The sequence below is a fragment of the Lacrimispora sp. 38-1 genome (genome assembly GCF_049890855.1).
In the GTDB taxonomy this organism is placed as follows: domain Bacteria; phylum Bacillota; class Clostridia; order Lachnospirales; family Lachnospiraceae; genus Lacrimispora.
Window position 1 is genome coordinate 1 of the sequence record NZ_JBANEW010000055.1, and the last position, 174,990, is coordinate 174,990.

The window sequence follows — 174,990 nt, forward strand, 5'->3', positions numbered from 1 at the left end:
GCGAAAAAGGAATTTTATAAAAAAACAGCACCCCTAAGAAAAAGAACACTTAAGGAATGCTGATCCATACTCTATGATATTGTAAAACGTCCTTCATCCCTTTACTGCCCCTGCCATCATTCCTTCTATAAAGTACTTTTGAAATGCCACAAAAAGCAGGAAAATCGGAATAACGGAAAAGACGGAACCTACAATCAGAAGACTGTAATTATCCCCATAAGGATTAATCAGTGTATTCAGTCCCAAAGTCAGCGGGTATTTCTCCGAAGACCGGATTACCAGCAGAGGCCATAAATAGTTGTTCCACGCATTCATTCCGTTTAATATTGCCATGGCAGAAAATGCCGGCTTCATAAGAGGAACAATTAATCTGCAAAATATGCCGTATTCCGTAGCTCCGTCGATTCTCCCGGCTTCCATTAACGACCGTGGAATGCTGAGCAGATACTGGCGGAAGAAAAAAATGGTTGATGCATGTGCGAGAAACGGCAGAACAATGGCTCCGTAACTGTCCATCATTTTCCATGAAGAAATCTGCTTATACAAAGGCAGCATAACCACTTCCAGAGGAATGGATAAAATGAGCAGCACCAGGATAAACAGGAATTTCTTTCCTTTAAAATCATAGGCAGCAAACCCATATCCAACAAAAGAGCTGATAAGCAGAGTGCCGGATACCGTAATCACAGTCAGAATGATACTGTTGAAAAACCATCTCCAGTATTCATGCTGTCCTGAAAACAAAAGAATATAATTATCCAGATTCATTCTGGAAATGTTTAAATCCAGATTCAGGCCATATTGCAGAAGGTCGCCTCCCGGCTTAAAGCTGGCAATGAAAAGGACCCATATGGGGAGAAAAATCCCTGCAGCAAGAAGGGTGAATATCAGATAAAAAACAGCGGTTACTGTACGTTTTTTTATACTTCTGTTCATATCAGTCCCTCCCCTCTTCAAATGTTCCTGTGACCTTCAGCTGAATTAAGTTCACCGCCATAACTACGAGAAGGAGAATTAATCCCACTGCACACGCATAGCCCAGTGCCCGTTTTTCCACTCCCTGTCTGTATAAATACCCTACGATAGTAAGTCCGATGTTATTGGGAGAATTATTCCCTTTAAACAGCATGTTGCTCTCTAAGAACATGGAAAGACCGGCATAAATGCTGATCGTCAGCACATAGACTGTGGTGGGCTTTACGAGAGGAACGGAAATTTTAATAAACTGCTGCCAGCCGGAAGCACCGTCGATGGAAGCCGCCTCATATAAATCATCGGGTATACTCTGCAGACCCGCCAGGAAATATAAAATATTCACACCGGTCCATCTCCAGCATGCCAGAAGAAGAAGGGCGAAGAAACTGGTGCCTGCACCTTTTAACCATTTAACCGGACTCACTCCGAAAAATCCAAGTACCTGATTAAAAAGAGAGGTTGCGGATTCTCCAAACATCAGCCGGAAGATGGTTCCGGCAACTACGACTGACGTGAGCGCAGGTATAAAATACACAGACTTAAAGAACTCCGTCTTCTTAATCCATCTGCTGTTTAACATGGTTGCAAAAAGCATAGGAAAGGGAATGAGCAAAACCAGTGTTCCGGCCATGTATTTAAAGCTGTTCCATAATGCTTTTCTGAATATTTTATCTGTTAAAAGTCTGGAATAATTATCAAACCCCACCCATTTATTTTTTAGCACATCCTGAAAGCTTAAAAGCACCCCGTTACAGACAGGAACGATCCAGAACAACAGCACGGTAATTACAAAAGGGCAGATGAACACATAAGGAGCTATTTTTTTCGAGTAGAAGAATTTCTTCATTTTGTCCTCCTTCCAGTAATGATTTTTATACAGCAGCCGCAGGGGTATCACTCCCTGCGGCATCCCTGCTATTTTTTAAATTCATTTTTTAAGGTTTCCTGGGAAGAATCAAGGGCTTCTTTTACATCCATGCCGTCCTCAAAAATACTGTTCAGTGTTACATTGCATAATTCATTGTTAATGGAAGGATATTTCTCATCGGTATATGCCCTCAAAAGCCCGATGCTGTCCTTGGTTTTTAAGAGTGTATCAAAGGGATAATTGGTGAAATACTGGATAAACTGGTTATCCGGATTCTGAGTCAGGGTTTTATCTGTCCACACAGCGGTATTAACCGGATCAAACCCAAGCACATTCCATACTTCACGGTTGGAATCCTCGGAAAGCTTGATATAAGCCATGACTTCTGCAGCCAGCTTTGCATTCTTACCTGATTTTACAATTGCGGTTCCTGTACCGCCTCCGCCGATGGTTGCTGTCTCTTTATCATTCTCATCCCATACAGGAACTGTTGAAATGGCGACCTGCTTTTTTAAATCCTTCATGTAGTTCACAAATCTGGAAGTCTGCCAGAAAGGCATAATCTGCACGGCATATTCTCCTGTATTGTAAGAAGGATATGCTTCTTCGTTATCCGGCTGTCCGCCCGGAACGGTTGCAAAAGCCCCTGTTTCCTGCATTCCTTTTATGTATTCCAGCACTTCCGTCAGTTCCTTGCTGTTTAAGTTTAAATTTCCGTTCTCGTCGACGTAATCTCCGCCCTTTTGAGCCAGCATCAGGTTAATCATCCAGGAAGCAGATGTTTCCACACAGGAGAAATACTTACCGGTGGCTTCGTGATATTTCACTCCCGCCTCTTTAAACTGATCCCAGGTTTTAATATCCTGGTAATTGATTCCTGCATCTTTTAAAAGCTTTTCATTGTAAAATGCCACCGTAGTTCCAACGTGGGTGGGAAGGCCGTATTCCTTTCCATCCTTGGAATAGATATCCAGACGGGACTGTACGATGTTATTCCGGTAAGGCTCGATCACATCATTCAGTTCCATCAATCCGATATTGCCAACCATAAAGGCCGGAAACTTTCCAAGCTCAATATCTACAATATCCGGTGCACCTTCTCCAGATTCCAATGCAAGAGAAAGCTTATTGTGCATATCATCATAGGGCATATTGCTTAATACCAGTTTAACCTTTTTATCCGGGTGCGCTTCATTCCACTTTTCAGCCATGTTCACGTAGAAGTCCTGGTGGAGTTCAATAAATGTCCATACATTTAATGTAGTTACATCATTACCTGCCACCTCCATCGACTTCTTTCCGGCAGAGGCTCCCTTGCTGCCAGCTTCTCCTGAACTGCTCCCGGTGCTGCTGCAGCCTGCCGCCAGAATCACCGCCATGGCCGCACATGCAAGAGCCCCCAATACTCTCCTTTTCATGAATGAATCCTCCTTTTAAATTCTTTCTTATCAAGACAGATCTTGCCATCTGTATGATTCTAAAAAAGTGTCCCCCCCAGGAGGGTGCTGCCGGGCTTATTAAACGTTTTATATGATTTTTTCTAAATCCGGCATTTTTTGTAATTCTTTCTGTTACTGTACTGGTTTTTTATTAATTTTCTTATATATAATTGCATACTAACACATGAAAACGGCAATGTAAAGTATTTTTGCATAATTTAATCCTGTTTTTAAATCGTTTAACCATGTAATTTTACATAATTTTCTGTATGTTCCTGTCGAACTTTCCCTTTTCTGCAAAAAAAGAACGTCTGTCCGTTATACTCCACAGATAAACGTTCTTATAACCATTCCGGTTCTATGTCAGATCTCTCACTGATTTTCGTATCAGAAGCATGCAGTCCACCGCACAGACATTCTCCCCCTCATTCTCCAGTTCTCCTCCATTTAGCAGCTCTATGATCCATTCACTCGCCTTATACCCGATATCATGAAGCGGCAGACTGACTGTTGTCAGAGGAGGGTGATAGTATCCTGACAGCTCTCTGTCATCATATCCGGCTACCGATATGTCATGGCCTATGGTCTGTTTTAACTCCTCCACTCTGTCGTAAACCCCTCCTGCCATGAGATCATTCATGGCAAATATGGCAGAAACCCCTTTTTCAAGGAGTTCAGCGGCGCAGCGGTATCCGGACTGTCTTGTCCAGTCTCCCTCTGTCACAAGACCGGGATCATACAGTATTTTGTTTTCAAAAAGAACCTGCTGGTAGCCCACCAGCCTGGCCTGAGCATGAAGGCTGTCCGGTTTTCCGGTTATGACTCCCACCCTTCTGTGGCCATGGTCCAGAAGATACTTTACAATCTGGGCTGCCCCGTTTACATCATCCACCACAACAGATGGAATCTTCCTGCTTTTGGAATATCCATAGGCCATCACTGCCGGTATGGGCAGCGTATCCGGTATACAGCGGATGACCCGCTCATGGGCTGCCACGTAGATAATTCCCTCCACCTGTTTTTCCATTAGCTTTTTAATTTCCTGTCTGACCAGTTCATAATAATCATCCTTATTGTAGTAAGTATCATTATATTTTTTAAACAGCCTTAAATTGGTTAACAGAATCTGGTATTCCTGTTTCTGACAATAGTCCGTGATTCCGTCAATAATATCCGGTATGCTGAATATGGTCATATCTTCCGCAATTACTCCGATACTTCTGGTCTTCTGCATCTTTAAATTTTTCGCCACGATATTGGGCGTATAATTTAACTGCTCTGCCATTTCCAAAACCAGCTTCCTGGTCTTCTCACTGGCACCAGGTTTATTATTTAAAATATTGGAAACTGTAGCCACCGATACGCCGCAGCATTTTGCCAGCTCTTTGATTGTCGCCATTATTTCCTCCAGAGATCTTTTGTACTTATTAACTCAGATTTTTAATTAATTGTCAATATGTAAATATTAAACGTTTCACAAATCCATCTTTGCAATATTTTGGTTTCATCTATTTATATATCTTGACATTTATTTACGTTTTTGTTACCATGTTTTTGTATTAAAACTTAAGAGAAAGGGTTTATTGACCTATGAAAAAAATAATGCAATCAATAAACAGCGGTATTTTAATACTTTTTGCAGCAGGTATGATTCTTATACTGTTCTCTTTCTCCGGTTTTATTACATCATTTCTTCCTCCTGTTACCTTCGAGGATCTTCTTGAAGGAAAAGAAATCAAAATCGGGAGTCATATTGAGGGTAATGTGGTCTATGCACTGGACTATTTTGCAACGGATACTACTTATGAGAAAAACAGCGACGGAATCATCGTTCCAAAGAAGAATTCAGGCAACTATTATATCATTCCTTTCAGCGGCGGCTATCTGGGACTTAAGACTGACCAGACCCAGAATAGTTCCTTTGACAGGCTGACAGAAGAAACTTATGCCTTTTTAAAAGGCGGTCAAAAGCCTCAGCTGAAGATTTTTATTGACGGGGAAATCATCCCCATGAAAAAGAAGCTTTTACCGTATTTTCATAAATATTTATCAGAAGCAGGATACAGCGAGGAAGAGATAAAAGGGATGGGGACTCCCTTTTTAATCCGCCCCAGAGCTTTTATTGTTAACCGGATTGTTTTTTCAGCCGGCATTCTGTTTCTTTTTCTTTCAGCAGTAATTTTCCGCCGGATCTACAGACGCTTTTGTATACTGGAGGAGTTTTCTAAGGATATACCGGTAGAATGAGATAAAAGGAGAGGCAGACAGCGAAATCGGCTTAATTTTCGCTGCCTGCCCAAAGAATTTAAAAGTTGAAATGATCTTAGAAAAAATCGCCGATATCGGAATGAGAAACAAAATTTGCTGCGTTTCTGTTACATTAACAATAGCATCTGCCCCAATCCCTGACAATGGGGTATGCATTTTTCGTCATTTTCGTTGCTCTTTTCGTTTTATCTACACCAGTATATTATTTAATCTCAAAAAATCTCTGTAACCTTTCCCAAATTCCTTCCTCCTGTTATAACTGATATAAAGAACATCTCCATTCACCATTTCGACCTCATCGCCTTTCACAGACCTGACATTATGCATATTCACAATGTTATGGCGGCTGATCCGGATAAACCACTCTTTCGGAAGCCTTTGTTCCTCTTCATTCAATCTTGCTTTGATACGCATTCTGCCATCTTTTATCATTACACTTGTTTTCCGATAATAGGACTCCAGATATAAAATCTCTCCCATATTGAAAACGAAAGGTTTTCCATTAAAAAAGGCGGCATATTTCAAATTTTCCGGATCAGACAGTTTTTTGTGAAATGGTAAATATAATACGATCAGATCATATCCCATTTGTCTGAATATCAGATTCAGACTTTTCCATTCTTTTGTTTTTTCGGCTTCCATTTGCAGCTTTTCATCAATTAAAAAGGCAATTTTCATAATCTTCCCCCTGTAAATCTATTTATGGATAAATCAGCCTTACCTGCATCATGCTCATCCATATTTTGATAACGCAGAAAGAGACTTTAACAAACTATGAATATTTACAGCAGATATTCTCACACTAAAAAAGGGACTGTCAACCACACAGAAAGGAGACTTGATATGAAATCAGATAAAAATAATGATTCCGGCAGTCGGTCAGACCGGGTTACTGCAAAAAACAATTATGATATTGACATTCAGGCCTGTTCCACTACTGACTTAACCGGACTGATTCCGGCAGAACCGGCTTCGGAAGAGGAACTGGATGCATACCAGGATCTCTACCCTTATCTTCCCAAAGCAAAGGTGAAAGATAAAAAGCGGTAAATACCAAATGGAAAACCCAGCCGGATATCCACAAGATACCTGGCTGGGTCATTCCTATCTGCCTGTTTCAATAATTGCATCTACAATATCCATATAATCACTGCAGTATTTTTCATACATAGGCTTAACTGCATCCTGAAACTTCTGTTTCTCACCCGGAGACAATTCTATAATCTGGCATCCTGCCTGGCGGACTTTCTTTTCTGATTCCTTTTCCCGCTCAGACCATAACTTTCGTTCGTACTCCGCTGATTCCAACGCACATTCTTTAATGATGTTCTGATCTTCTTCCGACAGTTTGTCCCAGGTCGGCTGGGAACAAAGCTGAAGCTCCGGTACCCGGTTATGCTCGTCAAGCGTGTAATACTTAGCCACTTCATAATGACTGGTTGATTCATAGGAGGGCCAGTTATTTTCCGCACCGTCAATAGCACCGGTCTGCAGCGCTGAATAAACCTCTGCATAAGACATGGGGGCAGGGCTTGCACCCAGTGCTTCCACCATCCCAATCATCATCTCTGATTCCTGAACGCGGATCTTAAGCCCCTTTATATCTTCCAGTGATCTGATGGGACGGACAGAGTTGTAAAAATTTCTGGCACCGGCATCATACCAGGATAAAGGCACCAGTTCAGAGCCTTCAAACGAATTCATAAAGTCTTTACCGATGGGACCGTCAAGAACCTGCCACATGTGGTCCGCATCCCGGTAAAGATAAGGCAGCTGAAGAACATTCAGCTTGGGCACAAACTCTGCCAGAGGAGATAATGAAATCCGCATAAAATCTATTCCTCCAAACTGCAGCTGCTCACATACAGACTTTTCATCCCCCAATACCCCGCCTGCCTGAATATTAATTAAGATCCTTCCGTTGGTTTTCTGGCTGATTAATTCCGCAAATTTATATGCTCCCTGAGTTGTTGGATAATCTTCTGCCTGGTTTTCTGCATAGGTAAAAACATATTCAGGGTTTTCCCAGACTCCTTTTCCCGGTGCTTCCACTGATGCTTTCCCTTCCTGTCCGGCCGGACTTCCTTTCACACCGGTCTGGTCTGGTCCTTTGCAGCCGGAAAGAACTACTGCCATGACTACACACAAAAAAACACCAGGTAGTTCCCTTCTCATAAAACCCCGTCCTCCTTAACGCTGTCATTATAGCTTTCTGTCTCTTTTTAACGTCATCTTAACATATTTTATTATATCCAGCGGTTTTTCGCAAGGAAACGGCAAAATTTTTATATATTCAACAGGATACGATCTTATTTTTTGTTGAATATACTCATCCGGTATTCCGTTGGACTGATGCCTGTGACCCGCTTAAATACCTTTGCAAAATAATTGGAATCATTATAACCTACAGCCTCACCGATCTCCTTAACGTTGACCATAGGTTCTTTCAGCAGGTTTTTTGCAGCTTCCACCCTGCATTCCGTTAAATACGTTGTAAAATTTTTATCAAAGCACTGTTTAAACAGCTTGCAGAAATATGCCTCTGAATAATTCATCACCCTTGCAACATCCTGCATGGACAAGTCCCTCACATAGTTTTCCTCCATGTACTGCCTGATCGCCTCCGCTACCTTATGAAGCCTTACCTGTCCATCTCCTGTATTCAGTTCAGTGGATGATTTAAAAAGAGCCGGTTCCGGCATATTCAGCTCTTCCTCCTCTTTCCCTTCCTGCATCGCCTTATCAGCAAGACGCATGGCTTCGTCCAATACACTGATCAGTTCCTCTTCCTTACAGGGTTTTAATAAATAGTCAAGGACGCGGATTCCAATGGCTTTCTTCGCATAAGAGAAGTCATCAAAAGCAGTCAGGAAAATGATACTGCACTCACTTTTACGCCGCCGCATCTCCTGTGCCGCCTCTATGCCGTTAATTCCGGGCATTTCAATATCCAGCACCGCAATCTGAATATCATGCTCGTCAAACAGTTCCAGCGCCTCTCTTCCATTTTCTGCCTGCCAGATTTTACACTGATCCCCCAGTTCCTTTGTCAGCGTTTTATAAAGCACCTTTCTTTCTATTAATTCATCATCTGCAATCAGTACCCGATACATATAAGCTCCCTCTGTCACAGCCTGACTGGAATGGTCAGCAAAACTGCTGTTCCATGCCCCTGTCTGCTGTATATCTGAAAATCACCTCCATCGTACATGCGATGGATTCTCTGGTAAATATTGCCTGCTCCGATTCCTACTCTGGCAGTGGAATGAACCGCCAGCGCCTCTCTCAGTTCTACCAAACTCTCCTCACTCATTCCCACACCTGTATCTGCAACGGATATAATAATCTTCTGGTTCTTCTCCCATATACGGATCCGGATGCTTCCTCCCTCTTCTTTCTTTGAAATGCCGTGTACCACCGCATTCTCTACAAGAGGCTGAAGGGTAAAGGTGGGAATCATAATCCGGCCGCTGTCCACCAGACACTGGATGTCGTAATGAAGCCTGCTGCCAAACCGCATCTGCTGCAAATACATATAGTCACTCACTACCTGAAGCTCTTTCTTTAACAGCACCTCCGATTCCGGTGTCTTTAGGTTGTACCGGAATAAATTGCCCAGGCACTCTGTCATGCGCTCGGTTGTACCTGCGTCTTCCAGCTTTGCCATACAGGAAATCATATTCAGGGTGTTAAAGAGAAAATGAGGATTAATCTGGTTTTTCAGCAGCTCCAGCTTGGTTGCATCAAGCCTTTTTTCTATCTCCATCTTCTCTATCTCCTCCTTGTGAAGGAGATCTGCCATTTCATTTTTCTCTTTTAATGTGGTGATATACTGACTGGTGGAATGTTTCATCTTATTGAAGGCACGTACCAGCTCTCCAATCTCATCCTGATTGTCAATTTCCACATCCTCATTGCTGAAATCATTCCCTGCTATCTTTCTGGATATACACGCCAGCCGCACCACAGGATCCACCATGTCCCGGTTCATCATCCGGCTTACATAAAAGGTTCCGCTGATGCTAAACACTGCAAGAAACAATATCACAATTGGAAAACGGTACAAAATGGGAACTCTGGCGTGATAGGCATCGGTTCCTTCTCTTAAGGTACTTTGAACCAGACGTTTTCCGTAATCCGAAAGATAATCCTGCATCCGGTAGATCCGGTATAATTCATTGATATACTGGGTTATGGAAAAACCGTTTTCATCCTTGCCCATAAGAAATAAATCCCGCCACTTGCTGTAGTTCTCATAACCATTCCGGATCGACCATGTTATGGAATACCGTTCTGTTCCCACCTTGTCATAGTCAAAGGGCAGCTGGGAAACACTGTGTTTTGTCCTGGCGCAGGCTGTATCAAACAATTCCCTGCTCTCCTGGGAGCGGTCTTTGACATAATTTTTAAATGCTCTGGTTTCCTCCTCCATAGCTGCCTGATAATCATGGCATCTGGAATTGTCCTCCAGAATCTGGTTGAATCCATTTAACGCAAAATCCAGTATTACAATATTAAATATAATGGAAAGTGCCACGATCAGAATAACCATGGCTGCGATTGTCTTAATCTTCTGCTTTAACGTAAAAGAAAGCCACTTCTCATGCAGCTTCTTCGACCCCCATCGTCCCACTTTCACCGAATTCCCCTCTTTCTTCTCCTTCTTTCAAGACACTTATGAAAGTGACCCGCCATTCTCATTATACCAGATTTAAAAAATTTATGCACCTTCAGTTTTCATCCAGTCCAAAACGAAACCGCAAAGATACGCAGGAAAATCTATGCGTAACTTTGCGGTATTTTATCCATTTAAAAACTTTTTATCCTTAGTGTAGACGGAACTTACTCATTAATTCCCGTAAATTCTCTGCCTGTCCGGAAAGTTCCTCGCTGGCAGCAGCACTCTGCTCTGCTGTTGCGGAGTTACTCTGTACAACAGAAGAGATCTGCTCGATTCCAACGGTTACCTGAGTTACCTTATCGCTCTGTTCCTGCAGTTCACTGGCAGACTTTTCGATGGCTGTAACCATATTCCTGGTCTCCATAAGAATTCCGTTTAAGGTCTCTCCGGTTGAGGAAGCCACTCCGGTTCCCTTCTCAACTGCTGTAATGGTATCTGCAACCAGGCTTGAAGTATCCTTTGCAGCATTGGCGCTTTTTCCTGCCAGATTACGCACTTCATCTGCTACCACTGCAAAACCTTTTCCTGCTTCTCCTGCTCTTGCTGCTTCCACCGCTGCATTCAGGGCAAGAATATTGGTCTGGAAAGCGATATCTTCGATCAGCTTGTTGACCTTTTCAATCTCTTTGGATTTCTGGCTGATCTGGCCCATGGACTGCATCATAACCTGCATCTGGGCATTGCCTTCTTCCATGGCCTTGCCAACACGTCCAGCCTGATTATTAATGCCTTCTACTGTCTTAGCCGTGCTTAAAAGGCTGTTTGATATCTCATTAACGGAAGAGGATAATTCCTCTACGGAAGCTGCCTGTTCCACTGCACCCTGGCTTAAATTCTGCGCTCCCTGGGATACCTGGGCGCTGCCCTTGGCAACCTCGTCTGCAGACACATTAATTGTTTCCATGGTTTTAGCCAGCATATCTTCTGCCTTTAATATCGCTTCCTGAATCACAACGTAATCGCCGTTGAAATTCATGGACCCGGAAGGACTGAAATCTCCGGAAGCAATCTTATCCATAGATGCTGCAATGGTGCTGTTATAATCTCTGACACTGGTTACATAATTGCCGATTTCCTCTGCCAGCTGTCCGATCTCATCTTTTCTTTTTACAACAGGAACATCACTGGTTAAATCACCGTTTGATAAAAGCTTCATCCTGCCTGCAATGGCTGATATGGGGCCTGCTATGGAACCAGCAAACCAGAATGCAAGGAAACAGCTCACAACGATTGATAACACCAGAAGGATTACCATTCCCACTACGACTGCATAGATTGAAGTAGTCGTTTCATTAATCGGTGCAACCACTCCAAGTGCCCAGCCGTCACTGCCGCTCACCGGACTGTAGTAGCAGTATCTGCTCACGCCCTTATACTCATATTTTCCGATATCAGTTTTCCCGGATATAATCTTCTGGAACATCTTACCAATGGATGCATAAGAAGAATCGCTTTTTGCATTCTCAATCATGTTGCTGCGCTGCTGAACAAGATCCGCATTATTGCCGCCGATTAAAGTTCCGGTACTGTCTAAAAGAAATGCATTGCCGGTCTTACCAATTTTGAAGTCTTTAATCAGATTGCTTAAAACACTTCCGTCATAAGTTCCCACCAGAATACCAAAATCATATGGGGTAGCCACCCGGATTACCAGCGCATTGTTGCTGTCTAATTCTGTGGTTGAAATAGTGGTCTGTCCGTTTAATGCTTTTGTTATGTAATCCGCACCTGTATAATTTTCACCGATGTGCTCCCCGCTGGCAGTGCGGGTAACAACGCCTTCCTTGCTGATTACCGCCAGATCCTTATAACCGTAAAGAGTACACTGGTTGCTTAAGTACTCTGTTACCACTCTGGAGTTGATTGATTTTAAGCTTCCTCCCTGGGCGCTGGCTTCAATGCTGACCTTCATCTGGTCTATGTTCTGCACAATTAAGTTATTAACCAGCTTTCCAGTTGCTTCCAGATCACTTTTCACAACATCTGTGATACCACTATAACTTACCGTAATGCTGACAATCATATTGGTCACGGATAATCCAAGAATAATGGCAATAATAAACATTAACATCTTCATCTTAAGCGATTTCACAGAAATCTTTGCCTTAATTGATGCTCCCACATTCTTTTTCTTACCCTGCCCAACTCCTTTTGCCTTCTGGGTTTTCCGATTCCACTTCTTATCCCCCGGTGTCTTCATAGTCTTATGCTCCTTGTCTCTTGTTTGGTAAATATGAACCATGACATTTCGTTTATGGTTTTTTTCATTATACGATATTTTGTAACTATTTGTCAACGTATCCATAAATTGACAATGATTTTTTATTTATCTTTTAATAGACAAAAGTCTATTATTTCAACAAAAAAAGATATCTTACTCCATTTTTCACAATGAATAAGATATCTTTTTACGCTCTATGCTCCCTGGCTATGAGAAAATAGTCTGAATCAATGTCATGTAAATTAGCGTTCCTCCCCCTATACTGAGCAGGGAATTCCCCTTCCATGCATGCAGTGCCGCAATGGCTCCTATGGAAAGAAGCTCCGGCAGGCCATAGGGACGGGCTGTAAAAGAAACTCCCCTTAAACAGTAGACCACCAATAGGCCAATGGTGGCATAAGGCAGCGTATTGCTTAGATAAGTTACATATTTTGGCGTTTTCTTTCCTGCCGGGAATAAAAAGAAAGGCAGAAACCGGGTGATCACCGTGGCCAGAATCATAGCCAGAGTGATCAGGGCATAATTCATGAAATTCTGTTTCAAGTCTGTTCCTCCTTATCTTTTCTTTTCACATAGCCGATGGTAATGACAGAAATAATCATCAGCATGGCAGGTACAATAAAAACATCCTTTCCAAAAAGCAAAATACATAAAATAGAAGAAAAAATCCCGATGCACGCTGCCCGGCGGCCTTTGCCGGACTTCCACTGATCGATAAAAATTACTGTAAAAAGGGCGGTCAGGGCAAAATCCATTCCAGCAGTATCAAAACGGATCATGGTTCCTGCAACCGCCCCCGCCAGTGTCCCTGCCACCCAGTACAGCTGGTCCAGAAAAGATATAAAAAAGTAAACCCAGTATCTTGGCAGATGATCCGGAACTTCTTCGCTGCAAAGAACAGAAAATGTCTCATCTGTTAAAGAAAATATCAGATAAGGTTTCAATTTACCCGACTCTTTTAACCGGTCAAGCATGGACAGTCCGTAAAACAAATGCCTTGCATTGAGCATCAGAGACATTAACAGAGCGTACCACGGATTTACAACAGCGGCAAAAAACGTAATTCCAAGGTACTGCAGGCTTCCCGCATATACAAACACACTCCAGATGAGTGCCCAGAAAATGCCAAATCCGTTCACTCTCATTAATATTCCAAAAGCTGCGCCTAAGACCAGATACCCCGCCATAACAGGCACTGTTTTGGGGAAAGCATATTTCAATGCTTCCATTCTTTTGAATTGTTTTTCCATCGTCTTCTTCCTGTCATTTATGATTGCCTTTTCCCGGCAAATTTTTTATTATATAAAGTACCTCAATTAAATTAATTTGTCAATAACAGGAGTATAATCTTATGAACTTTGACTATATGTATGATTCATGCAGTCTCTGTCCCAGAAACTGTAAAGTTAACCGCCATCAGACCGTGGGATACTGCGGCTGTACAGATACAGTGATGGCGGCCCGGGCGGCCCTCCATCACTGGGAGGAGCCCTGTATCAGCGGAAGCCGTGGAAGCGGAACTGTCTTCTTCTCCGGCTGTACACTGCGCTGCTGCTTCTGCCAGAACTATTCCATCAGCCAGGAGAATTTCGGAAGGGAACTGACTCCGGAGAAGCTGTCTGTTATATTTTTAAGACTTCAGGATGAGGGGGCCCACAACATCAATCTGGTAACTGCCACGCAGTACCTTCCGTCTGTAATCAGGGCTCTTGATCTTGCAAAACCAAAGCTTGCCATCCCAGTGGTGTACAACTGCGGCGGATATGAATCAGCAGAAGTAATCAAAGCACTTGACGGATACGTTGATATATGGCTTCCTGATTTAAAATACAAAAGCAGCACCCTTTCTTTAAGATACAGCAATGCAGCAGACTATTTTGAAAAGGCCTCGAAAGCCATTAGTCAAATGATCATTCAAACCGGAGCACCCAGATTTGACCCCTCCGGCGATCTGATGGAAAAAGGCGTTATCATACGCCACATGGTTCTTCCCGGAGCAAAAGAGGATTCCATGGCTCTTCTTGCCTGGATGAAAGAGGAGTTGCCTGATGGAATGTACTATATCAGCCTGTTAAGCCAGTATACTCCCTTTTACAAAAGTGCTCTGTATCCGGAAATCAACCGAAGAATCACTTCATATGAGTATAATAAGGTCCTTAACAAAGCCATCGAGCTGGATCTTATACAAGGATTTATGCAGGAAAAAAGCAGTGCAAAAGAAGAATATACACCTCCTTTTGATTTAGAAGGGATTATAACTGATTAAAAACGGATAGAAAGGGATATCGACTGTATACATCATCGATATCCCTTTCTATATTATCTCGTCCATTGGAATTGATACCTCTTTTCTGTCTCATGTTCCCTTACAAGTTGCGTATGTATCAACATGATCTATATAAATTTTTTACGCTCTCCGTTGCTATAACCAGTTTTTTTGTGGAACCATCTTTTGTTCGGTTATTCATCAGATTACGAATCACTGACTTCTTCTTTCCATAGGATTCGTGTCCACTGGTCTTTCACATCGGTAGATTGTGGGGGCCTTTGTTTCATTCTTTCAAATGAAACGAATCTGCTCTTTCTGGTGGACTGTACCTCCTTTCGTCAGTTTTCCCTCTTCTTTGTAACTTTGTTTCCCTTTGTTATGTCATAATTATAGCGTATAGCCCTGTATTTGTCAATATATTTTTATTTATTTTTTAATTAAATTGTCAACTCTTAAATTGTCGCTATTTATTTAGAATTTATATACTTTATTTTAATTAAAACAGAATATATTTTTCATTATATTAATACAATAATTGAAATTTTCTGTCGAAAAAAGAGATACGCAGAGTGATATAAAAACCGTCACTCTGCGTATCTCCCCTATTGTGTTTTTAAACGGAACCGTTCCACCAGTTCACGCAACAGCTGGGCCTGTCTGGAAAGCTCCTGACTGGAAACCGCACTTTCTTCTGCTGTAGCGGAATTGTTGCGGACAGCCAGGGATATCCGGTCAAGTTCCTTTGTTATCTCTTCCACCGCTCTGGCTTCTTTTCCCGCTGCTGCAGAAATGGAATCTACCGCTTCTACTGCCATGGCCGAGTCCTCTAATACCTTCATCATGGACTGAACCGTTTCATCCAGAAGGCTGTTTCCATTCTCAACGGCTGATATGGAGCTCTGGATCAAATCCGTTGTATTCTTCGCCGCCTCTGAACTTTTAGCAGCCAGGTTTCTCACTTCACCCGCAACCACTGCAAAGCCCTTTCCAAATTCTCCGGCTCTGGCGGCTTCAATGGCTGCATTCAAAGCCAGAATATTAGTCTGGAATGCAATATCTTCTATTACCTTAATAATCTTTTCGATTTCACCGGAGGAAACACGTATCTCATCCATTGCCTTTGATAAATTCTGCATGGACATGTCGCAGTTTACCACTTCTGTTCCGGTCTGCTGAACCTGTGCAGAAACATCTCCTGCTTTTTCTGCCAGCTTCTTAATATTCCCTGAAACATGATTAACGGAGTCAGACAGCAGCTCAATGGTTTTCTCCTGAGTATCCGCCCCATCCGCCAAAGCCTTGGACCCTTCAGCCACCTGGCCTGAACTTGCCGCTACCTGACCAGCCGACTGATTTACTTCATACATAACTGCATTTAAATTAAGAGTAATTTTTTTAACGGCCTCTTCCAGTTTATAGAAATCTCCGGAAAGACCCATATCTGCATCCAAATCCAGATGATTATCTGCGATCTCATGAAGTGCCAGGGAAATCCGGTCTATAATTGTTTTTAAATTAGACGACATCCGTTCAAAGGATTTCGCCGTCTGACCGATCTCGTCTCCGGAATCCACTCCGGAGAACCCGCTTAAATTACCATCTGCGATCTGCTCAGCTGCTGCCGATAATTTATGTAATGGTTTTAACTGCTTTTTAATAACGACAGTGATCATAAACAGGATCATGATCATGGCTGCTACTGATATGACTGTCATCAGAGTAGCCATTCGTTCCGCTTCCCGGTTCATATCGCCGGCATTCACCGCAGTAACCGAATACCAGACAGAACCATTTAACTGAATCGGTTCAAAAAAGTAATACACTTCTCCTTTACTGTTCCCATCAATTACATGAAATGCCTCTCCGGTTGCAGTACCGGCTTTTATCCCATCCTTACAGGACTGGGCACTTACGTAATCGGAAACATTGGTTCCGGCAAGCCCTTTTCCTGTACTTTCCGATATGATTGTTCCGGCATCATTAAGAATGAAGGTAAACATACTGGGATAGGACGCTGCAGTTTTTACCTGGCTGAACCGGTCCAGTCCCACATCAACAGAAACTACGCAGAGTGTTCTGGAATTGACAATTACCGGCACTGCCATGGTAATGATCATCTCACCATTTGATTCATAGGGTTCTGTAATAACCCGCGCTCCGGTCTCAAGAGCCTTCTGATAATAATCTTTTGCGGAGTAATCTTCATAATTACCGCAGCTTGTAACGGTTCCATCCTGGCTTGAGTAAATGCCGTAGCTTCTGGCTGCAGAACTCAAACCATACTGCTCGAACAGAATACTGACTCCCTTAATGTCCTCAGAATACATAACAGAAGCCCGAATGGTTGAAATCATATAATCCTCGATTCTCATACCATTTGTATCCAGTGTTACCTTGTCAGATATCCGGCTTTTATAAAACGGCTCTGCCGTATTACCCGCCTTGATTCTAAGATCCAGCATCAGTTTTCTGTTTTCAGATGAATTTTCCAGATAATAAGTGATCCGGTTTGACACCTGTTGTGCCGTGTCAAAAATCTGCTGAATATCTTTACCATTTTCTGATGCAAGCGTTTTTAGTTCCCCGAAAGCCGACTGCTGCATCGCACGTTTTGTCATTCTGGATGTAATACCAATTAATATACCAAATACTACCACCAGCATGATCCCCGCCATGCATGCAATCCTGGTTGAAAGATGGGTGAATTTTCCCCTGTTCTTCAACCTTGTTTTTTTTAACTTTCCTAATCGCTTCCACATCATCGCGTAGTCCCCCTTCCGCAGCATGTCTGTATGTCAACCAGATTATACCATATTTATACAACAATTGTAATGTTTTTTTGTTATTTTTCATAACAATTGACCAATTATTTTCAACCTGTTATTTCATCTGGTTTACACGGCATTATAGTTTTTTAAATACGGTTTCATAGGGGGCCAGTTCAGCTCTTACCATGGAAAAGTCAGTTTCTATGACGGCAGTCTGGGGATTTCCGCTGTTATTAATGACTACAAGTGTCCGGCAATCCGGATACCACGCACATTCCGTTTCCGGATTATCCGTTAAGTACTTCTGTTTCAGGCTCATTTTTCTGCTGTAAAGCATGAGATTCATCAGCATTCTTGTATTGGCATTGGAAAACTGAAAGCTGCTTAAATAGATTCCGGCTCCTGTTCCAAATTCGTGATAAGTGATTGCCGGCACCTGGTCTTCCTCAGACAGGACAGAGGTTTTCCGGTCTGTTAAGTATAATCCTTTTTTCCCTTTTATACGTGCTCCCTCCGGAATCACCCCGGGGATGGATTCTGTCTTGTATTCCATGCGCCCATGGCATACTTTAGCACCTGTATCCTGGTCAATTCCCAGTACCTGTGCCATACGGAAAAAAGTATGATAGCCGTCTGCTGCAGAGGGTTCATTAACTCCGATGAAAATCCCTCCCCTGTGGACAAAGCGGACCGTTTCTTCTAAAATGCCATCGTCTTTCCATCCATCTCCTCCGCTCCAGGCTGTACCGGACGCACCTGCATTTATAAGAACATCCACATGATTTAAAGACCCGTTTTTAATATCTTCAAAGCTTAAAAACTCTACCTGCACAGGAAGCCCGGATAAAGCTTCGTTTATATGAATCAGATCATGCATATACGTTTCATGGAAATGTCCGGATAAGGTCCATGATCTTAACCTTCCCCATGCATGGACAACCGCTGCCTTTATGGGAAGTGTATATACCTCACCATGTTCATGCAGTTCCTTAATCTGACGGAATTCACCGGCAATAGTTTCTATACAGCTGCAAAAATCGGGATACTCCTCTACCAGGTGGAGATAACCGCCAAGACCGATCCGGTCAATCTTCTGGCGGAGAATTGCACGCCGGACTCTGTTCCAGTATTCCAGCGCATCCTTTGTGGGATTTCCTCCCGGAGCAAATGTGGGGGTTCCGTTTAACCCCACTGGAAACAGATAGGGATGAAGTCTTAATTCATGGGTTTTTACCGGCACACCTGCACAAAGGCGGGCCTCATAGCCGGAAAATACACATTTGATAATCCCATCGAAACCAAACTCTTTAAAGCTGCTGTGATACGGCTCCAGACCGATCCAGCTGTCATCATAAAACACGCTGGCCTTTTTCCCAAAACTGTGAACCAGTTCTACCAGCTGTTTTCCATAATCCACCACAAAACGGTTTATAAATGCCATATAATCAAGCTGGCGTCTGCCGGGCGGCATGTGTGTTACGTGAAACTTCCCCTGGTTAATAAAATCCTCGGATACAAGGCAGTATCCATATTCCGTTTCAAACTCTTCAAGCGCTGCCGGGCTAACAGTAAAATCATACGAGCCCCAGTCACTGAACAGATTCCGTTTTCGTTCACTGCTTCCCCACATCCACACAAAATTATAAAAAAGAGAAGTAAATCGTACCACAGTTGTGGTCGTGTGCTCCTCGCACCAGGTCTTAAGCCAGCTGTATAAATAGTTTCTCGTCTCCTCATGCCTTGGATCCAGAGGCATTAAGTGCTCCTTTTCCCAGTGATTGGTGACATGATTATACATGGAGATCTCTTCCCATATCCGGTAAGCCAGAAAATTCACAGTATACTCATGAAAGGGACAGATTTCCATAATTGTTACTGACTGGACTTTGGAATCATAGGTCCAGGAGGAAGGGGATATCTCCCGATTGGCCGTTCGGTCATAAACCTGCCAGTATTTTATGGATTCGGGACTTTCATTGACACAAAACTGGTCCTTATAAAAGTCTTCCATCAAAGGAATACTTAAGTGTCCCTCTGTTCCTGTTCTGGGTTCTGTAACCAAAAATGTCTGCTGAAGCTGCTCCGGATGGGCTTTCGCCCATTCATTGTGGTCTCTGATCAGGCATATGGTGGAATAAATTCCGTATCCCGCATTTGTCAGCTCATCAGACAGTTCGGTTCCGTCACTGTCTCGTATCATATCTGCTCCCCAGCGTCTGGCAAGCTGCAGGGTCAGTTCCTCATAGCCGGATTCTCCTGGAAGGGTAAAACTTCCTTTTTCTGTCACTCTCATAAATGTTCTCCTTTATCTATTGATAGCCGGACATTCTCTTTTGGAGGTTCCCATTCAGGAGCCTCCTTCCTGTCCGGTAATATCACACCGGCATCGGACAGGCCTTTCCATACAAAGCCAGCCATCTTCCATGCGCCATAATCATTGGTATGAGTATAATCGGAGGGATAAAACCAGAGCCCGGACTCCTTAAGTCCATGCTCTTTTAAAAACTCCATACTCATTTCATGCAGATCCACAACAGGAACCCCCATGCTTTCTGAAAGTTTCATAACCTCCCACGCATATTCTTTTAAAAGATCATGATAGATTTTACCATGTTCCAGCCAGCTGTTTCTGGCCAGTGGCGTGACCAATACGGGAATGGCTCCTTTATCCCGTATTTCTAAAATATACTGAATCAGGTTATTCCGGTAGCCTTCCTCTGCTTTTAAGTGATCAACTTTCTGGTCATTATGGCCAAACTGAAACAAACAGACATCTCCGTCACTGATTTGTTCCATGAGAATTTCATAATGCCCCTCTGACCGGAAGCTTTCTGTGGTCAGGCCGGAATGGGCATGATTGGAAACTGCAAAATTACCGTTTAAAAAGGCAGGAAGCATCTGACCCCATCCCCCATAGCTCTCTGAAGGATTATAAGGATATTGGGCATTCTGATCCGTCACCGTAGAATCACAGGAAAGATACAAAGTTTTCCCTTTCCATTTTTCAATAGTAAGCGTTTTTAAACGGACCGAGCGGCTGATTACTGTTACTTTAACTGACTCATCCCAGAAACGCCTGGTCTCTCCTCTTGGTATAAAATCGCTGACGGAGACTGGAAAAGATCCGCTCCATTCTTCCTGGGCCCTTAAACTCCCCCGCCAGACCAACTGCCTCCTTCCGGCAAATAAAAGGACCTCTTTCTCTTCTTCCTTTGCATAAAGAGTAATGGTCATGAGGTAATTTCCCTGGTCCCCTATATCCGCCTGAAAGGATAAGGGAATTAACATGGACTTAGACTCCACATAACAGCCCCGGTCATCCTGCCTTACTGTTATCTCCTGCTGAAACTCAGGACCGGGAATGAAGCCGGTATTCAGTTCCGGCAGGCTGCACGTATGGGACGACTTATGAGACTTCTCCGTGAAAAAGCCATAGCCTTTGCCGGATTCATAATACCGGGATGGTTTCACATTGATTTCCTTTTCCTTCACAGCCTCTGTCTGATAAAAAACATATTTTGTCATGAAATACTCCCTTTTTTCTACATTAGAATGGATTACCTGCTTTTAAGAAAGGGCTGATGCCAGATCTGCAACAGCCCCGTGTTCTTATTGAGCAATAAAATCTCCGGAATCGATCAGTTTCTGTTTTTCATCCAGAATCTCCTGATATCCGTTGTCTAAATATTCCTTACAATACTTATCATACTTCGCATCCAGCTCCTCTGGTTTACATGTAATCATATCTACATAAAACTCCTGCCACATGGCTGTTAAATCTGCTGCATACTCTCCGGTTGCCTCAACACTCTTGGTGAAAACAGGGCTGACCAGTCCATACTGCTCCACTTCTTTTGTGTAATCATAGGATTGTTTGACCAAATCCTCATATCCGGCTGGAGCCAGCGTCCTGATATTGGCCTTTAAATTTTTAGCATCATCACCGTAATCGGCCATTTCCGTAACCAGACACCAGTAATCTTTGTTATTATTATTGGACAGCCTGGATTCTCCTTTGAAATCCTTGACAGGTACTGCGATTTTGTCGGAATCAAGAGTATAATTAACTCCCTCCGCTCCGTTTTGTAAATAAAACAGATTCTCAGGCTGTGACATCCAGTTTAAAAACATCCAGACTGCCGCTCTTTGCTTTTCATCTGTCTTTGAGTTGATTCCCATGACCATTCCATAGGGCGGGTATTTATAGTAGTATGGGTGACCATCTTTTGGTGACTGCGCAGTGGGACTTAAAACAGAAACCTCGGCCTTTGGGTCATTTGCCTTTAAGCTGTTTATTACATCCGTGTTTGCAGAGATATAAAAGGAATAGGTGCCCACATTTCCGGCAACAAAGTCGGCTTTCCATGCAGCATCATCTGCATTTAAATAAAATTCCGGATCAAGAATTCCATCATTGAATTCCTGGTTCATGGTTTTTAAGTAGGCTTTTGTAGCGCTCCAGGTAAGGGGTGCTGCATTGAGATCCAGATAAAGGTTTAAATCCTTTTTATCCGGTGAGGAGCCGATAAAGGGATACTCATAGGTATAGCTTTTATTTATAATCTGCGCTCCCAGCTTGCCAAGCCCAGCTTCCTTCCACGCTTTTGCTGCATCCTGAAGTTCCTCTCTTGTGGCCGGTTTTTCTTTTCCCACCTTATCCAGCCAGTCCTGTCGAATGAGGGTCACCCAGTTGTAATAGATGGGATTTCGCTGTGCAAAAAAGAAGGTGTTTTTCCCATCCAGTTTTCCGTACTGATTTATGATTTTTTCCGCATTTTTATAATAATCCGGTGCATAATACTTTATTTCATCAGGATCCAGCTCCTGCATGGCGCCCTCAGAATTGTAGTTCACCGCCTGAGGCATGTCGTAATGGAAAATGATATCAGGCGCATTGCCGGCTGCAATCATCTGCATGTAATCTGCGATCTCATTCTGCCTGTTGATTGCCACATACTGGACAGTCACATTGTATTTATCCCCAAATTCCTTTTGAATCCAGCGGGTGTAATAATTATTCACCGGATCCCAGCCTTCAAAGCCCCTGTCATACACAGGGATCTTGATGGTTACATTTTCCGGAAAGCCCTTGGAATAATCCGTGTAACTTTTACCCTCCGCTTTTGTTCCGGTTTCTGCTGCCTGGCTGGTTTCTTCTTTCTTACTTTCTTCAGTCGGCGCAGATACCTCTTTTTTTGCGCTGCATCCGGACATCAGCCCGGCGGCCATTGCAAAAGCTGTCCCCCACGCTGCTGCCCTTTTCCAACTCATCCTTTTCCTCATAAATATCCTCCTTCTCTTTTCATTCCAATATCATCAGCCTTTTACTGCACCTATCATGGTTCCCTGCACAAAATATCTTTGTATAAAGGGATAGATGCAGATAATGGGCAGTGTTGCAAAAATAATGCAGGAAGCCTTTAACACCTCCGGATTTGTGATCTGTCCTGCCGCATTTCCTCCCTCTGCCTTAAAGGATTCGCTGGCAGCTACCACCAGATAATAAAGCTTCAGCTGCAGCGGACGTAAATCCACCCGCTGCTTGATGTAAAACAGTGCGTCTGAATATGCATTCCAGCGGCCGACAGCGTAGAACAAAGAAATCGTTGCTATAATGGGTTTGGAAAGCGGTACCACAATATAACTTAATATCTTAAAATGACTGGCACCGTCTATTAAAGCGGACTCAATCAGGCTGTCAGGAATGGAAGCCTTGAAATTATTTTTCATAATCAGGAAATTATAGGCTGCAAAGGATAAAGGCAGGATCATACACCACCAGGTATCCAGCATATGCAGATTGTTCATCAGTAAATAATCCGGTATGGTACCGGCAGTGAAGTACATGGTGAACATGATTAAAAAAGTCATGATTTTTCTGCCTTTCAGCTGAACCCGGCTTAAGGCATAGGCGGCACTTATGGTAAGAAACGTCCCGATCGCCGTGAAGGAAACAGTTACAATTATGGATACATACAGGGATCTTACAATGGATGCATCCTGTAAAACCTTTCTGTAAGCATCAAAGTTAATTCCTTTTGGTAGCAGAAAGATCTTATTTGCTATGACATAGGCTTCCCTGCTGACCGACTTGGCAAATATGTGAATAAACGGAATCAGGCATGTCATAGATATCACAAGGAGCAGAACATGAAAAAATAAGTCAGTTACAAAATCCTTTCTTCTCACTCTGGTCTGATTTTTGCTCATCGTCTTCCCCTCCTTATATGAGACCGTCTTCACCCAGCTTCTTGGCTATGAGATCAGCCCCAACCACAAGAGCCAGACCAATCACGGACTGGAACAGCCCCAGTGCGGTCGCTTCGCTGAATTTTCCGCTTTCAATTCCCCATCGGTAGACTAAAACCGGAATGGTAGTGGTAAATTCTGTTGCCTTGGCATTGGCCAGGGCGTACACCCGTTCAAAAGAACCTCCCATCAGCTTTCCCAGATTCATGATCAGCAGTGTTACGATGGTACTTCGTATACACGGAAGTGTTACGTGAATACACTGTTTCAGCCTTCCGGCACCATCCACTCTTGCTGCCTCATAAAGTTCAGAATTCACGCCTGTAATCGCAGCCAGATAGATAATGGTTCCCCACCCCATGGACTGCCAGACTCCGATAAGCACATAGCTGATCAGCCACCAGGTATTCTCCTGAAGAAATGGAACCGGACTGTGACCGGCATTATGAATCAGAACATTCACCACACCGCTGCTGACAGAAAAAAGGGAGTAACCGATTCCTCCGATAATGACCCATGACAAAAAATGAGGCAGATATAAAAGTGTCTGCATAACACTTTTAAAATACCGGTTCTTGATTTCATTCAGGATCAGAGCTAAAATGACCGGCATTGGGAAACCAAAAACCAGATCCAGGATGTTTAACAACAGAGTATTAGTTAATGCCTGACCAAAATCCCTCTTGCCAAAAACCTTTTGAAATATGGAAAATCCCACCCAGTCACTACCGGCATACCCCTTAGCCACCTTATAATCCTTAAATGCAATGGACAGTCCGCTGTATGGCAGGAATTTAAAGATCAGAATAAAAAGCATGGGAAGAACCATGAGTACGTAAAGCTGCCAGTCCCGCTGCAAATAACGAATAAACCGGTTCCTGTTTTTCTGTTTTCTCTCACTGTGAGCTGACCTTATTTCAGATTTAACCATAATATCCTCCCATCTCCCCGATAATCCATAACTATATTATAAAAAATGCACAATTCAGTTTCCAATCAAAACAACCTGTAAACTATGCAGTTTCAATCATTTATTATTACGGAACATGGAAATGTCACAGCATTTTTTCCTCATTTTTCGAGCAATACTGCGGATTTTAATGTTTTATGGCTTTCTTTTTAATTACCCAGGCAATTATTGATCTATTAGTGATTGAAATAAGAATTAGACATCATGTATAATTACAGAAGTGAAATGAGGAGGTATCAGGAATATATGTCTAAAAAGAAAAAGACTGTTATTGAATTCAGAGATTATGATTTACCAGCTCACTTTCCAGTTCTTCTTCTGACTGGAGATCATTGGAGAATCTCCGATGTTCCATCCGGGCGCCTCCATATCCATAACTGCCTGGAAATCGGAGTATGCGAGACGGACAGCGGAACGATTAAATTTGAAGATACCACTTACCCCTTTTATGCCGGAGACGTCACTGCCGTATCCTGTGATATTCCCCACACCACATACAGCGCACCTGGAACCAACAGCAAATGGTCTTATTTATTCGTAGATATGGGCGAACTTCTCCACCCATTCTTTTCTGGTACAGATCTTCACAATGTAGAACTCTTCTCCTTTTTGGAACATCATTTAAGCCTAATTATGGGAAAAACAAAATATCCGGTCATTTATTCCATTGTCACCGAAATAATAGAAGAGCTGAAAAAGAAAGAACCTGGTTATGAGCTTGCTGTGCGGGGGCTTTTTCTGGCACTGGCAGCCAATCTTATGAGAGCGGCTTCCTTAAACCACAAGAAAAAAGACCAGACACCTGAAAATGCGCTGGTCATTGCACCGGCTCTGGAATTTATCCGGTATCATTATATGGAAGACTTTCCCATGGAACAGCTTGCTGCTTTATGCAGCTTAAGCCCCGCCCATTTCAGAAGGCTGTTTTCTTCTGTCATGGGTAACCGCCCCTTGGAATACTTAAATACCACCCGCATCAGAAAAGCAGCGGATTTACTCCGCATGACGGAAGAATCCGTTTTAAACATTTCCGAGCGGGTGGGGTTCCACTCCATCTCAAGCTTTAACCGGCATTTCCTCGCCACTATGGGAGAAACTCCCAAAGACTGGCGAAAACAGATGTCTATCCTGAAGGACCAGTCGCTGTTTAAATACAATGGCTGGATGTATGCGGAGGTTTTGAAGAAAAAATAGCTGCCTGTTCATTGTGCTTACTTTATATCTATTACTTCCTTTGCCATAGCCGTCAGAGAATTTAATTCAACATTTTCAAATGTAAACAGAAGATAATCAATTCCATTCTCGGACCAGTTTACTGATTTGAGCAGCTTGCGTTCTTCCTGATCGGATCCATAGCTGATCATCATTTTTCCTTCTTCCTGAAGTTTCTTATCTTCCTCAGAAGGCTCTTGCCCCTCCGGCAGGAAAACATACTGCATTTCAGCGGAATTCAATTCAACACCCTGATAAACCTCTTTCTGACCAGGCTGGTTTTCTGCGGAAATTGTATCCTGGTGCACATGGCTAGACAGTACTACCTGAGAATTCTCACCATAATCAGCGTATGCTTCTGAATAGGTAATGACCTGATTATTATCTTCATCCATTCCCTTTACATGAGAAATATTGCCTTTCACAAATGCCATGCCATTTGTGAATTTGTCGGGAAACTTTGGAGATGCTTTCATCTGATCTTTTGATAATTCCCGTAATTCCGTTAAGGTATTTACATTTTTATCAGTTCCACTTACAAAGCTTGTGATTTTACCTGCTGCAACTGCAGTAACAGTTCCTAATACTGTAATGATAACCATTGCCGTAAATGCTGCCGCCAATTTATTTCTTCTAAATTTCATACAATTACTCCTTTTGCTTAATTTTTTATGGATTTCCAGTAGCCGCCGTTCTTCGTCCATATCCGGGGTTATGGAATCCAGTTCTGTTTTTATGAAGCGTTTAAAATCGTTCTCTGAGGTTCTAGCCATGGCAAATCCCCCTCTCCTTTTCCCCTTCTGTGATGTTTTCAGCTTCCAGAAGGCTCTTTAACAGTTTCCTTGCCTTAAACAGGCGGGATTTCACTGTGCCCTCCATCGTTCCGGTTACCCTGGCGATTTCCTTTGTACTTAACTCATTGTAGTAATACAAAAGAATCACTGTACGGTATTTTACATCAAGTCTTTTGAGCGCATCACGGATCTGTTCTGCAGTTTCAGCCTCCAAAACCGCTCCCAACGGTCCTTTTTCCCTTTCATCTTCCTCAATCCACTCTGCTCTGCACTGATCTTCCTCCTGATCCAGAATACCTTCAAACGAGAGTTCAAACCTGCTCTTCTTCCTTTTCTCAGTCCGCCAGGCAGTTCTCACCAGAATCTGATAGAGCCATGGTTCAAATCGTTCCGGTTCTCTTAATTTATCTCTGTGAAGAAAGCATTTTACAAAAGTCTCCTGCAGGATGTCCTCACTGTCAGACCGGTTGCCAGTGATAAAATACGCCATACGGTATAGCTTACCGGAACAGGAACGGTATAACTCGTCAAATGCAGCTTCGCTTCCGCCAAGCATGCGTTCCACCAAAGCCTTCTTTTCTTCGTTCATAACCTGTTTCCTTTCCTTTTTTAGATGCATCTATATACTAAGAGTCATCAAAATCCTGAATGGTTCATTTTTTTATTTTTAAATTATACTTCGGCTTGTATCTGCCAGTCAAAAGAAATATAATAGGGCGTAATGGTGTTAAAAAACGAAAAATCGGAGGATAGACGAATGCCGCGTATATTATTAGTTGAAGACGATAAGGCAATCGCTAAAAACCTAATGCTTTTGCTGAGCTCGGAAGGCTTTACAGTCACCCACGCCTCTTCCCAGGGGGAGGCTCTTGCCTTACTTGGCGGGAATAAATCTGACCTGGCACTTATTGATATTTCTCTGCCTGATGGAAATGGTTTGATTGTCTGCTCAGAGATGAAAGAAACCCAGGATATTCCGGTTATCTTTCTGACGGCTTCCGGCGATGAAGCCAGTGTGGTTACCGGGTTAAATATGGGCGCAGATGACTATATTACAAAACCTTTCCGCCCCCGGGAATTAATAGCACGTATCAGAACCTCCCTTCGAAAAAGCGGGCGTACCGGATCGGATTTTGAGATTTGCGGGCTTCGTGTGGATACATCGAGCGGTATCGTAAAAAAGAACGGCTGTGAAGTTTTTCTTTCCGCATTGGAATACCGTCTTTTGCTGGTGTTTCTAAACAACCCCAAACATATTATTACAAGGGCAATGCTGCTTGACGAATTGTGGGACGCTGCGGGCGAGTATGTCAATGACAATACACTGACCGTGTATATCAAACGTCTGCGGCTGAAGATAGAGGACGACCCTGCAAGTCCACGGATCATTGTGACCGTCCGGGGGACCGGGTATCGATTGGGGGGCGGCCATGCTTCGGAATAGAGAGTTTCGGCAGTTTGCCATTTTGTTCTCCTTAATGGCTGTCATCACAGTTATTCTTGGATTTGCAATCAGCAGGTTGGCGGGAATCCTTGCCGCCTCTTCTTCTGCTGCCTTTGGAACAGCATTTTTTGCATTTACCAGAGCCCGGTATAAAAACCTTGCCCGGATTTCAGCCCAGATTGACCTTGTACTTCATAATGCCGATCATCTCTATATCGGCGAATCGGACGAGGGAGAACTTTCCATACTGCACAGCGAGATAGCGAAAATGACGCTGCGTATCCGGGAGCAGAATGAAGCGTTAAAAAAAGAAAAGAAACATCTTGCCGATTCACTGGCTGACATAGCCCACCAGCTTAAAACCCCGCTTACATCCGTAAACCTCATTCTGACATTGCTGGCAGACAGTCCGGAAGAAATCCAGAAGAAGGCACTTTTGCGGGAAATGGAAGGATTGCTTGTACGAATGGACTGGCTCATTACCACTCTGTTAAAATTATCCCGCTTAGACGCAGGCATTGTGGAGTTTAAGCAGGAGATGACAGAGGTAAACAGTCTGATCCGCTCTGCACTCCGCCCATTTCTCATCCAAATGGAACTTCACAATATGGATCTTCAAATCGATGTTCCGGAGGGGCTGTTTATTAAGGGCGACCAAAACTGGCTTTCGGAGGCATTGCAGAACATCTTTAAAAATTGTATAGAAAGTGCAGGCGAAATGGGACGGCTTCAAATTAAATGTTCAGACACCCCGCTGTTTACCGGGATTACCATTCATGACAGCGGTACAGGTTTTAAAAAAGAAGATCTGCCCTGCCTGTTTGACCGGTTTTACCGTGGAAAAAAAACAGATACCTCCGGATACGGAATTGGACTTTCTCTCTGCAAGATGATTATAACAGGGCATGGTGGGACAATTACCGCGAAAAACCACCCTGAGGGAGGCGCTGTTTTTACCATACGTTTCCCAAAGTGACGAATCTCTCACCGGAAAGTCACCAGGATGTAAGTGAAAAGTTCTATTATATGGGTAAACCATGAGAAAGGAGACTCACATAATGGAGTTCTTGAAAATTGAAAATCTGTGCAAGGTCTACGGAAAAGGCGAAAACCAGGTTACCGCACTTGACCATGTTTCTCTTACAATCGAAAAAGGTAGTTTTACTGCTGTCATCGGTTCCTCCGGCTCAGGCAAGTCCACATTGCTTCATATCATCGGGGGCGTAGACGTGCCCACAAGCGGAAAGGTGTATTTAGACGGACAGGATATATACGCCCAAAACAATGAAAAACTGGCTATCTTCCGCAGGCGCCAGGTCGGACTGATTTACCAGTTTCATAACCTCATCCCCACTCTCAACGTGGTGGAAAACATCACCCTCCCTGTCCTGATGGACAAACGGGCAGTCAATGAGGAGCGGCTGAATGATCTGCTTAACATGCTGGGACTTGAAGACCGGAAAACCCACTTACCCAATCAGCTTTCCGGCGGTCAGCAGCAGCGGGTTTCCATCGGACGCGCTTTAATGAACGCCCCGGCTGTCATGCTTGCGGATGAACCCACCGGCAGTCTTGACAGCCGAAATGGACATGAAATTATCAGGCTGTTGAAAGAAAGCAATAAAAAATATGGTCAGACCCTTATTCTCGTCACTCATGATGAAAATACAGCCCTGCAGGCAGATCGCATTATCGGCATATCAGACGGCAGAGTCACGCGGGATGAGAGGCTGGTGCAGTCATGAATGTTTTTAACAAAGTTACCTTACAGAGCATGAAGAAGAACCGTACCAGAACGATTGTCACGATAATCGGAGTTGTTTTATCTGCCGCCATGATTACAGGAGTCGCAGCCTTTGGCACCTCCCTTTTAAATTTTCTTGTAAGGGCTTCTATTGCAAAGCACGGGGGATGGCACGTTGAGTTTTTAGATGCAAATTCCTCTTTTATCCAGGAACGGGCCCACGACAAGGGAGTTAAAAATACTGCAGCCTTTGAAAATATCGGCTATGCCGTGCTTGACGGAGCAAAGAGCCCCGAAAAGCCCTATCTCTTTATCGCCGGATTCGGCGAGGATGCCTTTCATACTCTGCCCATAAAACTGATTTCCGGCAGGCTTCCTGAAAACAGCAGTGAAATTCTCATCCCGGCCCACGTTGCAGCAAAAGGCGGTGTCCGGTTCAAGGTCGGCGATACACTTTCCCTTTTGGTTGGAAACCGTGTGGAAGGAAACAAATCTCTTAATCAGCACAATCCTTATCAGTCGGGGGAATACCCTGGATCTGTGAAAGAAACAATTGTGCCAAAGGAAGAGAAAACCTACAAGGTTGTGGGAATCTGTGAAAGACCTGGATTTGAAGAACATACTGCACCTGGATATACTCTGATTACAAAATCCGACAGCAAAGATCAGGCAGACAGCTTCAGTCTGTTTGTCACATTGAAAAACCCGCACCAGGTCATGGCTTACGCCGGGCGCACAGCGGGTTCGTCTGCTTACGTCCTCAATGATTATTTACTGAGTCTCATGGGCATTTCGGACAACAATCTGTTTCACATGTTACTGTACACAGTTGGCGCAATACTGGTTGCGATCATAATGACAGGTTCCATTTTTCTGATTTATAATTCGTTCAACATCTCCCTGAACGAACGCATACGCCAGTTTGGAATTCTCTCCTCCGTGGGCGCTACTGCAACGCAGCTGCGAAATTCAGTATTGTTTGAAGGACTTTGCATTGGTGTCATCGGCATACCCATTGGCGTAATAACCGGTATCGGCAGCGTCTGGCTCCTGCTTCCCATTGTTGCAGGGAAACTTAAAAACATTCTCTACATTACTGTACCTTTGACCTTGTCAGTATCATTCTCTGCCATCGCCGCCGCTGCTGCGGTCAGTCTGGTTACCATTTTGATTTCAGCCTATATACCAGCCAGGAAAGCCGCAAACACCCCCGTTATGGAAAGCATACGGCAAACCAATGAGATTAAAACAGAATCAAAAGCCGTAAAAACAGCAAAATTTCCTCAGCGCTTTTATGGCTTGGAGGGAACTCTTGCCCTTAAGAATTTTAAGCGAAACAAGAAGCGCTACCGCAGCATTGTACTGTCCCTTATCTTAAGTGTGGTTCTGTTTGTATCTGGAAATTCTTTTGGATCTGCATTAAAACGGCTTTCACAACAGTATATCGTAAATATAGACTATGATATCCTGTTTTCCTCTGAAGACATGGGCGACAGCGAACTTTTTTACCTTTATGACAAACTGAAAACCGCTGATGGAGTCTATGAAAGCTCCTGCCAGGAGGTTTTCCCCTATTTCTGTACAGTTAAAACAGAAGATCTTTCAGACCGTTACCGGGAATATGCGGGTGATACAACAGACAGCGAAACGATTGATCTGTCAATGGACCTCCAGTTTATTCCTGACAGTGAGTATCAGGAATTCATAAGAAAATTGAACTTGCCGCCAGAAGAATATACCGGAGCCGGCGGGAAAATGATTGCCATTGCCAAACAACAGGTCGATCAAAAAGATGCACCTCCGGAAGTATTTGATCTGTTTGGTGAACGTTCCATTCGCTGCAGTATCGCACCCGAAGCAAATAACCAGCCATCGATGGGACAGGAACAAAACACGGATATTACATTTGTGGATACCTATCCGGTGGATCCACCCCCAAAGCAGTCTTCCGCAGGCAGGCAGAATCTGTTTATGATGGTGGTGCCTTATTCAATGAAAGAGAAATTTGAAACCCAGAATCTTCAGGCAAATGCAGGCCTGGCATTCCGGTCAAAGAATCCAACCCAGTCAGCAGCAGAAATGGAAGCAATGATTCAGAGCCTGGGCATTACATCTGCATATACCCTGTACAATGTATACGGGATAATGGAACAGTACCGCAGTATATCCTTTGTTATTAATGTATTTACTTATGTTTTCGTCATTATGATTTCACTGATTGCAGCCGCTAATGTGTTTAACACAATTTCCACCAATATCAGGCTTCGCAGACGGGAACTGGCCATGCTCCGCTCCATTGGAATGTCAGAACGTGCCTTTAACCGGATGATGAATTTCGAGTGTATCTTTTATGGCATAAGGACACTGCTGTTCGGGCTTCCCTTAGCGGGAATCATCTCATGGCTGATTTACAAAGGACTGGCATCCGTAGAAAAGATGGAATATTTCGATTTTCTATTCCCCTGGGGCAGTATGGCCGTCAGTACATTTGGTGTGTTCTTTCTTGTATTTATTACAATGACGTATGCCACCCGCAAGATAAAAAAAGAAGATATCATTGACGCACTTCGGGATGATATGACTTGATTGATTATAGGGGACAAAAAAAGAAGAATCAAAGGTGTTCCGTCTCTGATTCTTCTTTTTATTGTGTTAAACCGGATCAATCATGGGAGCCATCAGGCCTTACCCGCTTCTTTCTTAAAAATCTCCATAAACTCTTCTCCGGTAATGGTCTCCCGTTCCAACAGATACTCTGCGATTTCATGAAGCTTGTTTAAATTGTTCTTTAAAATTTCATAAGCCTTCTGGTGCTGCTGCCGCACAATTCCTATCACCGCTTCATCAATCCGCTTTGCGGTATCAGGGGAACAGGCAAGGGAAGTATCTCCGCCCAGATACTGATTGGACACTGTCTCAAGTGCGACCATATCAAATTCATCGGTCATGCCGTAACGGGTAACCATGGCCCTTGCAATTCTTGTGGCCTGTTCAATATCGTTGGAGGCACCGCTGGTGACTGTCTGAAAAATCAGTTCCTCTGCTGCCCTTCCGCCGGTAAATGTAGCAATCTTATTGAGCGCCGCATCCCTGGTCAGAAGATGGCGTTCTTCTTCATCCACCTGCATGGTATATCCAAGTGCTCCTGAGGTTCTGGGTATAATGGTAATTTTATGAACTGGTGCGGATTGTGTCTGGGAAGCTGCAACCAGCGCATGTCCCACCTCGTGGTATGCAATGATCTTCTTTTCTTCCACATTGACTGAGGCGTCCTTTTTCTGATATCCGGCGATGACCACTTCCACGCTTTCCTCCAGATCAGTCTGAGTCACTGTTTTCCTTCCCATGCGGACAGCTCTTAGTGCAGCTTCATTAATCATATTTGCTAACTCCGCTCCGCTTGCACCTGAGGTGGCAAGGGCGATTCCATGAAAATCCACATCATCGGAAAGCTTCACATTTTTTCCATGTACTTTTAAAATGGCTTCGCGCCCGTTTAAGTCCGGCAGTTCCACGGGTATCCGGCGGTCAAAACGGCCGGGGCGCAGAAGGGCTTTATCTAAGGAATCCGGGCGGTTGGTAGCAGCCAGAATCACAACTCCTTTTTTGCCGTCAAATCCATCCATCTCAGCCAGAAGCTGATTAAGGGTCTGTTCCCGCTCGTCATTGCCGGAAAATCCGCCTCCGTCACGCTTCTTTCCAATGGTATCAATCTCATCAATAAATACGATACAGGGCGCTTTATCATTGGCCTGTTTAAATAAATCACGGACTTTCGCAGCCCCCATACCTACAAACATCTCTACAAATTCGGAACCGGATATGGAGAAAAACGGGACATGAGCTTCTCCTGCCACTGCTTTGGCAAGAAGAGTTTTACCTGTTCCTGGAGGTCCCACAAGCAGGGCTCCTTTGGGAAGGGAGGCTCCGATAGAGGCATATTTACCAGGATTATGAAGGAAATCCACGATCTCCTTTAATGCTTCCTTTGCTTCTTCCTGACCGGCTACATCAGTGAAATTTTTTCCAGTTTCAGATTCTGCATATATTTTCGGATTGGATTTACCAAAAGACATGGTATTTCCGCCCATCCTCTTTTGCATCTGACCGGATAAAAAGTTACCCAGAAATACAAAAATCAGTATAGGAACAATCCAGGTTAAAAGAATGGATACCAGGGGAGACATCTGCTGAACAATGGTCTTTTCAAATTCTACGTTGTGGGCAATCAGCCTTTCTGTCAGCGTTTCATCCGGCCAGATCCCCGTCTTGTAAACGGCGTAAACCGGTTTACCCTCCCAGTCCTTTTTTCCTGTATCGGATTTAAACTGGATCTCCGTTTCAGTTTTGGCAACTGCCTGAATCTTACCCTGGTCCACCATCTCCAGGAATGTGCTGTAGGGTACCTCAGTCACTGCTTTCGACTGGAGCCACGGCACAGCCATGGCATTGAATAAAATCATCAATATCAATACAATCATGTAATAATAAATAAATGGTTTCTTATGGTTCTTTCCAGAATTCCCATCATCTTTTAATCCCATCGCGCTCCTCCTTTTTCTTTTGAATCCGGTTTAATACCGATTCCGTAAACACACATGCCTGATCTAAATCTTCTTTATTGGGATGGAGCATGGCATCTTCATAGGCTGCTATCATCTCCCTGATCTGGGGTGTATCATGCTGTGCCCGCATCTGTCTGCACTTCTCCAGCACTTTAGGCCCCATCTTACCTCCGCATAAAAAGCATCCCAGGTACTCATTATCTTCCGGCAGAAAAACAGAAACCTGCTTTTCTACCTGCTTTAAATATTCTTTATTTTCAAATATTCCGCAGGTACCAAACAAAGCAATCTTTTTGCCATGGAGGTCGGAGAGGAATTCAATCACTTCTGTTGTACATATTCCCCTGTTGTTCCAGAATCCTACAAAATACGTATCTGCTTCTTCTCCATGGTACTCCTCCAGATTAACAATATCCTTCGATTTTCCCGGAAGCGCTTCGAAAATCTTCATGGCTACCTTCTGAGTGTTTCCGGTTTTACTTGTATACACAACTAAATAGTCCATATATTTCGCCTCCTCTATCAATAAAATATACTAAAACCTTGCATTTATCAATAGATTCCGGTAAATGTTAATACAATTTATGATTCTTTTAGAATTTATACTTCTTCTTTTATAAGAATAAAAAAAGAGGGTGGTGCAGATAAATTTCTGCAACATCCTCCATGCATTTCCGGTTATAAATTTGCCGCCGCTTCTTTCATAATTCTCTTAGTCTCATCTAAATCTTCCTGAGTATGAGCGGCTGATAAAAACAGAATCTCAAACTGAGAAGGCGCTGTGTATATTCCATGCTCAAGGAGATAATGAAAATACTTTGCATACAACCCTGTATCCGATTTTAAAGCCGATTCATAATCCACCACCGGATGTTCCGTAAAAAATACGCTGAATAAGGAACCCGCCTGGTTAACCTGTGCCTTTGGAAGTACCTCTTTCAAAGTCTGCACCAGTGTATCCGCTTTTTTCTCCAGAGAGGAATAGAGATCCGGCCGTTCCATCAGGGCTTTCACAGTTGCAATTCCTGCCGCAGCTGCAATGGGGTTTCCCGACAGTGTTCCTGCCTGATATACCTTTCCAAGAGGCGATACAACTTCCATAATTTCTTTACGTCCGCCGTAAACCCCCATGGGCATGCCGCCTCCCGCAATTTTACCAAGAGTGGTCAGATCAGGTTTGACCTTATAATATTCCTGAGCTCCCCCAAGCGCCATACGAAAGCCTGTAATCACCTCGTCAAAGATTAAAAGGGCTCCGTGCCTGGTTGTAATGTCTCTTAAAAATTCAAGAAAACCTGGTTTAGGAACCACCAGTCCCATATTTGCTGCAACAGGCTCCACCACAATCGCAGCGATCTCCCCGGGATACTGACGAAACAGCTCTTCCACTGTATCTTCCTGATTGTAACCGGCTAACAGCGTGTGTCTGGTATAGGAAGCAGGCACACCGGCGCTGTCCGGCGCGCTGCCTGTCAGGGCTCCGGAACCTGCCTTTACCAAAAGTCCATCGGAATGTCCGTGATAGCATCCTTTAAATTTAATGATCTTATCTCTTCCCGTAAAGCCCCTTGCTGCACGAATGGCGCTCATCACAGCTTCCGTTCCCGAGCTTACCATTCTCATCATTTCCATGGAGGGGATGCATTGTGTAATCAGCTTTCCAAGCTCCAGCTCTCTTCTTGTAGGTGCACCATAGGACAAACCGGAAAGGCAGGCCTCTCTGACTGCTTCTACCACAGGCTTATATGCATGTCCCAGAATACAGGGCCCCCAGGAATTTACATAATCAATGTATACATTTCCATCTTCATCATAGATATGGGATCCTTCTGCTTTTTTAATAAAAACAGGAACTCCTCCTACGGAGCCAAAGGCCCTCACAGGGCTGTTGACCCCGCCTGGAAAACAGTTACCGGACTCTTCAAATAGTTTTTTTGACTCTTCTGTGTTCATCGTAATTTACTCCTTTTCCCTGCACCAGTCCTGACAGATGACTTCTGTCAGCCCCGAAATACTGTATACCGGTGCAATTAAATCTGCTTCTCTTCCATACCGGTAAAGTGCCTTTGCAGTGATATCACCGATGCAGACCACCTTTAAAGAAGCAAGAGAGGGAAGTACTTTCTCTCTTTCTCCCTGGAAAAATGCATCTACACCCGAAGCACTTGCAAATGTTAAATAATGAAGGGGAGCCAATACCTTTTCCATACTCTCCGGTTCACCTTTTTTATACGCCACATCATAAAGCACAATATCATCATAAAACACCCCGGCTTCATCAAGGATCCGGTTAAGTTCCGGCGATCCGCCTCCAGACCTTGGTATGAGCAGACGGTCCTCTTTTGTAAGCAGGGATTTTAATCCTTCTGCAAGATCCTTTACCTGATAGCAGTCAGGGATATAATCCGCATAAAAACCGGATTTAAGCAGTTCATCTCCCGTTCCTTTCCCAATTGCCGCAAACTTTATGGTTCCCAGTGAACGCAAATCATAACCGCCTTCAAAAAGCCCGGTAAAAAATTCCCTCACCGCATTGGCACTGGTAAATACCAGCCAGGAGTAGGACTTAAGCCTTTTATACGCTTCATTCATCGCCTCACCGGACCGGTGGGACTCCATGGATAAAGTCAATACATCGTCAGTCGTTCCTCCAAATTTTAAAAGCTCCCGGCGAAGCCTTCCTGCAAACGACTCTGTTCCGGTAATGCCGATCCTGCAGCCCTTTAACGGCAGACTTAACGTAGAGGAAAAATCCAGAGCCGCCACATCTCCTGCCACAATAATTGCAGGACTTTTAATCTCTGCCTGTTCTGCCATGCTTTCAATATCTGCAAGAGTTCCCCTCACCGTTCTCTGTTCCGGAAGAGTTCCATTTTCAATCACGGCTGCCGGTGTATCCTCTGGCTTTCCATTTTTAATTAATCCATGGACAATCAGAGAGAGATTGGAAAGACCCATTAAAAACACCAGAGTTCCGGAAAGCTTTGCAAAGGAATCAAAATCAGGTGGAAGTGTCCCATTATCAGAAAGTGTATGTCCTGTCATTACATGAAAACTCCGGCTCACAGCTCTGTGAGTCACGGGAATCCCGGCCATGGAAAGTGCTGCCACCGCTGAAGTCACACCGGGAACCACCTCAAAGGGGATTGCCGCTTCTGAAAGTGCCAGAATCTCCTCTCCTCCCCGTCCAAATACAAAAGGATCTCCTCCTTTTAAACGGACCACGTTTAAGCCTTCCTCTGCCAGTTCCACTAAGAGGCGGTTAATCTCCTCCTGTTTCATGGAATGGGCCCCTGCCCGCTTCCCCACATAAATCTTTCTGCAGTGGTCTGGCACTTCACCCAGAAAATAATCCGAAGCAAGGGAGTCATAAACCAGCGCATCGCAGCTTCCAAGCCGATCCAGTCCTTTCCGGGTAATGAGACCGGGGTCACCTGGTCCCGCACCGACTAAGTATACCACTCCATTTTTCTTCATGACATCCTCCATTTTCAATTAAAGTCTCTTTGCCGCCTGTTCTGCCAGACTGTCCAGTTCCTCTGTTTTTCCCTGAAGATGAATTTTTTTCACCTGGTCCTCTCTGCTGCTGATTCCAAAGACCTCGATCTGCCCTTCTTTTATACGGGAATAAACTCCCACCGGTTCATGACAGCCTGCATTTAAAAGCTTCAGTATCTTCCGCTCCAGGGTCAGGCATAACCTGGCATCCTTATTCTCAATTGCCGAAATCCCGGGCCAGGTCTCCATCCCCACTCTTCCTTCTACAGCAAGAATTCCCTGTCCTCCAGCCGGAATCATGGTCTCACAGTCAAAATAATGGTAATCAAAGGCCGGGTCTGACTGAATGCCCAGACGGTTTAATCCTGCTGCTGCAAGGATAATTCCATCAAAATCCCCTTCCAAAAGACGCTTTAAACGTGTCTGTACATTACCTCTTAAATTCTCACACCGGACCGGAATCCCCTTCCATAAGAAGCTTCCGATCTCTTCGATCTGGATCCTTCTGCGTAAGCTGGAAGTACCAATGATAATCTCATCTTTTTTATTTAAATCACTGCCTTTTAAGGTGATCAGCACATCTCTCGGATCCTCACGCTCAGGAACCGCCACAATTCCCAGGCCTTCCTTTAAATCCATGGGAAGATCCTTTGCGCTGTGGACAGCCAAATCAATCTCTCCCTGCAGGAGCGCATCTTCAAACTCAGTTACAAACACACCTTTTCCGCCAAACTCCAAAAGCGGCTTATTGAGTATCCGGTCTCCTTCTGTCTGCTTTTTCACCAGCTGGGCTGTAATCCCGGGAGAAACTCTTATCAAAGCATCCGCAACCAGCTGGGTCTGGGCTACGGCAAGTGCACTTTTTCTGGTCCCTATGCGTATTATTTCACTGTTCATGTTCCCCAAGTTTCCTTTCTATCAGTTCTATGGCCTGCTCTCTGGTAAATACTCCTCCCTGCCTGATTCCCTCTTTTACCATGGTCTTAAAAATCTCAGTTCTGACCGGAAGGGAGGGTACCTTTTCCTTTACCAGCTCCCGGTACGTGCCAAGCTGGCTGGCGAGCATTCCAAATCCTGAGGGAATTGCTTCTTTAAATCTTTTTTTTAAGTATTGGGCAATGGTAGGAGAACTGCCTCCCGTGGATATTCCCACCACAATATCCTCCTCCTTAATCAAAGCCGGAAAAATAAAACTGCATTCTTCCTGTACATCTACCACATTCACAGGAATCTTCCGACGCCTGCAAAAAACAGATATGTGTCTGTTCAGTTCTTCATCTGACGTTGCGGCAATGACAAAATCCGCCTCCTGTATATCCCTGTCTTCAAACCCACGCTTAATGAGAGTCATGGTTTTCTCACATTGGGAAGCAAGCTGTTCCATCTCTGGAATCATCTCCACGGCAACCACGGTAATTTCCGGTCCGAAGTCCTTTAATACAAGTGCCTTTCTGTAAGCCACCATTCCTCCGCCTGCAATCAGGCACTTTTTCCCTTCAAGCTCTACAAAAAACGGAAAATAAGCCATTGTCACTCCTCCCTTATCCAGTCCTTTAAACCATCTAAAGTCCGAAGCACCACCTTTAACTCTTCGCTGGTAACATGATCCCGAATACGGTATAAAAGGGTATCAAGCCTCTTTCCAGACAATGCCTCTTTTAATTCTTCCATTTGAGAAATGTAAGGGTGAAATAAAACTTCCTTTAACGCTCCATCCAGTTCTTCTTCCATAATTTCTCTGGCACAGTCCAGTTCTTTCAGCTTAATTTCTGTATTGTTCTTAGATAATGTTTCAAAATAGTCAATGTCAAATAAAGTGAGTCCGGGTAAATCCCTGATCTCAGGGTCCATATCAACAGGAACCGCTACATCAATAAAAAGCCGTTCTTTTCCTGGTCTCATACATTTGTCCAGTTCTTCTCTGGTTACAGTATAGTGAGGTCCTGACGTTGCACTGATTATCACATCCATATCATCCATATGTTTGTAGCGTTCTTTGTAATCCACTTCCCGGATCCGGTCGCTGTCCACTTTCAGCAGCAGGTCTGAGGAATGGGTTCTCACGGTTCCCGTCACCCGGATTCCAGGCTTGCACAACAGATTCTTGGTTATGGTACTGCCCATCTTCCCTGTCATGCCAATGACCATTACGTCTTTGTACTCTCCCTCCCTGTTTAAATGAAATACTTCATTCGCAACAAGTGTTGCTATGGAAAGAGGGGTTCTGGAAAGTCTGGTATCCGTTTTAATCCGTTTTGCTGCAGCCATGGCTTTTTGAAATAACACATTCAGCTCATAATCCGCAGCCCCTTTTTCTTTGGAATACTGATACGCTTCTCTTACCTGTCCCAGTATCTCATCTTCCCCTAAAACCATGGAATCAAATCCACAGGCAACCTTAAACAAATGACGGATGGCACTCTCTTCATTATATACATTTAGATACTTAATTAACTCTCCCAGGCGCACTCCCTTTAACCCGGCAACCTCCCGCTGGAGCTCACCAATGGCATATTTTGATCCTGAAACATAGATCTCACTGCGGTTGCAGGTACAAAGCACAACTACGCCTGTTATAGAATCCTTATTCAATAGTCTGTCTGTTAATTCAGCCTTTTCTTTCGTACTGAAGGCAAACTTTTCTCTGATATTCACCGGAGCTTTTTTATGGCTCACACTCATACAATACATGTTCTTTCCAGCTTTCTTCTCTTAACCTTGTAATTAAAACCACGTTCCTATTCTACCACAACCCCATACACAGGGCAATGGAGTGTTAAAACTCCAATTGCATTTTTTCAGATGCCATGTATAATAAGAGAAATACTTTTGAATAGGAGAACATGCATATGAAGATAAGAAGTGTAAAACCAGAAGATGCTGATCTGCTGATAAAAATGTTAAAGCAGCTGGATACGGAAACCAGTTTTATGATGTATGAACCTGGAGAACGGACAGCAACGGCTGATGATATGAAACATAGAATCGAACAGTGGGAAAAATCCGGTTCCCTTTTTCTTCTGCTGGAAAATGAGGGCGATTTCGCTGGTTTTCTTTCAGCCTCCAGAGGAGAACCCCGAAGAATCCGCCACTGTGCCTATCTGGTCATTGGAATTTTAAAAGACTACAGAGGACATGGATATGGAGCAATGCTTTTTCAGAAAATGGAACAATGGGCAAGAGAAAATGGAATAACAAGACTGGAACTGACCGTCATGGCTGAGAATGAGCAGGCACGCCATTTGTATGAAAAAATGGGATTTATCATTGAAGGGAAGAAAGAACGTTCCATGATTGTAGATGGTATAGAGGCTGATGAATATTATATGGCAAAACTTTTGTAAGCGAAATTGACTAAAGTCAGTCTTGACAAGATAAAATAGTCGTGATACAGTGAACATAGAAAAGGAACAGCCGCCCACAAGGGGTTGACCTGTTAAAGAGATAGCGAAGCCACCCAGTAACCGCCAAGTATACCAGGGTGGTTTTTGCTATGTATTATTACTTACAATACGAAAAAATGAATGTAAGTAATGCCAAAATGAAAAGACCAAAAGTCATTAAATCCTTGAAGTCAAATTTCATAGACATCACCCCCACTCTATCAAAGAATGAGGTCAACACACCCTGTAACGCGAATGTTCCATATCTCTATGGTAACATATTCCTTTTTAATCTTCAATTGAATTTTATATACTATAAAAAATCAGAAAAACCGGAACTTCCTATCACGTAACAGGATCCCCGGTTTTTCATATTATTCTTTTAAAGCACCTTGCTTAAAAACAGTTTCAGCCTGTCATTCTTTGGATTTGCAAAAAATTCTCCAGGTTCGTTCTCCTCCAGAAAGTAACCGCCATCCATAAACATAACCCTGGTGGCCACCTCTCTGGCAAATCCCATCTCATGGGTAACAACAACCATGGTCATCTTTTCTTCAGCCAGTTCCCGCATAACGGTTAATACTTCTCCAACCATCTCAGGGTCAAGTGCAGAAGTCGGTTCATCGAACAGCATAACATCCGGATTCATACACAATGCACGGACTATGGCAATTCTTTGCTTCTGTCCGCCGGAAAGCTGATTGGGATAGGCATCCGCCCGGTCTGCCAGACCTACCTTATGAAGAAGCTTTATCGCCTGTTCTTTTGCTTCTTTTTCACTTTTTCCCTGCAGCTTCACCGGTGCAATAGTTAAGTTCTTTAAAATTGTCATATGGGGGAATAAGTTAAACTGCTGGAAAACCATTCCCATTTTCTGGCGGTGCTTATCAATATCGGTTTTCTTATCCACGATATCCGCGCCTTCAAAAAGAATATGACCCCCGCTGGGCTCTTCCAGCCTGTTTAAGCAGCGCAGGAATGTGCTTTTTCCCGAACCGGAGGGTCCGATGACACAAACCACATCTCCCTTGTAAATATCAACGGAAATGTCTTTTAACACTTCCATCTCACCGAATTTTTTTCCCAGATTCTGTACCTGAATCAGAGGTTTATCCATGTTATCAATGCTCACTTCTCTGCAGCCTCCTCTCCAGTACCTTTACCAGCTGTGAAAACACCATAACCATAACCAGATAAATGACAGCCACTGCGATCAGAGGCATAAACGCAGAATAGGTGCGGCTCTTAATGATATCTCCGCCTTTCGTCAAATCCTGCAGCCCTATGTAACCTGCAACAGAGGTTTCCTTTAACAGCACGATAAACTCATTGGCCAGAGTCGGAACTACATTTTTAAATGCCTGGGGCATGATGATAAACCACATGGTCTGGGCATAATTAAAGCCCAGACTCCTTCCTGCTTCAAACTGCCCCTTTTCAATGCTGCTGATACCGCTTCGGAAGATTTCTGCCACGTAGGCACCGGAGTTGATTCCGAATGCTACAACCGCAGTAAATACCTGTCCCGGATCATGAAAGGAAAAGATCACAAAATACATGATCATGAGCTGAACCACCACTGGCGTTCCACGGATTACCGTAAGATAGATGCCGCAGATCCAGTTCAGTACCTTCAGCTTATGGGTGTTTTCATAGGTAGACCGGATCACTGCCACTAAAAATCCCAGCAGTATTCCGATTAAGACTGCAAAAAACGTAATTTTTAACGTATTCTGCAATCCGTCGGTAATGTATTTCCAACGGTCATCTACGATAAAATTCTGATAGAAATCATCTCTAAGCTTTTCCCACATGGCACTCTTCCTTTATTCTTATTCTGCTGTGATGTATTTATCCACAATCTTCTGAAGCTCACCGGAATCTTTTAATTCCTTGATTGCAGCGTTCATCTTATCTAACAGTTCCGTATTGCCTTTTTTAACAGCAATGGCATATTCTTCTTCTGTAAATGCTTCATCAAGAATTTTTAAACCTGCGTTCTCTTTTACAAATACTTTTGCCGGCTCACGGTCGATCACAACAGCATCTACTTTTCCCTGGGTAAGAGCCATAACAGCTTCCATACCTTTGTTGAAACGCTGGATATCTGCATCCTTAATGTCTCCTGCATAAATATCTCCGGTTGTTCCTGTCTGAACTCCGATCTTCTTTCCGTCTAAATCAGCCGGTGCTTTGATCTCACTGCCTTCTTTTACAATAATAACCTGGGCTGCCTGTGCATAGGTATCAGTAAAGTCCACGTTTTTCTTACGGTCTTCATTTACAGTCATACCAGCTGCAGTAAAATCTGCTTTGCCGGACTGAACAGCAGGGATCAGGGAATCAAATGCCATATCCTGAATCTCCAGTTCCATGCCCATCTTATCAGCAATGGCTTTTGCAATATCTGCATCAATTCCTACGATATCATTATTGTCATGATATTCGTAAGGAGGGAATTCTGCGTTGGTTACCATGACCAGCTTACCGCCTGCTGCTGAGCTTTCTGCTCCTGCTTTTGTGCTCTCTGCTTCAGCTTTTGTAGTCTCAGCTCCGGCCTTTGTTGTTTCAGCTCCTGCTGCCGCTGTTGTCTCTGTTTTTGCTGATCCGCCGCAAGCAGTTAATACTGCTGCCATACATAATGCTACTGCAACTGCAATTTTATTTTTCTTCATAATGATTCCTCCTCTTATACACAAATCTGCATAATTATAAAATAAGTATCAGTTATACATTATATAGCATTTTCGGAATTAATCAAGTACTTCAAAGGAAGATTGTTCAATATCCTTGCATGTTTTTTTACCATCGATTATAATATAGCTGTCTGATAAACAGGGAAGAAAGGGAACCGCTATGAAGGATATCCTTGAGAAAACGGCATGGCCCATGACACCGCCTGCCCCCTACTCGCTTTTTCATCTTTTTTTTGTCTCTGCCGGGCTTATATGGGTGGTTCTTCTGTCCTATTACACCACCAGAAGAATCAAGAACGACCGGTTACCCAGACTTTTATTTTTGTGCGGCATTGTACTTGCAGCCTCGGAATGCTATAAGCAGTTATTCTTATATTATGTGGTAAATAACCAGACATACAACTGGTGGTATTTTCCATTTCAGCTGTGCAGCCTGCCTATGTACTTCTGCCTGGTGCTGCCATTCGTGCCCTCTGCCAGGGGAAAAACAGTGCTCTATACTTTTATGCAGGATTTTAATCTTCTTGGCGGAATTATGGCACTGGCGGAGCCGTCCGGGTTGTTTCACCCTTACTGGGTGCTGACCTTTCACGGACTCATCTGGCACCTTTTGTTAATTTATATCGGACTGGTAATTGCCTTTTCCCGCTCCTCCGACACCACCTTACGGGGATTTGTCCGGACGCTGCCCTTGTTTTTTGTCTGCTGTATTGTGGCATCCGTGATCAACCGGACTGCAAAACCTTTAGGGCAGGCGGATATGTTTTACATTTCCCCCTATTATCCATCAGCACAGATTGTATTTCATGATATAGCCATAAAATATGGAATTTCCGCGGGTAATGTCTCCTATCTGGCAGCTACCTGCCTGGGAGGATTTATCTTTCATGTTATCTTTGGAAAATTTCATCTTTTTTCTTCCCGGCAGAATTCGTGACCGGGGAGATTATTTTTTACAATTCATCAGGAGGAATGACACATGTCAGATTTAATGAATAACAGAGCTGAGGAAGCTCTCAAAAAACATGCAAACGGTTATAATTGTGCACAGGCTGTTTCCTGCGTTTTCTGTGATAAAACCGGAGTGGATGAAGAGACCATGTTCCGTTTTACGGAAGGTATGGGACTTGGAATGGGAGGAATGGAAGGCACATGCGGAGCCATCGGTGCTGCTGCGGTTTTATCCGGCTTAAAAAACAGTACGGTAAAACTTGATAAGCCAGACTCCAAGAGAGCATCTTATGAAGCTTCCAGAGCATGTCTTGAAAGCTTTAAAGAACAGAACGGAAGTGTTGTGTGTAAGGATTTAAAAGGTGTTGAGACCGGCAATGTACTGCGGTCCTGCAATGACTGTATCGCAGATGCGGTGAAAATTATTGAGCAGAAGTTATTTTCAGAAGAATCGGAATAAAAATCCGATTCTTCTATTCTTTGATCAGTGCGGTTGTAATGGACGAAGCTTTTGCCATACATTTCACCAGTTTCCCTGATATACGAAGCACATAAGGAAGATCACTGCTGCTTCTGTTTAAAATAATCACTGCAATAGACCGGTCCGGATTTTCCCAGGCGGTCACATCAAGCCGGGCTGTATAACAGGTAGTGGCAATTCTGACAGCTCCCGGCTGGATAAAATGGGTAAAATGCCAGTAGTAACGCAGAACAAACCGCTCTTCCAGTTCTTTTGTGCCTTCCTGATAAAGGAAAGGGGCATCGCAGTAATTTCCGGTATGATTGGGACCTCCGTTTTCGTCAAGGAGCACGTTCCAGTCATAAAATCCGCTCATCCCGTGATTTAAATTGCCGATCATGTCATGGGCCAGCCTTCCGGCATTGACGGACTGGTCTTCCTTTCCGAATTTGGAAAACTCCAGACAGCTTTCTGATAAGATCAGCTTTTTATCCGGGAATTTCTCCTGAATCAGAGACAGGGCATCAAAATGATCTCCGCTGTACCAGTGAAACGCCACACCTGCAACCAATTCTTCCGTCTTATCGCTCATCACTTCACAGGCACGTTCAAATGCCCGTTCCTTATTATGATCCCATATAAAAATCTCTATATGGCTCAACTGATTTTTCTCCATCTCAGGCACCAGAAAATCTCTGATAAAACGCTGTTCTTCCCCTGCCGTGTAAACACAGGAATCCCATGGCTGCACGGCTTTTGGCTCATTTTGTATGGAAAGTCTCTGAATCTCATAGCCTCTGTCTGTATATTCTCTGATATAACGGCATAAATATCTGGCCCAGCGGCTGTAATACTCTTTCTTTAAGAATCCACCTTCTTTCCGGTTAAGGTTGGTTTTCATATAAGCGGGAGGTGACCAGGGGGAAAGCATTATGGGCAGTTTTTGTTTGCAGTATGCCTCTGCCCGGTCCAAAAGGGGCAGAATATATTGCTCAACCTCCTGAAAGCTGAAATGATTAAATTCCTCATCTTCTTTCTCATCATCTGCTGCATACATATGGGTGGAAAAATCGCAGCTGTCCACTGGGATCCGCACCATACGATAATTCATCTGTTCCGGTGAAAAGTACTGCCAAAGCAGTGCATCCTGCTGTTCTTTGCTCATTTTTGCAAATACAAAACCAGCTGCATCAGTAAACGCGCCCCCAAACCCTTCCATCGTCTGATAACGCATGTGCGGATAAAGATTAATGACCTCATTTTCCGTTCCGTCATCAGGAAGGAACTCACCTTCCGTTTCTTCTCTTACAAGCTCTGTAACTTCATAAGTCAGATACTGATGTATGTTCAATGCGATACCTCCTCTTCTTATCCCTTGACTGCTCCAAGTGCTACCCCTTTTGTAATATGCTTATTTAAAATAATGTAAATGATTAAAGCCGGTGCTGCAGACAATGCCATTACTGCAAACTGAACTGCATAGTTGGAAGAATACTGCCCTGTAAATTCCAGGATGCAAAATGGAAGCGTCTTCCATTTCTTGCTGCTTAAATAGGTAATTGCAAGCATAAATTCATTCCAGTTATTTAAATAGGTCATAATTGAGACTGTGACAATGGATGATTTCATGAGCGGAAAGATAATGATGGTCAGAATCCGGTATATCCCACATCCATCAATTAAAGCGGCCTCCTCTAATTCCCTTGGAATCGAGCTCATAAAGCTGGTGGTGAGGAAAAAGCCCTGGGGCAGGGAAAATGCAATATAGGGAATGAGCAGAGCCCATATGGTATCTGTAATTCCCAGCTTATCATAGATCACGTAATTGGGAAGCAGTGTGGCGTGGACTGGAATCATCATACCCATAACCATAAGAATGGAGGCAGCATGTTTTAATTTCCATTCCATTCTGCTGCAGGCAAATGCTGCCATGATAGAGATGATCAGAACAAGTACCACTGCCAGAGTATTGATTAACAGGCTGTTTTTTAAATAGTGGAGAAAATTACCGTTTGTAAAAGCTAAAAAATAATTCACCCACTGGATCTTTTTCGGCCATACCAGAATTCCATTTGTAAACAGCTCATTGCTGTTGCAAAGAGAAAAGTCAATCAGCCAGATTAAAGGAAACATCTGTATTCCGGCTATGATTGTCATAACCGCTATGGTCAGCACTCTTTTCGGATTATTACTGGTTGCTATCGCTGATTTTTCCATATGTCCTATTCCCCTCTTTCTGCAAATATACGGTTTAATGCGACAGTAGAAATCAGGCAGATCAAAATAAACATCACACTGATGGAATTGCCATAACCGTATTTATATGACTGAAAAGCCTGTTTGTATAAATAGCTTGCCATAAACTGGGTCTCATTGCCGGGACCTCCTGCTGTGAGCAGATATACGGTCTCCATCTGTTTTAAAGCTGCAATCACCGCCATGGTGACATTTACCTGAATTACCGGCTTCATTAAGGGGAGTGTGATATGAAAGAATATATCCCTTCCATTTGCCCCGTCAATGGAGGCCGCCTCGTACATAACCGGATCTATATTTTTGACTCCGGTATAATAAATCAGCATTCCCCAGCCAAATCCGTGCCAGATTAAAACCACCAGAACCGACCAGATTGCATTGCCGGAGCCTAACAGATTGAGCTGGCCTGTATATCCAAAGTTTTTTAGCACCTTAGCGACCAGGCCGAAGTTGGGATTATAGATAAATTTCCACAGGTATGCGATAACAGCAACGGAAATCACGTTGGGAATAAAGAAAATACAGCGAAACAGTCCTTCTGCCTTTCCCTGAAGTTTATCTAACTTAATGGCAGTCAGCATGGCAAGCGGATGCTGGATACAGATGAAGCCGATTGCTAAAAACAGGGAATTTCGAAGAGCTGTCCAGAATACGGAATCCTGAAACAGGGTTTTGTAGTTTTCCAGTCCGATGAAACTGCTTTCCCCGATTCCTGAGTAGTTGGTAAAACCATAATACACACTTAAAAGAATGGGCGCCAGAATGGCAGCAGTAAAAACAAAGATCCCCGGAGCCATCAAAGAAAAGATGACTTTCTTATTGCTGTATAATTTATGCATATTTTTTTCCTCACTTTTTGTAAGACAAAGGGAGCTGTAGCTGCAGCTCCCCTATGTGAAAACCCAAGTTCTATTTTTTCATTGCGCCTGCCAGTTTATCAGTAAAATCCTTGGCTGTAAGCTGACCGATTGCAAATTCAACGGAGGCATCCTCACTGACTGTTTTATATTCATTGGTTCCCAGATCGTTAAATGTAACTCCGGAAATGCCTGATGCATGATTTACCTTATCCACAAATTCCAGCTGCAGCGCAGTTTCTTTACCAGTTAAATACTGTGAGAAGTTCTGGGCTGACATACAAACTCCCTTTTCCCAGCAAAGCTTGGACCAGTTTTCAGGCTGATACATATAATTTAACAGCTTGATTGCTTCTGCCTTTACCTTGGAATTGGCTGTCACTGCATGACCGCCGCCATTCCATGCCGTAAGATCGGTTTTTGTGCCTTTTCCGCCTTCTACTGTCGGCATATTGAAAACGCCGATGTTATTTCTGATTTCTTCCGGAATATTTTCATTGGTTGCCATGGACATTTCCCAGCTTCCCATGTAATACATGGCAGCCTGGCCGTTGGTGAATAAATTCATGCTGGTCGCATAATCAGTAGTCTCAAAACCGGTCTGGAAAATGCCTGCATCAATGGATTTTTTCAGCTGATCCAGAGATTTTGTCCACGCTTCGTTGGAATAATCACCGGTTTTAACTGCTTCTCTGATTTCCTTGGAAGAAGAGCTTCCGTTATACTGCTGGTACAATGCGTTGATATAAATGGAAAGAGGCCATTTGTCGGAACCATCCATCGATACCGGAATCACGCCTGCTGATTTGAATGTATTGACAGCAGCCAGTAAATCATCATAGGTTTCCGGAACCTTCACTCCATATTTTTCAAACATGGACTTATTATAATAAAATGCCATTACATCGGTATTTCTTGCAAGTCCATATAATTTTCCATCCTTGCTGAATCCGTCCAAAGCACCTTCGATAAAACCGTAATCCTTATAATCTTCAGGATTTAATTCTGCCAGGAGTCCGGCATCAATCACTTCATCAAGAAATGACGGCTGCCCCCATGCATTTACTAAATCCGGCATATCCGAACCGGAAGCATATGCTTTGAATTTGGTTTTATAGCTTTCGTCATCCAGAGCTTCTACCTGGATTTTTACATTGGGATTCTTTTCCATGTACTGGTCAAAAAGCATCTGCTCAATGAGTCCCTGTCCGCTGGTACGGTCTGGTAAGTTGGAAAACACCTTGATTACCACATCACCGCCTGCTGCAGCCTGACTGCTTTCCTTACTGCTTTCCTGACCTGCCTTGGTATCTTCTGTTTTTGTTTTACTGCTCCCGCAGCCTGCTAAAGCAATGGCAGCTGCTGCCGCGCATAACAACATCCCGATTTGTCTTTTTTTCATAGCCCTCTCCAATCTGCCGCCGTAAAGCGGCATAAGATCTTTATAGTTGCCTGTATTACCTTCATTCCCCATCAGCGCTGATTTCTGTTTATCATTATAGCAATTTAGATTTTAGGTTTATACATGTTAATTTAATGAAAATGTTTAAAATATTAATCATATTTGTTATATTGCAATCATCAGGTCAGTGCGCAAAAAAGTCCGGGAAGCATTTTTATGCCTTCCGGACTAAATGAATTTTTATTTTATATCGCTCTGTTCCTTTAAAACAGCCGGAATGTGTATGGTCATCCTGGTTCCGGCTCCCAGAACACTTTGTATCAGAAGACCATAATCCTTACCGTAAATCATCTGGATTCTTCGATTGACATTGACGACACCAATGGAGGTATGGCCTCTCTTTTTCATGGAATAATCCTCCAGCAGAATCTGGGAGATGGCTTCCTCTGTCATTCCCACACCGTCGTCTTCCACCTGAATATATAAATCATCCTCCTCCAGCCAGGCTGCCACAACAATATGCCCTTTATCCAGTTTCTCTTCAATTCCATGAACGATGGCATTTTCCAGAATGGGCTGTATTAAAAGCCGCGGAATATAAAGATCCATCAGGCTTTCATCGATTTTAATGACTGCCTCCATCTTATCCTGGTAACGGTAATTCTGAATAGCCAGATAGTCCTCTAAATTCTTAACCTCTTCCCGGATGCGGACAAATGATTTCTTTTCCAGGGAATAACGCATCATATTGCCCAGGGCTGCCACCATATCCCCGATATCGTCTGCATGGCGTATTCTTGCCATCCAGTTAATGGTGTCCAGAGTGTTATAGAGAAAATGAGGATTAATCTGCATCTGAAGGGATTTCATCTGGGCTTCCTGTTTCATTACCTTCTGCTCATAGACCGTATTGACCAGACTGTTCATATCGTTGACCATCTGATTGAAGGTATGGCTCAGCCGTCCGATCTCATCCTCAGAATTCACTTCACAGTTGATATTAAAATCTCCCTGCCCGAAATTCTCCATTGCCTTTGTCAGCTCCCGCAGAGGTTTTGTCATATTCCTGGATACCAGGGCAGAGATGAGAGCTGCCATACAGGCCGTGATCACTGTGACCAGTATGACGATGTTCTTTAATCTGGTTACATCCCGCAGATAATAGTCTCTTGGTATGGCAAGCATCATATGCCAGCCATTTGAGATAGCGGCACTGTTGTAAATGCTGTAATACTGATCTCCGATTTTCACATCCCGGTAGAAAGCTTCCTTCTCTCCAAAACAGTTAATATAAGGTTCTTTAAGCAATTCTCCGGAAAGAGCTTTTGAGCTGGTTGCCAGAACACGCCCCTCTTCATTGACAAGAAAAACGTTTCCTGCCTGGGATAAATCGATATCAGATATAATGTCATATAAGCTTTTCTCGTTTACATCAAGAGCAACATACCCCAGAGATTTTTTAGAGGGATAACCATACAGCTTTTTCATCAGGACAATATGTCCATTCCTTACTTCCCAGTACTGATTTTCGTCCCGGATATATTCCCTGATATCAAGGGGTGTTCCGCTTCGTATTTTCGTATATGTGTACTCTCTGCCCGGATCAGAACGGATACCGATGGCGTTAATCTCCTGGCGGAGCAGGGCATAGGAGGAAAGGATTTCCCGGATGTTGCTGTGAAGACGGTAATACGCCGGCCTGTCATCTGCCAGCTCCTGCTCTGATTTTAAGGAGCTTTGTATGGTATCATTTCCGTTGATATAAAATGCAACATTTTCAATATCTGTCACCGTGCTTTCAATTTTTGAAAGTGTGACTGATGCAAGATTTTTTAAGTAATCGTTGGTTTTATCAGCCAGAATTCTTCTTGCATAGGAAAATTCCATAAAGGAAAGGAAAATGACAGGTACCAGAATCAGGGTAAGAAAAAGAAACATCAGCTTACTGTGAAAATTTTGTCTGTGATACCATCGTTTCATAACTGGGCTGTCTCCGTAAATTTTTGAAAGGGATTGACTGCATGGCTGCCTGATTTACGGTATTCATACGGTGTCATCCCATAGTTTTTCTTGAAAATCTGTCCGAAATACCGTTCATCTGAGATACCGATTCTGCTGCAGATCTCACCGTTTTTTAACTTGGTTTCTGTCAGATATTTTGCGGCATAATACATCCTGACGGAAGTGAGAATCTCCAGAAATGTATATCCCGTCTCTTTTTTTATATAATGGCTCATGTAAACGGTTGTAAAGTGAAACTCTTCAGACAGAACCGATAAACTTAACTCCCTGTCATAATTTTCATAGATATATTTAATGATTTTCCCGATCCGTTCCTCTTCTGCCTCCAGAATTTCTTCCGCAGGCTTAACAAGAGCCGAATATCCCTGGATTTTTGACTCCAGCTCCTCCAGCTTTATTTTTGTCTTTTTTTCCTGATCAAATTTTTCACACGCATTCTTCACACATGCCATGATTTCGTCGGGTGTGGAGGGCTTCAGGATATAGTCAGAAACCCCAAGTGAAATCGCTTCTCTTGCATATTCGAATTCACCATATCCGGTTAGAAGAATGACTTTTGCATCCGGATAGTTCTGGAGCGTTCGCTTTGCCAGCTCAATTCCGGATAAACCAGGCATACGGATGTCAGTAAGAAGAATATCGATCTCCTTACTGTCGATCCACTCCTCCGCCTCAATACCATCTTTTAAAATCCCCACAACCTCAATTTCATTTTCCTTCCAGGGAAGCATACCAAGTCCCTGTCTGATAACGGCTTCATCATCAACGATCAATAATCGGTACATTGCAACCCCCATTGCCTGTAGTTTTACTCCTTTTTGATACCTTTTCTCTCTGTCTTTACATCTTCCAGGAACTGCTTCCACGCATCTTCATGCGCCACGAAATATCTGGGACAATCCTTACCGGTGGCATCATAATGCCGGATTACATCCTTTTCAGTCAGCCCCAGCTCGTTACACAGCATAGCAGTCAGCTTCACCAAAGAAGCATAGGTCTTATCATTAAATTTACCGGTTTCATCGGGATGACAGCATTCTATGGAAACTGTATCCTTATTTTTTTCCCTTGAAGTCGCATAGGCAACCTCATAGATGGGAATTTCCTGAAGAATCTCTCCTTCCAGGCCGATGATAAAATGACTGCTTGCAGAAATTTTTTTCTCCCCTGTCTGGTCCTTTAAGCTGGCAAAATAGTCTCTGTTCTGTTTTGCAGTTGTACCGGGGTTGGCAACATAGTGAACTACAATTCCGTCAATACGTTTCATTTTAGTACCAGGTCTTGAATAAAAATTGAACTCAATGAAATCCTGCTGCACATAATCAGGCATGGTAACCGACCTGATATCCACATAGTTTCTGCCAAAAAAAGAAATTAATCCCCATAAAGCGCAGGCTGATAATCCGGTCCATATTACAAACCGCAGGAATATGTATAAGAATGCTCTTTTTTTCTTCTTTTTCTTTTGTTTATACCGGCGTTCTCTTGACCTGCGCCGGCGTTCCAGTTCATCCATTCTATCATTTGTCTGATTATTCATGGCTAAAGCTCCTGATCTGCCTTTTCTACCAGTTTACGTCTTTCCCAAAGAAAAAGTCAATAAAAATGTCAGGAATGTGACTGGACTGCAGATTCCATTTTCACAGTCTGACACACATTTTGCAGAACTTCATGCAGCTTTCCCTGAGCTGATTCATCGCAGAGAATCACAATTTTATCACCTGCCAGAAGCTTTGTTTCTCCTCTGGGTACGAATTCAGCTTCACCCCGGAAAAGAGAAATGAGCAGACAGGTTCGCGGCCACTGGATTTCGGAGACTTTTCTTCCTTCCGCCTCACAACCGTGAAAAATCATTCCCTCCACCAGCACTTTTTCCCCGGTAAGGGAAGTATCCCTGTTCGGATTTAACTTTCTTAAAAGCCGGTGAAGCAGCTGATCGTAAACAGGTGCACAGCGTACCATATCAGGAATTACATAGGCGATCAGGGACACAAGGGACAGGGACAGCAGGTGGGTAAAGCTTCCTGTCATTTCACTGATCAAAATAATACCGGTAATGGGAGCTCTTACAATGGCAGCGAAATATCCGGCCATTCCCAGTATGATAAAATTTCCTAAAAGTCCATTAAGAGAATCCGTCATCAGTTCCACTCCGCTGCAATAAATACTGCCGATTACTGCACCCAGCACCAGAAGCGGCAGAAAGATTCCGCCCGGAGCACCGGAACCAAAGCTTAGGATTGAAAATGTGAATTTTAACACAAGCAGAAAACACAATGCTCCAAATAACATTTCGCCTGAGGTCAGTACTTCTACCAGTGAATGACCTCCGCCCAGTACTGCCGGATAATACAGTCCAAAAATTCCCGCTAATAAAAACGGTATTACTAACCGTACAAACTGGTTTGGAATCTTCTGATACAGATCCTGGGTTTTTGAAAGAGTTGTATTATACACTACACCCATTGCTCCGATAATGATGCCGAAAGCGATTACATATCCATAGCAGTTTAAGGGGATCATTTGTGTAATCTGAAGATCAAACACCGGCTTTAAACCGAATACATTCCGGGAAACAAAATCAGCAGTGATGGAGGAGGCCATGGTGGATAAGAGAATTTCCGGAGAAAAATGTTTATGTATCTCTTCCAATGAGAATAAAACACCCGCAATCGGCGCATTAAAGGCTGCGGACAGACCTGCACTGGCACCGCACGTGATCAAAAGCTTCTCTTCTGTCTTTGACCTTTTTGAAATCCTGGAAATCCCTTTCGCTGTCATGGCACCAAGCTGAATACTTGGGCCTTCCCGTCCCAGTGAAAGACCAAAGCCAAGAGATATCAGCCCGCCCGCCAGCTTGGCAGCCAGGGTTTTCCACCAGCAGGGATCCAGCTCTCCCATCATCTCCCCTTCTACCTGGGGAATTCCGCTTCCTGAGATCAGAGATTCCCATTTAAGCAGTAATGCCACAAAAAAGGCACCGGCTGAAAGAACAAGAAACCAGATGGCAATTAATAGCGGTTTCCCCTTTACAGCATTCAGCACCCATTTAAGCAGCTCATCTCCATCACTGAGCAAATACCGGAATAACACCACTACAGAACCGGCTATGGCTCCTGTTAAAATCCCTTCGAGTATCAATTCATAACGAAAACTTCGGTAACGGTTAATCGTTTTCTGTACCGTATGACCTTCGGTCTGCATCACTCATCCTCCTGTAAATTATTATTTTTCATTGTTAACCTGCACACAATATAAAATTATAGCTCCTGATACTGCTGATTGCAAGGCAAAATCCGGCTTATCACAAAAACAGACCGGTCTGTTCTCCTGCTTCTGCAAGAAAAAAACGGTCTGTTTCTATTTTGCTTTATTCTGTTCACGCTGCATAATCCACTAACTGCTCTGGGGAGAATGCTTCATTATAACAAATGATCTCCACCTGTTTTCCGATTCCGATAATCATGACTCCCATCAGTGATTTTCCGTCTATCACCAGATGGTTGGAAATGACTTTTACTTCAAAACTGCACCGCTCCGCCTTCACTACAAATGCCACCAGCTCCTCAACCGTGGAAAATGTATGCTTGATCTTTTTCACTTCAGACACCATCTTTCTTCTACCGCTTTATTCATGATTTTAACCAAATTAATCTGTTTTTTTGTCTTAATCATGTGCATTTTAGCTATTTAATCCTATTATTTCCACTGTGTGAAGGGTTATACGGGAAAAGTACATTTTTTTAAGGGAAAAGACTACCCAAATTTTAAATTATCGTGTATAATTGTATCGTTGTGTTTTCAACTGGAAGCGTATCGAAGTGGTCATAACGAGCCGCACTCGAAATGCGGTTGTCCGCAAGGGCACGTGGGTTCGAATCCCACCGCTTCCGTCAGAAGATTAGGTCAAAATAGATACAGGGCTGAAAAAGCCAGTGCTTATGTGCCCTTTTGAGGATTTTGAATAAAAAATTCAAGACCCTCGTTTTTCATAGATGCACCCCGCTTTTTAATAAGAAAGCGGGGTGTTTCTCGTTTTTGGGTGGAAAAAGACAGATTAAAACCAACAAAGCAACCATGCTGACGCATCTAAATAACATGATTATAAAGGAATTTAAACGCCTATAACAGCAACAGCACTGGATGAATGCCTTATCTATTACACCACGAACTACTTCATTTACGGAAAGCTGACTTGACATTCCGATTCCATGGTGATAATATATGTTTACGGAAAGCAAACTTTCCATACGAAAGGATGAGGGTTTTGAAAAATCGTTTAGAAGAAATACGAAAACAGCGCGGCATTAAGCAAGAGGATTTAGCTGCTGCTCTTGAAGTTTCAAGGCAGACAATTGGATCTCTTGAAAATGGGCGATATAATCCTTCCATTATGTTGGCGTTTAAGCTGGCGCGCTATTTTAACATGACTATTGAAGAAATATTTATTTATGAGGAGGATTTGCAGTGATGAAAAGAAAAACAGATTACATTATTACTTCAATCGGTTTTATTTTGCTGGCAGCAGGTTTGTACCTGGTGAAAGTATTACCTGATCCCCAGGGACTGTTGCTGACTTTGCCATATATATTTATTGGGTTTGGCTGTGGAATTTTTGGTCATGGTATGGGGAATATACTTTCATGTAAGTTAACGAAAAACGCTCCGGATATACAGAAGAAACTTGAAATAGAAAAAAATGATGAACGCAATATAGCAATTTCCAACCGTGCCAAAGCGAAAGCTTATGACATGATGACCTTTGTTTTTGGCGCACTGATGGTTTCATTTGCTTTAATGAGTATTGATACAACAGCTGTTTTACTTCTGGTTTTTGTTTACCTGTTTGTACATGGGTATGGAATTTACTTTCGCATAAAATATGATAAAGAAATGTAAAATAGAAAACACATGACTTTTTATCTTTTCTATGATAAGCTTTCAATGTAAGTTCACTTGTCAGAGGATTTGTAATCATCATGATTATTTAAGTGGGATAAGATCTAAAAGATCTTGTCCCGTTTTTGTTTATTCTGGCTGAATATTTAATAATGGAGGACCAAAGATATGCATATAGAAACCAGCAGACTTATCATCCGAAACTTTGAAGAAAAGGACGCCGCAGGTTTATACGAATACCTTGCCGCACCACCCGTTTATTGCTTTTACAGTGAAAAAGTAAATTCTTATGACGAGGCCGTTAAAAAAGTAAAAGAAAAGCAAAACGGGGATGATCATGGCAACTGCTACGCTGTATGCCTGCGTGATACAGATTTCATCATTGGAGAAGTGTTCGCAATGAAAGAACATCCGGACACATACAGCGTTGGATGGAATTTTAATTTAAAATATGGCAAAAAAGGATATGCGGCGGATCGTGTCAGGACTGGAACACTGTAAACATGGCAAAACAGCTGATTAATAGGGATATTAAGCTCCCCTTCCAGAACCAGCAGGCAGCTGAACTAAAAACAGTAGCTGCAACTATCACTTTAGTATACCTCGTGCCACTGTCACCTGCTGTGTATCTTCAATCATATTTAGAAAATAGTTATGAACAGCAATATCATCTGTTAATTCCGGATGAAAGGATGTAACAAGCTGATTATTTTGCCGTGCCGCAACTATATTTCCCTCGACTACTGATAATATTTTAACATTACTGGCAACACTTTCAATATACGGTGCACGAATAAACGTCATTGGAACTTCATCAAAATCACCAAACTTAGAAATAGCATTAAAACTTCCGAGTTGCCTTCCGTATGCATTCCTGATTATCGAGATGTCCATAGTTGCCAAATGTTTTACTGAACTGTTTTCTATATTTTTAGCGAGCAAAATCATTCCTGCGCAAGTTCCGAAAACCGGCATTGTATTTTGAATTAAGTCTTTAATTGAATTAAACATATCAAGATCAACGAGCAGTTTACCTATGGCAGTACTTTCTCCGCCGGGCAAAATAAGTCCATCTAATTGTTTTGATAGATCGCTTTTCTGCCGCAGCTCGATACTATTTACATTAAGCGCCTCCAGCTTATGTCTGTGTTCAACAAATGCTCCTTGTAATGCAAGAACACCTATATTCATTATTTTCCACGCTCCGCCATGATTATTTGAATTTCACTCTCATTAATTCCTACCATAGCTTCACCCAAATCTTCAGAAAGTTCAGCAAGAATTTTTGCATCTTTGTAATTAGTAACTGCTTTTACTATAGCAGCTGCTCTTTTTTCCGGATTTCCGGATTTAAAAATACCTGAACCTACAAATATGCCTTCGGCGCCAAGCTGCATCATTAGAGCCGCATCAGCCGGAGTCGCAATTCCGCCCGCCGCAAAGTTTATAACAGGAAGCCGTCCGTTTTCGTGTACATATTTTAATAGATCGTAAGACACTTCCAGTTTTTTAGCTGCATCAAACAATTCATCATCGTGTAAAGATTGTACTCGACGCATCTCAGCGTTAATTTTTCTCATATGACGAACAGCCTGTACAATATCACCTGTTCCTGGTTCACCTTTTGTTCTGATCATGGAAGCACCTTCGCTTATTCTGCGAAGAGCCTCTCCCAAATCCTTTGCACCACATACAAATGGTACCTTGAATTTAGTTTTGTCAATATGGTATACATCATCGGCAGGCGACAATACTTCACTTTCATCAATGTAATCAATTTCAACTGCTTCCAATATTTGTGCCTCTGCAAAATGTCCTATTCTGGCTTTTGCCATGACAGGAATGGAAACCGCTTCCTGAATACTTCTAATCATTTTAGGATCACTCATTCTTGAAACGCCACCTGCTGCTCTTATATCAGCAGGAATCCTTTCCAATGCCATTACAGCACAAGCGCCTGCCGCTTCCGCAATTTTTGCCTGTTCCGGAGTTGTAACATCCATAATTACTCCGCCTTTCAGCATCTGTGCAAGTTCTTTATTTAATTTGTAACGTTCGTTTTCCATATCAATACTATCTCCTTGTATACTTTTGAATTAATATATATTATAATTAATTCTGATATTATTAAAATAACCATTTTAATTAATTTTTATAACACCAGATTTGAGGTATAAATATGTTAACGTATAATTTTGATAAAAGAGGAAGCATACCTTTATATGAATTTCTGTATAAAAATATCAAAGAGGAGATCTTAAGCGGGAAATTTAAGGCTGATGAAAAACTGCCATCAAAAAGAAATCTTGCGCAGCATTTAAAACTTAGTGTTGTTACGGTTGAAAATGCTTATACACAATTGATTTTAGAAGGTTATATATATTCAGTTGAAAAAAGAGGATATTTTATCTGTGATTTAGATGAAATAACTTCTTCAGTTCAAACTGTCCGAAGAACAAAATCAGAAAATAGCATTAATAAAAATAATTATCTTGTGGATCTTACAAGCAACAACATTTCATCCATAAAATTCCCATTTTCTGTGTGGTCAAAATTAATGAGGGAGATAATATCAGACCATAATACCCGGCTTTTGGACGCAGCGCCTTATAGTGGAGTAAAAGAATTAAGGTCGGCTATTTCTGATTATCTTTATAATTTTAGAGGAATGTCAGTTTCTCATGATCAAATTATTATCGGCGCTGGTACAGAATATTTGTATAGCTTAATAATTCAGCTTCTGGGAAGGAAAAAAATTTATGCCATTGAAAATCCCGGATATCAAAAGATTGCTAAAATATATAAGTACAACGATGTAGATTATAAATATGTTGACCTGGATGAATACGGAATATCAGCCTCAAAATTAAATGAAAATTGTGCGCAAATCGTTCATATTTCGCCTTCTCATCATTTTCCGACAGGAGTTGTAATGCCGATTAAAAGACGTAATGAAATTTTAAAATGGGCTAATGACAAAAGTGACCGATATATAATAGAGGATGATTATGACAGTGAATTTCGTTTTACGGGTAGACCCATACAAACACTTCAGTGCATTGATAAAAACGAAAAGGTTATTTATATCAATACTTTTTCTAAAAGCATTGCACCATCAATTCGTATCAGTTATATGGTTCTACCTTATAGTTTACTGAAGCTTTATAAAGAAAATTTAAGCTTCTACGCATGTACTGTTCCAAGCTTTGAACAATTTACATTAGCAAAGTTCATATCTGATGGGTATTATGAGCAGCATATTAACCGCATGAGAAATTATTATAAAAAGCATCGTGATTTTATTATCAAATCAATAAAAGCCAGCTCTTTTGGAGAAAAAGTAACCATACTTGAAGAAAACTCAGGACTCCATTTTCTTTTAAGCGTTAACACAAACCTGGAAGATGCCGAATTAAAACGTTTAGCTGCTAAAAAAGGAATAAAAATATCTTTTTTATCAGAATATTATCATAATAGAAAAAGCAGTCCTCAACACATAATTGTCATTAACTATTCAGGTGTTGACAGCGACAGAATTCCTATAGCTGTTGAACGGCTGTCTGCATTACTATAACAATTATAAATTAACTGCTTCCAATTAGGAAGAAATGCATAAAATCTGAATTGATTTTTCCTAAAACTGGCATACTACCTTTGATAATAAGATTGGAGGTCATTATGTCAGAAGCAGTTTTAGAAAAACCAAAGGATCGTGTCAGTTATCACGATTCCGTAGAAGAAATGCTGGTAAGAATCAGAGATGACGGTTTATCCAGCGTATTCTCAAGATTTGATGAGCAGGAAAAGATACGGTGCAAATTTTGTCTCCAGGGCCTTAGCTGTCAGCTATGCACCAACGGTCCCTGCCGGATTAATGAACAGAAAGGTCCTGAAAAGGGCGCCTGCGGAATCGGTCCGGACGCCATGGCAATGAGAAATCTCCTTATGAGAAATATCATGGGAGCTGCTACTTATGCCCATCATGCCTATGAAGCATTTCGGACGCTGAAAGAAACAGGAAAAGGAAATACAACATTTCAGATCACAGATACGGAAAAGCTGAAATGGATGTGTGAAAAGACCGGAATTGACACCAGCCAGTCCATCAATCAGATGGCAACCTGCCTTGCGGAGCTGTTAGACAGGGAAATGAAAGTGAATCCGGACCAGCACAGCATCATGGTCGAGGCTTTTGCTCCGAAAAAGAGGAAAAAAATATGGCATGATTTAAATATTTATCCTTCCGGAATTGAACATGAAGTGCAAAACTGCATTGCAAGCTGCCTTACCAATGTGGATGGAGACTATGTCTCTCTTGCAAAAAAAGCTCTGCGTCTGGGTTTATCCACCATCTATACAGCCCAGATCGGTCTTGAAATGACCCAGGACATTTTATTCGGTACACCAAAGCCCCATGAAGTAGATGTGGATCTGGGCATCATGGACCCGGATTATGTAAACATTGCATTTAACGGTCATCAGCCATGGATCGGAGCTGCTGCCCTAATGAAAGCAAAAACAAAGGAATTTCAGGATCTGGCAAAACAGTGCGGCGCAAAAGGTATTCACATCGTAGGATCCATTGAAACAGGACAGGAGCTGCTCCAGAGATTTGAAATGGATGATGTTTTTGTTGGACTGATGGGCAACTGGCTGGCCATTGAACCCTTCTTAGCTACAGGAACCGTTGACGCATTCGTTATGGAGGAAAACTGCTCTCCGCCTGCCATTGACCAATATGCAGAAAAGTACCAGGTTGCCCTGGTCAGTGTCAGCACCATCATCGGAGTTCCCGGAACTGAGCATGAAATGCCTTATTATCCTCAAAAAGCAGAAGAAATGGCGGTAAAATGCATTCATATCGCAATCGAGAACTTCAAAAAGAGACATGACAAGATTAAACCTATGGTGCCCAGACATGTCCAGAAAGCAATTGCCGGTTTCTCAACGGAAGCCGTACTGAATGCAATCGGAAATGACCTACAAAATCTTGTGGATGTCATTGCAAAAGGACAGATTAAAGGAATTGTCGCGCTTGCAAACTGCTCCACCTTAAGAAACGGTCCTCAGGACTGGAACACCGTAAATCTGGCAAAACAGCTGATTAAGAGAGATATTATGGTTGTTGCAGGCGGCTGCGGAAATCATGGTCTGGAAGTAGCCGGCATGTGTAACCTGGATGCCATTAACGAAGCCGGAAGCGGCTTAAAAGCAGTATGCAGCGCCCTGAAGATCCCACCGGTATTAAGCTTTGGAACCTGCACGGATACGGGTAGAATCTCCATGCTGGTAACAGCCCTTGCTGACTATCTTGATGCTGATATCTCCGATCTTCCCATTGCTGTCACAGCACCGGAATGGATGGAGCAGAAAGCTACCATAGACGGAATATTTGCCGTCGCTTACGGTGCTTTCACCCATCTTTCTCCTACCCCGTTTATCACTGGTGCACCCAACCTTGTGAAACTGCTCACAGAGGATGTGGAAAACTTAACCGGCGGTAAGGTGGCCCTGGGAGATGATCCTGTGGAAGTGGCGGAAAAAATTGAAAGCCATATCATGAAAAAAAGAAAAGCCATGGGTTTGTAATAATAAAATAACAAGACCGCATTACTCCTCATCTGACCTGGCAGGAATAATGCGGTCTTTCTAATTAATCTACGATAAACAGTTTTGCTCCTGTTTCAGTATGTGAACGGTGAGGATCTGCGTCTTCCGCTACCTGATAACTCATACCCGGCTTTAATATAAATTCCCGGCCGTCACTGAGCTGTGTAACAAGTTCCCCTTCCAGAACCAGCAGTACATGTCCCCGGTGACACCAGTGGTCTGCCATATAACCAGGTGTATACTCAACCATGCGCACTCTTATGTTTCCCATCTCGAAGGTTTTCCAGTAAGCAGTTCCGGTTATACCAGGATGCTCTGTTGTTTCTGCCTGATTCCAATCCATCGTGCAAAAAGGTACCTGCTCAATTTTCATGTTCTTTCCCTCTCTTTTTTGAGCCTTATTATACGCTTTTGAAAAACTGGTGTCAATTGCAGTAAAACAATGATTGATGTTGACGGATTTATGATATATAATAGCACGGAAGTATTTTTACTACCCTTGCTACTACTGGAGAAAGCTTATGAAACAACCCATTTTATTTATTCAGAAAGAACCAGTTCTGACAGCAGCTTCTATTCTCGCTCTGATTTCTGTCTTTTTTATCCCCCCTGATTCCGCCTATCTGCAGTATATTGATTTTAAGACTCTGCTCTGCCTGTTCTGTCTCATGACTGCTCTTAAGGGAATTGAGCGGGAAGGACTTTTAAATGCAATCTCAGTGAAACTGTCATCCGGTATGAAAGATTTAAAACCGTTCATTTTTCTGCTTGTTTTCACCTGTTTTTTTGCATCCATGATTATGACAAATGACGTTGCCCTAATCGCCCTGATCCCTGTCACCCTGTCTGTTCTCTCCCTTTGCGGACAGGAACGTCATACTGCCCTTGTTGTGGTTTTACAGACCATTGCCGCAAACATTGGTTCCAGCCTCACTCCCATCGGAAATCCACAGAACCTTTATCTGTTTACCCGGTATGAGTTTCATCTGCCATCTTTTCTAAAAGTGACCTTTCCCTTTGTCTTATTCGGAGGCATTCTGCTTGCACTGGTGTGTTTTTTTATCCCCCGCTGTCCCATCAGCCAGGTAAATTCCACCACTCCGGTAATACGGAAAAGACCTGTCATCGCCTATGGTGCCATGTTCTTTCTGGCTGTTGCCGCTGTGCTTCGTCTGGTCCCTTATCAGATTGCTGCACTGATTATTCTGGCTGCCACCGCAATTATGGACAGGCGTACGCTCTGTCAGGTGGATTACTGCCTTCTCCTTACATTTGCCTCCATATTCATATTTGTAGGGAACCTGGCCAGAATTGACTGGGTTTATCAGACCGTTTCGGGATTGATCAGAAAAGATACCATGGTAACTGCTGCTTTATTAAGCCAGTTTATCAGCAATGTCCCTGCAGCCGTCATGCTGTCCGGATTCACGGAAAATGCTTCCGAACTGCTTACCGGAGTAAATGTAGGAGGCATGGGAACACTGATCGCCTCTATGGCAAGTGTTATCTCCTATAAATTGTATGCTGCGGCTTATCCCAGAAAAACCTTTTTGTTTCTGGGAATCTTTACAGCTTTTAATCTTTTATTTCTCATCGCTTTGCTTTTATTTGAAGGAATCCTTATGTAAACTTATTTTCAAAACAGCCAGCGGCCTCATACGATGCCGCTGGCTGTTTTAACGGTTCAATTTAACTGGGAAATAATATATGCTGCCTTTTCCTGATCTTTCTTATATACAAAAAGTCTGTAAAAATCTTTCACGTTACCTGTCCTGCCTAAGATTGGATTCCTTCCATTTAAGTTATTCATTGATAAACGTAAACTGTTATTGGTTGTTTCAGTCATATAATAAATATTATTTTCTCTCAACACATTTTTTACACGATATAGCTTTTCAAGATCCTGTGTACTGTATATCTCTGTTAATTTCTTTTTAAACAGCATAATTCCGACCTTTCCATTCCAATCTGCCTGGAACCGCGTTTTTATTTCATGCCTGTTTATTATAACAAAAACGGCTGTCTGTTACAAGCAGACAGCCATTTTTTGTATTTATTATATTTTTTTAACTGGATAGCATACTTCTGTTACCAGTTCCTCCGGATTCTGAGTCTGAGCAGGACTGACGTGATAAATGCATAACATGGGACCGTTAAATTCATATTCATTGTCTTTGACCCAGTTGGCAACTGCAAAGTTCACATCTGTGATCTGATCGTAGCTCCCTTTGTATACCGCTGATGCAATTTCCACCTCTGGTACTGTTTTAAATACTACATGCTCCGTATTGTCATAGGAGCCCTTTACGGAAATCTGTATTTCCACATCAACGTCCCCATCTTTAAATCCATGGTCATGAAATACTGCAAGAGAATAGACGGGTTCTGCCATCTGCAGATTCATATCCCGGGTTTCTTCCCCCATCCGCTTCCATAATATTCCTTCCTGGTTGTAGGCTGGTATAACCGCTCTCACACTGGCCACGTATCTTTGAGGCATGGTTTTTAGTACTACACTGTAATTCATTGCCATATCATCCTTTCTCAGCCTTTGAATGGCTGTATCAAGGAGCATAAGCCGGTGTCCGCTTTCCTTCATTTCTTCCTGGACTTCCACTCTCCGGATCTCTAAAAACTTTGCCAGTTCTGCGGGATCATCATATTTTTTTAGCATTTCCCCAATTGCGGCAAGACTAAATCCCATATCTTTTAAGGAATTAATCCTGACAGCTTTTAAGAGCTGGTCTTCGCTGTAATAGCGATATCCGGTAAAATGGTCGGTACTCCTTGGTGTCAGCAGTCCGATCTCGTCGTAATGGCGAAGCATTCGGATACTGATTCTTGACAGTTTGGAAAAATCTCCTATTTTCAGCATGCTTATTTCCTCACATATATGTTTTTTTGAGCTCGTATTTAGTATAGAGTATACCATAATGTGAGAGTCAAGCAACAATTCTTAAGATACATATTTTTCATTGTTTATGTTAAAACTGATTTTTATAGAGAAAGGAGAGTGAATCCCAATGCTGTTAGTTACCACGGATTATATTCCAGGAAAAGAGCTGACACTTCTGGGTATGGTGAAAGGAAGCACCATACAGTCAAAAAATATAGGAAAAGATATTTCTCAGGGACTTAAAACCTTAGTTGGAGGGGAATTAAAAGCGTATACGGAAATGATGGATGAGGCCAGGAATCTTGCAACCAGCCGTATGATCCAGGAAGGTGAGGCGATGAATGCGGAGGCCATTGTCAATATCCGTTACGCTTCTTCTTCGGTCATGCAGGGTGCCGCGGAAGTTCTGGCTTATGGAACTGCTGCTGTATTTAAGTAACTGATACTGCCGGAGTCTCTATTGGGGGGAATGACATGAAAAAATTTGCAAAAAATCTTCTGTTTATATTGGGGCTTTTGTTTCTGCTTCTTTTCCTTGTTTTAATGGTCTATGAATACTATCTGTTAAAAAACAGGCTTCTGCTTGTTCCGGACCTGATTTTTGCCAGCTTTCTGCTTTCCGGCATCCTGTTTTTAATCCCCGGAATCTCCTGTATGGCTGTTTCCTATGTGCTGAAAAGAAAAGAGCTCAAATAAAAAACATCGTTTCCTGGCTGGGAAGCGATGTTTTTTATTTATAATAGCTGATAAAGCAGTTTTTTCTTTGTACTGTACCAGATCAGCATTCCATGCCCCAGCCTGGAAATCCGGACATTAAAATCCCATTCCGGATACTGCTTGATTACTGAGATGCGGTCTCCTGATGCAAAGGCAAGAAACGAAATATAAAACTCTTTATTCATCGGATGGGCACTGGTAATAAACCAGTCATCTTCAACCACAGTAACGGAAAGCTTCTCCCCTTCCTCTGCCTTTTGCAGTTTCAGTGCAGAAAGCTTCCTTTTACAGCAGGAAACCTCTGCGTCTCCTGTGGAAAATGTGATGCTGTTGCAGGTCGGACAGACATAGTATTTTATCTGTTTCATATTTCCTCCTGTTATATCATTGGGCGTCAAATCACCATTTAATAAATTCTGTATATCTATTCCAAAAAGTCTGGAAAGCTCAGGAATTAAAGAAATATCCGGAAGACCTTTGCCTCTCTCCCATTTGGATACCGTTTTATCGCTGATATGCAGTTCATCTGCAAGCTGTTTCTGTGTCATACCGTGCTCACTGCGAAGCATACGGATTAAGGTTCCTACATTATTGTCAGGCACAGGCAAACCTCCCTTCCCTGTAAAAGAATTCTTTCTAATTGTAACTGGCTGAAGGATTTTTTTCAATCTACGCTGCGTAGAGAGTTTTAAAAACTTATTCTTCGTGCTTACTTCCGTAGGTTTCCACGCAATAGCCATTATATCCGCAGCAGGTACAAGTCAGCTTCCTGAGTGTTGGTGTATGTTTTGCCCAGAACGCTTCTTTGAGTACTGGTTTGAATACTTCGTGGCATTGCGGACAAATATACGCAACCCGCGTGAAATAATATTTTAATATCCATACAGTGTACGGAACAGCCACCACCAGGTACAGGGCGAAAGGCCACCATATCCCAGACATGATATACAGAATAATCGATGTCCACTGTAAAATCCCAAGCGGTATTACCGTAATCAAAAGTGTTACGTGAAGTCTTTTCAGTTTTTTCTTATTTTCCATCAAGTAAGCTATATCACCGATAGATTCAACTGAGAAATTGTCTATACTCTTCAACTCACTCCTGATCTGTTCCAGCATATCCAGTTTCATCTGGCGTTCATTCAATTCCTTTTTTATCGCCTGCTCCTGCTGGTTAAGCAAAATGGAGAGAACACTGCCCGGATCTTCTTCTGAAAGGAATTCACCAATGCTGTTTATTGGTAATCCTGCTTCACGAAGAAAACAAATAATTTTCATCCGCTTTAAATCCTCTTCAGAGTAGAGCCGCCGGCCACCCTCAGACAACTCACTGGGAACAAGAATGTTCCTTGTATCATAATACTGAACCGTTCTGACAGATACGCCACAGAGCTTTGCAATTTCTCCTGTCGTGTATTTTGACATAGCTTTCACCTCCTTACACTTCGCATTTTATAACATTACGCAGCGTCACAAGCAATATGTTACGCAGGGGGATTTTTCATTTTTGGCTAAGCTATGCCACAGAAAATACAGGTATCCCTCTCTTTTGCTATTCAGTGCTTAGTTTATCCTGTTCTTAGTTATTGTAACTGACTGAAAAAACTTTTTCAATCTAACTGTACAAAGAAAAACAGCCCGGTTGCCATACCGGACTGTCTCTTTTCCTATCTGAAATACTGGGGAAACTGTTTTACAATTCCCTGGGTCATCATATCAGCCATTTCCAATGCTCCACGCTCTATATCAGCAAATATACCAATACTGTCCTCAAAATTCTGGGATAATGTGGCAGCAGTCTCCTCTTTAGTCAGATTCATGTAATCATTTAGCATCCTCTGTAAGTCTGCAGCAGACCAGTTGGGATTTATGGAGACCAGGAACTCAACAAACTGTGCGGCATTATTATTCATTCGGTTTTCTGCGTCAGCAGCCGCCTGTGCATTCCCATCTCTTAATGCCATTACGTAATCATTGACCGCTGTAAAATAACCGGTTAAGAGATCAGCAAATTTTTTGGCATTTTCATCCCCATAGAATGTTTTTATTGCCATCTGGAAATCTCCTGGAATTTCCATCAGACGATTCATAACATATTCAGCATCGGATAAATTCCACAGTTCACTCTGGATTGCCATTCTCAGCCAGTAAACCTGCTGGAGCCACAAAAAACGGAGGTAATTACCTAAGTTCTGCTCCGCTTTGCTGACCCACATGTAAGTAGGAGGCATGGGTTGCGGCTGAGGCTGGGGCTGTGGCTGGGGACGCGGCTGGGGACGGTCTCTGGGTATGCAGATAACCTGACCGATAAACAAGTTAGTAGGATTTATTCCAGGATTTGCAGCCATGATCGCTTCTACCGTAGTATTGTAACGCTGGGATAAAAGCCAGAGCGTATCTCCTGCCTCAATCGTATACGAACGGGTTCCCTGGGGACAGACCGGATACATATTCATAGGTCTTTGCTGTGCGGTATTATCCGTGGACTGAGCCCATGGCGGCAGGTTCCGGAATTTATATCCTGCCGGTATCCAGATTACCTGGCCGATCATTAAATTTCCGGGTTTGATACCTGGATTTAAAGCCATTATGGCTTCTACTGTCGTACAGTATTTCTTTGCAAGAAGCCAGAGGGTATCCCCTTTCTGAATGGTATAGGCGCGCAGACCTACCGGACAGCGCGTTGTACTGCCGGATACAGCTTCACTTTTTAACGTGTTTGTCGACATTTGAGAGGTGTCGGCTGGCTGGGTCGGTTGGGTTGGCTGGGTCGGTTGGATTGGCTGGGCTGGTTGGGTTGGCTGCATCCGTGGCTGAACCGGCTGGGCTGGTTGGGCTGGTTGGGTCGGTTGCATCCGCGGCTGAACCGGCTGGGTCGGCTGCGCTGGTTGGGCCGGTTGAGTCGGCTGCATCCGTGGCTGCGCTGGCTGGGTCGGTTGGGTCGGTTGCATCCGCGGCTGAACCGGCTGGGTCGGCTGCGCTGGTTGGGCCGGTTGAGTCGGCTGCATCCGTGGCTGGGCTGGTTGGGTCGGCTGCGCTGGTTGGGCCGGCTGCATCCGTGGCTGCGCTGGCTGGGCTGGCTGGGTCGGCTGGACTGGTTGGGCCGGTTGGGCTGGCTGCGCCGGCTGGGCAGCTCTGTTTCCTGATGGAATACAGATTATCTGTCCAACCTGGAGATTTCCGGGATTGATACCAGGATTTGCTGCCATAATTGCTTCAACCGTGGTATAGTGACGTCTGGATATCAGCCAAAGCGTATCTCCGGATTGAATCGTATAGGAAAACAATCCTTCAGGGCAAGAAGTCATCATAATACTGCCTTTCAATTAAACAATTTGTCTTATTTTATGATGAAAAAATCAGAAAAGTACCTGTCAACCTGCTATATTTTAATTTTTTTATAGTTATCACCATAAATCCCTCTGCAGCCTTTGTCTTTTTCACATACAGATCTGTCTGGCAATATAATATTGTACATGCATATTGATTCTTTCCTTCCCGTTGCATTTGCAACAAACATCTGATATTATTTTATTACAAATATTTACCATTTATGACAATATTTTTAATAAGGCAAAGGGGGTCCCATTATGACAAAAGAACCTTTCTATCAGGCTTTTATGCAGCTGCCGTTGGGCTATGCCCGCCACACCATCCTGTTTGAAGATGATTCCCATATAAAGGATTATATTCTTACAGAGGCAAATGACACATTTTTACGCTATCTGAATTTAAGAAAAGAAGATGCCATGCAGCAGTGTATATCCCTGATTCTTCATTCTGCGTCTGACCAACCTGCCTGGTTTAATTTTTATAAAAATCCGAATCAATGGAATCAGGAACAGAATTCAATCATGAAAGCTGATAATCATTTTTACAAGGTGACTGTGAGCTATCCTGATCCCAACACAATGATTACAATTTTCGACGACGTTACAGAGTTCGTCGCTGAGCTTCATAACGTAAAGGAAACAAATGAAAAACTGATGAGGGATATTGATATCTTTTTTGACAGCACACAGGACGCACTATTTCTGGCTGCCTACAATGACGGAGAATTCCGTTATATAAAAAATAATACGGTGCACCAGCAGATGACCGGTATTACAACCCCGCTGTTTGGTATGACCCCTGTTGAGGTTTTGGGAGAAAAGGTAGGAGCTGCTTTAAAAGAAGGTTATGAGCGGTGCATTGCGTCCGGAGAAGGTCTGACATATGAAGAAACCGTTGATTTTCCTGAGGGCACCAGAGACTGGCTTGTACGCCTTACTCCGGTAAAGGAAGATGGGAAGATCTCCTATATCATTGGCTCCCGCCTGGATATTACCGAACTGAAACGGCTGAAAGAGGAAAAAGAACAGCTGCTTAGGAATTTCAACTCAATGTTTACGGAACATTCAGCCGTCATGCTGATCATTGACGCTGCATCCGGAAAAATACTGGATGCCAACCCTCAGGCCTGTTCATTTTACGGCTATACCAAAGAAGAAATGCTACGTATGGGTATTGATGAGATCAATACTCTGTCCAACGACTCCATCAGGCAGCTGCGCATTGAGGCATTTAACCGGGAACGGCAGTATTTTCTGTTTCCACACCGTTTAAAGAGCGGTGAGATAAAAATGGTAGATGTATACTCCAGCCCTGTCACTTATGGAGATGATACCAGACTTTATTCCATTATTTTTGATGTATCAGACAGGGAGCAGTACAGAGATGATCTTTACCGGGAAAAAGAGATGCTCAGCGTCACTTTAAATTCCATTGGAGATGGGGTTGTAACAACAGACCTGGATGGAAAAATAACCTATTTAAATCAGGCTGCTGAAGAAATAACCGGCTGGAGTACAAAGGAAGCCTCTTCTAAATCATTTATGGAAATCTTTGATCTTCGTAATGAAACCACAGGTAAGCTTGTACCAAATCCCATCAATGCAGTGCTGGAAACTGGAATGATTGTTGGTCTTGCTAATCATACCGTGCTTTTAAATAAAAACGGGGACTTAATCCCCATTGCGGACAGTGCCGCTCCCATACGTGATGAAAATGGGCATGTTTACGGAGTCGTCATGGTATTTCGGGATGTCAGCCAGGAGAAACGGCAGCAGGAACGCATTCTATATTTAAGCTATCATGATCCGCTGACCCAGATATTCAACCGCAGATACATGGAAGAAGAATTAAACCGAATGGATCAGACCAGCCAGCTTCCCATTACCGTTATTATGGGAGATGTGAACGGTTTGAAAGTCATTAATGATGTATTTGGGCATAAAACCGGAGATCTCTTATTAAAAGAAGTTGCCAAAACACTTCAGTACAGTCTCCATAAAACGGGCATTGCTGCCAGGTGGGGAGGGGACGAATTTCTGATTCTGCTGCCTCATACCGATAACCAGAAGGCCCAGGATATTATACGCAGACTGGAAGAAGCCTTCCGCAAAAGTGACCGGCTCCCGCTGGAGGTCAGTGTTGCAATGGGCTTTGATGTAAAAGAAGACATGACCCAGTCACTCAGTCAGGCACTGCAAAAAGCCGAGGAGAAAATGTATCATAAAAAGCTGCTGGAGGGAAAAAGCTACCGCAACAGCATTATTACAACACTCCTGGCCACTCTTTACGAAAAAAGTATGGAAACAGAAGAACATGCAGTACGGCTGGAAACCTACTGCATGGCAATTGCTGACAAGCTGAATCTGTCTTCTGAGGATAAAAACGAGCTTTCTCTTTTAGCCATACTTCATGATATCGGCAAGGTAGGAGTCAATATAGAAACTTTAAATAAACCAGGGCCTTTAAATAATGAAGAATGGAAAGAAATGATGCGCCATCCGGAAATCGGCTACCGGATTGCCCAGAACACGCCTGAACTTTCCACTGTATCCGAATACATTCTCTCCCATCATGAACGCTGGGATGGCACTGGGTACCCCAGAGGAATAAAAGGGACTGACATCCCGCTTCTCTGTCGGATTCTTGCAGTAGCCGATGCTTACGATGCCATGACCAATAACCGCTCCTATCGGAAAGCAATGGATTCCAGGACCGCAATGGATGAAATTGGCCGCTGCTCCGGAACCCAGTTCGACCCGTTTATTGTTAATATTTTTTTAAATCTCAATCAGGTTTTTTAACAGAATAAAAGAAAAGACGCATATGACCTCAGAGAAATATACTTGCCATGGTCATAAATGCGTCTTTTTATTTTATTTTAAAAAGCTATTGACATTTTAATTTTAATTGTGTACAATTTAATTTAGTAAAATAAATAGAACGAATTGAGAGGTGGCAAATATGAATTTATACGATATCACAGTTACAGACAGAATAGGAACTCCTGTTACTCTGTCCCGGTACAAAGGAAAAACACTGCTGATTGTTAACACTGCAACAGGCTGCGGGTTTACTCCCCAATATGAAGGCTTAGAAGCACTTTATCGAAAATATAAGGATCAGGGATTTGAAATTCTTGATTTCCCGTGCAATCAATTCGGTCATCAGGCCCCTGGAACAGAGGAAGAGATCCATCAGTTTTGTACCATGAACTACGAAGTTTCTTTTCCCCAGTTTGCAAAGATTGAAGTAAATGGTCCCGGAGAATCCCCTTTATATTCCTATTTAAAATCACAGCAGTCCGGAATTCTCGGTTCCAAAATTAAATGGAATTTCACAAAATTCCTGGTTGATAAAAACGGAAACGTAACAAACCGTTATGCACCCGCCGATAAACCGGAAAAACTGGAAAAAGATATTCTCGCACTTTTATAAGCCCAAAGGGCAGGAAAGGAAGTATTCACATGGAAATTAAAGCTGTTAAATTATATGAGGGAGGTTTTATGACACAACCCTTCGCAATGGGAGGCGGAGTCAGTGAACCAGTTTTTGATGAAAGTAAAACCTATGAATCCAGCCTTCAGAATTATCTCATCGATACAGGAAGCGAGGTCATCCTGATTGATACCGGAGTTCCGAAGGAGGTTCCTGACACCCCTGCAAAGGAAGGGCAGAAAATCTACCAGGGAAAACGGATTCACGACTATGTAACTGCTCTTTCCATGCTGGGCTACCAGCCGGAGGATGTTACCCGGATTCTTCTGACACACAAGCATCCGGACCATTCCGGAGAGCTGAGAAGCTTCCCCAACGCTAAAATCTATCTTTCCCAGGCAGAGGCAGAGGCCTTAAAGTTAAGCGGCGATCATATTATTCCTGTATCATTTAAGGATGGTGCCTATTATAACTTCAATGCCAGCGAAAAGATCACAGACGGAGTCTATTTCCTGCCTGCACCAGGCCACACAAAGGGCAACAGCATTGTTGTAGCGGAAACTGACGGACTGTTTTATCTCATACACGGCGATATCACCTATACAGATGCTGCCTTAAAGGAAAACCGCTTATCCGTAGTCTTTGAAGATCTTGAGGCTGCCAGAGATACTCTGACAAAGGTTCGTTCCTTTATAAACGAAAATCCTACTGTCTATCTCTCCACCCATACACCCGAAGGCATATCCAATCTGGAAGAGAAAAAGATCATGAAGCTTTAGAATTTTCCCTACCGGCACCAAATGCCTCTTTCCTTAATACCATGGTAGTAGGAAAGGAGGCAGACAGTATGAGCACCTGCAGTTTTGACGGTCTGACCGGCCGTGTAGTAACTCCAGATGATCCTTTCTATCATGAGGCCAGACAAGTCTATAACCGGGCTGTCAACCGGTTTCCTCTGGCCATTGTTTACTGCGGGAACATTACCGACGTCAGCAATGCCGTATTATGGGCCAGAAAACGGGGTATCTGTCTTCGCGTGCGAAGCGGAGGCCACAATTATGAAGGATATTCTACAGGCAACGATGTACTTGATATAGATCTGAGTGAAATGAATCACCTCTCCATTGATGAGGAAAACCGCTCTCTCACTGCAGAGGGCGGTGTAAACAACAGGCAGCTTTACGAATTTGTATCTTTAAGAGGATATCCGTTTCCAGGCGGTACCTGCCCCTCCGTAGGAGTGAGCGGTTATGTCATGGGCGGGGGATGGGGACTTTCCTGCCGCTATCTTGGACTGGGGTGTGACAGTCTCTTAAGCCTTTCCATGGTTAATTCTGAAGGCAGCTTAATCACTGCCAGTTCACAAGAGAACCCTGATTTATTCTGGGCATGCCGGGGCGGAGGCGGGGGCAATTTCGGAATCATTGTCTCCATGACCTTCCGGCTTCCCGAAAAAACAGATAAAATTACTCTGGTTGAAATTATGTATCCAAAGGCTGACCAGGAAAAACAGGCTTACTTTCTTCTTTCCTGGCAGGATTGGCTGGAACATGCCAATCCTTTAATTACCCTGGTTGGCAGAATTTTTAACTCACAGGAAGAAGGACTTTCCATTATATCCAGAGGCTTTTTCTATGGCCCACCGGAAGCCGCTCTTGGAAGCATTGCACCGCTTCTGGAGCTTGGCGGGGTCAAATACCGTCTAAAATACGTGACATTTCTGGAAGCAGTAACGATAATCGGAAGCTTTTATCCTCCCTTTGAATCCTTTTTATCCGCAAGCGGCTTTGTAAACAGAGAGCTGTCTGAATGTGAATGTCTGAATCTGGCAGGACTCATTAACAAACGTCCGACCGGATCCATTTACACCGGGTTTTCTCTTTATGCACTGGGAGGCAGGGTTTCTGAGGTACCGGAAAATTCCACTGCTTTTTATTATAGAGATTCCAGATATATCGTCTGGCTCAATACAGTATTGGAACACAGCAAAGGGGAAAATGCCCTGTGGCTGGCACACCAGTCCAGTTGTATGGCTTCTGTGACAAAAGGCTCTTATGTGAATTTTCCTTATCAGGGTCTCCCGTGCTATCTGGAAAAATATTATGGCAGCCATGTCTGCCAGCTTAAAAAGATCCGTGAAGAATATGATCCCCAGGGTATTTTCACCTATCCTCAGGCAATCGGCGGATCCCGGTGCTGTTCGAATTTATAACACATCATAAAAAAACTCAGGAGCGGCTTTCTCACTGCCTTCCTGAGTTTTTAATTTATTCCAGATGCCGGCTTGTATTGCCAAGAATTTTGTATAGGAGATGATAAAGTTCCCGGCCTTCATCCTGGTTAATGGGAACACACTGTGTAATCTTTTCCGGTATGGATACCGCCTGCTCTTTGAGCAGATCACCTTTCTCAGTCAGCTCCACAATGACGCTGCGCTCATCTTCCCTGTCCCTGTTCCTGGTTAAAAGACCACCGGCTTCCATCTTCTTCAGCAGGGGAGTCAGCGTACCGCTGTCCAGATAAAGGATCTCACCCAATTGCTTTACAGTGACTTTCTTCCTGTCCCACAATACCATCATGGCAATATACTGCGTGTAGGTTAAACCTATCTCATCGAGAAAGGGCTTATACAGCCTGACAATCTCTCTGGCACAGGCATAAAGCGGAAAGCAAAGCTGGTTCTCTATTTTCAATCTGTCATAATTCATCACGTTTCTCCGTTCTCCTGCTGTTCTGCTTATTTTTACAGCAATTCTTTTATGCTCTCTTTAACCAGCTTCATATCAGTGGTCGGTTCAAATCTTCTCACAACATTTCCTTCTCTGTCAACAAGAAACTTTGTAAAATTCCACTTGATATCCGGCTCATTCTTATAGTTGGGATTTGCCTCCTGGAACTTTTCTTCCAGTACACTGGTCAGCTTATGCTCCGGATCAAAGCCATCAAAACCTTTTTCCTTAACCAGATACTGATAAAGCGGGATGGCATTCTCACCATTTACTTCAATCTTTGAAAACTGGGGGAATGTTACGCCAAAACGTCCGGTACAGAACGTATGGATCTCTTCATCATCTCCAGGTGCCTGATTTCCAAACTGATTGCATGGGAAATCAAGTATCTCCAAACCTTTCTCCTTATATTCTGAATAGATTGCCTGAAGATCAGTATAATGAGGGGTGAAACCGCAGGCTGTTGCAGTATTCACGATCAGAAGTACCTTCCCTTTGTAATCAGATAAATTTTTATCCTCACCGGACATAGTTTTTACAGTAAAATCATAAACAGACATTGTAATACCTCCTTTATCTATCATAAAAGCTTATTTTTTAAGTTAATCCTATTATAAAATAGTTGTGCATGCCTGTCAATAGTTTTGCTACATTTAATTGAGATAAATTAATTTGTTCTATTTGTATTTTTAGGTTGACAGCAAAAATCAAGGATGTTATCATTTGTATGTACAAACAAGAGAGGTGATATTTTGAGCAACAATGACGCAATACAGAAACAGGCCTGTTCCCTTAACGGCTGCCTGTTTTTTACTACAGTAAAGCTTTCCAGAGTTTTTGGCAAAATTGCAGAGGAAGCTTTTTCTAAAACCGGACTCTCTCCCAGCCATGCTCTTCTGCTCTATCTGGTTAACCAGAAGGAAGAAATACTGCAAAAGGAGCTGGGAGAAACATTGCATTTAACCCCCTCCACCATAACCCGGCTGATTGAAAAGCTGGAACACAAAACGCTTGTTTCCAAACGATGCGAGGGAAAGTCCGTAATTTTAAGTACCACACCGCAAGGTATCGCACTTCAGAAAAGCATTATGGAATCCTGGATTTTACTTCATGAACAATACCAGGGAATACTGACAGAGGAAGAGACAGCCCAATTTCTAAATCTCAGCAAAAAACTGCTGGGTAAACTCGAAAACAATTAAGGAGGATTTTTTATGCAGGAGATTTTTAACAGACGCAGTATCCGCAAATTTACTGGTAATGCCGTAGAGCCGGAGAAGATTGACAGGATTCTGCGTGCCGCCATGCAGGCGCCGTCAGCTGCCAATCAACAGCCGTGGGAATTTATTGTAATACAGGATAAAGAGAATTTAAAGAAACTCTCAGAAGTATCCCCCTACGCAATACCTGTTGCAGGATCAGCTGTAACCATCGCCCTTATGGGAAATGAAAAGGAATTTAAGATTCCAAAGGGCTGGGAAGAAGATTTGGGTGCAGCTTCACAGAATATTCTGTTAGAGGCTGTACACTTAGGCCTTGGAGCTGTCTGGCTGGGCGTAGCCACTTCCGATGAAGTAACTGATCATGTACGCAGTTTCTTTAAACTTCCGGAACATATCAAACCTTTTGGGCTGATAGCCGTAGGTTATCCGGATGGACAGAAAAATGAATTTACAGACCGGTATAAAGAAGAACGCGTTCATTATGAGAAATGGGCATAAGTGAAGGAGAATAAAGTGATTAAAGTTGTTGCAAAAAATTATATCAAAGATGAAAAAATCATTGCATTTATTGAAGCCGCCACAGAACTTGTGGAACAGACCAGAGAAAAAGATGCCGGCTGTATCCGCTACGAACTTGTTCAGGATGTGAAAGATCCCCATATTTTAACCATGCTTGAAGAATGGGAGGACCAGGCCAGCCTGGCCGCCCACGGGGCTTCCCCGCATTTTAAAAAAGCTATGGCAGCCATGAAAGAAATGGTAGAAAAACCCGGAGACAGTAATTTTTATAAAACTCTTATATAAAGAAAGGAATAATCCCTATGAAACCTGTTTTTCCCGTGGAAAAAACCATCCGGGAGCGCACCAGTATCAGGTCTTACGAACCTCGTGCACTCTCAACAAAGGAAAAAGATCTGTTCCATGATTTTATCAAGACTTTAAGCAATCCATTCGCTGTCGACGTAAGCTTCCGCCTTTTGGAAAGCAGTGACGCATTGAAAGGAGAAAAGCTTGGCACCTACGGAGTCATTAAAGGTGCCAGGGATTTTATCGGTGCCTCCGCTCCTGATACGGATCTTGCACTGGAAGCACTTGGATATTCCCTGGAACATTTGGTTCTTTACGCTGTAGCGCTGGGATATGGTACGTGCTGGCTGGGCGGCACCTTTGACCGGAGCGCCTTCTCTCATGCGATGGATTTAAAAAAGGGAGATTTATTTCCGGTTATTACTCCCCTTGGATATCCGGCTGATAAAAAAAGGCCTATGGAGTCGGTTATGAGATGGGCGGCCAAATCTGACCAGAGAAAGGAATGGAAGGAACTTTTTTTCAGTGAAAACTTTTCTTCTCCTCTGTCAAAATCCGATGCGGGGGATTTTGCATTTGCCCTGGAGATGACAAGACTGGCACCCTCCGCTGTGAATAAACAGCCCTGGAGAGTTGTAAAATATCAGAATGCCTATCATTTTTATGAAGCAAAAACATTGAAGGAAGGAAAGAACTCTGTGGATCTCCAGAGAGTTGATGTGGGAATCGCCGCCTGCCATTTTGGTCTGGCCGCTGCAGAGAAGAATCTGCCAGGTGAGTTTAAAAAGCTGTCTGTTCCCGAAATTAAAACTTCTTCAGAAATGAAATACTTATTTTCATGGGTCTGATTAATAAAAAGCATTTTATGTGACTCTGTCACAGACATTTTTCTTCTGACGTCCTATACTGAGAGTGTCAAAAACATAACAAACTTATTATAGATCAATATTTTATATATCAGGAGGGGTATCATGAAGAAAACTGTTATAATCGGCGGAGTCGCAGGCGGAGCCAGCTGTGCGGCCAGACTCAGAAGACTGGATGAAGAGGCTCAGATTATCATACTGGAACGGGGCGAATATATTTCCTATGCAAACTGTGGTCTTCCCTATCACGTGGGCGATGTGATCAAATCCAGAGATGCCCTGCTTTTACAGACACCGGAAGCCATGAGAAAGAAATACGGGATTGATGTCAGGGTTAAAAATGAAGTATCAGCCATTGACAGGGAAAACAAAAAAATTACCGTCCGCAGACTGGAATCAGGGGAAACCTACGAAGAATCCTACGATACTCTGGTAATTTCCACAGGCTCCTCTCCTGTCCGCCCACCAATTAAAGGAATTGAATCTTCCCGTATTCAGACCCTCTGGACGGTTCCTGATACCGACCGGATCCGCGGTCTTATAAAAGAAAAGGGAATCAAAACCGCTGCTGTAATCGGCGGAGGCTTTATTGGACTTGAAATGGCCGAAAACCTTCGTCATGCCGGCCTTTTTGTATCCCTCATTGAAATGCAGGATCAGGTGCTGGCCCCTATTGATTATGAGATGGCTCAGCTGCTTCACGAAAACATTGTCCAGAACGAGGTATCCCTTTATCTTGGTGATGGAGTTTCATCCTTTACAGATGAAGATGATTCTGTCTCCATTACACTGAAAAGCGGTAAGATCTTAAAAGCAGAACTGGTCATCCTCTCCATCGGTGTACGTCCAAACAGTGAACTGGCCAAATCCTGCGGGCTGGCTGTCAATGAACGGGGCGGTATTATTGTTGATGATACCTTAAAAACCTCAGATCCTGATATCTATGCTGTAGGCGACGTGATTGAAGTTACTGATTTTACCTTTAAAGATGCTGCCATGGTGCCCCTTGCAGGTCCTGCCAACAAGCAGGGACGCATTGCTGCGGATAACATTGCAGGTGCAAAAGAAACCTATAAAAAAACTCAGGGAACCTCTGTTGCCAAAGTATTTGATTTAACTGCTGCTTCAACCGGAGCCAATGAAAAAGCGCTGATAAAGAGAGGGTTAAAAAAGGGAACAGACTATGAAAGTGTTATCATTACCCAGAACTCTCATGCCGGTTATTATCCGGGGGCAGTTCCGCTGACATTGAAGCTTTTATTTTCCATGGACGGAAAAACCATATACGGAGCTCAGATTGTAGGCAGAGACGGGGTTGATAAGCGGATTGATACACTTGCTGTTTCCATACGCCTTGGAGCCACAATTGAAGATTTAAAGCATCTGGAATTTGCTTATGCTCCCCCATTTTCTTCTGCCAAAGATCCGGTTAATATGGCGGGATTTACCGCTGAGAACCTTTTAGGAGGAAGAGTTTCCTTTGCTTCCTGGGATGCAGCGGAAAATAATACGGGTGTACAGCTTCTTGATGTCAGAGAAGATGCAGAGCTGATGGCATTTTCACTTCCACAGGCTGTGCACATTCCTCTTGGACAGCTGCGTGACCGGTTAAAAGAACTGGATCCTGCCAGAGAGGTCATTACCTTCTGTGCCATTGGAGTCCGTGCTTACAATGCAGCACGTATCCTGATGCAGAACGGTTTTGCTAATGTTAAGATTTATCCCGGCGGGGTAAGATTCTACCAGTCCACACACTATCAGAATGATACCACACCAAAGATCACTGCACCGGTTTCTTTTTCAGATAACGGACAGATGGATACAAAGGATATTCCTACAGCAGCCATGCGTCTGGACTGCAGCGGTATGCAGTGCCCGGGTCCCATCATGAAGGTCTTTGAAACAATGAAAGAGATGAAGGAAGGCTCTGTTATGGAAGTGTCCGCCTCTGATCCGGGATTTGCCAGAGACATCGGAGCATGGTGCCGCCGAACTGGCCACACCCTTTTATCCAATGAACGCCGGGGTGATGATTATGTGGCGCTGGTGAAGAAAAGCACCTCTTCCCCTGCTGCTCCCCAGAAAGAAGCGGCTGACGGTAAGACACTGATTGTATTTTCCGGTGACTTAGATAAGGTCCTTGCCAGCTTTATCATTGCAAACGGTGCTGCCGCCATGGGAAGACCGGTCACCATGTTCTTCACATTCTGGGGACTGAATGCATTAAGAAAAGAAGAAAAACAACCTGTTAAAAAAACCATGATGGAGTCCATGTTCGGAGCAATGCTCCCGCGGGGAAGCAAACGCCTGAAGCTGTCTAAAATGAATATGGGCGGAATGGGAACTGCCATGATGAAAAAGATCATGAATGATAAAAACGTGGATTCTCTGGAAGTCCTGATAAAGAAAGCCATGAAAGCAGGCGTTCGCATAGTGGCCTGTACCATGAGCATGGATGTGATGGGAATTCATCCGGAAGAACTGATCGACGGAGTAGAGCTTGGCGGTGTAGGGGCTTATCTGGGCGATGCGGAAGAATCCAATGTAAACTTATTTATCTGATCGGAAAAGCACGGAATCGGAAGATTAATCCTCTGATTCCGTTTTTTTTACTGAAATATGTTCCATCACCTGCAGTGTGATTGACATTTCATTCAACTACAGATATACTAACCTTATTTGAAATGAGGTGACAGATAAGATGGCCAGACCCGTAAAACAACGCCGTGTATGTGAATTGCCTGAAACAATAGAATTCGCCCCCTGCAACAAAGATAAATTAATGACTGTAGAGATGTCAGTGGACGAATATGAAGTGATCCGCTTAATTGATCACCTTCATCTTACCCAGAATGAATGCTCCCAACAGATGAATGTGGCAAGAACAACGGTACAGGCAATCTATGACAATGCCAGAGGCAAAGTCTCTGATGCTATCGTAAATGGGAAAAAACTGATCATCCAGGGCGGGAACTATACTCTGTGCTCCGAATCCCGTTTCTGCTGCGGAAAGAATTGCTCCAGACGCAGAGGTCTGCTGGGACATTGCACAGATCAGAGCAGAGCTGATATCTGCTGCGGAAAAAATAAATTCTGTAAAAAAGAAACCCATCTTCCTGATTGAACATGCATAAAACCGGAGTCAGCTGATTCCGGTTTTATGCATGTTCCTTTCCTTCTCCTTTATAAAAAGCAAATCCTTTTTTACTGTTCTGTTTGATATAGTACATGGCCTTGTCGGCTGCACTATACAGTTCTTCATAGCTGCTCCCATCTTTTGGAGCAACGGCGATGCCGATGCTTGCAGAAACCCGGATCACCGTATAATATCCCTCTTCCGTATGATCCATCAGTTCAAGAATAGACTCAGCCATATCAGTAATCTGCTGTACCTCCAGGTCCTCAGGAATGAAGACCACAAACTCATCTCCGCCTACTCTTGCCACAATCCCATCCCTGCCCACCAGCTTATCAAGAGCTTCCGCTACTCTGGTTAAAACCTGGTCGCCTGCCGCATGTCCGCAGGAATCATTGATTTCCTTAAAATTATCCAGATCGATCATGAAGAAGACACCGATGCTCAGAAGTGCCAGTTTTCCATCGATAATCTGCTCACCCGACCGGTTATACACACCAGTTAACGGGTCCTTTCTTGCGCGGTTAAGGAGCATCTCCTCTCTCCCCAGCTGATCGGTAATATCCTCCAGCTTGCCAACCATACGGGATTTGCGGTCAGCTTGTCCTGGAAGAATTTTATACTGACAGCTGAACCACCGGTATTCTCCCGATTGTCCTTTTAAGCGGATTCTGCAATACCGTACCTCTTCCGGCTTACTGCCAAGCAGCGCCCACCGGAGACGGTCTCCGTTCTGCCAGTCATCGGGGTGGATTAAATATCCGCCTCTGTTCAGCCTTAAAACCCCTCTTGTCTTTAATCTCTCCAGGAATAGTTTTCTTCTGGCATTGGAAGTAAATTCTATGGTATCTGTCTCATAATCATACTCGTAAAGCAGTGTGTCTGTGAACTGAGACAGAACCGAATACCGTTCTGACTCCAGCTGAAGCTTCTGTTTTTGTGTGTAAAATAATAAGAATATCCAGCTGCAGCCAGCAAGTGTCAGCAGAATCAGCAGAAGGGCCGTTCCAAAAAACATGCCGAATACATATTCTGAATGCAGCATGATATCAGGAGAACGGACAAAATTAACAAGACTCCAGTCATTTACCCCTGCTTTCATCACTGAAATATAATAGTTTTTTCCGTTCCTGGAAAAAGAGGTAGTGAAAGAATCTTCTTTTTTAATTCGTGTTTTAATGGCTTCTGCACTCTGACTTTCAATCTCATCACTTTTGATGGAGGAAAATAAATTGCCTTTAATCAAATTCTGATCACCATTGGAATAAAGAATGCTGCCATCCGGTTCTATGATCAGTGTATAGATTTTTTTAAACGGCAAATGCTTTCCGGCTCCCCCACCAAGCTCCTCCGTCTGAAAAGAGGAAAACAAAACCCCCACCACCGTACCATTCACGTTCAGCGGCTCGGCCACCGAAAATATGTATTCCGTTTGGTTTTCCAGGGGGACCTCAATATCCAGTACACCCGTCTTCCTGTTTAAAACCTGTTCATAAAGCTCTCGTCTTCCTTCTCCGGATATGGTTTCTTTCCAATTGCTGCATGAGACATAATTCAGTTTATAATCCGGATTCTCCTGCTCCATCTTCGTCAGGTAAGTATTCAGCCATTGATCTTCCGGAGACAGACCGGCTGCCTCCATCATACTTTCCACGCCGGATCTTATATCTCCTGCATCATCGGCTATCTTTAAGATCTGATTTTTCTGTGCATGTGTAAAGGAAGTAAGACTTGAGTAAATCAACTGATTGAATTCCTGATTCAGCTTTTCCTGCTGACTGGATAAGAAAATAAAAGCAAGGACCAGCAAAATAAGAACACTGAACATGCCCGCGATCACAGATGTAATCCTGGAGTCTCTTCCGTTGTTCATATAAGTGATCTCCGTTCTGAAAATACGTTTTCTGAAAAAAGCCAGTGGAAATTATTCCAGCCGGCTTTTCTCACTTCTAATATTCATTATATCTCTGCATCAACGGTTTTACAATATCTTTCAGGCTTCAATTCCTCTTAATTTTATATAATCCTTAATCAGCCTGGCCGTCTGTTCCAAATCAATCCGGCTGGTATTAATGATGAGATCATAGTTGTTCCAGTCTTCCCAGTTTTCTCCGGTATAGTAGCGGTAATATTCTTTCCGCTCTTTGTTAATCTTCTTTACGCGCTTGGCTGCTTCTTTCTCATCCACTTTATCAACTTCCATGGTTCTCTGAACCAGTGTGGGTGTATCTGCATAAACAAATATTTTCACAAGTCCCGGAACATTCTCTTCATCACGGCTTAAAATATAGTCCGCACATCTTCCGGCAATGATGCAGGATTCCTCTTTCGCCAGTTCTTTTATGACCTGTGACTGAAAACGGAATAAATTCTCCGGTTTTACTATGTCTGCATCGGTGGAAGGTCTTCCAAGCTGAGGCTTTAATCCGCTGACAATCCGGTACAGTAAATTATTGCCGGCTTTTTCATCTGCAAGGCGGAAAAAAACTTCTCCAACCGCACTCTGTTCCGATGTGATCGTCAGAATCTCCTCATCATAAAAATGAATTCCCAGTTCCTCTGCAAGAGCTTTTCCCACAATACGTCCGCCGCTTCCGTACTGTCTTCCTATGGTGATGATCAGATTACTTTTTTCATTCATAATGCCTGCCTCCTTTTCCCTTACATGATATATGAAGGATTTCTTGCTTCTATTGTACTCTATTATGGCAGGATTTACAATTAATATTGTTCTGCAACTGTATTAAAACAGATGGAACCGTAAGGTCTGATGCTCATTCGGTAAGCATTGCCTTCTCCCATGGTTTTTTCCATATAGGAAATGTATTCTTCTGCAATCTCATTAGGCAGAACAGCCATAATCACTCCGGCAAAACCGCCTCCGTGAATTCTGCACGCTCCCTGCTTTTTTCTGGCAATAAACAGTTCCGTAAGTGCCAGAGCAACCGTAATTCCCTGTTCCTGGAAGCTGGTGTTCGTAAAACAGTTCTGCAGCCATTTCCATGAAGAATTTCCGGAAGCAGTAATATTTGATAAAAATTCGTCAAATCTTCCCTCTTTTAATGCGGCCACTTCGGCATCCACACGCTTATTTTCCTCAAAGAAGTGAAGAGCACGGAGTACGGAACGATCTCCTGCGAATTCCCGCACCTCATTTAAGCGGCCAATGACATCTTCTTCAGATATATCCGCACAGACTTCTTTCCCAAAAAATTCCGCCACCTTTTTCATCTCCGCAGGTACGGAAGAATAATCGGCGCTTAAATCCGCATGTCCCTTTCCTGTGTTGACAATGATCAGACTGTGATTCTGGGATGCAAAATCAAAATCAATCTGTTCCACAACCGGCTGGGAAGGATTCTTAAAGTCAATGGTAATCAGACCGCCCACTGCACATGCCATCTGGTCAAGCAGACCGGAAGCCTTATCCCAGTAGACGTTTTCCGCAAATCTTCCGATATGCGCATAAGCCACTGTATCCATGCGGCTGTCATTAAAAAATGTATTCAATATAGAACAGAGAAGCATCTCAAAGGAAGCAGAAGAGCTGACCCCTGCGGCACTGATTACATTACTGGTTATATAGGCGTTAAACCCACCGATCTGATAACCTTTCTCTAAAAATCCCTTTAAAAGCCCCTTTACCAAATCTATGGTTCCGGCCTTTTTATCGCTTGGGGACAAATCAGTCAGATCAATGGTAAAGCTCTGGTTGTAAGTCACACTCACAATATTTACGACGGTGCTGTTGTTTTTTGCAGCCACACCAACACAGTCTAAATTAATGCTTCCTGCCAGCACTTTGCCGTGATTGTGATCCGTATGATTTCCGCTTATTTCTGTACGTCCGGGTGATGTAAATAAAAGCACGTCCTCTTCCGGAAAATGTTTTCTAAAGTCATTGATCAGGTTCTGATATCTTACAATATTCTCTCCTGCCGCTTCTTCCCCATATAAAGCAGTCATCAGTTTTCCTGCCTTTTCGGATTCCAAAAACCGGATTGTTTCATCTGTTTTCATGCTGCAAAATCTCCTTTTCCCCATTCATTGGCAGACAAACGCCATTGTCTCGAGTATAACATAAGTGCCAAAGTTTTCACAATATAATATTTTACGAAAAGCTATAAAATAATTTGACTTCCCTTTTCCCCTCCTGTAAAATGAAACAATCAAAAACTTTGGAGGTCCTCATGCTCTGGAATGACAAGCCTTACCACGCTCTGGATTATGAACTGAAAATGAAATACGGACAGAAAGTCTATAAGCTTGCCTTAGACGGAGGCATGACCTGCCCAAACCGTGATGGCTCTCTGGGAACAAAGGGCTGTATTTTCTGCAGCAGCGGCGGCTCCGGTGAATTCGCGGAATCAAGAAAACTTCATGCTTCCGTAGCAGAACAGATTCAGTCTGCCAAAAAACGGGTTTCTCTGAAGATGAATACAAAAGATGGGCTCTATATCGCTTATTTTCAGTCCTACACCAATACCTACGCGCCTGCAGACTATTTGCGGGAACTTTTTACACAGGCCATTTCCCAGCCTGATATAGCTGTCCTTTCCATTGCTACAAGGCCGGACTGCCTCCCACCTGATATCATTCTTTTATTAAAGGAGTTAAACCGGATCAAACCGGTCTGGGTGGAACTGGGACTCCAGACCATCCATGAATCCACGGCGGAATTCATCCGGAGAGGTTACCCACTGTCCGACTTTTATAATGCTTACCAGAATTTAAAAGAAGCTGGAATAACTGTGATTGCCCATGTTATTTTAGGGCTTCCGGGAGAATCGAACGATATGATTTTTGAAACCATCCGCTATCTGGGACATTTAGGAGAACACGGCATAGACGGGATCAAGCTGCAGCTGCTTCACATACTGGAAGGAACTGACCTGGCGTCTCTTTATAAAAAGGGCACAGTCCCCGTATATTCTCTTTTGGAATATACGGATCTGGTAATTGACTGCATCGCCCTTCTGCCTCCATCTGTCGTGATACACCGGTTAAGCGGAGATGGTCCAAAAGAACTTCTTCTTGCACCTTTATGGAGCGGAAACAAACGGCTGGTCTTAAATACTCTGGCCAAACGATTAAAAGAAAGAGGCATCTGCCAGGGTGACAGATACCTCGTCTGATTTAATTGCCGTTATTATGAATGACACCATTGTCATCAATTGTAATACCAAAGGAAAGGTTCTGAAAATACTGGTAAAATCCTTTTATGTCTTCCGGTTTTGTCAGTGTTTTCGTAAATCCGGCGCCAGAGGTTCCCGGGACCAGAGAAAGGCTGGTAGTATTCCCGTCAAAATTCACCTCTGCTCTCATGAGAGCTGTTTTAGGAATACTGCTTCCGAAAATAAAATTGCCCAGACTGTAGCAGATTGGTTTTCCCTTATAATACTCCACTCCCTGAAGTACATGAGGATGGCTTCCCACAACCAGATCTGCGCCTGCATCGATGATCTGCTGTCCCAGCTGCCGCTGGTAGTCCCTGGGCTTTTCTTCCCGCTCCACTCCCCAGTGAACATAAACTACCAGATAGTCACATAAACTCCTGGCTTTCCGGATTTCCTCGAGAAGTATGGAAGGATCGTATCCGCTTACCATACCGGGCTTTTTGCTGTTCGCCACCCAGTCCGGATCGGGATAAACTCTTGAAGCTGCAAGAAAGCCAAAGGTTTTTCCATTCACTTCCATGGTTTCCAGCTGTTTTGCCCGGTTCATATCCGGCCCTGCTCCGACATAGCGTATTCCTGCTCCGTCTAATGCCGTACAGGTATCCAAAAGCGCATCCGTACCATAATCCAGCGTATGATTGTTGGCAATTGTTACTATATCAACTCCAATTTCATTCATCATTGTCACCCGGTCAGGATTTAACCGGAATGTAAACTGCTTGTCCGGCGCAGCTGACCCGCGGCTGCTGAATGGAAATTCCTGGTTAGCCATAAAGATATCTGCCTTACTGATCTCGCTGCGCATTCCCTCATCAAGTACCCCATTTATGCCACCGCTTTTATCGTATGCCGTCGTAACATGAGTAGAAAGTAATATATCTCCCGCAAAAAGCAGATGAACCACCGGCTTTTGCTCCTGGTTTGTACTGGAATCTTTCGTCTCTTCCGCCACAGTCACAACTTCTTCACTGCTGCTTTCTTCCACGGATGCCTTAGCGGTCTGTTGGTCAGAAGAAGCGGGAGTCTCCCTGTCAGCTTTGCTGGCTGCTTCTCTGCCGCCCTGTCTCACCTTCCATTCCGTTCCTCCGATCCACCCTGCCAGCAATACAAACAGCAATACGGGAAGGATAATCAGAAATTTCATGGTTCCATTTGTCTTCTTCATTTATTCCTCCAGATTGTTAATAATTTCCACATATTTTTGACTGATTCATAACTTTTTCCACAAATACTGATCTTTTTTCCCCATCTACGACTCAGTAACTCACTTTTCCACCGTTTACCTGTGGATAATTCATAACATTTCCCTTATATATTCTATGGTATTAATTCCCATTTTTACATCTTACACTGGTTCCATGGTTTTGTCAAATGAAGAGGACGCAGCGGGATGCAGAAAAAGGCAACAAAAAAAAGCCTGATCTGCAGAAAGGAATCCCTCTTCCTGTTCTCTGCAAAACCGGCTTTTCTTCCATGTATGAACCACAGTCATTCCTGACTTACAGGGTCATGATAATCCCGCCGTCATTGGCATATACCGTAGCCACACCTGCTGTATCAGTAATCATTATGTCCTTAAATACTCCTCTTTTTAACATCTCCTGCTTTACAAATTCTGCCCTCTCCGGATTATTGCAATGAGCGATTGCCAGTACCTTGTTCCTGGTATCTCCAGCTTCCTTTATAGCAATATCAGCCATACGGGTCAGTGCTTTGTTGATTCCTCTGGCCTGGTCAAGCTTGATAATCACACCGGATTCAGCTCCCATAACAGGCTTGATATTCAAGGCTGTTGCAAAAAAGGCCTGCAGTCCGGTAAGACGTCCGTTCTTTCTTAACGTATCAAGGCTTTCCAGCACAAAATAGGTCCTCATATTCTTTATATAAGTTCTCACCTTATCTTCAATCTCTTCAAAGGGAAGAGATGCCTGGCAGAGAGACTGGATGTAAATAGCGATATTAAGCTGTCCGCATGAAGCAGAATCTGATCCAAACACTGCAATCTTCTTACTGTCTTTTCCATGTTCCTCTTCATACAGCTTCTTACCTAAAACTGCACTGTTATAGCTTCCGCTTAAATGTTCAGAAAGAGTGATGACAAAAATCTCATCCTCCTCACATTCAAATGACTCTTTATATAACTCAGGAGACGGACAGGCTGTCTTAGGAGACTCACTGCTGCTCTTCACCAGCTCAAGAAAACGCTTCTGATCAAACGTCTCATCATCTATTATCTGAGTATTGCCGACCTGCAAAATTAACGGAATGATCTGAAAGTGGGGATCTTTCTTCAGATCCGGCGTCAGGTCTGTACAACTGTCCCCAATGATTTTATAGCTCATATCTATATTTTTCCTCCTGGCACGAAACTTATCATGTAGTATTCATTACTATATATTATAGAGAAACAAAGTTCGTCTGTCAATAGAATTAATATGAAAAAAATGGATGTCAAAAACAGCTGCCTTCTATTTGAAGACCTGCTGTTTTTGGCATCCATCTTTTTTATGATCTGTTATGAGACTGAATTTTTTATTCTTCAGCCATTACTAACATAAGCTCATTGCTTCTTGCAATAAAGCCTGTCATACGCTCCGGTGTCAGGGATCCGTGGCTTAAAGCAGCAAGATCATAAAGCTGTTCACAAATCGCATTGGTATGAGCTCCGTCCCTGTGGCCTAACACATACTGAACCAGCTTGTTGTTATAATTAAGAACCAGAGTTTCGCCTCCTGCTCCAAAAAGGGAAGCATCCATACCAGGCATGGTGTACATCTTCATCATCTCCTGCATACGTCTTGATTCTTCAGAAACAGTGATCATGGAAGATACGGAATCGTTCTTTAACTTCTCAACTTTAACCTCTAAATTCTCCTTATTTAAAGCCTTACGGAAAAGTTCTGTCAATGCTTCCACATCAGACTTCATGGATTCTTTGTCCTCTTCAGAAACCTCTTCTTTGAAAATATCGGATAAGTCGGAGTTAATACATAAAAACTTCACGTTTTCATTCTTCTGCTCTAAATAGCCCACAAACGGGTTATCAATGTTCTCTGTTAAATATACCGCATCCAGGCCAGCTTCTTTAAAGAGGTTAATGTACTGGCTCTGTTCCTTTTCATTCGTAATGTAGAATACGCGGTTTTCATGCTTTTCCTTATTCTCTTCCAGACAGTCTGCCAGTGTTAAATACTTGCCTTCCAGGTTCTTAAAGAGAATGGAATCATTGATCTTTTCCGCAAATTTCTCATCTTTTAAGCAGCCGAATTTAATAAATGGATTGATATCTGCCCAGTATTTCTCATAATTTTCGCGGTCTGTCTTAAACATACCGGTCAGCTTATCCGCTACCTTCTTTGTGATGTAGTCTGAAATTTTCTTTACAAATCCGTCATTCTGCAGTGCACTTCTTGATACATTCAGCGGAAGATCCGGGCAGTCAATCACACCCTTTAAGAGCATTAAGAATTCCGGTATTACTTCCTTGATATTATCTGCAATAAATACCTGGTTGTTGTACAGCTTAATAGTACCATCCAGGCTGTCATAATTTAAGTTAAGCTTGGGGAAATAGAGAATTCCCTTTAAGTTAAACGGATAATCCATATTTAAATGAATCCAGAATAACGGTTCCTTGTAATCATGGAATACCTTGCGGTAAAAGCCCTTGTAATCCTCTTCTGAGCAGTCATTGGGATGCTTATTCCACAGAGGGTTGGTATCATTCACTGTAACCGGGCGCTTTTTAATCTTGTATTTTTCTTTGGCAGGAGAAACCTCCACGGTTTCCTTTTCGCCGTTCTCTTTCTCCACTTCCTCTGTTTTAGCTTCCTCAACAATCGTCTCAACCACAGTATCCTTATCAGTCAGCTCTTCCTTTTCAATGGTCTCAAACTGAGGCTCTGCTGATAAATTGGATAAGTAGATTGCAACGGGCATAAAGGAACAGTATTTCTCTAAAACTTCTCTGGCCCTGTATTCATTACAGAACTCCAGACAGTCTTCATTGAGATAAAGCTTAATGGTAGTACCGAATTCCTCTTTATCCCCTTCTTCCATCTCAAATTCCGTACCGCCGTCAGACTCCCAGTGAACCGGAACTGATCCCTCTTTATAGGACTTTGTGTCGATCGTCACCTTATCTGCAACCATAAAAGCTGAGTAAAAACCAAGTCCGAAATGTCCGATAATCTGGTCTTCATTGGTCTTGTCCTTATACTTCTCAAGGAAATCCTTAGCTCCGGAAAAAGCGATCTGATTGATGTATTCATCCACTTCCTCCATGGTCATACCGATACCGTTATCTTTAAAAGTAATGGTCTTTTCATTGGAATCCGTAATCACTTCAATCTTAAACTCCAGATCATCCGGCTTCTGCCATTCACCCATGATATCAAGCTTTTTCAGCTTTGTGATCGCATCGCTACCATTGGACACCAGCTCACGGTAGAAAATGTCATGGTCTGAGTACAACCACTTTTTAATAATCGGAAAAATGTTTTCGCTGTTGATTGTTAAGCTTCCTGTTTTTGCCATATCAGAACACTCCTTACTCTCTTTTTCTATTTTTGTTCCATGACCATCATGGAATTTTTACAAATTATACCTGCAAAGAATATTCTAATACGCAGAAATGGAAATGTCAATAGAAAATCAGCACTCAAACCGTTTGAGTGCTGATAATATTATTCTTCCAGATAAAGGATCTGGTTTTGCTTTAAAAACTCCTTAAATGCCTGGTCCCATTCCTGATCTAATGTCTTGTCCAGAGTAAAAACAGAAACCGAGGTCCCTGTCACACAGGTCAGGCGGTCTTCCTCGTATCTTATATTAATATACAGTCCCTTAACCTCATTGGCGGTTAGGGAAATACTTCTTTCAGAAAGGAAACGCTGCGTATCCTCTTTTGGCATCTGCATAATAATCTTAAAGCTTCCAGGCAGCCGCTTCCCTTTTATCAGAGAAAAACAAAAGGGCTTCATCATGGCCCAGGTAGACAGCTCCCCTAAATTCAGTGCTTCCTTCTCTTCCTCTGTATAATAGCCGGACCGTATGGCTCCGTCAATGGTAAATGTATTAAAGGTAGTAACAGAAGCCTCTTTTACAAGAAACCGGTCAAAGACTTCTCCTACAAACAGTTTGGTTGTAAAAGGCTTCATCTCTTCTATATTCAGCGCAATCATGGTTTCATTCTCCCCGTCCGTATTTTCTCCGTTAACTATACAACGGATACTCTTCCAATGTCAACGCAGGATTTCTCACCCTGGATTTCTCACACTCTCCCGGTATTCCAAACCACTGTCTTCTATGCTATAATAGATTCACCGGTTTCAGACAGGAAACCAATAGGACATCAGAAAAGAGGATAATGATATGAATCATATGAAACAGCTGGAAGAACTGATTGCAAAATCCGTTTCTCCCTATCACTGTATTCTGGCGGCTGCCGGTCAGCTTACTGCCAGTGGATTTAAAGAACTGCCTTTAGCAGAGTCCTGGGAATTAAAACAGGGCGGCTCCTACTATATAAACGCATTTGACTCCACCTTAATCGCATTTACCGTAGGCAGGGAGCTGGGAAATATCCCATGTCTTAAGCTGGCTGCGTCCCATACGGACTGGCCCTGTTTAAAAGTAAAACCTTCTCCTGAAGTAACCTCTCTGGAATATGGAAAGTTAAATGTGGAGGTTTATGGCGGTCCTCTCTTAGGTACATGGTTTGACCGTCCCTTATCCATGGCAGGCAAGGTCAGCGTAACAGGCGATACACTCATGAAACCCAGAACAATCTTCGTTGATTTTTCCCGGCCTGTTCTTACTATTCCTAATCTGGCCATACATATGAACCGCAATGCCAATGAAGGGTTTGCCTTAAATGCCCAGGTGGACATGCTTCCACTCATAGCCCGGATCACCGATGAGTTGAACAAAGAAAGCTTTTTTATCGATGCGCTTGCAAAAGAAGCAGGAGTAAAGAAAGAGGACATTCTGGACTATGAAATCTGCATCTACAATTATGAGTCAGGAACCACACTTGGTCTGCAAAATGAATTTTACTCCTCACCCAGACTGGATAATATCACTTCCGTTTCTGCATGCTTAAGCGGCATTCTTGCAGATACACACGAGGGTGGAATCCATGCCATTGCCCTGTATGACAACGAGGAAATCGGAAGCCACACAAAGCAGGGAGCTGCTTCCGCACTGACCGAACATATTCTGGAGAAGATTTACGCCTCTCTTGGTTATACGAGAACCGATTTTCTGAATGCTTTGCTCAGCGGATTTCTTCTCTCCATGGATGTGGCTCATGCCATTCATCCAAACCATGGTGAAAAATGTGATATAAAGAATCAGATCATGATGGGAGACGGAGTAGCCATCAAACTGGCGTCAAGTCAGGCCTATGCAACCGATGCCTCCAGTACAGGCGTGATCGAGGGCATCTGCCGCGCCTATGACATACCTTATAAGAAGTTTTCAAACCGTTCTGATGTAAAAGGCGGCTCAACTCTGGGAAGCATTTCTTCTGCCCTTCTGACCATACGTACAGTGGATGTAGGTGTTCCTATGCTTGCCATGCATTCGGCCAGAGAGCTTATGGGTGTCAAAGACCAGGAAGCACTTGTCAGACTGGCCGAAGCCTTCTTTCACGCTTAAAAAAAAGGAAATCAGCCACAAACTGGCTGATTTCCTTTTTTATGGAAGCTGCCCCATGGTTTCCGGCAATACCTCCCGGCTGGATTCCAGGGTTTCAGAAGAAGTTTTATTTCCCTGAACATAACGGTATCCAAACAACCCTCCTGCAGTCAGTACAACCAAAAGCAGAAAGAATAATAGAAACATGATGCCTCTCGTAAACAGTTCCTGTCCGCGTTTTCCCTTCCGCCTGCGGCTGCGTTTATTCCCACTGCGAATCTCTTCCTGCTTCATTGGTGTCCTACTCTTCCTTCCTTATGATTCAATCTGGAAAATGCTTTTTGTATATTTCAAAAAAGCTGGCGGTTGTGGTTTTATCTTCTTTGGAAAATTTAAGATCCTTCCACGTGTCATTGCTGAATGTAACAGCATGATCCTGCTTAAACCGGGCATAGATCTGGTCAAATGCCTCTTTCTTCCGGCTGGTATATAAACCTGACTTTCGTTCCTGGGTCGCAGCCTCATCATAATCGCTGACACACCGGATAATATAATATTTCCCCTCATACTCTGTCACCTGGCTGATCTCGCCTGCTGCCAGACTAAAAGCCGCATCTTCCAACGCTCCCGGCTTCTCTCCTCTTCCAATCTTACGTTCGATGGTACCATCTTCTGAGTATTCTCTGGCAATGGCCGGAAAATCAGCCCCCTGCTCCTTTGTCTTTAAAAGAACTTCTTCTGCAGCAGCTTTATCTGACATCACAATCTCATCGACCACAATTACCTTGGCTTCACTGTCACTGATTTCCAGATTCATATTCCTGGTCAGCTCCACCACTACTTTATTAGACAGATAATATTCCTCATACATGGTTCTCACATCTGACTGGGTCACTCCCATATATGCAATATCATCGGGAGTCAGAGAAGCATAATATTCCTCCGCAGCCTTGCGTACCTCTTCCTTTTCCCCGCTTGTCAGGGTCACTCCCTTACTCTCAGCAAGAAGATTCATCATCCTCATCTCCTGGAGAAATTCTTTTACCTGATCCATCAGATAGGTTTCAAAGGTCTGGCCGCCAGGAAGTTCCACTCCCCAGATCTGACTGGTATAAAGCTGTTGATATTTATTTCTCTCCGTCGTCAGAATGATCATGGACTGGGGCAGAGAGTATAGCTTCGTATCCTTAATTTCCGATACAAGGGGAATCTCCGTCTTGCAGCCGGAAAGCATGGCGGATACTGCCGCCGCAATCAAAAGGAGTCTTCCCCAGTATCTGCGCAGATTCTTCATACGCACCCCTCTTTCTTATAAAAGCAGCTTCAGTATCTTTAATACGCCCTGATTTAAATTCGTATCGGTCTGAAACCGTGCTGCATGTTTTACTTCTTTTCTGGCATTGCCTACGGCAAAGCTGTAGTATGCCTGATTTAACATCTCAATATCATTTAACTGATCGCCGAATGCCATGGTCTCTTCCGGCGTGATGGAAAGGCTTTCCTGCAGAAGCTTTACCGCCTCACCTTTATTCGTTCCAGGTCTCATACAGTCCATCCACATATCTCCGGCTATGGTGATCTTTAACCGGTCTCCATATTTTTCTCTCAAATGTCTGGTATGGGTTTCCACATCTGTTTTCCGGTAAACGCTTATTTTGATAAATTCGGACTGAACTTTTGTTAAATCATCCACCATTTCCACACGGAATTTGTATCCGTTTACCATCCAGTCAATAAAATCCGGGTCTTTCGTCTCTAAGTAAACCACATCAGGGCCGCTCAGCATGACCTCAAGTCCTTCCATTCCCCTGACATCAGCCACCATATCCATAACAGTCTTGTGTTCAATTGGATTTAGAAACAGATTTCTGCCATGACAGCCTATGTAAGCACCATTGTCAGAGAGATAGAATATTTTTTCTTTCACCGGATCGAAGATGGATTCAATACTAGCCCACTGTCTTCCGCTTGCTGCAGCAAACTGAATTCCCTTTGCCCGTAATTTCAGTATCACTTCATGAAGCTCGGCCGGAACCTCATAGCCTCCGTCTGGCACCAGTGTTCCGTCAATATCTGATGCAATCAGTTTTATCATTCTTTTTCCTCCTGCTCACATATCTTCTTTAATTCCTGATAGACACGTCCTACAGGCAATCCTACTACATTACTGTAATCTCCGTCAATCCCCTTAATAAATGCAGCAAACCGTCCCTGGATTCCATATGCGCCTGCTTTATCCATAGGCTCCTCTTCCTCTGCATAGGAACGTATCTCTTCCTGTGTCATAGGGTATACATGAACATCCGTCTGCTCTGCAAAAGAACGGACTTTCATTTTATTCTCTCCGCAAAGGATCAGTGTCACACCGGTGAAAACGTTATGAGTTTTCCCCTGAAAGGAATCAATCATCTCAAAGGCTTCTTCATGGGTTTTCGGTTTTCCTAAAATCTTACCTCCTGCAGCCACCACAGTATCCGCTCCTATAACGACAGTGCCGGGCAGCTGTTTTTTTGCCACATCCTCCGCTTTTTGCAGAGACAGTTCTATTACTGCTTCTTTTGGAATTGTGGTAGTTATGATCTCTTCAATCCCACTGGGTTCTATAAGAGGATTCAGACCGACCTGGTTTAAAAGTTCTTTTCTTCTTGGTGATGCCGAAGCAAGCACAATCTTAATATCACTTATCATTGGTACCCTCTCTTATTCTTAAACTGACAGTCTCATGAAATTGCAAACAGGCGGGACCCATTACGAATCCCGCCAATCTTTAATATACTTTCAGACGTCCGACTAAGGACGATTCATCTTCTTCACAATCCGCTCTCAGCTGCATTCTCATCGTATATACAAAATCTGTTGCATAAAAAATCAGGAAAAACATCCCCGTTATACGCTGAAAATTGTCCGGAATCATTCCTGCCGCCTGATTCACAAATCCATTCAGAAAACGGAAATAGAAAATACCAAGAAATCCCCAGGCAATACTGCTCTCCAGACAGATAATTCCCTTGTAGTTAAATGGCTTCCTGCTATAATCCCACCAGAATGATCCAAACAGCTTAATCATCATATAAGCCGTAACAAGCTCCATGAAAGTTGCCATCACCATTGAGGCGAAATACAGGCGCACCGGACTGTCAATAAAAGGACTGAGCAGCATCGTCGCCCCAACAGATCCGAATCCATATATGATGCAGAACGGTCCATGTCCAAATCCCCGATTAAAGACCGGTCTTTTATTTTCATAGCTGAGTACAGCGCATTCAAGAAGATAACCCAGAAAGCTGAATAGGAAAAAACAGTTTATCCTATGATAAATTGACATATCCAATTTGCCTCCAAATTTAACAATTTTTTAACTTGTTAAAGTATAATATGGATATCTAAAGAAATCAAGGGTTATTTTCTTACGATTCCCCAAAATTTTTCTTTGTTATTAGTAATATTGAGCCATAAAGACAGCAAGTAAAATGCCAAGAATGGCACCTGCTGCAACCTGAAGAGGAGTATGCCCAACATATTCCTTTAATTTTTCCTGTAAAATCTCACCGTTCAGCTTCAGGGGATTTTCTAACAATATACTGTTTAACAGCTTTGCCTGTTTTCCTGTTTCTCTTCGTACTCCCATGGCGTCATACATCACAATCATGGAGAGAACAAAACTGATGGCAAACTCAAAAGAACCGACGCCATAACGATAACTGGCGGCGGTCGTCAATGCACAAACCGTAGAGGAATGGGAGCTCGGCATACCGCCGGATCCCACAAGCCTCTCCGGGTTAAAACTCTTACTAAGAGCCATGTCAATCAATGTTTTTAACACCTGTGCCACCAGCCAGCCGGTGACAGCAGTCACTAAAACCTGATTCTTAAGAATCACTTCCCATAATTTCATGGTTTCCTCCATCTTATGCCGCGCTTTTTCTGCCAAAACCGTATAATAACCAACGCTTAATCCTTGCAGTGGTTTCCACGAAACCGCATAATTTATCCGCATAAATAATCACCATTCCGCCTTTTGTTCTTGGCGGAACCGGTGTCAGCGGCCACATATGCCGCAGGATCATGTTCTTCTCATTCTCCGTTAACTCAAAATGCTTCACTGCATTCTTTAAAGCAGCCCTCGGGTGAGTAAAACCATGGAAACGTTCTCCGGTCTCTCTGGCATGCGTATGCCAGTCATACAGAAAGAAATCATGAAGAAGACCTGCTCTTGCTGCTTCTTTATATTCCCAGCCAAATTTTCTGCATATGCAGTAGCTTAGATAGGATACCTTAATACAATGAGCTTTGCATGTAGTATCTCCATGCTGCATATAGTTATCCATGGACTGGAATACCTTGTGGTCTAAGATATCCTTCACACAGGCAAGGTACTCCAAATCCATATTATAATCTTCAAGTTCCACCCAGGAGGTATCTTCTGCCCACTCAAGTGCTCCCTGCTTCTCCTCCGGAGTTAAATACATATTTTTCATGGTTATTCTGTCTCTTCCTTCTTAATAATGTGGACCAGCTTAACAGCCAGTCAGCCAGTCGTAAAGCTCCTGATACTTCATGGCTGAAGTTTTCCAGGAGTAATCCTTCGACATAGCCCGGTCGATGATCTTGTTCCACTCACGTCTCTTGTCGTAATAAATGCGCTGTGCATACCGGACAGCCCCAAGCATCTCATGAGCATTATAGTTAGAGAAGGAAAATCCGGTTCCCTGACTCTCATACTCATTATAGGGCTCTACCGTATCTTTTAAACCTCCGGTCTCCCTGACAATGGGCACAGTGCCGTATCTCAGCGCCATCAGCTGGCTCAAACCACAGGGTTCAAACAAAGACGGCATCAAAAACGCATCACAGGCAGCATAAATCTTATGAGACATTGCCTCCGAATAATAAATATTGGCAGAAACCTTATCCGGATACTTCCATGCATAGTGGCGGAACATATTCTCATACCGCTCTTCTCCGGTACCAAGAATAACCAGCTGGATATCGTCCTGACACATCTCATCCATCACGCACTGGATTAAATCCAGTCCCTTCTGGTCGGTCAGTCTAGAGACGATTCCAATCATAAACTTACTTTCATCCTGCGCCAGTGAAAGTTCTGTCTGAAGCGCAGTTTTATTTTTTTCCTTTTCCTTGCGGAAATTACGCAGATTATAGTTTTGTATAATATACGAATCTGACTCAGGATCAAACTCGTCATAATCAATTCCGTTTACAATGCCTCTTAAGCTTCCTTCCCTGGCCCGCATCAGACCGTCAAGGCCTTCTCCATAGAAAGGCATCTTTATCTCCTGTGCGTAGGTCTCGCTGACTGTTGTGATGGCATCTGCATATACAATGCCGCCCTTTAATAAATTTCCATCCTTGTAGGCTTCAAGCTTATCCGGGGTAAAATAATAATCAGGCAGACAAGTTAACGCCTGTATCGTCTTTACATCCCAGACACCCTGGAACTTTAAATTGTGAATGGTAATCACCGATTTCATGTTCCGGAAGAAATCTCCTTCCCGGAACCGGTCTTTTAACAGAACAGGAATCAAACCGGTCTGCCAGTCATGGCAGTGAACCACATCCGGCTGAAAACCGATTACCGGAAGAGAAGATAAGGCGGCACGTGAAAAGAAGCAGAACTTTTCTAAATCCTGATACCAGTCTCCATAGGGCTTTGCCCCCTGGTAATAGCCTTCATTATCAATGAAATAGAAGGTAATTCCGTCCCAGATACACTGAAGAATCCCCACATATCTGCTTTGTCCCAGATAATCCATATAGAAATGATCTACGTAAGTCATCTGGTTTCTCAAGTCTTCCCTGATACAAAGATATTTGGGAATCATAACTCTCACATCATAATATTCCTGATCGAAGCACTTGGGAAGGGATCCCACTACATCTGCGAGACCACCGGTTTTTACAAAAGGTACTGCCTCCGATGCAACGAATAAAATCTTCTTCATCCAAAAACCTCCCTTATCCTTTTCCCTTCCGGGCATTGTCTGTTATGCTATAGTATACTGCATTTTCAGAAAATAAGGAAGTATCTTTCCTGTAAGTTTTATGAAAGTTTTTTGTAATCAAGCCTTATTTTATCAGCAATGAGTGCGATAAACTCGGAATTGGTGGGTTTTCCTTTGCCTGTACTCACGGTATATCCAAACAGTTCGTTGATGGTATCCATCTTTCCACGGCTCCAGGCCACCTCAATGGCATGGCGGATGGCACGCTCCACACGGCTGGGAGTCGTCTGATGTTTCTTGGCAATGGAAGGATAAAGGATCTTTGTGACAGAAGTGAGCATCTCCTGATCCTGAACCGATATCACAATGGCATCTCTTAAATACTGATATCCTTTAATATGTGCAGGAATTCCGATTTCATGAAGCATCTGGGTTACATCATTTTCTAAATTCTGCTCCATATACTCTGTCTTATTGACATAAGGCTTCACCTTTTTCATTCCCTGAAGACTGGGCGCTTTTGTCTTTCTCTGCCCTACTCTTCGCACCTTATCGACGATAACTTCCTTGTTGAACGGCTTCATTATGTAATAATTCGCCCCCATTCGGAATGCATCTTCGGTAATATTCTCACTGCCTGCGGCTGTTACCATAATAAATGAGGGAATCTTTGTCACAGCACCATTTCCTCTTACCCGCTCCATTACTGTAATTCCGTCCATTCTCGGCATAATCACATCCAATAAGACAACATCCGGATTTGTTTTGAGGATCATGTTATAGGCGTCTTCGCCGTTATCCGCTCTTCCTACTACATGAAAATCCTCCTCTCCTTCCAGTATATCATTCAGCAGATTTAAGGTCTGCAGGTTATCATCTGCAATAGCGATACTGATTTCTGACATATTGATACTCTCCTCCTGATTCTTCAAAATAAATGAAAACTAGTGTATAGCCATTATAATCTTGCCCCAGCTCATGCCGCAACGTGATTCTATCGCATTATTCGACAAGAAAAACGTTTGTTTTATCGAATATGGGATTCTGGTCTTACTGTCCCACTGTCGAATGAAGAAAAGGTCCTGTCCGGTCTGAATCCATGTTTCCCCCTTTTTTTTTACCGGTGTTGAAAATTGAAACTACTTGTCGTCAAAAAAAATGTCAATTCCAATGCTGTTATCTATTATACTAACACATAAGGAATGGGAATAAAAGCATTTCATGGTGTTTTGGCATATTTTTGGCAATGATTATTTAAGCATTATGCTAATATAATTATGACTTAAGTATTTTTTATTATAAAAAAAGCACAATAATACTTGCTCCTTTTTAAAGAAATGGATATAATTGGTACTGAATAAAAAATTAGGGGGAAATACATATGAAAGAACAAAACGAATTTAAACCGTACATACCTGCTGAAAAGGTCACTCCGGAATTTACTGTTACCTCTATTGTTCTGGGTATCATTCTGGCTGTAGTCTTCGGTGCTGCAAATGCCTATCTCGGGCTTCGCGTCGGTATGACCATCTCCGCATCCATTCCCGCCGCAGTTATCTCCATGGGCGTGATCCGGGTAATCATGAAGAAAAACTCCATTCTGGAAAGCAACATTGTTCAAACGGTTGGTTCTGCAGGCGAATCCCTGGCTGCAGGAGCTATCTTTACGCTTCCTGCACTTTTTTTATGGGCTGCAGAAGGAAAAATGGAAACACCTGGTATCCTTGAGATCACCCTCATCTCTCTGATTGGAGGCATCCTCGGTGTTCTTTTCATGGTTCCGCTCAGAAACGCACTGATTGTGAAAGAACACGGAATTCTTCCTTATCCGGAAGGAACCGCATGTGCTGAGGTTCTGCTTGCCGGCGAAGAGGGCGGTGCTAATGCATCTACGGTATTTGCCGGAATGGGATTTGCCGCAGTCTTTAAGTTTATCATCGATGGCATCAAACTGGTTCCAGGCGAAGTATCCTTCCGGGTGAAGGGCTACGCCGGTGAGATCGGAACACAGATTTACCCGGCGGTCATGAGCGTGGGATATATCTGTGGACCAAGGATTTCCTCCTATATGTTTGCAGGAGGTATTATCAGCTGGCTGGTGTTCATCCCTGCCATCGTTCTGTTCGGAGCCGATTTAACCCTGTATCCTGGTTCTGCTCCCATTGGTGAGATGTTTGCTAAGGGAGGTGCCGGAGCAATCTGGGGAACCTACATCCGTTACATCGGCGCCGGTGCACTTGCTGCAGGAGGTATCATCAGCCTTGTAAAATCTCTGCCGTTAATTATCCGTACCTTCCGGGATGCCATCAAAGGACTGGGGCAGAACAGTGCCGGCAGCGGTCTTCGTACAGAACAGGATTTAAGCTTTCAGGTAATTCTGGGAGGTATCGCTCTTCTCACCATTATCGTCTGGCTGGTTCCGGTCATTCCGGTGAGCCTTATAGGAGCCGTCATTGTTGTAATCTTCGGATTTTTCTTCGCTACCGTATCTTCCAGAATGGTAGGTCTGGTAGGAAGCAGCAATAACCCTGTTTCCGGTATGGCGATTGCGACACTTCTGATTGCAACCATCGCTTTAAAAGCAACCGGAGACAGCGGAATCCATGGAATGAAAGGTGCGATTGCCATCGGTTCCATTATCTGTATCGTTGCTGCGATTGCCGGTGATACGTCACAGGATTTAAAAACCGGTTATCTGCTTGGAGCCACACCAAAAAAGCAGCAGATCGGTGAGCTGATCGGCGTGGTCGCTGCCGCTTTTGCAATTGGCGGCGTTTTATATCTGTTAAACGCAGCATGGGGCTTTGGTTCTGAGCAGCTGGGCGCTCCCCAGGCCATGCTGATGAAGATGATTATTGAAGGCGTTATGGATAACAACCTTCCATGGGCACTGGTATTTATGGGAGTCTTTTTAGCTGCTGCTGTGGAGATACTTGGAATTCCGGTTCTTCCCTTTGCAATCGGTGTTTATCTTCCTGTTCAGTTAAATGCATGCATCATGGTGGGTGGTCTTGTACGCCTCTACTTTGACAGAATGAAAAAGGACGACAAAAAGGAAAAAGAGCAGCTGATCAGCGATGGAATGCTCTACTGTTCGGGAATGATTGCCGGAGAAGGTCTGGTAGGTATCCTGCTGGCGCTTTTAGCAGTATTTGGTCTGGACAAGTCCCTGGATTTATCCTCAAAACTCAATCTTCCTTCTCCTGTATTGGATCTTGGCAGCCTTGTTTTATTTGGGCTTGTGATCTTAAGCCTGCTTAAATTTACAGTCTGGAAGAAAGTGAAAAAATGAGTGACATAAATAAAAAAAGCGGAAACTATCTGGATCGGATACCGGTTCGGGCAGAACATATTCTCTGGACTGTGGAGGAAAGCGGTCTGGTGACACTGGATGTGGAAAACAGGGGAATATTTCACCGTTTTGCCCAGAGATTTTTTCATAAACCAAGGATCAGCCACATTCATCTGGATCCAATGGGAAGCTTTGTCTGGTGCCTGATTGATGGCAGCAGGGATATCTTAAACCTTTCCGCTTCTGTAAAGGAACGGTTTGGTGACGAAGCCTCACCATTATATGAACGTCTCTCCAAGTACTTCCAGGTACTCCACAGCTATGGATTTATCAGTTTCAGGCAAGAATCTCTGTAAAATCACATATGGAATTGAAAAAAAAGGACGGCACCGTAAGGCTACTTACGATTCTGTCCTTTTCTTTCCTGCCACTTTCTGTCAATGATTGATCATATTTTCTATAAAGATTCCGTAGCCCCTTGTTGAGTCCTGTATAAAAACATGGGTAACAGCTCCTATCAGCTTTCCATCCTGAATGATAGGACTTCCGGACATACCCTGAACAATTCCCCCGGTCAGTGCCAGAAGATCGGGGTCCGTGACTTTGATTACCATGCCCTTGCTTTTATGCGTTGTGGAATAATCTACCCGCTGGATTTCAATTTCGTAATCCCGTACTTTTCCGGATACATCACTTCGTATATAGGCTTTTCCCTTCTTTACATCCTGTCTGTAACCGATGGGTACAGCGTCCTGGGCTATGCTCTGCTTAAACCGTTCATTTACCGTACCGAATATTCCTTCTTCTGTATTTTCTTTAATTGCACCCAGATTAGATCCCGGACCGTAATAAATGATTCCGCTCATCACACCCGGCTTTCCAAACGTCCCCTTTTCAATTCCAAGAATTGCTGTTTCATAGAGAGCTCCTTCTGTGATCTGAACAACATTTCCGGTATCACTGTCACTGATTCCGTGACCCAGCGCTCCAAATTGTCCGTTCATATCCACATAAGTCATGGTTCCGATTCCCTGGGTGTCATCACGAACCCAGACTCCCAGTTTATAGGTTCCGTCCTCCGTTTCTATGGGATTCATCTTAATATCAATGTTTTCCTGGCCTCTTCTCACCTTTAAAACTGCTTCAGAACCGCCTAGTTTATTCAGCTCATTCATCAGTGTTTCCTTGTCGCTAAGGGCGATTCCATTGATTGATTCCAGATAATCCCCTGACTGTAAAACTCCAAAAGCGGGTTCCACAACCATTCCATCTTTTTTTGTTACATCTCCAGTACCGATTACCATGACTCCGTTTGATTTTAAATAAATTCCCACCGGAGTGCCGCATGGAACAGCGTATTTGGTATCTACTACATTTACCTGAATATCTTTTAACTGTATCCAGCCGAACAGCTTTAATCCCAGCTTATAGCTTCCCAGATTCTTTGAATACAGGGAGAACGGCTGATTCACCTGTAAGTGAATCTGATCAGAAGGAATGTTGGAACTATTTTTCAGCACCACTTCCTCGCTGTCGGAATGCAGCGTCACATCAAAAGGCATGGAGAAATGAAACTGTTCTTCTTCTGCTGCAACGATGTTCAATTTGTCCGGAATGACCCTTTTCATATAGAACCAGGTAAAACCGATACAAAAGATCAGGCTGATCCAGAACGCCCTTACAATTAGTTTATGAAATTTCTTTTTTGCCATCTCACATACCTCCTTAGAAGAATAAAGGAGACAATTTTTTGACTCCTTTCATAGTATGTGAGAATTCGGTAAAAACACTCTGTTATATTTTAGTTGAATTCATTTAATTCTGGTGTTTGGACCAGTTATGTCTTTTTTAACTTTTTTTCGGCTGCAAGACGCTTCATCTCTCTGGCATTCTCTCTTACTGCGTCCGTAATCTCTGCTCCGCCAAGAAGCCTTGCAAGTTCTTCCACCATTTCCTCATTATGCAGTGCATGGATTCCTGTGGTGGTTTTACCAGCCTCTGCCGATTTTTTAATTTCAAAATGAGCATCAGCCATGGCTGCAATCTGAGGCAGATGGGTGATGCAGATTACCTGATGATTTTTTGCAATATAGGAAAGCTTCTCTGAAACCTTCTGTGCGGTTCTGCCGCTGATGCCGGTATCAATTTCATCAAAAATCAGGGTTGGGATGTCATCAGAATCGGCAAGAACGGTTTTGATAGCCAGCATGATTCTTGACATCTCACCCCCCGAAGCTACGGATTTTAAAGGCTTTAAGGCCTCTCCGGGGTTGGCGGAGATCATAAATTCCGCTTCATCAAACCCATTGCCCGTATAATGATCCAGTCTGCCAAACTCCATATCAAAATTTACATCAATAAAATTTAAATCATGCAGGCCTTCCTTGATTTTTTCAGTAAGTTCCTTTGCTGTTTCTTTTCTCATATGAGATAATTGTCCGCATAAACCTTCCAGTTTATCCTCAGTCTTAAGAATCTCTTTTTCTGTCTGCTGTTTTAAACGGTCATAATCTTCCAGCTCACCCAGTCTTATTTTCTTTTCTTCCAGATTTTTGAAAATCAAATCAGCACCTTTTCCATATTTTGCTTCCAGATTATGGATTAAATCCAGACGCTCTTCTATTTTCTGATAGTCTTCTTCATCAAAAGACAAATCCTCCAGATAAGAAGCGATCTCATGATTGATATCGCTTAAGATGGAATCCACATCATAAAGCTGGTCTCTGATTGTCAGCAGACGTTCATCATAGGCTGCAGCCGATTCCACCTCTTTTAATGCCCGTCCTGTCACATCTGAATTCACCGCGTCATAAGCTACAGACAGACTTTCCATGATCTTTTTTCCATGAAGAAACAGACGGTACCTGGAGGAAAGTTCTTCCTCTTCTCCCTCTCTCAGCCCGGCATTCTCAATTTCTTCTATCTCATAACGGATAAAATCCATCTCCCGGAGTCTGGTATCCTCATCAAGCTGAAACGACGCCAGGCGGTCCTTCAACCGCACATATTCCTTATAAGTCTCTGCAATATTCAGTTTTAGCTCATGGGACTTTTTCTCCTGATAACGATCCAGGATCTCAAGATGTACTGACTTGTAAAGTAAAGACTGATGTTCATGCTGTCCATGAATATCGATCAGAAGACCGGTGATATCCCGCAGTTTTCCTGCAGTTACAGTTTCATCATTAATTTTGCTTAAGCTTTTTGACGGCATGATTTTCTTTGAAATGATAACGATGCCGTCCTGGTCCGGATATACATCCATTTCTTTTAACAGATGAATCTTGCGCGGATCGCTGACTGTAAAAATCAGCTCTATGTAGGCATACTCCGCCCCATTTCTGATCATGTCCTTCGGCACCTTGCCTCCTAAGGCAATGGTTACCGAGCCGATGATAATGGATTTTCCGGCACCAGTCTCACCGGTTAAGACATTGAGTCCTTCTTTAAACTCCACATCGGCTTTTTCAATTAATGCTAAGTTCTTTACGTGTAATTCTGAAAGCATGGCTTGCCTCCTTTATCCCGTAACGAGTTTTTTCAGTTTGTCCATCATCAATATGGTATCATCTACAGTCCTGATGGCACACATGATGGTATCGTCTCCTGCAATGCAGCCTACCATTTCACTGAAATGAAGGGCGTCAAGGGCTGCAGCTACCGCCATTGCCATTCCGGATACCGTCTTGATTACCAGTATATTCTGTGCCATATCCATGGATAAATAACCGTCTCTTAAGATTCGTATGTATTTATCGCTGAAAGATCCCTGATTCTGAAGCACCATATAACGCTGTTTTCCGGATTCTGACTGCACCTTCGTCAGCTTCAGCTCCCTGATATCTCTGGATACGGTCGCCTGCGTTACTGCAAAACCGGCCTGATTTAAATAATCCGCCAGTTCTTCCTGAGTCTCAATCTCATATTTTCCGATCAGTTCTACTATTTTGCTGTGTCTTTCCAGTTTCATCCTGTCACCTCCTTAAATACCGGCCATCTTGTTTCGAAGATTATCCAAAAATGATAAATTTTTTAATTTAACCAATACCGTTTTGATCTCAGCGCGCCCAAGATCGATCCAGTCTCCAGGCAAAAGACTGATTGCTGAATCTCCGTCAAACACCGCTGCCTGGCTGATTCCTTCCTGCCCAATGATTTCAATCCGTATCCTGTCTTCTGCAGAAAGCACGATGCTTCTGGCATTGAGCGCATGGGAACAGATGGGTGTGAGCACCAGCATTCTGGAATCAGGTACGATAATCGGTCCTCCTGCAGATAAATTGTAGGCAGTAGAACCTGTGGGAGTTGCTGCAATGAGCCCGTCTGCTCTGTACTCCGTTAAGAATTCTCCGTTTACAAACACCTTAAACTGAAGCATCTTTAAGTATTCGCCTCTTGTTATGACAATTTCATTCAGAGCGATATCCCGGTAAATCTCTTTCCCGTTGCGGAATGCACTCCCGCTTAACATCATCCGCTCTTCCAGCTTATAGTCATCATAATAAAGGGCCAAAAGGGCTGATTCAATGTCTTCGGTCCTGGATACCTGGGTTAAGTAGCCCAGAGTTCCCCTGTTAATCCCAAGAATGGGAAGATTGCGTCCGGATAAGTCTCTGGCTGCCTGAATTAAAGTTCCGTCTCCCCCCAGAGTAATCACGCATTCCGTTTCCTGCGGCACCATGGCTGAATCGGTGTAATGCTTTCCTGCCTGCCATTCTACCTTTTCTCCTCTGCCCATCAGGCAGACTGCCCCCCTGGCAGTGAGAAATTCCCGGATTTGATCCGCGGTCTCCCGGGCTCCCTTTTTATCCGGATTCATGATTACGTAAAAATGTTTCATTCTAAGACTCCTTATTTGCCATCGCTTAAGTCTTTGTGAGCTTCTTCCACCACTTTTTCAGGATTTACACTGTATTCCAAAAAGCTCTCCCCGTCCGGATGATTTTTTAAATGGAGCAGATATTCGATATTTCCTTCCGGACCCTTGATGGGAGAAAACTCCAGGTGAAGAACCTCAAATCCAATGCTGATTCCATAGGATATCACCGACCGGATCACTTCCAGATGTACGGATTTTTCTCTTACCACACCTTTTTTGCCTACCTTTTCACGGCCTGCTTCAAACTGCGGTTTGATCAGGCAGACGATCTGTCCCTCTTCCGTAAGAAGATTTTTAACCGGCAAAAGTACCTTGGTAAGGGAGATAAAGGATACATCGATGGAAGAAAACTCAATCCTGTCCTTAATATCCTCAGACGTTACATAACGGATATTGGTCTTTTCCATACAGACCACCCGCTCATCATTGCGAAGCTTCCATGCAAGCTGTCCATGCCCTACATCCACGGCATAGACCTTAACAGCGCCGTTTTGAAGCATGCAGTCTGTAAATCCGCCGGTAGAAGAGCCTACGTCCATACAGACCTTCCCCTCCAGCGTGACGTCAAAATGAGTCATGGCCTTTTCAAGCTTTAACCCGCCGCGGCTCACATATTTTAACGTGCTGCCTCTCACTTCAATGACTGATGTTTCCTCAAATGTGGAACCTGCCTTGTCCTCCTTATCACCGTCAACGTATACGATTCCCGACATGATGATGGCCTTTGCCTTTTCCCTGGACTCTGCATGTCCCTGTTTTACTAATAGCACATCCAATCGTTCTTTCATTTCAATTCATCTTATCCTTCCATTCCCTGTTCTGGCGTTCCATATCTAAATATTCCTTCTTCATGCGCCAGATTATGGAATCACTGTCAATCCCAAGTCCTTTTCGCAGCAGTGAAACGTTTCCGTGCTCCACATATGCATCCGGAAGGGCGATGTTTAATATCTTTACATCAGGATAGTGCTCATGTATATAACCGTTGATCAGGCAGCCAAACCCGCCCTGAAGAACATTCTCTTCCATGGTCACAATCAGCCAGTGGCTGCTCGCGAGATCATCGATCAGCTTTTTATCAAAGGGTTTGATAAAGCGTCCGTTTGCAAGAGTACAGTTCCAGCCTTCCGCTTTTAACTTCTGCCTTACGTGCTCGCCCGTGCTTACCATACTTCCCACTGCCAGAAGGGCGATATCCTTTTCCTGATAAATGATTTCGCCTTTTCCATATTCAATAGGGGCTTTAAATTCTTCCAGCCCCTGATAGGCGGTTCCTCTCGGGTAGCGCACTGCGATGGGACTGTCAAGGGAAAATGCAAATTCCAGCCCTTTTGCCAGCTCCCAGTCGTTTTTCGGTGCAAATATACTCATATTGGGTATGGCGCTTAAGAAAGAAAGGTCAAAGATTCCCTGATGGGTTTCTCCGTCACTGCCCACAAGCCCTGCCCGGTCAACCGCAAATACCACCGGGAGATTCTGAATACACACATCATGCAGCACCTGGTCAAAGCCTCTCTGCAAAAATGAAGAATAAACAGCCACTACCGGCTTTAAACCGCCTGCTGCCATTCCCGCCGCAGAAGTCACCGCATGCTCTTCTGCAATCCCCACATCAAAAAAGCGGTTCGGGTACAGACTGGAAAACCGTTTTAATCCGGTTCCGTCAGGCATGGCAGCGGTAACAGCCACAATCTTCTTATCGTCTTTCGCAAGACGGCAGATGGTCTTTGAAAACACATCTGTATAGCTTAAATTCTTCTTTTCATTTTTGGGCCTGCCTGTCAGGATATTGAAGGGCTCCACTCCGTGAAACTTGGATGGATTTTTTTCTGCAGGGGCATATCCTTTTCCCTTTTTGGTTATCACATGAACCAGTACGGTATGATCCAGATTCTTTGCTTCTCTTAAGGTCCTTGTCAAAGCCTTGATATTATGACCGTCTACCGGACCTAAATAGGTAATCCCCATATTTTCAAACAGCATTCCGGGAATCAGAAGCTGTTTAATTCCGTTTTTCGTCCGGCTGATTTTATCAATGAGCTGTTCGCCGATAACCGGAATTCTGGAAAGCGTGTTGGTTACGTGTTTTTTTAAATCCAGATATCCGTTGCCGGTTCGTATGCTGTTTAAATAGGTGGACATGCCGCCCACATTTTCGGAAATGGACATATTATTATCATTCAGAATGATAACAAAGTTCTTCTTCATCTGGGCTGCGTTATTTAAAGCCTCGTAAGCCATTCCTCCTGTTAAGGAACCATCTCCGATTACGGAAACAACAAAATGATTTTCTCCCAGCACATCTCTTGCCTGGGCAAGTCCAAGTCCGGCAGAAATAGAAGTGGAACTGTGTCCGGTATCAAAGGCATCACAGGGGCTTTCCTTACGCTTTGGGAAACCGCTCATGCCGCCGTACTGGCGCAGTTCATCAAATTCCATTCTTCTTCCGCTTAAGATTTTATGAGTATAGGACTGATGCCCCACATCCCAGACAATCTTATCCTCTGGCAGATTAAAAGCAAGATAAATTGCCATGGTCAGCTCCACCACGCCTAAATTAGAGGCCAGATGACCGCCTGTTGTACTTATTTTTTCTATTAAAAAATCACGGATTTCCTGACTTAAAATCGTCAGCTCCTGTCTGGAGAATTTCTTTATATCGTCAGGTCCGTTAATCAGTTCCAGTATCATATTTTTTCAGATCCTTTATTTTTCCCGGTAAACCAGCATCCGGATCAGTTTTTCCAGAAAGCCGTTCTCTCCCGGCAGCTTTTGAAGGCAGGCAACTGCTTCCTCAGAAATTCTCTCCACAGCCTTCTTCGCCTGTTCCATTCCCTCCAATGTTACATAGGTGGTTTTATGATTTTTTTCATCACTGAATACGGGTTTTCCCAAAGTCTTTGCATCGCTTGTCACATCTAAAATATCGTCCTGAATCTGAAATGCAAGTCCGATTTTAGATGCCATCTCTTCCACTGCCTTTAACTCGTCTTCCCCTGCACCGCCAAGCACCGCTCCGATCATCATGGACGCCTCTAAAAGTGCTCCCGTCTTTAACCGGTAGATGAAGTCCAGCTTATCGCCTGGAATCGGCTTTCCAGCCAGTTCCACATCAACGGTCTGACCGCCTATCATGCCGAATATTCCAGTCTTTTGCGCCAGAATTCCCATAGCTGCGGCAACCCGGTCCGGCCTGTCCGAAAAGTTAAGTGCCTTCGCTGCCGTCTCCATGGAATAAATCAAAAGACCGTCACCTGCAAGCACTGCCATATCATATCCGAATTTCACCCATGCAGTAGGAAGTCCTCTGCGCAGGGTATCGTTATCCATACACGGGAGATCGTCGTGAATCAGAGAAGAGGTATGAATCATCTCTATGGCCGCCATAAAGGGCTCTATCTCTTTTCCCGTTCCTCCGAAAAGACGGTATGTCTCCTGCATCAGCATGGGGCGCAGCCTCTTTCCTCCGGCCCGCATGCTGTAATCCATCGCCTCAAGAACGGTACTCTGGTATCCTTCTACAGCTGGAAGGAAGCTTTCCACAATCTTCCATACTTCATTGGTCCGTCCGGACAGTTCTTCATGAAAGTTCATGTTCTTCACCGTTTTCCTCCAGTACAATTATCTTTTTTTCCACTTTATCTATTTTATCATTGCAGGACTTGACAAGCTTCATGCCTGCCTCATAATACTCAAAAGATTCCTCTAAAGAGCTTTCTCCGCTTTCCAGCTTTTTGACCAGCTCCTCCAAATCTTTTAAGGTCTCTTCAATGGTTCTTTCTTTTTTTACTGCCATAAGCTTAATTCTCCTTATTTGTCTGCTTCTGACACTTCTGATGATTCCACCTCTGATACTACAGTTTCAATCATTCCATCCCGCAGTTTAAGACGAAGAGTATCCCCGGTCTCTACCTGTATAACGGAGTCAATTTTCCTATTCTGTAAATCAGTGATAAAACCATATCCGCCGCCTATTTTCCCCAGTGGGGAACAGGCATGAAGGCGTCCGGCAAGCAGTTCCAGCCTGTGCCTGTCCCGTAACGTCTGCTTCTTAATGAGCTGGCTCATAAGAAAAGCTGATTCATCAAGATACCTCCGTTCAGCCTCAATCTGACGAAGAGTCAGGCTTCTTAGCTTCTCTTCCAGATCATGAAGCCGCTGCCGCTGCTCACGAATACTCCGTTTTGGATCAAAATACTTTAATTTTAATTCATATTGTCTGATGGAAAAACGGCAGCGTTCCAGCTTCCTGTCCATCATGGTTCTTAACGTATACCGGATGCTGTCCGACTGTTCTTTAAACTGTCTGTAATCAAACACTGCAAGCTCTGCAGCTGCCGAAGGGGTTGGCGCCCGCATGTCCGCAACATAATCTGCTATGGTCACATCGGTTTCGTGGCCTACTGCTGAAATTACCGGCACAGAGCAGTTAAAAATTGCCCTGGCAACAGATTCTTCATTAAATGCCCACAGATCCTCGATCGATCCGCCGCCTCTTCCCACAATTAGAACATCAAGTCCCTTCTGGTCTAACATTTCAATTCCTTTTACTATGCTTTCTGCAGCACCGTTTCCCTGTACAAGAGCCGGGTAAAGATAAAGCTGTACAAAGGGGTTCCGCCTGGCGGATATATTCATAATATCCCGTATTGCAGCGCCTGTGGGGGCAGTCACCACTCCCACACGCCTTGCATATCTGGGAATTTCTTTTTTATATTCAGGGGAAAACATCCCCATCTCCTCCAGTTCATTACGAAGCTTTAAGAAACGTTCGTATAAATCTCCCATTCCTTCTCTCGTAATCTCCTGGGCGTAAAGCTGGTATCTTCCGTCCCTCTCATAGACCTCAACGCTTCCCTTTGCAACGATCTGCTGTCCTTCTTCCAGATGAAAGGAAAGACCTTTCCTGGATCCGGCAAACATCACTGCCGAAATAGAAGAGGCTTTATCTTTTAAGGTAAAATATATATGACCGGAAGTATGATATTTGCAGTTGGACACTTCCCCTTTGATGGAAATCCGGTTCAGTGCAAAATCCTGGGCAAACATATTTTTAATATAAGCATTAATCTGGGTTACGGAATAAACACCTGCCATAATTACACCAGCTTTGCCAGAACTCCGTTAATGAAAGCCGGAGCTTCGTTCCCGCCGTATTTTTTAGCCAGTTCTACTGCCTCGTTGATGGCTACCTTTTCCGGCACATCTTCGTCGAATAATATTTCATAAAGTGCCAGACGCAGGATGGTTAACTCCGCTCTTCCCATACGCTTTGTCTTCCAGCCTTCTGCCACTTCATTGATCTTTTCATCCAGTTCCGGAATTTTATTCATGACTGCCTCTGTCTTTTCTTTTAAAATGGCAGAATTCTCTTCACTCATATCTACGTCATGAACAATTTCTTCTACACCTTCCGTATTGAAATCATCCTCTTTTGGTTCCTCAAAATATTGATTAATCTGCCAAAGCTTCTCCTCTGCGGGGTGAAAATCAGCGCAGAAAAGCATCTTAAAGCAGTGTTCACGCATTTTACTTCTGGTCATTTACCATGGTCCTCCTATTGGTGATTTTGCTGGACGTTTGGAATTATTATACCTTAACAGGGTTTTTTATACAATAGAAACTTTTGTACGCCGGTATGGGAGGCTTAATTATAAACAGCATACTGGTTTTTCCCTTTTCCCTTTGCCTGGTATAATGCCTGATCCGCCCGTCTTAAAATCGCATCGTATTCAGTTTCCTCCTCTTCGATCAGCGTAATTCCAATGCTTGCATGGACCTTTCCGGAGATATGGAACGCATTAATAATGCGCTGGGCAATGGCTTCCGGCTGTTTCCTTCCTCTCATTCCATAGAGCCAGATACAGAATTCATCTCCTCCGAAGCGGACGATCACATCCTCCTGTCTCGTGCAGGCATTTAAAATCTGCCCTGCCTGAACGAGAACCAGATCCCCCTTATGGTGACCAAAGGTATCGTTTATTTTCTTAAAATCATCGATGTCAAGGAACATACATGCATAGAAGCGGTTTTTTCCTCCGGCCTTCAGTCCGTGCTCCACCAGTTTTTTTGCCGTCTCTCTGGTATAAACTCCGGTGAGATAATCCTTCTGCAGCCGCTTTTCCTCTTTCTTTCTGGTATGAACAATTAAAAGAGTGAGTACAACCCCGCAAAACAACAGGAAGGTCGATCCTGCAATGAATTTTGCGGAAAGGGACTTGATCTGATGAAAGGTATTTTCATATCCTTCTGTCTCTACAAAGGTGGCCATAAACCAGTCATTAATTCCCATGGGCTGATAGTAAAGAAGCCGTCTGTAATCATTCTCATAATAAGTAATATAACCGGATTGGCTGCCGTTAATCCCGGCTTCCATCTCAGAAAACGTCTGTCCCGGTCCAAACTGCCTGGTTTTAAGCATTTCAAAGAGAGAAATCTGGTTCTCGCACGCTGTGCAGGAAATCAGAATCTCTCCATCTTTTTTAAATATCATGTTGGCCCCGTAACGGCTTAAGTCTGTATCACTTAAATACTGCTTCAGCTTATCTGCAGACAATTCCAGACATGCCACACCCTTTACAGTGCCCTCTCTGATAATGGGGACAGCCAAAACCACACTGTCCCTGCCCTGAAAGCTTCCTTTCAGCAATCCGGATACATTTTTTTCACCGTCTAACGCTTTTTTAAAATAGTCACGGGAAGAAATATCCTGAGTTTCACGATTTCCATAGTAAAGAATTCCTGACGCATCTGCGACGCCAAACCGGGAATCCTCTTTTTCGTAATCCTGTACCTGCTCCCACCACCGCTCGTTCCCTGAGCCATCTGGCAGATCACAGTAAACCGCAAACAATTCCAGCCATTCGAATTTTGTCTGCATCATGGATTCAATATAATTCAGTGCTTTGTCGTTCTCCTGTTTTAAATCTCTATGGGTCTGCAAAAACAGACTCCGTTCCACTTCATGAAAATAGTAGAAATTCAAAACGCAGATTCCGATAATCACCGACATCACAAGACCTGCCAGGATCAGCAAATTCGGTGGATAGTGCCCCCCGTTTCTACGATTCATCATATAAAAAAACACCTGTCCTTAAGAATCTTTCGACTCACAATATGGTCCATTATAAATCCTGTCCTATTCCATTACAAGGATAATTTCATCTTTTCACTAAAAAAACAGCGGGGATGGACCGAATGACCGGTTCTCCCCGCTGCAAAATATGAATTTATTTGTTTTCTTCCAGTGCTACTCCGGCAATCCGGATGTTCACATCAAGAACAGAAAGACCAGTCATATTCTCAATGGCATTCTGCACCTTTTCCTGAACTTTTTCACTGACGGAAGGGATACTGTAACCATATTTTATGTTTAAGGACAAATCTACGGAAACGTGTTCCTCTGTCAGTTCCACCTTGACACCTTTGGATAAGTTTTTCATGCCCAGCTTCGCCACCAGTTCGTTGGTGATATTGCCTGCCATGGAATCCACTCCGTCTACTTCTGTTGCTGCAAGACCTGCGATGATAGCCACAACATCATCTGCGATCTGTACTTCACCGATTTTATCTTTTTCATATACTTTGTGAGTATTTCTGTTTTCCAATTCTGCCACTTCGATTCCCTCCTGTTTCGTATTTCTGGATTCTGAAATCATTATAGCAAAATTGTCAACTGTTTGCAAAGGCTTTTTACTCCTCCAGTTTCATCAGAGTAATGACAATACTCTCTGCTCCAACTTCAGTTTTTCTCTTTACGATATCTTCAATCTGGGCACGCTGGGGATCTGTAATGCTGGCTGCATTGATGACTACATCAACTTTTCCGTTTGAGATGCTGACAACCGGATTGGCAAAGCCTTTGGCAAGGAGAAGGGTCTCTGCGGCATTTTCCTTTTCGGCAATTGCTGTCATGTCAATCATCTGCTGAATGGCCTGCTGCTTTGCGGCCTCTTCAATATTCGGATTGTTAATTAAATTCATCAGAGTTTCTTTGTTTCTTGCCCTTACCTGTTCTCTGTTTAACTGCACGCTGGATATGTAATCTGCTACGTTCATACCGCTGGTTAAAACAGCTTCTCCGGGATTATCAAGACCTGTATCAGCTGCCTGGGTCTCACCGGCTGCTACTGCCTGGGTCTCACCGGCTGCTGCCGCCTGGGTCTCACCAGCTGCAAGGCTTTCCGCTGTCTGGTTCTCTGCCGCTACCTGTGTACCTCCGGCTGCTGCATTATCTGCGCTGCCCGCAGATTCGGCTGCTGCCAGTTTGTCAATATCTTCGGCATCCTGATCCAGACTGGCGATATCCTTGCTGGAATCACTGCCATTTAACGCCTGGTTCTCTGCTAAAATGTCTTCTTCGGAAATGTCAGTCGCTCCTGCTTCATAAACATCGGTTCCTGAGGCTGCTTCCTGCTTTCCGGCATAATTTAAATATCCGGCGGCAGCGATCATGACTGCCAGAGTTGTAATGATAATCTGGTTTCTTCGAAACAGTTTCTTCATATCCATTTTCTTTGGGGTTTTCGGGACATTGGGTTCATTGCTTGTTTTCCAACTTTTCATACCTGACACTCCTTTTTATTCCACCCTCTTTAATACTTTTATTTTATGTGGGGGCAGGTTAAATAATGCTTCCATGGCACTGGAAATTTCAGCTTTTACCGTAGGACTGCCTCCGCCCTGGGCACTGATGATAATTCCTTCTATTTCCGGACGTATTTCTTTCTCCACAATGGGAGCCGTATTTTCCCCCTGGCCGGTAAGAATGGTACTCTCCTTTAGTTCCGCGCTTGTAATTTTTCTCGATCCTCCGGATGTATCATTTTCTTCGGTAGAAGAACTGGAATTGTCTTTATCCACCCTTAATACCTTTTCCTCAGAAGATTTTAATACAATCAGCACATCCACCTGACCGACTCCATCCACGGTTTTTAATATTTTCTTCACCCTGGCTTCCATCTCTTCTTCATAGGTCCGTTCAGCTGAAACGGAAGCGGCAGCATCTCCGTCTGCAGGCTGTGTTACAATCCCCTGCTGTAAAGTGGCCTGCTTCTTATTTTCTTTCTGTGCAGTTTTTTCCACTTTATTTGCAATTCCCGGACCGGACGGAAATGTAAGGATCAGGATTATCATTCCAACCGCCAGCAGGATCAGCCATTTATCCTTACCCATCTTCCATTTGAATTTCAATATCCTGTTCTTCCAAACCATAATATTCCGCAATCCTCCTTCTAAGACCAGAAAGACTGGAATTTTCTTTCTGCTCTTCTTTTTTTCCGTCTTCCGGCATTTTTTCGCCACTCTGATCCGATTCTTTTACCGTTATTTTAATATCTTTTACATCTTCAACCTTCTTAACAGGATCAATTTTGCTGCCAACAGAAGCTGCCTCCTCTGCTTCCATCTCTTCTTTTCCGGATGCGAGCACAAGGGAAACCTTTACCACATGGCCAAAACGGTCACTGGCCTGGTCACTGTTAATTTTTGCACTGGTTTTTTTACAGGAAAATCCTGCCGTCTCAGCCATTGTCTCCAAATCAGTTCCCACCGCTTTCTCGTAACCGGATATCATGCGTTCCAGCCTTGTTTCCTCCATCTTTGAAACTTTTCCTGATAATTCACCTGCTTCTTTTTTCAGGCTGATGGCTTCAAATGAGTAGGCCAGTCTGTCATCCAGTCTTAAGCCTCCTGTAACGGGCTTTAATACAAGGAGAATGAGAACCATGCCGGCGAAAAATTTGATGTATTTTTCATATTTTTTATTAGGCAGCAGATTTTCTGCCACTGTTATAAAAATCAGATAATAAGTTATATTTCTGATCCACTCATATAATTGATCCATGCCATTCACCCTGAATAATAGGTTACATTGGTAGAAGCACACACAAGCGCAATGGTAACGATAAATAAAATCATTCCGGATACAGCAACTGACAAAAGCATTTTATGTCCTTTTGCCATATCGGAAATACAGGAAATAATTCGTTTATCGCACACCGGCTGCAAAAGGGCTGCCACGCATTGATAAAATAACATTAAAACAACAAGCTTAAAAATGGGAACAATGGTGAGAATCAGAAGAATCAGGATACCGGCTGCTCCAATGGTATTCTTAATCAGTACGCCGGAACCTAACACCATCTGGGCTACAGAACTGACTCCCTGGCCAATTCCGGGGATTGCACCCACCAGTTTCTGAAAAGCCCCTGTCTTTAACGAATCCACATAAGGCAGCACCATGGACTGGATCATCTGAAAGCCGAGTACCACTCCCACCAAGGTCTTTAAGCTCCAGGAAACCACTTGTTCTATCAGCTCTGTCAGCTTTGAGAGCATGTCTTCTTTTGCGATATGCCCTGCCATGACCAAAAGAGCGTATACCCGGATCACTGCCAATAGAACAGACCCTAAGAGCCACTGGGCTGCGGAAAGAATGACCAGGGTAAACTCATAGGAGGCCACAGCCGTTGCACTGCTTCCTGCAAATGCTGCCGCAAGAAAATACGCAGGCATCAGAACTCTCATAAATCCAAGTATCTGTCCCACCACATTGCTGACAATGGTGATGCTGGTAAAGAAACTGGCCGCCAGATAAGTAAACAATAATAAATAGGTAACAAAGAATCCTGTTTCGGAAATCTGGCTGCCTGTAAACACGCTGGAAAAGTTTGAAAAAACTGCCCCAATGATGCCCAGCACAAGAATCTGCCCCATCATATGCCCGCTGCTTTCAATTTCGCCCATCAGCATTTTCTTCAGTGCGCTTCCAGTCTGACTTAACACTTCATTCAGCTTTCCGTCCATAAGACTTTTCATTAAATCCTGAAAAGAAAGATCAAGCCCCTGATTCCCATTTCTCTGATCCAGAAATTTCTGAATGTCGGTCAAATCATACTGGTCCAGATCAAGTTCCTGGGTAACCTCTGTTTCCTGCTCTCTGGCCGGAACCTCTGCTCCCCAGGAAAGGCTGCAGGGAAGAAGAAAACACAGAATACTAAGAAGAAATAAAAACCTTCTTTTCATGGCCCTCCCTCCTGTCATGATAAAAATACCTGAAGTGTCTCAATCAGTGCCAGGAGAATCGGCATGCTGACTGCCAGTACGGAAAGCTTTCCAAAGATTTCAATCTGGGTTCCTACTGCACCGTAGCCCGCATCCTTGCAGATTCCTGATGCGAACTCTGCTATGTAGGTAATTCCGATCATCTTTACCAGGGTGGCCAGATAAACGCTGTTGATTTTTATATAGGACTGGATTTCTTTCATGGTATCAAGGATTGTACCAAGCTTCCCCACTCCATAAAAAAAGATAAAAAGCCCTGCCGCAAGGACCAGAAAGGTTCCGTATTCCCCCTTCATTCCTTTCAGGGAAACAGCCAGAAGCACTGCCACAATCCCTACAACAGCTATGGATACAACTGTCATATTCTCACCTACAATGCAAACAGATTTTTAATGGATTCAAACAGCTGATAGATGTAAGGTACCAGCCAGAACAGCACAAGGATGAGCCCTGCCAGGCTTGTTAAGAATGCCTGTTCTTCCCGTCCGCTGTGCTTTAATACCTGGCAGATGACGGAAACCAGGATTCCAACTGCTGCAATTTTAAATATCAAATTGACTCCCATGCTATCCTCCTTAATACATGACTATGGTCAGGAATAAACCGCCCATGATACCAAGGCTTGTATAAAGCCGGCTTTTTTCCTGCTTATGATTTCTTAAATAACCGATTGTCAGATCCAGCTGCTCCAGATAAAGAAGGATTGTCCTTTCCTGCATTCCGGTATCCAAATATCCCAGATGCTCACCCAGCCCCTTTAAATTCTGCTTATCCTCACCGGAAAGGCATACCTCTTTTGAAAGCCCGTCGATTTCCTCCTGCCAGATACCGTAAAAGCTTTCTCCTCTTTGTCCCATTAATCGTTGTGATACCTTTAAAAACAAATCCCCCATCTGCCCACCGGCTTTCCTGCCTGTCCGTTCAAAGGCTTCTGCCAGGGGAGAATTGGCATAGACGATCTCTCCTTTTAAAAGAAATATCATTTTTCTTAAATGCTCCACGGTTTTTAAGTGCTCATTCCACTGAGCCGCCATATAAAAACCAAGACCGGAGCAGGATAGTATTACAAGGGCTGCCCCTGTCACTCTCAACCATGTATTACCCATAAGCCCTGCTCTCCTGCCTGTCCTGCCGGACTCCGGTCATAACTTTATCTGCCTTATACATCTGCGTTCCCCGGGAATCAAAAATCTGGTCAATGTTTCCGATTTTACTTAAGTTGTTTAAGACAATATACCGTTCAAAAATCCGCTCTTCTAAAAGGGTTCGAAGTACCGGCTTCTGTTTTAAGTCCTCTATGGAGCTGCCGTGTACCGTCGCAATCAGTTTGCATCCGCAGTTCATCACATACTCTATGGCATCCAGGTCCTCTCTGCTTCCCACTTCATCCACTGCAATCACTCTGGGGGACATGGTGCGGATTAACATCATCATTCCCTTTGCCTTGGGACAGCAGTCTAAAATATCGGTGCGGATTCCCAGGTCATTCTGCGGTGCTCCCTGGTAACAGGCACCGATCTCGGACCGTTCATCCACCACTCCCACATTCATGCCTTTAAATTCAGCGGAGCCATCTGATATCTGCCGGATTAAATCTCTTAAGAGTGTGGTTTTTCCGCATCTGGGCGGGGAAATGATGAGTGTATGGCATACCTCCCTGTGATTCTTATAAACAAAAGGCAGTATGGGGGTAGCGCAGCCCTTCACCTGATGGGACAGACGGATATTAATAAATGATATGTATTTCATGGTTTTTATTCCGGACTCATCAAGAATTGTCTTGCCTGCGATTCCAATCCTGTGGCCCCCCTGTACAGTAAGGAAGCCCTGCTTTAGTTCTTCTTCAAACGCATACAAAGAGTAATTGCTCATATACTCCATGGTTTCCTTCAATTCGTTTTTTGAGACAATATATGCATCTTCCAGTTTCTTGCTGATATCCCCGGATCCGGTTAAATAATACTCTTCGTTTTTGTACACCAGCATAAGAGGGGCGGCCACACGGAGCCTTATTTCCTGGACTTCGTCAAAACTTAATGCCACCTGGTTTAAGATTTCTCTTATGTTTCTGGAAAACAGATTGATCAGCTCGTCTTTTCTCTCCACTCTCATCCCTCCTCTTACCTCAATATATGAAAAGTGGGACAAATTATGACTTAAAAAAAGTACTGTCTCTGACAATTGCCAGCGTCGTGACAGTACTTCTTTTTGTTTCTGGAAATATTATTTTAAATATTGAATTCGATCCATAAAAGGGCAGCTCTAAAAAGCAGAACTCCCCTTTTATGGAAAAATTTGTAGACTTAACGCGAAAAAATAAAAACAGCTAGCCTAAAAGAAACCCCAGAGATGGCAGTCTCTGGGGTTTCTTTTTGTGCAAAATGGAAATACTTTTTGATCTCTTGGATATCTTTATAATACACTAATATCGTGTATATATCAACTGTCTCAATTCCCGCTCTGACCGTTAACTGCAGCACTCAAAACGAGATACAAAAAGCCTAAATTTCTCTCAGTTTAAAAGTCTCCACTGCCTGTTTGAGCGACTGGGCAAGAGAATCCAGTTCCTCACTGGATGCAGAGCTTTCCTCGGCTGTAGCGGCGTTATTCTGCACTACTGTGGATACCTGGGCTAATCCCTGGTTAATCTCCTCCATTGCCTGCACCTGTTCCTTAGATGCCAATGCAATTTCCTGAATAATTTCATCTACCAGACCTGATTTTTCTTCCACCACTTTTAGAATTTCCGCGGACTGGTCTGCCAGCTTTCCTCCTTCTGAAATCGTAGTTACAGAATAACCGATTAAATCCCCGGTCTGCTTGGCCGCCTCTGCAGATTTTGCCGCTAAATTACGTACTTCATCAGCCACCACTGCAAATCCCTTTCCTGCTTCTCCTGCCCGAGCTGATTCCACGGCAGCATTTAAAGCCAGGATGTTGGTTTGAAATGCAATATCCTCAATTACCTTTGTAATATTTTTGATTTTCTCTGACGCCGCACCGATCTCTTTCATGGAGCGGTCCAGCTGACCCATACATTCATTGCCTTCTCTGACCCCTGATACGGCTTCCTTTACAAATCTGGTCGCATTCTCAACCCGTTTTGCATTTTCCTCTGCCTGACTGGATACATTTGAAATAGAAGCATTTAATTCTTCCACAGTAGCCGCCTGTTCAGTAGCCCCTGTTGCAAGGGACTGGGAAGCGCCGGATATCTGCCTTGAGCCTTCCGCCACCTGGTCAGAAGATACACGGATATTTCCTAAAACCGAATTCAGATTTAGAATGATTCCTCTTAAGGAATCCTTTATCTGAACAAAATCTCCCTTGTAATCCTGATTAATGCTGACAGTACAGTCCCCTTTTTCCAGACTGGAGAGTATAACCGAAATTTCATTAATATAGCTGTTTAATGTGAAAACTGTACCTGTAAATGATTTGGAAAGTGTCTCGAGTTCATTGCCTGTATTGATCTGGGGAACTGGAGAATGAAGATCTCCTTCTTCCAGAAGCCGGATCCTGTTAACCAGATTTAAAACAGGTTCAACAATGGGTTTTGCAATACGGAAAGCAATAACAAATGACAGGATGACCATAATCAGAGTGATCACCATGGTATTAAAAATGGAGGAGCGAAAGCTTGACATCATCTCTGATTCCTTTGTCACCACACCAATGGACCAGCCGTCTGTGCCCTTTATGGGAGTATAGCCTGTGGTCATATTTACTCCTTTGAAATTCACGGTCTGGATTCCTGTCTTTCCTGCTATCATATCTTTCATCTCGTCGGATGTTCCCTGATAGTTCTTATCTGTTTTTGCCATTTCAATGTAGTTTGTCTGGTCTTTCACCCGGTCTCTGTTTTTGTGGGCGATAATTTTACCCTCTTTATCAATAATAAATCCGTAACCGGATTTGCCCACCGCTACACCATCAATCATTGTGCTGAAGGTATCAGAATCCAGAGTTGCAATGACAATTCCGTTATAATTTTCGCTCTTTACCTTCGCAGATACAATCAGTACGGTTTTGCCGGTTACTTTGCTCACAATTGTGGAGGAAATATATGTATTTCCTGCAATGGACTGCTTAAAATACTCCCGTTGGCTTGCATCCCCTCCGTCGCTGGTTTTCCCGTCGGCACCTGCAATGGAAAGTGTTGCAAATCCGTTGTCTTTTGCAATCCCTGCCAGTAACTGGGTTCTCTGATCCGTACTTAAAGATGGATCTGTAATTTCCGGATTCTGTGCAATAAATTCAATTCTCGCTTTGTAGAGATTAATGGAATTTTCCACTGACTGACTATAGGCAGTGGCACATTCCGTCAGACGAAGCTCAATATTATTCTTGGCATCCCGGTAAAACATCATGCCGTTCATCAATCCGTAGATGGCTGATATGGAAACTGCCATACCGATGATTCCAAAAAGAAGCCTTCTCTTAATTGACTTGTCGCCGATTGAACTCTTTTGTTTCAATGTTTTCCTGTTTTCTTTTTCCATCATATTGCCCCTTCTTATTTATTCTTTTGAGTAATCGCCATCCCGCCATCCAATCAGTACATTGATCACAGTGGGAATGATGAGTGTAAATAAATTAATATAGGATACCAGCGTAAGCCCCTTGGAAACAAGGCTGGTAAGCCCAACCTGAGATACGCCCCAGGTCAATATAATATAGAACAAAGTGAGTAAAGCCCCTCTTTTGTTTCTCTTTGCTTTAGAAACTTCCAGGTTTTCTCCTGTTTTTTTCTGATACCAGTTGAGCACACGGTCATTAAAGCCCTGGGCGTAATTGATGGCTGTGGAAATTGTGGCAAAAAATATGGAAATGGTAATGAGCGTCAGTAAAACCGCTTTCATCTGCTCACCACCAAAGCCGTTTTTCACCACCAGAATGGTATACACCGCTTTTCCTTCTTTCCAGCCTTCCAGTACTTGTGAATAATTGGAAGCTAAATTGACCACTGTCATCTCAAGAAAAATCCAGTTTAAAATAACAGAAAGAACCACTGCCCAGCGCAGAGTGCTTTTATTCTTAAAAATCTGTGCATGGTTTACATAAGCCCCAAAACCCCCAAGATTCTGGCCGGAAAATATGTACGCCCAGCAAAGGGCAGTCAGAAGGTAGCCTAAAAAGCTTCCGGCTCCTGATGCGATTCCCTTATTTAAGGAATCTCCCATCACTCCCAGCTCTCTTGCCAATCTGCCGCCGTTCATGTTATAGAAAAGATTGGGAACATGAATTGCCAGTAAAGTAACAAAAATTACTGCACTCATGAAAACCGCGTTTTTTCTGACCAGACCCGCCCCCTTCATGCAGAGGAGAAACATGATGATTCCAACGGCAAAGGTGGTAAGCAGATAAGGCATTCCGGACAGTTCCGCCAGCGCTGATCCGGAAGAGGAATAGGCAAGAGCCATGCAGACGATCAACAGCCAGTTGAAATTAAACTCGTACACAATCTGCATTGGTTTTGCAAATCTGCCTCCAAAGAAACGGGAACCGTATTTTTTCAGAAACTCTCCATAGTCAAAGGCCTTGAAATCCATGGCAAATTTCATAAAAAAATAGATGATAAAGCAGTTGATTGCCGCTACCACAAGCGGCATAAACAGGCAGAAATAAGGCTGCGTTACTTTAGGAAGCATTCCGTAAAACCCCGTATTCATAAAAAAATAGGACCAGGGTGTGGAACCGGCGGCAAATCCTCCCCCGCACTGGGAACTGAATGCAATGGAAACAAATACAATTACCGTTTTCCAGTCTACCGCACTGGATTGATTTCTGTAACCTGCTTTTCCGGTGCTCATGATACCATCCTCCTTTTCAATATGACGACCCAGTGTCTCTTTCACCCCGAAAGTCGATCTATGTCGTTTTTTTAACAATATAGTCATATTATAAGTCATGTATGAAATAACATCCAATCGATCCATCCTATGTGTAAAAGCCGATTGATAGTTTTTAACCATATGTTTATTTACTGCTTGTATCCTGCCGGAAAAGTATGATATATTGCAGAAAGTACTAATCATGTTACCTGTTTAAGAAGGAGGAAGACCAAATGCGGGAAGAAATTATGGAAGGAATCAGGCGTCACATCCTCCCTTTAAGCGGCGTGGAGAATGCCATTCTTTTAGAAGTATGGCCCGGACACTCAAAAATTTCCATTGACATTACAGAAAGTGCATTGAATCTGTACGGAAATCTCCACGGAGGATTTATCTTTACGCTATGCGACATCACATCGGGTATGGCTGCTTATGCCTACGAGTACGCCAATGTCACACAGCATGGAAACATCGATTTCTTAAAAGGAATCAGCTCCGGTCAGATTTTTGTAGAGGCCAATGCCATTCATAAGGGAAGCCGTTCCGTGGTAAACAGAGTGGAAGTCACCTCTTCGGAAGGTACGCTTCTGGCTGCCGGTACCTTTACCATGTACCTGCTTTCGGCTCTTTAAGCAAAAAAAAACGTATGAGGTTTTTATCCTCAATACGTTCTCTCTCTACTGGTTTAAAATTCTTCTCACCGACTGAACCGGCTGGAAATCCACATTGGATATCTTAATACCATCTTCCGGACCGCTGGCATGAATCAGCTGGCCATTGCCGATATATATCCCGATGTGGCCTGTGTATGTAATAAGGTCTCCTGGTCTGGCATTTTCAATACCGCCTGCATCCACTCCTGCTACTGCCTGATCCTGTGAGGTTCTTGGAAGACTGATCCCGAAATTTTTATAAACGCTCTGTACAAAACCGGAGCAGTCCGCTCCTTCTGTCAGGCTTGTCCCTCCGTACCGGTAGGGATTTCCTAAAAATTGTTTTGCATATGACACCACCTGATCCCCTGCAGCAGACTGGCCTGGTGCAGCGGGTCCGTTTATTCTGGCTCCCGGACCGTTCACATTATTTATAACAAGTGGTTCTACCAGAGGAATGCTTCCGTTTGCCAGAGCAGTGTCAGCCTTTGCCGGAAAGGTGGCCAAACCTGACATCATAAGTCCTGTAAATAAGACCGTAATCAATGTTTTCTTATGCATGGTTTTCTTCTCCTGTAGTCTTATAATCCCATATCTTTCACGTCTTCTGACAGAAATCTGTGGTATGTCGCATGGTTATCATGGAATTTAATAAAATATCGGTAAGAATCCCTGGCGGAATCTTTAAAATACAAAATAAAATCACATTCTTCCCCGTCACAGTTTTCACAGACATAGTTACCGTCTGAATACTTAAAGAACACATTTTTAATGTCTTCAAGCTGAATACCGGGCTTTTCTATGGTCTCAATAAATTCCCTTAAAAATCCGTTTTCTTCAACCTGTTCCCAGACATATTCTACACCTTCCGGCGGAATCAGAAAGCAGAACCGTTCCTGGCTTCTGGTGATTTTAACTTCTCCCAGCCGGTCTTTTACATAAGTTTTAAATTCTTTTAATGCTGTTTTTATATCGTCACTTAAATCCCCTGCTTTCAGGATTCTTAACAGTGCTTTTTCAGGATAATAAAACCGTATGGCTTCCTTTTCATATCCCAGTTTCATCTGTACTTCCCTGATTGAATTAATGAGCATACGCTCCAGAGCAGCAACCTGCATGTCCGCTCTCCTTTCCATGCTTACCGGCACATTATTCATGAAGCCGCCGTATAATTTTAAAGATAATACCCCCTTCGGTAACGAATGGCTGGGAATGGGAAAAGAATACAATTCCCTCGGTAGGTGCAAGAATCTGGCTTATAATCTCTCCCTCATAAGGGTCCAGGATATCCGCCAGAATCTCCCCCCTGCTCACTTCCTCGCCCGGCTTTACGTGGGGGCGGTAAATGCCGGCACAGTCCGTTCTTACACTGGATAAATCGCTTTCATGAAGAACTGTGGCAATATAGCCGCTGTGACTGGTGTAGCGCACCATTCCCATACGGGTTAAAAACCGAAGCACAGAAGCCACCGCCATACGGGCAGAGGGTTCATCAATCTGATCTGTTCCGCTGGTATAGATGGAGAATGCGCTGGTATTCTTTAACTGCCAGTTATAATTCAGTGTCGCCTTATCAAATGGTTTGGCATCCCGGACCACCACATAGGGAAGTCCGAAGAGATTAGCGAGGCTTGGATTCTGAAATCCGGTATCCATCATACGCACATGGGGTACGAAATTACCGGGTATATAAAAGCTGGTAAACTGGATTCCATAGCTGTATTCTTTTACTGCATCAAAAATCCCCGCCGCAATTCTTTTTGTAGTTTCACCGCTTCCGTCACCCGGGTACATACGGTTGATGTCCGAATCGTCCGTCGGCCAGAACCGTTTTCCAACATTGAGGGAAGCTGTGTTCACAGTAGGGATGACCATAATCTCGTTGCCTTTGATTATGGCTCCCCGCTCTTCCAGTTCCTTTAGCTGTCTGATCAGCTGGGAACAGATATAGAGCTGCTGCACCTCATTGCCTCTGCATGCACCTACAATGCACGCCGACTTTTCTCCTTTGCCGAAATGATAGCCATATAGATTCATATCGTCTCTGTAAAGATTCTTCAGGGTGAAAATGGTCTCTTTCCTCATATCTGCTCCCCTCCCAGCACCCGCGCCAGCAAAGATCCTGCCGATACCACAGGATATTCCCTGAGGGTAAACACCAGTCCGTCTATGGGGGAAACCACTTCTTCCAGAATCATTCCTGTCAGTGGATTTAATATCTGTCCAATGGGCTGGTTTTCCTTTACCGTACCAAGATGCTCCACCAGAGGCATAAATATACCTGGGCTTTCCGCATGCAGAAGTCCAAGATTCCGGTTAAAGGAAATCATGGGTTCTTTTGGAACGACGGTTTCTCCGGTCCAGATTCCCAGCTCCTTCATCAGGCAGAGAATCCCTTCTGTCAGCTGCTTTCCATAACTTTTTGTAATCCGCATTCCCACTCCCATTTCCACTACAAAGGTAGGAACTCCAATGCTGTTTAAACCATGGGACAGGGTGGAATCCAGCACTACGGCATTCTCATAAACCCAGACCAGATCCACGTTCATCAGCTTTGCATAGCCAATGAGCTTCTCTGCATAAGCCTCACTCATTCGGATCTGGGGAATCTCTCTTAAAAAGATGTTGCTGGCATGTAAATCCACGCAAAAATCAGAACCGGAGATATCAGACATGATTTCAGAAGCAATATGTTCTGATACAGCTCCCTCCTCATCACCTGGAAATATGCGGTTCATATCAATATCATATCCGGGCAGGCCTCTGGTAATCGAATCAATTCCAAGTGGGTTAAGCGCCGGATAAATATCCACAATTCCTTTTAAAAATTCCCTGTTTTCCCTGAGAATGCGGTTAATCTCATAACATACAAACTGGCCTTCCAGCTCGTCCCCATGAACTCCGGTGACAATACTGATCCGCTTTTCTTTACCTGTTACTGTCTCCGGCTCTAATCTGTTTTTATATATGTTCCAGCTTTCTCCTACAGGCAAACCTACGGATGCAACTGTTTTTATCATATTTCTCATCACCCTTGTTCTTATACTTTATTACATTATAAGAATAAATCAGCATGATTCAAACGTCAAGCGATTCCTGCCTGATGGCTTCCTCCTTTTTTATCTGAATGTACATTCCATCCACCACTTTTGTCCCCGGCGAAAGAACCTCCTGTCCGGATATCACCAGCCCGCCATCAAACCATTTTTTAATCTGACTTCTGGAGACTGCAAGCTCGCCTGCAAGCAGGGCATCTGCCCTCAGCTTAAGCCCTGACGGATTTTTTATCTGTATCTCCATATATGCGGACTCATGAACCGGTGCGACTGTTCCTGTCTCAAGTATATGATACCCGGTAAGCGGGCAGCTGGTCGGGAACAATCAGCCACAGTTTCCGTAAATTACGATTCATATCTTCCTCCATATTGTTGTCTTTACGGATAACTCTACTATGAACCGTGCCGCCTTCCCACCTCACTTTCGTTTATGAAATAAAAAAAGGCAGCGCATCATTTTTTATGACACACCGCCTGTATCCTTTTTCTTTTCCTGGAGTACGATCCTCTGAATGCTCTTTTCTGACAGATAATAGCGCTCTGCCAGAATCCTTACACAAAATCCGGATACATAATCTTTGTAAATGGAACGGTCCCGGCGTTTCCGCTCTTCTCTGGCTCCGGTTCCTTCTCCCCAGGTTCTTTTGTTTTCCTGTTTTCTGGGAATATAAACATACTCCCCGTCAATATAATTCTGAATCAGTTCCACCAGCTCTTCTGGCAGAATTTCATTGGCCTTCTGATAGCGCATCGCTGCCTCCCAAACATATTTTCTGTCCGGAATAGCAAAGGCTGTACAATTACTTATATTTTCACTGCATAACCCATGCTATGCAGTCTTTGAGGGTTCCATCATAAAATAACCCGCCTCCTTTTCATCACTCGTTTACCCGCTGTATCGTTTCTATTCTATCACAGGTTTCCGAAAAAAAATACCTCATACTTGATACAGATATAATAATGATCACATCATTCGTTTTTTACAACCACCCCTAAATACCTGGAAAGCTCTGCCGCCTGGTACAAATCCACCAATGCCCCCTTTAATTCCCTGCACTCATCAGACAGCACAATTCCATGTATGGTGCAGCTGGTAAAATCCATTCCCTTCAGCATGGTCTTAAAGAAGCTGGCATTGTCCAGATTCACCTGGGTCCACAAAACCTCCTTCATGCGGCACTGGGTAAGAAACCCCCCGTCCAGCTGGGATTCGGTAAAATGAATATGCTCCATCTTCGATCCGTCAAAATTGGCATAGCGGAAATTACAGTCGGAAATTCTGGTATGCAGCATGGTACTGCCGCAAAACCGGGTGCCCACTCCTTTGGAAGAGATGAATTCCGTCCGGTTAAAATAGCAGTCTTCCAGACCGCAGTTGGAAAAATCACAGGATCGGAAAATAACATCCGTAAATTCCCCTTTTTCAAAGGAACAATCCTGAAACATGCAGTTTTCGAAGATCACAGCGGAAAACTGCATGCGGGAAATATCCTCCCCGCTCATACGGACGTTTTGTATCATTGCATCTCTGATTTCTTCTTCATTCTCTATTTTTCTGTATAATTCCGCTTCATCTGTAAGGATTAATACCTCTTCCCCTGAAAGAATCGGCGCAAGCAGCTTCTCTTTCATCTAACCATGCCCCTTTTTTTACTATTCTGCCTTTTATTATGCCACACGGCTTCTGTCAGGACAACCAAAATAAACCAAAGATTTAAAATTTATGCATAGGCACCGGCTATCAATGAACGAAAAAAGGCCGAACAGAGCCGATTGGATTTTTACAGATACAGCGCTTATAATAAAAACAGCAAGATTGTTAAAAAAATATTTATTTAATACCAGGAGGAAGGAACTATGAGTAAATTATCAAAGGAAGAATTTCAGGCCTATTTAATGCAGATTAGAAAGCTGGCGGAAGGACCGTTAGAAGAGATCCAGAAGGAAGTAGAGGTTACCAATAAATTCCCGAAAGAATTTTACGATCTGTCAATTAAAAATGATTTATACCGCTGCGCACTTCCGGTTGAATACGGCGGCTACGGTCTGTCCGAGCTTGAGATCTTACAGGTACAGGAAGAATTCTCCAGAGGACCGGGCGGAATGAGAATGCATCTTCACTATGCAATGGACTTAAACTGGAGAATTCTTGATGATTACGGCAGCAAAGAACTGAAAGATGAATACATGAACAAGTTCCAGGACAAATCCGTATTTACCTGTTTTGCACTGACTGAAGCAGCCGGCGGAACCGGTGCTGATTTACATACCCTGGCAGTAAAAGAAGGCGATTCCTATGTATTAAACGGAGAGAAAACTTTAATCTCCCATACAGACTGCTGTGAGTTCGCTTATGTAATCGCAGTTACCAATCCTGATTCCAAAAAGGATGACAGACTTTCCGCATTCTTCGTTCCGATGGATGCTCCCGGATTTGAAGTAATCAATATGCCTCATATGATGGGCTGCCGCGGAGCCGGACACGGAGAACTGAAATTTACAAACTGCAAGATTGACAAGAAGTATTTATTAGGAAAAGAAGGCCAGGGCCTTGAAATTGCCATGCATTCCTTATCTGTATCCCGTGCCCACATCGCAGCCAGCAACTTAGGTATGGCTCAGAGAATGCTGGAACTTTCCTTACAGTATGCGAATGACCGTGTAACCTTTGGAAAACCAATCGGAACCCGTCAGGCAATCCGCTGCAAAATTGCTGATATGTCCATGATGGTTCATGCACTGCGCTGCATGGTTTACGATTTTGCAAAATCCTATGAAGAGAATCCAACCGGCGAGTACATTGAAGAGAAAGCAGCAATGTGCAAGCTGTACAGCATTGATACCACAAGAAAGGTCAGCGATGAGATGTTAGAAATCTTCGGCGGAGTGGGCTATTTTGAAGACTGCAAATACGGTCCTGTAGAACGCCTCTACCGTGACTGCCGCGCAATGTGGCTGGAAGAAGGAGCTCCTACTGTTCAGCGCATCACCATTTCCAGAAATACCATTAAGCATGGCGCAAAAATGGAATACATCATCTAACAGGAATTCACCTTGGGGTCATCCGGTTCCGTATGGGCCTGATGACCCCGGGTTTTTGTAAAGGAGGATCAGCATGAAACCTTTAGAGGGAGTAAAAGTTGTAGATTTAACCACATATCTTGCAGCCCCTACCACAGTCCGCGTTCTCGGGGAATGGGGCGCAGACTGCATTAAGATCGAGTCCGCCAAGGGTGATCCTGCAAGAACACAGGGCGCAGTATTTAACATGCCCTACGAAGACGATGAAAACCTGGCATTTGATGTTGCCAACATGAACAAACGCTTTATTACCCTGGATTTAAAATCCCAAAAGGGTCTGGAAATTGCATACAAACTGATTGGTGAAGCAGATGTCTTTGTCACCAACACCAGAACTAAATCCTTAACGAAACTGGGACTTGACTACGACACGTTAAGCCGGCGTTTTCCAAAACTGGTCTTTGCCCAGGTTTTAGGTTATGGGGAAAACGGTCCGGAAAAGGATTCTGCCGGATTTGACGTTACCTGCTACATGGCCAGAGGCGGTGTGTTCGGAACTACCGTAAACAAAGGCGATGCTCCCATGATTCCCACCAATGGCTTCGGCGATTTCCAGGTTTCTTTAAGTCTTGCCTCCGGGATTTGTGCTGCTCTTTATGCACGGGAAAAATCAGGAAAAGGTGATAAGATCACAGTCTCCCTCCATCATGCAGCGGTTTACGCACTGAGCACAGGAGTGATTTCTGCCCAGTACGGTAACCAGTATCCAAAAAGCAGGAAGGAAGTTCCCAATCCGTTTAACAACGTATACCGCACCAGCGACCAGAAATGGGTGGTGATCTGCTGTCCGGAGTATGACCGTGACTATGAAAAGATCATGACACTGTTAGGAAGAACGGACATGGTGGGAAATTCCCGCTACATGAGATGTGCAGAGGTAAATGCCGGTCATTTAAACCATGAGGTCATTGATATTCTTGATGAAGCAATCGGCAAACTCACAAGAAAAGATTTAATGAGTATGTTTAAAGCCAATGATTTAGCCTGCGAAGCTGCCTACGAGCCTCTTGATATGTACGAGGATGAACAGGTCTGGGCCAACCACATCATCGCAAAGATCCCCTATCCTTCCGGTGAACGCTACCTTCCCACAAACCCGGTAAACTTTAGTTCTGTTGGAGAACCGGAATACCGGATCGGCGGCTCCCAGGGTGCTCATACAGTTGAGATCCTGGAGCATTTGGGATACAGCCAGGGTGAAATCGGGGAGATTCTTGCCTCCGGCGCAGCCACCGGGGAAACAAAGCTGAAAAAATAACCACAATAGAATGGAAAGGTGAGATGACATGAGTTTACTATACACCGAAGAACAAAAAGAGCTTCTTGCTCTCGTAAGAGAAATGGCTGAAAACGAAATCAAGCCTTACGTAAAAGAAGCAGATGAAAAGGGCGAGTGTCCAAGAGAACTCTTTGAGTGGGGTTTTGATATGGGACTTCACATGCTGGAAATCCCCGAGGAATACGGCGGAACCGGCTTAAGCTATGAAACCACTGCCATGATATTTGAAGAGCTGGCAAAAGTAGATGCGGGCTATGCCATCACCTTTGTAACTACCTTTGTAGCCTTAAGAAACGTAATTCTTGCAGGAACCAAAGAGCAGGGACAGTATTTTGCAGATAAAATCAGACCCGGATCATTTGCAGGATTTGCCTTAACCGAGCCAAATGCAGGCTCCGACCCGGCCGCCATGCGTTCCACCGCAGTCCTGGATGGCGATGAATATATTTTAAATGGAACAAAAACCTTCATTACAAACGGAGCGCTCTCCGATGTATTTGTAGGATTTTTCAAAACAAGTCCGGCTGCCGGACACAAGGGAATTTCCGCCTTTATTATCGATGCTGATGCACCTGGCGTTACCGTGGGTGCTCATGAAAACAAGATGGGACTTCGTCTTTCCAATACCACTGACTTAATCTTTGAAAATGTGCGGGTTAAAGCTTCCGCTATGGTAGGACCGGAAGGCTCCGGCTTTAAGCTGGCTTTAAATGCACTGAACTTATCCCGTGCATTTGTGGCAACTCTGGCAGTGGGAATTATGCAGAGAGCCCTTGATGAATCCGTAAAATACGCCAAAGAACGCAAACAGTTCGGGACTCCTTTAATTAAATTCCAGATGGTTCAGGCATTGCTTGCGGATATGGCAATCAAGGTTGAGGCCTCCAGATGCCTGGTTAATAACACCATGCGCATGATGGACCAGGGAATCATGGTCCAGAAGGAAGGCTCCATCTGCAAAACCTTTGTCTCCGACTGTGCACAGGAGGTCACCTCCAATGCAGTGCAGATCTTCGGCGGATACGGATACAGCAAGGAATATCCGGTAGAAAAGCTGATGAGAGACTGCAAAGTGTTCCAGATCTTTGAAGGCGCCAACCAGATCCAGCGTATGACCATTGCAAACGTTCTGGATAAGGAATACAGATAGGAGGACATAACAGGATGAATATCGTTGTTTGCATCAAGCAGGTTCCGGATACGACAGAGATTAAAATCGATCCGGTAAAAAATACCCTGATTCGTACAGGTGTACCAAGCATCATGAATCCATTTGACAAAAATGCCTTAGAAACAGGACTTTCCTTAAAGGACCGCTACGGCGGAAAAGTGACCGTAATCTCCATGGGACCCCCTCAGGCAAAGGCTGTATTAAGAGAAGCTCTTTCCATGGGAGCTGACGAGGCTTATCTGGTGACTGACCGCGCATTTGGCGGTTCTGATACCTATGCCACCAGCTATATCCTGTCACAGGCCATTAAAAAGCTTGGTGACTTCGATGTGATTCTGGGCGGAAAGCAGGCCATTGACGGTGATACCGGACAGACTGCCCCCAGTATCGCAGAACACCTTGGTGCTGCAAGACTTACTTATATTCTGGATTTAGAGGTAGACGGGGATAAGGTAACTGCCAGACGTCAGGTGGAGGAAGGCATCGAAGTGATTGAAGCACGCTTCCCCATTCTTTGTACTGCAACAAAAGAAAGCAACAAACCCAGATATGCTACCATAAAGAGAAAAATCGCCTCTTTAAAAGCAGAGATTCCGGAGATCACTCTGACTGACTTACCAGATGCGGATGTGTCAAAAATGGGACTCAAAGGCTCTCCCACCAAGGTAAAAGCTACTTTCACACCAAAACGGACCGCCTGCGGCGTGACCATAGAGGGAAATACTCCCGGTGAAATTGCTAACGCACTGATCGGCAAGCTGGCCGACGGGAAAATACTGTAAAAGGAGGCCAAATAAAATGAGTTTTGAGACATGGAAGGATGTTTGGGTATTTGTTGAATGTTTTAAAGATCAGCCCAAAAGTGTGGGACTGGAACTTTTAGGCCAGGGCAGAAAGCTGGCAGAAGGTTTAAAACAGGATCTCTGCGCAGTGGTAATCGGAAAAGATACGAAAGAAGCCGTAAAAGCTGCCGGAGAATATGGTGCGGATAAAATTTATGTTGTTGAGGGAGAGGAATATGAAGATTACTCTGCCGATGCCTATGGAAATGTATTTTTAAAACTGTGTGAACTGTATCATCCCAATACGATCTTAGTTGGCGCGACGGTAAACGGCAGGGATTTGGGATCCAAAATCGCCGTAAGCCTGCGCACCGGTCTGACTGCAGACTGTACCGCCCTCAGCGTTGATGAGGAAACCGGCAATGTTGTCTGGGAGCGGCCTGCTTTCGGCGGCAATTTATATGCACAGATTCTTTGCAGTGAAACCAGACCCCAGATGGGTACCTGCAGACCGGGTGCATTTAAGAAACCGGAAAAAAATCCGGATAACGAACCGGTTGTGATCCGCAGGGAAATCCGGACCCCCGACGAAGAAATCCGGACGAAGGTAATTGACTTTATAAAAGCCTGTGAAGATAATGACATCCGGCTTGATGAAGCTGAAATCATCGTTTCCGGCGGCCGCGGTATGAAATCTGCCGAAAATTTTGCCCTGCTGAAGGAACTGGCGGATGTGCTTAACGGTACGGTAGGCTGTTCCCGAGCTGCTGTTGATGCAGGCTGGATGCCGCAGACCAAGCAGGTGGGACAGACAGGTGCAACGGTTTCCCCGAAAATTTATTTTGCCTGCGGTATTTCAGGAGCAGTGCAGCATGTAGCAGGAATGAGTGAATCAGGAACCATCATTGCCATTAACAAAGATGAAACCGCTCCTATTTTCGAGGTTGCGGATTATTGCATCGTCGGCGATTTATTTGAAGTGGTTCCTGCTCTGGTCAAAGAGCTGAAGGCGAGGCAGCAGGGATAACCGGATCATACCTCTGCTCTTCATTTCCAAGGAGAAGGGTTATGCTTGAAGAAATAAAAATAAATCCTGATTTAAAACTTCAGTATTTGAGTAACGGATACTGGTCGGACCGGACGCTCACGGACTGCTTTCATGAGTCAGTAAAAAAATATCCGGACCGGGAATATGTCGTTGATGACCGTGGAAACCGGTATACATACAGGCAGATGGATGAGGCCGCTTCCAAAGTGGCGGCCTTCCTCCGTTCCCAGAAAATCGGCCCCGGTGATGTGGTTTCCTATCAGATTCCCATCTGGAGCGAATTCGCAGTGATCACCATCGCCTGCTTTAAGGCAGGTGCCGCCGCTCACCCAATCGCCATGTCATACGAGGAAAAGGAACTGGTCCGCTGCCTGAATTTAACGCAGTCAAAAGCTTACTTCGCTCCCACTTTCTTTCACAAAACCGATTATGAGGAGATGATTCTATCGGCACTTCCCCATATTAACAGCCTTCGCACAGTGGTTTTGCTGGATCAGTCAAGGGAGAAAAAAAGCAGCTGTTATACCTGGAAGGAAATTCTTCATAACTATAAGCCGTTAAGGAAAGAGGATTGTTTTAAGCAGACAGGGCAGGATATTGCCGCCATACTTGGAACGTCCGGCACTACCTGCGGCTCCAAGGGCGTGATTTTAACTCACGACAACATCCGTTACAGTGAGGAAACCTTTAACCGTGAGCTGGGACTTACAAAGGAAGATATCATGTTTATGCCTGCTCCCCTAAACCATGCAACAGGCTTTCATCATGGTATTATTGCTCCCATGCTCACAGGTGCAAAGGTAGTTTTGCAGCAGAAATACTGCTGCCGGGAGGCCATTGACTTAATGAACCGGGAAGCCTGTACCTATTCCATGGGCGCCACTCCTTTTATCTATGATATTTTAAGGGATTTAGAGACTAACGGAGGTGCCATCCCCTCTCTTAAATTCTATTTATGCGGCGGCGCTCCTGTTCCGGGCTATATGGTGCAGAAGGCCTGGGATTACGGAATTCTTCTATGCGAGGTGTATGGCTCTACGGAAAGTGTTCCTCATGTTTTCGTCAGACCCTGTGATGCTTTAAAGCTTAACGGAACCACTTCGGGAAAACCGCTTGCGGGAATTGAAATCCGGGTGGTGGATGAAAGCGGTGCGGACGTTCCTTTTGGAACTGCAGGAGAAGAACTGTCAAGAGGCCCCAATGTATTTGTAGGATATTTAAAAAACCGCGGGATTACAGATGAAGTCCTTGACGATGACGGCTGGTTTCACAGCGGAGACCTCTGCGTTATGGATGAGGATGGAAATATCCGGATTATCGGACGAAAGAAAGATATGATAGTGCGGGGCGGAGAAAATTTAAATTCCAATGAAATCAACGACAATTTAGAGGGCTGTCCCGGCATTCTGGACCATACAGTCATCGGTATGCCTGACGAACGTCTGGGAGAACGGATCTGCGCTTTTGTAGTTCCCGCAGAGGGTTTTGAAAGCTTATCCCTGTCTGATGTGATCGAATATTTAAAGGAACAGCGCATATCCAAACGCTTCTGGCCGGAACACCTGGAATTAATCGACCGGATCCCCCATACAGGAAGCGGAAAGGTAAAAAAATATCTGCTGAGGGAAGAGCTGTTAAAACGGATGAAAGGGTGACTGGTTATGACTCAACAAACATTCGGACCAAGAAGATGCCGTGATACAAGAAAACCTCCGGCGGACCAGTGTCCGCAGGTGTCCTTTTACCGGTGCGAAACGTGTGGCGGACTGTATCCTGCCACCGGTATACCGCCCCTCAGTGAAACGGAAATCTTATGCTGTGGTTCAAAAGCGGTCCATTTAATACCCGAACCACTGGATCTGGTAAAAGAAAAGATTCACTTAAGCTATCGAATCACCGGCGGTTACAATGATAACGCCGTGGAGGTATTCTGGGAAGCGTTAAAGCCGGAATATACGCCGGAATGGATGTATTTAAAAACGTTTACCGGCGGTTATTTAAAATATATCCCCAGGACAAAGCGTCCTCCTCTTGTTTTTTCCCTGGCAGATACCGATGCTTTTGCCTATTGCGATGAAGACCCATGCCTGGAATGCGTCTTCCGCTGTAAACGTGGATTTGTAATTTATTCCTATTCCAGGGAAACAGGGCTGACAGCAATTCCGCTTGACAAAATGACGGCGCAGTGGCAGTCCGGTGCAAAAGAGAAAGCTTAATCCAGAGTTTTCATGACTGACAGACTATTTGAATATTGGAGGGAACATTATGTTAGCTACGATTGGTCTTATTATTGCCATTGTACTTTTAGTCGTAATGATTATCAAAGGCATCGATATGATAACAGCGACAGTGATCACAGCAGCTATTATTCTGGTCACCAGCGGACTGGATCTTAAGGAAGGGTTTCTGACCACATTTTCCGGCGGTGCCGGCGGCTTTGTGGCCTCCTGGTTTCTGATCCTGGGACTTGGCGGCGTCTTTGGCCAGCTGGTTTTAGAAACAGGTCTTGCAACAAAAATCGCCCAGACACTGACAAAGAAGCTGGGAACAAAAATGGTAGGTCTTGTAATCCTGATCTGTACTTTTTTCATCACTCTGCTTGGTATAAACGGTTATATTATGGTATTTGTCCTTTATCCCATTGCCGATAACCTTTTATATGAAAATAAAATGGACCGGCGGGTGCTTCCCTTCCTCCTTTTGGGTGGCGGTGCTTCTGCCAACGGATTTGCCTATTCCTTAGATATCTGCAATGTACTGCCAAGCAAATATTTAAATACTTCCCTTGGATCAGCGCCTCTTCTTTCCTTTGTATTTACCGCGATCCTTGCCGTTTGTTATTTCCTGTATTTTAATTACGCACAAAAGCAGAGCCTGAAAAGCAATACTCCGGATCAGCTTCTGGCTATGTATAAAACACAGCAGACTTCTGTTTCTGAAGAAGAACTTCCCGGAATCTTCATTTCCGTTCTTCCTTTTGTTCTGGTTTTAGGCTGTGTCGTTGCAACCTCAGGCTGGGGAACATCCCCAAGCATTATGTTTTCCCTGGTAATTGGTATCCTGTTAATTATCTGCACCCAGCTAAAACGGATTAAGAACATGAAAACCTCCATCAAGACGGGTAGCAGCTCCGGTTTAAACTCCATGCTTACGGTTGCTGCGGTTATGGGTCTTTCCAAGGTTCTTGGTGCTTCCCCTGCATTCCAGCAGCTGCAGCAGGCAGTGCTTGCCATGAATATGCCCGCATATCTGAAAGCATTTTTCGGCACAACAGTACTTACCGGACTTACCGGTTCCGCAATCTCAGGTGAAACCATCTTCATGGAGAGCTTTGGAAAAGCATTCGTTGATATGGGAGTCAATGTTGCTGCTCTTCACCGCATTGTAACAGAATCTGCCCTGATCTTAAATAAGCTGCCCAACTCCTCAGTTGCAATCCTCACCATGTCCATCTGTGGATGCAGCTTAAAGGAAAGCTATAAACATATTATTTTAGGAACCATGATCCCGGCTTTTGTTGCGGGACTGGTAATTGCACTTATGGCGACGGCAGGTATTGTATAGCCTGACGGATACCTCATGGTTTAGAGTCAGAGAAACAGCGGCATGCTCTTTTAGAGCACACCGCTGTTTTATTATTTTAATGCAATTTTACGTTTCACTACGGAATCTATATACGTCTGAAAAAACTCCAAAAATCCATCTTCTACCGCGACTGTATCAAGTTCATTTTTATCCAGATCATAATAGTACTTTCCAGTTTTTATATCAACAGACAAACTATCTAAGGGAAACCCCTCTTTTCTCATAATATGTGGTTTTGATTTCATCAAAAATGGCTCACTGGCCATACTCTCTTCCATGGCACGATAGATATGGTTATCATCCACAATGAGGCATATCGCATTGCGGTACCTGGCTGTCAAATCCCCGTACTCTTTTGCCAGTCCGCTGTAGTATTCAAGCATTTCATCATCTGTCAAAGTTCTGCCATTTATGTTTCTCACATGTACTCCTGGCTGGACTTCATCGGGTACCTGATCGAAATATAGTCCTGAATCGCATGAAAATACCGGTTCCATAAGTAATTTATAATATGCTGCCGCTTTTTGATAAGCGTTTTCTAATGGTGATGAACCGGTTTCCGGTACTTCTGGTATCTCAATGTTTAAATCCTTTAATCCAACTATCTCTAAGTCAAATCCTGACAACCGCTTCTGCATAGCTGATAATTTGGCAGGATTACCAGTTCCATAAATCAATCTCATATTCTACTCCATTCCATCTTTCTGATTACGGTAAATTCATCTCATGCGCTACAATGAAATCTGCAAACGCTTCCACGGATGAGGAAACAAAATTCTTTCTGCTGAATGTCATATAAATCAGGCGGGTATCCTTCGGAACATCAGAAAGAGGGATGAGTACAAGGTTATCAAATTGTTTTAAAAAGGGAGTACGGGCAACGATAGCAGCCAGATTTGTCTCTGATATCACACCTCCGATGGAAATTTCATCATCATAAGAAAACGTTGCCTCCACTTCATGCTGCTGCAGAAGATTTCGGACTACTTTTCCTATGGGTATGCAATCACGATATGTAGTAAGATTATAATTCTTCAATTCGCTTAAACACAATTCTTTTCTTCCCGCCAGCGGATGAGCATCGTTAACAATCAGAACCAGCTCCTGTGCCATAATGGGAACAAATAAAAGATCCGGCTCCTCTTTCACCATAGAGCAGAAACCTAAGTCATATTTCCCTGCCGCCACCCCATGAGCGACCTCAATAGACATCCCCTGGAATATATTAAATTTGGTCTGGGGATTCTTTTTCATATAGTTTTGAATAGCAGTAGGAAGAAAATCACCTAATAAAGTGGGAATGCAGCCTATATCAATGGTACCTCCCAGCTGACCGGAATGCATCTTCATCGTGGCAATTCCACGTTCCAGCTCGTTTAGTGCCTGGGATACATGGATATAAAATTCTTCTCCGTATTTTGTGAGTGTTACATTGCGTCCCTTTTTCTGAAATAACGATATTCCAAGCTCACTTTCCAGTGAAGCGATCGAGTCACTTAATGAGGGCTGAGCGATGTAAAGTTCTTTTGCGGCTTTCGTATAATGCTGCAATTCTGCTAATTTTATGAAATAATATAACTGCGGCAAATTCATGCAGATCCCCCTATATTTTGTTTAATTTTAACAGTTTTCTATATTTATATTATACAAAAAACGACAGGATTTGACAACCGTTTGAGTTAATAATATTCAGTATTTTTACACTTATTTAGGTATATTACACACGTTTAAATGAAGACGATCTAATTAAGTTTGATTGGTGCATTTTAGGTTCAGAAAAATGTTTGGGGTTGCTGTGCAAATATAGAAAAATGCAAGTTGACTCGATTATCACTTTATAAATCCTAAAGCTATGAGTACTGCCATTGGTCCATTAACAATAGCATGGACAATTAACCCTGTTGTCGTATTCTTTGTTCTTTGAATGGTAAAAGGTATGATAAACAAAAGAGGTAACAAAAGAATAATCAGGTCAATTCCAAAACACAGATGAAAGAGGAGCCAACAGCAGGCATTTACAAACCAAGCCCATTTTCCGTGAGTCAATTCCTGGCGAGGCAGAATATATCCATGCCACAACATTTGTTCACCGACAATATTAAAAAAGAACATTAGCATCCATACTAACAAATATAGCCTTTCCATACCTTCCAAAGGTTGTGAACTCATAAATCCTGGTGTAGTCTGCAAGGCAGAAACTGAAAAATGAAATGTTAAAAAATTAGATATTCCCCAAATAATTCCCATTGCAATAAAGGAAAGCAACGTCGCTCCTAATGTCCACTTTATATCCTCCCAAGTAAGTTTTTTAAATCGAAGTCTTTGCAACAGTGTCTTAAAATCGAGCCTTCCATTCTCGTGTTTTACAAGAAGATTTGCCATAATAAAAAGAGGAACAAATACAAAAATACCCGTTACATACCAACTCAATGATGGATGTAATTTCAAAGACTGATTTAAAAAAGGTGTAAAAAACCGAGTCATTATAAAAAAATACGTGCTTGGCAAAGCAAAAAACAGGATTGATTTCCATAACGGTAGTTTTTTAATTTTTTCCATAAATATCCTTTCCTTTCGAAATGCAATTTTATTTATAAGTAATCACACGCTCATTTTTAAGGTAAAAATTATACTTTTCATTACGAAAAGTATAATGTTCCTGCCATATAAAAAGCAAACATGTCACTTATGAGCAACCGCTTCATATTCTCATCCTCACAGGTTTTAATAATATGCAATAAGCCTGTAAGAAGTTGTTCTGACAAAGTTATCTCAAATCCTGGTGTTACCGGAATACTATATTCCATAAAATGCATTTTTACATGCTGTTCTATCATCGATAATACTTGCTTTCTGGAAGTCTCAAATTTTGTATTTTGACTGCAATCAATGAGAAGCAAAAATCTTTTTGTAAACACAGGCATCAGTTTTTCTATGTTTTCATAAAACATTTTTTTTAATGAAATATCATTCCTGTGGCTTGGATCATAATGAATTAACTGTGAATTTTGATTATGCTCCATCAAATGCAAAAAAGCATAATATTCCTGTTTTACAAGGTCTTCGAATAAAGCCTCTTTGTTGGAAAAATAGTGATATAAATTTCCGATTGTAGTTCCACATTTTTTTGCAATAACACGTAAGGAAGCTTTGTCAAACCCATTTTGCAAAAATTCCTGTTCCGCAATTTCTAAAATCCTGTTTCGTAAATCTTCTTTTATTATTTGCATTAGTAATCACCTGATTATTATTATATGCTTATAACGTTAAACTGTCAATACTCATAACTTAGACTGTGTTTTCACATGTTGTTTTGATATCAACCATGGTTTTTATAGAAATAATTTTTGTATCAATTCTTTTTAGAGTAATAAAAAAGACAAGAATGATTTGATTTTAAGCTACTATAGAAAAATGTTTGAGCCTGATATTTTTTTAAATCAGGCTTTAACATTAAAGAAAATTCTTTGCCTATTTGTGGTACGGTTCCCCATTTATAATCCGATAACTCCGATAAATCTGCTCCAGTAAAATCACCCGCATCAGCTGATGGGGAAACGTCATATTGGAAAAGCTCAATTTGTAATCCGCCCGCTTTAACACAGCATCCGCCAGTCCAAGGGAACCTCCGATAATAAATACAATCTGACTTACTCCACCGACTCCAAGAGCCGCTATTTTTTCTGACAGCTTCACAGAATCAGGAGTATCTCCGTCAATGGCCAGAGCGATCACATAGGCCCCTTCTTTTATAGAGAGAAGAATTCTCTCGCCTTCCTTCTCCTTAATCTGCCGTTCTACCGTCTCACTGGCGTGATCGGGTGTTTTTTCATCTGCCACCTGGATCACCTCCAGCTTACAGTACCGGCTCAGTCTTTTGCTGTATTCGGCTATGGCGTCGGTATAAAATTTTTCTTTTATCTTTCCCACAGTCACCAATGTGATCTTCATTCGTATCTCCTCTATCCATTCAATTCTTTCTTCATCATGGCAATTAAAAAGCCGGTGATATCTCTCGCAGACCGTTTCTGTCCTGTCTTCACCTTCCGGACAACCTTTCCTTCCGGCTTTACATTAATATGATAAACAACACGTAAGAATTCTTCCGCTTCCTCCCAGGCTTCCCGGCTCTCCGGTATTAAATCAAGCCCCATCTGAAATACATGAAACATTCCTTCAAAGACGGATATCCGGCATTTTACACCTGCTTTTTTTAACTTCTCCCCCACCATAAGGGTATCGCTTAATAGAACCTCAAAATTTCCCACCTGCATGAGCACCGGAGGAAAACCGCTAAAATCCCCGAACAGCGGAGAGATATATGGTTCCAGCGGATCCGCTTCTCCGATATAGGTGGAATCATAAAGCATGTTATGGGTGGAATTGCCAAAAAGCGGATCCAGCTCATAATTAACCTGATAACTTTCTCCGCTGTTTGTTAAATCCGTCCAGGCAGACATGGTGAGAAAGCCTCCCGGAAGAGGCAGGTGGTTATCCTTTAAATAAAGGCCCAGGGCAAGACCTAAACCTCCGCCCGCCGAATCTCCTGCTATTACAATATTTTCGGGGGCATACCCCTTCTCCTGTAAAAGCCACTGGTAGGCTGAAACGGCATCCTGCAAAGCAGCCGGATAGGGATCTTCGGGAGCCACCCGGTAATCCGGAGTCAGTACATCTCCTCCGTAGCTTATCTTGGAATACCGGACTGCAAATCTCCGGTAAATATTTTTCATGGGACCGATATAACCGCCTCCGTGAAGCTGAAGAATCACGCGTCCGGTAACCACTCCCACAGGTCTTAAATACTCCATCTTTAAATGACATTTTTCTATAATTTCATATTCATATCCAGCAGGGCATACCCAGGCAGGCTCCACCGGGTTTTTTCTCAGCTCTCCGCTCTGGATTGGCTGCTTAAAAGAAGTCTCCATTACATTCTGCATCATATCTCTTACCAGATTTCCCATCACACTCACCTTTTTTCTTCTCATGTGTCATACCTCCTTTCCAGACAGCATTTTCTATATATGAAACCGCCGGATCAGCTCATTCTTTACTCTCCGGTCTCCCAAAACAATGGTTACAGCAAGAATAATCACGGTCACTGCCACTGTCACAATGGACATAAGCGGTCTGGTAATCAGCCCTGCGGCCCATAGAATAAGCGGAATAAAGCTGAAAACGGTAACTGCAATCTGATACATGAAATAACTCTGCCAGTTCATTCGGTTTACAAGAATCAAAAATACCACTGCCAGGTCCGCAAACAATATGGTACTTGGTATGCCATAGTTTACCGACCAGCCGCTGTACCCCGTTACATGATCAATGCAAAACCATACGATCTCTGCCGCTATGGTCTGCATGACAACCTTCCCTGCCAGATTGGAATGGCGCATAAAGGAATACCGGACTGTCATGACGGAATAAGCCATTAAGACGATTGCAATCACGGACCATATGGAGCCGGAATAGGTAGCAAGGTTAATAACGCCAAGAATAGCCGCTGCAAAAATCATGATTCCATAAAAAACATTGGCAATCTTTTTCATTCGTTCTTTATCATACCGGATCTGGGGATACTGACCCTTATCATCTCTGTGGTCCGGCACTCCATTGCTTTCAAGCTCTACCGGAATCCCTTCTTTCTTCAGAAAACAAAAAAACGTATCCGCAAGCCTTGTATCCTGAAAAACAGAACTGAAGGTGACGATAACCTCACCCCCGTAAGAGCAGACTCCGCATTTCATTGGCTGTCTGCGTGAAACTCCGATCATCATGGTGAAGCGTTCAATCTCTTTTGCATATTCTTCATCCATTTCGATGGGACCGATATTTGACAGTGTCATGGTATATGCCCCATTGTTCTTCCAGAATATCAGATTCAAAGCAAGCCATTTTATCACCAGAGGGGTGATGCGCAGATACCACTTCTTCTCACTGGAAACATTATAGGAAATGGTCTCCTCCATCTTCTCTTTTGTAATTTTCTCATCCATCTGGGTGCTGACCACGCTTAATATTTCCTCAAACGTGTGATTCTCTCCGGATGAAAGAAATTCCACCAGAGTCACAGCAAAAAAATTAGCCATTGTCTCAGAACCGAAAAAATTCCTTAAATTGATGGGAATGCTGATACCAATGGAATGTTCAGACGGCTTCTTTTTTAAATATTCCTGATAAATTGACCAGATCAGTGCAGCGGTTAAAAACCGGGTGATGCTGACTCCGTAACGCTTACTCACTGCCTTCATCTCTTTTAAACCTATATAGCCGTGAAGAATGTTCTCCTCATCCAGGGAGAGATATTCTCCGGTAATATGATACGCTTTTGCAGAACTGTATTTCTGTTTCCGGATCTTTTTATAATGGCGGACATAACTGTCCTCCACATTCATGGAAACATCGGAAGAAATCTTCTGGGTCGCCCTGTGACCAGTTCTTGAATCCTTTACCAGATCAAGATAGCGGTAAACCAGTGCCTTTAAGAAATTAACGGCACCCAGTCCGTCTGTGACAGCATGAAATACTTCCAGGTTGATCCGCCTGCCAAAATAAGTGACCCGGAATAAAAAAAGCTGGTTGCTGTGTGGGTCAATATACTTACAGGGGTAAGTGGTCTCCCGCTCAATGACCGGCATCCGGCTGTTGTGTTCAAAATAATACCAGAAAAAACCCCTCCGCAGTTTCACCGAAAATCCTTCAAACTGCGGCAGAACTTCCTCTAATGCTCTCTGCAAGGTTCCTGGAACCACTTCACACTTCAGCTCAGCGCTGATCCGGAACACATTACTTAAATTTTCATCGGCTATGACCGGAAAAATCTTTGCCGTATTATCAAGCCTTCTCCATCGTTCACCCTGCGGGCTTTTCTTCATCGTATCAGCACTCCTTAATTTAAGAAAAGGCGGATCTCTCCGGCTTCCCGGAAGAAATCCTCCTTTTTTCACTAGACGCGGAAATAATATCCCACACCCCATTTGGTATGCACATATTTGGGATCACTGGGGCTGGGCTCGATTTTCTCCCTCAGACGCCTTACATGAACGTCTACCGTACGGACATCGCCTGTGTCCATCGCCTTGTTTCCCCAAACATAAGTAAGCAGCTGTTCTCTGCTGTAAACCTTACTGGGATTGCAGGTTAAAAGTTCCAGAAGATCGAATTCCTTGGCCGTTAAATTGATCTCCTTATCTGCGATAAAGACCCGTCTGGCATCCCGGTCCAGTTTTAAATCACCGGCTGTCACCAGATGGCTGTCTTCCTTATGATCCCGTCTGCCCTTCTTGGCATTTCTCCGCATGATTGCCTTAATCCTGGCTTTTACCTCCAGAATATTAAAGGGCTTTGTAATATAGTCATCGGCTCCGTACTCCAGCCCGAGAATCTTATCCATATCATTGCCCTTGGCTGTCAGCATGATGATGGGCATCTCGGAAAACTCCCGGATCGCCTGACAAACTTCGTATCCATCATACTTTGGAAGCATAACGTCCAAAAGCACTACATCGTATTCCTTCTGCTTTGCCAGATTAATGGCTTCCTCACCGTCATAGGCACAGTCCACTTCCATACCGTCCTGCTCCAGACTGAATCTCATTCCTTTTACAATCAGTTTTTCGTCATCTACTACTAAAACACTTGCCATTTTGCACCTCTGTTTTCTATTTAAACCGTTATATCGTCTTTTATCTTCTGAAAGGCTGCCTCCTTAATCCCTGATATCTTCATAATATCTTCAATCTTCTGAAATCCGCCGTGACTCTCCCGGTAACGAATGATGTCATCCGCCTTTGCCTCTCCGACACCTCTTAAAGTCATCAGTTCTTCCTTACCTGCCGTGTTAAGATTCACCTTATGACTGCCTTCCGGTATATTTTTCAAGGAAGATGTTCCCTGATCCAAAAGCCTTTTGGCTTCCTCCTGATCCGGCACCTGAATCTTCATACCATCTTTGACCTGCTCTGCCATGTTTAACGTATCGGCAGCTGCATTCTCCGTAAAGCCTCCGGCCACCGCGACAGCCTGAAAAATACGGCTTCCCTCCTCCAGCTCATAGACTCCCGGAGAAACCACCTCTCCGCATATATGTACATAGCAAATACGTGACGGTTCTTCCGGTGCTTTCAGGGAATCCGAGGCCGGAGTTTCCTCCATTGAGGAAACAGGCGGCTCCTGAATAGAAACAAAAGCTTTTTCTTCCGGGTATATATGATTTCTGTTTAAGCCATAGCAGATGCTGCATATGATTACACATATAGCTATGGCTGCGATCTTAATCCTATGATAGTTCATGGAATCCTCCCTTTACAAAATTTTGCAAAAAAGGATCCCATCCTCAGCCCTTGTACCTATTCTACCTAAAGAAATAAGTAAATACAAGCACTATTTCCAAATTAGTTAAAGATTATAATGCCTATGATGGCTACAACTGCCCCAATCAGTTTTTTCCACTCAAATCCCACTTTTTCCACACCGAATAATCCAAATACCTCCACTGCATAAGCCACCACTATCTGGGATACTACTATAATCAGCGCGGCTTTAGCCGGACCCAAGGTCCCCATACTTTTTACAACTGTATAAGTAATGAATGCGCCTAGAATACCTCCGATCAGCATGTATTTGGGGTGAACCGTAAGAAGGGCTGAAATATCGTCCCTTCCTGAAAAATACCATAAAATCAGGCAGGTTAAAAAGGCGGTCAGCTGAACCCAGCCGGTGGACACCCACATACTTGTCTGTTTGGACACTCCCGTATTTAATACTCCCTGTATACTCATTAGCGCTCCTGATATCAGAGCTATGATAAAGCCTGTCATATACACAACCTCCGCATCTGTATTTTTAATCCGAAAAAATGCAATGATGCACTGCTTTACTAGGTTGTGCTTAATTTACTTTTTTATACTTATTTTTACAGGTTCAAATAGCTTGACAATCCCTTTTATTTCAGTTATACTCACACCGAAATGAAAAAATTATGACACGCTGGGGGAGCCTTAGGCTGAGAATGGTATTTACCTGACCCTTACTACTTGAACCGGATAATGCCGGCGGAAGGAAGCAATAGTAGTAGTCCCCTCCTGTGCATATAAAGGAGGTTTTTTAATGTCATTTTTTCTAACCTATTCTCAGGAATCCGGAGAATACTTCTTAAAACCAGGCGGATACGGTCTGGTGGTTGCTGCGCTTCTGGTGATTCTGCTTGGACTTCATCTGCTTACTGGCAAAAACCTGCCTACAAGACAGCTGAAAACCCGCCAGATGGTAACCTGCGCAGGCGCGATGGCACTGGCGCTGGTGGCTTCTTTCATCAAATTTGCCTCACTCCCGTTTGGAGGTTCCATCACACTGTTCTCCATGCTGTTCATCTGTCTGACCGGCTATATCTACGGCGTTAAGGCCGGAATCATGACAGGAGTGGCATACGGAATTCTTCAATTTATTGTGGAGCCATATATCTATGCCCCCGTTCAGTTCCTCCTGGACTATCCGGTTGCATTTGGATGCCTGGGACTTTCGGGATTATTTCATAATAGAAAGTATGGTCTGATTCCTGGTTATGTTACAGGTGTTTTGGGCAGATACCTCTGCCATGTTATATCCGGTTATATATTCTTTGCTTCCTATGCACCGGAAGGCATGAACCCGCTTTTATATACCTTTGGATATAACGCCACCTATATTGTTCCTGAGATGGTTGTTACTATAGTAATATTATATCTGCCTCCGGTCATCGAAGCCATCAGCCAGATGAAACGTCAGGCGGTAAATGGTTAAAGTTTAGCGGGGTACGTGCGCCCCTGAAGTCAGACATACAAGTGTAAAATACCGTCCATCCGGACGGTATTTTTCGTTGTTACACTTATTTCTTTTTATGCTTCAACCGTTTCATAATCTCCACAATCGGAATGATGGAAACGGAAATCAATATCGCTACAAGATATTCTACAAATGAAATATGCTCAAATGAAAATGCTTCTCTTAAAAACGGAACATAAATTACGGCAGTTGTCAAAACAAAGGATACCGCTAACGATGCGGTCAGAAAGTTATTCCGTGATTTTAATTGAAAGATGGATTCCTTTCTGGAACGCATATTAAAGGAATGAAACATTTCAAGAAGAGACAGGGCTAAAAATGCCATCGTCATACCATCGGAACTCTCCGCAATCTCCCATACTCCGCTTTCCATATAATGCCCGATAAAGTACGCAGCCAGAGTAAGGATCGCGATCATCCAGCCCTGAAATGCTGTTTCGGCCCCTATGCCATCGGAAAATACGCCATCTTTGGGACTTCTTGGAGCGCGTTTCATAATATCGCCTTCTTCTGCTTCCATACCAAGACCAATGGCAGGAAAACAGTCTGTAATCAGGTTAATCCACAACAGATGCACCGGCTTTAAAATTGTAAACCCTAAAAGGCTGGCGACAAATACGGCAATTACCTCTGCAAGATTTGAGGAAAGTAAAAACTGGATCGCCTTGCGGATATTATCGTAAATACGGCGTCCCTCTTCCACAGCGGCCACAATAGTCGCAAAATTGTCATCGGCCAGCACCATATCTGCAACATCTTTTGTAACATCTGTTCCGGTAATTCCCATTCCCACACCGATATCCGCTTCTTTAATGGAAGGTGCGTCGTTCACACCATCTCCTGTCATGGCAGTTACTTTGGAAAGCTTCTTCCATGTCCTGACAATACGTACCTTATGTTCCGGCTGAACTCTTGCGTAAACAGAATAATTCTTTATTGTCTTTTCCAGTTCTTCATCAGAGATCTTTTGAAGCTCAGCACCAGTAACCGCCATGCTTTCATTTTCAAGAATTCCAAGCTCTTTTGCAATGGCAACAGCTGTATCCTTATGGTCTCCGGTAATCATAATCGGCCGGATACCTGCTTCCTGGCATTCTGTAATCGCTGCTTTTACTTCAGGACGTACCGGATCGATCATTCCAGAAAGACCCAGGTACACCAGATCCTTTTCCAGTATTTCCGGCTCAACGGCCGAAGGAGCGCTGCCCCACTCTCTCATGGAACCGCACAAAACCCTGAGCGCATTATCCGCCATGCTTTTATTTGCTTTTAAAATGGCTTCACGCATTTCATCTGTCATATCAGCGATGCCGCCGCCTGTATAAACCCTGGTGCATCGTTTTAAAACCTCATCCGGCGCACCTTTTGTAAACTGTATCACTGTACCATTTGCTTTTTTATGAACCGTTGACATCATCTTTCTGACGGAATCAAAGGGTGCTTCTCCAATTCTTACATATTCCTTTGCCAGCTCCGGCTTTGACAAACCATTTTTAAATGCATCATTGACCAGGGCACATTCCGTAGGTTCTCCCACTGCCTGTGAACTGTCCATGTCCAATTCCGCATCACAGCACAGTGACATGGCAGTCATAAGAAGGGTTTCGTCAGAAGCAGAATGTTCCACAACCGTCATTTTGTTCTGTGTTAAGGTTCCCGTCTTATCCGAGCAGATAATCTGAGTACAGCCCAGTGTTTCCACTGCTGTCAGTCTTCTGATAATGGCGTGTTTCTTTGACATCTTTGTCACACCGATGGAAAGCAGAATGGTGACAACTGCCGCCAGACCTTCCGGAATTGCAGCTACCGCCAGAGAAACTGCAACCATAAAGGTATCAATGATCTGTTCTAAATGGATCCCGCTTCCAGACATGCCAATCCTTAATAAATCTATGGCAAACATAAGAGCACAGATTCCAAGAACCATGATGGACAGTACTTTGGAAAGCTGGTCTAATTTAATCTGCAGCGGAGTCTCTTCCTCTTTGGCTGTATTGAGCGCATCGGCAATATGACCGATTTCCGTTTCCATGCCGGTATAACATACTACAGCCTTTCCTCTTCCATATACGATAGTAGAACCAGTATAGACCATGTTCTTTCTGTCTGCCAGCGCAACCTCTCCTGATCCGTCTCCAACCACTTCCGTAATCTTGGATACGGATACGGATTCTCCGGTCAGCGCTGCTTCTTCCACCTTTAAGCTGGCAGATTCCAAAATCCTGGAATCAGCAGGTACACAGTCCCCTGCTTCCAAAAGGATGATGTCACCAGGGACAAGTTCTTCGGAGCGGACAATGATGAGTTTATCGTTCCGGATTACCTTTGATGTGGCCGCCGCCATCTCCTGTAAGGATTCAATTGCAGACTCTGCTTTCGATTGCTGATAGACTCCAAGTACTGCATTAATGATAACCACAGAAATAATAATAAGGGTATCGATCATGCTTTCGCCCGCATAAATCGAAGTTACTCCTGAAATGACCGCTGCAACAATCAGAACAATCGTCATAAAGTTAGCAAGCTCTTTTAAAAATTTTTGAATCAGACCGGGCTTTTTTCCTTCCTTCAGTTTGTTCAGCCCGTACTTTGACCTTCTCTCCTCCACCTGAGAGTCCGAAAGTCCCTGATGCGATGTCTCCAGCTGGCTTAAGACATCTGTTGATTCCATTAAGTATTCTTTCCGCATAGTTCTTCTCCCGTTATATTGTAAGTGGTAAATCCCTGTTTCCGTTCCAAATCGTTCATATTTGGAACATTTGCTTCGTCCTTTATTATACCATATTTCACATTTCTTTGAAAGCTATAAAATTATTTTGTACAAAACGCACAAAATTGCATGCGACGTTTTTATTGTGTGTTTCATAAATGAACCAAAATAGCCACTTAATTGGTTGGTGAACCCATTCCTGTATGGTATCATATTTTTATCAATCAAGGGCGTTTTGAAGAACCTGATAAAAGCAGATGGAAAAGGTAATTACATGATTAAATTATTAATAATATCAGATGATTTTACGGGCGCGCTGGATACCAGTGTTCAGTTATCAGCAAGAGGTGCAGCTGCGTATGTAACTTTGGATTTTGAGTTTAATACGTCCGATTTAACCCCCAATACTGATGTCCTGGTGGTAGATGCCGAAACCCGTCACTTAAACCAGAAGGACGCCTATGCAGCTGTGTTTTCCATAACAGAGCACGCACGAAAGTCCGGAATTCCCTATATTTATAAAAAAACAGATTCCGTCCTCAGGGGAAATATCGGAGCAGAACTTGCAGCAGTACTTACGGCCAGCGGCCAGAAACGGATTCATTTCATACCAGCTTATCCACAGATGGGGCGCACTACAAAAAAAGGAATCCACTATGCAGATGATATTCCCATTGACAAAAGCATTTTGGGTAAAGATCCCTTCGAACCGGTCCAATCCTCTGACATAACACAGATAATAAGGTCCCAGACAGATATTTCTTCTTCTATTATAGAAGATGCCGGTCAGGACTGGAGCCAGGAAGAAGGAATCCTGATTCATGATTCACAGACAGCAGAAGATCTGGAGGTGATTGCAGAAACGCTTAAAGAGAAAGGCGAAATACATCTGTTAGCCGGCTGCGCCGGATTTGCAGCACTGCTTCCAAAGATAACAGGACTTTCCGGAGCAAAACCTCAGATGCCGGAGATTTCCCCTCATCTGCTCATAGCATGCGGCAGTATTAATCCGGTTTCTCTGGCGCAATGCAGCTATGCAGCAAAAAACGGGGCGCCTCATTATCACCTCACCCCGGAAGAAAAGCTTAATCCATTGTGGGCAAAAGGAGAGGCAGCAGAAAATCTGATGAAACAGCTGCTCAAATCCTGCGAGGAGAATCCAGTCGTTATTTTCAATGCCAACGGACCAGACGAGCCTGATAAGACCTATGAATACGCGAAAGAAAAAGGGCTCGGGCTGTCACAGATCAGAACTAATGTTGTATCTGTGATGGGACAGCTGATTGAGGGGCTGATTGACCGGGGAACAGATGCAACCATTTTTCTCATGGGAGGCGACCTTCTTTACCAGTTTGTAAAACAGACCGGAATAACAGTTATATCACCTGTCTGCGAGGTTGAGCCGGGTGTTGTGCTTTCAGAGGTCCTTTATAAAGGAAAAAGGGTCACTATCATATCAAAGTCCGGAGGTTTTGGACGGGAATCACTTTTTATGGATATGTCAGAACAATTTAATAAAATAAAGAATTGCTGAATGATTTTCCGGGAAACTCTAATCAGGATATAAAAAACATTAAAATACGTGTTTCCAGCAATGAAACAATTGCCTTATATAATTATAAATCAGGAGGATAACAACATGCAATACGCGAAATTACCTGGCCTGACCTGGGACGGCACTATTTACCAAAACGATGACATGGGAATTCTGGAGGCACTCCTTCCTACCGGCGGATACCCCACCGCCCATGCTCCGGCAATGCTTCAGCTGCCTGACGGCGATCTTCTGTGCTGCTGGTTTGCAGGCACCTACGAAGGCAGCGCCGATATCCATATCATCTGCTCACTTCTTCCAAAAGACGGGACTGCATGGCTTCCGCCTGTGGATATCTCCGGTGACCCCTGCAGAAGTGAGCAGAACCCCTCCTTGTTCTACGGTCCCGATCGTGCTGTATGGGCGATGTACACCGCACAGCTGGACCGTCAGGAAGGCAAAGATAACATGCAGTATACAGCCGTAGTACGCTGTCAGAAGAGTACAGACGGCGGCAGAACATGGGGTCCCTATGAGACAGTTTTCCCCGAAGAAGGAACCTTCTGCCGCCAGCCGATACAGATTCTTTCAAATGGACGCTGGATCTTCGCAAACTGGCTGTGCACGGATTCCGCAGACGGGCTGTCCGGAGATCCCACCGCTTTCCGCATCTCAGATGACGAAGGAAAGACCTGGCGCATGGTGATGATGCCTAAGAGCAACGGTCATGTTCACGCCAATGTCATAGAGCTGGAAAACGGACACCTGGTTGCTTTTATGCGTAACCGTGAAGCTTACCGCATTCACCGCAGTGAGTCCTTTGACTGGGGTGAGACCTGGAGCGAGCCGGCTCCCACTCCCCTTCCAAACAACAACTCCAGCATCAGTGCAGTGAAACTGCAAAGCGGACGCATTGCCATTGCCTACAACCCCACCTGTACACCCGATCCCCAGCCTGGCAAGGCTGCATGGCCTGGTCTTCGCTGCCCGGTTGCAGTTGCACTGACTGAGGATGGCGGTCTGACCTTCCCCATCATCCGCTATATGGAACGGGGCGAAGGTTTCATGGGTGATGAAAACAAAACCAATAACCGGCAGTACGAATATCCCTATCTGATGCAGTCAGACGATGGGGCGCTCCATCTGGCCTATGCCTCCCACACCCGCGCCGGAGTGAAATACATTCGATTTACCGAGAAGGATGTTCTGGGACAAAAGAGAGAGCGGGTTGGACTCTATAACCCAACTGCTGCCAAGAGCCATTAGTAACAAAGAAAGGATTAAAAATGCTGAAAACCTATAACATTAAAATGCCCCACGCCGTATATGGCGGAGAAAACGCCATGGAAAGCATCACTACCATCTTAAAAAACAGACAGGTGAAGCGGGTCGCCATGTTTACAGATAAGGGAATCGAGGAAAGCGGCCTGTTTAACCTGCCTGAGGAAGCAGTAAAAGCTGCAGGAGCCGATTACTATATTCTGGATGATCTCCCCGCGGAACCAACCTATACCGCTGTTCAGAAACTGGTGGACCAGTTTAAAGAAAACAAAGCGGATATGATCGTGGCCTGCGGCGGCGGAAGTGTCATGGACGCAGCCAAACTGGCAAGTATTCTGGTTACTGATGAATATGGAGTCAGGGAACTGTTAGACGATCCTGGTCGCGCACAAAAGTGCGTTCCCATTATTTTGATCCCCACCACTGCAGGTACCGGAGCAGAGGTTACCCCCAACGCCATTGTTGCCGTTCCTGAAAAACAGCTAAAGGTGGGTATCGTCAACGAGAATATGATCGCTGACTATGTGATACTGGATGCCAGAATGATCAAGAACCTGCCCCGCAAGATTGCAGCGGCTACGGGTGTGGACGCTCTTGCTCACTGCATCGAGTGCTACACCAGCAAGAAAGCGAATTCGTTCAGCGATCTGTATGCATTAGAGGGTCTGGATCTGATTCTTAACAACATCATGGATGCATGTAACGATCCTGAGGCAATGGAAGCAAAAAACCGGATGCAGATTGCAGCCTACTACGGCGGACTTGCCATCACTGCTTCCGGAACAACTGCCGTACACGCATTAAGTTACCCCCTCGGCGGCAAATACCACATCGCACACGGTGTATCCAACGCAATGCTACTGGCTCCGGTTATGCGTTTCAACGAGCCGGTATGCCGCGGGAAGTTTGCAGCTGCCTATGACCGTTGTGTCCATACAGAACAAAACTGTACCACAGCGGAAGAAAAAAGTGCTTATATACTTACATGGATGGAGAAGATCGTTAAGGACTTAGACATTCCTGCCAGCTTAAAGGAATTTGGGGTACCTGCAGAAGACTTAGACGGACTGGTAGAAGCCGGTATGCAGGTTACACGCCTTCTGGTAAATAATATGCGGGAAGTTACTCCTGCCGATGCACGGGCGCTTTATCTGAAAATCATTTAATAAAAGGAGAATATTATGATGAAGAACGTTGAATTAAAAGGTATTATCCCACCGATTCTGACCCCGATGAATCCCGATGAATCTCTTAATCTGGAGGAACTGCGTAATCAGATTGAGCGCATGCTGGAAGGCGGTGTTCATGGTCTGTTCCCATTCGGAACCAACGGGGAAGGTTATATTTTAAGCGAAAATGAAAAAATTGAGATACTTGAGGCTGCTATTGACCAGGTAAAGCATCGTGTTCCGGTGTATGCAGGTACAGGCTGCATATCCACGGCTGATACCATCCGCGTCAGCAGGAAAGCGCAGGAACTTGGGGCCGACGTGCTGTCCATTATCACACCCAGCTTTGCTCTTGCTTCACAGAAAGAGCTTTACGATCATTACGTGGAAATTGCAAAGCATGTAGACATTCCCATCGTGCTGTACAACATCCCTGCACGCACAGGCAATAAACTGCTTCCTGAGACCGTTGCAAAGCTGGCTAAAGATGTTGATCTAATTATGGGGGCCAAAGACTCCAGCGGTGACTGGGATAACTTACTTGCCTACATCAACCTTACAAAGGACTTGGACAAAGATTTTCGTGTATTGTCCGGAAACGATTCACTGATTCTGCCTTGCCTGGAGGCAGGCGGTGCAGGCGGCATCGCAGGATGTGCAAACGTATATCCTCATGTTCTGGCATCTATATATGAACTGTTCAAGGCTGATAAACTGGAGGAGGCTAAGGCTGCTCAGGACTCCATCGCTTCCTTCCGTGCCGTATTCAAATATGGCAACCCAAATACTGTTGTTAAAAAGGCTGTTTCTCTGCTTGGTTACCCGGTAGGCGACTGCCGGCGTCCATTTAACTATCTATGTGACGAAGGGGTTGATGCACTAAAACAGGTTTTGAAGGATAACGCTGAAAGAGGGATGTGTTGATATGAATGTTCAGTTTAGACCTATTATTGGCATTTCTATGGGGGATCCCTTTGGAAATGGTCCGGAAATAACAGTTCGGGCGCTGGCAAATGCGAAACTCTACGAGCGCTGTAAGCCTTTGATCGTGGGCGATGAAACTTCCATCAGTTACGCTTTGAAGGTGGCTGAAAAAGTTCACGGCATTCATCTGGAGCTGAATGTGGTTTCTGCTCCCGCCGAAGGCAAGTATACCTATGGTACCATCGACCTGATGGATTTGAAACTGATTCCTGCAGAAGAAATTCCAGATACCTCCAAACTGGAGGTGCCTGAGCCATTTGGTGTGGGAGCCTGTGCCCTGGGCGGTGAAGCTGCCTTCCAGTATGTGGTGAAAGTGATTCAGCTGGCTATGGAGGGCCAGATAGACGCTACGGTTACCAATGCCCTGAGTAAAGAAGCCATAAACATGGCTGGTCATCACTATTCCGGCCATACCGAGATTTATGCTGATTATACGAACACACCTAAGTACACCATGATGCTGGCTCACAAAGATCTGCGGGTAGTCCATGTTTCCACTCATGTGTCTTTACGTGAAGCTTGTGACCGTGTCAGAAAGGACCGTGTCCTGGATTGCATTCGCATTGCCAACGATGGCTGCAAAGCACTGGGAATTAAAGAGCCTAAAATCGGTGTTGCAGGGTTGAATCCCCACTGCGGGGAGAACGGCATGTTTGGCTGGGAGGAAGCGGAAGAAATCCAGCCTGCCATTGAAGCTGCCATGGCTGAGGGCATTCTTATCCCCGAAAAGAAACCTACTCCTCCTGATACCGTGTTCTCCAAGGCACTGGGCGGCTGGTATGACATCGTTGTTGCGATGTACCACGATCAAGGCCATATTCCGCTAAAGGTAAAAGGCTTTGTTTATAACCGTGAAGAAAAGCACTGGGAAGCTGTAGAGGGTGTTAACGTAACTCTTGGTCTGCCTATCATCCGTACCAGCGTGGACCATGGCACCGGCATCGATCTTGCAGGCAGCGGCCGCTCCAGTGAGCTGAGTCTGATCAATGCTATGGATTATGCCATCCTTATGGTGAATGCCAGAAAAGAAGCCTGAAATTAATATAATGTCTCCAACTGCCAAAAATAATGCTTTATAAAAGAGAGGAGTTCAAACAAATGACTATCCCAATGATTATTGCCCTCGCTGTCACTGTACTCATGATTGTTTTAATCATGACAGAAAAGCTTCCATTCGGTGCACCTCCAATACTTGCCTGTCTGCTAATGGTTCTTTTTGGAATAACCGATATTAAAACTGCTTTCGGCGGTTTTTCTAACGCTACCATAATTATGCTTGCCTCTTTCATGGCAATCGTGGCCGCTCTTCAAAAGACCAGTCTTATCGGCACTTTCAGAAAAACAATTTTGAATATGGCTAACAAAGGCGGATACAAGGCATATATACTGTTATTTATCATCGTTATGCTGGCCAGCAGTATTTTTGGCACAGGCTCAACTGCATTCTATGTTCTTACATTAGGTATTTTATCCACCATACAGTTTACTGACAAATTACCACGTGGTAAAGTGATTGCTGCTGCTGGTTTCGCAGCGAACCATCCACTGATTCCTGTAAATGTTACATTACAATATGGCATTGTTATTGCTGTTTTAGCATCTGCCGGTTCAGGTATCACCAGCGTTTCCTTAGCAAAATTCTCTATTGTAAATCTAATACTTTCATTAGCTTATGTCGCATGGGCTTTAATCGGATATAAAGTTCTGCCAAACAAAAATGTTGAGGATACAGAAATTGGAGCTGATAAGTCTAAAGACACCGTTTATGATTTACCAAAATGGAAAGAAAATGTAACATATGCAGCCTTTATTGCAGCAGTTGTTGGTATGATTCTTCAAAGTAAAATTGGCGATGCAGGATATATGGTTCCAGGTTTATCTGCATGTCTGATTTTAGCGATCGGTGTTCTTAATTTTGATGAAATCCGTAACAATATCGGTGCTCCGATTATTTTGATGTCCGCCGGCGTTATCGGTGTTGCCGACGCTCTCGGCAGTACGGGGCTGACTGCTTTAGTTGGCGAAACTGTAGCCAATATGCTTGGCACGAACATCAATCCTTTCATCCTCATCTTTGTATTCTGTATGTTAACAAGTGTACTTGCTACCCTTACAGGATCCACGATAGGTACTGTTTATGTATTTGCTCCTATGGCTATTGCTACCTGCATGAGCCTGGGCCTAAACCCAACAGCAGCGGCGGCTGCCATTGTAGTTTCGGGCTGGAATGGGCACTTCTTACCAATTGACGGTATGCCGGCTATGGTAATGGGAATTGGAAAATACAAGCTGATCGAGTTTTGGAAATACACAATTCCAATGTACTTTATCCGCCTGCTTGCCTTAACAGCCGGAGCCTTGCTATTGTTTCCAATGTAAGATTTAAAAATTAACCAACTGTTTAGGAAACGGAAAGAGGTATGATTATGAATAATAAATTTGAACTGGAGCATATCGGCATCAACACCCCAAATGCTGAGGAAGCAGAAAAACTGGCCCAGCTTCTGAGTATGATGTTTAACCTGGAACCTCGTCATGGACAAAAATCCGAGTTTGGAGGCCCTTACTTCGAATGTATGAAAGCTCCATTCCTGGGAGAAAACGGTCATATCGCTATGCGTACACCTGATTTGACCGCTGCCGTAGAAGAGTTAAAAGAGAAAGGCTTTTCCTTCAACATGGATACTGCCGCATATTTTGAGGATGGCAAACTGAAAAACGTCTATTTAGACGGTGAGTTTGGCGGCTTTGCCATTCATATTATGCAAAAATAGCATGTAACGAAAACCGCTGATCCATAAGCAAATCTGCCTTTGGATCAGCGGTTTTCCTGAATCAGAGAAGCTCATGAATGTCTTTTGTCTCGTGATCTTCATACGTAACTATATTGCCTTCCCAGGTTCTGAATTTTATATAACCCGGACCTCTTGAAATAATATAATTGGGGAATATGGGAGTTTTTCCCTGCCCTTTCGGCGCATTGACAATAAACGTGGGAATTGCCATACCGGAGGTGTATCCTCTTAAATATTCCATAATTTCAATCCCATCCTCAATGGATGTATTAAAATGGGTGGTTCCCTGGACGTGTTTTGCATGAAAAATATAATAAGGCCGTACCCGGCATTTTAACAGTTCATGATTCAGCACACGCATCACAAATTTATCATTGTTAATACCATTTAACAGGACTGCCTGATTACCAAGGACAATTCCTGCATCTGCCAGCCTTTCACATGCTGCTTTTGATTCACTTGTAACCTCCATGGGGTGGTTGAAATGAGTGTTTAAATAAATGGGGTGGTATTTCTTTAACATGTCACAAAGCTCATTCGTGATTCTCTGTGGCATGGTTACGGGAATTCTGCTTCCAAGCCTTATGTAATCCACATGAGGAATTTCCTTTAACTGGCTGATGATCCATTCCAGCTGTTCGTCTGTCAGAGTCAGTGCATCTCCCCCTGTTATGAGAACATCTCGGATTTCCTCATTCTCTCTGATGTAATTGATCGATTCTATAATTTTTTCCCGGGAATTGTGCACATCCTGTTCACCGATGTTACGCCGCCTCTGGCAGTGCCTGCAGTACATGGCACATTCATTGGTCACATTAATGATAAGGCGGTCCGGATACCGCCTGGTAATGCATCCGGCAGGATTGGTATATTCTTCTGCCATAGGATCTAAATCCGTACAGGTATCTTCCAGCTCCTTATAATTTGGGATACTCATCAGACGTATGGGATCAAAGCTGTCGGCCGGATCTGTAAGACTTAAGTAATACGGGGAAACTGCCCACCGAAACTTCTCCCCCACTTCCCGGATCAGCTGCTTTTCTTTTTCGCTGACAGGGAGAATCCGGTTTAAGCTCTCCACATCTGTAATTCTGTTTTTCAGCTGCCATCTGTAATCATTCCAGTCCTCTTCCGTTGCCGAATAAATATGAAGAATTTTGTTTTTCCGTTCCTTCAGCTCATTTTCTTTGCTGATTCCTGTAGGAATTGACTTCCTTGCCTCAAGAAAATCTTCAATCCTCCCCTTCAGTTCATCTGCACGCTGTAGTGATATTTGACGCTTTCTTTCTTTTTCCATATATTTATTCTCCTTTTGCTCCAAAAGAAGCAACTTTATTATAACAAAAAAGTTGTTACTTAGTCAATAAATTTAATTAGAGCAAAAAAGGAAGCCAGTCTATCATAAACCGACTTTTCTAACAGATTCTTGGAAGACCCTCACCATACAAAAGATCAATGGTCCTCAGTCCCTTAAGCCTGGTTTTCATTCTGACTCCGCTTCCCTCAAGTATTGTTCCGATTATTCTGGCATTTGTTCCGTATTTACTGCTTTGCACTGCTTTTAATGCCTTTTCGGCCTGATTTCCCGGTACAACGGCTATCATCTTCCCTTCGTTGGCCATATAGAGAGGATCTAACCCAAGTATACCGCAGAAGCCTTTCACCTCCGTGCTGACAGGAAGAGCCTCCTCCCAGATCTCCACACTGCATGCGGACTGCTCTGCTGCTTCATTTAAAACAGTGGCCAGGCCGCCCCTTGTTACATCCCGCATGCAGTGCACCCGGACCCTGCTGTCCAATAAGTTCCGGACTATGGAAGTAAGAGGTGCACAGTCGCTGGAAATCTGATTTTCTATGCCCATACGGTGGGAAAGGATTGCCGCATGATGTTCTCCTAAGTTTCCCGATAAAATAACAGCATCGCCTGGTTTACAGTTAGAAATGCTGATGCCTCCCTTTTTCACTTCTCCGATTCCGGAAGTATTGATAAAAACCCCTCCGTTTCCATCCACCACCTTTGTATCGCCTGCAACGATCTTTACTCCGGCCTCTTTTGCTGTCAAAGCCATGGTGCGGGCAATTTCCTCTATGGTTTCCAATTCTGTGCCTTCCTCAATGATAAAGCCTGCAGTGAGATATTTAGGAACAGCTCCCATCATGGACAAATCGTTGACTGTTCCGCACACAGCAAGCTTTCCTATATTTCCACCTTTAAAAAACAGCGGAGTAACAACAAATGAATCTGTTGTACAGGCGATCTTCCCCTCAACAGGCACCACTGCCGCATCCTCAAGCCTGTTTAATGTTTTATTATGGAAATGCTTTAAAAAAACCTGATTAATCAGATCACCCGTCTGTTTTCCTCCGCTGCCATAAGACATGTCAATTTTCATAGTTTCTGCCCTGCTCCTTTCGACTTTATTATAAAACGGATTACTTAAGAATTCTGATACCAGATCCCGCAGGCTCCTTCTGATGACACCATGCAGGGCCCCACTGCATGAAGCGGCGTGCAGGCAGTCTTAAATAAAGGGCATTCTCCTGGATTTTTCCGTCCCAGAATTACGTCTGTACATTTACACCCTTTTGGCATTTCCTCGTACCTGCCCTGAACGCGGCTTCCGCCGTCATAGATCTCATATTTCTTCTTCAGCCTTAAAGCAGAATTTTCTATCATACCGATTCCCCGCCAGAAATCATCTCCCTGTTCAAAATACTTCAAAAGCAAAGCACGGGCTTTCTCATTGCCCTTTTCCTTCACTGCACTGGCATACATGTTTTTTACTTCAAACCGCCCGGTTCTTAGCTGGCTCATAATTTCATAGACAGCTGCCAGAATATGCTCTCCTTCAAAACCTGCAATAACAAAAGGCCTCCGGTATCTGTCTGCCAGTTCCCGGTAACTGTCAGCTCCTGTGATCACGCTAACGTGACCAGGGTTTAAGAATGCATCAATGTTTTTTTCCCTCTCACAGATATAGGAAAGGGCTGGAACGATTGTTTTTACAGAAGTTAAAAGTTTTAGATTCGTGATCTCCTTTTGCTGCATTTCCTCCAGCATCAGAGCATAGATGGGAGCCGTTGTCTCAAAGCCCACAGCCGCAAACAGATACTGGATATTTTTATACTCCTGAGCCTCCTTTAACGCCATTAGCGGAGAATACAGGATTTTCACTTTTCCTCCTGCTGCCTTTGCCTCTGTTAAGGACATGCTGCTGCCTTTCACTTTCATCATATCTGCGAAGGTCAGGACACAGTGATCCTCCTTTAAGGAAAAATCCGTCAAACGGTCAATATAGGCAGCCGGGGTAACACAAACCGGACACCCGGGACCGGAGATCAGCTGGATTCTGGGAGAAATCATACTTCTGATTCCGTTTTTAAAAATGCTGGAAGTATGGGTTCCGCACACCTCCATGATTTTTACCGGTTTCCCGTCATAAGCTTTCAGTTCATCAATCACTTCCTGGATCTTCATATCTGTCCTCCTGAAGTTCTGAAAACAGGCTAAGTATATCCCCTGCTATTTCCCCGCTTATTACTTCTATGGCACAGCCTGCGTGGATCAGAACATAATCTCCGATTCCGGCATCCACAAGTTTTATATTCACATCGGTGATATTATCCATTACATTCACTCTTGCATAATCTCCCCGTATTTCCATGACTTTTCCAGGTATTGCAACGCACATGAGATTTTCTCCTTTCTGCCGGTTACGTGTTATCTGTTTTTAAATGCTTTCTTCCTAAGTATATCTGTCCAAGACTCAGTCCGCCGTCCCCCGGAGGAACAAGGCGGTTTATGTATACGCGAAAGCCTCTTTCCCGCAGGAGGGTAAGGGTTAGTTCTGTAAGTACAGTATTCTGAAATACTCCTCCGCTAAGTGCCACATCGCTGATATGATGACGACTTCCCAGCTTTTCACAGATTCCTGCAATTCCTTCTGCTGCTGCATGGTGAAAGCCCAGTGCCAGAGCTCCGGTCATCCCTCTGTCTTTGCAGTTTACCGCTGCTTCAAAAAATGGTCTTGGGTCCAGTTTTAAAACTTCTTCCTCTTCCTTTATAAGAAATGGCAGGGAAGGAGGTTTTATATGTTCTCTTCTGGCAATCTCAGCTTCCCGTTCAAGCAGTATGGCACATTCTCCCTCATACCTGTTCTCATAGGCAATCTGTAGGACAGAGGCCGCTGCATCAAAGAGCCTGCCCATACTGGAAGTAGAAACCGTATTGATTCTTTGTTCCAGTGCCGCCGTTATGATATGCTTTCTTTCATCTGGAAAGAAACTGTCAAGGCCTGCATGATGGAGATAACAGACTGCAGTCTTTTTCCCATCCCGCATGGACTGATCGCCTCCCAGAACCGGGAACGGGCTTAAATGAGCAGCCCGCACAAATTCCTTTCCCTCACAGATCAGGAATTCCCCTCCCCATATGCTCCCATCGGTTCCATAGCCGGTTCCGTCAAATGCCACGCCTATTACAGGACCTTTCAGTCCATGCTCCGCCATCACAGACGCAATATGAGCATGATGATGCTGCACTTTTATAAAAGGAAGTAACAGACTCTGGGCAAAACGGGCTGAGTGGTAATTGGGGTGGAAATCACATACTGCCAGCCCTGGTGTGATGTTTAACAGGCAGGTTAAGTCTTTGTAGGATTTTTTATATTCCTCCATGACACCACATTCTTCCAAATCTCCAAAATACTGGGATACAACTGCTCTCTCGCCCCGGCAAAGGCAAAATGCCGCTTTCAAATCTCCGCCGGCAGCAAAAATCTCTGTTTCTCCCCCTTTCTCTTTTTGCAGAAAAACAGGATAGGGAACATATCCTCTGCTCCTTCTGATAAGCTGAGGGCTCCCTGCCACAACCTTTGCTACAGAATCATCCACAGATCTCACAATTCTTCTTTTATTATACAAAACCCCATCAGGAAATGGATCTGAAAGAGAAAGCATACAATCATCTTCACGGATAATTGGCTGTCCTGATACATTGGCACTGGTCATAATAAGCGGACCAAGTTCTTCCGTCAGCAAATGCTGGAGGGGAGTATACGGCAGAAATGCGCCGCAGTACAGGCTTTTCTTATTAGTGGACGGAGCCATCAGATCTTCCTGCATAGGAAGCAGCACGATGGGCCTTGCTTTGGATGCCAGCAGTATCTCCTCTTCCTCTGAAACATCACAGTACTTCTTTATTTCTGAAACAGAATGAAACATTACTGCAAAAGGCTTTTCTTCCCGTCCTTTGCATTGACGCAGCCGGACCACCGACGGCTCCAGAAAAGGGGAACACACCAGGTGATACCCTCCGACTCCCTTTACTGCCACGATTCCGCCGTCTGCCAGCACCTTTATGGCTTTTTTTAAGGCCTCCCGGTCAGTAAGCTCCTTCGCCTCCCGATGCCTGTTATCCTGGTATAAAAGATAGGGACCGCAGTCATTGCAGGAAATTGTCTGTGCATGAAACCGTCTGCTTTGAGGAGAGGTGTATTCCTTATTGCAGGCACTGCACATGGGAAAATCCTTCATGACCGTGTTGTCTCTGTCATACGGCATTTCTTCTATTATGGTGTATCTGGGACCGCAGGCCATACAGCTGATAAATGGATTGCCATATCTTCTGTCTGATTGATCGGCAAGTTCTTTTAAGCATTCCGGACAGACCGGCAGATCTACAGGTATCATGGAGACTTCTTTTGCTTCACCACTTGGTATAATAACAAAATCATCAAAAACAGAGACCGGCAGCTCTTCCATCTCCATATTTAGAATCTCGTATCTTCGCTCTTTATTCTCTTTTAAATCAGATAAAAACCGGTCCACTGCCGTTTTCGGCGCCTGTGCCACAATTTCCACATCACCGCCAACGTTTCGTACCCAGCCTTTGATTCCCATTTCCCTGGCTGCACGATAAACAAGGGGCCGGAATCCAACCCCCTGTACAATACCGCAGACCTTAATTTTTACTGCTGTTTCTTTATTTTTTCCATTATCCATTCTGCTGCCTTTTCATAACCTTCTCCGGTCTTTCCCGACACCCTGATTACCGGAGCTGTTTTATTTAATGCCCGGACTCCCTTCATGAAGAACTCTTCATCAAAATCCACATAGGGTAAAAGATCACATTTGTTTAACATAATGATATCTGCCTTAACTTCCAGGACTGCATAAACAGACTTTCAAATCCGAAGGCATCCGCCAGAAGTCCAAGCCAGAGAAGATGGCTGTGAAGCCGTGACAGTTCTGCCCATATTGTTCGTAAGAATTCACCCCGCTCCGGCACCTCTACATCCATAATACGCTCAATGGACATACAATATCCCATTCCATGCATAAAAGAGCAGATTCCGCAGATCCGTTCCGCAACGTAACAATACTGCTGATAATCCCTTTTTCCACCAGCTTTTCCAAATCTCTGTGAATATATCCAATTCTAGGAATTGCTTCCACAACCGTTTCATCCTCCAGCACCAGATCCAGATGGATTGGCTCCGGAAGAACCGACAGTTCCAGCGTATTTCTGCTGATGCCGATGATGATGATCCCGGCAGCAAAAGCAGCTCCGCCTAAAAGGTTAATGAAAAGTGCACGAAACGAATTTTTCCTTGCCTCCTTAGTCTTTGTGTACCCTATAAGCAGATAAGAACAGAAGGTCGTAAGCTCCCAGCAAAAATACATCCAGGTAAGCTGGTTGCTCAGCACGATACCGAAATAAATACAGGCAGTTCGAAAGAGAGAGATTTTACGATATAAAGAAACTGTTAAATTAATGCTGCTCAGCTATATAAAGGAGGTTTTGATAAGAAACACATTTTTATCAACAAAAAAAGGACGCTTTTGCTTCAGAGCATCCTTTTTATTAATTTCAATATTTTCTAGAAATACCAGTCCGTTTCATACAGTCTTATTCATCCTCATGGAAGAAAAACAATTCCTCCACTGTAGTAGAAAATACCTTTGCAATATCCATGGCAAGTTTTAATGATGGATTATACCTGCCTTTTTCCAAATTAATAATCGTTTCCCGCCGCACCCCAACCAGTACAGCAAGTTCATCCTGTGTTAAGCTTTGCTTTGCTCTGTATTCCCGCAATTTAGTAATTAAGGCCATGTTTAAATCTCCCGCTGTTCATTTATTTCCAGTACCACGAGACTGATTGTAAAACAAATCATAGAGACAACGTAGCACGATGCCAATACAATATTGACTGGCAGAATTGCTGGAAACAGGAAGTGTATGACAATCGCAAGACCAGTAACCCATACACCGGAAAAGAAACCATAACTTGCCGCTTTTCTGACATTTTGCTGGAACAGCTCATCCGGTGTTACAAAAAAATACCGGATATACTGGGCAAAGCCGAAAAAACCGAAAAACGGTATACTAACAGTAAACCCCATAAAGCCTAACAAAGCGAGGATGGACAGGAAACCCAGTTTATTGACTTTCATAAAAGACCTCCAATAGTGGTATATTTCTAACATTATGTTATAAATATACCACTATTAAATTTTCTTGTCAATAGCAGCTTTGTTTGGAGATTAATTGTAGAGCGAGACGCAGTTTTTTGTAACCCAAATGCAACCTTTGTAATCGAGGTGCAGTTTTTGTAGTCGAAATGCAATCTGTTCAAATCTCTTTTTTCGGTATATGATATAAAACAGATATGTTATTACTTTATGGAGGAAGTTATGGAAAAAAGAAAATACTTATGTTTAAATGATATTCCATTATTTTCAAGAATAGATAAAACCTCTTTTACTCCGATTTGTTATGCTACAAAGAAACAACATATGAAAAAAGGAGAATATCTGTTCAAACAAGGTGAACCGGAAGATGGTGTATATTTTATAAAAGAAGGAAGCCTGAAATTTGTAAGAATTACTGAAAATGGTGAAGAGGTAATTATTCAAATAGTTGGAGCTGGTGAAGTTATCGGTGAGACTGCCTTGTTTAGAGAAGGCGCATTTTCACCTGTATCTGCTATAGCACTAGAAGAAGCGAACGTCTGCAGTATTGACAGTAAATCATTTGAAAAAATTATTATAGGAAATCCGGAAATTGCTTTGCAAATAATAAAGAACCTTTCTACTTGCCTATATGATACCTGGGAAAAGATTACTGAATTGAACACTCAGACAATTCAAGAAAAAGTGATCAGCTTCTTAATCCTATTGTCACAGGAACAAGGTGAGCCTTGTACAGAGGGTACATTAATCAAGATTCCCTTGACTCAACAGGAAATCGCTTCTGCTGTGGGAGCGTCCAGAGTTATGGTTTCTCAAGCTCTACAGGAGCTTATAAAAAGTAATTATATTTGCAGGAAGAGAAAACATTATATAGTAAAAAAACAATGTATTTATTAAAGTGTAAAATTTTTAACAGAATAAAAATCCTTTCTGTATTATAATCAAAAAATACGAAAGGAGTAGATGATTAAATATGAATTTATCAGATAAAATATGCTTGGTTACTGGGGCTAGTTCAGGACTGGGGCTTGCTGTAACGAAAAAATTTGCCAAATCGGGAGCTATAGTTGTATTAGTGTGCAGAGACTCCCAAAAAAGTAGAGATGCATTAGCTGAAGTTAAAAGGGAAGTCCCGGATGCTAAACTCGAGCTGATGTATTGTGATCTATCCTCAATAAAGTCAATTCAAGATTTTCTTCAAAAGTTTAAAGAGACACATTCAAGTCTCAATGTGATTTTTAATAATGCTGCCGTTATGAGACAGCATCGAACCGTTACAGAAGATGGTTTTGAAATGATGTTTCAGACAAATTATCTGGCACCAGTATTACTTACAACCTCCTTAATGGATTTATTAAAGAACAGTTCAAATGCACAGATTATAAATATAGCAGTACCACCAGAAAAACTTCGCATTGACTTTGAAGACTTACAGTTCCAAAAGAAATATAAGCCTTATGAAGACTTCATGCGAACGAAACTCTATCTACTTCTATATAGTCTTGAACTCTCGAAAAAATTAGCCGATACAGGGATAATAGTAAATTCAATTAACCCGGGATTATTCAAATCAGAGCTCCGTAGAGAAAGTCCCTGGCTCCTAGGCATGATAACAGATTTGTTTGCTATCTCCGCTGACAAAGCCGCAGAAAATATTGTTTTGCATGCATCTTCGGATAAAGTACAAGCGAAATCCGGAAAAGTATTTGACGGAAAATTAGAGAAAACACTTACATCGTATTGGAATGATTATATAATCAGAAATAGTCTCTGGGTAATTACAGAAACATTGATAAATCAATACAAGAAGTAGAATTCAGCTCCTGCCATACGGTATGTGCCTTTATGATTACCGAAATTCTCGCCCTATTTTGCTCCGAAAGCAGGGATGAACCATGGGATCGAAAATGATGCAGGTTAAAGGCAGGTGCACCTTACGGCGCTCCTGCCAATTCACAGCAGACGGCAATGCCGACTGCTTAAGGAATTGTGACTACCTTCTCTTTTTTTCAAAGAACCAAATTGTGTTTTTATTTGTTGGATAGTCGCCTAATACCCATAAGTAATATTAGAAGGGTTTCTGCTATGCGGCATGAGACTACAATAATATATTTTAAAACTTGTAACTCAAAAATTCACCTCTGTCGGTATCAGTGAAATATTTTTCCAGTTCTTTTTGTTTTTCTTCAATAAATTTATCTAAAAAATATAATAAATTTATTCTTTTGAAAGTTGAAATAAGTGCAGTTTTTTCGTTTTCGAGTTCTGGAGATGTACAAACTGTATCACCGTTTGATCCAATAAACGCATTATAATGTTTTTCTTTCTCATTATAATATAAAATAGAATTCCTATTTTCAATGAAGCCATATGAAAAATAATCTTTTGGTATTTCATGTTTTTCTATTAATAATAATAAAAAATCAATGTTCCAATTTTCGTTAAAGTCTATTCGCTTCTGAATAAAATTTTGCATAAAGTAGTCTCTGAGCCTATCAAGATAAAAATACTTCAATGCATCTTCTTTATTTTTAAAAACTTTAACAGTTTTATACTCTGGTACATTTCGTCTTTCTTTTTGAACAAAGCAATATTCCCATTTATCTTGTTCGTTTAGCCTTATTGCATAGTAATTTTCTAAAGGAAAGTTTTCACCAAAACTAATATCATGGTATATAGCATTCCCGTCATCAATAATATGTATATTTACTTCCTCAAGTAAATAGATAGCTTCGTTAATATCCATTCTTTTCATCATGAACCATAGGGTAGACGGTCTGGCTAAACTTCTGGTGAAACAAGATCTATATACCACTTTCATTTTGCCATGTGTCGTAAAATATTGCCCCTGTGTGACCTTTAAAACCAATGGTGGAACATATATGCCAATCAGGCGATAAAAAGCCTTGTTGGGCAAATCTGAAAAATATAGGCTTTTCTCATTGCACCTAATAGCTGTTTGGATTGCTATTGCCTCCTGTTCGTCTTCCGGTTGCTTTTCCAGAAAAATGTCGCATATATGCCAGTTTTCAAATCCGTCCAGTCGCACAATTGCAACCATTTATAACATTCCTGAACTATAAGATTCTCACCCTATTTTACTCCAAAAGCAGGGATGAACCATGGGGTCGAAAATGATGCAGGTTAAAGAGCCGGGGTCAAAAACTTCCCCGGCTCAGCTAACATCAGCCCGCAATGCGGGCTGAGAGAATTTTTTATCGGGGTCGGATTTGTGGCATTGGGGGGCGTAAGCAGGGTCGCGTTTGTACGAAATGCCCATTTCGTCAGCTATTATAAATGTTATAGTCTTTAAATAGATGGAATTTTATTAAATTTATTTTGTTATATTCATATTCTCTATTATCCCATTTTCTTTATTTACTGAAAATCGTCTTCCTAAGAAATCATTAGCATATAACACGGAATCAATAATGTTTATCATCGTAAAAACTGTATCATCTCCTTTAGGTCGCTGTCCTACTTGCCATATCTTTTTACCCTCGTCATTATAACAATATATGTTATGATAATCATCATAACTCATTTCTTTTTTAGGTAAAATATTGAGCAGAACAAAAATTTTATCCTCAATAATCTTATATTGCATAATTTTATTTTCAAAAGTAATTCTACAGTTTCCAATATGTAATAAATTATTGTCAATTTTTATTTCGTTCATTTCATTAAGCTCCAATCTGTTAAATTTCCTATTTCATTAAATTCACCAATATATTGTCCCATTAGATCAAATTGTGTGCCACCTCCGCCGGATCCAAATATGGGATTAGCTTCTCCCATACGAATAGTGTCACCAGCTTTAAGCTTTACCTCTGCCACAGACTTTGGAGTAGCTGGTAATGCAAATTTATCTTGTATCTGTAAGGGTGTTAGTCCTTTGATATCTTCTGCTTTCATCACCCAACCACCATACATGCCCGAAGTTTCACCATCAAATACTCTAACAAAAACCGTATCTTCTTTTAATTTAATTTCTTGAACAACCATTTGGGGAGTATATGGTGGATTATCATAGCCTTTACTTGCCCACCAATCATTTACACTTTCTGCGGAGCTATATTTTTTTATCTCGACTTTATCTTTTAAGCCACCTAATTGCTTATTCAGATAATCATAACCAGTCTGCCCCGCCCCCTCAGGTGGAGTACTGAGATATGCGACGAACGGTGAATTTTCGTATTTAATTAAAAAAATTATAGCACGTCTTTGTGCTGTTTTTAAATAGAAAAATTACTATTCTTCTTCTCGAATCGGTTCCCGGTATTCTGTCTTATTTTTCATCATTCCGTAAACAATGTTTACCAATCGGCGCATGATACAGACCAGTGCCTGAGACTTTGTCTTCCCTTCGCCGATTTTTCTAATGTAATACTCGTAAAATACCGGATGATTGGGTACTCCGTTCTTTGGTTTGGACACCATGGTCACTGCCAGGAAATAAAACAGTCCATGCAGTTGACGGTTTCCTTGTCTGGAGCTTTGCTCCTTGCCTTTTCCAGCAGAACTGAACTTTACAGGAGCTACTCCTGCGAATCTTGCCAGCTTGTCTGCACTGGAAAACCTTCGGATATCTCCGATTTCTGCAATCAATTTGCTGGCTACGGAGGTTCCAATTCCAGGCATACTGGTCAGTTTATAATCAAAACTAAGCAGGATTTTCTCGATTTCTTTATCAAGCCCTGCCAACTCTTCTTTCTGATGTTCCAAGTCTCTTACCAGACTCGTTGTGATAAAATCTCTGGATTCCTGATATTCCCGATAGGTATTTCCATCGTGCTGGATATAGTCAAGAATCATTTCCGCTTTCTCTTTTCTGATGATTGGGGATATCTCTTTGAATTCAATTGTTAGTTCTTCTGCCGTCTTTTCCTGCAAATGGACAGGGGATGGGTAGATTTTCCAAAAGTACATGGCACATTTCCCATCTATCTCACTGAAAAATTTACTGTAACTGGGATATGCCATGGATATCTGCTCATGGAGTCCGTTCTTAAATCGAATTCCGTCTTTGACCAGTAAATCTCTCCGATTTACTAATTGAGCCAGTGTCCATTCGTTATCTTTGGGCTTTGCATCTGGCAAAGTATGCAGTTGGTTAATCAGAACCGTTGCCACACAATACGCATCATACTCATCGTTTTTACGGAGCATGGGTGCGCTTTTTCTCTGGTCATAAGCAAGAGCAGGATTAATGTCTTTTACTATGTAACCGTTTTCAATCAGCCAGACAGCTAAACTTCTGCCGTAGCCGTATGCATTCTCCAATCCGTAAATAGGTTCAAGACCAAGATGATTGGATTTTCTGTTTACCTTTTCTGCCAGCTTTTTAAAATCACTGGGCTTGTTTTCTATCACTACTACCTCTAATTTCTCATTCCAGCAGTTCACCATCACTGCGGTATGTGTTTCCTTATGCAGGTCAATCCCCACATAAAGCAGATTTTCTCTTTTCTGCAATTCTCTCCCTCCTGATCTTGTTTCCAACCGATCAGTTCCTGTACCGGCAACCTCAGATGACAGCGTTAACTCTAAATGAGTCCGCAAGGGGGCGACAGCCAATCTACAACAAACCAATGGGCGGAAGGACAAGTTATTTCTTTTATTGGTTGTTGATGTTAACTCTGTATCAAATAGATTGCAAGTCATTTCTGAATTTATTATCGGGAGACGGAACGACAGAAAAAAGAACAGAAAAGGGAGCTACAGAAAAGGTATTTTTACCCCCTGTAACCCCCGGCAGCCCCATTTTACCATAGAACCAATTTTCTGTAAATCCCATGGTTCACCATGAACCATGGGGGGTAGGCAGTTATCTTTAAGCCAATGGCAGTTAAGAATTGATGTCCCGTTCTCATTTAGCCCTGTGTCGCAAGATATTACCCCTGTGTGACCTTTAAAACCGATGGTAGAACATGTATGCCATTCAAGCGATAAAAAGCCTTGTTGGGCAAATTTGAAAAACATAGGTCTTTCCCATTGCACCTGATAACTGTTTGGATTGCTATTGCCTCCTGTTCGTCTTCCGGTTGCTTTTTCAGAAAAATGTCGCATATAGGCCAGTTTTTCATATCCCTCAAGTCGCACAATCGCAACCATTTACAAATTCCTGAACTGGAAGATTCACGCCCCTTTTTGCTACAAAAACAGGGATGAACCATGGGGTCGAAAATGATGCTGGTTAAAGAGCCGGGGTCAAAAGCTCTCCCGGCTCCGCTAACATCAGCCCGCAATGCGGACTGAAAGAACTTTTCCATCGGGGTCGAATTCATGGCATGGGGGTCGTAACCGGGGTCGTACTTGCAGGGAATGTCCATTTATGCAAAAGAATTACGGGGTTATGAACGACTCCAATAAAATAGTACCAGTTAATCAGGAAAACAAGAAGTTCATAAACCTAATTGATTTAATTTCCTATATTTTCAAAGGTTCATTATTATTCTCTTCTAAGGTGTTTTTACTTGTTAGGCTGAGAATTATTTTCACTTTTATACTTCTCTATATAATTATTTATACCAGAAAAAAGTACATCACGCATAACTTCTTTATAATCACTATAAATCCCCTCTTTTTCAATTATAATATCAAACATATTTTTTAATTTTTTATCTATTATAACTGTAATACCTTCGACTTGTTCTCCCGTTTTTTCATTTTCAAACTTCTCTGATATAATGCTTATTTTATTATCACTCATGTATTAGTTGCTCCTTGTTCAAGGGTTTTTAAGGTGTCTGTATAGGTTCACCTTTAAAATATCACCAATTTATTCTCGCCAATATATACCGTTAACCTTTAGAATTTATTTGCTGTATTTTCACCAATAAATGCAACGATTTTTAGTGATTTTTGGTATCAACTTTCTACAACTTTTCCAGTACTGTATGGTGTTAAAGGAGGAAAACACAATGGCTGAACAAGATTTATTGGATATGTTCATTCAGGAACGTATAAACATGCTAATTGATATGTTCCACAAAAATCAGTAAAACTCGGCCTAATAAATCACCAGAAGAACACGAACGAATTTTACAAGCAGAACGTTTTATTGGCAATCTGAATACCGGGAATTGGTGCATAACTATAAATGCTGCAGAGTCACTTAAAAACAGTAGCCCTGCAGCATTTGTTACTCTAGACTCTAACTAATATATTGACCAGTAAGTAAATTAAATTTAAATTCTTCTTCATCTGAACATTTGATATTTATTATTTCATTTTGTTCAACATCAAAAACTTCGATTATATCTCTAAAACCAATTGACCAAATAATATCTCCTTTATAATTCATTACCATTAAATCTAATTCAAAAATAACTACAACTAATGATTTCGTAGTTACATGTATGAATTCATAGAACAAAGAACCCATTTTATTTTCACTAATCAACTGTTTAGTCTCTTGGTCTATGCATAATATAGTTTTATCGAAACCTATATATACCTCTTTGTTATTTATTATTAATACTTCTGGTTTTAATCCTGCATAATTATAAGCTATTCCACATTCAAAACCGCTTTTAAGTATATTTATGGATTCAAATCTGTCGGCATCATCTAAATTACCATAAATCAAAAAGTTATTTTGAGCTTGACTTATTAAATTTTCTGCCGTACCATAGTTCTTTATCTCAAATTCATTGTGCATACTATTCTCCTATTATCATCGATTACATATTGTTATTTTGTTCCTGTTTTAACAATTATTGTTATCAGCCTATCACCATCCCAAACAGTTTCAAGCTTAACTCCGCCACCGGGTCCCATAAAGAAACTTTCTTTAGTCGTAGCAGTATACTCTACCATCGGTGTACCTGGCAACTCTTTTGCAATATAAGACCTCGTTTCTGTACCAATAATATTACTTGAATCATTTAAGACACCATTCAAATGTTTTTCTAATGCAACTCTATTACTGGGGGTATCATATACACCAATATGAGCAAGTTCTTCCTTCATCTGTAAGGATCGTTCTATATTATGCTTACTACCAGTAGCTTTGCCGAACAAATAATCTAACTTCTTTCCACCTTCTCCTATATTAGCATGACCCGC

The 174,990-nt window shown here is 43.3% G+C and carries 175 protein-coding genes, 1 tRNA gene and 1 riboswitch; of the genes, 54 read left to right on the top strand and 122 right to left on the bottom strand.

Annotation, left to right across the window (positions count from 1 at the left end):
- Positions 1 to 93: 93 nt before the first annotated feature.
- The 4 genes from V7D18_RS14095 to V7D18_RS14110 all read right to left on the bottom strand — a co-directional run bounded on the left by V7D18_RS14095 (position 94) and on the right by V7D18_RS14110 (position 4,681).
- Complete coding sequence (locus tag V7D18_RS14095) at positions 94 to 936, bottom strand: carbohydrate ABC transporter permease (RefSeq protein ID WP_426154931.1); 843 nt, start codon at positions 934 to 936, stop codon at positions 94 to 96.
- Position 937: 1 nt separating this feature from the next.
- Positions 938 to 1,822, bottom strand: a complete 885-nt coding sequence (locus tag V7D18_RS14100; protein WP_426154933.1) for a carbohydrate ABC transporter permease — start codon at positions 1,820 to 1,822, stop codon at positions 938 to 940.
- A gap of 68 nt (positions 1,823 to 1,890) precedes the next feature.
- The gene (locus V7D18_RS14105) at positions 1,891 to 3,261 is read right to left on the bottom strand and encodes an ABC transporter substrate-binding protein (protein WP_426154935.1); all 1,371 of its coding nucleotides are present in this window, start codon (positions 3,259 to 3,261) and stop codon (positions 1,891 to 1,893) included.
- Between the two features lie 379 nt (positions 3,262 to 3,640).
- Positions 3,641 to 4,681 carry a LacI family DNA-binding transcriptional regulator gene (locus tag V7D18_RS14110; protein WP_426154936.1) on the bottom strand — a complete coding sequence of 347 codons (1,041 nt, stop codon included), beginning with the start codon at positions 4,679 to 4,681 and terminating at the stop codon, positions 3,641 to 3,643.
- Positions 4,682 to 4,872: 191 nt separating this feature from the next.
- Between V7D18_RS14110 and V7D18_RS14115 the strand changes: the two genes are divergently transcribed.
- Positions 4,873 to 5,529 carry a DUF6709 family protein gene (locus V7D18_RS14115; RefSeq protein WP_426154937.1) on the top strand — a complete coding sequence of 219 codons (657 nt, stop codon included), beginning with the start codon at positions 4,873 to 4,875 and terminating at the stop codon, positions 5,527 to 5,529.
- Between the two features lie 210 nt (positions 5,530 to 5,739).
- Here V7D18_RS14115 and V7D18_RS14120 read toward each other — a convergent pair whose 3' ends face one another.
- Entirely contained in the window at positions 5,740 to 6,228 is a 489-nt protein-coding gene (locus V7D18_RS14120) for a LytTR family transcriptional regulator DNA-binding domain-containing protein (RefSeq protein WP_426154939.1), read from the bottom strand.
- A 165-nt stretch (positions 6,229 to 6,393) separates the two neighbouring features.
- On the opposite strand from V7D18_RS14120, the gene V7D18_RS14125 reads away from it, so the two are divergent.
- A complete protein-coding gene (locus tag V7D18_RS14125) occupies positions 6,394 to 6,600 on the top strand; it encodes a hypothetical protein (protein ID WP_426154941.1) in 207 nt (68 codons plus the stop codon).
- A 54-nt stretch (positions 6,601 to 6,654) separates the two neighbouring features.
- On the opposite strand, the gene V7D18_RS14130 is transcribed toward V7D18_RS14125, so the two are convergent.
- The 6 genes from V7D18_RS14130 to V7D18_RS14155 all read right to left on the bottom strand — a co-directional run bounded on the left by V7D18_RS14130 (position 6,655) and on the right by V7D18_RS14155 (position 13,702).
- Positions 6,655 to 7,725 (bottom strand): TRAP transporter substrate-binding protein, encoded by a 1,071-nt coding sequence (locus V7D18_RS14130; protein ID WP_426154942.1) that lies wholly within the window; start codon positions 7,723 to 7,725, stop codon positions 6,655 to 6,657.
- Positions 7,726 to 7,859: 134 nt separating this feature from the next.
- Positions 7,860 to 8,663 carry a response regulator transcription factor gene (locus V7D18_RS14135; protein WP_426154944.1) on the bottom strand — a complete coding sequence of 268 codons (804 nt, stop codon included), beginning with the start codon at positions 8,661 to 8,663 and terminating at the stop codon, positions 7,860 to 7,862.
- Between the two features lie 14 nt (positions 8,664 to 8,677).
- Positions 8,678 to 10,189 (bottom strand): histidine kinase, encoded by a 1,512-nt coding sequence (locus V7D18_RS14140; RefSeq protein WP_426154945.1) that lies wholly within the window; start codon positions 10,187 to 10,189, stop codon positions 8,678 to 8,680.
- Between the two features lie 187 nt (positions 10,190 to 10,376).
- Positions 10,377 to 12,431: a methyl-accepting chemotaxis protein gene (locus tag V7D18_RS14145; RefSeq protein WP_426154946.1), complete on the bottom strand. Its 2,055-nt coding sequence runs from the start codon at positions 12,429 to 12,431 to the stop codon at positions 10,377 to 10,379.
- A 228-nt stretch (positions 12,432 to 12,659) separates the two neighbouring features.
- Positions 12,660 to 12,980 (bottom strand): branched-chain amino acid transporter permease, encoded by a 321-nt coding sequence (locus tag V7D18_RS14150; RefSeq protein WP_426155215.1) that lies wholly within the window; start codon positions 12,978 to 12,980, stop codon positions 12,660 to 12,662.
- Between the two features lie 11 nt (positions 12,981 to 12,991).
- On the bottom strand, positions 12,992 to 13,702 hold the full coding sequence (locus tag V7D18_RS14155) for an AzlC family ABC transporter permease (RefSeq protein WP_426154947.1): 711 nt from the start codon (positions 13,700 to 13,702) through the stop codon (positions 12,992 to 12,994).
- A 101-nt stretch (positions 13,703 to 13,803) separates the two neighbouring features.
- On the opposite strand from V7D18_RS14155, the gene V7D18_RS14160 reads away from it, so the two are divergent.
- On the top strand, positions 13,804 to 14,718 hold the full coding sequence (locus tag V7D18_RS14160; protein ID WP_426154949.1) for a radical SAM protein: 915 nt from the start codon (positions 13,804 to 13,806) through the stop codon (positions 14,716 to 14,718).
- Positions 14,719 to 15,323: 605 nt separating this feature from the next.
- Here V7D18_RS14160 and V7D18_RS14165 read toward each other — a convergent pair.
- The 6 genes from V7D18_RS14165 to V7D18_RS14190 form a co-directional block, all read right to left on the bottom strand.
- Entirely contained in the window at positions 15,324 to 17,483 is a 2,160-nt protein-coding gene (locus V7D18_RS14165) for a methyl-accepting chemotaxis protein (RefSeq protein WP_426154951.1), read from the bottom strand.
- A 142-nt stretch (positions 17,484 to 17,625) separates the two neighbouring features.
- Positions 17,626 to 19,782 carry a 1,3-beta-galactosyl-N-acetylhexosamine phosphorylase gene (gnpA, locus tag V7D18_RS14170; RefSeq protein ID WP_426154953.1) on the bottom strand — a complete coding sequence of 719 codons (2,157 nt, stop codon included), beginning with the start codon at positions 19,780 to 19,782 and terminating at the stop codon, positions 17,626 to 17,628.
- Positions 19,779 to 21,014, bottom strand: coding sequence for a rhamnogalacturonan acetylesterase (locus tag V7D18_RS14175; RefSeq protein WP_426154954.1), 1,236 nt, complete (start codon positions 21,012 to 21,014; stop codon positions 19,779 to 19,781). The genes gnpA and V7D18_RS14175 overlap by 4 nt, the downstream gene beginning before the upstream one ends.
- An 84-nt stretch (positions 21,015 to 21,098) precedes the next feature.
- Positions 21,099 to 22,772, bottom strand: a complete 1,674-nt coding sequence (locus tag V7D18_RS14180) for an extracellular solute-binding protein (protein WP_426154956.1) — start codon at positions 22,770 to 22,772, stop codon at positions 21,099 to 21,101.
- A 33-nt stretch (positions 22,773 to 22,805) separates the two neighbouring features.
- Positions 22,806 to 23,699, bottom strand: a complete 894-nt coding sequence (locus tag V7D18_RS14185) for a carbohydrate ABC transporter permease (RefSeq protein ID WP_426154958.1) — start codon at positions 23,697 to 23,699, stop codon at positions 22,806 to 22,808.
- 13 nt (positions 23,700 to 23,712) lie between these two features.
- Positions 23,713 to 24,669 (bottom strand): ABC transporter permease, encoded by a 957-nt coding sequence (locus V7D18_RS14190; protein WP_426154960.1) that lies wholly within the window; start codon positions 24,667 to 24,669, stop codon positions 23,713 to 23,715.
- 285 nt (positions 24,670 to 24,954) lie between these two features.
- Between V7D18_RS14190 and V7D18_RS14195 the strand changes: the two genes are divergently transcribed.
- Positions 24,955 to 25,902, top strand: coding sequence for a helix-turn-helix domain-containing protein (locus V7D18_RS14195; protein ID WP_426154962.1), 948 nt, complete (start codon positions 24,955 to 24,957; stop codon positions 25,900 to 25,902).
- A 17-nt stretch (positions 25,903 to 25,919) separates the two neighbouring features.
- On the opposite strand, the gene V7D18_RS14200 is transcribed toward V7D18_RS14195, so the two are convergent.
- Together V7D18_RS14200 and V7D18_RS14205 are read right to left on the bottom strand one after the other, a co-directional pair.
- The gene (locus tag V7D18_RS14200) at positions 25,920 to 26,693 is read right to left on the bottom strand and encodes a hypothetical protein (protein WP_426154964.1); all 774 of its coding nucleotides are present in this window, start codon (positions 26,691 to 26,693) and stop codon (positions 25,920 to 25,922) included.
- Positions 26,686 to 27,303: an RNA polymerase sigma factor gene (locus tag V7D18_RS14205; RefSeq protein ID WP_426154965.1), complete on the bottom strand. Its 618-nt coding sequence runs from the start codon at positions 27,301 to 27,303 to the stop codon at positions 26,686 to 26,688. Before V7D18_RS14205 ends, V7D18_RS14200 begins: the two co-directional genes overlap by 8 nt.
- 168 nt (positions 27,304 to 27,471) lie before the next feature.
- Between V7D18_RS14205 and V7D18_RS14210 the strand changes: the two genes are divergently transcribed.
- The 4 genes from V7D18_RS14210 to V7D18_RS14225 all read left to right on the top strand — a co-directional run bounded on the left by V7D18_RS14210 (position 27,472) and on the right by V7D18_RS14225 (position 32,488).
- Entirely contained in the window at positions 27,472 to 28,158 is a 687-nt protein-coding gene (locus tag V7D18_RS14210) for a response regulator transcription factor (protein WP_426154966.1), read from the top strand.
- On the top strand, positions 28,145 to 29,134 hold the full coding sequence (locus tag V7D18_RS14215; protein WP_426154968.1) for a sensor histidine kinase: 990 nt from the start codon (positions 28,145 to 28,147) through the stop codon (positions 29,132 to 29,134). Before V7D18_RS14210 ends, V7D18_RS14215 begins: the two co-directional genes overlap by 14 nt.
- Positions 29,135 to 29,216: 82 nt before the next feature.
- A complete protein-coding gene (locus V7D18_RS14220) occupies positions 29,217 to 29,903 on the top strand; it encodes an ABC transporter ATP-binding protein (protein ID WP_426154970.1) in 687 nt (228 codons plus the stop codon).
- Positions 29,900 to 32,488, top strand: a complete 2,589-nt coding sequence (locus tag V7D18_RS14225) for an ABC transporter permease (protein ID WP_426154972.1) — start codon at positions 29,900 to 29,902, stop codon at positions 32,486 to 32,488. Before V7D18_RS14220 ends, V7D18_RS14225 begins: the two co-directional genes overlap by 4 nt.
- Positions 32,489 to 32,580: 92 nt before the next feature.
- On the opposite strand, the gene ftsH is transcribed toward V7D18_RS14225, so the two are convergent.
- The 7 genes from ftsH to hemA all read right to left on the bottom strand — a co-directional run bounded on the left by ftsH (position 32,581) and on the right by hemA (position 40,656).
- On the bottom strand, positions 32,581 to 34,446 hold the full coding sequence (gene ftsH / locus V7D18_RS14230) for an ATP-dependent zinc metalloprotease FtsH (protein ID WP_426154974.1): 1,866 nt from the start codon (positions 34,444 to 34,446) through the stop codon (positions 32,581 to 32,583).
- Positions 34,430 to 34,972 (bottom strand): flavodoxin family protein BilS, encoded by a 543-nt coding sequence (gene bilS / locus V7D18_RS14235; RefSeq protein ID WP_426154976.1) that lies wholly within the window; start codon positions 34,970 to 34,972, stop codon positions 34,430 to 34,432. The genes ftsH and bilS overlap by 17 nt, the downstream gene beginning before the upstream one ends.
- Positions 34,973 to 35,145: 173 nt before the next feature.
- Positions 35,146 to 36,420, bottom strand: a complete 1,275-nt coding sequence (gene hemL, locus V7D18_RS14240) for a glutamate-1-semialdehyde 2,1-aminomutase (protein ID WP_426154978.1) — start codon at positions 36,418 to 36,420, stop codon at positions 35,146 to 35,148.
- Positions 36,421 to 36,426: 6 nt separating this feature from the next.
- Entirely contained in the window at positions 36,427 to 37,944 is a 1,518-nt protein-coding gene (gene cobA, locus V7D18_RS14245) for a uroporphyrinogen-III C-methyltransferase (RefSeq protein ID WP_426154980.1), read from the bottom strand.
- Between the two features lie 18 nt (positions 37,945 to 37,962).
- Positions 37,963 to 38,862 (bottom strand): hydroxymethylbilane synthase, encoded by a 900-nt coding sequence (gene hemC / locus V7D18_RS14250; RefSeq protein WP_426154982.1) that lies wholly within the window; start codon positions 38,860 to 38,862, stop codon positions 37,963 to 37,965.
- Positions 38,852 to 39,493 (bottom strand): precorrin-2 dehydrogenase/sirohydrochlorin ferrochelatase family protein, encoded by a 642-nt coding sequence (locus tag V7D18_RS14255; protein ID WP_426154983.1) that lies wholly within the window; start codon positions 39,491 to 39,493, stop codon positions 38,852 to 38,854. Before V7D18_RS14255 ends, hemC begins: the two co-directional genes overlap by 11 nt.
- Before the next feature lie 2 nt (positions 39,494 to 39,495).
- Positions 39,496 to 40,656: a glutamyl-tRNA reductase gene (gene hemA, locus V7D18_RS14260; RefSeq protein ID WP_426154985.1), complete on the bottom strand. Its 1,161-nt coding sequence runs from the start codon at positions 40,654 to 40,656 to the stop codon at positions 39,496 to 39,498.
- A 158-nt stretch (positions 40,657 to 40,814) separates the two neighbouring features.
- On the opposite strand from hemA, the gene V7D18_RS14265 reads away from it, so the two are divergent.
- Entirely contained in the window at positions 40,815 to 41,309 is a 495-nt protein-coding gene (locus V7D18_RS14265; protein ID WP_426154987.1) for a GNAT family N-acetyltransferase, read from the top strand.
- Between the two features lie 421 nt (positions 41,310 to 41,730).
- Here the strand turns inward: V7D18_RS14265 and V7D18_RS14270 are convergent, their stop codons facing one another.
- Genes V7D18_RS14270 through V7D18_RS14280 form a run of 3 tightly spaced genes read right to left on the bottom strand, consistent with a single transcriptional unit; the run spans position 41,731 to position 44,023 of the window.
- Complete coding sequence (locus V7D18_RS14270) at positions 41,731 to 42,465, bottom strand: amino acid ABC transporter ATP-binding protein (RefSeq protein ID WP_426155216.1); 735 nt, start codon at positions 42,463 to 42,465, stop codon at positions 41,731 to 41,733.
- Positions 42,466 to 42,469: 4 nt separating this feature from the next.
- The gene (locus V7D18_RS14275; protein ID WP_426154989.1) at positions 42,470 to 43,162 is read right to left on the bottom strand and encodes an amino acid ABC transporter permease; all 693 of its coding nucleotides are present in this window, start codon (positions 43,160 to 43,162) and stop codon (positions 42,470 to 42,472) included.
- Positions 43,163 to 43,180: 18 nt separating this feature from the next.
- The gene (locus V7D18_RS14280) at positions 43,181 to 44,023 is read right to left on the bottom strand and encodes a basic amino acid ABC transporter substrate-binding protein (RefSeq protein WP_426154991.1); all 843 of its coding nucleotides are present in this window, start codon (positions 44,021 to 44,023) and stop codon (positions 43,181 to 43,183) included.
- A gap of 181 nt (positions 44,024 to 44,204) precedes the next feature.
- On the opposite strand from V7D18_RS14280, the gene V7D18_RS14285 reads away from it, so the two are divergent.
- Both V7D18_RS14285 and V7D18_RS14290 read left to right on the top strand, forming a co-directional pair.
- Complete coding sequence (locus tag V7D18_RS14285) at positions 44,205 to 44,981, top strand: hypothetical protein (protein ID WP_426154992.1); 777 nt, start codon at positions 44,205 to 44,207, stop codon at positions 44,979 to 44,981.
- Between the two features lie 42 nt (positions 44,982 to 45,023).
- A complete protein-coding gene (locus V7D18_RS14290; protein WP_426154994.1) occupies positions 45,024 to 45,455 on the top strand; it encodes a C-GCAxxG-C-C family protein in 432 nt (143 codons plus the stop codon).
- A 13-nt stretch (positions 45,456 to 45,468) separates the two neighbouring features.
- Here the strand turns inward: V7D18_RS14290 and V7D18_RS14295 are convergent, their stop codons facing one another.
- The 9 genes from V7D18_RS14295 to V7D18_RS14335 all read right to left on the bottom strand — a co-directional run bounded on the left by V7D18_RS14295 (position 45,469) and on the right by V7D18_RS14335 (position 55,593).
- Positions 45,469 to 46,806 carry a glycoside hydrolase family 30 protein gene (locus V7D18_RS14295; protein ID WP_426154995.1) on the bottom strand — a complete coding sequence of 446 codons (1,338 nt, stop codon included), beginning with the start codon at positions 46,804 to 46,806 and terminating at the stop codon, positions 45,469 to 45,471.
- A 17-nt stretch (positions 46,807 to 46,823) separates the two neighbouring features.
- The gene (locus tag V7D18_RS14300) at positions 46,824 to 47,612 is read right to left on the bottom strand and encodes a carbohydrate ABC transporter permease (protein WP_426155218.1); all 789 of its coding nucleotides are present in this window, start codon (positions 47,610 to 47,612) and stop codon (positions 46,824 to 46,826) included.
- Between the two features lie 65 nt (positions 47,613 to 47,677).
- Complete coding sequence (locus V7D18_RS14305) at positions 47,678 to 48,550, bottom strand: carbohydrate ABC transporter permease (RefSeq protein ID WP_426154997.1); 873 nt, start codon at positions 48,548 to 48,550, stop codon at positions 47,678 to 47,680.
- A gap of 70 nt (positions 48,551 to 48,620) precedes the next feature.
- A complete protein-coding gene (locus V7D18_RS14310) occupies positions 48,621 to 49,970 on the bottom strand; it encodes an ABC transporter substrate-binding protein (protein WP_426154999.1) in 1,350 nt (449 codons plus the stop codon).
- A gap of 240 nt (positions 49,971 to 50,210) precedes the next feature.
- Positions 50,211 to 51,950, bottom strand: coding sequence for a sensor histidine kinase (locus tag V7D18_RS14315; protein ID WP_426155001.1), 1,740 nt, complete (start codon positions 51,948 to 51,950; stop codon positions 50,211 to 50,213).
- Positions 51,947 to 52,777 carry a response regulator transcription factor gene (locus tag V7D18_RS14320; RefSeq protein WP_426155003.1) on the bottom strand — a complete coding sequence of 277 codons (831 nt, stop codon included), beginning with the start codon at positions 52,775 to 52,777 and terminating at the stop codon, positions 51,947 to 51,949. Before V7D18_RS14320 ends, V7D18_RS14315 begins: the two co-directional genes overlap by 4 nt.
- A gap of 23 nt (positions 52,778 to 52,800) precedes the next feature.
- The gene (locus V7D18_RS14325) at positions 52,801 to 53,532 is read right to left on the bottom strand and encodes a peptidoglycan recognition protein family protein (RefSeq protein WP_426155005.1); all 732 of its coding nucleotides are present in this window, start codon (positions 53,530 to 53,532) and stop codon (positions 52,801 to 52,803) included.
- A 68-nt stretch (positions 53,533 to 53,600) separates the two neighbouring features.
- On the bottom strand, positions 53,601 to 55,196 hold the full coding sequence (locus V7D18_RS14330) for a ClC family H(+)/Cl(-) exchange transporter (RefSeq protein WP_426155007.1): 1,596 nt from the start codon (positions 55,194 to 55,196) through the stop codon (positions 53,601 to 53,603).
- A gap of 175 nt (positions 55,197 to 55,371) precedes the next feature.
- Positions 55,372 to 55,593: an HPr family phosphocarrier protein gene (locus V7D18_RS14335; RefSeq protein ID WP_426155008.1), complete on the bottom strand. Its 222-nt coding sequence runs from the start codon at positions 55,591 to 55,593 to the stop codon at positions 55,372 to 55,374.
- A gap of 206 nt (positions 55,594 to 55,799) precedes the next feature.
- On the opposite strand from V7D18_RS14335, the gene V7D18_RS14340 reads away from it, so the two are divergent.
- From V7D18_RS14340 to V7D18_RS14355, 4 genes are all read left to right on the top strand, one after another.
- Positions 55,800 to 55,885, top strand: a tRNA-Ser gene (locus tag V7D18_RS14340).
- A 374-nt stretch (positions 55,886 to 56,259) separates the two neighbouring features.
- Positions 56,260 to 56,463, top strand: a complete 204-nt coding sequence (locus tag V7D18_RS14345; protein WP_426155010.1) for a helix-turn-helix transcriptional regulator — start codon at positions 56,260 to 56,262, stop codon at positions 56,461 to 56,463.
- Positions 56,463 to 56,891, top strand: a complete 429-nt coding sequence (locus tag V7D18_RS14350) for a DUF6442 family protein (protein WP_426155012.1) — start codon at positions 56,463 to 56,465, stop codon at positions 56,889 to 56,891. The genes V7D18_RS14345 and V7D18_RS14350 overlap by 1 nt, the downstream gene beginning before the upstream one ends.
- Positions 56,892 to 57,059: 168 nt before the next feature.
- Entirely contained in the window at positions 57,060 to 57,392 is a 333-nt protein-coding gene (locus tag V7D18_RS14355; protein WP_426155014.1) for a GNAT family N-acetyltransferase, read from the top strand.
- 87 nt (positions 57,393 to 57,479) lie between these two features.
- On the opposite strand, the gene pdxT is transcribed toward V7D18_RS14355, so the two are convergent.
- Both pdxT and pdxS read right to left on the bottom strand, forming a co-directional pair.
- On the bottom strand, positions 57,480 to 58,082 hold the full coding sequence (gene pdxT, locus V7D18_RS14360; RefSeq protein ID WP_426155015.1) for a pyridoxal 5'-phosphate synthase glutaminase subunit PdxT: 603 nt from the start codon (positions 58,080 to 58,082) through the stop codon (positions 57,480 to 57,482).
- Positions 58,082 to 58,957: a pyridoxal 5'-phosphate synthase lyase subunit PdxS gene (pdxS, locus tag V7D18_RS14365; protein WP_426155017.1), complete on the bottom strand. Its 876-nt coding sequence runs from the start codon at positions 58,955 to 58,957 to the stop codon at positions 58,082 to 58,084. Before pdxS ends, pdxT begins: the two co-directional genes overlap by 1 nt.
- 113 nt (positions 58,958 to 59,070) lie before the next feature.
- On the opposite strand from pdxS, the gene V7D18_RS14370 reads away from it, so the two are divergent.
- Positions 59,071 to 60,465 (top strand): PLP-dependent aminotransferase family protein, encoded by a 1,395-nt coding sequence (locus V7D18_RS14370; protein ID WP_426155019.1) that lies wholly within the window; start codon positions 59,071 to 59,073, stop codon positions 60,463 to 60,465.
- A 104-nt stretch (positions 60,466 to 60,569) separates the two neighbouring features.
- Entirely contained in the window at positions 60,570 to 62,480 is a 1,911-nt protein-coding gene (gene cooS, locus V7D18_RS14375; protein ID WP_426155021.1) for an anaerobic carbon-monoxide dehydrogenase catalytic subunit, read from the top strand.
- 64 nt (positions 62,481 to 62,544) lie between these two features.
- Here the strand turns inward: cooS and V7D18_RS14380 are convergent, their stop codons facing one another.
- Positions 62,545 to 62,874 (bottom strand): DHCW motif cupin fold protein, encoded by a 330-nt coding sequence (locus tag V7D18_RS14380; RefSeq protein ID WP_426155022.1) that lies wholly within the window; start codon positions 62,872 to 62,874, stop codon positions 62,545 to 62,547.
- A 148-nt stretch (positions 62,875 to 63,022) separates the two neighbouring features.
- On the opposite strand from V7D18_RS14380, the gene V7D18_RS14385 reads away from it, so the two are divergent.
- Positions 63,023 to 64,129, top strand: a complete 1,107-nt coding sequence (locus V7D18_RS14385) for an SLC13 family permease (protein ID WP_426155023.1) — start codon at positions 63,023 to 63,025, stop codon at positions 64,127 to 64,129.
- Between the two features lie 56 nt (positions 64,130 to 64,185).
- On the opposite strand, the gene V7D18_RS14390 is transcribed toward V7D18_RS14385, so the two are convergent.
- Positions 64,186 to 64,446 (bottom strand): hypothetical protein, encoded by a 261-nt coding sequence (locus tag V7D18_RS14390; RefSeq protein WP_426155025.1) that lies wholly within the window; start codon positions 64,444 to 64,446, stop codon positions 64,186 to 64,188.
- A 111-nt stretch (positions 64,447 to 64,557) separates the two neighbouring features.
- Entirely contained in the window at positions 64,558 to 65,376 is an 819-nt protein-coding gene (locus V7D18_RS14395) for a MerR family transcriptional regulator (RefSeq protein ID WP_426155026.1), read from the bottom strand.
- 148 nt (positions 65,377 to 65,524) lie between these two features.
- Here V7D18_RS14395 and V7D18_RS14400 point away from each other — a divergent pair, with 148 nt between their 5' ends.
- Complete coding sequence (locus V7D18_RS14400) at positions 65,525 to 65,836, top strand: YbjQ family protein (RefSeq protein ID WP_426155028.1); 312 nt, start codon at positions 65,525 to 65,527, stop codon at positions 65,834 to 65,836.
- 35 nt (positions 65,837 to 65,871) lie between these two features.
- Positions 65,872 to 66,093 (top strand): hypothetical protein, encoded by a 222-nt coding sequence (locus tag V7D18_RS14405; protein WP_426155029.1) that lies wholly within the window; start codon positions 65,872 to 65,874, stop codon positions 66,091 to 66,093.
- Positions 66,094 to 66,131: 38 nt separating this feature from the next.
- Here the strand turns inward: V7D18_RS14405 and V7D18_RS14410 are convergent, their stop codons facing one another.
- From V7D18_RS14410 to V7D18_RS14420, 3 genes are all read right to left on the bottom strand, one after another.
- Positions 66,132 to 66,716, bottom strand: coding sequence for a helix-turn-helix domain-containing protein (locus tag V7D18_RS14410; RefSeq protein WP_426155031.1), 585 nt, complete (start codon positions 66,714 to 66,716; stop codon positions 66,132 to 66,134).
- A gap of 94 nt (positions 66,717 to 66,810) precedes the next feature.
- On the bottom strand, positions 66,811 to 67,539 hold the full coding sequence (locus V7D18_RS14415; protein WP_426155033.1) for a MerR family transcriptional regulator: 729 nt from the start codon (positions 67,537 to 67,539) through the stop codon (positions 66,811 to 66,813).
- 242 nt (positions 67,540 to 67,781) lie between these two features.
- Positions 67,782 to 68,843, bottom strand: a complete 1,062-nt coding sequence (locus tag V7D18_RS14420; RefSeq protein WP_426155035.1) for a LysM peptidoglycan-binding domain-containing protein — start codon at positions 68,841 to 68,843, stop codon at positions 67,782 to 67,784.
- 45 nt (positions 68,844 to 68,888) lie between these two features.
- Here V7D18_RS14420 and V7D18_RS14425 point away from each other — a divergent pair, with 45 nt between their 5' ends.
- From V7D18_RS14425 to V7D18_RS14445, 5 genes are all read left to right on the top strand, one after another.
- The gene (locus V7D18_RS14425; RefSeq protein ID WP_426155037.1) at positions 68,889 to 69,260 is read left to right on the top strand and encodes a hypothetical protein; all 372 of its coding nucleotides are present in this window, start codon (positions 68,889 to 68,891) and stop codon (positions 69,258 to 69,260) included.
- Positions 69,261 to 69,704: 444 nt separating this feature from the next.
- The gene (locus V7D18_RS14430; protein WP_426155039.1) at positions 69,705 to 72,248 is read left to right on the top strand and encodes a PAS domain S-box protein; all 2,544 of its coding nucleotides are present in this window, start codon (positions 69,705 to 69,707) and stop codon (positions 72,246 to 72,248) included.
- Between the two features lie 160 nt (positions 72,249 to 72,408).
- Complete coding sequence (locus V7D18_RS14435) at positions 72,409 to 72,882, top strand: glutathione peroxidase (protein ID WP_426155040.1); 474 nt, start codon at positions 72,409 to 72,411, stop codon at positions 72,880 to 72,882.
- Positions 72,883 to 72,911: 29 nt separating this feature from the next.
- Positions 72,912 to 73,661 (top strand): MBL fold metallo-hydrolase, encoded by a 750-nt coding sequence (locus V7D18_RS14440; protein WP_426155042.1) that lies wholly within the window; start codon positions 72,912 to 72,914, stop codon positions 73,659 to 73,661.
- A 68-nt stretch (positions 73,662 to 73,729) separates the two neighbouring features.
- Positions 73,730 to 75,094, top strand: a complete 1,365-nt coding sequence (locus V7D18_RS14445; protein ID WP_426155043.1) for an FAD-binding protein — start codon at positions 73,730 to 73,732, stop codon at positions 75,092 to 75,094.
- A 55-nt stretch (positions 75,095 to 75,149) separates the two neighbouring features.
- On the opposite strand, the gene V7D18_RS14450 is transcribed toward V7D18_RS14445, so the two are convergent.
- Together V7D18_RS14450 and V7D18_RS14455 are read right to left on the bottom strand one after the other, a co-directional pair.
- Positions 75,150 to 75,590 (bottom strand): MarR family winged helix-turn-helix transcriptional regulator, encoded by a 441-nt coding sequence (locus V7D18_RS14450; protein WP_426155045.1) that lies wholly within the window; start codon positions 75,588 to 75,590, stop codon positions 75,150 to 75,152.
- A gap of 35 nt (positions 75,591 to 75,625) precedes the next feature.
- Positions 75,626 to 76,171 (bottom strand): glutathione peroxidase, encoded by a 546-nt coding sequence (locus V7D18_RS14455; protein WP_426155046.1) that lies wholly within the window; start codon positions 76,169 to 76,171, stop codon positions 75,626 to 75,628.
- 192 nt (positions 76,172 to 76,363) lie between these two features.
- On the opposite strand from V7D18_RS14455, the gene V7D18_RS14460 reads away from it, so the two are divergent.
- The 6 genes from V7D18_RS14460 (at position 76,364) to V7D18_RS14485 (ending at position 81,631) form a co-directional block, all read left to right on the top strand.
- Positions 76,364 to 76,813 (top strand): MarR family winged helix-turn-helix transcriptional regulator, encoded by a 450-nt coding sequence (locus V7D18_RS14460; RefSeq protein ID WP_426155047.1) that lies wholly within the window; start codon positions 76,364 to 76,366, stop codon positions 76,811 to 76,813.
- Positions 76,814 to 76,825: 12 nt separating this feature from the next.
- Positions 76,826 to 77,332: a nitroreductase family protein gene (locus V7D18_RS14465; RefSeq protein WP_426155049.1), complete on the top strand. Its 507-nt coding sequence runs from the start codon at positions 76,826 to 76,828 to the stop codon at positions 77,330 to 77,332.
- A gap of 15 nt (positions 77,333 to 77,347) precedes the next feature.
- On the top strand, positions 77,348 to 77,638 hold the full coding sequence (locus V7D18_RS14470; RefSeq protein WP_426155050.1) for a putative quinol monooxygenase: 291 nt from the start codon (positions 77,348 to 77,350) through the stop codon (positions 77,636 to 77,638).
- A gap of 17 nt (positions 77,639 to 77,655) precedes the next feature.
- Positions 77,656 to 78,489: a nitroreductase family protein gene (locus V7D18_RS14475; RefSeq protein ID WP_426155052.1), complete on the top strand. Its 834-nt coding sequence runs from the start codon at positions 77,656 to 77,658 to the stop codon at positions 78,487 to 78,489.
- A 123-nt stretch (positions 78,490 to 78,612) separates the two neighbouring features.
- Positions 78,613 to 81,069, top strand: coding sequence for a DsrE/DsrF/DrsH-like family protein (locus tag V7D18_RS14480; RefSeq protein WP_426155054.1), 2,457 nt, complete (start codon positions 78,613 to 78,615; stop codon positions 81,067 to 81,069).
- Positions 81,070 to 81,208: 139 nt separating this feature from the next.
- Positions 81,209 to 81,631, top strand: coding sequence for a DUF134 domain-containing protein (locus V7D18_RS14485; protein WP_426155056.1), 423 nt, complete (start codon positions 81,209 to 81,211; stop codon positions 81,629 to 81,631).
- Between the two features lie 34 nt (positions 81,632 to 81,665).
- Here the strand turns inward: V7D18_RS14485 and V7D18_RS14490 are convergent, their stop codons facing one another.
- The 3 genes from V7D18_RS14490 to V7D18_RS14500 form a co-directional block, all read right to left on the bottom strand.
- Entirely contained in the window at positions 81,666 to 83,516 is a 1,851-nt protein-coding gene (locus V7D18_RS14490) for a sensor domain-containing diguanylate cyclase (RefSeq protein WP_426155059.1), read from the bottom strand.
- A gap of 120 nt (positions 83,517 to 83,636) precedes the next feature.
- Positions 83,637 to 84,284: an AAA family ATPase gene (locus V7D18_RS14495; RefSeq protein ID WP_117417453.1), complete on the bottom strand. Its 648-nt coding sequence runs from the start codon at positions 84,282 to 84,284 to the stop codon at positions 83,637 to 83,639.
- A gap of 80 nt (positions 84,285 to 84,364) precedes the next feature.
- Complete coding sequence (locus V7D18_RS14500) at positions 84,365 to 85,663, bottom strand: galactokinase (RefSeq protein ID WP_426155061.1); 1,299 nt, start codon at positions 85,661 to 85,663, stop codon at positions 84,365 to 84,367.
- Positions 85,664 to 85,833: 170 nt separating this feature from the next.
- On the opposite strand from V7D18_RS14500, the gene V7D18_RS14505 reads away from it, so the two are divergent.
- The gene (locus V7D18_RS14505) at positions 85,834 to 86,778 is read left to right on the top strand and encodes a TIGR01212 family radical SAM protein (protein ID WP_426155063.1); all 945 of its coding nucleotides are present in this window, start codon (positions 85,834 to 85,836) and stop codon (positions 86,776 to 86,778) included.
- 1 nt (position 86,779) lies between these two features.
- On the opposite strand, the gene V7D18_RS14510 is transcribed toward V7D18_RS14505, so the two are convergent.
- From V7D18_RS14510 to V7D18_RS14525, 4 genes are all read right to left on the bottom strand, one after another.
- Positions 86,780 to 87,985, bottom strand: a complete 1,206-nt coding sequence (locus tag V7D18_RS14510) for a CapA family protein (protein ID WP_426155065.1) — start codon at positions 87,983 to 87,985, stop codon at positions 86,780 to 86,782.
- Positions 87,986 to 88,319: 334 nt separating this feature from the next.
- A complete protein-coding gene (locus V7D18_RS14515) occupies positions 88,320 to 89,162 on the bottom strand; it encodes a DegV family protein (RefSeq protein WP_426155067.1) in 843 nt (280 codons plus the stop codon).
- A gap of 190 nt (positions 89,163 to 89,352) precedes the next feature.
- Complete coding sequence (htpG, locus tag V7D18_RS14520; RefSeq protein ID WP_426155069.1) at positions 89,353 to 91,356, bottom strand: molecular chaperone HtpG; 2,004 nt, start codon at positions 91,354 to 91,356, stop codon at positions 89,353 to 89,355.
- A 149-nt stretch (positions 91,357 to 91,505) separates the two neighbouring features.
- Complete coding sequence (locus tag V7D18_RS14525) at positions 91,506 to 92,003, bottom strand: DUF5721 family protein (protein ID WP_426155071.1); 498 nt, start codon at positions 92,001 to 92,003, stop codon at positions 91,506 to 91,508.
- A gap of 190 nt (positions 92,004 to 92,193) precedes the next feature.
- On the opposite strand from V7D18_RS14525, the gene V7D18_RS14530 reads away from it, so the two are divergent.
- Positions 92,194 to 93,480, top strand: a complete 1,287-nt coding sequence (locus V7D18_RS14530; protein WP_426155073.1) for a M18 family aminopeptidase — start codon at positions 92,194 to 92,196, stop codon at positions 93,478 to 93,480.
- Between the two features lie 39 nt (positions 93,481 to 93,519).
- Here the strand turns inward: V7D18_RS14530 and V7D18_RS14535 are convergent, their stop codons facing one another.
- The 9 genes from V7D18_RS14535 to spo0A all read right to left on the bottom strand — a co-directional run bounded on the left by V7D18_RS14535 (position 93,520) and on the right by spo0A (position 100,327).
- Positions 93,520 to 93,753, bottom strand: a complete 234-nt coding sequence (locus tag V7D18_RS14535; RefSeq protein WP_426155074.1) for a hypothetical protein — start codon at positions 93,751 to 93,753, stop codon at positions 93,520 to 93,522.
- A 28-nt stretch (positions 93,754 to 93,781) separates the two neighbouring features.
- Positions 93,782 to 94,753, bottom strand: a complete 972-nt coding sequence (locus V7D18_RS14540; protein WP_426155076.1) for a peptidylprolyl isomerase — start codon at positions 94,751 to 94,753, stop codon at positions 93,782 to 93,784.
- Between the two features lie 15 nt (positions 94,754 to 94,768).
- The gene (locus V7D18_RS14545) at positions 94,769 to 95,554 is read right to left on the bottom strand and encodes an HAD family hydrolase (RefSeq protein WP_426155078.1); all 786 of its coding nucleotides are present in this window, start codon (positions 95,552 to 95,554) and stop codon (positions 94,769 to 94,771) included.
- Positions 95,551 to 96,147, bottom strand: coding sequence for a Maf family protein (locus V7D18_RS14550; protein ID WP_426155080.1), 597 nt, complete (start codon positions 96,145 to 96,147; stop codon positions 95,551 to 95,553). The genes V7D18_RS14545 and V7D18_RS14550 overlap by 4 nt, the downstream gene beginning before the upstream one ends.
- Positions 96,148 to 96,226: 79 nt before the next feature.
- Entirely contained in the window at positions 96,227 to 96,784 is a 558-nt protein-coding gene (locus V7D18_RS14555) for a putative ABC transporter permease (protein WP_117417441.1), read from the bottom strand.
- Positions 96,785 to 96,895: 111 nt separating this feature from the next.
- Positions 96,896 to 97,354, bottom strand: coding sequence for a divergent PAP2 family protein (locus V7D18_RS14560; protein ID WP_426155083.1), 459 nt, complete (start codon positions 97,352 to 97,354; stop codon positions 96,896 to 96,898).
- Positions 97,355 to 97,367: 13 nt separating this feature from the next.
- Positions 97,368 to 97,937 (bottom strand): HD family phosphohydrolase, encoded by a 570-nt coding sequence (locus V7D18_RS14565; RefSeq protein ID WP_426155084.1) that lies wholly within the window; start codon positions 97,935 to 97,937, stop codon positions 97,368 to 97,370.
- A 39-nt stretch (positions 97,938 to 97,976) separates the two neighbouring features.
- Entirely contained in the window at positions 97,977 to 99,422 is a 1,446-nt protein-coding gene (gene glgA / locus V7D18_RS14570; protein WP_426155086.1) for a glycogen synthase GlgA, read from the bottom strand.
- 98 nt (positions 99,423 to 99,520) lie between these two features.
- A complete protein-coding gene (gene spo0A, locus V7D18_RS14575; RefSeq protein ID WP_117417437.1) occupies positions 99,521 to 100,327 on the bottom strand; it encodes a sporulation transcription factor Spo0A in 807 nt (268 codons plus the stop codon).
- A 476-nt stretch (positions 100,328 to 100,803) separates the two neighbouring features.
- Between spo0A and V7D18_RS14580 the strand changes: the two genes are divergently transcribed.
- Both V7D18_RS14580 and V7D18_RS14585 read left to right on the top strand, forming a co-directional pair.
- Positions 100,804 to 102,714, top strand: coding sequence for an OPT family oligopeptide transporter (locus V7D18_RS14580; protein WP_426155088.1), 1,911 nt, complete (start codon positions 100,804 to 100,806; stop codon positions 102,712 to 102,714).
- Positions 102,711 to 103,070 (top strand): PqqD family protein, encoded by a 360-nt coding sequence (locus V7D18_RS14585; RefSeq protein ID WP_426155090.1) that lies wholly within the window; start codon positions 102,711 to 102,713, stop codon positions 103,068 to 103,070. The genes V7D18_RS14580 and V7D18_RS14585 overlap by 4 nt, the downstream gene beginning before the upstream one ends.
- Before the next feature lie 81 nt (positions 103,071 to 103,151).
- On the opposite strand, the gene spoIVB is transcribed toward V7D18_RS14585, so the two are convergent.
- The 22 genes from spoIVB to V7D18_RS14695 form a co-directional block, all read right to left on the bottom strand.
- Positions 103,152 to 104,426, bottom strand: a complete 1,275-nt coding sequence (spoIVB, locus tag V7D18_RS14590) for a SpoIVB peptidase (protein ID WP_426155092.1) — start codon at positions 104,424 to 104,426, stop codon at positions 103,152 to 103,154.
- Between the two features lie 125 nt (positions 104,427 to 104,551).
- Positions 104,552 to 106,222: a DNA repair protein RecN gene (gene recN / locus V7D18_RS14595; protein ID WP_426155094.1), complete on the bottom strand. Its 1,671-nt coding sequence runs from the start codon at positions 106,220 to 106,222 to the stop codon at positions 104,552 to 104,554.
- 12 nt (positions 106,223 to 106,234) lie between these two features.
- On the bottom strand, positions 106,235 to 106,684 hold the full coding sequence (argR, locus tag V7D18_RS14600) for an arginine repressor (RefSeq protein WP_097003032.1): 450 nt from the start codon (positions 106,682 to 106,684) through the stop codon (positions 106,235 to 106,237).
- A gap of 12 nt (positions 106,685 to 106,696) precedes the next feature.
- A complete protein-coding gene (locus V7D18_RS14605; RefSeq protein WP_426155096.1) occupies positions 106,697 to 107,554 on the bottom strand; it encodes an NAD(+)/NADH kinase in 858 nt (285 codons plus the stop codon).
- A gap of 11 nt (positions 107,555 to 107,565) precedes the next feature.
- Positions 107,566 to 108,381, bottom strand: coding sequence for a TlyA family RNA methyltransferase (locus tag V7D18_RS14610; protein ID WP_426155098.1), 816 nt, complete (start codon positions 108,379 to 108,381; stop codon positions 107,566 to 107,568).
- A gap of 1 nt (position 108,382) precedes the next feature.
- Positions 108,383 to 110,284 (bottom strand): 1-deoxy-D-xylulose-5-phosphate synthase, encoded by a 1,902-nt coding sequence (dxs, locus tag V7D18_RS14615; protein ID WP_426155100.1) that lies wholly within the window; start codon positions 110,282 to 110,284, stop codon positions 108,383 to 108,385.
- Positions 110,285 to 110,299: 15 nt separating this feature from the next.
- Positions 110,300 to 111,187 (bottom strand): polyprenyl synthetase family protein, encoded by an 888-nt coding sequence (locus tag V7D18_RS14620; RefSeq protein ID WP_426155220.1) that lies wholly within the window; start codon positions 111,185 to 111,187, stop codon positions 110,300 to 110,302.
- On the bottom strand, positions 111,174 to 111,389 hold the full coding sequence (gene xseB / locus V7D18_RS14625; RefSeq protein WP_426155102.1) for an exodeoxyribonuclease VII small subunit: 216 nt from the start codon (positions 111,387 to 111,389) through the stop codon (positions 111,174 to 111,176). Before xseB ends, V7D18_RS14620 begins: the two co-directional genes overlap by 14 nt.
- A 14-nt stretch (positions 111,390 to 111,403) precedes the next feature.
- Positions 111,404 to 112,690 carry an exodeoxyribonuclease VII large subunit gene (gene xseA / locus V7D18_RS14630; protein WP_426155104.1) on the bottom strand — a complete coding sequence of 429 codons (1,287 nt, stop codon included), beginning with the start codon at positions 112,688 to 112,690 and terminating at the stop codon, positions 111,404 to 111,406.
- A 2-nt stretch (positions 112,691 to 112,692) separates the two neighbouring features.
- Positions 112,693 to 113,136 carry a transcription antitermination factor NusB gene (gene nusB, locus V7D18_RS14635; protein ID WP_426155106.1) on the bottom strand — a complete coding sequence of 148 codons (444 nt, stop codon included), beginning with the start codon at positions 113,134 to 113,136 and terminating at the stop codon, positions 112,693 to 112,695.
- 104 nt (positions 113,137 to 113,240) lie between these two features.
- Positions 113,241 to 114,668, bottom strand: a complete 1,428-nt coding sequence (locus V7D18_RS14640; RefSeq protein WP_426155108.1) for a sensor domain-containing diguanylate cyclase — start codon at positions 114,666 to 114,668, stop codon at positions 113,241 to 113,243.
- Between the two features lie 154 nt (positions 114,669 to 114,822).
- Positions 114,823 to 115,209, bottom strand: a complete 387-nt coding sequence (locus V7D18_RS14645; RefSeq protein ID WP_097003041.1) for an Asp23/Gls24 family envelope stress response protein — start codon at positions 115,207 to 115,209, stop codon at positions 114,823 to 114,825.
- A gap of 76 nt (positions 115,210 to 115,285) precedes the next feature.
- A complete protein-coding gene (locus V7D18_RS14650) occupies positions 115,286 to 116,158 on the bottom strand; it encodes a SpoIIIAH-like family protein (RefSeq protein ID WP_426155110.1) in 873 nt (290 codons plus the stop codon).
- Between the two features lie 15 nt (positions 116,159 to 116,173).
- Complete coding sequence (locus V7D18_RS14655; protein ID WP_426155112.1) at positions 116,174 to 116,806, bottom strand: stage III sporulation protein AG; 633 nt, start codon at positions 116,804 to 116,806, stop codon at positions 116,174 to 116,176.
- Positions 116,760 to 117,437, bottom strand: a complete 678-nt coding sequence (locus V7D18_RS14660; protein ID WP_426155114.1) for a stage III sporulation protein AF — start codon at positions 117,435 to 117,437, stop codon at positions 116,760 to 116,762. The genes V7D18_RS14655 and V7D18_RS14660 overlap by 47 nt, the downstream gene beginning before the upstream one ends.
- A gap of 5 nt (positions 117,438 to 117,442) precedes the next feature.
- Positions 117,443 to 118,618, bottom strand: a complete 1,176-nt coding sequence (locus V7D18_RS14665; protein ID WP_426155116.1) for a stage III sporulation protein AE — start codon at positions 118,616 to 118,618, stop codon at positions 117,443 to 117,445.
- A gap of 14 nt (positions 118,619 to 118,632) precedes the next feature.
- Complete coding sequence (gene spoIIIAD / locus V7D18_RS14670; RefSeq protein ID WP_426155118.1) at positions 118,633 to 119,019, bottom strand: stage III sporulation protein AD; 387 nt, start codon at positions 119,017 to 119,019, stop codon at positions 118,633 to 118,635.
- An 8-nt stretch (positions 119,020 to 119,027) separates the two neighbouring features.
- Complete coding sequence (gene spoIIIAC / locus V7D18_RS14675; RefSeq protein WP_013273849.1) at positions 119,028 to 119,222, bottom strand: stage III sporulation protein AC; 195 nt, start codon at positions 119,220 to 119,222, stop codon at positions 119,028 to 119,030.
- A gap of 10 nt (positions 119,223 to 119,232) precedes the next feature.
- On the bottom strand, positions 119,233 to 119,763 hold the full coding sequence (locus tag V7D18_RS14680; protein WP_426155120.1) for a stage III sporulation protein AB: 531 nt from the start codon (positions 119,761 to 119,763) through the stop codon (positions 119,233 to 119,235).
- Entirely contained in the window at positions 119,756 to 120,763 is a 1,008-nt protein-coding gene (spoIIIAA, locus tag V7D18_RS14685; RefSeq protein WP_426155122.1) for a stage III sporulation protein AA, read from the bottom strand. Before spoIIIAA ends, V7D18_RS14680 begins: the two co-directional genes overlap by 8 nt.
- Positions 120,764 to 121,158: 395 nt before the next feature.
- Complete coding sequence (locus V7D18_RS14690; RefSeq protein ID WP_426155123.1) at positions 121,159 to 123,162, bottom strand: methyl-accepting chemotaxis protein; 2,004 nt, start codon at positions 123,160 to 123,162, stop codon at positions 121,159 to 121,161.
- 15 nt (positions 123,163 to 123,177) lie between these two features.
- A complete protein-coding gene (locus V7D18_RS14695; protein WP_426155125.1) occupies positions 123,178 to 124,470 on the bottom strand; it encodes a hypothetical protein in 1,293 nt (430 codons plus the stop codon).
- A gap of 254 nt (positions 124,471 to 124,724) precedes the next feature.
- Here V7D18_RS14695 and V7D18_RS14700 point away from each other — a divergent pair, with 254 nt between their 5' ends.
- Entirely contained in the window at positions 124,725 to 125,123 is a 399-nt protein-coding gene (locus V7D18_RS14700; RefSeq protein ID WP_426155127.1) for a PaaI family thioesterase, read from the top strand.
- Between the two features lie 45 nt (positions 125,124 to 125,168).
- On the opposite strand, the gene V7D18_RS14705 is transcribed toward V7D18_RS14700, so the two are convergent.
- The 7 genes from V7D18_RS14705 to V7D18_RS14735 all read right to left on the bottom strand — a co-directional run bounded on the left by V7D18_RS14705 (position 125,169) and on the right by V7D18_RS14735 (position 129,832).
- Positions 125,169 to 125,705 (bottom strand): C40 family peptidase, encoded by a 537-nt coding sequence (locus tag V7D18_RS14705; RefSeq protein ID WP_426155128.1) that lies wholly within the window; start codon positions 125,703 to 125,705, stop codon positions 125,169 to 125,171.
- A gap of 20 nt (positions 125,706 to 125,725) precedes the next feature.
- Positions 125,726 to 126,262, bottom strand: a complete 537-nt coding sequence (locus V7D18_RS14710) for a DUF3877 family protein (protein ID WP_426155129.1) — start codon at positions 126,260 to 126,262, stop codon at positions 125,726 to 125,728.
- Positions 126,263 to 126,293: 31 nt separating this feature from the next.
- On the bottom strand, positions 126,294 to 127,229 hold the full coding sequence (locus V7D18_RS14715; protein WP_420215425.1) for a M14 family metallopeptidase: 936 nt from the start codon (positions 127,227 to 127,229) through the stop codon (positions 126,294 to 126,296).
- On the bottom strand, positions 127,226 to 128,164 hold the full coding sequence (locus V7D18_RS14720) for a M14 family metallopeptidase (protein ID WP_426155131.1): 939 nt from the start codon (positions 128,162 to 128,164) through the stop codon (positions 127,226 to 127,228). Before V7D18_RS14720 ends, V7D18_RS14715 begins: the two co-directional genes overlap by 4 nt.
- Positions 128,165 to 128,222: 58 nt before the next feature.
- Positions 128,223 to 128,525, bottom strand: coding sequence for a DUF1062 domain-containing protein (locus tag V7D18_RS14725; protein ID WP_426155133.1), 303 nt, complete (start codon positions 128,523 to 128,525; stop codon positions 128,223 to 128,225).
- A 135-nt stretch (positions 128,526 to 128,660) separates the two neighbouring features.
- On the bottom strand, positions 128,661 to 128,951 hold the full coding sequence (locus tag V7D18_RS14730) for a CD3324 family protein (RefSeq protein WP_117415339.1): 291 nt from the start codon (positions 128,949 to 128,951) through the stop codon (positions 128,661 to 128,663).
- Positions 128,952 to 129,169: 218 nt separating this feature from the next.
- Complete coding sequence (locus V7D18_RS14735) at positions 129,170 to 129,832, bottom strand: pentapeptide repeat-containing protein (RefSeq protein WP_426155135.1); 663 nt, start codon at positions 129,830 to 129,832, stop codon at positions 129,170 to 129,172.
- 225 nt (positions 129,833 to 130,057) lie between these two features.
- On the opposite strand from V7D18_RS14735, the gene V7D18_RS14740 reads away from it, so the two are divergent.
- The 8 genes from V7D18_RS14740 to V7D18_RS14775 all read left to right on the top strand — a co-directional run bounded on the left by V7D18_RS14740 (position 130,058) and on the right by V7D18_RS14775 (position 139,125).
- Complete coding sequence (locus V7D18_RS14740) at positions 130,058 to 131,242, top strand: acyl-CoA dehydrogenase family protein (protein WP_426155137.1); 1,185 nt, start codon at positions 130,058 to 130,060, stop codon at positions 131,240 to 131,242.
- A gap of 73 nt (positions 131,243 to 131,315) precedes the next feature.
- Positions 131,316 to 132,539 (top strand): CaiB/BaiF CoA transferase family protein, encoded by a 1,224-nt coding sequence (locus V7D18_RS14745; RefSeq protein WP_426155139.1) that lies wholly within the window; start codon positions 131,316 to 131,318, stop codon positions 132,537 to 132,539.
- 28 nt (positions 132,540 to 132,567) lie between these two features.
- Complete coding sequence (locus tag V7D18_RS14750) at positions 132,568 to 133,710, top strand: acyl-CoA dehydrogenase family protein (RefSeq protein ID WP_426155141.1); 1,143 nt, start codon at positions 132,568 to 132,570, stop codon at positions 133,708 to 133,710.
- Positions 133,711 to 133,724: 14 nt separating this feature from the next.
- Positions 133,725 to 134,513: an electron transfer flavoprotein subunit beta/FixA family protein gene (locus V7D18_RS14755; RefSeq protein ID WP_426155142.1), complete on the top strand. Its 789-nt coding sequence runs from the start codon at positions 133,725 to 133,727 to the stop codon at positions 134,511 to 134,513.
- Positions 134,514 to 134,529: 16 nt separating this feature from the next.
- A complete protein-coding gene (locus V7D18_RS14760; RefSeq protein WP_426155143.1) occupies positions 134,530 to 135,540 on the top strand; it encodes an electron transfer flavoprotein subunit alpha/FixB family protein in 1,011 nt (336 codons plus the stop codon).
- A 41-nt stretch (positions 135,541 to 135,581) separates the two neighbouring features.
- Positions 135,582 to 137,216, top strand: coding sequence for a medium-chain fatty-acid--CoA ligase (gene fadK / locus V7D18_RS14765; RefSeq protein ID WP_426155145.1), 1,635 nt, complete (start codon positions 135,582 to 135,584; stop codon positions 137,214 to 137,216).
- Between the two features lie 6 nt (positions 137,217 to 137,222).
- On the top strand, positions 137,223 to 137,777 hold the full coding sequence (locus tag V7D18_RS14770) for a hypothetical protein (RefSeq protein WP_426155146.1): 555 nt from the start codon (positions 137,223 to 137,225) through the stop codon (positions 137,775 to 137,777).
- Between the two features lie 49 nt (positions 137,778 to 137,826).
- Positions 137,827 to 139,125, top strand: a complete 1,299-nt coding sequence (locus V7D18_RS14775; RefSeq protein WP_426155148.1) for a GntP family permease — start codon at positions 137,827 to 137,829, stop codon at positions 139,123 to 139,125.
- Between the two features lie 71 nt (positions 139,126 to 139,196).
- On the opposite strand, the gene V7D18_RS14780 is transcribed toward V7D18_RS14775, so the two are convergent.
- The 10 genes from V7D18_RS14780 to V7D18_RS14825 form a co-directional block, all read right to left on the bottom strand.
- Positions 139,197 to 139,829, bottom strand: a complete 633-nt coding sequence (locus V7D18_RS14780; RefSeq protein ID WP_426155150.1) for a non-canonical purine NTP pyrophosphatase — start codon at positions 139,827 to 139,829, stop codon at positions 139,197 to 139,199.
- A gap of 25 nt (positions 139,830 to 139,854) precedes the next feature.
- Complete coding sequence (locus V7D18_RS14785; RefSeq protein ID WP_426155151.1) at positions 139,855 to 140,739, bottom strand: LysR family transcriptional regulator; 885 nt, start codon at positions 140,737 to 140,739, stop codon at positions 139,855 to 139,857.
- A 237-nt stretch (positions 140,740 to 140,976) separates the two neighbouring features.
- Entirely contained in the window at positions 140,977 to 141,705 is a 729-nt protein-coding gene (locus V7D18_RS14790) for a CPBP family glutamic-type intramembrane protease (RefSeq protein ID WP_426155152.1), read from the bottom strand.
- A gap of 80 nt (positions 141,706 to 141,785) precedes the next feature.
- Positions 141,786 to 142,376, bottom strand: a complete 591-nt coding sequence (locus V7D18_RS14795; protein ID WP_426155154.1) for a TetR/AcrR family transcriptional regulator — start codon at positions 142,374 to 142,376, stop codon at positions 141,786 to 141,788.
- 241 nt (positions 142,377 to 142,617) lie between these two features.
- On the bottom strand, positions 142,618 to 143,097 hold the full coding sequence (gene rlmH, locus V7D18_RS14800; protein WP_104434996.1) for a 23S rRNA (pseudouridine(1915)-N(3))-methyltransferase RlmH: 480 nt from the start codon (positions 143,095 to 143,097) through the stop codon (positions 142,618 to 142,620).
- A gap of 11 nt (positions 143,098 to 143,108) precedes the next feature.
- Positions 143,109 to 144,137, bottom strand: a complete 1,029-nt coding sequence (locus tag V7D18_RS14805; protein WP_426155156.1) for an alpha/beta hydrolase — start codon at positions 144,135 to 144,137, stop codon at positions 143,109 to 143,111.
- A gap of 30 nt (positions 144,138 to 144,167) precedes the next feature.
- On the bottom strand, positions 144,168 to 146,024 hold the full coding sequence (locus tag V7D18_RS14810) for a DUF6320 domain-containing protein (protein WP_426155158.1): 1,857 nt from the start codon (positions 146,022 to 146,024) through the stop codon (positions 144,168 to 144,170).
- A 71-nt stretch (positions 146,025 to 146,095) separates the two neighbouring features.
- Positions 146,096 to 146,794 carry a response regulator transcription factor gene (locus V7D18_RS14815; RefSeq protein WP_117415353.1) on the bottom strand — a complete coding sequence of 233 codons (699 nt, stop codon included), beginning with the start codon at positions 146,792 to 146,794 and terminating at the stop codon, positions 146,096 to 146,098.
- A 20-nt stretch (positions 146,795 to 146,814) separates the two neighbouring features.
- Positions 146,815 to 147,441: a helix-hairpin-helix domain-containing protein gene (locus V7D18_RS14820; protein WP_426155160.1), complete on the bottom strand. Its 627-nt coding sequence runs from the start codon at positions 147,439 to 147,441 to the stop codon at positions 146,815 to 146,817.
- A 101-nt stretch (positions 147,442 to 147,542) separates the two neighbouring features.
- A complete protein-coding gene (locus V7D18_RS14825; RefSeq protein WP_426155162.1) occupies positions 147,543 to 147,968 on the bottom strand; it encodes a DMT family transporter in 426 nt (141 codons plus the stop codon).
- 161 nt (positions 147,969 to 148,129) lie between these two features.
- A riboswitch (TPP riboswitch) is annotated at positions 148,130 to 148,228 on the top strand.
- A gap of 29 nt (positions 148,229 to 148,257) precedes the next feature.
- Between V7D18_RS14825 and thiT the strand changes: the two genes are divergently transcribed.
- Positions 148,258 to 148,929 (top strand): energy-coupled thiamine transporter ThiT, encoded by a 672-nt coding sequence (gene thiT / locus V7D18_RS14830; protein WP_426155164.1) that lies wholly within the window; start codon positions 148,258 to 148,260, stop codon positions 148,927 to 148,929.
- An 85-nt stretch (positions 148,930 to 149,014) separates the two neighbouring features.
- Here the strand turns inward: thiT and V7D18_RS14835 are convergent, their stop codons facing one another.
- A complete protein-coding gene (locus V7D18_RS14835; protein WP_426155166.1) occupies positions 149,015 to 151,660 on the bottom strand; it encodes a cation-translocating P-type ATPase in 2,646 nt (881 codons plus the stop codon).
- Positions 151,661 to 151,955: 295 nt separating this feature from the next.
- Here V7D18_RS14835 and V7D18_RS14840 point away from each other — a divergent pair, with 295 nt between their 5' ends.
- The 7 genes from V7D18_RS14840 (at position 151,956) to V7D18_RS14870 (ending at position 159,423) form a co-directional block, all read left to right on the top strand.
- A complete protein-coding gene (locus tag V7D18_RS14840; protein WP_426155168.1) occupies positions 151,956 to 153,215 on the top strand; it encodes a four-carbon acid sugar kinase family protein in 1,260 nt (419 codons plus the stop codon).
- Between the two features lie 105 nt (positions 153,216 to 153,320).
- The gene (locus V7D18_RS14845) at positions 153,321 to 154,481 is read left to right on the top strand and encodes a sialidase family protein (protein ID WP_426155172.1); all 1,161 of its coding nucleotides are present in this window, start codon (positions 153,321 to 153,323) and stop codon (positions 154,479 to 154,481) included.
- Between the two features lie 20 nt (positions 154,482 to 154,501).
- Positions 154,502 to 155,662 carry an iron-containing alcohol dehydrogenase gene (locus tag V7D18_RS14850; protein ID WP_426155174.1) on the top strand — a complete coding sequence of 387 codons (1,161 nt, stop codon included), beginning with the start codon at positions 154,502 to 154,504 and terminating at the stop codon, positions 155,660 to 155,662.
- A gap of 18 nt (positions 155,663 to 155,680) precedes the next feature.
- A complete protein-coding gene (gene dapA / locus V7D18_RS14855) occupies positions 155,681 to 156,589 on the top strand; it encodes a 4-hydroxy-tetrahydrodipicolinate synthase (protein WP_426155222.1) in 909 nt (302 codons plus the stop codon).
- Position 156,590: 1 nt separating this feature from the next.
- Positions 156,591 to 157,685: a 4-hydroxythreonine-4-phosphate dehydrogenase PdxA gene (pdxA, locus tag V7D18_RS14860; protein WP_426155176.1), complete on the top strand. Its 1,095-nt coding sequence runs from the start codon at positions 156,591 to 156,593 to the stop codon at positions 157,683 to 157,685.
- A 62-nt stretch (positions 157,686 to 157,747) separates the two neighbouring features.
- A complete protein-coding gene (locus V7D18_RS14865) occupies positions 157,748 to 159,028 on the top strand; it encodes an SLC13 family permease (RefSeq protein ID WP_426155177.1) in 1,281 nt (426 codons plus the stop codon).
- Positions 159,029 to 159,075: 47 nt separating this feature from the next.
- Positions 159,076 to 159,423: a VOC family protein gene (locus V7D18_RS14870; RefSeq protein WP_426155179.1), complete on the top strand. Its 348-nt coding sequence runs from the start codon at positions 159,076 to 159,078 to the stop codon at positions 159,421 to 159,423.
- Between the two features lie 61 nt (positions 159,424 to 159,484).
- Here the strand turns inward: V7D18_RS14870 and eam are convergent, their stop codons facing one another.
- From eam to V7D18_RS14920, 10 genes are all read right to left on the bottom strand, one after another.
- A complete protein-coding gene (eam, locus tag V7D18_RS14875; RefSeq protein WP_426155181.1) occupies positions 159,485 to 160,741 on the bottom strand; it encodes a glutamate 2,3-aminomutase in 1,257 nt (418 codons plus the stop codon).
- A gap of 118 nt (positions 160,742 to 160,859) precedes the next feature.
- Complete coding sequence (hypE, locus tag V7D18_RS14880; RefSeq protein WP_426155183.1) at positions 160,860 to 161,837, bottom strand: hydrogenase expression/formation protein HypE; 978 nt, start codon at positions 161,835 to 161,837, stop codon at positions 160,860 to 160,862.
- Between the two features lie 44 nt (positions 161,838 to 161,881).
- Complete coding sequence (gene hypD, locus V7D18_RS14885) at positions 161,882 to 162,922, bottom strand: hydrogenase formation protein HypD (protein ID WP_426155185.1); 1,041 nt, start codon at positions 162,920 to 162,922, stop codon at positions 161,882 to 161,884.
- On the bottom strand, positions 162,900 to 163,136 hold the full coding sequence (locus V7D18_RS14890; protein ID WP_426155187.1) for a HypC/HybG/HupF family hydrogenase formation chaperone: 237 nt from the start codon (positions 163,134 to 163,136) through the stop codon (positions 162,900 to 162,902). The genes hypD and V7D18_RS14890 overlap by 23 nt, the downstream gene beginning before the upstream one ends.
- Positions 163,137 to 163,158: 22 nt before the next feature.
- Complete coding sequence (hypF, locus tag V7D18_RS14895) at positions 163,159 to 165,447, bottom strand: carbamoyltransferase HypF (RefSeq protein WP_426155189.1); 2,289 nt, start codon at positions 165,445 to 165,447, stop codon at positions 163,159 to 163,161.
- Positions 165,414 to 165,587: a hypothetical protein gene (locus V7D18_RS14900; protein ID WP_426155191.1), complete on the bottom strand. Its 174-nt coding sequence runs from the start codon at positions 165,585 to 165,587 to the stop codon at positions 165,414 to 165,416. The genes hypF and V7D18_RS14900 overlap by 34 nt, the downstream gene beginning before the upstream one ends.
- Entirely contained in the window at positions 165,581 to 165,784 is a 204-nt protein-coding gene (locus tag V7D18_RS14905; RefSeq protein WP_426155193.1) for a hypothetical protein, read from the bottom strand. The genes V7D18_RS14900 and V7D18_RS14905 overlap by 7 nt, the downstream gene beginning before the upstream one ends.
- Complete coding sequence (locus V7D18_RS14910; RefSeq protein WP_426155194.1) at positions 165,736 to 166,128, bottom strand: proton-conducting transporter membrane subunit; 393 nt, start codon at positions 166,126 to 166,128, stop codon at positions 165,736 to 165,738. Before V7D18_RS14910 ends, V7D18_RS14905 begins: the two co-directional genes overlap by 49 nt.
- Before the next feature lie 226 nt (positions 166,129 to 166,354).
- The gene (locus tag V7D18_RS14915) at positions 166,355 to 166,561 is read right to left on the bottom strand and encodes a helix-turn-helix transcriptional regulator (protein ID WP_426155196.1); all 207 of its coding nucleotides are present in this window, start codon (positions 166,559 to 166,561) and stop codon (positions 166,355 to 166,357) included.
- Between the two features lie 2 nt (positions 166,562 to 166,563).
- Positions 166,564 to 166,902 carry a DUF3796 domain-containing protein gene (locus V7D18_RS14920; RefSeq protein ID WP_426155198.1) on the bottom strand — a complete coding sequence of 113 codons (339 nt, stop codon included), beginning with the start codon at positions 166,900 to 166,902 and terminating at the stop codon, positions 166,564 to 166,566.
- A gap of 240 nt (positions 166,903 to 167,142) precedes the next feature.
- On the opposite strand from V7D18_RS14920, the gene V7D18_RS14925 reads away from it, so the two are divergent.
- Positions 167,143 to 167,817 (top strand): Crp/Fnr family transcriptional regulator, encoded by a 675-nt coding sequence (locus V7D18_RS14925; RefSeq protein ID WP_426155200.1) that lies wholly within the window; start codon positions 167,143 to 167,145, stop codon positions 167,815 to 167,817.
- Positions 167,818 to 167,893: 76 nt separating this feature from the next.
- On the top strand, positions 167,894 to 168,733 hold the full coding sequence (locus V7D18_RS14930) for an SDR family NAD(P)-dependent oxidoreductase (protein ID WP_426155202.1): 840 nt from the start codon (positions 167,894 to 167,896) through the stop codon (positions 168,731 to 168,733).
- Positions 168,734 to 169,033: 300 nt separating this feature from the next.
- Here the strand turns inward: V7D18_RS14930 and V7D18_RS14935 are convergent, their stop codons facing one another.
- The 8 genes from V7D18_RS14935 to V7D18_RS14970 all read right to left on the bottom strand — a co-directional run.
- On the bottom strand, positions 169,034 to 169,981 hold the full coding sequence (locus V7D18_RS14935) for a hypothetical protein (RefSeq protein WP_426155203.1): 948 nt from the start codon (positions 169,979 to 169,981) through the stop codon (positions 169,034 to 169,036).
- Between the two features lie 273 nt (positions 169,982 to 170,254).
- Entirely contained in the window at positions 170,255 to 170,599 is a 345-nt protein-coding gene (locus V7D18_RS14940) for a hypothetical protein (protein ID WP_426155205.1), read from the bottom strand.
- A complete protein-coding gene (locus tag V7D18_RS14945) occupies positions 170,596 to 170,835 on the bottom strand; it encodes a hypothetical protein (protein ID WP_426155206.1) in 240 nt (79 codons plus the stop codon). Before V7D18_RS14945 ends, V7D18_RS14940 begins: the two co-directional genes overlap by 4 nt.
- Before the next feature lie 336 nt (positions 170,836 to 171,171).
- A complete protein-coding gene (locus tag V7D18_RS14950; RefSeq protein ID WP_346064597.1) occupies positions 171,172 to 172,395 on the bottom strand; it encodes an IS110 family transposase in 1,224 nt (407 codons plus the stop codon).
- 243 nt (positions 172,396 to 172,638) lie between these two features.
- Entirely contained in the window at positions 172,639 to 173,034 is a 396-nt protein-coding gene (locus tag V7D18_RS14955; protein WP_426155208.1) for a hypothetical protein, read from the bottom strand.
- A 358-nt stretch (positions 173,035 to 173,392) separates the two neighbouring features.
- Positions 173,393 to 173,632 carry a hypothetical protein gene (locus V7D18_RS14960; protein ID WP_426155210.1) on the bottom strand — a complete coding sequence of 80 codons (240 nt, stop codon included), beginning with the start codon at positions 173,630 to 173,632 and terminating at the stop codon, positions 173,393 to 173,395.
- Positions 173,633 to 174,076: 444 nt separating this feature from the next.
- A complete protein-coding gene (locus V7D18_RS14965) occupies positions 174,077 to 174,583 on the bottom strand; it encodes a hypothetical protein (protein ID WP_426155212.1) in 507 nt (168 codons plus the stop codon).
- Between the two features lie 32 nt (positions 174,584 to 174,615).
- A partial coding sequence (locus V7D18_RS14970; RefSeq protein ID WP_426155214.1) for a hypothetical protein occupies positions 174,616 to 174,990 on the bottom strand: 375 nt, incomplete at its 5' end.

What these genes read in the sequence shown, in the direction of transcription:
- V7D18_RS14690 (WP_426155123.1), bottom strand. Translation starts at nt 123,162, where the DNA reads ATGATGGAAAAAGAAAACAGGAAAACATTGAAACAAAAGAGTTCAATC.
- recN (WP_426155094.1), bottom strand. Translation starts at nt 106,222, where the DNA reads ATGCTTTCAGAATTACACGTAAAGAACTTAGCATTAATTGAAAAAGCC.
- V7D18_RS14785 (WP_426155151.1), bottom strand. Translation starts at nt 140,739, where the DNA reads ATGAATTTGCCGCAGTTATATTATTTCATAAAATTAGCAGAATTGCAG.
- V7D18_RS14110 (WP_426154936.1), bottom strand. Translation starts at nt 4,681, where the DNA reads ATGGCGACAATCAAAGAGCTGGCAAAATGCTGCGGCGTATCGGTGGCT.
- V7D18_RS14545 (WP_426155078.1), bottom strand. Translation starts at nt 95,554, where the DNA reads ATGATAAAACTGATTGCATCAGATATTGACGGAACACTGGTGCCAGAC.
- V7D18_RS14525 (WP_426155071.1), bottom strand. Translation starts at nt 92,003, where the DNA reads ATGATTGCGCTGAATATAGAAGAGATGAAGCCTTTTACAACCAAACTG.
- V7D18_RS14650 (WP_426155110.1), bottom strand. Translation starts at nt 116,158, where the DNA reads ATGAAAAGTTGGAAAACAAGCAATGAACCCAATGTCCCGAAAACCCCA.
- V7D18_RS14100 (WP_426154933.1), bottom strand. Translation starts at nt 1,822, where the DNA reads ATGAAGAAATTCTTCTACTCGAAAAAAATAGCTCCTTATGTGTTCATC.
- V7D18_RS14300 (WP_426155218.1), bottom strand. Translation starts at nt 47,612, where the DNA reads ATGACAATCATAGCCGGAATACAGATGTTTCCTTTAATCTGGCTGATT.
- V7D18_RS14445 (WP_426155043.1), top strand. Translation starts at nt 73,730, where the DNA reads ATGAGCACCTGCAGTTTTGACGGTCTGACCGGCCGTGTAGTAACTCCA.
- V7D18_RS14755 (WP_426155142.1), top strand. Translation starts at nt 133,725, where the DNA reads ATGAATATCGTTGTTTGCATCAAGCAGGTTCCGGATACGACAGAGATT.
- V7D18_RS14845 (WP_426155172.1), top strand. Translation starts at nt 153,321, where the DNA reads ATGCAATACGCGAAATTACCTGGCCTGACCTGGGACGGCACTATTTAC.
- cobA (WP_426154980.1), bottom strand. Translation starts at nt 37,944, where the DNA reads ATGAAGAAAAATGGAGTGGTATACTTAGTCGGTGCGGGACCAGGTGAC.
- V7D18_RS14150 (WP_426155215.1), bottom strand. Translation starts at nt 12,980, where the DNA reads ATGAATTATGCCCTGATCACTCTGGCTATGATTCTGGCCACGGTGATC.
- V7D18_RS14810 (WP_426155158.1), bottom strand. Translation starts at nt 146,024, where the DNA reads ATGAAGAAAAGCCCGCAGGGTGAACGATGGAGAAGGCTTGATAATACG.
- V7D18_RS14775 (WP_426155148.1), top strand. Translation starts at nt 137,827, where the DNA reads ATGTTAGCTACGATTGGTCTTATTATTGCCATTGTACTTTTAGTCGTA.
- V7D18_RS14865 (WP_426155177.1), top strand. Translation starts at nt 157,748, where the DNA reads ATGACTATCCCAATGATTATTGCCCTCGCTGTCACTGTACTCATGATT.
- V7D18_RS14280 (WP_426154991.1), bottom strand. Translation starts at nt 44,023, where the DNA reads ATGAAGAAAAATAAAATTGCAGTTGCAGTAGCATTATGTATGGCAGCA.
- pdxS (WP_426155017.1), bottom strand. Translation starts at nt 58,957, where the DNA reads ATGGAAAACGAACGTTACAAATTAAATAAAGAACTTGCACAGATGCTG.
- pdxA (WP_426155176.1), top strand. Translation starts at nt 156,591, where the DNA reads ATGAATGTTCAGTTTAGACCTATTATTGGCATTTCTATGGGGGATCCC.
- V7D18_RS14955 (WP_426155208.1), bottom strand. Translation starts at nt 173,034, where the DNA reads ATGGTTGCGATTGTGCGACTTGAGGGATATGAAAAACTGGCCTATATG.
- V7D18_RS14920 (WP_426155198.1), bottom strand. Translation starts at nt 166,902, where the DNA reads ATGAAAGTCAATAAACTGGGTTTCCTGTCCATCCTCGCTTTGTTAGGC.
- V7D18_RS14745 (WP_426155139.1), top strand. Translation starts at nt 131,316, where the DNA reads ATGAAACCTTTAGAGGGAGTAAAAGTTGTAGATTTAACCACATATCTT.
- bilS (WP_426154976.1), bottom strand. Translation starts at nt 34,972, where the DNA reads ATGGACTATTTAGTTGTGTATACAAGTAAAACCGGAAACACTCAGAAG.
- V7D18_RS14695 (WP_426155125.1), bottom strand. Translation starts at nt 124,470, where the DNA reads ATGAGCACCGGAAAAGCAGGTTACAGAAATCAATCCAGTGCGGTAGAC.
- V7D18_RS14825 (WP_426155162.1), bottom strand. Translation starts at nt 147,968, where the DNA reads ATGACAGGCTTTATCATAGCTCTGATATCAGGAGCGCTAATGAGTATA.
- V7D18_RS14305 (WP_426154997.1), bottom strand. Translation starts at nt 48,550, where the DNA reads ATGCATAAATTATACAGCAATAAGAAAGTCATCTTTTCTTTGATGGCT.
- V7D18_RS14370 (WP_426155019.1), top strand. Translation starts at nt 59,071, where the DNA reads ATGTTAACGTATAATTTTGATAAAAGAGGAAGCATACCTTTATATGAA.
- xseB (WP_426155102.1), bottom strand. Translation starts at nt 111,389, where the DNA reads ATGGCAGTAAAAAAAGAAAGAACCATTGAAGAGACCTTAAAAGATTTG.
- V7D18_RS14160 (WP_426154949.1), top strand. Translation starts at nt 13,804, where the DNA reads ATGAACTTTGACTATATGTATGATTCATGCAGTCTCTGTCCCAGAAAC.
- V7D18_RS14450 (WP_426155045.1), bottom strand. Translation starts at nt 75,590, where the DNA reads ATGAATTATGACAGATTGAAAATAGAGAACCAGCTTTGCTTTCCGCTT.
- V7D18_RS14610 (WP_426155098.1), bottom strand. Translation starts at nt 108,381, where the DNA reads ATGAAAGAACGATTGGATGTGCTATTAGTAAAACAGGGACATGCAGAG.
- V7D18_RS14730 (WP_117415339.1), bottom strand. Translation starts at nt 128,951, where the DNA reads ATGCGCTATCAGAAGGCCAATGAAATTCTGCCAGAAGAGCTGGTGGAA.
- V7D18_RS14555 (WP_117417441.1), bottom strand. Translation starts at nt 96,784, where the DNA reads ATGTCAATTTATCATAGGATAAACTGTTTTTTCCTATTCAGCTTTCTG.
- V7D18_RS14200 (WP_426154964.1), bottom strand. Translation starts at nt 26,693, where the DNA reads ATGGCTAGAACCTCAGAGAACGATTTTAAACGCTTCATAAAAACAGAA.
- V7D18_RS14310 (WP_426154999.1), bottom strand. Translation starts at nt 49,970, where the DNA reads ATGAAAAAAAGACAAATCGGGATGTTGTTATGCGCGGCAGCAGCTGCC.
- spoIVB (WP_426155092.1), bottom strand. Translation starts at nt 104,426, where the DNA reads ATGGCAAAAAAGAAATTTCATAAACTAATTGTAAGGGCGTTCTGGATC.
- V7D18_RS14665 (WP_426155116.1), bottom strand. Translation starts at nt 118,618, where the DNA reads ATGAAAAGAAGGTTTTTATTTCTTCTTAGTATTCTGTGTTTTCTTCTT.
- V7D18_RS14605 (WP_426155096.1), bottom strand. Translation starts at nt 107,554, where the DNA reads ATGAAACATTTTTACGTAATCATGAATCCGGATAAAAAGGGAGCCCGG.
- eam (WP_426155181.1), bottom strand. Translation starts at nt 160,741, where the DNA reads ATGGAAAAAGAAAGAAAGCGTCAAATATCACTACAGCGTGCAGATGAA.
- V7D18_RS14415 (WP_426155033.1), bottom strand. Translation starts at nt 67,539, where the DNA reads ATGTCAAAATACACGACAGGAGAAATTGCAAAGCTCTGTGGCGTATCT.
- V7D18_RS14400 (WP_426155028.1), top strand. Translation starts at nt 65,525, where the DNA reads ATGCTGTTAGTTACCACGGATTATATTCCAGGAAAAGAGCTGACACTT.
- dapA (WP_426155222.1), top strand. Translation starts at nt 155,681, where the DNA reads ATGAAGAACGTTGAATTAAAAGGTATTATCCCACCGATTCTGACCCCG.
- V7D18_RS14890 (WP_426155187.1), bottom strand. Translation starts at nt 163,136, where the DNA reads ATGTGCGTTGCAATACCTGGAAAAGTCATGGAAATACGGGGAGATTAT.
- V7D18_RS14960 (WP_426155210.1), bottom strand. Translation starts at nt 173,632, where the DNA reads ATGAGTGATAATAAAATAAGCATTATATCAGAGAAGTTTGAAAATGAA.
- V7D18_RS14560 (WP_426155083.1), bottom strand. Translation starts at nt 97,354, where the DNA reads ATGAAATTATGGGAAGTGATTCTTAAGAATCAGGTTTTAGTGACTGCT.
- V7D18_RS14840 (WP_426155168.1), top strand. Translation starts at nt 151,956, where the DNA reads ATGATTAAATTATTAATAATATCAGATGATTTTACGGGCGCGCTGGAT.
- V7D18_RS14355 (WP_426155014.1), top strand. Translation starts at nt 57,060, where the DNA reads ATGCATATAGAAACCAGCAGACTTATCATCCGAAACTTTGAAGAAAAG.
- V7D18_RS14330 (WP_426155007.1), bottom strand. Translation starts at nt 55,196, where the DNA reads ATGCAGACCGAAGGTCATACGGTACAGAAAACGATTAACCGTTACCGA.
- V7D18_RS14580 (WP_426155088.1), top strand. Translation starts at nt 100,804, where the DNA reads ATGAAAGAACAAAACGAATTTAAACCGTACATACCTGCTGAAAAGGTC.
- V7D18_RS14620 (WP_426155220.1), bottom strand. Translation starts at nt 111,187, where the DNA reads ATGAACTTTCATGAAGAACTGTCCGGACGGACCAATGAAGTATGGAAG.
- V7D18_RS14565 (WP_426155084.1), bottom strand. Translation starts at nt 97,937, where the DNA reads ATGAAAAATATGTATTTAACTCCGGAGGAGAAGCAGGGAGCACTTGAG.
- gnpA (WP_426154953.1), bottom strand. Translation starts at nt 19,782, where the DNA reads ATGAGAGTGACAGAAAAAGGAAGTTTTACCCTTCCAGGAGAATCCGGC.
- V7D18_RS14320 (WP_426155003.1), bottom strand. Translation starts at nt 52,777, where the DNA reads ATGTACCGATTATTGATCGTTGATGATGAAGCCGTTATCAGACAGGGA.
- V7D18_RS14195 (WP_426154962.1), top strand. Translation starts at nt 24,955, where the DNA reads ATGTCTAAAAAGAAAAAGACTGTTATTGAATTCAGAGATTATGATTTA.
- V7D18_RS14770 (WP_426155146.1), top strand. Translation starts at nt 137,223, where the DNA reads ATGACTCAACAAACATTCGGACCAAGAAGATGCCGTGATACAAGAAAA.
- V7D18_RS14095 (WP_426154931.1), bottom strand. Translation starts at nt 936, where the DNA reads ATGAACAGAAGTATAAAAAAACGTACAGTAACCGCTGTTTTTTATCTG.
- ftsH (WP_426154974.1), bottom strand. Translation starts at nt 34,446, where the DNA reads ATGGGATTAAAAGATGATGGGAATTCTGGAAAGAACCATAAGAAACCA.
- V7D18_RS14120 (WP_426154939.1), bottom strand. Translation starts at nt 6,228, where the DNA reads ATGAAAATTGCCTTTTTAATTGATGAAAAGCTGCAAATGGAAGCCGAA.
- V7D18_RS14395 (WP_426155026.1), bottom strand. Translation starts at nt 65,376, where the DNA reads ATGCTGAAAATAGGAGATTTTTCCAAACTGTCAAGAATCAGTATCCGA.
- V7D18_RS14870 (WP_426155179.1), top strand. Translation starts at nt 159,076, where the DNA reads ATGAATAATAAATTTGAACTGGAGCATATCGGCATCAACACCCCAAAT.
- V7D18_RS14585 (WP_426155090.1), top strand. Translation starts at nt 102,711, where the DNA reads ATGAGTGACATAAATAAAAAAAGCGGAAACTATCTGGATCGGATACCG.
- V7D18_RS14145 (WP_426154946.1), bottom strand. Translation starts at nt 12,431, where the DNA reads ATGAAGACACCGGGGGATAAGAAGTGGAATCGGAAAACCCAGAAGGCA.
- V7D18_RS14500 (WP_426155061.1), bottom strand. Translation starts at nt 85,663, where the DNA reads ATGAAAACAGATGAAACAATCCGGTTTTTGGAATCCGAAAAGGCAGGA.
- V7D18_RS14350 (WP_426155012.1), top strand. Translation starts at nt 56,463, where the DNA reads ATGAAAAGAAAAACAGATTACATTATTACTTCAATCGGTTTTATTTTG.
- cooS (WP_426155021.1), top strand. Translation starts at nt 60,570, where the DNA reads ATGTCAGAAGCAGTTTTAGAAAAACCAAAGGATCGTGTCAGTTATCAC.
- V7D18_RS14465 (WP_426155049.1), top strand. Translation starts at nt 76,826, where the DNA reads ATGCAGGAGATTTTTAACAGACGCAGTATCCGCAAATTTACTGGTAAT.
- V7D18_RS14710 (WP_426155129.1), bottom strand. Translation starts at nt 126,262, where the DNA reads ATGCAGGTTGCTGCTCTGGAGCGTATGCTCATTAATTCAATCAGGGAA.
- hypD (WP_426155185.1), bottom strand. Translation starts at nt 162,922, where the DNA reads ATGAAGATCCAGGAAGTGATTGATGAACTGAAAGCTTATGACGGGAAA.
- V7D18_RS14105 (WP_426154935.1), bottom strand. Translation starts at nt 3,261, where the DNA reads ATGAAAAGGAGAGTATTGGGGGCTCTTGCATGTGCGGCCATGGCGGTG.
- spoIIIAC (WP_013273849.1), bottom strand. Translation starts at nt 119,222, where the DNA reads ATGGGAGTCAATTTGATATTTAAAATTGCAGCAGTTGGAATCCTGGTT.
- V7D18_RS14550 (WP_426155080.1), bottom strand. Translation starts at nt 96,147, where the DNA reads ATGATAAGTGATATTAAGATTGTGCTTGCTTCGGCATCACCAAGAAGA.
- V7D18_RS14515 (WP_426155067.1), bottom strand. Translation starts at nt 89,162, where the DNA reads ATGAGCTATAAAATCATTGGGGACAGTTGTACAGACCTGACGCCGGAT.
- V7D18_RS14715 (WP_420215425.1), bottom strand. Translation starts at nt 127,229, where the DNA reads ATGAGGAAAGAGACCATTTTCACCCTGAAGAATCTTTACAGAGACGAT.
- V7D18_RS14155 (WP_426154947.1), bottom strand. Translation starts at nt 13,702, where the DNA reads ATGGAAAAACAATTCAAAAGAATGGAAGCATTGAAATATGCTTTCCCC.
- V7D18_RS14945 (WP_426155206.1), bottom strand. Translation starts at nt 170,835, where the DNA reads ATGAAAGCAGAAGATATCAAAGGACTAACACCCTTACAGATACAAGAT.
- V7D18_RS14820 (WP_426155160.1), bottom strand. Translation starts at nt 147,441, where the DNA reads ATGAACTATCATAGGATTAAGATCGCAGCCATAGCTATATGTGTAATC.
- V7D18_RS14510 (WP_426155065.1), bottom strand. Translation starts at nt 87,985, where the DNA reads ATGAAGAAGACAAATGGAACCATGAAATTTCTGATTATCCTTCCCGTA.
- V7D18_RS14530 (WP_426155073.1), top strand. Translation starts at nt 92,194, where the DNA reads ATGAATCATATGAAACAGCTGGAAGAACTGATTGCAAAATCCGTTTCT.
- V7D18_RS14535 (WP_426155074.1), bottom strand. Translation starts at nt 93,753, where the DNA reads ATGAAGCAGGAAGAGATTCGCAGTGGGAATAAACGCAGCCGCAGGCGG.
- V7D18_RS14315 (WP_426155001.1), bottom strand. Translation starts at nt 51,950, where the DNA reads ATGAAACGATGGTATCACAGACAAAATTTTCACAGTAAGCTGATGTTT.
- xseA (WP_426155104.1), bottom strand. Translation starts at nt 112,690, where the DNA reads ATGGCAGGTGTTTATTCCGTAACCCAGATTAATGCTTATATTAAAAAT.
- V7D18_RS14815 (WP_117415353.1), bottom strand. Translation starts at nt 146,794, where the DNA reads ATGGCAAGTGTTTTAGTAGTAGATGACGAAAAACTGATTGTAAAAGGA.
- V7D18_RS14940 (WP_426155205.1), bottom strand. Translation starts at nt 170,599, where the DNA reads ATGAACGAAATAAAAATTGACAATAATTTATTACATATTGGAAACTGT.
- V7D18_RS14540 (WP_426155076.1), bottom strand. Translation starts at nt 94,753, where the DNA reads ATGAAGAATCTGCGCAGATACTGGGGAAGACTCCTTTTGATTGCGGCG.
- V7D18_RS14655 (WP_426155112.1), bottom strand. Translation starts at nt 116,806, where the DNA reads ATGGTTTGGAAGAACAGGATATTGAAATTCAAATGGAAGATGGGTAAG.
- V7D18_RS14115 (WP_426154937.1), top strand. Translation starts at nt 4,873, where the DNA reads ATGAAAAAAATAATGCAATCAATAAACAGCGGTATTTTAATACTTTTT.
- V7D18_RS14505 (WP_426155063.1), top strand. Translation starts at nt 85,834, where the DNA reads ATGCTCTGGAATGACAAGCCTTACCACGCTCTGGATTATGAACTGAAA.
- hemL (WP_426154978.1), bottom strand. Translation starts at nt 36,420, where the DNA reads ATGAACACAGAAGAGTCAAAAAAACTATTTGAAGAGTCCGGTAACTGT.
- V7D18_RS14790 (WP_426155152.1), bottom strand. Translation starts at nt 141,705, where the DNA reads ATGGAAAAAATTAAAAAACTACCGTTATGGAAATCAATCCTGTTTTTT.
- argR (WP_097003032.1), bottom strand. Translation starts at nt 106,684, where the DNA reads ATGAAACTGGAAAGACACAGCAAAATAGTAGAACTGATCGGAAAATAT.
- V7D18_RS14930 (WP_426155202.1), top strand. Translation starts at nt 167,894, where the DNA reads ATGAATTTATCAGATAAAATATGCTTGGTTACTGGGGCTAGTTCAGGA.
- V7D18_RS14135 (WP_426154944.1), bottom strand. Translation starts at nt 8,663, where the DNA reads ATGTATCGGGTACTGATTGCAGATGATGAATTAATAGAAAGAAAGGTG.
- V7D18_RS14640 (WP_426155108.1), bottom strand. Translation starts at nt 114,668, where the DNA reads ATGATGAATCGTAGAAACGGGGGGCACTATCCACCGAATTTGCTGATC.
- V7D18_RS14680 (WP_426155120.1), bottom strand. Translation starts at nt 119,763, where the DNA reads ATGGGTAATACATGGTTGAGAGTGACAGGGGCAGCCCTTGTAATACTA.
- V7D18_RS14735 (WP_426155135.1), bottom strand. Translation starts at nt 129,832, where the DNA reads ATGAAAGAGAAGCTGCTTGCGCCGATTCTTTCAGGGGAAGAGGTATTA.
- V7D18_RS14475 (WP_426155052.1), top strand. Translation starts at nt 77,656, where the DNA reads ATGAAACCTGTTTTTCCCGTGGAAAAAACCATCCGGGAGCGCACCAGT.
- V7D18_RS14965 (WP_426155212.1), bottom strand. Translation starts at nt 174,583, where the DNA reads ATGCACAATGAATTTGAGATAAAGAACTATGGTACGGCAGAAAATTTA.
- V7D18_RS14255 (WP_426154983.1), bottom strand. Translation starts at nt 39,493, where the DNA reads ATGGCTTATTTTCCGTTTTTTGTAGAGCTTGAAGGGAAAAAGTGCCTG.
- V7D18_RS14130 (WP_426154942.1), bottom strand. Translation starts at nt 7,725, where the DNA reads ATGAGAAGGGAACTACCTGGTGTTTTTTTGTGTGTAGTCATGGCAGTA.
- V7D18_RS14380 (WP_426155022.1), bottom strand. Translation starts at nt 62,874, where the DNA reads ATGAAAATTGAGCAGGTACCTTTTTGCACGATGGATTGGAATCAGGCA.
- V7D18_RS14720 (WP_426155131.1), bottom strand. Translation starts at nt 128,164, where the DNA reads ATGATAAAAACAGTTGCATCCGTAGGTTTGCCTGTAGGAGAAAGCTGG.
- V7D18_RS14405 (WP_426155029.1), top strand. Translation starts at nt 65,872, where the DNA reads ATGAAAAAATTTGCAAAAAATCTTCTGTTTATATTGGGGCTTTTGTTT.
- V7D18_RS14420 (WP_426155035.1), bottom strand. Translation starts at nt 68,843, where the DNA reads ATGTCGACAAACACGTTAAAAAGTGAAGCTGTATCCGGCAGTACAACG.
- V7D18_RS14285 (WP_426154992.1), top strand. Translation starts at nt 44,205, where the DNA reads ATGAAGGATATCCTTGAGAAAACGGCATGGCCCATGACACCGCCTGCC.
- V7D18_RS14485 (WP_426155056.1), top strand. Translation starts at nt 81,209, where the DNA reads ATGGCCAGACCCGTAAAACAACGCCGTGTATGTGAATTGCCTGAAACA.
- V7D18_RS14900 (WP_426155191.1), bottom strand. Translation starts at nt 165,587, where the DNA reads ATGTTAAACAAATGTGATCTTTTACCCTATGTGGATTTTGATGAAGAG.
- htpG (WP_426155069.1), bottom strand. Translation starts at nt 91,356, where the DNA reads ATGGCAAAAACAGGAAGCTTAACAATCAACAGCGAAAACATTTTTCCG.
- hypF (WP_426155189.1), bottom strand. Translation starts at nt 165,447, where the DNA reads ATGGATAATGGAAAAAATAAAGAAACAGCAGTAAAAATTAAGGTCTGC.
- V7D18_RS14750 (WP_426155141.1), top strand. Translation starts at nt 132,568, where the DNA reads ATGAGTTTACTATACACCGAAGAACAAAAAGAGCTTCTTGCTCTCGTA.
- dxs (WP_426155100.1), bottom strand. Translation starts at nt 110,284, where the DNA reads ATGATACTGGAACTGATTAACGGACCTGACGATATAAAGAAATTCTCC.
- V7D18_RS14125 (WP_426154941.1), top strand. Translation starts at nt 6,394, where the DNA reads ATGAAATCAGATAAAAATAATGATTCCGGCAGTCGGTCAGACCGGGTT.
- V7D18_RS14390 (WP_426155025.1), bottom strand. Translation starts at nt 64,446, where the DNA reads ATGCTGTTTAAAAAGAAATTAACAGAGATATACAGTACACAGGATCTT.
- V7D18_RS14480 (WP_426155054.1), top strand. Translation starts at nt 78,613, where the DNA reads ATGAAGAAAACTGTTATAATCGGCGGAGTCGCAGGCGGAGCCAGCTGT.
- hemC (WP_426154982.1), bottom strand. Translation starts at nt 38,862, where the DNA reads ATGAACAGTGAAATAATACGCATAGGGACCAGAAAAAGTGCACTTGCC.
- V7D18_RS14850 (WP_426155174.1), top strand. Translation starts at nt 154,502, where the DNA reads ATGCTGAAAACCTATAACATTAAAATGCCCCACGCCGTATATGGCGGA.
- V7D18_RS14740 (WP_426155137.1), top strand. Translation starts at nt 130,058, where the DNA reads ATGAGTAAATTATCAAAGGAAGAATTTCAGGCCTATTTAATGCAGATT.
- spoIIIAD (WP_426155118.1), bottom strand. Translation starts at nt 119,019, where the DNA reads ATGACAGTTGTATCCATAGCTGTTGTAGGGATTGTGGCAGTGCTTCTG.
- V7D18_RS14760 (WP_426155143.1), top strand. Translation starts at nt 134,530, where the DNA reads ATGAGTTTTGAGACATGGAAGGATGTTTGGGTATTTGTTGAATGTTTT.
- glgA (WP_426155086.1), bottom strand. Translation starts at nt 99,422, where the DNA reads ATGAAGAAGATTTTATTCGTTGCATCGGAGGCAGTACCTTTTGTAAAA.
- V7D18_RS14660 (WP_426155114.1), bottom strand. Translation starts at nt 117,437, where the DNA reads ATGGATCAATTATATGAGTGGATCAGAAATATAACTTATTATCTGATT.
- V7D18_RS14925 (WP_426155200.1), top strand. Translation starts at nt 167,143, where the DNA reads ATGGAAAAAAGAAAATACTTATGTTTAAATGATATTCCATTATTTTCA.
- V7D18_RS14430 (WP_426155039.1), top strand. Translation starts at nt 69,705, where the DNA reads ATGACAAAAGAACCTTTCTATCAGGCTTTTATGCAGCTGCCGTTGGGC.
- V7D18_RS14210 (WP_426154966.1), top strand. Translation starts at nt 27,472, where the DNA reads ATGCCGCGTATATTATTAGTTGAAGACGATAAGGCAATCGCTAAAAAC.
- V7D18_RS14185 (WP_426154958.1), bottom strand. Translation starts at nt 23,699, where the DNA reads ATGAGCAAAAATCAGACCAGAGTGAGAAGAAAGGATTTTGTAACTGAC.
- nusB (WP_426155106.1), bottom strand. Translation starts at nt 113,136, where the DNA reads ATGACCAGAAGTAAAATGCGTGAACACTGCTTTAAGATGCTTTTCTGC.
- V7D18_RS14190 (WP_426154960.1), bottom strand. Translation starts at nt 24,669, where the DNA reads ATGGTTAAATCTGAAATAAGGTCAGCTCACAGTGAGAGAAAACAGAAA.
- V7D18_RS14490 (WP_426155059.1), bottom strand. Translation starts at nt 83,516, where the DNA reads ATGAACAACGGAAGAGACTCCAGGATTACATCTGTGATCGCGGGCATG.
- V7D18_RS14385 (WP_426155023.1), top strand. Translation starts at nt 63,023, where the DNA reads ATGAAACAACCCATTTTATTTATTCAGAAAGAACCAGTTCTGACAGCA.
- V7D18_RS14220 (WP_426154970.1), top strand. Translation starts at nt 29,217, where the DNA reads ATGGAGTTCTTGAAAATTGAAAATCTGTGCAAGGTCTACGGAAAAGGC.
- hemA (WP_426154985.1), bottom strand. Translation starts at nt 40,656, where the DNA reads ATGTATTGTATGAGTGTGAGCCATAAAAAAGCTCCGGTGAATATCAGA.
- V7D18_RS14700 (WP_426155127.1), top strand. Translation starts at nt 124,725, where the DNA reads ATGCGGGAAGAAATTATGGAAGGAATCAGGCGTCACATCCTCCCTTTA.
- V7D18_RS14495 (WP_117417453.1), bottom strand. Translation starts at nt 84,284, where the DNA reads ATGAATGAAAAAAGTAATCTGATCATCACCATAGGAAGACAGTACGGA.
- V7D18_RS14835 (WP_426155166.1), bottom strand. Translation starts at nt 151,660, where the DNA reads ATGCGGAAAGAATACTTAATGGAATCAACAGATGTCTTAAGCCAGCTG.
- V7D18_RS14165 (WP_426154951.1), bottom strand. Translation starts at nt 17,483, where the DNA reads ATGATGTGGAAGCGATTAGGAAAGTTAAAAAAAACAAGGTTGAAGAAC.
- V7D18_RS14780 (WP_426155150.1), bottom strand. Translation starts at nt 139,829, where the DNA reads ATGAGATTGATTTATGGAACTGGTAATCCTGCCAAATTATCAGCTATG.
- V7D18_RS14215 (WP_426154968.1), top strand. Translation starts at nt 28,145, where the DNA reads ATGCTTCGGAATAGAGAGTTTCGGCAGTTTGCCATTTTGTTCTCCTTA.
- V7D18_RS14935 (WP_426155203.1), bottom strand. Translation starts at nt 169,981, where the DNA reads ATGGTTGCAATTGTGCGACTGGACGGATTTGAAAACTGGCATATATGC.
- V7D18_RS14805 (WP_426155156.1), bottom strand. Translation starts at nt 144,137, where the DNA reads ATGAGAAGAAAAAAGGTGAGTGTGATGGGAAATCTGGTAAGAGATATG.
- V7D18_RS14915 (WP_426155196.1), bottom strand. Translation starts at nt 166,561, where the DNA reads ATGGCCTTAATTACTAAATTGCGGGAATACAGAGCAAAGCAAAGCTTA.
- rlmH (WP_104434996.1), bottom strand. Translation starts at nt 143,097, where the DNA reads ATGAAGATCACATTGGTGACTGTGGGAAAGATAAAAGAAAAATTTTAT.
- V7D18_RS14905 (WP_426155193.1), bottom strand. Translation starts at nt 165,784, where the DNA reads ATGCATGGAATGGGATATTGTATGTCCATTGAGCGTATTATGGATGTA.
- V7D18_RS14270 (WP_426155216.1), bottom strand. Translation starts at nt 42,465, where the DNA reads ATGGATAAACCTCTGATTCAGGTACAGAATCTGGGAAAAAAATTCGGT.
- thiT (WP_426155164.1), top strand. Translation starts at nt 148,258, where the DNA reads ATGTCATTTTTTCTAACCTATTCTCAGGAATCCGGAGAATACTTCTTA.
- spo0A (WP_117417437.1), bottom strand. Translation starts at nt 100,327, where the DNA reads ATGTCAGAAATCAGTATCGCTATTGCAGATGATAACCTGCAGACCTTA.
- V7D18_RS14275 (WP_426154989.1), bottom strand. Translation starts at nt 43,162, where the DNA reads ATGTGGGAAAAGCTTAGAGATGATTTCTATCAGAATTTTATCGTAGAT.
- V7D18_RS14435 (WP_426155040.1), top strand. Translation starts at nt 72,409, where the DNA reads ATGAATTTATACGATATCACAGTTACAGACAGAATAGGAACTCCTGTT.
- V7D18_RS14325 (WP_426155005.1), bottom strand. Translation starts at nt 53,532, where the DNA reads ATGAATAATCAGACAAATGATAGAATGGATGAACTGGAACGCCGGCGC.
- V7D18_RS14290 (WP_426154994.1), top strand. Translation starts at nt 45,024, where the DNA reads ATGTCAGATTTAATGAATAACAGAGCTGAGGAAGCTCTCAAAAAACAT.
- V7D18_RS14440 (WP_426155042.1), top strand. Translation starts at nt 72,912, where the DNA reads ATGGAAATTAAAGCTGTTAAATTATATGAGGGAGGTTTTATGACACAA.
- V7D18_RS14705 (WP_426155128.1), bottom strand. Translation starts at nt 125,705, where the DNA reads ATGCATAAGAAAACATTGATTACGGTCTTATTTACAGGACTTATGATG.
- V7D18_RS14180 (WP_426154956.1), bottom strand. Translation starts at nt 22,772, where the DNA reads ATGAGGAAAAGGATGAGTTGGAAAAGGGCAGCAGCGTGGGGGACAGCT.
- V7D18_RS14175 (WP_426154954.1), bottom strand. Translation starts at nt 21,014, where the DNA reads ATGACAAAATATGTTTTTTATCAGACAGAGGCTGTGAAGGAAAAGGAA.
- fadK (WP_426155145.1), top strand. Translation starts at nt 135,582, where the DNA reads ATGCTTGAAGAAATAAAAATAAATCCTGATTTAAAACTTCAGTATTTG.
- V7D18_RS14455 (WP_426155046.1), bottom strand. Translation starts at nt 76,171, where the DNA reads ATGTCTGTTTATGATTTTACTGTAAAAACTATGTCCGGTGAGGATAAA.
- V7D18_RS14910 (WP_426155194.1), bottom strand. Translation starts at nt 166,128, where the DNA reads ATGTATTTTTGCTGGGAGCTTACGACCTTCTGTTCTTATCTGCTTATA.
- V7D18_RS14205 (WP_426154965.1), bottom strand. Translation starts at nt 27,303, where the DNA reads ATGAACGAAGAAAAGAAGGCTTTGGTGGAACGCATGCTTGGCGGAAGC.
- V7D18_RS14795 (WP_426155154.1), bottom strand. Translation starts at nt 142,376, where the DNA reads ATGCAAATAATAAAAGAAGATTTACGAAACAGGATTTTAGAAATTGCG.
- pdxT (WP_426155015.1), bottom strand. Translation starts at nt 58,082, where the DNA reads ATGAATATAGGTGTTCTTGCATTACAAGGAGCATTTGTTGAACACAGA.
- V7D18_RS14225 (WP_426154972.1), top strand. Translation starts at nt 29,900, where the DNA reads ATGAATGTTTTTAACAAAGTTACCTTACAGAGCATGAAGAAGAACCGT.
- V7D18_RS14265 (WP_426154987.1), top strand. Translation starts at nt 40,815, where the DNA reads ATGAAGATAAGAAGTGTAAAACCAGAAGATGCTGATCTGCTGATAAAA.
- hypE (WP_426155183.1), bottom strand. Translation starts at nt 161,837, where the DNA reads ATGAAAATTGACATGTCTTATGGCAGCGGAGGAAAACAGACGGGTGAT.